Source organism: Paraburkholderia sp. BL6665CI2N2, assembly GCF_004366535.1.
GTDB lineage: Bacteria > Pseudomonadota > Gammaproteobacteria > Burkholderiales > Burkholderiaceae > Paraburkholderia.
Genome location: NZ_SORC01000002.1, coordinates 403,332 through 634,017 on the forward strand (window position 1 = coordinate 403,332; position 230,686 = coordinate 634,017).

A 230,686-nucleotide genomic window follows, 5' to 3' on the forward strand; every position below is an offset into this window, starting at 1 on the left:
GTGGGCGGCTACGAATCGACATGCCGGGCGCGCTCGGACGGCGTCTCGTGATGCCCACGTTAATCGAATTTCATTCGAGCTACCCGGCACTGGAGCTTGCGCTTGGTTTCCATGACCGACGCATTGATCTCATTCAGGAAGGGGTCGACTGCGCGATACGGATGGGCGCTCTTGATGACTCCGGTCTCGTCGCCCGGCGTATCGGCGTTGTTCCGTGCGTCACCGCTGTCGCTCCCGGGTACCTCGCATTGCATGGTGCCCCGCAGACAGTCGAAGCTTTGAAAGAGCATACTGCCGTGAAATGCTTTATCGGCCAGTCTGAACGCGCCGTAGATTTTGATTTTCTCCTTGAAGCACAAGCGGTCCAGGTGAAGATGCAGGGAATGGTCGCAGTCAATGATGCAGAAGCTTATCTGAGCTGTGGAGTCAACGGTCTTGGAATCATTCAGGTACCACTCTTCATGGCCAGCCCGCATCTGAAGACCGGTGAGCTTGTTGAAGTGTTGCCGGGTTTCAAACCTTTGCCGCAACCAATTTCGGCTGTCTATCCGCACAAACTCCATTTATCCTCGAATGTCAGCGTATTTGTCGATTGGATAACAGAACTTTTCGCGCGTCGTAACTTAGGCGAAGACGGACGGGAAGTGCAGACGTCCACTATGAAGATTTGGCGTGGGCGATCAGAATTTACCGGCCAACGTATGTTGACCCAAGCACGGCCGGAGCGCCTATATGCGTAAGCTGAAAAACGATTTTATGTATTCGAAGCGAAATCGCGTTCTTACGGAGATTATCCATAGAGTCGCGACTGACAATGTGGTGCATGAGCAGCTCTCAGTGCTAGACGAGTTTGCATCAACGACTCCAGACTGGCGGCCGTTTATCAGGTGCGATGTGCCAGATGAACCGATACAATAGTTGTCCGCACATCTGGTCTGGGCTGGTCTTTTTTTTGCGAAAGCAGTCAGCTAATTGCATTGAAATGAGCGGTCAAAATCTGACTTAGACCGGCAATGCAGTGTCGTCGCTAGCCATTCCGGACAACGTCAACCTTGGGCCAGACTATGAATAAGCGTAAAGCGTTATTAGCCGACGCGCAAGGCATCAGTATCGTGGCCGCTCGTACGTTTGCGCTGGCCTGCCCGGCGGGACCGCCGGATATAGAATTGCAAAAGTACATCGATGAAAACCTCACGCCTTCTTCCCTCAGGAACGCTCTGTCAGATAGGAATTTCGATATTCACGTATTGGACGAAATGGGGACCGTTATCGGATTTAGCGTTGTCACTCCCGCTCCCGAAGCATTGAACTTGCCTTTGGCAGATGGTGTCCCGGAATTAATGCGGTGCTACGTGTTGCCGACCCATCATGGAACGGGGGCTGCCCAACGTTTACTCTCAGCCAGCCTTGCTGAGCTGCATACTCGCGTCCGGCTCACGGTGAACGATCAAAATACTTGGGCAATACGTTTTTACTCGCGGAGCGGATTTTCGCCTGTCGGTGAAACATTATTCAAGTGTGGTGATGACATCCATCGAGACCTAGTGATGATCCGAATGCCAATCTGATCGCTCAGATAATCGGTCGATGTCGGTCGTTCGCCAGTATCCGTGCGCATGCGTGCCTTTTCATAATTGCTGCCTCGGCAATCGTGACGGCGTGGGTTGCGCGATAGCGTTCGGCCGTATCAGTGGTTGGGAATTCGCTGACCTGATCGAGATGTGTTGATTTACACTGAATTCTTACCCTCCCTGGCATCTGGATCAGCGTTGAGGAGTTCCTCCAGCGCCACTTCGCCAAGGTTCAGCTCTACTCCGTTGGCCATGCGCACCTTCAAGGCGAATGTAAGCCGCTGAGCCTCAGCAGCCGGCTATGGCAAGCTGACAACCGGAACGAACGCGAGCGCCACGACCGCAGGCGCAGTGGAGGGGGGGCACGACGATAACGTCACCATCGGATTGCGTGCCCGGCGCAGACATCGCCGGATGGGTGCGCTGGTAGTGTGCGATCGGCTGGCCGGGTTGAAGGCATTTTCAGACCAGTGCATCCCTTGCTCCTTCGTCGTACTCGCGCCGGCTGTCACGCTTCTGGCCGACCACTAGCCCGCTATGCAGATCCCGGTTCTCTGTCATGTCTCTCATTCTACGTGTCCACGTCGACATGTAGCTTCCGAGAGTAACGAGCCCGACGCTAGGGCGTCGGTAAATTATCGCTTACGATGAATCGAATCAGCATGAAATGGATTTTGTCGATCTATTGGCGATCTCGCGAAATGAGTGCTTCATGTCGTCGATGGAGGCTAAACGCAAAACGTACTGGGCAGGAGTAACGTCGGCGACGTGTCGCGAAAAGATGACCGCCGGTCCGATAGCATGCATAGGAAACCGTGCTGTCCGGACTTGTTCCGTGGCGCAAATTGAGACCAAAACGCGGCTTTACAACATTCGTGATCGCGACGTGTTTAGCATCACACAGTTGGTTTGAAGCGGAGCGTTTAGTTTGATGGTGTCTCATTGCGCCTAGAGAAAGACACCATCGTTACCCATTTCAACCACCGAGGCAGCACGTCATAGCATACCTATGTATGGCGGACTAAATCGGTCAATCGACATCGCGATGCTTAAAATTGTGACGACCACAATCGAGATGAAAAATAATTGTCGGGCCCAGAGGATGTCGTCTTGCGCTTTCAATCCACGCAACCCAATCCAGAGCCAACTGATACCGCTTGCCAGTACCGCGAGAAGGTAGATGGCCCCGGCATACCCTAGAGGAACAAGTAGAGCTGCGACACACGTGAAGGCGAATATGTAGCCGATGATGTGCCGTTTTGCGGCGGGTGTTCCCTTGACTAACGGATAGACAGGAATCGCGGCGGCGCGATAGTCTGCCGAACGGAAGATTGCGATCGCGTACGAGTGAGGCATCTGCCAGATGCAAAACATTATCCATAAGATGAGCGCCGCTGTGTCAAACCTACCGCTTGCCGCACAGTAGCCAACTACCGGCGGCATCGCACCCGAAAAGCTGCCAACCATTGTCCCGTGAATCGAGTGACGTTTGAAAAAGAGGGTGTAAAAGCCTGTATATACGATGTAACCAACGAGTAGAAGCATTACCGCCACAGGGCATTTGGTACCTTGATAGAGAAGGACGAATCCCGATAGGGCAAGAGGCCCTGCGAACAATAGCGCGGCTCGAGTGGAGATTTCTCCGTTGACCATGGGCCGGGTTCGCGTCCTGGTCATTAATGCATCAATGTCTCGGTCGACAATATTGTTGACTGCACATCCAGAACCGATGACAAGAGCTACGCTCAACAAGACGATTACAAGTTGAGACCAATGAATGGTGATCCGCGACGCCAGGAAATAGCCGCTGCTGAGCGAGATCATGTTTCCGAGAACAATTCCGGGCTTGGTCAGTTTTAGGTACGAGCGATACATTGAATCGTAGTAGTGAGGCGAATTTGATGATTTATCGAAGCGCGATGCTGCAAAACGTATTCCCTTCAGAAGGGCTTGGCAACGGCCAGTGTCGCAATGACGACTGCGCAAGTTACCAAGATCGGTAGCGACGCATGCAACGGGCTGATTGATGCACCATGACAGATACGCCGCAGTTTCCCGGACTGCATACCGTGCACGGCAGAGAGAGCGACAACGAAAATCAGTTTGACGGTCAGCCACGGTGCGTTGAACCAATGGCCTGCGCCTCCAATTCCGATTCCCAGGGCCCAGACCAGGAGCATTGCGGGCGTAGTGATGAGGTGATCCAATCGCCGGATGGCTGCAGCAAGCGTTCGAATTTCTGGAGAGTCGGTCGTGACCATATGGAGGAAGACTCCAACGGAAACGACTCCGCCGAAAAAAATTAGTGCTGACGTAACGTGCAATGCTTTTAGCCACGGATAGTAAGTTGCAACGTTCATGATTTTTTGTCGTTTCTGATCGAAGCGATCTTCCGGGACAGAAGGGCGCGATTGAAAAATGCGCCGAACGGCATGAAGGCGCAGATCATGACGCGAACTATCTCGCGTATGCACCAACCACCGCCGGTTACAGTCTGAATCGTGAACCATATATAGGCGCAAAAGGCCAAACCGTGGACTGGTCCCATAAACTGAACACCCGTTGACCACCCGTAGACATGTTTAAGAGGGACAGCGATAACGAGCAGGAACAGAAGAGTCGTGCCCTCGACGAAAGAGACGAACTTAAGACGACGAAGTTGCGCCAGTTCGATGTCCCGGTGAGTGTGTCACGAGTCATGTCAATGCGTCTCGATTCATGACGTTGCCTAATAAGGCCCTGATACACCAAGCGGCTGTCTTTTTTCGGACAGGAGATTTCCTTTTCTAGGCGCAACCTTTATACCTTTGCAGCAACAGACTTGGAAGTGGCAGAATTGACGGAATGTGATAGATTTCTGCCAACTGAAAAAAATGTCGTAGTCAGGCAGGAGAACAGTGATGAAAACGGTGGCGATTCTCGCGTTACATGGGGTTGTTCCTTTCGATCTGGGCATCGCATGCGATATCTTCTCGCGAGTGCGGACCGTCGATGGTGACGAAGCTTATCGTGTCCTTGTCTGCGGAGAATCGTCCCGTATTCGAGCTGGGCACTTCGATATCCACACGCCTTGGCGGTTGGAGCAAATGCTCGACGCAAATATTCTGATCATTCCTGGTGTCGAAAATATCAACATAGTCGTCTCATCGGCCGTGAAGAAGGCGCTGCGACTTGCAAGCGACCGAGGGGCGCTGGTCGCTTCCATATGCACCGGTGCATTCATCCTTGCGTCGACGGGGTTGCTTGACGGCAGGCGGGCGACAACGCACTGGGCCGTGGTCGATGAGTTCGCAAATCGTTTTCCTGCAGTTACCGTCGATCCTGATGTACTGTTTGTCGATGAGGGTAACGTGGTTACGTCAGCAGGTTCTTCTGCAGGGTTGGACATGTGCTTTCATCTGATTGGCCGGTGTCACGGACAGGCAGTGGCCTCACATGCTGCGCGGCTCGCGGTGGCGCCCCTTTTTCGCGACGGCGGGCAGGCGCAGTTTATTCAACAGACTGCTCTACCCACATCCAGCAGCCTCGTTCCATTGCTGGAATGGATGTTAGGGAATTTGGACCAGCCGATCGATGTCACCTTGTTGGCGAGTCGTGCGTCAATGACACCGCGGACGTTCGCAAGACGATTTCGAGACCAAACTGGAACGACGCCCATCCAGTGGCTACTCAGATCACGAGTACGTCGCGCTCAAGAATTGCTCGAGACAACGTCAGCTTCGGTTGATCAAGTCTCCGTTGCTGTGGGTTTCGATTCACCAGTTACTTTCAGGGCCCGTTTTCGGAGCGTTGTTGGTCTGACGCCCAGCTCATACAGACGACGTTTCAGTAGTGCGTCGCTATCGACGCAGGCCGACTAGCTGTGCATCGATAGCGAGTACGGTCTTTGTAGGCAGCCGCAAGTGGGCCTTCGGCTCTCTGGCTCGACGCCCCGTGTGGCGTTGAGCGCGACTGCACATTGCTCAAGCATGGAAGTGCGTCGCATAGCGTAGAAGCGCGCCATCGGTTACTCGCGTTGGTATGGCAAAAAACGAGGGAATTTTGACGTAGTAAAGCGTGTTGAACCGCCATAAGATTCCCCGCAATGTACAGGACGCTTCGAGCCGCATACCGAACGAGTGTTTGCCATCAATTGAAGGTCCGCTCCCTCGCGCGTTAGCTGGGTGGGTGCGATGAATGATGCTCTGAGCTCTGTGCGATGCCCTTTTTGTGTCAATCTGGCGTCAGGGTAGGCAGCCCCCCGCGCGGAGCTAACTCACCTGGTATTTCGGAGCCTTCCGGCGTCAAGGGTGTCGCGGTAGGTCAATTGTATTTTGTGGAATTTATGCAAGAACCTACGCGAGATAGCTCTTATTCGACGGATTTGCAAGCGAGGGTGCGCCGCCAGGCGTTGAGGTTGGCGGGCATTGTTGTCACCATTCTTATCTTGTCTTTATTGGTGCCACTCTTTGTCAAGATTGCAGTTCGATACTTTTTATAAGACGTCGCGTACCACAAGATGAACGGTGTTCGATACTCGCTTTTATGACGACCAACAATGGATGTGGCAAGACAATATTCGCTCGAGTTTTGTCTTGTATTGAAGGACGGGGGCATCAGGTTTCGTATCTTGTGTGCGGTCGTAGTGATGCTCGGGAGCTGTGCGCTGGCTGGATGTCAGCGCGAGGAGTCGTGGCGTCTCACTAGGGTAGACAATCAGATGCCCTCACTCGACTTCACGCTGACTCGCGCTAAAGATGGCCGCACCGTTACCAGTAAGGACTATATTGGGCAGATTGTCGTTCTGGAGTTCGGCTACACATTCTGCCCCGACGTTTGTCCTACGACGTTATCGAATCTAACATCTGCGCTAACGCGGCTCGGCAACAAAGCGAAGGCTGTCCGAGTACTTTTTGTAACCGTTGATCCTGATCGAGATACTCTTGATTCGCTTAACCTATACGGTGCGGCGTTCTCTTCTCAGGTTGACGGATTACGCGGAACAGAGAGACAACTTGAATCTCTTGCGCATAGATATCGAGTAGCATATTCGGTATCGCGATCGAAGGATCCGAGAGAGTACAAGGTCATGCACAGCCCGATCATTTTCGTATTTGACAAAACTGGAAGAATTAAGTTGTTGTCGACAAATCCCGATAACGCGAATGATTTGGCGCATGATCTTGAACAACTTGTTGATGAACAAAAAGGCTGAGACATCTGTCGTTACCAAGGTCCTGCTTTTTGATGGCGACTTGTGAGCAAGTACGCCGCTGAAGCCATTTGAGCAACGTGTTGATGACTGTCCATTTTTTTACTAGATCTAAATTAGCGGAGCATTCAGATGGAAGAATTGAAGGGCAAGCGCGCTCTGATAACAGGTGCCGCACGCGGTATTGGCGCGGGGATTGCGATGACGCTCGCTGAACGGGGCGCCGACGTGGTCATTACCTACGAGCGGGCGGTGGATCGAGCCTTGGAGGTGGTCGATGCTATCCGGAAGAAAGGGCGGCGAGCGCACGCCATCCAGGCGGATAGCGCCGATGCCGATGCCATCAAGCGGTCCGTTGACGAGGCGTCGGCTCAGTTGGGCGGACTGGACATTCTCGTGAATAACGCGGGCGTACTCTTTTCGAATCCGCTCGAAAAGATGGATATTGATGTGATCGATAAGATCATCGCGGTCAACATTCGCTCTGTGGTGCTCGCATCTAAGGCAGCCCTCTCTCATCTGGGCGAAGGCGGTCGAATCATCTCCATTGGATCTTGCCTTGCCGAGCGCGTAGCGATTCCCGAGGTAATCGTATATTCCATGTCGAAGTCTGCATTGCTTTCGTTCACGCGAGGTATGGCGCGAGAACTCGGTCCGCGAAAAATTACAGTGAACTTGGTGCATCCGGGACCGACCGATACCGATATGAATCCTGCCGATGGACCGACCGCCGACTTCTTGCGGTCACAGATAGCACTCGGCCGGTTTGGTCAAGTCGAGGACGTAGCGGCGGCGGTCGCTTTTTTGGCGGGTCCGGGCGGTCGACACATCACCGGCACCGGGTTAGTAGTTGATGGCGGAATCAACGCATAAGGTAAGAGGGCCGGCACTTAACGACGACGACCGATAGAGACTGTCTGTCAGGCAAGCTGCTGGGCCCTCTTTACCTAGACCGTTGCGCAAAATGTAGCCACCTTAAATTGTCGCGCAGAGGTACACGCCGTGCGCTTTTTAATATATCGCCTTTCGAAATGGCTAACCAATCGTAAGCGGCCGGCACACCCGTCTTGACGAGTTGAACTAGCGGATAGGGTCCGCTGGTTGCCAACGATGGGGCAGTAATGTTGCGATATCGCTGGCCCTGTCGGCTGGCAGTCGCGTCAGGACGTCTTTCAGGTAGGCGTGTGGTTCGTGCCCATTCAGTTGCGCTGAACGTAGCAGACTCATGATGGCCGCGGCTCGTTTGCCCGCTCGAAGCGAACTGGCAAACAACCAGTTCGCTCTTCCGATGGCCCACGGACGTATCTGGTTTTCGACCCAATTATGCCGACTCCCCGATTATGCCGCGTCGTGCACGTGTGCGACGGTGGCTATGGGCTTTCATGAACGCTGTGTCGGCATAAAAGTATGATTTCTCAGGCTGGCTATCACGCTGGCCAGGAGAAATCATATGAATGCGAAACGCACAGTCAGCGAATCCGGCGGGCTGCCGGCCCATCACATCGATGCATTTCTTGATCGTCTACGGACGGCACACTATTCCGAGGTATCGATTTGCAAGAAACGAAGAGTCCTGTGTGCGTTCTCTGGGTGGATGAAGAACAGGAACGTCGACCTGATTGATCTCGATGAGTCTGTCACGGCTCGTTTTATGAAGCGCATGATCGACCCATCACGAGACCGCGTCCAGCGTGCACGCCCCACATTACGGCAGTTTCTCGCATATCTACGCGCCGAAGCCATTGTGTGCCCGCCGACGTTGGACCACCAATCCGCGATTGCGCACATTTATGGCCGGTACCTGGGCTATCTGAGGCAGGATCGGGGACTCGCGAAGAACTCTCTGCTCGTCTACGGCCCGTTCATTCGCGACTTTCTCGACAACCACTCGAAGAACGGCAGCGCCTGCGCGGCGATCTGACTGCTGTGATTCGCATGCAGATCGAAAAACTTGCGTCTCGCGTGCGCCGCACAGCGGATTTCGGTGATGCCCTGCTGGAATCCAGCCTTGTACCCGCTGTAGTCGTCGCATACCAGTTTGCCCTGCCAGCCGGCGAGGAATGCACGGGCATGTTCACCTGCACGGCTGTCGGCGAAGTCGTAGACCACGGCGCGCAACTCACTGTAGTGCGTCGGCGCATTCGCCCACAGGTACGCGCGATGTGTTTTGCCTTTGCCGGGGCTGAGCATCTGTACCAGCGTCTCATCCGCATGCAGCACACCCTGCTGCAGGATTTCCTGATGCAGTGCGTCGACCAGCGGCTGTAGTTGCACGCCGCACGTACCGACCCACGCACTCAATGTCGATCGCGGTATCGCCAGACCCGCCCGAGCATAGATCTGCTCCTGCCGATACAGGGGAAGGTGGTCAGCGTATTTGGCAACCAGCACCGACGCCAGCAGCCTCGTGGTCGGGATGCCCTTGTCGATGACGTGTGCAGGCATCGCGGCCTGAATCAGTGTTTCGCAGTTTCTGCATACCCACTTGCCACGGACATGCCGCTCCACGGTGAACACGCCCGGCGTGTAGTCCAGCTTCTCGCTGATGTCCTCGCCGATGCGCACTCGCTCGCAACCACATTGGCATACGGTGCTCTGCGGCTCGTGGTGAATCTCTGTGCGTGGCAATTTTGCGGGCAGCGCGGCACGCTTCGGTTGTTGAGGTAGCGGCCCGGCTGTGGCCTGTGGCTGAAGTTGCTCGAGCTCAACTTCAATGGCGGTGTGAATTTCCGGCATATAGGCGCCATTTCGTTTTCGGCGTAATGGCGCCACCGGATTTCCGGCGTAATGGAGCCACGGCGTTTTCGGCGTAAAGGCGCCAGTAGTTTTCCGGCGTAATGGCGCCACCCAGATGACGAGCAGCGAGGGTTCGAACTTCATTGATCGGCTAGACTCCCGGCCTTTTGCCGGGAGAGGCCGTGGCCAATCGGAGGTTCGAGATGTACCAATACCGACAGATCCTGGTGCGCATGCGCCGAGGCGACTCTGACCGGGATATCGCACGATCGAAGACCATGGGGCGCAAGAAGATCGCGCAGGTGCGGGAGATTGCCGCCAGGAACGGATGGTTGGCGCGTGAAGCGGTTTTGCCCGACGAACACGTAATGGCCGCTTTCCTGGATCGCAAAGAGGCTCCGCTACCATCGAGCTGCGTCTCAACATTGGAACCGTGGCGGGAGCAGATCACCAGGTGGCGGGCAACCGGAGTTCAATGCACGACGATCCACGCCACGCTGGTTCGCAACCACGGGTACGGCGGCAGCTATTCGTCGGTCTATCGTTTCCTTCTGCATATAGACGCATCGCGCACGCCCGACGTGCCGCTGCGCCTGGAATTCAAGCCGGCCGAAGCGGCACAGGTTGATTTCGGCGCCGGTCCGATGATGACCGACGCGCTCACCGGCGAGATCCACAAGACGTGGTTCTTCGTCACGACCCTCGCCTGGTCGCGCCACCAATATGTTGAGTTTGTCCGAGACCAGACGGTAGCGACCTGGCTGGGATGTCACCGGCGCGCCTTCGAGGCATTTGGTGGTGTGCCGGCTCGGGTCATCATCGACAATTGTAAATGTGCGATCACGCGCGCGTGCTATTACGAGCCCGAGGTGCAACGCGCGTACGGCGAGTGCGCAGAAGGATACGGTTTCAAGATTGATGCTTGTCCGCCAAGGGATCCGCAAAAAAAAGGAATCGTGGAATCGGGCGTCAAATTTGTGAAGCGAGGCTTCTTGCCCTTACGCGAGTTTCGTGGCGTGGCTGACGCCAATCGCCAAGTACACGCGTGGGTAATGAACGAAGCCGGCAACCGCATTCACGGTACGACCCGCGAGATGCCCCTCAAGCGCTTCGCGGAAGTCGAACGAAGCCTGCTGATCAGCTTGCCGGACGTGCCGCCGGAGCTCGTCGTGTGGGCGAAGGCCAAGGTGCACCGCGACGCTCATGTCCAGTTCGAGCAGAGTTTTTATTCGGTCCCGTATAGGCTGGTCGGCGAGGAACTGTGGCTCAAGGCGACCGACACCATGGTGACGCTGTATCGCGGGCAGGAATCGGTCGCAGCTCACGCCCGCCTTACTCGCGCAGGCGGCCGTCGCACGGTAGACGATCATCTGCCATCCGCTGCCCAGGCGTGGCAACTGCAGGACACCCAGTGGTGCCTGGCAGCTGCGGAGCAGATCGGGCCTGCCTGCTATGCCCTGGTTCAGGCGCTCTTCGGCGATAAAGTCTTAATCAAGATGCGCTCGGTGCAAGGCGTTTTGCGGCTTAAACAGAAGTATGGAGCAGTCCGCCTTGAAGCTGCCTGCTCGCGCGCCAACCACTACGGAACGCCGCACTACACGGCCGTTAAAACCATTCTGCAAAAGGGATTGGATCAGCTGACGCTGTTAAATGCCTTTGATGCGCTGGCGAGCACCTACACCGAAGGGGGCCGTTTCTGCCGCAACACACAAACCATTCCCCAGTAAGGCCGGCCATGCATCCCATTCCTGAACTGACTCCACTGCTTAAACAGCTGCGCTTGTCCGGCATCCTCGATTCGCTGGAAGCGCGAAACCGCGAGGCCATCGATCGCAAGCTCGCCTTCACCGAATTCCTTTCGCTGCTCATTCACGACGAAGTAGCCAGGCGCGATAACAAGAAGCTCAGCCTGCGCATGCGACGCGCCAACTTCCGCAGCCAGAAGACGCTTGAAGGATTCGACTTCGACCGGCTACCAGGGCTGAATCGATCCGCTATCCATGATCTCGCCACGTGCCGATTTATTGACGAGAAGGTGGCGGTCCTGATTGCCGGGCCTTGCGGAACGGGGAAAAGCCATCTTGCGCAAGCCCTCGGACACGCTGCAGCTCGGCAAGGACACGATGTGCTGTTCTCAACACAAAGCCAATTATTAGCAAGCCTGCGCAGCGCGGCAGCCGTGGGCACTTACGACCGTCGTTTCCAGTATCTCGCCAAGCTTCCACTTCTGATCATTGACGACTTTGGTCTTAAGCCGCTGCGTTCGCCAGACGATGAAGACTTCCACGACCTGATCGCCGAGCGTTATGAGCGCGCAGCAACAATTTTAACTTCGAATCTGGACTTTCCAGAATGGGGGGAAGCATTCCCAGGTAACAAGATGATCGGCGCGGCAACCCTCGACCGCCTGCGTCACGGCGCTCACAAAATCGTCCTCGACGGTGAGAGCTATCGCGGACTAAAACCGGGCGTCGAAACACTCAGAACCGAGCTTGCAAAAGGAGGCAAAATCAAGCAACCTTGATCCCCGTTCGAGCCCTCGAATTGCGCGTTTCCAGTGGCGTCATTACGGCGAAAATGCCCGGCGCCATTACGCCGAAAGGTGACAGGCGGCGAGATCCGGGTCAATCGCCTCATCCGCGTGCACATTTATTGCCGCCACATCATCCAGCATTCCAGCATTCTACGCTGCGTTGCTTTGCCTCGGCATCGGTTGGAATTTCATGTTTGTCGGTGGTACCGCTCTATTGGCTTCCTCCCACACTCCAGCCGGACGCGCGAAGGTGCAGGGCGTCGCGGAACTCATCCGGAACATTTTTACTGCAGCGGCATCGCTCGTTGCAGGTCCAGTGTTAGAGCGCTTCGGATGGGTAGATCTTAATTTGGTAAACTTACCGTTACTGATTGTCGCCGCGGCTTTAACGTTTCTCTGGATGAGAACCCAGTACATATCAGGACGAGTATCGAACGATTCCGAAGCTCAGTCTCGTTGAACATTCACGAAGCACTCCCTGCGAGGCTAAGCGCGTTAGGACGCCTGCGTTAGCGTAGTATCTCCGCTCCATCAAAGACTGACTCCCGGTGGCTGGATCAGATGGCCACCCAGTACGTTTCTATGAAACGCAGGCCGTACGCGCACATCGCGGCCGCAGCGGGGAGGCGAAGTCGACAAGACGGCGTTTTGCCGCGAGCACGGCATCCCGGCGCGCATGTCCAATTCGGTCGCGATCGAACTGCAATACCGTCCTTGACGGCGTGCGCGAGTTACTTGCGGCCCACCCTAAAAGCCCGCGCAGTGGTATCCGTCAGTTTGCGAAGCAGTTGGTTGTTCGCGGTATCGGACTCGAAACTCTGGCAGAAGACCGGTTGCGGATGTGGTGCGGCGCAGCAGCGCGAAGCGAAGCAGAAGCTGCACCGCACCACATGCCAGAACCTTGCGGCTGTCGAAACTGACGGCCCGACTGGAAGGTCGAGTGCCGACTAGTGGGCAAGCGGCCAGTACTTGCTTCAGCAGCGTAAGCACTTCAGACAGCAGCATCAGCTGCGCAGAATACGTGGAGGGGGATTTCGGACCGGATGACACAGAGAAATCTGGAGATGGGTAAATTGGCTCTCCATATTGCGCGAGATCAGGAGGCAATCATGTCCGATGGTGAGTCGGCTCACCCGGGACACCTGTTTTCTCCTTCGTTTGACAATTGTCGCTGCGAACGGTGGCGAACGATTTATGGCTTCTAAGGCTTGAGAGAGAAGGGCAACTGCGGTGCTCTGGGCACGCGCAGTTGCCCGTTATATCTGCATCTATTGGGCCAGATAGCCGCCGTCGATTACCAATTCAGAGCCGGTCACGAAGCTTGCCTCATCACTGGCGAGAAACAACACGCCGTACGCGACCTCAATCGGTTTGCCCCAACGCTTCATCGGCGTACTCTGTGCAACCTTGTCTCTGTCTCCATCCGGAATACCCGCACTCATTTGCGTGTCGATCAAACCGGGATGAACCGAGTTCACACGAATGCCGTCGCCGACATAACTCATCGCCGCGTTCTTAGTCATAGTGACGACGGCGCCTTTGGTTGCATGATAAGCGTGAGAGCCCGGCGCACCGACCTTTCCCCATGTCGATGAGAAGTTGATAATCGACCCCGCCTTCTGCTTTTGCATCGTCGGGATCACGGCCCGCATACCGAGCCATACGCCGGTCTGATTGACCGCGATCGACTTTTCCCAACCAGCGCGCGACAAATTTAAGACATCGTCCGTGACGAGGATCCCGGCATTGTTGACCAAGACATCGATGCGCCCGTGCTTGGCCAGTGTCTTCTCGACAACTTCGCGCCAATTGTCTTCATTGCTCACATCAAGAATGACGTCCTCGGCACGGTCCGGCGCATCGCCATCAGGCTTCTGGACATCCCCAGAGATCACATAGGCTCCATGTTCACTGAAGAGTTTTACCATTTCGCGCCCCATTCCGCGCGCTCCACCGCTTAACAGTATTACTTTATCGGTCAGACGCATACTCTTTCCTTTCACTGTTATAGATGCCCTATCGACATAGGTCGACAGAACTGGATCGTTTCGTGTTTCCCGGATACCTCGCGAATGATCGGAGATGTACCGGGTTTCAGTCTTGATACTGATGTCGGCGGGCTCGCCGACATTCACCTGCGAGACTCCGTTATTGCGCGAGATAACCGCCATCGATGACCAACTCCGAGCCAGTCACGAAGCTTGCTTCATCGCTCGCAAGAAAAAGCACGCCATAGCCAACCTCGATCGATTTGCCCGAACGCTTCATTGGTGTGCCTTCAACAACGTCTTCCGCTCCGCTTCCCGGGATCGAGGAACTCATTTTGGTAGCGATCAGGCCGGGATGAACGGAATTGACCCGGATACCTTCACCAACGTAGCTAATCGCGGCATTCTTGGTCATTGTCGTCACCGCTCCTTTCGTCGCGTGATAAGCGTGGAAGCCGGGAGATGCGACTTTGCCCCAAGTCGAGGAAAAGTTGATAATGGATCCGTTTCTCTGCCGCTGCATAGTCGGGATAACGGCGCGCATTCCCAACCATACTCCCGTTTGATTAACCGCAATGGATTTTTCCCACTCCGCATGCGTGAGATCGAGAATGCCCGCGACCACCAACAAGCCAGCATTGTTGACGAGTACGTCGATACGACCATGCTCTGAAACAATGCCGTCTACTACGCGGTCCCAGCTTTCTTCCTTCGTGACATCTAGAGCGACGTCGTGTGCGTTCCATGGGGCCTCGCTTTCCGGTTCAATTATGTCGCCTGCAATCACGATCGCGCCGTGATCGCTGAATAGTTGAACCATCTCTCGGCCCATACCGCGTGCGCCACCACTGACAAGAACCACTTTTTCCTTCAGACGCATTGCTCCTCCCATTTTGACAGAAAATTCGAAGGTTCATGTTGTCTGAATCATTTGAAAGCGGGGGCGACATTCAACTGCTTGGCAAGGTGTGTAGACTTGGAAAAGAGAACACAGAGTGCCGACAGGAAACAGGGAACGGCGCCAAGGTAAAGTGCTGCCGATTGCCAGGTCCCGCTGTTGGCCAGGATCCAAGTCGTGCCGGCTGCGGCGATGATACCGCCGACCGGACCAATACCGACGACGAAGGACGTACCGCGCCCACGAACCGCTGCATTCGGGAAGCTTTCACCAACAAAAAATAACAGACAAGCGTATGGTCCGATGGAGAAAAACTGGCCGAGGCTATACAGCGCTGTTACCGTCCAGAAATCGCTCGGCACGAAGAGCATGGCGCCAAAGGAAACGCTACAAATCATCCAGCCGCCAGCAATGACATTGCGCCGGCCGAACTTATCCCCAAGATAGCCGTGCACGAGATAGCCAACAAAGCCGGCGAAATTAGAAAAGACGAGGACAAGAAGGGAATTACCGAAATTAATGTGGTGAACATTCATGAGAACTGTTGTTCCCAATATGCCGAACGTCTGCGCAGAAAACCAATTCAGCGTGTGTGTCATCCCTAAAACGATACTTGGGCGTAGGGAGTCGCCCTTGAAGATCTCAAAGAACGATCCAGAGTGTTGGACAGCTTTTGGGTCGCGCTTGCGTTGCTCGCGCAGTGCCTCGAAGGACGGGCTTTCGCGCAGGAAGCGTACAAGAAACGCGATGATGAGGGAGGGGACAGCCGCGACGATGAAGCACCCCTTCCAGCCAATTCTTGGCAAGAGGATTGACGTGAGCCAAGCTGCCAACATTGCTCCAACTGGCCATCCACCTTGTACTATGCTGAAGATGCGCCCACGCCAACGAACTATGAAATCGCTATGCGCACTGTTGTAGAGCTCGCTGAGGTAGGCGCCATTGACACCTTGCTCACTGTAACCGAGCCCGCTAACGGCACGGATTAGAACGAGCGGTAGAAGTCCTACTCCACCTGCCATCGCTGTCAAGGCCGAGCAGATACCCGCTCCGCCAACGGTCAGCATAAGCCCCGCCTTGCGGCCGAAGCGGTCCAAGAACGGGCCCACGCCAAGGGCCACGAACACCGTCCCGATGGCTATCCACGTTGCAATTTCGGCTTGCGTCGTCGGGCTCCACTTTATCTGGCGGCCGATTTCCGGCAGCAACATACCGAAGAGCACGAAATCGTACACGCCAAAGGTCCACGCGCCGAAGCATATGATCGAGGCAAACCAGACTTGGCGGCTACTGACCTTTGCCGGGCCTGGAATTAACATTGTATCTTTTTGAGCAGACATAGTTCCTCCAATGGGGTACGGGCGTCCAGCCCGCTCCGAATTCAAGTTGACGCCACCTACCGATGGCATCGGCCAAACCTCCTCCTGCCGCCCGTCAATAGACTCCTCATTTCATATCTAGTCAACTAAAATATCGATATTTCGCACTTGTTACGATTTTGTACTATGATATTTAAGCGGGAATTCAAGCGTGAGAGACGTTGCGCCGAGCTAAAATACCGCTAGAAATCGAAAATCTCGATTCGATCGGAGTATCTATGGAAAGCTTTATGAAAGCGAGCGAGCATGGCGACATCGCAATGGCAAACACCCTCACGGAGCAAGCTGCGTCGTTCCTCGAGCGTGACGTCTTGTCTGGTGCTCTTCCGCCGGGCACGAAACTTGTCATCGGCGATTTGGTTAAGCGCTACGGAATTGGTGCTACCCCTGTTCGGGAGGGTCTCTCTAGGCTGGTGACGCAAGGCTTCGTACAAGCGATCAGCCAACGAGGTTTTCGCGTCGCCGCTATTAGCGAAGCCGACTTGCGTGACGTTACGAATGTTCGGCAACTCATTGAAGTTGAAGCACTTCGACTTTCGATCGCGCAGGGCGACGACGAGTGGGAATCCAATATTGTGGCCGCTCTTCACAAGATCCAACTCTTCACCAGAAAAGGAGAAGAAGTATTTCGTGAGGGAGCCACGGACTTCGACGACGTGCATCGTGGTTTTCACACGGCACTGCTGGCGGCCTGTGGGTCGCCAAGGCTCCTTGAGCTCCACAGAAATCTGTACGACCAAGCCTATCGCTATCGGCGCCTCATGATGGTTCGCCACGAGGCGCGTGAGAATTTCTACGACGAGCACAAGGCGCTGGCTGAAGTGGTCCTGCGCCGGGATTCTGCCTTTGCTTGCAAGCTCGTTGCCGATCATCTGCAGCGAACGTTGACATATGTATATCCGGATCGAAAATATCGATAAAAGTATTGACTGAATATTTTCATGTTGGTACTGTTGGGCAGTTGCTCTTCGTCAAGCTGTTTTTTTCGATAGATCGGGGACGCACTCGTGCCCGGGCGAAGGCCTGACAACGCGGAGGTTCATGATGTGCCTCCGATCCAAGGGAGGATTTACTGTGACGGATGTCGTTATCGTCGGTGCCGGTGTTGCCGGTCTCTACATGCTGCACCGAGTCAAGCAGGCTGGTCTATCCGTGCGGCTCATCGAGTCGGGCGGTGGGATCGGCGGAACGTGGTACTGGAATCGTTATCCCGGCGCACGAGTGGACATCGAGAGTATTGAGTACAGCTATTCATTCTCGAAAGAACTTCAAGAGGAGTGGGACTGGAGTGAGCGCTTTGCGTCTCAGCCCGAGCTTCTGAAATATCTCAATCACGTCGCTGATCGTTTCGATCTCTGGGAAAATATTAGTCTTTCGACCCGTGTCGACTCCGCTATTTTCGACGAGGATTCAAATAAATGGTTGATCAAGACCAATCGCGGCGAAGAAATCAGGGCGCAATTTTGTATTATGGCGACTGGTTGCCTTTCTGCGCCCAAAAAGCCTGACATTCCTGGCGTGGACAGTTTCAGGGGTGAGCAATATTTCACATCAAAATGGCCTGATGAACCAGTCAACTTCGAAGGAAAGCGTGTAGGCGTCATTGGTACCGGTTCTTCAGCGATCCAATCCATACCGCTAATCGCGCGCGAAGCCCGCCATCTGACAGTATTTCAGCGAACTGCGAATTATGCTGTTCCCCTGATGAATCGCCCTCTCGATAAAGACTATCTGCGGCGGATTAAGGATCAATACGACGATTTGCGGACCATGGAGTCAAAAGCATTCGCCGGTTTTGTATGTGTTGATGGCGAACCAAAGAAGCCTTTGGAAATCTCCGCGCTGTCCGTATCACCCGAAGAGCGGGAGAAGGAATACGAATACCGTTACAAGTCAGGTGGTCTCTGCTTATATTCTTCCTATAGCGATCTATTGACTAACAAGGAAGCCAATCAGACACTTGCAGATTTCCTCAAGCGCAAGATCCATGAAAAAGTAAAGGACCCTGTTGTCGCTGAAATGCTGACGCCAAAAGGTTATCCGGTCTTGGCCAAGCGACTGTGCGCGGATACCAATTACTATGAGACCTACAATCGGGAGAATGTTCGGCTTATTGATGTCAACATAACACCCATTGAGAAGGTTACGGCGACCGGAATCATTGTGGAAGGTATCGAGTACCCGCTCGACGCGCTCGTTTACGCAATTGGATTTGACGCTTTGACTGGCGCGTTGACGAATATCGACATTCGTGGTCGGAACGGATTGGTGTTGAAGGAAGAATGGGAGGACGGCCCGAAAACGTATCTCGGGTTAATGACATTCCAGTTCCCAAATCTTTTCAATCTCGCTGGGCCGGGCAGCACGGCCGGTCTTACTCAAGCGATCCAATGCGATGAACATCAGATCGGTCTCGTCATGGATTGCATTGAGCATGTGCGCCAAGCCGGGAAAGCGACGATCGAGCCAACGGATGAGGCGCAGGCGGGCTGGACCGATTACATTAATTATGCTGCAGCTAAAACGCTCTTCCCGCTCGCCAACTCGTGGTATGTCGGTGCGAATATTCCTGGAAAGGCGCGAACGATTCTCGTTGATCTCAGTGGGTTCCCAGCCTACATCGACAAATGCGCAGGGATTGTTGCGCGCGACTTTGAAGGCTTCCAAGTCCAATAAGCTCGCGAGCTTCTTCGCGTCGATGCAAATGGCTGCTTTCGGTTGGTATGCACGCCGCTTTTTGGAGCGGTGTCCCCTGCACTCGGGTTGGAGTTTACAAAAATGCTTTCACAAAAAGCTGGCGCTTTCCTGCTCGACGAAACGCATGAACCAAACAGGAAGAGTTGGGTCGAAAAAGCTAACGACTCGAACGCCGATTTCCCCATTCAGAATTTGCCGCTGGGCATTTTCTTTTCCGACAGAACAGAGCCGCGGATTGGCATTGCCATCGGTGATCAGATTCTCGATGTAAACGCGGCCCTGTCACTCGAGCTTCTGAAGCTTGATCCCCAAATTGTGAAGGCGCTGAGCGTAGAAAACCTCAATGCGCTTTTTTCTCTCGGGAGACCTGCCTGCCGCCAACTAAGGCGAGCAGTCGCTAACCTTCTTGACGCGACCACTGTCGAGGGTTTGGAAGCGGTGAAATTGGCCCACCAATTTCTCCACCCGATGACGGCATGCACGATGAAATTGCCGACAAATATCGGAAACTATTCAGATTTTTATGCCGGCATCTATCATGCTCGAGCCGCAGGTGCGCTCTTCAATCCTGAGGAGCCTCTGCCGCCCAACTATAAATGGATGCCGATTGGCTATCACGGGCGCGCGTCATCGGTGCGACTGAGCGGTGATCCTGTCAGGCGGCCGAAGGGGCAGCGACTAGGTGGGCGAAAGGATCCAAGCGTGGGGCGCTGCGAACAGCTCGATTTCGAACTTGAGCTAGGGGTTTATCTTGGAGCTGGAAATTCCCTTGGCGACCCGATTGATATCAGTGACGCGGCCGACCATGTTGCCGGCATCTGCCTCCTCAATGATTGGTCCGCGCGTGATATCCAGCGCTGGGAAATGCGGCCATTGGGGCCGTTTCTCGGAAAAAGCTTCAGCACAACTGTATCGCCGTGGGTGGTTACCATCGACGCACTGGAACCCTATAGGGTGCCTGCATTCGTTCGTTCCGGTGATGATCCCGCACCGTTGCCGTATCTTTCCGACAATCGCGACATATCAGCTGGGGGCTTCAACATAGAGCTTGAAGTATTCCTGCGCACCGCAGAGATGTCGCATACCGGTCTGCCTGCCGAACGTCTTATCACGTCAAATGCTAAATATCTATACTGGACCGTCGCCCAGATGATCACCCACCATTCGTTGGGGGGATGCAACCTACAGCCCGGTGACCTAATTGGAACTGGGACTATTTCGGGGCCAACGCGACGGGAATTGAGTAGCCTCCTGGAGCTGACCTTCGACGGGCGGGAGCCCGTAACTTTTCCCAATGGTGAATCGCGATCCTATCTTGAGGATGGCGATGAAATAACATTTTCTGCAAGATGCCATCGGGAGGGTTACCGCCCGATCGGCTTTGGCCAAGCTGTCGGAACAATCGTACCTTAAGCGCTTACATTGGAGGAGAAGCACATGAAGCTCATTGATATTAGCATCCCAATCGAAAACGACGTTATTTCCGATCCGCCGCACCAGCGTGTCGCCATCGACTATGTGTCGCATACGCAATCGGCATCGGATCTGCTCTCCTTCTTTCCTGGCCTGCGGCAAGATCAGCTGCCAGACGGGCAGGGATGGGCAACCGAAAAGGTCACGATTTCCACTCACAATGGGACACATGTCGATGCCCCTTATCACTATCACACGACAATGGACGGCGGCGTTCGTGCCATCACGATTGATGAGGTTCCCCTCGAGTGGTGCTATCAGCCGGCGGTGAAACTTGATTTCCGCTCGTTTGAGGATGGTTATGTTGTCTCGGCCAATGACATCGCTGGCGAGCTCGATCGAATCGGACATGAATTGAAGCCTCTCGATATCGTCGTGGTAAACACCCGTGCAGGAAGCCGATACGGCGAGGACGACTATGTCACGACCGGCTGTGGCATGGGACGTGAGGCAACGCTTTACCTGCTTGAAAAGGGGGTTAGAGTAGTGGGCACCGACGGATGGAGCTGGGATGCTCCTTTCGTGCATACCGCTAAACGATTCGCCGAAAGCCGAGATCCAGCAATCATATGGGAAGGACACAAAGCGGGGCGCGACAGGGGTTATTGTCAGATCGAAAAGCTTCACAATCTTGAAGCTTTGCCGTCGACTGGCTTTATGGTTTCCTGCTTCCCCGTCAAAATTCGTGCCGCGTCGGCCGGCTGGACCCGCGCTGTCGCAATTCTTCCGGATTCCTGAAGGCATGGTGGGCTGGTAATACGATGAGCACCGCGACATTGCGATTCGCTTCGTTACGCCAGCCCAGCCTCACCGCGGTCTCGCCCAAGACATCTCGGATCATAGTGCAACCCTTCACGAAGAGCGCGCCCGACAAATTAACCGGTCACGCTGGAAGAGGCGTTCTGTGACGGGCTTCTATCCTGCGACGATTTTGCATGGCTGGATGGCGGTGTGACGCGTTTGCCCGACGAGAGCACGATACTGCTGCTTCGTCGCCTGCTCAATACCCACGCTCTGGTTGTGTAGATGCTTGCGCTGGCCAACGACTTTCTGAGCGAAAACGGAACAGTGGTTAACGCGACCCTGATTTCGGCGTCACATTAACGAAGGATGCCTCGAGTACGCAAGATAAAAAGATTCTAGAGACACGGAAGGGCCATAGCTCGCACTTCGGGATGAAAGCGCACATCGGTGTGAGCGCGGAGTCAGGGCTGGTTCACGCAGTTATCGGCACCGCGATGAACATGGCGGACATCAACGAGGCCCAGTTGTTCATGCACGGTGAAGAAACGGATGTGAACATTGACGCCGGCTCTCAGGGCATTCACAAGCGATACGAGGAGGGTTCAGCACGCTTGTATGTCGCCATGAAGCCATCTAGGCGAAATCAGTTGTATCTGAACAACCGTCTGGATGCAATATTCGATCAGATCGAACGTCCCAATGTCGGCATCCGGGCCAAAGTCAGAGCATCCATTTCACGTTCTGCAGCAGCAATTTGGTTAAACAAAGACCCGATACCGGCGCATGACGAAAAACCACTGCTCAAATCACAACGCCGTTCACACTGGATAACCTGTTGAGGAAGCGCAAGCAGTTATGGAAACCGTGAAACAGAAAAGCCTGAGTGCCGTATGCGCTGGTAAACGCGAGCCACGACGGCCGATCAGACCAAACGATCAAGGTTGCGGCACGTTCGCATACACGAATGCAAACGTGCTGCGAGCCGTCGGCCCGCAGGAAGCGGAGTGTGCAGATATTCTCTAGCGGAATATGCCGCTTTGTTAGCCGTGGCTGCGCGGGGGGGCTGTCATGTGACGGTAAGCGCCACAAAGTAAGGATGGGCGTCGCACTCGAGAAGTGAATGTGAATGGTCGGGGACAATTGCCAATGGATACAGAAGCGTTTGACCTAATAACCGTGGTGGGTGAGCAACCGTTTCGGCTGTCGGCGTTACAGAAAAGCTTATTGTGGGAGGCGTTATCCCTGTTGATTATCACGCGTGCCCGAGCGCTGGAGCTTGCAGTGGAAGTCTGCCGTCGGCAAGGCAACGCGGCTCCCGATGTTCTCGATTTTCACCTTCCCGCAATCATAGAGCTGCAACGGCAGTTCGGGAGCCGGCATGATTGATATTAAGCGATCGTTGACGACACCCCACAGAGTAAGGCCGAGAGCTCGTGAGATGTCCTACAGGACTCTGTCAACGGAGATCGATGAACATCTTCCTAAGCAAGAGCGCGTTGTAGTCGTCGACGGTCTGTGCCAGCGGGAGACGCCGTAGCAGCCAGGCGAGATAGCGATACGGATCGATGCCGCTTTTCAACATGCGAGTAGAGATCGGCCCTCGCGTTTGCACCATCGATGGTGTCAGTGAACAGCCAACCGCGGCGTTCCGGGCACTACGGGCGAAGTTTGGCAGGGATTGTTCGATATGGGGCAGTTACTGTGCTGAACGTCATGGATCAGCTTCGGCAACTGCCCGTGCAGAAAGGTCAACGCCTTGCCGAGTATACGGTTGGTTGCGGCTGCAAGCGAGTGCTCAAGCATGAGCTTTTCGATGACATCGAGTATGCACGCGCTGTATCGCCCGGTCTCAGTGCGTTGACTCAGTTTGGGCGATGAGTGCGGTTACCGCAGGCTCGTTCGTTAGCCGCCCGGTTCGAAGCAATATCTGTGGACAATAATGCGCTCAATACCAAACTCGCGGGCAAGCTGGCCGCAAAGTTCAGCGAACGCCGCGAATGTGGTCAACGCCATGCCCGCGTCGTATCCATAGTGCGCAAGCAATCGTGCAATGAAGTCGCCGATTATCCAGTAAGGGTTTGGCACCGGATGCCTGAACTGATCGATTGCAACGTCGTGCACGGCTTCGAGGTCGTGCCACAGATCATGGCGATTAACTCAAACGAGCAAACGAAATCGCCGCCGCTTTGCTGTGCACGTCGGAACGCTGCATGAACTTGGCTTCGATCATCGTGACGGTGGTGGGGAAGACGGGGATGGACAATACGCCGAGGGGACCACATGATTTTCACGCTGCGGTCAGCTTCGATGATCATTCATACTCGCTGCCCTTGACATCAAGGTTCGACTCGATGCGTGAGCCAAGTCGAACGGCCAGTCGATGGGACTCGGTGTCTTCTGGCGGCAGGTCACCCCAGTCATCGGTAACGTGCCGTCTGAGATTGAGGGAAATATGTCCGATAATTAAATGCAAAAGAATTTAATTATCTAATGAATGGAATGGCGTGCTATCAAAAGGGTGTTGAAAACTGTTCGTCAGACAAGCTATTACCGTACACTATGAGTGACATCGAGAGTAGATGTGACGTTGAACGCACTGGCTCGCGGCGAGGGACGTAATCCGGGAAAGAACAGATAGCGCGTTCAAGGAGGTATTGTTGCGTCGATCGAAGCGCGCCCTGAGAGGGGCGTCAGAAATCCATCTTCATCGATAGTCAGAGAGGCGTGGTGAAAGTATGTCGGCTTGGTCCCCGTGGCAGCAGAGCCTGAAATTCTGTTGCGGGTTCTGATAGTCACGCTTGGTACCCGGGTCTCGAGGTCGCGCGAGACGGGACTCACCTTGCCGCATGCGGCAGCGCATCCGTTTCTTCTTGGGTTTGCCGACGGCGATAATTCGCCATGGGCCTCGGTCGCCGATTTCACCGAGGTCTTGCGATATCGCTTACTAGCAGGCCGGTGAAATACCTCATGTAGCGGTCATCCGGGACGCGGGCGTAAACGTTGAACTGATGTCATCAATGAGAGCGAGATGGAACAGATGCGTGGGCCAGATGGTTTTACCGAGTCAATGTTCACGGTGTTGAAGCTGGACGACTTTGTGCCGAAGGACCATCCGTTGCGTCCGATTCGCACTTGGCTCAATGACGCGCTTAAACGCATGGACGATGTGTTCGCGCGGATGTACGAGGCTGACGCGAAAGGAGACCGGCCGAGCATCGCGCCGGAGAAGCTGGTGCGAGCTTTGTTGGTGCAGGTGCTGTACTCAATTCGGCGAGCGCATGTTGGTGGAACAGATTTCCTACAACATGCTGTTCCGCTGGTTCGTCGGCCTGCCGATGGACGGGACTGTGTGGGACCACTCGACGTTCAGCAAGAACCGGGACCGGTTACTCGAACACGACGTACTGGTGCTGCTGTTTAACGAGACAGTCGAGACCGCGCGCGAGCGCGGGTATCTTTCTGGTGAACACTTTAGCGTCGATGGCACGTTGATTCAGGCATGGGCCGGACACAAGAGCTTTGTGCCAAAGTCAACGGCAGACGCAGACGACACGCCTCCTGACGAACCGCCTGCACCGAATGACAACTGGCACGGACAGAAGCGCAGTAACGAGACACACCAATCCACGACCGACGAGCAGGCGCGCCTGTTTCGAAAGAGTAAAGGAACCGGAGCGATACTTTTGTTATATGGGTCACGTGTTGACCGACAACCGTCACGGTTTGGTGGTCAATGCGCAGGTGACGCTGGCAACGGGCACCGCCGAGCGCGACGCTGCCGGGCAGATGCTCCCTGATGTCGCCGGTGTTGCGAGTCGCGCCATAACGGTGGGCGCGGACAAGAACTACGACACCGCTGCCTTCGTTGCTGGTTGCCGCGCGAATCGTGTCACGCCGCATGTGGCACAAAACGATGGACGTCCAGGAGGTTCAGCCATTGACGAGCGAACTACGCGCTGGCCGGGTTACGCGGTCAGCCAGCAAAAACGTAAGCGCATTGAGCAGGTGTTCGGATGGGGCAAGACAGTCGGACGAATTCGACAGGCGATGTATTGTGGACTTGAACGCGTAGACCAGCTCTTCGTGCTGACGCAGGTCGGCTACAACCTGACGCGCATGCGCACACTTGCGGGTTGAGGGGCAGGAAGCAATGGGTAGCACCGATATCGTGAACCCGCGAGCAACGTCGAATGCCCGCAAACGTCTTCCGCGTTTCAAAAGTGCGAACCCAGCATCCGTCGTAATACACCTGAGCGCATCAACGACCGATATTTCACCGGCCTGCTAGGCAATACCGCAATCTAAGTTAGCGCTGTTGCTTTACGCGTTACAGTTGTGCCGAAGACGAGTCACGTCGCATTCGGGAGCCTGTCCGCAATAACCGGTGTGTCATACAAAATTTTTAATTTTGAACTGCTCAGTGCCGTGTGAGCAGAGCGTTGACCGAAGCCGGTGAATGCGTATTTGCCAAAATGTAGGCTGCAAATACCGACTAAACGCGCTGCTATATGAAAGATAACCTCTTCGCAGAAGTCATCAAGAAAAAAAGGCGCACGACAGGGAAGCGTGCGCCGCGACAAAGAAGGGAAGGGTAGGAGGATTTCGCCTTCATGCTGTCAAATGCAGACGTCAACTCCCAAGCATTGAAAAACTAAGTCATTCAGACTACATAGCACCGAGAATTCAACTTTATCAAATAAGCCCAAGCTGATATAGCGCGGCACTCGAAAACACATGTCACATAAGACGAACAATTAGCGGAATTCCTTAGTTGCCCGCCAACTCATGGAGCTTCGAACCATTCGTATTGCCCTTCCGTTGGTATGGATCAAGCGTCGCCTTTCCAGTTTTTCGCTATGAGCTTGCGCGAAATTGTTCGGCCGCCTATTCCTGAAGGACAGAAAAATCAGTTGCTTTCGGTGAACCGAGCTCACGGCGCAGTTACGTCTTGGGGGGCGGAAAGTCGCCGAAGTTCTGCCGTGGATACGGGAGTGGTACATTGTGTCGATTCTTTGCATCTGTTCGTGTAGTCGCGTTGTCAGCTTTCTGAAACAGAGTTTCTTGAGTTAAAGCGGCACCTCCGTACAGTTCGACGACAATGATGGTCGACAAGCCGCTTGTGGAAATTCCGGGCGCCGCATTGATGACATCCGCCGCTCATGTACCCATAACGGCATCACACACCATCGCGAGGCCGCGCATTTCTAATGTGCATCCATGCGAAAGGCAACGTCGAAACGGAAGACAGCGTACGCAAAACTGCGCCGCTCGTTCGACTTTTTCGCGACACGTTTCGTCAAGCGTACGCAAACCGCTTTTATTGAAGACACGCAGTGCAGCGTGTTTGTCTGACGCGCACCCTATCGTCATTGTGTCAGTAACTAATCGCTCTTTGTCATTTCTGCCAGTCTCCGCGGATGCGGAAAAGATTTATGATGAACATCTTCATCAAATGCGAAAACATCGTGACCGAGATTATGGCGAGCGAAGTCGAAGACCGTCCGTTGCAAATTGGGATGCTGCTGTTCCCAGGCTTCACCCTCCAGGATCTTGCTGGCCCCCAGACCGCGTTCGGCCTGCATAGTGAAACGCATCTTATCTGGAAGACGTTGGAGCCCGTTCCAACGGATATGGGTGTCACGATGAACCCGACGATTACGCTGGATGAAGTTCCAGATAATCTGGATGTGCTGTTCGTGCCCGGTGGCGGGGGCACGCCTGAAATCATGAAGGACCAGGAAATCTTGGACTTCCTTGCCCGCGCCGGGGCAACCGCCAAATACGTGACCGCCGTATGCACGGGGTCCGTGATCCTCGCGATGGCCGGAGTGCTCGAAGGCTACCGTGCAGCCACTTACTGGCCGTTCTACGAGCCGCTGATCGCCCTAGGTATCGAGCCGAGCTACGATCGTGTCTGCGTCGATCGGAATCGCATTACGGGTGGTGGAGTCACTGCCGGCATCGACTTTGCTCTCCAGGTTATCGCGGAACTTAAGGGGCAGGACGCAGCTGAGTTCACCCAGCTTTTGTTAGAGTACGACCCGCAGCCCACAATGAACTCAGGTCATCCACGTAGCGCTCGACAGGAAATCATTGATCAGATCGCCGGCTTGTGGGGGCGAACGGAGGAAGCGGTAAGGGTGGCGAACGCGCATATGGCGCGCCGTGCCAAGCTCATGTGATCATCGGCGAGGCGATCTTTCATCGTCAGCGCTGAGGCGTAATGGCGTGCTTGGCCTCAACATGGGCCGGTACAGTATGTTCATCCGTTAGTTTGAACGTGCATAAATCTTCGCATGCAGATTGTCTACGCAGGGCAAACGGTCGCTCCTGCTAAGGGGAGCGGCGCAAGCGCCATCACCCAAGGTGACTGTCGCACTTCCGCGCGGTGAACCGCCCGGGATGGCGGGCCAGCGCTCGAACACCACGCCTCTATACGTTGGATGAACCCTGCGCCAGGCAGGCACACGTGATTCCGGTAGGTGGAGGGCGTGACGGGCGCCTTGCACCGGCACACGGATAGCCGTCCCCGGCGAAGCAGGCGTTCATTCAACTTCTGCCCGTGGCGGGCGGTCACGCTCGCTGCGGCAGCACGCACACCTCAGCCCCGTCGCGATGCGTATTTCACCGCTCCGATGGTCGACGTCCCGGCCGGAATGCTCAGGATCAGTTCAACGCCTGCCCGGTCGCACTTCGCTTCGAGCAGTTGCCGGTATTTAGCTTAGCGCAGCCCCGAGAGCGTCCGTGCTCCCTGCGGCTAAACCGCGCCAAAGCGTTCTTCTTCGCCGTAAAGTCCTGGTCTTCAGTAACCGTCCGACCGCGACCGTTCTTGACGGCGTGTTGATATCGAGCAGTTAAACGCAGCGCGTTGAGTTCAGGCGATGTTGTGGTGAAGGTGATCGGCAACGACCCATGGCAACAGTTCGTCGACGCGATTGACGGGATGCTCGGCGATGCGAGCGATGACGTGGCGCAGGTAGGCCTCGGGATCAAGGCCATTCAGTTTGGCAGTACCGACCAGGGTGTAGATTGCGGCCCCGCGTTCGCCGCCGCTGTCGGAACCGAAGTGCAGGAAGTTTTTTCGGCCGAGAGCGACGGCACGTAAAGCGCGTTCGGCTGCGTTGTTGTCGATTTCCACGGCGCCGTCATCGACGTACAGCGTGAGCGCCGCCCACTGATTCAGAGCGTAGTTGATGGCTTTGGCGGTATCGCCTTTCTGCGACACCGTACCCAATGTCGAGCGCAGCCAGATCCCGAACGCATCGAGTAGCGGACGCGCCTGCTCCTGCCTGACACGTCTTCGTTCGTCTGGTGGCTTGCCGCGAATCGCGGCCTCAATTGCGTACAGTTCGCCGATCCGGCGCAACGCTTCAGTGTTGACCTCGTTCCTGCGTGCGACGAACAGATCGTGGAATTTACGGCGCGCGTGCGCCATGCATGCAGCCTCGCGCACATCATCATCCTCGTAGATCGCGTTGTACCCCGCGAACGCATCGGCCTGCAATGTTCCCCTGAAGTCCTTCAGATGGGCTTGTGGATATTCACCAGCCCGCGTGGGACTGTATGCGAACCAGACCGCCGGCGCCTCCTTCGAACCAGCTGGCCGGTCATCCCGAACATACGTCCAGAGCCGGGCGGTACGGGTCTTGCCGTTCCCCGGGTCGAGCACAGGTACCGGCGTGTCATCCGCGTGGATCTTCGAGGCGGCCATCACGTACCGGCGAACGACCTCTACAAGTGGCCGGAGCAACGCACTGCACTGGCCGACCCAGTCCGCGAGTGTCGAACGGCTGAGTTCCACGCCGTCGCGCGCATAGATCACTGACTGTCGGTATAGGGGAAGGTGGTCACAGAATTTGGCGACCAGTACATGCGCGAGCAGCCCGGGACCGGGCATGCCGCGGTCGATTGGCCGATTGGGCGCAGCCGCCTGCACGATGCAGTCGCAACAGGTACAGGCCTTCTTGAGTCGGCGGTGACGAATCACTCGCCAGTGCCCCGGTACATAGTCAAGTTGCTCGGAAACGTCCTCGCCGAGGTCGCCAAGCGCGCCGCCGCATTGCGGACAGCTCGCGTCGTCGGGCTGATGAACAACGTCTTCGCGCGGCAGATGTTCCGGAAGTGGCTTGCGTCCCGTCGGCTTGCCCGCTTCTGAGCGGGACCTTGTCGGTGTGTCGACCATCGCCGCGCCGTCGTCGGCCTGCAGATCTTCGAGACGCAATTCCAGTTGCTCGATCTGGCGATCAATCTTCTCCGACTTGCGCCCGAATTGCATGCGCTGGAGCTTCGCGATCCACAGCTTCAGGTGCTCGATCTCGAGCGCCCGGTCCGAGAGTGTATTCCGGAGCGTCGTTACAGTGTCGCGCAGATCCGTGAGCTCGTCTTCGTGCTCACGTAACGCCGCCTCACGCGCGAGCAGGAGAGCCTTCAAGGCCTCGATGTCGTCCGGAAGGGTAGCGTCGCTGGATGCCATGCCGGCAGTTTACGCGCGTGCATTGCGCTATGCCCGCGTTGTCACATACGTTTACAAAGCGCTGGAGGGGCGCGCTGCATCGACGGGCTGTCGCCAGTCGAATCCTTCGAGCAGAAGGCCGAGTTGAGCGCTGGTCAGCGAAACAACACCGCCGTCAGCACGAGGCCACGCAAAGCGCCCACGCTCCAGGCGTTTGGCGAACAGGCATAGGCCGCCGTCGCGCCAGTACAGGCATTTGATGAGGTCGCCACGTTTGCCCCTGAACACGAAGATGTGACCAGAGAATGGATCCTTCGCCAGCACGGTCTGCACCTTCGCGGCCAGGCCGTCGAAGCCGCAGCGCATATCCGTAAATCCGGCGGCAACCCAGATGCGCGTGTTTGCCAGCGGACCAATCATCGGCTCAGGCACTGGATCACTACGCGCAGCGTGTCGGGATCGACACTCCCTTCAACGTGTACCTCGCCTCGTGGCAACTGGATCCGGATCGTGCCGGGCGCCTGTGTCGAAGGCGTAGATGCAGCCGGTTCGGCCGCGCCGCTATCGCTGGCCTCATTCACGGTGACCGGCAGCAAGGCGCATTCGCGACAGTTCACGCCAAGGCGTCCCTCCAGATACTGCTTGCGCCAGTCAAACAGCTGATTCGCGTTCACTTCGTGACTGCGTGCAATCTCCGCCACCGAACGTCTACTGGATAACGTCTCTTCGACGATCTGGCGTTTCTCGTCCACGGTACGCCGGCGATATTTCCGGGCGCCTTTGACTTCGGTGAATTCAGTCACTGTGTCCATGATTCCTTTGTGGACACAGTCACATTTGTGCCCCCCGGAAAGCATGGCGTCCCCTTCATCCGGCGTCTATACGGTCAGGGGCGGACGGTTACGGTCTTCAACAACGACCGGGTTGCATACGTCGCTCCCCCGCGCGACTGCTCCGGTCAGTGCATCCGACAGCACAGCAACTACGCTGCCCTGAACAGGCATCTTCACCCAGCAGGTTACCGAACGCGTCAGTTTCTGTCACCACCAGGTGATCGACGTCAAAATTGACGCCGAAGGCGATGTCGAGTGTCGTCTACGATTTGGACTGATGGTCTTACGATACGAGCGCGCGCTAGTGACGCTCATCCCGGTGCAGCCGCCAACTCAATGCAGTGCGCGCGTAGCAGTATATCTACTGTTACGCCTAGCATCGTTGCCGTCTCTCAGATCGATAGACGTCGCATCCGATATCTTCGTTAGATACTGTCTGCAGCGTACTGTCTTTAAAGATCATGATCAGATTTTTGCGACTTCGACATTGACTGATAGAAATCCTCTCACCCAGAGGAATCGTTCCCTTCTAGTGCCTTTAGTGCAGCATTGATTTCGCGTTCCAGCGCTTGGGCTTCGTCATGATGACTGGAGTGGTGTTCGGATTCCGCCATCAATCGAAGAACATTGAGCGCCTTGCGGCCGTAGAGTTCGCTTGCCCCGTGTTTGACCGAAAGGCTAATAAAATCCAAAGCCAGCTGCGTGTTTCCGCTATGTAACGCGATGCCCGCCGCTGAGATTGCCACTTCGACCGGCTCGGATGAAGAACGGACAATCGGAATGGGGCTCTCACCGCTTGATGTAGGCCTATATTTTAGATCCGGATAAAACCCGCTATATAGAGCGGGCATATTAGGCTGCAGTTCCTTGGGTTCGTTCTTCGGTCGCTGGGCTCGTCCTATTACCCCACGACCGTGAACAAGGTCTTCGACGCGAGAAGACTCATTCGTGGTTTTCGCAGCGCAAACGCTACGTGTAGCGTAGTGCCGGAAGAATTGTTCAGTCTTACGTCGACCCGACCCGGCTTCGCGTTTCAATGCGTCAAGCCCGCAGCGGACAAAGATGCGTATGATCGCGGCCTTCGGCTGGTTCAATTCAAAGGCGAGTTGACATAGGCTTTCGTCCATGTCTGGTGGAAAATGTACAGAACGAAGAACGAACGGTCGATCAGCCATCCTTATCTCATTCTCAAAGTAGTACACAACATATATGTGCGTATAAGCGGTTCGGACTGAAGATATCTAGTTTCATGTTCCGGAGCATTGTGCCTAGAGCGTGTTAGGGACTTTGGAGTACTGGTACTGCGTGAACAAGCATGAGCATGGTGAAGACCACGAAATGAAGCCCGGCAAGTGTTTCGGGTAGCCTTTCGTAATCACGCGCGAGGCGGCGGAATCGGTTAAGCCAGCCAAAACTGCGCTCGACCACCCACCGCCGGGGCAGCAGGATAAAGCCCTTTTTTGCTTCCTGCAGTTTGATCACCTGCAGTTCAATGCCTTCATCACGTGCGGCCTCTGCTGCGTCTTCTCCCGTGTATCCCTGATCCGCAAAAGCCACTTTGACTGTTTGCCCCGTTACCGCTGAACCTGACGCGCAAGCTTTGCTACCTGTGCACGCTCCTGTTCATTGGCCGGCGTCACGTGCACTGCCAGCAACTGTCCCAAGGTGTCTACCGCAATATGGACCTTGCTGCCGCGCTTGCGCTTATAACCGTCATAGCCAGCGCGAGGACCACTCTCGCAGGTGGACTGCAATGTCCGGCCATCCAGAATAACGGCGCTGGGCTGTCCCTGTCGTCCCTGCGCCACGCGTATTATCGAGCGCAGGTCGCAGACCATGTGTTCAAAGCAGCCAGCCTGTAACCAGCGTTGCGTCTGCTGGTACACCAACTCCCACGGCGGAAAATCATTGGGTAGCATCCGCCACGGCGCGCCGGCTCGTGCCATCCAGCGTAACGCATCAAACATGTCGCGCAGTTCATATTTGCGCTGCGGCGCGCTGACATCCATCAGCGTTAGATACGGTGCCGCGAAGCTCCACTCTTCGTCGGATACGTCACTCGGATACCCTTTGCGGTCTGCTCTTTCCATGCCACCAGGATACCAGGTCCAACCCAAAGTTCCTAACACGCTCTAGGAGTTGCGCAGTTCTTGATTCCCACGAGCTCAACAAGGATATTCATAGACGTCACATACTTTCATCGACGAGTAGGAAACGACGATTCCGTTGGCTGGTTGATGAGAGGCTTCTGAGTCGGGAATACTGTCGAAGGCATCAGTTGCCGAAATGCGAGTCCGGTTGAGGAACTTGGAATTGATTGGAGTTCTACTATTGTCGTTCCAGTCGAACTTTTATGTGGCAACTTTCATCTCGTAACGGCAAAAAACTAGCAGGTTCCGTTCGCCGTGGCCATGTCGAAGTTGTCACCAGCATACATCGATTCGTGACACTGGAGAGAAACCAGTGTTGCTCTGTACTCGGCGGCATGAAGTTGATCGCACTGTTGAGTCATGCGGACGTCTCGCCCCAATCAGCTTCGTTCCGTGACTTCAACGCACCACGACTTCCGGTAGGCGGCAAGTTGGGCAATAGCAACGGTTGATACACGTTCCGGCATCACGCAGAGCTGCCACTGGAAGGCAATTTCCAGCCACATCGTAAATATTGCCGCAATGCGAACAGATAACTTGTCCGTCTTCAATCGCGCATCGTGGCTCGATCGGATGTTTTGACATGACTACCTCCCCGTACAGGCTGCAGTGTTGTTCCGGGCTTGCCCATTAGAACGCGTACAAGGTCAAAAGGGTTCAATTTGCAAAAAAAGCCTGCGACTCGCACAGGCTGTAAACTCCTTGGACAACTTTAGACGACATCTTTCAGCTATCTGAAGTGCACAAGCCAGTTCTCAATGAACTCATGGAGGCCCGGCTCAGGTATGTGCTATCAGATTGCACGGATACTAATCCGATGGATAATTTGACGCAAGCGTAAGCGAACCGATTTTTCGTACCGAGGGTGGATCGGCGAGGGTCACAACTGACCAATAGCAATCGTATTTGCTGCCTCGGGTGCTTCAAGGTCGCCGCATCTCGTTACGTCCAGTCGGTCACGGCACCGTCGGGGTCAGGTAGTGTCAATCCTGACGACGGCAGAGGCAACGCCGTTTTGTATCGCACCTGCTTGAGTGCAAGGCTGGAGCGAATGTTGGAGATTCCTGGAATCTTCGTCAAATGATCGACTATGAACCGCTCCAGCGTTTGCATATCTGGCATCACAACCCGCAACAGATAGTCCGCATGCCCTGTCATCAGATAGCACTCCATCACCTCGGGGCGCTCAGCAATCGCCTGTTCGAAACGCGACAGGGCGTTTTCTACCTGCTTTTCGAGCCTCACCTGAATAAACACATTGATTCGTAGCCCGAGCAATTCCGGATTCAGCAACGTCACGTGCTGCTTGAACAGACCGAGCTTTTCCAGCGTGCGCACGCGATTGAAGCAGGGTGTTGAAGAGAGATTGACCGAGCGCGCAAGGTCTGCGTTCGTTATGCGCGCATCCTGCTGCAGCTGGCTGAGAATGCCGATGTCGATTCGGTCTAGCCGTTTGGGCTGGTCGGTCATAGATGAAATCTTCCGTAGCAACGATGAAATTTGGAAAAAATAGCCTATCCCATCTCGTGAATAGACGCAATTCAGACGCTTATTTTGTACCCAAATCGGTAACATCGGTGAATGTGACCTTGAATCGAAAGCACTTTTTCCGGAGCAGTACCATGACGGATTTATCCAGCGGTAGCAAGCAGTTGCAGTCGGTGAATAATCAAAGCATTGCGCGTACGGAACATCAAGACGTAGATCCGCTGGAAACTGCAGAATGGCTGGAAGCGCTTAGTGGTGTCCTCGCACATGTCGGTCGAGATCGCGCGCAGTTCTTATTCGATAAGCTCGCCGGGCATGCACTGTCGTTAGGCATCGAATCGACGCGCACCAACGTGACTCCTTACCAGAACACTATACCGTTTGAGCAGCAGCCGCGTTATCCCGGCAATCTCGACCTTGAAGAACGGCTCGCCGCCGCGCTGCGCTGGAACGCGCTCGCCATGGTCGTGCGCGCCAACAAGGCGTACGGCGAACTCGGCGGTCATATTGCGAGCTATGCGTCGGCGGCCGATCTGTTCGAAGTCGGCTTCAATCATTTCTTCCGCGCGGCCGCGCCGGGCGGCGAGGTAGGCACGGGCGACCTCGTGTACTTCCAGCCGCATTCGTCGCCTGGCGTGTACGCGCGGGCTTACCTCGAAGGCTTTCTCTCCGAGGAGAATCTGCAGCACTATCGCCGCGAAATCGGTGGCCCGGGATTGTGCTCGTATCCGCATCCGTGGCTGATGCCGGATTTCTGGCAGTTCCCGACCGGCTCGATGGGCATTGGCCCGATCAACGCGATTTACCAGGCCCGCTTCATGCGCTACCTCGCCAATCGTGGCCTCGTGCAAACGGAAGGCCGCAAGGTGTGGGGCTTTTTCGGCGACGGCGAAATGGATGAGCCGGAATCGACCGGCGCGCTCTCGATCGCCGCGCGCGAAGGGCTCGACAACCTCGTGTTCGTGATCAACTGCAATCTGCAGCGGCTCGACGGGCCGGTGCGGAGCAACGGCCGCATCATCGATGAACTTGAAGCGCACTTTATCGGCGCCGGTTGGAATGTGATCAAGGTGGTGTGGGGTTCGGACTGGGACGCGCTGTTCTCGCGCGACCGCACGGGCGCCTTGCTGCGCGCGTTCGCGCATACCGTCGACGGCCAGTTCCAGACCTTCTCGGCCAACGACGGCGCGTACAACCGCGAACGCTTCTTCGGCCAGAACCCGGAACTGGCCGCGCTCGCCGCTCAATTGAGCGATGACGACATCGACCGTCTGCGCCGCGGCGGCCATGACGTGCGCAAGCTGCACGCGGCGTACGCGAAAGCGCTGGCGCATCGTGGCCAGCCCACAGTGATTCTCGCGAAAACGATGAAAGGCTTCGGCATGGGCACGTCGGGCCAGGGCCGCATGACCACGCATCAGCAAAAGAAACTCGACTTCGACGACCTCAAGGCGTTTCGCGACCGCTTCCGCCTGCCGCTCACGGACGAGGACGTCGAGCAGGTGAAGTTCTACAAACCTGCGGACAGCAGCCCGGAAATGCAATACCTGCATGCTCGCCGGGCGGCTCTCGGAGGATATCTGCCCAGAAGGCGGACAGTCGCCTCGAAGGGGCTGGTGGTTCCGGCAATGTCCTCCTGGGGGCAATTCGCTCTCGAGGCGGGTGGGCGAGAAATGTCCACGACGATGGCGCTTGTACGGATGCTGACCGCGCTGCTCAAGGACAGCGAAGTTGGTCCACGTGTGGTGCCGATCGTCGCCGACGAAGCGCGCACCTTCGGCATGGCGAACATGTTCCGCCAGGTCGGCATCTATTCGCCACTTGGACAGTTGTACGAGCCGGAAGACCTCGGCTCGATGCTGTACTACCGCGAAGACACCAAAGGTCAGATCCTCGAAGAAGGCATCTCGGAAGCGGGCGCTGTCTCGTCTTGGGTTGCCGCGGCAACTTCGTACAGCGTGAACGATCTGCCAATGCTGCCGTTCTATATTTACTACTCGATGTTTGGTTTCCAGCGCATCGGCGATCTGATCTGGGCTGCAGCGGATCAGCGTGCGCGCGGCTTCCTGATCGGGGCGACTTCCGGCAAGACAACGCTCGGCGGCGAAGGTTTGCAGCATCAGGACGGCACGAGCCATCTGGCGGCATCGACAATTCCGAATTGCCGCGCTTACGATCCGGCGTTTGCGTATGAAGTGGCCGCGATCGTTGATGAAGGCATGCGCGAGATGGTCGAACAGCAGCGCGACGTGTTCTATTACGTGACGGTAATGAACGAGAACTACGCACAGCCGTCGGTGCCGGACGGCGATCTGCTGACGGTACGCGAAGGCATTCTCAAGGGCATTTACCCACTTGTTACACAGGAGCAGGGGCGCTCGGAATCCAAAGTCCAGTTGCTGGGGTCTGGCGCGATACTGGGAGAGGTGATTGCCGCGCAGCAGATGCTTCGGGACGACTGGCAGATCGAAGCAGCCGTGTGGAGCGTAACAAGTTTCACTGAACTGCAGCGAGACGGCATGAGCTCAGAGCGCAGTGCGCGTCTTGGCGAAGTGACGAATGCACCTTATGTCAGTACAGCGCTAAACGCTTCAGTGGGCCCGATTATCGCCACTACCGACTACGTGCGTGCAGTGCCCGAACTCATCCGTGCTTACGTTCCGCGCCGATATGTGACGCTCGGCACCGATGGTTTTGGGCGCAGTGACACCCGTCAGGCCTTGCGAGAGTTCTTCGAGGTCGACCGTAAGTCGATTGTGATCGCCGCATTGAAAGCGCTTCTTGATGAAGGCGTCCTCAGTTCTGACGTGGTGGATAAGGCACGGAAACATTATGGAAAGCACGAGGCAACGTACTCTGCGCCATGGTTAGAGTAACCCACTGTCTCGCTGAATTTTAGCGATGCTGATGAACGTTGCATCGAAGGATAGAAACAGCTATTAAAAGCATCTGGTCGCTTCTTTGGGTGAGACGATCGGGGCTATGAATACGGACAGGCGGGTTTGGTTCGTGAGTTCCTGCGCTGCGTTATATCAGACCCGGGGGCTGCTTCAACTTGCTGTTGAAAAGCGAACCAAAGGAAAACCGGTAATGAATCTCTACGTGCTCCGGCGTGTCGCTGTGGCTGTATCCGCGTCCACGTTGTAGCTCGGGAGGACCGCAGTTAAATTCGATCCAAAAGTCGTCTCCACTGCGGTGGGGCGTGGGCAGTCGATGTAAATGAAGGCAAAAGTTTGGATACGCGTGGAGGCAGGAGCGCAGCATCGTTTCCCTCAAATTGCGACGTCTTGAGGGGTTCGATGCACGCGTTATCGAGACGATGTTCGATCAAGAACCCTGAAATTCGTTTTCCGCTTCGCTGCCAGAAAGACCAGTCGACTGCTGCAAGTGTTGAGAGAAAGGGTGGCAGTAACGGAAGTCGAAGTGCCAGTAATAGGCGAATACAGGAACCCGACGGTGACCGACGTATGCGCCAATGCTGGTGACTCTGTAACAGAAGAGCAGACGTTGCTTGCTTTCGAATACGGCAAGCAACCTTGGATGAACCGCGCCCGACATCCCGTAACGACAGGCAAGTCAGGATCAATGTTGGCGACACAATTTCGGAGAATTCGTTGATAGCAGTCCAAGAAGACGCGGAAGGCGGTACCGCTGCAGCAACTCCGACCGACGAACCTGCGCAAGTTGCGGTGGCGACAGCAGCTGGTGCCTTGCTGGAAGTGAACGTTCCAGATATCGGCGACTACAAGGAAATTCCCGTCATCGAGATCTCGGTGAAGGTTGGCGATCGTGTCGAGAAAGAACAGTCGCTCGTGACGCTGGAATCCGACAAGGCGACGATGGACGTGCCAAGCTCGTTCGCCGGCGTCGTCAAGGAAGTGAGGGTCAAGGTGGGCGATAACGTGTCGGAAGGGTCGGTGATCGTCGTGCTGGAAAGTGAGGGCGGTGCTGCAACACCGGCCGTAGCTCTTGCTCCCCCTGCGGCAAAGCCCGCTATCGAAAGACCGTCGGACGCACCGGCAACGCCGGCTCCGACTCAGCCGGTAGCGCTCGCCCAGGCACCGTCGATTCCGGCGGGCGAAGGTGGCGCGAGTCAGGCGAGCCACGCATCGCCGTCGGTGAGAAAGTTTGCTCGCGAAGTTGGCGTTGACGTGAAGCAGGTACGGGGCACTGGTTCAAAGGACCGCGTCACGCAAGCCGACGTCGCCGCCTTCGTGAAGGACGTCATGACGGGCCAGCGCCTCGCGCCAGCGGGAGCGGCCGCGCCCGCTGCCGGTGGTGGTGGGTTGAATCTGCTGCCATGGCCGAAGGTCGACTTCAGCAAGTTCGGTCCGGTCGATCCGAAGCCGCTTTCCCGTATCAAGAAGATTTCGGGCGCGAACCTGCATCGCAACTGGGTCACGATTCCGCATGTTACGGTCAACGATGAGACGGACATCAGCGATCTTGAAGCCTTGCGCGTGAAGTTAAACAAGGAAAACGAGCAGGCCGGCGTGAAAGTGACAATGCTGGCATTCGTCATCAAGGCGGTAGTGGCCTCCCTGAAGCGGTTCCCGACGTTCAACGCCAGCCTTGATGGCGACAACCTCGTGTTCAAGCAATATTTCCACATAGGATTTGCTGCGGATACGCCGAACGGTCTGGTCGTTCCGGTGATTCGCGATGCGGACAGGAAGGGCTTGATCGATATCGCGAGGGAAATGACCGAGCTGTCGAAGCTGGCGCGTGAGGGAAAGCTGAAGCCGGATCAGATGCAAGGAGGCTGCTTCTCGATCTCGTCTTTGGGCGGCATTGGTGGCACGCACTTCACGCCGATCATCAATGCACCGGAAGTTGCAATTCTAGGCTTGTCGCGTAGTTCGATGAAACCGGTTTGGGATGGCAAGCAGTTTGTCCCGAAGCAAATTCTGCCGCTTTCGTTGTCGTTCGACCATCGCGTCATTGATGGAGCGGAAGCTGCGCGCTTTAATGCGCATCTGGCGGCGATTCTTGCCGATTTCCGGCGTGTGATTCTTTGATAGTGACGTGACGTTGTGCGCAATGACGCGGACGCCGGATCGCCCGGAGTGATCCGCGTCCGTGCGTCACCGTTTGCGCGCGCTTCGTCGCCGATCAACAAGAAAAGGGGACACTATGAGTCTCGTCGAAGTAAAAGTGCCGGATATCGGTGACTTCAAGGACATCGATATTATCGAGGTCAATATCAAGGCAGGCGATGTCATCGAGGACGAACAGGCGCTAATAACGCTCGAGTCCGACAAGGCCTCCATCGAAGTGCCCAACGATACCGCCGGCACCGTCAAGGAAGTTCGGGTCAAGGTCGGCGACAAGGTCTCGCAAGGTACCGTGATCGCGCTCGTCGAAATGTCCGCCGAAGCGTCGCCCGCGAAGGAAGCGCCGCAGGCCGCGGAGCCCGCTGCCGCGCTGGCGCCTGCACCTGCTGCCGCGCCAAAGGCCGCAACACCCGCACCGCAATCCGGTAGTTTTTCCGGCCGTGCGGATATCGAATGCGACATGCTCGTGCTCGGTTCGGGCCCCGGCGGTTATTCGGCAACGTTCCGCTCGGCCGACCTCGGCATGAAGACGGTGCTGGTGGAGCGTTACGCGACGCTCGGCGGCGTGTGTCTGAACGTGGGCTGCATTCCGTCGAAGGCGCTGCTGCACACGGCGCTCGTGATGGACGAAGCCGAAGCGCTCGGCGCGCACGGCATCACGTTCGGCAAGCCGCAGATCGATCTCGACAAGCTGCGCGACTTCAAGTCGGGCGTCGTCAAGAAGCTCACCGGCGGTCTCGCCGGCATGGCGAAGATGCGCAAGGTCGAAGTGGTGACGGGTAACGGCTCGTTCGTCGACCCGAACCACATGGAAGTGCAAACCGAAGGCGGCAAGAAGGTCGTCAGGTTCAAGCAGGCGATCATCGCCGCGGGCTCGGAAGCGGTGAAGCTGCCGTTCATTCCGGAAGATCCGCGTGTGGTCGATTCGACCGGCGCGCTCGAACTGCGTCAGATTCCGCAACGCATGCTCGTGATCGGCGGCGGCATCATCGGGCTGGAAATGGCGACGGTGTACGCCACGCTCGGCGCGAAGATCGACGTGGTCGAAATGCTCGACGGCCTGATGGCCGGCGCGGACCGCGATCTGGTCAAGGTCTGGGAGAAGTACAACAGCAAGCGTTTCGCCAACGTCATGCTGAAGACCAAAACCACTGCGGCCGAAGCGAAAGACGACGGCATCTACGTTTCGTTCGAAGGCGAAAAAGCACCGGCTGAAGCGCAACGCTACGACCTCGTGCTGGTCGCCGTTGGCCGTACGCCGAACGGCAAGAAGATCGGCGCGGACAAGGCCGGCGTTGCCGTGACGGACCGCGGCTTTATCGACGTCGACAAGCAGATGCGCACGAATGTGCCGCACATTTTCGCGATCGGCGATATCGTCGGTCAGCCGATGCTCGCCCACAAGGCGGTGCACGAAGGTCATGTGGCGGCGGAAGCCGCGCACGGCGAGAAGGCGTACTTCGACGCGATCCAGATTCCGTCGGTGGCTTACACCGATCCGGAAGTGGCGTGGGCCGGCAAGACGGAAGACCAGTTGAAGGCCGCCGGCATCAACTACGGCAAAGCGGTGTTCCCGTGGGCCGCTTCGGGCCGCGCGATCGCCAACGGCCGCGACGAAGGCTTCACGAAGCTGCTGTTCGACGAGGAAACGCATCGTGTGATCGGCGGTGGTATCGTCGGTCTGAATGCGGGCGGCCTGATCAGCGAAGTGTGTCTCGCGGTCGAAATGGGCGCGTATGCAACGGATATCGGCAAGACGATCCATCCGCACCCGACGCTCGGCGAATCGATTGGTATGGCTGCCGAGTTGTACGAAGGCGTCTGTACCGATCTGCCGCCGACACGGAAGGCGGCTTACTAGCAAGATAAGAAATATTTGGGCGTTGCAATGAACCACAATTTAGAAGAGTTGGAGACCATCGAGAGCGCTACCGTCGGCGATGTCGATCTTCTCGGCGCGGAGATGATCGTTGCCGCGCTACGCGAAGAGGCAGTCCAGTACGTTTGGGGATATCCCGGTGGCGCTGCGCTCCCCATTTATGATGCCTTGATCAAGCAGGATCACGTCAGGCATATTCTGGTGCGACACGAGCAGGGAGCTCTGCACGCGGCCGATGGATTCGCAAGAGCCACTGGCCTGGTGGGCGTGGCACTTGTAACTTCCGGGCCAGGTGTAACCAATGCCGTTACAGGGATCGCTACAGCACACTTTGACTCTATCCCGTTGGTTATCATCGCAGCCAATGTTCCGACCAGTGTCATCGGTGAGGACGCTTTTCAGGAATGTGACGCGGTCGGCATTACGCGGCCAATCACGAAGCACAATTTTATGGTGCGCCAGGTCTCGGAACTCCCTAATGTCCTCAAGAAAGCCTTTTATCTGGCGAAATCGGGGCGCCCCGGCCCTGTCCTGGTGGATGTTCCGAAAGACATTCTTCTGGACCATGCACCTTTCGTATATCCGCAATCGGTGCAGATCCGATCTTACCCGTCTCCAAAGCGCGGTCACGAGGGGCAGATCCAGAAGGCCGCTGATGCGCTTGCACGAGCAAAGCGTCCCTACATCTATGTCGGGGGTGGCGTAGTACTTTCGGACGCTGCTGACTCGTTAAAAGAACTCGTCGACCTTCTCGGATTTCCCACTACAACGACGCTAATGGGTCTTGGGGCCTTTCCTGGAACAGACCAGCGTTATCTGGGCATGCCAGGAATGCATGGGACATTCGAAGCTAACATGGCAATGCATAACTGCGATGTTCTGCTTGCGTTAGGCGCTCGCTTCGATGATCGCGTTATTGGCAATCCAAATGACTTTTCGAGTAAGAATCGCACGATTATTCACATCGATATTGATTCGGCTTCGATTTCAAAGCGCGTGAAGGTTGACATTCCTATAGTCGGAGACCTTCGTAATGTCATTTCTCAACTGACATCTAAGCTAAAACGCACTGCGACTCGGCAAGATCTCTCAGATTGGTGGAATGAGATCAATGCCTAGCGGGAACGCGAGTGCCTAGCTTACGACAATGTGGGTGAGAAATTGCGTCCGCAGTTTGTTCTGGAACGGCTCCGTCAGCTAGTCAATGACGATACCATCATTTGCTCGGACGTCGGCCAGCATCAGATGTGGGTCGCGCAATATTATAAGTTTGAAAAGCCACGTCGATGGATTAATTCTGGCGGTCTTGGGACAATGGGTGTAGGACTTCCGTACGGGATTGGCGCCAAATTGGGAAAACCCGAATCGGACGTCATTGTCGTCACTGGCGATGGCTCGATCCAGATGTGTATCCAAGAGTTATCGACCTGCATGCAATATGGGATCAACGTAAAAGTGCTATGTCTGAACAATCAAAGTCTCGGAATGGTAAGGCAGCAGCAGCACGTAGATCATCGAGGCCGTTACGCTCATTCATACATGGAGTCTCTTCCAGATTTTGTAAAACTGGCAGAGGCATATGGACACGTAGGGCTTCGAGTGGAAACAAAGGAGGCTCTCGACGGGGCGTTGCGCACGTTGTTGGAAACGCGGGATAGAACCGTATTCCTAGAGGCGGTGATTGATTCTGGTGAGCGTGTCTGGCCAATGATACGTTCGGGTATGGGATTGACCCAGATGTTATTGAACGAAAGGGATATCGATGGTTGACGGCTTCCAAAGCATTGTTGGGTGCCACTTTGAACTTCCTCGGCGTGGTTGGTGTGAGGCTTAGGCGTTGAAACGGATAGGAGTTTGTTCCGCATATCGCAATGGATGAGCCTCCGCCCGTCTTTATTGCGCACAGCCAAAACGTGACGGCTTTGCTTACGCTATTGTCGTTGCTGTCTTGCTCTTTGACATCCATGGATTCAGTGAATTGGCCAGCCGCCGCGGAGAGGTCAATATCGGAAAATCGGGTCTTGGCTCCTGAGATGCAAGGTTCACAAAGCTTATGGAGCTATCACCTAATCACTTCGAGCCTTTAGATTGCTTACCTGCCGTTGCGCGTAACGGGCTTTTCCGTATACGACGTCATGTGCAAAATATCAGTCATTAAGTACGTCGCCCGAGCGGTTAGCGCCCGACTTTTCTCCGATTTGCAGCGAAGTACCATGTAGCAAAGCGTTGACACCAGAAAACGACGACCATAACTCGCTCTCGCGCTACGTTTGCAGTTTGAACGCTGCTAGGGGCACATGGTCATAAACTGGGCGGTTGAAGCGATTTCCCATGGCCGTACCGTGCGCAGTCTGTTAATGCAAAATCTGACCTTTGAGAGCGTCACAGCGGAAGCTGCATCGACGTTACCCGTCAATAAACTATCCTAAATGACAAAAGCGCGTGGTATTCGAAGGATCGTCGAGAACCGGCGGTTCAATCGCGTTGCTCAATCAGTGTCGGTCAGCAACAAGCCAGCTGCCGAGCGGCTTGGCGGATGATGTGGCCGGTACATCTAACGAGCGTTTTTCCGATGAGGACGAGCAACCCTCCCTGCAAAACCATCGCAGAACATCAATGCTTCGTTATTCTGGAAGCATATTGCGCTTTCCACCGATCGAGACGCAAGGCTGGGCTCGCCGGGATCATCGCTTTAGAACAACGACAGATCACGCCATCCGTGAACACAGGAAATACGTGAGACTGGACGGAGCAGCCGTTACGGATGGCCCGTTCGACACCATCGCTGCGAGTGCCATTGTGGTCGCAAAATTCACCACCGACCTTCCAATGAATGCGTTGGTCAGGCTGTTGCCTCTGTCCGCGACGGTGTTCGAAGGCTCCGTGGCCGGTCCTAGGTTGAGATTAGGAACACGGCCACGTGACAACCTGACAATCCTTCAAGGTTCGAAGAAGTCACCGGTGGAATCACCAATAACGATGGCGCTTCGGCCCCGTTTCATGGTTTACCTTTGTCGCGCTGCTTTAACAGAGAACTAGGCGTCAGCACCCTCGTCTTCATCTACAAATGGGAAGTTCAACTCGACTACCAGGCCAGAGGGATCTTCCAGGAACATCTGATGCACTTTAAGTGTGGGGACAGTACGTTCGCGGTACGAAACGCCCAACCGAGTTAAATTCTCACGCACCTCCGCCAGATTCACGGCGAAGAAGGCGACGTGATCGACGGCACCACTCCCATGAAGGGACTCAATGTCCCTATCGCCCATGGCCTCAATAAGCCCAGATGGGTCGAGTGGGTCGACTCCGATGAGATGGACTGAACCTTGATCGCCCTCCACGCCGTCCTTCTCGTCTAGATAGAGCCAATGGCCTGGAAATTTGAATGGTGGCCGCCATCCGTTTCTCAATCCGATCACCTCTGTATAGAACTTCAGGGAGGCAGGGAGATCGGTCGTACGTATCGAATAGTGAGCCAACTTTGAGATATTCATGTCAAGTCGAGTGTGTGAATGAAAGGAAATGGGGCGCTATCTGCCCTCGTCATTAAAGCGGTTGCTAGACCAACAACTAGAACCCACGCCGCAGTGCGACATCGACAACCGCAACCGGTTCTCTACCACTTGTGCAAAGGAATCAAAACGGTTGGCTATGACGCGCCAGAGGGGTCGCAGCTGCTGCTCGAATTCATTACAAATATTCGTTTCCTAGCATCTCGTATAACTTGCATACGAATCCCAATTGCCGGCGCTTTCAAGACTGACTATCAAAAAATGATAGTGCCCATCTGAGCATTTCGCAAGCGTAGGCTGATTAAAAGTGCAATTTATATTCGATGACAGTTAGTGTGGTATCCGAACTGAAATGTATGGTATTTGCATCTTGTTTCATCTGTTCAGTTGCGGCTGAAAAACTTAGGTACTGGTGATCCGATCAATAGAACTTCAAGATTTTCTGGTTGACGACTTCGTGGTCCATCAAAGGCGGAGAGATCACCGAAGCGGACACTTATGGAAAGACAGGCATCTTTGAACTTGTGCTGATTTGATCAACGCATGGAAGAAAAACGGCGTCAATGTCTCTGTTCACACATCGGTCATGCGACAGGAGCTGGCTGCATCCGAAATCGCTCAAAGAGGACGATAGCGACACCGCTTACGATCACGAGTACGATACCGGAGATGGCCGTGAGGTTCGGCAATGTTTTAAACACCATGACGCCCGCGATCAAAGCCCAGACTGTAAAAAAGTAATAGTACGGTGCGACGATCGCTGTTGGTCCCAGACGATAAGCTGTGAAGAGTAGGTAGTGACCCGCGAACAAGAATAGGCCAGATCCCGCAAGGAGCAGAACATGCCTTGTGTTGGGTACTATCGTTTCCTCGAGGGTGAGATGTATTGCGATGGCGCCGATGAGGACTAGTACTGAAGCACCAAATGCCACGAGAATGCCAGGAACTGTTGCCGGGACCCGACGGCCTGCAAGGTCGCGTATTGCTCCAAAAATCGCATTTCCTAATGCGAGCAGTGCAAAGAACGAAAGGCCTTCTTTTGTGGGCTGTGCGACCATGATCGCACCAGCGAAACCGACGACGATCAGCGTCATCGACATACCGCTGAGACGTTCTCTGAAGAAAAGTGCCGCGCCGATCAGCACTATCAACGGAGTTATTTGTGTGAGCGCCGCAACATTCGCAATCGGCATATTGGCGAGAGCTACGATGTAGCAGAGAACGGAAGCCAACTCGATTAGGTTTCGTATCGACACCCATCGGTCGAAGATCTTTGGCACGATATGCCATTGCCCAAGGAAACTCAGTAGAAACATACCGCAGATCGTGGCAGAGACGCCGCGTAGCAGCAGCACTTCATACGGCGGAAGGCCGGCAGTTGCCAATTTCATAAAGGTGTCACTGACGATATAAGATCCGGTCGAACACACCATGAAAAGAGCGCCGCGATATGGGGGCGTTGAAGAAGACATGACTAAAAGAAACCTTTGAGTTGGACGTTCTTTCTAAATGATTAATTTCACTGAGAGATTGGTGCGAAATACGGAGAGGCTGGTTGATCACCCGTTCAGAGACCACTAGCGTGACAGTTATTCAGGACGAGACGTTCAATAGTTGACGTCGCGACCAGCAGCGAAAAGCTGACCTACGTGCATCTTGCTGAAAGGCCAACTGATCCGAATTTTCGGTAAAGACGAAAACTGTTCCTTAACAATGCAATGAAACGTCTTACCATTTTCCATATTGTCCGTGTCCCGAGACAATTCGGGAGTAAGTGTGCAATCGACATCATTCGTCGGAACCGGGGTTGCAAGTACTTGCTGCGTGTGCAACGCAGCCCATGACGGAACGCTGCCTTTCCCGTCTTGGTCCCAATTGCCAACGACTTCGAGACCTGTCATGTCGGACGAAAGTTAATTGGATCAGTACATCGCAAGCGGCCTACCGCCTGCTTCGATTGCCTCGCCTGCGGCAAGGCACAAATCCTCTCGGAAGCGGGCCGCCACAAGTTGAATTCCTACTGGGATTCGTCCAATTAGCCCAGTCGAAACTGAGAGCGCCGGTACGCCAATCAGAGGGATAGCTACTTGCGGCAACTGGGCGTGCCACACGCGCTCGAACGACGCGTCGTCCTTGAGGTCGAGATTGTCTGGAAACGGCAATTCACCTGACACTGGCATCAGCAGCACCGGATATTTGTCGAGGAAGGCAAACCATTCGCGTGCCAACATATCTCGTCTAGCCAATGCCTCGGAGAGATCGAATGGATGTACTCGGTCGCGGATGCCTCGCAAGCAGGCGAGTGCGCCCGGATCGCCTTCACGTTCGGCCATGTCGAGTTGAGCCTCGTAGCCATCACCAAGCCATAGCTTGGTCAGGATTTCGGCTGCCTCTTGCATGGGCGGCGTGTCTTCGATTTCCTCGACTACCCAGCCGGCACGTTGCAATCGCTTGCCAGCGTCCACCACTGCTGCGGTTACTTCGGGCACCGGATTGAGGTCATCGGGATTTAAGCACATCGCGACTCGTTTCGGTCGAAGTGGCCCATTAAGTGAAACTGGTGCGTACCAAGGATCGTGAGCGTTGGGTGCGGACATTGCCGCCAGCGCAATTCGCAGATCGTTTATGGTGCGCGCCAAGGGACCAGAAACGGCGCCGATCTGGCCACCGATCGAACGTCCTCCAAAGCTCGGATTGAAGTGGGGGACACGGCCTAGACTGGGCCGCAACCCATGTACTCCGCAGGCATATGCAGGATAGCGGATTGAACCTGCAATATCGCTACCGTGGGCAATGTGCCCGATTCCGGCTGCGACAGCCGCACCCGCACCGCTAGACGAACCGCCCGGCGTGATACTAGGGTGGCGAGGGTTCTTGGTGTCGCCGTGAAGTAAGTTCGAAGAAAACCACCGATAAGATACGGTAGGGCAGTTGGTCCGGCCGAGTAAGATTGCGCCGGCCTTGCGTAGATTGGCGACTGCCGGGTTGTCGATTGCCGCTGTGTGGTCGCGCAGCAACTTCATGCCATCCGTGGTGGCGAAGCCGGCCTGATCCGCGCCGATCTTGATCGTAACGGGAACTCCCGCCAACAGTCCCAGTTCATCGCCGCGTGCGATCGCTGCATCAATTGTTGCTGCCTGCGATAGCACGTCATCGGGTCTGTAATCAACCACCGCATTGATTTTGGGATTGACTGCATCAAGTCGGGCAAGTGCCGCCTGTGCCGCCTCTTTCGCGGAGATTTTTTTTGATCTGATGAGGTCGGCCAGTTCAGTGGCCGACAGGCGCCAGAGTTCCTCCATGAAATACTCTCCTCTTCCCGATTCTAAAGCGGAATAAATTGGCATCGTGATGCTCATAACTGTCTTGCGCCCACGACCTGATCCACCTAAAAGCTCTCGAAATCGCGAGCGATTTTCGAGTTGTGCGGTGGTAAAACCCGGCGCAACGCGACACTTGCCGTGCCAGGCTGTTGCTCCGGCCAGACTATCAGGCCGGGATCTCCATTCAGACGCATCGAGGACAGCACACGTCGGGCCTCTTTCACTCTTGCTGGTGTCACACCGAAGGCGACATGCAGATCCGCTGTCAATGACACCGTTGGCGAACCAAGCTGGCGCGTCCAGCAGCGCGTCGCACGGGCCGGTTCTGGCTGTGTCTCGCTGCCGGGTCGTATCCTGAGTTCGATAGCAGACCCGTACCAGACGGCGTCGCCGTCGACCCTCATCCTTGATGGCCGGCTGTGCAGGATCAGCGTGCCTTGCGGACCTGGCTCGATTTCCCCCCATGAGGGCGGTGTGCGGATCTCAAGCGGTCCGTAGTGGGCAGCCATCCAGTCCAGTCTGAGCGCACGTCGCGCCGCACGCAGGCGAAGACGCGCCTTGCTCGCGGCATAACCGAAGGCAAATGCCACGGCCACGGCCGGCAGAAGCAGGACCTGCGCGATAAATTTCAGGGGCGCACGAATAGCTTGCCTCCACGCTTGGAGAGGACATCGACATAGACGGCGAGCATGAGGACGATACCGCTGACGATGTTCTGGTATGCGGTCGGTACGTTGAGCAGCGAGAGACCGTTCGAGAGGCTCTGCATGAGCAGCGCGCCGAGCAGGATGCCCGACACGGTGCCCGTACCGCCATACAGACTCGCCCCCCCAATGACGACCGCCGCAATGGCGTTGAGTTCGAGAAACAGGCCTGACTCGGGCGGTGCAGAACCCAGTCGTCCCACAAACATCAGCGTTCCAAGACCGGTCAGCACCCCGATAAGGATGAACGACGTCATCAGGTGTTTGGTGATCGGAATGCCGGCGGACCTGGCCGCGGCACGATTACCGCCAACGGCATACACGTGGCGCCCCCATACGGTGTTGGTCAGCAGCCACGAGAGGATGGCCGCGGCGACCAGCGTGATGGCGACCGGCATGGGCAGGCCGAGATAGGACAGCGTTGACCATGAGAGGAGGGCGACACTGGCGAAGCCCAGGGCGGCGCGAACCAGTGCCTGACGCCGGCGGTGTCTGTTTTTGAGGTTGCGCAGCGGCAGCAGCGAGATGACCGCGGCAATGCCGAGAAACGCCCAGAGCACGGGACCACTCAGAAACGCATCACCGAAGAAGCGGATATCGTCCGAGATGCCCGAGATCGTGCGCCCGCCTGACAGGGCAAGCGCGATGCCGCGAAACAGCATCAGGCCGCCGAGCGTTGCCACGAACGACGGCAGACCGAAGCGGGCCACCCAGGTGCCATTCCATACGCCGACCAGCACGCCCATGCCGACAGCTGCGGCTACCGTCACCCATGGGCTGACCAGATGGCTTGCCTCGAGCAGGGCGACGACGGTCACGCAAAGGCTCATGAACGAGCCCACGGAGAGGTCGATTTCCCCCTGCGCGACCACCACGAGCATGCCCAGGGCGACCATCGCCGTGATGGCCGTCTGTCGCATGAGATTGGTCACGTTGCGGTCGCTGACGAATACGCCATCGGTGAGGAATGAGAAGGCGATCCAGACAAGGGCCACGGCCACCAGCAACCCGGCGGCGGACCGGGCCACGGAAATGATCGAGCTCGCCCGGTTCGGGGCCGCGGCCTTCGCTTCCGGAGAGGGCGCCGCAATCGCGGGGGTGTTCGTTTCAGCTGTGTTCGATTTCATTGCTGTTCCAGTTTGTCCATTTATTGCAGTCCACCCGCGAGCGCAAGCAGCTCGTGCGGGTTGGTGTCTTTCGTGTCGAGCAGCGCTACCTGTTTGCCGTCGCGCAGCACCAGGATCCGGTCCGAGAGCTCCAGCGCCTCCGATTCCTCCATCGTCGCGTAGAGCACGGCGGTGCCGGTCGCGGCGACCTTGCGGATGAGCCTGTAGACGTCCTGCTTTGCGCCAAGATCGATCCCGCGCGTCGGTTCATCGAGCAGCACCAGACGCGGCTGGTTGATCAGGGCGCGCGCGAGCAGGACTTTCTGCTGGTTACCCCCGCTCAGATTCGATATCGGCTGGGCAGGACCCTGTGTGCGGATGGCCAGGTCCCGGATGTATTCCCTGCACAGCGCCTCGGCGCTCTCCTCGTCGACCACAGGACCTTTCCAGCGCGGCGCGCCGCGATGCCATCCGAGCATCATGTTCTGCAGTACGGAAAGATGGGCGACGACCCCGTCGCGCTGTCGCTCGGCCGAGACATAGGCTACGCCTGCCAGGATGGAATCGCGCGGGTTCTGGGGGCGCAACCCGGCACCTGCGAGCTCAAGCGCACCGTCGGTCAGTTCCGGCAGGAGGCCATAGAGCGACTGCAGCAACTCGGTTTTCCCCGCGCCTAACGGGCCATACACCGCCACGATCTCGTTGCGCGCCAGCGCAAGGTCGATCGGGGCGAGGTCGCGCGGATTCTCCAGCGACTTCGAGACACTCCAGTCGCGGATCCTGACCAGCGTGCCCTGCTTCTTTAAACGTGAATCCTGAGCAATCGACGCGACCGTGTCGCCGCGGCCATTCCCCAGCATGCCGCGTACGATCGAGGCATGATCGAGTTGTGCCCGTGGCGCAGAGACAGCGATACGACCATCGCGCAGGATCACGACGCGGTCGCAGACCTTCAGGATTTCGTCGGTCCGGTGGGAGATAAAGATGATGCCGGCACCCTGGGCGGCAAGTTCGCGCATGCGTCGTAGCAGCACCTCGATCTCGCCGGCGCCCAGCGCCGAGGTCGATTCGTCGAAGACGAACACGCGAGAGCCGCTCGCGATCGCGCGGGCAATCTCCACCTGCTCCATCAACGCCACGCCACCTTGCCCGGCGAGTGGCTTGCGCGTATCGATGTCCAGCCCGAGTTTGCGCATCGCGGCGTCGGCCTGGGCATACAGGCCTTTCCAGTCGATGACACCGAACCGGGAAGGCTCGATCGTGAGCATCACGTTCTCACCGATCGTCAGCTGGGGGACAACGGAGCCCTCCTGGTGAACGAGAGCCACACCTGCACGGTGGGCGTCACGCGAATTACTGAACTCCGCGGGACTGCCATTGCAGGTGACGGTTCCCCGGTAAGACCCGTACGGAATCTCACCGACAATGACTTTCGCCAGCGTGCTCTTGCCGGCGCCATTGGCGCCCATCAACCCGACGACCTCGCCGGGCGATACGTTAAAGCTGACATTGTCCAGGGCGCGCGTTGCTCCAAACTCGACGGTGATGCCGTCGAGCTGAAGCAGGTCGTGGGCTGTGTGCGCGCTCATGGCTGACGGCGCGACAGACGCTTCCATATTCATCATCTGCTCAGCTCTGCTTCAGACCGATATCTGCCGGCTTCAGCCAGTCGGTGTGCTTGAGGAAGTCCGGCAACGTTGCCTTGTTCACGCCGAGTGACCCGATTCGCATTCCGGGGATCTTCTTGCCGGCCACCGTGATGCTGTCGTTGCTCTGCGGTACCTGCCCGTGGGTGAGCGCGAAGGCCGCATCAGCGGCGACCCGGCCCATCTGGATGAGGTCGGTCCACGCACTCATGTTGACGCGCCCGGCCACGATCTCCTTGGCCACCTCGGGCCAGCAGTCCTCTCCGCAAAGCCATACCTTTCCGGCCAGCTTCTGCTCGGCCAGTGCCCGCAGCGCGCCGAGCGCCATGCCATCCTCGTTGGAGATCACGGCCTGGATGTTGTTGTTGTGGCTCGTCAGCGCATCCTCAACCTGCTTGAGCGCGCCCTCCGGGCTCCACGCATCGTGCCATTGATGCGACACGATCTTGATCTCGCCAGAGTCGATATATGGCTTGAGCACCCTGAGTGCGCCTTCCGTCTTCTGGCGTGCCACATCGATGCCCTCCGGTCCGCTGACGATGACCCAATTGCCTTTCTTCGCTTCCTTCAGGGCCTGTTTGGCCTGCAGTTCGCCGACGAAATAGTTGTCACGTCCTGCCCAGTAGTCCACAGCAGTGGAGGGGATAACATAGTTATACGAAATGATGGGGATCTTTGCTTCACGCTTCACACGCTCGACGATCTGCTTGCCGGCGTCGACGTTCACCGGAATGATCACGAGCGCCTTGATGCCCTGGGAGAGCATGGCGTCGACCTGGGAGTCCTGGGTCGCGACGTCCTCATTGGCGCCCTGGATGATGTAGCGCAGCCCGAGCTCGTCGGCGCGCTTCTCGAAGTAGTGGCGGTCATGAGGCCAGCGGAAGGCATCGAAGCTGGGAAAGCTGAACCCGATCAGCGCGCCGTTGCCCGCGGCACGTGCATAGCCGCCCGCGCCAAGGGTCGCGGCCGCGGCGCCGTAGGCGGCAGCCGTCTTCATGAAGCCGCGACGGGAGACACGGCCGTCCACAAGCTGCTGGGTAAGAGAAAGCAAATCGCGCATGGGTCCCCTCCGGGGGAGAAATAGTGAGCTGTTGAAGGCGGCCGGCCACAAAATGGTGGTAGCCCCCGATGAACATTCCCGATCAGACTGCCAGTGCTGCTACGGTATATAGAACAACCTATCTAAAAAAAACTGTCAAGCAGGAGTACTGGTCGCTCGCTGCGTTTATCGTGATGCGCTGCACCCAAACCGCGCGGTCAATCGAGGAGGTTGCGATAGCTTTGTAAGAGAGTGGCTCGCGCGCAAACGAGCAAACCTCCTTGTTCAAGCTGCCTTATTGGCCGAATAACAGTCCTGTGGTGCGATTTTGCGCGCCCGGACCGCTCTCATTCGCTTGTGAAATTATGGGTTTGGCATAGGTATATAGAACAACGCATCCATAACAATATGTCAATGAGGGCTGCCCCGGAGAGCCATCATCTGGCTTTCTGATAGCGTTTTTCACGCTACAATGACTTGGTCAAGGTCCGCCGGAACTTGCAAAACATTTTCGTATATGAAACAGATGTTGCGTAAAATGGCGGTATGCGGGGGGAAGGTGGGCGACGAAGATATTCACTTTGTCAGTCGGTTTCCGACCTACACCTACGGCGCTTCGGTCGCTGCGAACAGCGCTTGGACAGTCGAAGGGAAGCCTTGATCAGGGGCCGGCTGTTCGGCCAAGCTGCCCGCGACTACATATGCCTTTCATGACCGCACGCTCAAATATCCGGCGATTTATTGTGGCGATGTCGATAGCGCAGCACTCGGGCGGCTGTAATCGAGTTGTTGCGAATCAAGCCGCTGGCCGACCGCAGTAGATATCGTCGCAACTGCACCTAGCGTCACGATCCCAAGCCTAAGCCATGATTCGCTGGAGATCGACAGAATGGTGCTCTCTGTGCTGAGTAGCGCGCAGTCGGTGTCATCAGCTGCAAGGGCACTCAGCCCGACCGGGTGCGCGACGTGCTCAATTGGCTTAACGAATTCGATGGAACTCACGAGGGCGAGGGTGATCCTCGGTCGGCGCGAAGCATTGCCGGGATACGGGTCGGAGCGCAGGAGGCTACAGTTTCAGGGGGCAGTTTTTGGCGACTTTAAAACTATTGATGCTTCGGTTTCGGATAACACTTGAGATGCGGTGATGGACCGATGAGCCTTTAAACCCGTCTGTCCAGCCAAGACGAGGCATCTGTTCCGTCTTCCGAGGCCAGTTCGTCGTCGGTGCTATGCAAAGAAAGGCAGGAGGTAGTTAGCGCCTTACGGCCGAGATTGCCGCAGTTCAAGCTCAAACGCGGGGCGGCCATCGACGCTGAATCGGATTACAGAGCAGATCCGCGCGTGGTCACGTGCCGGCGAGGGCCGCTGCCGGATAGCGGGTCATGGACGGTGCTCACGGTTGAAGCAATTCGTCTCGCGGTGAGTACCCGAATCTACGCTTATATGCCGTGCTGAAATGGCTAGCATTTGAGAAGCCAGATGCATAGGCCACGCTCGCGACGGACTGTCTTTTGGGACTCTCCTTGAGTAGAGCCCTTGCTCGCATGAGCCTTGCTTCGAGAAGGTAGTCGCTTGGACTGGTACCTTCAAGTCGAAACAACTTCTGCATGTAACGTGAGGAGATGCTGTTGGCACGCGCAATGTCTTCGATCGACAAAGTGTCATCCAGCAAATGCTGATGTATGTGCTGCTTCAGGCGACGCAACAAGGCGAGTTGAGTGACGTTTGCCTGTCCGCGTAGATCGGTTTGACCGTCCAGCATCAGCGTTACCAGATCTAGCATCTGCGTCATCGTGTAGCGGAATTGGTGGTCCTGCAACCGCTCGACGCCCTGACTCACGCCCATGACATACGCATGGAGCACCGAGGCGATAGCGTTCTCAACTGGCAGCAGAAGCCCGCAAGCACTCGAAACATCGGGAAGGCGCCCTTCGAGCAATGCCCGATTGCAAGCAATCAATGCAATGGATACCCCTTCACCATAAGTCATGTCGTGAGGCTTTGACATGTCGACCAGCAAAATGCGTCCAGGCGTTAACAGCGCTCGATTTCCGCAATGCTGCACCAGACACTCCCCGCCGACGCCGACCATAATTTCGAACCGGTGAATGGCGTCAGACGCTGCATGTCCAGCGGTCCTTGTACTCGATGCCGCATTTCCCTCAAACTCGACGAACTGAAAGTTTGCGTCTTGTCGCGCGCGAAGTCGGCCTAGATAGCCGAGCCCATTCTTCCGTTCAAACCGGAGACTCCCGTGCAGTTGAACCACTGCATCTTCCCATGCATCGAGTTGCAATCTCGGATCCAACTCGCTCGTGGAGACCGAAAGCATCCGGGGCACATCAGCATTGGAGGCATTTGTTAGGGAATTCATCGTTCCACCCAATGGCCGTTTGATCGTCGGCCGGTTCCAGAACATACATCCAATGCGCATTCAAGACAAGCGGCTGAAGTTCGCTTGCAGAAAGCAGGTAGTTCGCTTTTGCGAAAACACCTGAGCAAGCCGACGAATATGATGCGGTTAGATATATATCAAAAAGAGGGAGACATTTAGCCATGGTCACTTCTGTTGAAGAAGCACTGCCGTTGGAAGTTGCTATCACAGTAGACGAACTGTTGCTATGGGATGACGCGCCCATGCCTGAGGGCTACACACGTGAAAAGGTTGTGACGTCGGTGATTGAAACGCTCGCCAAACATCAGATTAATGGAGTTTACGGGTTCGCTCACACGTCGCCGCTGGATAATGACTCAGGATTGAAGGAAATTCTGCGGCACTGGGTTGATAGTGGACATCATCTTGGGAACCACACTCATTGCCACGCCTGCCTGAATTGGGTGTCGGCAAAAAACTACTGCGAGGACATCGAGCGCTCAGAGGACGTCATCGGCGAGCTGATTGAGCGAGCTCCGGGTCGCTACTTTCGCTACGCAATGGACATGAGCGGCGATAGCACGGCAAAGCGCGGTGAGGTCGAAGACTTCCTGGCAAAGAAGGGCTATACCAACGCGCCAATTTCCGCGTGGTTTAACGATTTCGCCTGGATCGTTCCACATACCCGATCTCACTTGAATGGTGACAAGGAATCACTGACCATGCTCAGGCAAAGCTACGTCGAGGCGGCCGTCGCTCAGTTGCGCGAAGCTGCTAAGGCGGCACGCTTGGTGTTTGGTCGTGATATTCCTCACATCTGGCTCATTCATGGGACACCCATCGCCATGGATACTCTTGACGATATTCTCACGGCGTTTAAGCGGCTGGGCGTTCGATTTGTCAGTCTCGATCACGCGATGAAAGACGTAGCCCATCGAGCGATGCCTCAGGTAAGCCCGAAATTCGTAAATCAACTTCAACGATTTTGTCTTGGGCAAGGAATATCGATCGACAAGATGACCCCCTCGATGCTTCACGCCGTCCTTCAAGCATCGCCTCGGGAAGGCATGGATAGCATCGCACTGTATGAGAATTTGCTTCGCGGGCTCTGTGAGCGCGCGGGCGGAAAATATGAGTGGGCGTGGGCTTAATAACCAACGCATAGGACGCGTGTTTCTCGCCAGTATTCGCACGTCGCGGTAACCAGTTGTGCTGTCGTTGCTTGAGGGTTCCTTGCACAGTCTCTTTGGGGAATCAATTGACCCGATGGTTGGGGTAAGCGAACTGCCCATGCTGCCCATACATAGAATTTGATCACTCCTCGAGCCGAGGCGGTTGGCGGTTGACCCGCCGCCGGTCCGGTGGATGCACTTACGATGAAAAGCCAATGAACAACAGACACTGGACTACGTCCTACGGATCCGTTCCTGCGGAAATTGACCCCGATCGTTACAAATCGGTGAATGAGTTGCTGGAAGGAGCGATGGGTCAGTTTGCCGACAAGCCGGCGTTTCAGGCCAACGGACAGACGCTGACTTACGCTGATGTGGATCTCCAGTCGACCGATTTTGCGGCCTACCTTCAAAATGTGGTTGGCGTCAGGAAGGGCGACCGTGTGGCTGTAATGTTGCCCAACGTCCTGTCGTTCCCGGTTACGTTCGTTGGCATCACGAAGGTCGGTGCTATCCAGGTTAACGTCAACCCTCAGTACACCGCGCGTGAGCTCGAGCATCAGCTCAACGATGCCGGCGCGCGTGTGATTGTCGTTTGCAATGGCTCTACGTCGACGCTTGCCGAAGTCATCGGAAAAACCAGCGTCACTACTGTCATTACTGTGGGGCTTGGTGATTGTGGAAAGGTCGCGATTCCCGGGCCCGCTGTCGATGCATCGTTGCGCGGCTCGATCACGCTGCCCGATGCGCTGGAAGCTGGTGGCAACCTGCAAATGACTCCGGTCTCTATCTCTGGCGACGATGTGCTCTTCCTACAGTACACCGGAGGCACGACGGGGCTATCCAAGGGCGCGGTCTTGTCGCATCGCAACCTGATTGCCAACATCGAGCAATTCAAGGCGTTTTCGCCAAACGTCCTGCGTGTCGGAGAGGAAGTGATAGTTACTGCGATACCGCTCTATCACGTATTAGCTTTGATGGTGAACTTCCTCAGCTATTTCTCGATTGGAGCCGAGAATTGGCTGGTAACTAATCCACGTGACATCGGAGCACTGATCGACGTGCTGGAAGCTGCGCGACCAACTGTCTTCATCGGCGTCAACACCCTCTACGCTGGCTTGGCGGCACATCCGCGGACGACTGATGTTGATTGGTCGCGCTTGCGCTTATCCGCTGGCGGCGGCGCGGCCGTGCTCGCCACCACTTCGGCACGCTGGAAGCAGGTGGCAAGCAGTTTTATCCGCCAGGGTTACGGCCTATCCGAGTCGCCGATTGTCTCGTTTAACCCTGACTATATCGTCGAGTTCAACTGCACCGCTGGGCTACCGTTGCCATCAACTGACATAAAATTGCTGGACGACGACGACAATGAAGTGAATATCGGCGAAGCGGGTGAAATTTGCGTCAAGGGACCGCAAGTCATGGAGGGTTACTGGGAAAATCCCGAGGCAAACGCGAAGTCTTTCACACACGACGGCTACTTTCGTACTGGAGACGTCGGGGTATTCGACAGCAAAGGATTCCTGAAAATCGTCGACAGAAAAAAAGATATGGTCGTCGTCTCCGGTTTTAAGGTCTACCCAAACGAAGTCGAGGCCGTTGCTACCTCCTTTCCGGGCGTGGCCGAATGTGCCTGCGTCGGCATTCCCGACGAGAAAACAGGCGAGGCGGTCAAGCTGTTCGTGGTCAAGGCGCCGACTGTCGAGATAGACGAGGCTGCGTTGATTGCCCACTGTCGCGCTGGCATGGCGGGATATAAGGTTCCAAAAGTCATCGGCTTTGTTGACGCCCTGCCGAAATCCAGCGTCGGCAAGATTATGCGGCGCGAAATGCGAGACGTCTCCTGATTAGCAGAAGCCTCTTTGGGGCCGATGCGCGACAGCCGCTAGCATGCGGCACCTCAGTCTATCTCGCCGTGTCATGCATTCACATTATCAACTAATTGAGTCACAAGGAATTGGTATGTCCAATTGTCAACTCTTCGACGTTAGCGGCAAAGTCGCTATCGTCACAGGTGGCACCCGCGGTATCGGCTACATGATTGCTGAAGGCCTGGCCAAAGCAGGCGTGAAGACTTATATCGTCTCGCGCAAGGCTGATGCATGCGCTGATGCGGAGCGCGAACTCAAAAAGCACGGAGAAGCTATCGCCATCGCTGCCGACTTGTCTGCGCAAGATGCTGCCGGTGGATTTGCTGCTGAAATGCTGAAACGCGAACCCAAGATTCACATCTTGGTGAACAACGCCGGCGCTACTTGGGGAGCACCGTTCGACGATTTTCCGGAAAGCGGCTGGGACAAGATCATGGATCTGAACGTGCGCTCGGTTTTCTTCCTCACCCAGCAACTGGCGCCGGCGTTGCGGGCTGCAGGAACTGAAGTAGATCCCGCCCGGGTCATCAACATTGGTTCCGTCGATGGCCTGACAAGCCCTGAGATGGAGAACTTCTCCTACTCCGCTAGCAAGGCCGCTCTCCATCATTTGACTCGTCACCTCGCAAAGCATTTGGGACCGGCGAACATTAATGTTAACGTCATCGCGCCGGGACCTTTTGAAACGAAGATGACTGCGCAGGTGCTCAAGGAGTTTGGTGACGCGATTGTTAAAGCGATTCCGCGAGGACGTACGGGGCAAGCGTCGGACGCAGCCGGAACAGCGATTTTCCTGGCGTCTGCAGCGTCTGCGTATATCACCGGCGCTGTCATTCCCCTTGATGGCGGCTTCTCTACCACGCGATGAATAAAGGAGTTGGTTCATGACAGCACTACGAGTTAGTCCGGATGAGCTCCGGGCAATGGTTGGGAAAGAACTTGAGCCTTCGGAATGGGAACTGATCGACCAAGCGCGTATTGATGCGTTTGCCGAAGTGACCGGCGATCGACAATTCATCCACATCGACCAGGAGAAGGCGAAGGATAGTCCGTTCGGAGGCACTGTGGCGCACGGGCTCCTGATCCTGTCGTTACTGCCTGGATTGATCGAGAAATCAGTGCCAATCCCGTCGGACGTTGGCGTCACGGTCAACTACGGCTACAACAAGATTCGATTCCCATCGCCAGTGCGAAACGGCAAGCGCGTCCGAGCGAAGTTCGTGATCTCGGAGTTCAGCGTGCCGTCGGCTGGTCGCTACCAGTTGATCTTCACTGTCACGGTCGAGATTGAAGGCGAATCAAAGCCGGCGTTGGTCGCTGAATGGATTGGTATATGCCTGGTAGACAATGCCACGGAAGAGGAGAACCGAGCATGAGCAAGCAGTTCGAGGGTCGGGTAGCTATCGTCACCGGTGCAGGCAATGGCCTTGGTCGAGCGCACGCCCTTGGTTTGGCAGCTCGTGGTGCCAAGGTCCTCGTGAACGATCTCGGAGGCGGGCGTGACGGGAGTGATACGAGTGCATTTGCGGCCGATGCGGTCGTCCGAGAAATTCGAGCTGCTGGTGGTGAGGCGATGGCGAATGGAGCCGATGTCGCAAGGTTCGAAGAGGTTCAGACCATGATAGCCGCGGCAAAGAGTGCTTGGGGCCGTGTGGACATTCTGGTCAACAATGCGGGCATTCTACGAGATGCGACTTTTTCCAAGTTGTCGCTGGACGATTTTTGGGCCGTGATGGACGTACATGTGCGAGGGACAGTCAATTGCACAAAGGCGGTCTGGGATCTGATGCGTGAGCAGAAGCACGGCCGCATTGTCCTAACATCATCGGCATCCGGTATCTATGGAAACTTTGGACAGTCTAACTACGGAACAGCCAAGGCCGCTATGGTCGGTCTGATGAACGTGCTGCACATGGAAGGTGAGAAGTACGATATCCGTGTAAATGTGCTGGCTCCAACCGCAGCAACGCGCATGACGGCCGGATTGATCCCCGAACACGCAATGAAATTGATGACGCCGGAGTCTGTTACGCCCGGTGTTCTCTTCCTTGTCAGCGACGATGCGCCATCGAAGGTAATCCTCGGTGCTGGTTGTGGTGTCTTTACGCGCAACCTTGTCTACGAGACTGAAGGGGTCTATTTGCCAGAGAGCGAACGCACTCCGGAGGTTATCGCAGCTCGTTTTGCTGAGATATCGAACCCAGAGAGACTGACCGTGTTGGAAAGTGCAACGCACCAGACGTTGCGTTTCGTCGACAAAGCAACCGCGGCCACCTCAACTGCCTTCGATCAATGAACAGGAGCCAATTCTATGCGTGAAGCCGTTATCGTCTCCACCGCCCGCACCCCGATTGGCCGAGCATTTCGTGGCGTATTCAACGACACCAAATCGCCGACGCTGATGGCGCACGCCGTCCGCCACGCGATAGAGCGTTCAGGCATTGAACCCGATGCGTTCGAGGACGTCGTAGTCGGTACCGTGCTGTCGGCGGGAACTGCCGGTGGCAATCTCGCGCGTCATGCAGTGTTTGCGGCGGGGCTACCGGTCACTGTGCCTGGGCAGACGTTGGATCGTCAATGTGCGTCCGGTCTGATGGCCGTGGCGTCCGCAGCCAAACAAATCGTCGTAGACGGTGTGGAAGCGTGTATCGCGGGCGGCCAGGAAAACATCTCTGCGGTACAGAACGAATACGCTGCGTGGGGCGCGAAGACTATCGATCCGCGAGTCGTAGAAATGGTCGAGCACGCGTGCATGCCGATGTTGCAGACTGCCGAGTTTGTGGCCAAGAAGTACGGAATTTCTCGAGAGGACCAGGACCGGTACTCTCTTGAATCTCAGCGACGTACTGCCGCCGCGCAGCAGGGTGGCCGGCTCTCCGCGGAGATCGTGCCGATGCATGCCCGGATGAAGGTGCAGGATAGAGATTCGGGCGAAATTAGCTTTCGTGATGTGCTTCAGGACAAAGACGAAGGTAACAGGCCGGACACGACATTCGAAGGCCTCGCGACGCTGAAGCCCGTGGTGGAAGGCGGCTGCGTTACTGGCGGCAATGCTAGTCAGCTGTCTGATGGAGCATCTGCATGTGTGCTTGCAGACGCTCGGTTCGCAGAGCGCCGGGGCCTCAGTCCATTGGGAGTCTATCGTGGCACAGCGGTCGTGGGCTGTCCGCCTGAAGAAATGGGGATTGGGCCAATCTATGTAATCCCAAAACTCCTCAAGCAGCATGGCCTGAAGATCGACGACATCGGCCTTTGGGAGCTGAACGAGGCGTTCGCTTGTCAAGTGCTCTACTGCCGGGACAAGCTTGGGATCGACCCTGAGATTTATAACGTGAATGGCGGCGGCATCTCTATCGGACATCCGTACGGTATGACTGGCTCCCGCCTTACAGGCCATGCGTTGCTGGAGGGAAAGCGACGGGGCGTTAAGTATGTCGTCGTGTCAATGTGCGTCGGTGGTGGAATGGGCGCGGCGAGTCTCTTCGAGGTCGCCTGACGGAGTTGCAGGGAGAGGTGATTCTGCCAAGAAGACCTTCTCCCGTTAGTACCAAATGAGACTTGGAAGGATAAAAGACGGTTCGAATATTAATTTAGTAAAACTAAATGAATGAATGGATGGAGACATGAATATAAAGATGAATAGCATTAAACGGCAACATACCTTTTTTGCGCTGTCCGGTATTGCTCTTGCAATTTCGACCTCGAATGCCTTCGCAACCGATGGTATTTATTTCACCGGTAACGGAGCAATTTCGTCCGGCATGGGCGGAGCGGCGATTGCGCTTCCGCAAGATGTGGCTTCGGCTGTCGACAACCCGGCGGGGCTCGCAGAATTGGGGTCACGCGTTGATTTTTACGGGGCAGTACTGCCGCTTACCGCCGATTCCACATTTGGTTCTACCAGTAATCACCTCTTTTCCAGCAGAGTCATTGTGTCTCCGGGATTCGGGCTGAACTATCAGGTTGCGCCACAGTGGACATTCGGGGTGGCTATCACCGGTGCGGGTGCAGCATCGAACTATGGACGCCCAGTGCTTCCCGTTTCGGGGGCAGGTGATGGCAAGGCTAGCCTGATCGTTGTTAATACAAGTCCGACGATCACCTATAAGCCCCTGCCCAGCCTATCTATCGGCGCGTCGCTTGTGTTCGGCGTTGAGCAATTTCGTCTGAACGGACTGGTCGCGCCGGGGCGAGATGGCGCGCTCGAACCGGTACCGAGCCACGGCAATGAATATGCGGCTGGTATCGGTGCGGGGATGGGCGTGCTCTGGACGCCGACCAGTATGGTGTCGATTGGGGTATCGTATTTCACGAAGACATGGTTTACGGCGCTTCCCGGATATAAAGACGATGTACTCTCGCCGAGTGGTGGGCGTACAGACAGCCCGTCTAGGTACGGTGTGGGTGTCGCAATGCGGCCGTTGCCTGGGTTGACCATTGCGTTGGATTATCTGCGCATTGAATGGTCCGGCGCAGCCGGCTACAACACATCGACAACGTGGGGGTACCGCAATCAGAACGTTGGGCGGGTCGGGATCTCGTACGATGTCAATGGGAAATGGACCCTCCGTGCCGGCTACAGTTTCGCCAATAACAACGTCGATTCCAACCATACGGTGGCGAACATGTACGGGCCGGGCATCAGCCCTCGCGCAGTCACAGTTGGCGCTACCTACGCGATAGACAAAAACAACCTCATTACAGCTGCCTTCGAGTATGACATTCCGACGACGATCGTCGGAACGGGGCCGAGCCTGGGAACGAACATTCGCGCGACATATCAGGTCTATACGGCCGGGTATACACACAGGTTCTAGCGCTCCGGGCCGCTAGCTCGTGCGGTGCGCCAATCAAAATGCGAACCGTGCTGCCTCACGGGGAAGACGTACTCCGACCCAATATCGCGGCATACTGAAAGTCATGCCGATGTGCAGCCGTTGTCGGACCGCGAGAATGCGTCGGAGTCGTAGAGCATCTCTCCGATGGGCAAATAGAGGTGGTATAGCTCGGCGCTGGGGCGCTCGCCGAAACTGGTCATGCATGCGATTGACGCTATACGACGGTAGCTACTCCAGTGTTTCATTCAACCACGTATCCAATCGTGTTATGCAAGGCCTGCACTGAGCGACCGCAAGATCCAGTGTTGTGCACTGCGTCAAAGGAGGTTCGCCGTATATTGTGCGCGGTTTACGAGGATGAGCCTGTGCGGGTTCGATTGTGCCGTCCGAGCTTGCGGACAGTTGCTGCGCAGCGGAATGCCCATATCATCTGAGCTCTCCGGGCTGCTGTTCAGGCTATGGTTCCCACATGCGTATGTAGAACAATGTATCCATAAAAATGCCACGTACGGCCTTAAGAGGAGCAAGCTTAGTGTGACGAACGCAGGCGAGAGCCTGCGGTGCTGTACTGCAGATGGGAGCAGTCCTCCCGAAGTCGACTTTCAGGAGCAGGCTTCAAACCGCCCGGTGCTGCTGCGTCAAAAAGGCGTGGTAGTGAGCGACCGGATTTACTAGCTTTCTGCCGGCGGTGAGCAGTGATGCCTTAAAGCGGATGAGACAGGTTGTGCGAAGTTGGCGTATGCAACGACGAACACCGGCGACGCTGGATGAACTTGCGCAGCAATGCAACACGACGATACAAGGGTGGTGGAACTACTATGGGGCGTTCTATCGGACGGCGATGCACAGCCTCTTCGGCTACATCGACCTACGGCTTATGCGGTGGGCTCGGCGAAAGTACAAGGGGTTGCGGCAGCGCAAGCGACGTAGTGCGGAATGGCTACGTAAGATGAAGCGCGTCCACCCCCGGTTGTTTGTCCACTGGCGTGTCGTCGGGTTAGCGGTTGGATGACGGGAGCCGAACGAGTCGAGAGACTCACGTTCGGTTCTGCGAGAGACTCGGGGCGCAACTCCCCGGGTCTACTCACCTGTGAGCGTGCGTGCAGCACGGTTTTGTGCGGAGCACTCGTAAGCTCGGGCTTACATAGACGAATCGAGTTGGTCAGTTTCGAAAAGTGATGCAGTCGAGTGGGATCCTAGCGATGCGCGCTGGCGGAATTGTCAGTGAGCCGGAGTGCCACGCCCTTTGATGATAGGGAGGTGCTTTGTCGTCGCAGCCCCTCTCGCATGGATAGCAGGTAGCGGCGCAGGCCCATTTGAGAAGGAACAGGCTTGTTACGACCGGCCTCTCATCCGGTCGGTCTCCGCGAAGTCGTCCATGGCAGCGCTTCTATAGCGACGGGTTTGTGAGCGGCAGGCGGAGGCGGGCGCGACCGTGCTCAGTCGCATTGACCTCCCAGTTGATCGCGGTGTGGCGCGATGCCACCGCGATATCCCGATAATACCTCGCGATGCAGTTGGTCGCGTAGGCGCCGCGGGCGCCAATCAGGTCCCATACGATCTCGGCCGCCTGCCGGGCGAGCTGCCCTGCGAACGCCGAATTGGAACGGTAGTTTGACCGCTCCATGGGCGAATACGTGCTGTCAGCCGCGGCGAACTCCATGATCTCCCGGCAGTCTGCGCGAATGAGCATTTCGGCCGCCTGCAGTGATGCCGATACTTCGCCGACGCGCATCTGGTGGGTCGGGTAGTTCGCGGTGTCTTCGCTGGTCCTGAGGGCCTTGCGGCCGCGCGACTGCAGCAGGAATTGCTCGAACATCCCTTCCGTCATGCCGATCAGGCACGCGGCGGGCAGGATGCCGCTGATCATGAGCAGTGGCGGGCGGAAGAGTGCGCTGCGATTGAGGGATTTACCCGGGAAGTCGCCACCCTTCATGTGCCGGATTGACAAGGTGAGATACTCGGGGACGAATATCCTGTCGACTGTGACGTCGTGGCTGCCCGAGCCGTGCAGTCCGATTGGATTCCAGGTGTCGAGGATCGTCAGCGACGCGGTGGGAACCAGGAAGTAGCGCTCCTCGTCCGGGGCGGAATCCTGCTCCACCATGCCGGCAAGGATGCACCAGTCGGACGCCTGCACGCCGCTTACAAACGGCCATTGGCCCGAGAGTTCGTAGCCGCCGTCGACCTGCCGGGCCGTGCCGAGACGGGGCACCAGAATCCCGCTGACGAGGTGGGTAGGATCGCTCCAGACTTCTCTTTGGGCCTCCACCGGCCAGTGGGCGATCATGTAGTTGTGGAACAGGTACTGGGCCAGACACCAAGCCGTGGAAGGGCAGCCGCTCGCAATTGGGACCAAGACATCCACGAGGTGCTCTAGCGAGCCCTCTGCGCCGCCGAACGATTCGGGCTGCAGCAGCCGCGCCACGCCCGTACGCCGCAGATCGAGGCTGGTGGCTTCCGGCAGGCGGCGATGACGCTCTGCCTCCTCCTCCCGTTCTCTCAGGGTTGGAATGAGGTTGCGCGAAGCGGTAATCAGGGTCCGGCTTTCCACGCGTGCACCCCTGAAATCATCGGGATAGATGACGGTCAACTATAAGCTCCCTGAAGGTGGCGAACCATGCCGAGCAAGGACGATGTCCGCATCACCCGATCAATTTACGGCATTCGTTAAGGCTCTTGCAGACGGTATATCGCCCAGGGTCACGCCGAGATCCTGGCTCAGAAGATCGAGCAGCAGGCGACGACAGCGGTCGGGTGGCATGTCCTGCGGGTCGGCCACCATGGGCAGACACAGCCCGAAGGCCGTGCCAATAAATTTGAAGGCGATGTCCGCCGGTTTGCGGCTGGGGTGGAAACTGCCCTCTTCAACGCCAGCCTCGATCAATCTTGTGATGATCTCCGCGTAAAGCCGGTGAACCTTCTGCACCTCTGCCTGCAGCACTCCGTCAAACGGCATGCGCCCGAACAGGCTTAGCCAGAACCGCCATTCCGGAATGCCGGCGGGCGAGGGCTGGCTCACGAAATCCACGAGGGCGACCAGACGGGTCGGGGCGTCGCCGCGCCGGTTCTCGAATTTGCCGAGTGCCTTGACAAACTGCAGCGTGGCATCGTTGATCGCGTCAAGCGTGAGCGCGCGCTTGTTACTGAAGTAATGGGTGATCACGCCAGACGAAATGCCCGCGACGTCGCTGACCTCGCGGATCGTGAGGTCGCGCCAGCCATTGGTCGACAGGATGTGGATCACCGCATCCATCACCTGCCGACGGCGGATTGCTTCCATTCCCAGTTTCGGCATTTTTTCGCCCCTTTCGCGCAGCATCGAACAGCCATTCTAACTTACCAGCATTGATGTGGCGGGGCAATTAGGGCTTTCGGGCAGGGTAGACCCCCAAAGCGAAGTGCTTGCATTTGTTTTTTATACAACGTATGTTCTATAAAAACGGACCCAACGGAGATTACCTTGAACACGCAAACCGCATTCAGCCCCGACGAAACGCCCGTGATCGAGCGCGCCGGGACCGCGGACGAACTCATCGAGCGCGCCCGCGCGCTCGCCCCCGCCCTGAAGGAGCGGGCTGAGGAAACCCAGGCGCTGCGTCAGCCGCCGGAAGCCACCCGGCTGGACGTCAAGCGCACCGGTATCCACCGGCTGTTCCAGCCGGCACGTTTCGGTGGCGCCGACGCGCCGTTCCGGGCTGCGGTCGATGTCATGCGCCCGCTGGGGCAGGCCTGCGGCTCCTCCGCCTGGGCCATCGTGCAGAACATCTCTCACAATTCCATGATGTGTCGCTGGCCTGTCCAGGCGCAGGAGGATGTCTGGAGAGACAATCCGGCCGCGTTGCTCTCCGGGATTCTTATCCCGAACCTGGGTCGTGCGCGCCGTGTGGAGGGCGGCTATGTGCTCTCGGGCCGCTGGCCTTTTGTGAGCGGCGTGAGCTTGGCCGAGTGGGCGATTTTCACCGCTTTTACGCCTGGACCGGACGGCGAGGAAGAAGACCGGCACTTCCTCGTCCCCAAAAGTGATTACCGGATTCTCGATACGTGGTACTCGATCGGACTGAAGGGCTCGGCAAGCCACGACGTTGTGCTCGACGAAGTGTTCATCCCGGAGCATCGGACCACGACGGTGGACACGATGCGTGAACGCGAAGCGCTCTATCCCGGCGAACCGATCAACATGCGCGCGCCGCTTTACTGCATGTTTGGTGTTTACATCGGCGGCACGGCTCTTGGCATCGCCGAGGGTGCCGTAAATACGTATCTCGAGCAGGCACGCAGCAGGATCTCGCGCGCCTCGGGCAAGGCGGTGAGCGACTTCCCAACCCAGCAGGTGAAGATCGCCGAGGCGCTTTCCTGCATCGAGGCAGCCCGCCTGCTCATCTACGGCGCATGCGATCAGATGACGGAGATCCTCGAGTCTGGCCGTCTTCCGAGTGACGAGGAGCGTGCGCGTTGCCGCGCCGAAGCAACGTTCGCCGGGCAGCTTGCGACCCGTGCCGTGAACGTAGTCTGGGATGCCGCTGGCGGTGGGGCGATCTATGAGCGTAATCCGCTCTCGCGTTACTTCTGCGACATGAGCGCGGCCAATCGGCACATCACGCAGAACTGGGACGTTAGCGCAATTTCCTACGGGCGCACCGCGCTCGGTCTGTCACTGGACAACCCGACGCTCTGAGCGCGCAGGAACCTGAGAGCTCCACATGTGGTGCCGCGTAGACGGTACCCATCCATAAACTATTCAAAAGGAGGCATCCTGCCATGGCATCTGATGCATCGTCGCCTGCGACCAGCGATGCTACCGTCCTGCGCCACCAGTTCCTGTCGGCAATGAGCCGGGTGCCGCTCAGCGTCGCGGTCGTTGTGGCGGGCGCGCCCGACGAGCGTATTGCGCTGACGGTCGGGACGTTCATCTCCGTGTCTGCGGATCCGCCGATGGTGCTGGTTGCCGTGAAGGCAAGCAGTCCTCTTTACAGGGCGGTCTCGGAGCATCGGCGCTTTGTGATTAACGTGCTGTCGGCCGAACAGGTCGAGCATTCCGAACGTTTCTCGGGACGCCCGCGCACGGGCCGGCCTTACGATCTGGCCGAAGCCCGCTGGATCCGCGCACCGGGTGAGACGCAACGTTACCTCGAAGGTGCGGTGGCAGCGTTCGACTGCGAGCTCGTCGAAGCCCGGTCCATCGCCTCGCACGTGTTGCTGATCGGACGCGTGGACGAGATCGTATCGGGCGCAGAGCATCCTCTTGTCTACTGCTCGCGCTCCTACGGCACGCTGTCGCCCCTTGGCGGCGCAGCGTGATCCTGGAACATGCATCCCAGAACAGAAAATGGCGGCAATCGCCGCTCGAATGGAGATCAAGGCATGAAAGCTGTTGGATACCAGAAGTCGTTGCCCATTGACGCGGCGGAATCGCTCGTCGATTTCGAGATCAGCAAACCCGAGCCGACGGGCGGCGACATCAGGGTCGCCGTCAAGGCGATCTCGGTCAATCCCGTGGACACGAAGGTTCGCAAGCGCACCGAACCGCCGCAAGGCGAATACAAGATTCTCGGATTTGACGCCGCCGGCGTCGTTGACGCGGTGGGTCCCGATGTCACCCTGTTCCGGCCGGGCGATGAGGTCTTCTACGCTGGCTCAAACCAGCGTCAGGGAACGAATTCCGAGTTCCACCTCGTCGACGAGCGGATCGTCGGCAAAAAGCCCAGGACACTGTCCTTTGCACAGGCCGCGGCGCTGCCCTTGACCTCGATCACTGCCTGGGAGCTGCTGTTCGACCGGTTGGGGGCGCTACCAGGCAAGCAGCACGACCCCCGCACACTCCTCGTGATTGGTGGGGCAGGAGGCGTCGGTTCAATCCTGATCCAGCTCGCGCGCCGGCTCACCGGGCTGACCGTGGTGGCGACGGCCACGCGGCCGGAGTCGCAGCAATGGTGTCTCGATCTGGGCGCCCATGCCGTGATCGATCACGCGAAGCCGCTCAAGGAGCAGATCGCAGCGCTCAAGCTGGATCCGGTTGGCCTTGTCGCGAGCCTCACGGCGACCGACCAGCACTACAAGGACGTGGCGGACATCATCGCGCCTCAGGGCCGTTTCGCCCTGATTGACGATCCGGCGGAATTCAACGTTGCCGTGTTCAAGGCCAAGGCCGTTTCGATTCACTGGGAGCTGATGTTCACGCGCTCCACGTTCCAGACGCCGGACATGATTGCGCAGAACCATCTGCTTAACGATGTCTCCGATCTCATCGACAAGGGTGTCCTGCGCACCACGCTTGACCAGAGCTTCGGCACCATCAACGCCGCAAACCTCAAGCGTGCGCATGCCCTGCTGGAAAGCGGCAAATCACGCGGCAAAATCGTGCTGGAAGGCTGGTAAGCATTCGGGCGCGGTGCGTGAAGCCCCCGCTCGTTGGCAGTTTCATTGCTTCCCGCGCCTCAACTGAAGGTCTTTCAGATATCGGACGCTGGCCTGCCAAACGCCTACTTCCCTCCGCATCACACAGGCGCATAGCGCACTAGCAAACCTGAAGGATTTTTTCATGACTATCACTATTGCTATGGAATCCATACCAAAGCTGCCGGCGCATCTGATCGAGGGATTTCGTAATGCACCAACTGCTGTGATCTCCGACAACCTCGCCCGGCTCCCCGGATCGGTGGGGTTGCGTCCCTATCATCGTGGCGCGAAGCTTGTTGGCACAGCTTTTACCGTTCGCACGCGCCCTGGCGACAATCTTGCGATTCACCGGGCTCTTGAACTGGTCGGGCCGGGTGATGTCATCGTAGTAGATGGCGGGGGTGATGAGACCCGTGCACTGGTCGGCGAAATCATGAAGACGATTGCCGAGTGGCGAAAAGCAGAGGGTTACGTGATCGACGGTGCGATCCGCGATGTCGCGGCATTTGCCGCATCCGACTTTCCCTGCTACGCGCGTGCAGTCAGCCATCGCGGCCCGTACAAGAATGGCCCCGGCGAGCTCAACGTGCCGGTATCGGTTGGAGGCTGTGTAATTTCCCCCGGCGACTTCGTGGTCGGTGACGAAGACGGCATAGTGTCATTTCCAGCCGCGGTAGCCGCAAACCTTCTAGACGCTGTACAGACTCAAATTGCGCGTGAAGAAGAGATGATAAGGACGATCCGCGAAGGACGCTATGACGGCATTTATGCCAGATCCTGACAAGCCGGCGAAATCGACCCGAATTCGCGGCGTATATCAACTAACAGAGTCTATGGAGTCTTCGATGACAGTGCCAGTGGTTGCAATCTTTCTCGCCAAGCCCGGCGAAGAGGCAAAGTTGGAAACTCTCTTTAGGGGTGTAATCGCCACCACTCTCAAGGAAGAAGGTTGCATCAGCTATCAGCTCAACTGCGACCTAGATCAGCCACGACGCTTTGTCTGGACTGAAGAGTGGGAAAGTCGCGAGCATCTCGACAAACACGCTGCCGCCCCGCATATTGCTGCGATCCTGGCCAAAGTACCTCATCTCGTCGAAAGCGCCGAGGTGATTCCGCTGCGCAAGTTGGACGGCGGTGTGGCATGAAGTAACTGTTCACGGCGAGTTTCATGCGGCCGACGCGAAGGTTTTAGCCACGTGGACACTGCGGAATGTAGAAAAGAAAATATGCATAAGGCCAATCTGTATCTACTCAGACTTCGTCAATCGAGCTAGGGTGGAATTCCTGAGGATCGACGATATCCTCGTGTCGTAGGCAATTGTTCGCATACAAAAGAATCTACGCCCCATTGACCATGGACATGTTGTCGCGATAGCTCTTTACGGGTTGTCCGAAGGGACAGTACTCGTTGGGTATTACCTGAGAAGTGGAAAAGGGAATGGCGGCCGAACCTCAAGTAGAGCCGAGTTTGAAGGAGAAGCAAATGGAAAAGGCTGAAAGATCCTTGCGATCCATGGTGGAGAAGTGGCTTTTGATGGCTCCTTCGGTGTCGGTCCGGGTGATACGAGGAAATCGCGTAGGCTCAAATGCGAGGCGCTATGTCTGCGTCGAAGCATTGCAATCGGCTGACATGTTTGCAATCTATTTATTTCGTCAAGGCGACGGTACTTGGGAGGTGTTTCCGCCTGATGCCGAACGTCAGGCGATGAGTGTTTTTTGATGTGCGATGCGCTTGGGATATGTGCGCATGCGACTGAAAGCTGGTCGCGTCTATAACCGAGAGGGGGTTCGCTGTGTTTAACGAATCAAACCAACTACCGTACGAGTACGAACGCGATCTGGACGCGTGGACATGTGCTTGGTATGACGCAGCCGTTGCAAGGAACTTTGTGCGATCGCCCTACCACCCCGACGCCGCGACCGTGAGGCGTCTTCAAGCCTATTTCCATGTGGGGCTGTTGCCTGCGGAAGCCGCTGAAGCCTGCTTCGGGATAAAACATTAAAAAGGCGTTGCGTTACCGTATTTTGTTCGAGCAAGTTTTACTATTGGGTGCTCAAGTGCGTCAGCTAACGTGAGCCTCACCGGTAGCGTCTCTCTTTGTGAGGACGGGTGCAGATAATGCAGCCTAACTACGAGGCGTTTTTAAACTTACTGAAGTCTATCTCGCTTCGACGGCAACGCTATCTAGTCTCTCACAGAGGCTCTCTCCTTAGGAACGAACTCCCGGTCGCGTGATCGACCCTCGGGACTTTGCGTCCGCGAGTTTGTTTCGAGAGCGGTTGCCTTTTCAGAACTTTGACTATTTTCGTAAAAATCAATCATGGGGACGAACGATGTTGGGGTGCCGATTGAGCGGCACGTGGGCGAAGATCGCGTGGCGCTCACGCCCGAGGTGGTCAAACGCCTCATCGAACGTGGTCTGACGGTAAGGGTGGCATCACAGGCGGGGGTGAAAGCCACGTTTTCAGACGATGACTACCAGAAAGCCGGTGCTTCAATTGTCACCCAGGAGCAGGCATTGGGCTGCAACGTGGTTCTGACGGTGCGAACTCCGGGTGACGAAGATCTGCAGTATTTGAAGCCGGGCGCAGTGCTTGTTGGCATGCTCGATCCCTTCGATCAGGGCAACGCCAACCGGCTCGCATCGGCAGGCGTTACGGCCTTTGCACTGGAGGCTGCGCCGCGCAACACGCGCGCACAGAGCTTGGACGTGCTGAGCTCGCAGGCGAACATCGCAGGCTACAAGGCTGTGCTGATCGCAGCACATCACTATCCGCGCTTCATGCCCATGCTGATGACCGCAGCGGGAACTGTGAAGGCTGCGCGCGTACTCGTGCTAGGCGCCGGCGTAGCGGGCTTACAGGCCGTTGCAACGGCGAAACGCCTTGGCGCCATCGTGGAGGCATCGGACGTGCGGCCTGCGGTTAAGGAGCAGATTGAGTCTCTGGGGGCCAAATTCCTTGATGTCCCATTTGCTACGGATGAAGAGCGCGAAGCGGCGGCTGGTTCGGGCGGGTACGCGCGGGCGATGCCGCAGTCCTGGCTTGCTCGTCAGGCGGCGCTCGTCCATGAGCGCGCGAAGCAGGCGGATATCGTCATCACAACGGCCCTTATACCTGGTCGTCTGGCCCCTACGTTAATTTCCGTAGAGACCGTGGCAGCGATGAAAGGCGGATCGGTCATTGTTGATCTGGCGGCGTCCCGCGGCGCGCAGTACGAGGGCCATCCGGGCGGAAACTGTCCCCTTACCGAAACCGATAAGGTCGTTGTCAGATACGGCGTGACGATCGTGGGTTTTTCGAATCTGGCGGCGATGGTTCCCACCGACGCGTCCGCGCTGTATGCCCGAAATCTCCTCGAATTTCTCAAGCTGATTGATACGCAGGAGGGCGCGGTGAATATCGATCTGGATGACGACATCGTGGCCGCAACACTCCTCACGCGTGCCGGGCAGGTTCTGCGGAAGTTCTAGTCATTGAAAAAGAGAAAAAGGTAGGGAAATGGAAGTCATGAGTCACACCGTTATCAACCTGATCATCTTCGTGCTGGCGATCTACGTCGGCTACCACGTGGTCTGGAACGTCACGCCCGCGCTGCACACGCCGCTGATGGCGGTGACCAATGCGATCTCGGCGATTGTGATCGTCGGCGCGATGCTCGCCGCGGGTCTCACTCTGGGCACGCCCGGCAAGTTCTTCGGCACGCTGGCGGTCGCGCTCGCGGCAGTGAACGTGTTCGGCGGCTTTCTCGTCACCCGGCGAATGCTGGAGATGTTCCGCAAGAAAGAGCCGAAGAAGCTGATCGCAGACAAATCGGCCAAGGAGAACGCGTAATGAGTCTGAACGTCGTCACGCTGCTTTATCTGGTCGCGTCGGTCTGTTTCATTCAGGCGCTCAAGGGGCTGTCCAATCCGAAGACGGCGCGCATCGGCAATACCTTCGGCATGGCGGGGATGGCGATCGCGATCCTCACGACCATCGCGCTGATTGTCAGGCAGGCTAATGGGCTCGGTTCGAATCTCGGATTGGGGCTGGGTCTGCTGCTGGTTGCGCTGGTGGTCGGCGGTGCGGTCGGCGCGTTCGTCGCGGCTCGCGTCGAGATGACCAAGATGCCGGAACTGGTCGCGGCCATGCACTCGCTGATCGGTCTCGCCGCTGTGTGTATTGCGTATGCGGTGGTGTCTGAGCCGGCCGCGTTCGGTCTCGTCGATCCGGAGAACACCGCGCCGGGCTTCCTGCCTTACGGCAACCGCGTCGAGCTGTTCATCGGCACGTTCGTCGGTGCGATCACGTTCTCCGGTTCGGTGATCGCGTTCGGCAAACTGTCGGGCAAGTACAAGTTCCGGCTGTTCCAGGGCGCGCCGGTCGTGTACGCAGGACAGCATCTGATCAACCTGCTGCTTGCGCTCGCGATGCTCGGCTTCGGCGTGATCTTCTTCCTCACGCAATCGTGGCTGCCGTTCATCATCATGACGCTGATCGCGTTCGTGCTCGGCGTGCTGATCATCATTCCGATCGGCGGGGCGGATATGCCGGTGGTGGTGTCGATGCTGAACTCGTACTCGGGCTGGGCGGCGGCGGGCATCGGCTTCTCGCTGAACAATCCGATGCTGATCATCGCGGGCTCGCTGGTGGGGTCGTCGGGTGCGATTCTGTCGTACATCATGTGCCGCGCGATGAACCGTTCGTTCTTCAACGTGATTCTCGGAGGCTTCGGCAATGAGCCGGGCGCGGCTGCGGCGGGCGGGTCGGCGGAGCAGCGTCCGGTGAAGTCCGGTTCGGCCGACGATGCGTCGTTCATGCTCGGCAATGCTGAAACCGTGGTGATCGTGCCGGGTTATGGTCTGGCCGTCGCGCGCGCACAGCATGCGTTGAAGGAGTTGACCGACAAGCTGGTCGAGAAGGGCATCGAGGTGAAGTACGCGATTCACCCTGTTGCCGGACGGATGCCGGGTCACATGAACGTGCTGCTCGCCGAAGCCGAAGTGCCGTACGACATGGTCTACGAAATGGACGACATCAACGGCGAGTTTGGTCAGGTCGACGTAGTGCTGGTGCTCGGCGCGAACGACGTGGTGAACCCGGCGGCGAAGACCGATCCGAAGTCGGCGATCGCGGGTATGCCGATTATCGAGGCGTACAAGGCGCGCACGGTGATCGTCAACAAGCGCTCGATGGCGGCGGGTTACGCCGGGCTCGACAACGACCTGTTCTACATGGACAAGACGATGATGGTGTTCGGCGATGCGAAGAAGGTGATTGAGGAAATGGTGCGATCGACATGAACCTATCAACAGCTGACGTCGGTTATTTGCGACCCTGCTGCCAGTAGCGGCCGAACCTGTCCTGCTAATAGTTTTCGCATGAATATTCCGTCAGCTTTTTTGGCTAATCAGTCAGCCCTGAACAATTCACCTTGTCTGGTACTCAATTCAGGCTGTTGGCGGAGAGGTCACGGTACGGTTGAGCAAAGCGGTGAGGACGATGGCGTAAAAAATCCTCAGCTTCCTGAGGATCATCCGCAGGTTGTGGCCGGGGCACCGCACAGCACCCCGTACATCGCGTCACCGAGCGCGCCTTTGAGCCAGTATCGATCGAGTTTGCCGTCCGCTTTCATGTGACCGATGGCTGGCTCGATTGCACTTCGCCGCCTGATCATCGCGCGTAGTCCGCGTGTAATGCCACGCCGTAAACCCCGGGCGGTAGATCTTCACGCCGTCGATGGTGACACCCTTGTAGCCTCGATCCACGACGGCGACTTCCGGCGTCACGTCGCTCAGATATTGCCGCCTGCTCCGGCGCTTCTTCCAACGTGTGACCGTCGTGCGGATTGCCCGGCATGGAGCGCATGCCAACTACCAGTCCTTCCTTGTGCGTCGTCCCCATCGACACTTTCACGCCGAACTCGTACGGTGTGCCCGCCTTGCCTTTGGCCAGACACTCGACTTCCGGTGCATGCAGTGCGTAGAGCTTGTTTTTGCCCTTTGGCTTCTGCGCCAGAATGCGCTTCGTGCGGTTAATCAGATCTAGCAGCGCAGCACGACCGGGGTCTGCGACCTGGGCGACCTGTCGCTCCACATCGCGTATCACCCGCCCAACGCGCGAACGCAGCGTGCGCAATGCCTTTCTCATACGCTTGTACTGCTTCGCGTGAGCGTGGCGGCCAATCTGAGCCCCCAGACGCGGCGCCTCGCGATTGTAGTTCTGCAGCAGCTTCCGGCCATGCCGCGCGGCCGTCTTCACCAGATGTTCGCGACATCGATCGAGCAACCGCGAATCGGTTGGATGGGCAATTGCCTTGTCCATGACCGTCGTGTCTACAATCACGCGCTTCACGCTCGAGGCCTTGATCACGCCGGCACGTTTGGCTGCTTCGATCGTCTCGGCCAGCAGCTCTTCAACACCGGCTTCGCCCCGCCGTTTGCGCCAGCGTGTCAGGCTCGACGGGTCGATCGGCGCCTCGGTCTGCAAATAGGTTTCGCCAGTGAACACCTGCCAATACGGGTTCTCCACCCATTGCCAGACGACCTCTTCGTCCGACAGGTCGAACGCGTGCTGCAAATACAGCAGCCCCGCAATCAGGCGTGGCGAGCTCGCGGGTCGACCTTGGCTGGACACAAAGCTCTCGCTCATCAGCATGCCCAGCCGATCCCAGTTGATCAGGTCACTCAAGCGCGTCGATTCCAGCCATACGGTGGCGAACATGTACGGGCCAGGCATCAGCCCTCAGCCCTCGTGCAGTGACGGTCGGCGCTACCTATGCGATAGACAAAAACAACCTCATCACAGCTGCCTTCGAGTATGACATTCCGACAACAATTGTCGGAACGGGGCCGAGCCTGGGAACGAACATTCGCGCGACAAATCAGGTCTATACGGCTGGGTATTCACACAGGTTCTAGCGCTCCGGGCCGTTAGTTACTATCATACTTTTCGTAAACATGTGTACGGACGATCCAAGTGGAGTAGTGAGGTTAAATCGCACATGGCTCTCTTCGAAGAGCGTTGGGGTCAATCTCACTTCTTCAAACTCAGGCGTGGATTCGTGGCGAGTCCATTCAAGTGTGCGATGATGACCAGACACGCGGCTTAAAGGTCGAATTGCGGATCGCAGACTCGCTGATAAGCGTCTTAGTTGCGCCATATCATTCCTGCGTGCTGGCGCGGGGAGCTATCCCGCGCCAGTCTCAATCGAAATCTTCAGCTTGCCACAAGCCTATCTCGCGCTGAGCCCTTTGGCCGGATTGATCAGATACTTCTCTCCAGTACTTCGCTTCGAGTATTTGCTGATCATCTCAGGCGTCAATGCATCCGCTAACGAAATCTCCGCTTTGTACTGGCTCGCAAACGTCGTGCGCAGTCCACTCTTGGCACGCTCTCGTAGGTTCTGTACCGTTTGTGGTCCGATTTTCGCCAGAAACTCAGTCAGCAGCCACCCGCCTGCACCCCACGCCATACCCACACGCGGAAGCACGATCGGCCGAGGATCCAACACGCCGTACATGTAGATTTGCTTGTGCTCGGTCGAGCCGTAACGCTTGTACTCACTGGTAGCGCGGCTGAGCGCTTTTTCCATAGACGCCAGAATCGCTCCTGGAACGGGGCCTCCGGATAACGCATCGAAACACAACGTCGCGCGCGTCGCAGCAATCGCGTCGGTCAGGTCGGTCTCGAACGTAGGCGAAGTGCTGTCCAGCACATATTGGGCGCCTAAGTTCTGGAGTACGTGAACCTGCGTATCGCTACGCACGACATTCACGAGTTCTATGCCTTCTTTATTGCACAGTTTGACGAGCATCTGCCCGAGACTGGATGCAGCAGCTGTATGCACAATTGCGCGGTGCCCTTCGCGCCGCATGGTCTCGACTATGCTTAGCGCCGTCAAAGGATTGACGAAGGCAGCTGCGCCCTCGGCCGGCTTGATGCCTTCCTCGAGAGCCATGCAAGCATCCCGATCGATCCGCCGATATTGCGTGTACATGCCGCCACCGACCATTGAAACGGTTTGACCAAGCAGATCCGATGCATTGGCGCCTGCACGGACCACCACGCCCGCACCTTCGTTTCCGACCGGCAGCGACTTGTCAATGCGCGATGTTAGCTGGCCTAACGCAGCGACGGAAACCGGCGCTGTCAGAGTCGGTCGATCGGCAGTCCCACCGCCCCTTGCTTTGTCAAGGTCTGCAGACCCGAAGAGCAGACCAATGTCCGACGGATTGAGCGGTGTAGCTTCTACACGAACGATCACTTCATTGTCAGCAGGGCCACTGATCTCCACCTCCTCCAATGACAACTCGAGCAAACCTTGATTCGTGACGCATGATCGCAGTTCGAGGCTCAGTAGTGACTCGCCGTCACGAATCGACGCGTGATTTGCGATAATGGAAAGACCTTCTCTCATATGACAGTTCCCGGGACCTAATGGCAGAGATGCATTGGCGGCTCTGGTGTATTTGGAAGTTTACGGCGAACGTTACGGATATTCTCTTGACGGCTGCTTTGGCAAACCGCAACGCATGCTCGGCATGCGTTATCCCCGTATTCCTTGCCTGCAAGACAAGTTCGCTTATGCGAATTCACCGCAAACTTGCTCTTCTACCCGATGAAGCGCGGGCGCATCCTGACCGGCCATCCGGCGAATGGTCTGTGGTGGATGACCGGTTACTCTGATGAAGGCGCGGCGCATTCGCTCGGGGTCCGAGAAACCGACGGTACGTGCGATTATTTCAATCGGCTCGCCGCCGCTTTCCACGCGTTGTCTGGCGACCTCAACTCGAAGCCGCTCGACGGCTTTAGCGGGTGTTTCTCCCGTCTCAGTTAGGAAAGTGCGTCCGAACTGACGAGGACTCAGACAAGCAATGGCAGCGAGTTGCTCTGTTGACAAAGGTTCGGTTAAGTGTTCGCGAATGTAGGTGAGCACGTCGCGGATTCGATCTGACGCGGGCTCCATGTCCGCCAACGCGGAGAATTGAGATTGACCGCCGGGGCGACGATGATATACCACCAGCATTTGCGCGGTCGCGTGAGACACCGAACTCCCAAGATCCTCTTCAATCATGGCAAGCGCTAGGTCGATACCAGCCGTGACCCCAGCCGAGGTCCAAATCGGGCCGTCTTTTGTAAAAATGCGGTCGCCTTCGACTTTCACCTTCGGATACTGATGACGCAGGTGCGATGCATGTTTCCAGTGAGTAGTTGCGCGCCTTCCGTCCAACAGCCCAGCGGAGGCAAGTATGAAGGCGCCAGTACAAACGCTGGCGATACGACGGCTGCCGTTCACACTAGCTATGGCAAGCTGATCGGCGACAGGGCCTAGCGCATCAGGGTGTGCAGACACCGCGCCTCCCACGACGATAAGCGTGTCCAACGGTTTCCGCTGAACTTTCTGCGTGACCACGCCCAAACCAGCCGAGGAAACTACTTCTCCTCCGGTGAGTGAGACGACTGTGCAACGATAGCCGCCGTGTGCACTGACGTTTCCTGCAATCTCGAATGCTGAAAGCGGGCCACTCAAATCCTGAATCTGAAAACCTGGAAAGACGACGAATGCAACGTCCCTTGTTGTCGCGATTCCCTCGAATATCTCATCAGACATAGCGTTTCAGTTCTCAAATCCGTTCCATCGGAGCGTTGGGGCCAACACACCGACCCGACATTGAACGATACCGCCTTCCGAGCGTGGCGGAAAGGACGAACATACCTCAAAAACCGTCATATAGTGGGCGCCACACACTCCTCGGACCGTTCAAGGTTACTGGGCATTCGCCGTTCAGGGCGGGGCCGCACGCCGAGATGAATCAGAGCGGATTCGAGTGCGTCCCGCCCCGAGTGGCCAAAATTGAGGAACCGACGTCCCACATGCGGCGAGGGGCGTCTGCTGGGATCACCGAGCAGTTCTCTCAACTGGAATCGTGGTTCCGAGAATTGCCTTTTCGCGCCGCGTGGCCGCAACTTTGGGTCGGCAGGGAAAGCACAGGTTAAGACAGCGACTCTGACGCTATTACAGCAGGCCGCTTGCCTATTGTGCCGGCAGCGCTCGGACGCTCTGAGAGATGCATCATACGGCGCAATGCGAGTAGTGCACCGATCGCCTCCAGAACCGCCGCAGGAATCCACATGATGAGCCCACCCAAACTCTGGTCGAACTCGGCGCTTATGTCCGTGAACGCTCGCCCGCAGATGGTGAAGATTGGATACAGGTCTCGTGATGAGAATGCGATCATAGAACCGAGGAGTATCTGTGGTGTCATAGTAATGATGGGCGACATCACGCGCATGCCGGCGCTCAGACGGGCAGGCGGACTTTGCCGGTGGTCCACTACCATCCACCAATACATTAGACCGGTCACTGCGACGGACCAGTTCATTGCAAAGTAGAGCCGCCAATCAAGCATTGCAACGAATTGGACCGATGGAACCAGCCAAAAGACAATCGACGCTAGAAACGCGATTGTGACGACGCTTGGGTGTAGAAGTACCGATCGGGAAACAACGATTGATTGGCGCCGCAGCACCCGCCTCAGTTTCATTCGAGCGTTTAGCGGTAACCCGGCGCGGATAACGCTTCCTGGATACGCTGCCATGACCAGAAGCGGGGCGAGATGGTGAAGGGCAAGATGTTGAAGGCGATGGACGGCGAACTGATGCTCGGCGTAATAGTCGACTCGCGTGTGAAGAGAGACGTAAAAAATGGCCATCCCGCTCCAGAACGCGACTTGGCGTCCAATCGACGGTTGAAGCCGCCAAGCGCCTCGAACAAAGAAGGCTGCAGTCACCAGAAATACTGCAACGAAAAGAAGTGAGGAAGTGAGGGTTCCCAAGGCTTTAAGAACTTCAGCAGAGTCATCAATCGGCTCCATCGGTAAGAGGCCGGCGGCGTAAGGGGAGCAATACAGCTTGTGCATCACGCTCCGGCGTATCGGTACGATCGCATATAGTTGACTAAGAGCGCAATTGCATGTCCGCGATCGAGGGATATATGTCCTGACTGATAGGTTCAATGGTCTGACGGCTTCATTGAAGCTTCGCCTGACCTCAAGCGGAGACAAGCATACATGCCCATGACCTCTTTCCTTCAGGGTCGAAGACGTATTAAGAAGTCGTTTGTTCTTTAAGGCGGATGTTCTGGGTGGAGAGTGGCCGGTGTTCATCTCACAAATCCTTGAATTTTCTAAGTGAAATTGCCCTCTGCACAGCTTTTCGGAAGACATCCTGTACAACTGGGGTGATGACGAGGACCAGAGCAGTCATCCCGACATGAACTTCCAGAACCCAGCGTACGATGGCAAACGCGGTATCGCGAACGACCAGGCGTATCGCGAGTACATCGAAGCGGAGGACAAGAAAATCGCGGTCGGACTTGCCAACGAAATGCGCGACGCGATCAAGGCGTCGCGCGGACGCGTGTACAAGACCGAGCCGTCGATGAGCCTCTATCCGACGGCGGGCACCTCCGACGACTACGCATACAGCCGCCACATCATCGATGCAAAGAAGGCGAAAGTGTTCTCTTATACGATCGAGTGGGGGAGCAAGCACCATTCGACGCCGTTTCATCCCGTGTATACGGAGATGAAGCAAATCATTGATGAGGTCACCTCCGGGCTGCTGGCGTTTTGTATTGCGGCGAAGTGAGAGTAGTGTCACTCCAATCGCTGATGGCGATAGAGTTTGAGTTTTCTGCGGGCGACCCTGTGGTTGGATCGTATTCGAAACAAATAATCGTGTTCAATACGGTACATCGACGAGGACGCCCATATATTCATGACTGGGCGCCTGTTCACCCAAGGGCGGCGAGCGCCCCGTTGTTGCATTGGCAGCGAAGAGGGAGGGCGCCGCCTGACAGAACCACAGGTGGTGGACTCAGCTCCGGTGCCGAAGGTCCGCGATCGCTCGGGCTCGGGCGTGAAGTTCAATTCGAACATTGGGCCGCCCTACATTCGTAAGTCACCCCGCGTGTCGGCGGCGTTGCCCTGGCTGTATCTACGCGGCGTCTCGACCGGCAACATGAGCGAGGCGCTGAGCGTGCTGCTGGGTGAAGAGGCCGAAGGCCTTTCGCTCAACGTGGTCAGCCGTCTGAAGGCCCAGTGGGCCGAAGAGCACGCTCTTTGGAATCAGCGTGATCTGTCCAACTCGCGCTCGGGTATATTGGTGGGCCGATGGGATCCACGCGGGGCTGCGCAGTGACGATTCGGATGGCCAGTGCCCGTTGGTAATCATCGGCGTGAAGCCGGACGGAACGAAAGAACGTGTGGCGATCGGCGACGGCTTCCGCGAGTCCAAGGACGCCTGGTGCGAGCTCTTGCGGGATCTGAAAGCGCGAGGCCTGCAAAGCGGTCCGCTGCTCGCGGCCGGCGATGGGGCTGGGTCTGTGGGCGGCATTGGCTGAAGTGTTTCCAAAGACCCGGCATCAGCGCTACTGGTTCCATAAGACTGGAAACATTCTCAGCGCCTTGCCTAAATCCCAGCATGGTCGGGCCAAAGCTGGCCTGCAGGAGATTTGGCAAGCCGCCACGCGCGAAGAAGCGCCCGCGGCCTTTAATCGCTTTACTGGCACTTATTCGGCCAGGTATCCAAAGGCGACGGAAAAACTCACGAAAGACAGCGACGAACTGCTTGCCTTCTATGGCTTTCCTGCGGAACACTGGCAGCATTTGCGAACGACTAACCCGATTGAGTCGACCTTTGCCACCGTTCGACATCGAACAACCCGCACTCGCAATTGCGTCTCGCGTCCGACCTTCCTTGGTCTTGCATTCAAGCTCGTCGAGTCAGCGGAACAATCATGGCGGCGCATTCGTGCGCCAGAAAAAATCGCCTCGCTGCTCGGAGGAATTTCCTTCGAAGACGGACTACCGGTGACCGACAGCACACCGGCTCAGCAACCGCTTGCCGCCTGATCAGATCGCGCCTCGCAAACACCACAATTGACTTTAACTCTGCGCGTGATGCGGTTGTCGTTGGCCTGCATCAGAGATTCGTCAAAGTCAGAAGGCGGTTGCTCTCCCGTAAAGGCTCACTTTGCGGTCCAACTTGAATGAACGGATGCAACTAACCGTCTTCGCCGTCGCGTGCCCGCCACACCGCAAACCCGGTTTTCCATAAGGCCCGAAGCGCTACACGGCAGGTCGCCCGTGCGATCACGCGGGAAGCGCTCGAAGCGCAATTCTGGTTCCCCGGCGGTGCTGACCACGTCCGCATGATTAAGAAACTGTTGCGAAATTAAGTTTTAGGCCTGTTAACTTTTCTGACTTGGTGTTAACTTTCTGTCTTGTTTTGCCTGACAGGAAGCAATGCCTAAAGAACTCATAGACGACGAACTGTGGTCACTCATCGAACCACTTCTGCCTGCGCGAGCACCTCGCAATCGGCAATATGCGGGGCGCAAGCCAACACCCGACCGTGCTGTACTGACGGGCATCGTGTTCGTACTGCGCTCAGGCATCGCGTGGAATCTCCTGCCGCAGGAGATGGGATGCGGCTCAGGCACAGCCTGCTGGCGACGGCTTGTCGCATGGCAGGAAGCAGGTGTCTGGCAACGCATCCACGAAACGCTGCTGGCCGAACTACGCCGTCGCGGCGAAATCGATTTGTCGCGAGCGCTCGTGGACAGTTCATCGATTCGCGCCATGCTGGCGGGAAAAAAACCGGCCCGAATCCCACGGACCGGCGCAAGCTCGGCAGCAAACACCACCTCATCGTCGACGCGCAAGGCATCCCGCTCGCGGTCATCCTGAGCGCAGCGAATCGACATGACATCACCCAACTCGATGCACTCGTCGAGGCAATTCCATATATCAGAGGCAAGCGCGGGCGCCCCCTGCATAAACCACAAATCGTTCAGGGTGACCGGGGCTACAGTTCCGAACCCCATCGGCAACGTTTGAGAGCGCGCGGCATCACGCCGTTGCTCGCAAAAATTGGCTCGGTCCATGGAAGTGGTCTCGGCAAAACGCGCTGGCCCGTCGAGCGTTCGATTGCATGGCTTCACTCGTTTCGACGCCTGAAGATTCGCTACGAACGTTATGCCCACATCCATGAAGCCTTCCTGTCTCTGGCTTGTGCCTTAATTTGCTGGACACGTCTCAAGCCACTGTTTAGCTAATTTCGCAACAACTTCTAAGCCTTTTACTGACTGGTGGCGCCGCATTGTCGCGGTCGCCGAAAGAAAAGTGCGCTTGCGTCCGGGCCAAGTGGTCAGACTCACGGCCAACGATTTCCTGATCAAACCTTGAGTTGCCGCCGGCCGGGGGAGGGGATAGTGGCGCCGGGGTCGACCTCTCGCCGTCATCGTCCGGGGCGCGTCGAGCGTCCCCAGTCGATCCGGTGTTTCTCGTCGGTCTGGCGATGCTGGAGATGGTCATGGAGGTGCAGATACTGCCTGGTTGTCGTCAGTGAGGCATGCCCGAGGTTATCGCGCACGAGTCGCAGATCGAGTTGCTGATCCGCCATATGTGACCCGGTACTATGACGTAGCCAGTGTGCCGATGCCTGCTCGAGGTTGTCAGCGCGCTGCGCATGGTCGTCGCCACGCGAACGCAACGAGCCTGCGGTGCCGCTGAAGACGTCCTTCACGAGCCGGTGAAACGCGGCGCGTGTGTGTGGTTTGAATGACTGGCCGACCGGCAGCATGAGCGGGGTCTCTCGCCCGGCGGCACCTCGAGGGCGAAGTGGCACTCGCCGCGTTGCAGGTGCTGCCCCTCACACGTGGCTCGCACCGTGCTGGCGATCGCTCGCTCAGCAGACCGGAACCCTCACATTCCGCAGTGTTGATGCCGACTGTCACGCCGCGCCACTGTGGCTGGGGCGGCCGTCTGGGTACTCACAGCGAAACGGTCGTGGCCCTTTGAGTCCTGGTGGCGCATTCCGGCACCGCTCGCGTGGATGACCGAGGCGCGCGATAGGGCGGGTAGACTGGATGCCGCGTGGCAGCTACTCGCGGCACTGGCGAGTAAATCGCGATCTCGGACTTACCCGGGGGCGCTCCATTGCAGTGCTTCCTGGTCGCACGGACCGGGCTGAGCATTTGCAATATTTGCTGCCGCGGGGAGTCACGCGGGGTCGTAGGGTTAATCTGAACAGAGATCCCCACGGCGTACAGTTTGGGAATGAGTATAAGCCTGAATCTGTACGACGTTGGCAAATGCTCCTGCAACATCCTCAATGCTTGACGCAAATCGACTTGCGAAAGTCAGTCTTGAATCGGGCGATAGACAGAGTGCTTTTCGCGTAAGGTCGAGATTTGCTGCGCGTTGAATCCCATCAGAGAGAACATTCCGTGGTGGCGCGCGATAAAGGCACATCGATTGGAATTCCGTCGGTCACCGAGCAGTGCAGCCAGCTCTTTCCAGTTGCCGACGATGCCTTGGCGCATTTGGTCCAGTTCGCTCGACCACGACGACTTCCTCGCAAAGCCTCGGGCTGCGAACGCGCTCTGCTAGAGGGTATTTCGGCGGCACATTGCGAGAAATGCCGCCTGCGAATCAAACGGCAGGACTGCCCAGCGAATCGCGCCCGGTCGCTGCCCACTTCGTCGCGACTTTGTGGGTGTGATCGACACGTCGCGCCGGGTGCGCTGCGGGCCGAGGTTGAGGGGAAAAGCCATTGCGAGTATGGCCGCAAGGCGAACGCCGCGCTCTCGCTGTCTCGCACTGAAGTCATCCGGGCGGCTGTTGAACATGTCGCGAGTTATCCAGCTATAATTCGTCCGTTCACCCAACGCTCCTTGTAACCTCGAATCTGTGTCTTCCAGACGAAACAAAACCCGCAGTGCCCGCGGCCATAGACCGTTGACCAAGGCGCTTTTGTTGCCAATGGATCGAGCTTCGGCGAGCGAGCAGTCGCTTGCCATTCATCTTGCTCTCGTTGCGTGTCGGAGCGGTCACGGAAATGGACACCTGATCAATGAATTGATGCGCGCGGTGTATCTGAGCTGGTTCCTGCAGTGTGCTGGATTTGGAAGTTGCCCCGTGGAGCAGTTCAGGATCGCCGAGTACGCCGTTGAAGCGACTTTGGCACGTGCTCACGAGTGTGGCGAGTGGCATTTGCCGGGCGAGGCGATTGAAGACTTCGAAGCGCTTGTTGCCCTTTATGATTCGCAACTGGCCAGTGTACCGCTGCACGAAGTACTTGCGGCAGAGCGGAAGCTGAGAGCGTTCCTCGCGGGGAACGGCAGTTCGCCAATCTCCATGAACGCCTGATCTGACATAGACGCCTGGGGGCCGTTGGACATTTTTCAAGGCGGCCTGTGGCTCAATGCGACCGCCGGGCTGCGCTCCCTGACTCCGACTTCAATGGTTAAGCTCCCCGGAATCGCTTTCTGGGAGGAAACTGCGCTTCCCAGTTCACCCTATGTTGGTTCACGATTTCACGATGATGCCTGTCCTTGTCCTCATACAGGGTCCCTCTCAATTATGGGAGACTTTCCTGCGGCCCTGACCCGGTTTTGCCGGTAAGCCGGAATATGGTTGCATCAGCCTCCAGCGCCCATTGCGTTTCGACGACTCAGGTGACATTGCACCGCCTGCCAATTGGTTGGCGCCTTACATTCCACGCCAAACCGCACGCCGATTGCGCAGGCTGTGAGCCGCACATTACCGGGCCAGACGAAAATGTCGAGCTGCCGCAGCCCGTCGTTTTTTGAACCCACTGCGACCGCATTTTCCATTTGCGCCGCGGCCGACGAATTGCTGTCGAAAATGCCGAAATCCTCCAAATGGCGACGCACCCGGCAAATGAGAGGGTCGTGCCTCGCAGTCAACTATCTTTCTTCTATTTTGAGCAGCGGGTTCGGGCAGAAAAAAGCCCGTGCGTTGCCAGGTTGAGTCCATATCAGGGGGACACGGAAGAGGTGGGATTCAGTTTAAAGCCATGCCCGGAAGCATTAGAGTCCGTCCGCGACGTAATTGATTGCGGCGAGCTTTATACGGTGTAGGTGTCGTTGTTTGTCGCGCCGATCAATGCAAACTGCCCGAAGCCGTCGTCGTCGGTTGACGAGACGCCTGACTCACGACTGCGGTCAAACGCGGCGGAGAAGGTATCTTCAGCGCTACGCAACTGTGCGAAGGCGGTGACATCGCCGCACGCACTGGCCAGCAGCCCGCTCAGGATCATCGCCTGGCATAGTTTCGACTGCGTTTAGATTGCCTTGCCGCGCTGCATGGCATCGAGCGCGACATGAACTGGTAAGCAAAGACGGTTCACATCGGTACGCCGCATCGGTAACAGAATGTCTCGTTCTGGCGTGCGCGTGCGGACTCGGCGGCCTTGTAATCGGGATTATCCTGACCACAGGAAAGGTGAGGGTTTGCGGGAATGGGAGGGCCTGTGCATAAAGGTGCAGGCGCGAATGTTTCAAGCGCACGTAGCGTTGGCCAAGTTGTACGCACTGGTCCGAATTAACCGAAAGAACGGCGCATCGGTCTATATGTTTGGCAGTATTGCGCAAGCGGGATCTGGGGATCTGCCGAGGAGAGCGGAATTTAACTTCGAGAGTTCAAAATGATGTCGATTGCTATCATCCGCAACGCCAACCTCTGCGCAATAGACCCTCCGCCGGGACACAAATCGGTACGTTCCCAGAAGAACCTGCCGTCAGCGGATATGCCCGGCGTCAAGTGGGGGCGGGGATTGCCTCAAAGAAGAGCTCCCCGAAAGACCAAAGGCGAGCCTATGCGATTGGAATATGCGACCGACGCAAGCGGCGCGCACGTGGTCAAAATGTCGACTGAGCAGGACATGAAGGCATGGTCGTCCTGGCGATTCTGTGCAATTAGCGATGTCGAATCGGCCGAGTATAGGTCTGAACGACTTGAGGCCGTTAATGCGCGTGGAAGCAGTTAGACAAGCTGTTTGCATGCCGCCGCCCCGGCCGCAAAGTGATTCTCTGCGTTCGTACATGTGTGCGCGTGGTCCGCTATCCGACGAGTGACGCGAAGTCCTATTCTGTTGATTAATATAGATTAATCAATAGATGCGCACGCCGGTCAACTCATATTCGGATAAGCTTTGCCGCATTCTCAGTGTGCTTTTCGCGCGGTGTCGCCCGGAGCTGGCGCCTGCAGCCCTAATGTCGCGCTTGTTAAACCTGTCGGCGTCCCTGCATCGAATGGCAATCCCGTGAGACAATCCGCGGCCCAGACGGGCAGGTCACGGAGATCTTTATCGTTACTGGGCGAACACCGTATTGATCCTTCTATCACCCTGAGCACCTCCCCTTTGTCGCGTGCCGAATGTGCCCGCATTGCCTCCAATGACTGTGAATGATGAAGTTTGTATGTGGTCCCGTGGCGAAAGTATTCATATCTTCAGAAAATCTGCGACCACCACTGGTTCATCCAACGAGTGAGCATCGCCGCTTACCGCGCCTGCTTTACGGTATGACAAGTGTCATCGCCTGTTGCCTGGGCGGGCAGTCATGGGCGTCGGGAGCAGAGGCCGCCACCGCTCCACCGCCCCCCGAGGCCTACGTTGACCACCAGAATGAGCTAGCCATGGACCAACTTCCGCCGCTCGTCGTGACGGCAGAAAAGAAGCCTGAATTGGAGCAGAAGACGCCGGTGGCCATGAGCGTATATGGCGGAGTCAGGCTCGAGGGTCTCGGTGTGAGCGACCTCAAATCCCTGAGTACAATTGCGCCGGACGTGAACTTCGCACAGGTGCAGACGGTGGTGCCGGTCATCACGATCCGTGGCATTTCGAGCCGCGACGTGACCGAGGTCGGCGATCCCGCGGTGGTGGTAGTGACCGACGGCAGTTCAGTCAACCGTCCGTACGCGCTAAGCGGAACACTCTACGACCTCGAAGGCATCGAGGTGTTGCGCGGACCGCAGAACACGCTTTATGGGCGCAACGCCAACGGCGGGCTGATTAACATCGTCACGGCTAAGCCTGCGAAGGACGCGGAAGGTAGCGCGTCGGTTGACCTCGGCAATTACAACGCCCGCAATCTCGCGGCAATGTTGAATGTTCCTGTGAACGATGCCGTGCAGTTTCGAATCGCAGCGGTTTCGCGTCGACACGACGGGTATCTGAACAACGCGCCGCAGTCCGATGGCGACGACGAAAACACGCGTTCTGGCCGCATCTCCGTTGCCGTGGAACCGTCCCGGGATTTCCACGTGCTGTTCACCGTGCAGCAGACCACGATGAGGGGCGTGGGTCCGGTGTCGCTCGACATCCCGTACGTCTATAACGCCGATGGGAGCGTGTCGCACGAGAAACCACAGTTTCCTGATGATCCGCGCACGTTCACATACGCTACGCCGCAGTCGTTAAATATCTCGGACACGCTCGCACGGTGGAGCTTCACCTACGACCTTCCCGCAGTTGAGCTAAGTTACACAGGAGGGTACGACAGCCTGGCGTACCACCACGATGGTGATAGCAGCGCGAGCCCTGGTACACCGGTGTCTTATCAGCAGAACGAATATCCGAAAACGCAGAATCACGAATTGCGGGTGGCATCCCGCGGCGACACGCGCTGGTCGTGGCAGGCAGGCGCGTCGTACTTCGAGGAGTCGTCGTCCCTCTACAGCGCGAACGTGGCACCATTCGCGGGCGGCATGTATCTGCCAACACTTGCATTCGCCTACGACCTGCATACAGCGTCAACAGCCGCGTTCGGACAGACATCGTTTGAGCTCACGGATAAGGTCAAGCTGACGGCCGGCCTTCGAATGACCCGGGACGAAAAGAGTCGCGTTGGCGAGTACTTTTTCTCGGATTCAAGCGCGCAGCCGCTGACCTACACCCATGTGCCGCAGGACAACTCCGGTTCGTGGTCGAAGCCGACGGTGCATCTTGCGGCACAATGGTCGCCGAGTGCTGTGGTGATGACCTATATGCGATTCGACACCGGCTACAAGGCGGGCGGGTTTTCATCGGCGGGACCGTACGCACCCGAAACGGTCAAGGGCGTTGAGCTGGGCGCAAAGACGCGCTGGCTCAGCGGGCGGCTGCAAATCAATGCCAGCGCGTTCGATTACGACTACACCGGCCAACAGATCTCGCAGTTGGTGCCGTTTGCGAACGGGCGAGTCGGCACGAAGATCGTCAATGCCGGACGCACGCAAATTTATGGCGCGGATACCGACGTGCTGGCGTTGATTGAGCCGATCGGCAAGATCAATCTTTCCGTGGCCTGGCTGCACGCGCGCTTCACGGATTTTCTTGTGGAAGGTGATGGAGGGCAGAATGTGCAGCTCGCTGGCAATGCACCACCGCAAAGTCCAACATGGTCAGTCGGTCTCGGTATCGAGCACGCTTGGCCAGTGCCGTCCGGCCGCCTGATCGGACGGGTGGATGCAAAATTTCAGAGCAGCCAGCATTTCACGGTATTCAACTACGGCGACGACTACGAGAAACCCCAATTGACCGCAGACCTTTCGGCGACCTATATCCCGAATGGCGGGGACTTCGAAGTGCTTGCCTACGTGCGCAATGTCACAAACACACTTACGTATATGGCGGCTGAAGAATACTCATTCGACGACTCCTATCGATATGCGTTTGCTGCGCCGCGAACCTTCGGTGTGAAGGTGACCTACTATTGGTGAGCGGACATTGCCGACGACTGCTGTCAAGCTCCTACGGTATTCGATTTATTGCAAACGTGGTTTTGTCACATTGAATAGGTGAAGCTACAAAGACGCCGTGTCAGTTTGCTGATCCTGAATCAAAATGCCTATCCTTTCTGGCAACGCGTCGCGAACACTTGAGGCGACAGTGTCATGTGCGGTTATCCGCCGATGGGATGGACCGAGTCGTGCGTGCTGGGACAGGCGGCCCGTAGGCGCGTGCCTGCAAATTCCGATAGTCGGTGGGTGTTGTCGCCAGATACTTCCTGAACAGTTTGGCCAGCCGGCCGCCGCCGCTGATACCGCAGCGTCGCGCGATCTTATCGATCGGCAGACTCGAGTCGAGGAGCATCCGGCAGCTCATATTCAGACGCGCTCGAAGGAGATAGTCGGAGGGTGTCATGCCGATTTCACTCTTGAAGCGGCGCAGGAAGTTGCGCTCGCTCATCGCCGCGACCTGCGCCGCATCATCAATTGAAACGGGAAGATCGACGTTCGCCTCCAGCCAGCGTGCAGATGCCATGATCTTCTCACTGATCTGTGTTGCCACGCTGGGCGTGCTAGGCGAAGTGAACGGCGAGTGATGCTGGGGCACGATCGACGCCGCAACCTCCCGCGCCAGATCGGACCCGAGATTCTCTTCCACGATGCGCAGCGCCGTTGATACGGCGCCCGGCGCTTCTGTCAACGACTGCGCCGGATGCGGGCTGCATGGCTCGTGACCGCCGTACTGTATCTGACAGTAGCGGCTGGGAAGGCCGGCCGCCTCCAGAATCAGCCGGCCTTCCGCAATGGGAAGCACGATCTCGCTGAATGGATGCCTGCGACGTAGCCAGTTGCTTAGGCGTTCGTCGCGTGATGCCTGCTGTACTTCAGCCCCGCCCGCAATGAACAACAGGTGCGTGTCGTTCGTACCGCGGTGCGACTGGACATCGTCGGTCCAGACAAATACTGATGATGAACTGGCGATGCGCCCACCCGCGGCCGAAAGCAGCGAGACGTCGTAGCGCGCCCGACCCGGCCGCTGTGCGGCAACAAGCGAGTTTGCCTTCTGGAAGATCTCGATTACTGCTGCGACCTCTGGCAGTGCAAATCCATTGAACAGCGCGATGTCGACGCGAGTCATCGCTCTTACTTGCCTCGGCGCGGTAGTTTGCCGCGAGTATCGCGGCAGTGTGCGTGCCAGCTCCATTTATCTTCCCCAGAATGTTTTGGTCCGCAAAGCCTGTTTCGAGGCTCTATCGTTTTGTTATGGATATGCGCTACGCAAATGACGGTGACGTCACTATCACGCGGTCGAATACGCTAACCCCTGGAAGGGCGATTTCGAGCTCGATGGACGTTGCTAGCGATCTATGAGTAATCGTTCGGCTGTAGGCGTAGTTGGCAGGATTAACAGGCGACGTTCCGACTTTTAAGTGTGCCGCCGTTGCAAACGGCGTTTGAATTTATGCAACTACGCTTCATGAAGGAATGGAACAGAGACGTTCCTGGAAACTTTTCCAGTCAATAGCAAGCAGGGGAATAGTTCTGTCGCCTCGAGCGCGATACGAGAAAAATCGCATCCAGCCGTCAAGGAAAATACCCTGCCCCGGTCGAAGTAAGCACGGCGGCCTCGCAACGTGGGGCTGGCTTATGCCTGCAATCTGTTCGACGACGTCATCAAGCAATTCGTTATTCCGGACGGTATGCGAGTTTGCACTGTTTGTCTGGGTTGCGAGATAGCACTCAACGGCATCTTCTACGAGGCATGTGGACAATTCCACATACGACGCACCAATGTCATCGAGCACTGTCGCAGCAGTCGGGTCCCGCACTGCGTCTCCCGTAGTGCGTTTGAGTGCTGCCATTCTTGCGTGTCGCGGAAGTTTTCCGAACGATGTTTCGCTGCGCCGCAAGGAGTCTTGAAAGGTTGGATAAGACGCTAGCCACCGACCAGCGACCCGACTGCCAATACGCGGTGCCGCGACAAATATGTCGGTCGGCGCAGTGCTTTCCATCTGTGCAAGCTCTCTCAGGTTAGTGTTATAGAAAGTATAACGATATAGCTGTGAGCTTGCAAGATATGCGTGCTTGCGGGTGGGTTTTTGTTACGGCAATAGTCGAGTTATTGGATGCATGCGTAATGGAACGACTACGGGCTGCACCCCTGCCGTGAGTAGCGTCTATACGATGGCGGTGCGTGCGGAGTATTCACTATTGCAACCGACGGAAGCATACGGCACCATCGATTCAACAAGGCGGGCGGCGCCGGCAATTGAATTACTGGGTCGGAGCAATCAGACGGGTTTCGCAACGGGCCTGCGCGATATTTTTTGATAGCTGTCTGCACCAACGAGCGTCCGTAGTTAGACTTGGCGTGGTATCAGGGGCTTTCCCGTGAGCAATTTAGCGAGGACTTCTAGAGGAGACAGGACGCTAAGCGCTCTTTGCGGCCTTCACGAGACACTCCGACAGCTTGTCGAAATGGCGCAGAGCGGCTTGCGTAAGTTCGATCTGTTTGCGCCGTGCGTCCTCGGTGTCAGACAGCATGATCCAGCCCTTGTCGCGCATGGATGTAATACGGGCATGCAAAGTGGCCGGCGAGCCGAGTTCGCTCACCCCCATCAGGTCCCTGACGGATAGCCGGTCCTTGGTTTGGGCAGCGCGGGCAACGAATTCCAGAATCCGCTCTTCCAGCGGGTCGAGCACGGGCAGCGAAGGCAGGCCGCGAAGCGCTTCGGCAAGTTGCAGAAACCGGAGGTAGAGGTCGGCAGGGCGCGTCATGGATTACGCTCAAATACAGGGTCGGTCGCACGCTGACCGGTGGATGGGCTATGATGCTGCTCAGTCGATCCGGGCGATCTCTATTCTACCTCGATGTCTAGCTTACGTTTGCATTTCTGGTCGGTGGTCGGCACTGCGGTCGTCTTCATGCTGACGCTATGGATCAATCAGGAAATCTTCACGCACACTGAGTTCGTGCGAGGTGTGAACTGGATTTACTTGCCATCTGGCGTCCGGCTTCTGAGCACATTGCTGTTAGGCGGCGACGGCGCAATCGGCCTGCTCATCGCGAGCTGGCTGGTTGACTTCTTTTACTTCTTTCCGCAAGACCCCGTTCGCTCATTTGCGGGAGGGATCATTGCGACGGTGGCGCCGTATGCGGTCTACCGGCTTGCGCTGGAGCGCTACAAACTACGTGCGTCGCTAACGAATCTCACGCCCAAGCGGCTTCTTGTTCTTGCCTTCGCATATTCAGTAGTGAATCCGCTTCTGCATCACATCTGGTTTGCTCTGCAAGGCGACACCGAGAACATTGCCGAACGTCTTTTTGCCATGTTCGTAGGCGATTTCGCGGGCGCGCTAATCATGCTCTACACGATGAAAGGCATGCTAGCGGTATTTCCAACGACACGACAAGCCGACTCGATAGCCGACCACGGAGACGAGGTGCCCCCGAGCGAGCGGCGCAAACAGATCTGACCGATTCGCGCAAGGGCATGCAGAACCAAAGCTGTCCGTTACCACTCTTGACGGGTCGGGTTGTAGCCACGAATCGCCTGGCTTTCCCATTCGTTTGCGGGTTGTGCATTTACAGTATTTTTTAGCCTGCGTCTTTATCATCACGTACGCGCCGCGCGTGTCGGTTATCGGCGATGGGGTAGCCCGTCGATGCCTCCTGCCGGTACGACCCGTTGGAACCGGCCCCTTACTATTTGCGACGGTTTTGCCGGGCAAGTCACTATAGAAATCATAACAAATTGAACAGACGATTGCAAATCTGCCTTGAAGGGCTGTGACGCAAATAGTGACGTCTGCATGTCAGCCTGATTGACGGTCTGTTATGGCAAGGGCCGATAAGTTGCTGCCATCGAATCTATTCGTCCGGGATGATCGGCAGTCCTGGCGCGGGTCGACAAGCTGAACTGCAATGCTCCGCCAGATATCGGTTGTAGCGAGCTGTCCACACAGGGCTCGCATCATGGCAGGATACAACCACGAATGCGCGCCCGAACCTGAATCGTTGCTTAAGCTTGACGGACAAAGGCAAAGTGTTTTCGTCGAAACGTATGTCCGATTGCCCAGCGCCGGAACTGACGTCAGGCAACTCGTGCGCGACGGCGTCAGTTGCGGGCGCTTATCGACGCACGAGCAGGATGATGAGCTCGCGATTGAAGGGCGTCGCCACTAAACAGCCGGTCAACATTTCGCAGCGTACTGTGCGGGCTACGCTCGTCAAAATCGAGCGTAGCCCGCGGCCCCGTTCGATTTACTCCCGAGTGGGAACGAGCTTGCAAGCCTCATCGCGCACCATCTTTTCTACGTCCCGGTTCCACCGGTTCCACCCGTTCCGCCTGTTCCACCGGTCGGGGCAGATGAGCCACCGGTGCCTGAAATGGGTGCCGCAGCGCCCGCAGCAAGCGCCGCGCTGGCAAGCGCTGCGGTGGGTTGGCCGTTACTCGTAATTGCACCGGCGGTCAGCAGGGCGTCGAGATCCGCGTCTGCCCCTGGTTGGCCCGGGGTGAACGATACAGTCAAGAACGAATTTGTTGATAACGTTACGCCATACATGCTCTTGATCAGTCGCGCCACCGCGTTTTCTGCATTTGCTATCACCGTGCTATTCGTCAGCGCGCTCTGGTAGGTCGAATTGGTCGTGATGCCGGCAATCAGACCGTTGAGCGTCGTGCCGAGCTGTCCAGCCAGATAGCTCAAGAGTAGCTGGGTAAGCGACGTAATGTTGTATGTCCCCGCACCGGCGGCAAATGAATTGAGGACGATTGAACCACTTGTGACCGTAAGCAGGCACGGGCCGTCGAAGTGAAACGTACTCGAATATGCTCCGTTCGAATCTGAAGTCGCGTTGCTGGAGCCATTCTTGCAGCTCATCTGGATGGCCCCGTTGGCCACCGGAGCGCCGACTGCTACCGTTCCTTTGATAGTCGAACGTGGCGAATCGCCACCTCCTCCGCATGCGACGAGCGTGCTGCTCGCGAGCACAATCGATCCATACTGCAGCGCCCGCCACGCGCGGGTATCAACTAGTTTCATGGTACTTCTCCGAGAGAAAGTCACTCATAATTTCGCAGGCGGATAGGCCTGCACTGTCGCTACCTCTTGCTAACTGCTTTCACGGTCAAGCCACAACGCCATTTTTGTAGCTGTCGAGGAACCGGTTGGCTTGCCATGTCAATCCAGCTTCGGCGGCCCATTGTCCGGTCGCGCATAGCGGATATACGCGTCACGCATGCGATACATCTGCGTCGAAAAATATGCCGCGCTAAAACGTCCCTGGTTCAGCAGATACTGGCCGGTGCTATACGGGAAGTTGAGGTTCTCTGCTACACCGGGCGACAGGTAGTTGGTCGATCCAACGCGTGTACGGAAATCCAGCGCAAACGCCTGGGTCCCGTCTACTTGAGTAATACCCGGTTTCATACCTTGACGCGGCGTGAGAGGGAAGCTGATGCTTGCACCCATGAAGCTTCCCCGGCCGCTGTGTTCGCCATGAACACTCACAGACACATCGTCGAACCAGCGAGTCAGCGTGATAAGGGGACCCTTGTCACCCCCCACATAGCGCGCCACCCCAGCTTCAACCCATAGATTCCACGAAGGTTGAACCCATCGGTAGGTGATCATTGCGTTTTCCTGATGCGACAGCGTATTTTCACCGGGCTCCTGATGCAGATATGCGAGACGTACTCGTACGACATCCGGCCGGCCAGGGACGAACGCAGTTGTTTCGTTCTCCATGCCAATGTAGTGGTAATTGAACTTACCTACGGCGGCCACATTCAGGACTCCCGGCATGACCCAGAAACTTTGAGCCAACGCTGCAGTGGTCAGGCCGCCGCGCAGGCGGTATTGGCTGAACACCCGGTGATTGTCCATATTCGCCGTGTTGTACAGCGGGGCGATGTAGCTTGCGTACAGTTCAGCGCCACGCCACAGCGGAACGAATCCTTGAATATTCGCCCCGAAAGAAATATCGAAGTTTCCGTACTCGGTGCCATACAGATAACTCGTCACGGGCGAGATCTGAATGCGCGTGAGTCCATGACGCCGATCATCGCCATGCCATGCAATCGAGTCCGGGTCATAGGTCGGCCGCGTTCGCATCGTCATCGATGCACTTGCCGCGGAAGGTGCCCCGCCGGCGAGGAACTGTGCATAGGCTTTACGATCGACGGCGATGTCCGCGAGCGGTTCGTTGGCCTTCTTGACTACTGCGCGTATTCGCTCGATGCCACGCGGTGCATTGATACTCGCCACTCCTAGCACGATGCCAAGCGCGTCAGCCTCGTTCTGGTTGTACCGGTGGTTCTCGTATTCCACGATGAGATCCCGGCCGCTGATTCCCACGCGCACGCGTTCGAGACCTGCGGCAAACAATTCCGTGGCAATCGAATCGAGCGCGGACGTGTCCAGCGACTCGGAAAGGGCCGGCGCGTGCTCAGTAGACACCGCAGAGGTTGTATTGGCTACGACGACCGACGCATAGGATCGCAGCGGCGGCACAAATGGAACCGCCTCTCCGGCAACGCGATCCGGCTGCTCCACAGCTCGCGGCTCGAGAAGCGGCTGCATGCTACGCGGCACGATAGCTTCGCTTGCGTCCGCATCGGTTGGTCCCTGCTGCATCTGAGCGTTGGTGCCATCGCACAGACCGTCTGTGCAGCGCCGTGAATTGAACCGCTCGCCGAACGGGATCTGGATGCCCACCGAGATCGATGTCCGCGGCGATACGCCGTCTGTTGACCTCACCGCACGCATTATCGTAGCGATTACGTTGGCATCGGCTAGCCAGGTGATGCGGGGCGACTGATAACGTACGCCTATGTAGGGCGTCTTCGAGTCATGTTCAGCCAGCAGCGATAGTCCCGTCTGCCAGAGCGACAACTGGGCACCTCCGAATAGGCCATCAAGCCGATCGCCTTGTCCATAGCCGATTGTCAGGTTGAGCGGCCCAATGGGCTGTGATACCGCGCCGTACTTCGACCGAAAAAAATGTGTTTGACCACCGATGTCGGTCATGCCGAACGCGATGGCCGGCTGATATTTGAAAAACTGCGGGACTGCCAATTTGACATCGGCCATCAAATGACGAAGAACAAAATGTTCCTCTCCGGCGTATCGCGTCGGCACATCCCCGGGATAGTTCGCCAAACCGCCGGCCACCTCAACGAACGGCAAGAGCCCGACGGCACCCCAGTAGATCTGAGAGCCTGTCGCTTGCGTACCGTAGCGGGGGTCGATGTAGTTGTTGTACTGCCCCTCGCCGACGCCCTCCGGCAACGGCAACGCATAGGGAATCACCAGACCGCCCGCCTGGCCGAGGGAGTTCAGGGCCGGGTCGACAGCGTGCGCCGACGCAGAAAATGCCAGTACAGCGCCGAGCGCCAGCGCTTGCGGCGCGAATTGAGGTCGATATATGCGCAATCTGCAGAGTCCCTTTTATGTTGAAGCCATTGACGGACGTAGCAACAAAGCTGGGATCACGTGACAGAACCGATCCACCCATTGCGTTTTCCACGCGATTAACTTCTTTCGGCGACTGAGAGAATTTCGTCAGTAGGCACGAAGGTGCGCAACATGGCCACGCATGCCTGTCACACTGCAAACAGACCAATGTCGGACCGCGCAAAACTTTCGGTGCCCGCGCGAAGTACCAACGGCATCCGCATAAACGGTGTCGGGTCGACCCTGCTGAAAAAGTAGAACGTCGTCGTGAGCGTCAAGCGTATCTAACGAGCGCGAGCCCCGGCAACGCAGAGTCGATCGACACGTCGCTTCTTGTGAATTTGCAACTGACCTGCTCGGCACGTGCGAGCAGCCAATCGATTTGTAGGCCGCCTCGACGCTGCGGACTTGTCAAATGCACGAGCGCAACCTGGCGCTTTTCTGTAGCAAAAATCTCAACAGTCGCCCACCACTCGTCTCCGCCTCCTGATCTATGGCTCCCCTCAGATCTCTAACGTTGAAATGTCTGTGCCCTCACTGAAGAGATCTAGCCACCGGGGTCGATCCTATAGAACAATTTGAATTTCCGACACCGCGTGTCGGAATGAGACCCAATGTTGGCGAATGCAGCCATATACGAGAGCGACACGTCCGCGAATCGTCCGTGCTGACAATCGGTGTAGTGCCAATTGGTAGCTCGTTCATGGTTCTAGTGCGCGTTCTACTAAGCCATCCTGCGCCATCGTCAGGTGAGGATACGACCTTTCTGCGGCGTGGCCGGTGACCGCCGCCGGCGACACTATCAGACACTCTGCAGCGACAAGAGACGCCCGATACCCTCTCGGCTAATGCATTGCCAAACGGTTCAACGTTGCAGCGACAAGGTGCTTCGTCCCCGGGGAGGATCAGATGGCCGAGGAAAGAACGTGCCCACTCACCGGCCGAGGGGGCTTTATTCCGAGGATGACTGGGCCGCGCTTCGCGAGTCAACCTGATCATCGTTTGGATGACGGGTAAATGCAAAGGTCAAGCTGGCGCCTGATGCGAGAGGACGGCAGAACTACTTGTTCTGGCCAAAGCGAACACGCCGACTTTAGAGGTGTAACATCCTGAACCGTGCGTGACGTGCGCCTCTCGAACCCAGCAGCAGTGAGCACCGTGATGCGCAATTGTGAGTGCACCGTTCGAGACTAAACCGAAAATTTTGCACAATGCGCCTTCATGTCGAATTCAAGTTGAGCGCACCGCAGACACTCAGGACGAACCACCCTGAGGGGTCGTTTTGCGCATCCGGTAGTCGCTCGGTGTCGTCGCCAGATACTTTCTGAACAGCTTGGCCAATTGGGCGCCGCTGCCGATACCGCAGCGCCGGGCTATCTTGTCGACAGGCAAACGCGATTCGAGCAGCATCCGGCAACTCAAGTTCAAACGTGCCCGAAGCAGATAGTCGGAAGGCGTCGTACCGATCTCGCTCTTGAAGCGCCGCAGGAAGTTGCGTTCGCTCATTACTGCGACCTGAGCTGCGTCGTCAATAGAGATGGGGCGTTCAACATTAGCCTCCAGCCAGCGCGCGGAGGCCATGATTTTTTCACTGACTTGCGACTTCGCGTTGCGGGCGATTGACGAGTTAAAGGAAGTCCTGTGCCCCGGCGCGACGGATTCGGCAACCAGCCGCGCCAGTTCTGGTCCTAAGTCCTCTTCAACGACACGTAGTGCTGTCGCCACGGCGGCCGGCGCTTCACTCAGCTGGCTTGTCTGATAAAGACCGTGCGCTTCGGTGCCGCCATACAGAAGAGGGCAATACCGGCTGGGAAGTCCGGCCACCTCCAGAAGCAGCCGTCCCTCCGCGATCGGATGAACGATCTCGCTGAACGGGTGCCTCCGGCGCAACCAGTTGCCAAGGCGTTCGTCGCGGCACGCGAACTGCACGCCCGCACCGCCCGCAATGAAGAGCAGATGCGTGCCATTTGTGCCGCGGTGCGAGTCAACGCTATCTGTCCAGACGAACACCGACGACGAACTCGCAATGCGACCACCTGACGCCGACAGCAATGAAACGTCGTAGCGTGTGCGGGCCGATCGCTGCGCTGCAACGAGTGCGTTTGCCTTCTGGAAGATCTCGATAATCGCTGCAACCTTTGGCAGAGCAAAACCATTGAACAACGCTATGTCGACGCTAGTGATGTCGTTTACCTGCGTCATCACCGTACTTTGCCGCGAGCAGCGGGGCAGAGTATGCACTGATTCCATTTTTCCCTCGGAATGTTTGACCTGCAAAGGCCTTTCTCTCGAAACTTTCTTTATTTTGATAACACATGTTACACAAATGATTCTGACGTCATTATTACATGGTGATCGAGCTAAGCATTGGAATTTTAAGAAACTGAGCGAGCAGGAGGCGCATGAACATGGTGCGTATTCATGTCGGGTAAGTCGCGGTATGGTGCGGAAAGATACAGAATATTAGCGGGGCATAATTTTTGGCAAATGAGACGGAGTGTATAGGGCCTCTTTTGAATTAGCTTATATGTTGAATGATATAAAGAAAGTCATCGGAACGTTGATGCCGGTACTTTGCCGCTAGCGCTTTCCGCCTTTTTACGAGAGGTGGAACGGAGGCTTGATCGTTTCACGTGGAGGGTGGCTGACCTTAGACCTAGATACGCTGGCCGTTCGCTGTTAGCGCGATCATGCAGAAACAAGACATTCAGACAATTGATGACAGCGCCTGCGAAACCGCGGATTCCATCGTCGGTGCGCGCGAGCGGAATATGGCCGAAGATCCGTCGTTATCCGGCTCGGTTCTTGTGTAAGTCGGAAAATTCGATAGATTGCGCTCGCATTCAAACTGGGTGTTCAGCGAGAGGCTGGAGGGGTACCATAAGAGGCTCCGGTCGCAGTTGTGCGACTTGTGCCAAAAACTGTAAGAGCTGCCCAAGTTCGACCGTGGTTGCCCGTGGGAATTCAGGTGACCCAGCTTGAAGAATATCTCGTTTCCGCTCGCGAAGAGCAATGGGAAACTCCTCGAGCTAATGCAGATAAGCAAGATTAAAAGACCGCCACAGAACAACGTGCTGCGTTAGTTTCGGGCGGAATTCGGTACTGTCGCTGAGAATCCGTATCGGCCGCGTTCCTGAGATGACCCAATCATCGGCTATGAGCGAATAGCAAGAAATGAAGTTCAATGAGCGATCTGGCGATCAGAAAGAATTTGACTTCTGGTCTGTCGAGCGCATAACAAAGACCGCCGATTCGGGCGGGTTTTCTACGCTCTTCGCTGCCCGATTAAACGGCCTTGGGCCGGTTTTTTCTTGTGCAGTAGAAACGGCGGTAGCCCCCGTGCACAATGAAACGTGCTACGAGGATGACTTACTGGAAGCGTCTGCAGACGGCAGGTGAGTACTGGTCGATCAGGGACTGGAAAGGCGCGTTATGTCCATAAGCTATCCCCGATACCAGCAGAAGTGACACGGCTGCGACAATAGTTCCTCGTAGTTGAACATGCGAGTTGGCCAGCGAACGTACGAAGAACAAAGCGACAGCCGAGCCAATAGCCCAACCTGCGATGACCTCTGACACCGTGTGGGCTTCCTCGAACACGCGAGCTGCGCCTATGATGGCACCCCCTGCGAGGCCTAGGGTTACGCCGATGGACGAACGCCCCGCACGGCGCAGAAACAACGCGATGCAAGTCGTCCACACGGCCGACGAGAGCATCGTGTGTCCGCTGACCACGCGAAAACCGATTTCACTGATTTCTATGCCGCATCCGGCGTAGAGGATCTTTGTTGCTCCGACGATCGCCATGCCCACTGCCAGAGAAGTCAGCCAGTAGGCAGCCATCCGCCGATCAGACACGGCAATCCATATTGCGCAGCCCATTGCCAGCGGGAGAGTTACTGCGGCGTCGCCAAAGTTGCTGAGTGAATTCCACATTGTGCTCAAATACCGGTGGATGCGAGATGATTGGTTAGGAAGTGCCTGTTATATTCGGGATAGGCGCCCTAGTCAGGCACTAAAGTTGTCGAATAGCAACGCGGTAGGATTGTCCGGCGTGGGCAACTAGTGGGTCTGAAGCTGGGCCGCGCAGATGAGATAAATCTCGGTTACGGCTGGAGACCGGAAGTTGAGATGCACACCGTCGACAAACATGCTTGCTACGGTCTTCGCATCAAATGTCATTTCCAAAATCCGTGCGACATGTTCCGCCAGTTGCTGCGCGCCCCTCGTGAACGTCAGCTGCGGCCAGATAATGTCGCCGCTGTTGGATCGCGTCCAGCAACGCGCAGCTTCGAGCAGGTGTTCAACCCTGAGCCATCTACCGGTGGCGTGATGCCGTTGCAATTGTGGCACGACGAGATAGGTCAACAGTTCCGCGAATCCAAGTAGGCCAAAATCAAGTGGCTGAGTCATCGGGCATCGGCTTCGCAGACGGATTTCGACACGCAATGTGTAGTGGGCGAGCCGTTGCCTGACGGAAGCGCAAAAGAGTGATCGTTCCTGTCGCACATTCGGTCGCACATCGAGTCAACACCACGCGAGATCGAAGATCCCAAGGCAGAACATCTGGCCTCCAATCTGATTGCCTCCGTCAAAATGTTGGCGTATTCCGTCGAGCGCGACTCAGCGGCGCTGCATTTGCGTTTTTGTGACCACGCGCAAACCGTCGACTGGTTGCGTTCCATCCGGCAGTCTGCATTACGAAGACTCTTCGGGTCGCGTTGGAAATCTCGATCGAAGCGCTTGAGTCGGGAGTGTTCGACGTCTTCCCCGTTCCCGACGGACCTTCCTTCACCCCGATACTTTCATATTGACGCCTTGCGCGGCGATCAGCCCCCCGGCGGGCCGCTCCATTGCCGAATTCGGTCAATTTAGTGGCTTTGCCCGCCACTTTCATCGGGGGAAGTGCGGGCACGGCACGACCTTGATAGACAGACGGAAACGACCACGAAGACCTAAGGGCACTCGGCCACCCCTTGCTTCGAACGTGCGCGACCTCCATCTCGATGGGTCTCCTTTTTTTGATTGTCCAAGTGACGGAATATTTTCCAATCTTAAGCGATCGTATGGGACAGACTGAAAATAATAGTCAATGACCCCGTCTTGTCGTACTCAAAGAGCCGTGACTTCACCTTTAGGACGCCATCGAACCCCGGTTCGTCGACCGCCATGATAACGTTGTCTCCGACCAGGGGGAGCAGATGTATCATCCGCAATCCGGTGGTACGGTATGTACCAAAGCCACCAGTGTACTCGTACACATACGTCACATTCTCGTCCATAAGTGTCTCATTCGCTTGTATGAAAAGTCATTCTACTGAGTACTCTCGCGCAGCTACGGTCGCGACAGGACGAAACTCGGGGAAAATGATAGGTCTCTTCTGGGCGTAGTCAGGCGGCAACGACCGTAGTGGGCAGCGATATCGATCTGCGTGCCGAACTTCACACGTCAGCGCGAAAGCCGATAGGTACGGCGGGGTTGTTCACAGATTTGACCGCTGCCACTAATAAATAAATTTCCATGTCGACCTTCTGGTGCGCGCGACTCCTATATCGGAAGCGCGAGTGGAGATTTTTGATGCACGCGTACGCAATGTTAGCTTATACATCGTGGACCATATGGCAGCGAATCGAATCTGGCGGCTCAAGAAAAAATGCCTGCCGTCCGAGGGGGCGGCAGGCGAAATCGAGGGGCGGGGTTGCCTCAGAGAGGAGTCCCCTCGAAAGACCGAAACGGAGTTTAATCGGTCGAAGTAGACAGCGGACATGCGTGGCGGATTGAGTCAAAACGTTGGCTGAACGTGACATGAAAAGGTGTCGTCCGGGCAGGATGACCCGCCCCGGATTTGGTAGAGGTTCCAACTCTTGAGAGAATGGAGCTATGAACAAGTTGAACAAGTTTTCTGCTGAAGTCCGCAACGTGCTACGCGCATGGTGCAAGAGCATCGGGGCGAGTATCCCTCACAGTGGGTAGCGATCGAATCCGTCGCCCCCAAGATCTGCTGTACGAGGGCTTTGATAATCATATAGCCGGTCTCGCGCCGTTCGCGTAGGACGGCTGGCGTAGAGTCAGGGCTGCGACACCGACGTGACGCACAGGAGGTTGGCATGAAAAAAAATTTAGCGGAATCGACCTGCGCTCGAACAACAGTGTGGTCGTGGTCAGCGATGCGGTGGACCGCGTTATCTATCAACGGCGGCTGCCCAACGACGCGTTGCAGATCCGCGCCGCATTGGCGCCGCATCGCGAAGAACTTGAAGGCGTGGTCATCGAAGCCACGTACAACTGACACTGGTTGGTCGATGCACTGCTTGCTGATGGGTATTATGTCCATCTGGCCAACCCGGCAGCGATCAGGCAGTACGAGGGGCTGAAATACTGCGGTGATTTCACCGATGGAGCTCCTGCAGCAGGTCAAGCTGAATCCCGAATACGCGCTGCTGAACACGGTGCCCGGTATTGGTCCGGTGCTGGCGACCACTATCATGCTCGAAACCGGCACTATCTCTCGCTTTGCCACCGTTGGGCACTTCAGTTCCTACTGTCGCTGTGTGGACAGCAGGCGCGAAAGCAATCACAGGAAGAAAGGCGAAGGTAACACGAAGAATGGGAACCGCTACCTCGCATGGGCGTTTGTCGAAGCGGCCAACTTTGCGATCCGGACCTGTCCGCAGGCCCGGCGCTTTTACGAACGCAAGAAGTGCATGCGCAACGGCATCGTTGCGATCAAGGCACTGGCGCACAAGCTGGCTCGCGCCTGCTACCACATGCTTCGGGGGCGCAAAACATTTGAGACAGTTCGCTGCTTTGGCTAGCGGGTGATGCAGGGGGAACGAACCCGGTAACTTGACTGGTGCACAGCCATGGCTTTGACTGGGTCTTTCCTTTGCTTCACCGCACCGACTGTCTGCAGCGATCGGGTCGCCCCGGGCGAGGAGCCACGTTTGACTGGCATTGCACACGCAACAGCCACGGCTTTGCCCGACCCTTCGGACTTCGTCCGGCACCAACGTTTCTTTGGGGCGGCCATGGCCGCCAGGGCCCACGTGACTCACCTCACGGTATGCTTGATCCAGATGGGTGTCTGGTGCGATCCGTTTCGCAACCAGAACTGAGAAAACCGGATGCGACATAGATCATGCGGACAGGAGAAATCCCGCAAGCTTCCTGGCGATTGCCATCTCGATGAAACGCATATCGATATGGCAATCGCCAGGGCGGGGAGATTTTGTACCTTGACTCCGGCCGGCTAATGGGTGTCAAGTTGGCCGAAGATGGCGTGCGCCATCTGGGAAAGATAAGGTATCCTTATTGGATAATTCAGGCGCTGCTCACGCCGGCCCAGCACTGCCAGGCAAGCAGGCGTGCCTGAAGTTCTGCGCGATGGCGGGCAGCCTTCATCTGGTGCCGGGGCAAGGCAAAGTGCTGCCGGATCGGATCGAAGCGGGAGAGAAATGTCTGCGTACGCCGGGGATCGCGAAATCGTTGCATCTGGCGCTCGCGCCGGCGCGTGAGCTGGTGGCTGTTTTCTGCGCGGGTATTGAACCGGGCCGACGCTTTCACGAAAAAATGTTTCACGCCAGCCAGTTCGGGCACCTCCGCCTTTGCCGCCGGATAGTTAAGCAGTTGATCGGTGACGATCTTTCGGGGCACCGGGTGTGAGCGCGATACCTTCCAGAAGAAGCGTTTGGCCGCAGCCTTGTCGCGCCGCTGTTGCAACAGCAAGTCCAGTTCGGTGCCGTGTTCGTCCACCGCGCGCCAAAGCACGTACGGCTCGCCGCGCAGCTTCACGAACACTTCATCGGGGTGCCAGGTCGAACCCGCCTTGCCACGCACGGCCTTCGCGCAACGCGCAAACTGCGCACCGATTCGTACGTGACACTCACGCCGCGCTCGAGTAGTAGTTCCTCGATGTCACGCAGGCTCAGGTTGAAGCGATGGTACCACCGTACTGCGCAGCTGATGACCAATGCCGGGAAACGGAAACCGTAGTAAGGTGATTTGCTCTTCTTCATCCCGCCATTTTACCCGGCACGCTCATCAATTTGACAAAGCCCTTGTGAGGGCAACGTCGTGCGTAAGGCATTGAGCATGAGTTATGGGCGCTGCATCGGTTGCGCGACGTGAGGACGTTAGGCTCCGGTCACGCGACTTTGGGATATACGGAAATTATGTTGGCGCAATCCGCCACATTCATCTCATCACGGGAAATTTCGTGAAGAATAGGCGCCGTTCGATATTACTCATCGCGGCGCGTGCAGGGGTACCTGTCATCGCCACGCCGCCTATCCTCACTTCCTGATACCCGAATCGATGAAAGTCACCATTATCGGAACCGGATACGTTGGCCTCGTCACGGGCGCGTGTCTGGCAGAACTGGGCAATGATGTTCTGTGCCTCGACGTCGACGAAGCGAAAATCACGATGCTCAACAACGGCAAGGTGCCGATCTACGAGCCCAGCTTGGCCGACGTGATCGACCGCAATCGTGAAGCGGGGCGGCTCGCGTTTTCGACCGACCCCGCTCAGGCGGCTGCGCACGGCGACATCCAGTTTATTGCGGTTGGCACGCCGTCCGGCGAAGACGGTTCTGCCGATCTGCAATATGTGATCGCTGCAGCGCGGAGTATCGGCAGGTACATGAATGCGTTTAAAGTGATCGTCGACAAATCGACGGTCCCTGTAGGCACGGCTGATAAAGTTCGCGACGCGATTGCAGAAGAACTCGTCTTGCGCAATGCCGATGTACCGTTCGCGGTTGTGTCGAATCCCGAGTTTCTCAAGGAAGGTGCCGCCATCGACGACTTCATGCGACCCGATCGAATCGTGATCGGCTGCGACGACGACGTATCCGGCTTGCGTGCCCGAAGCCTACTTGAGCAGCTCTACGCGCCGTTCAACCGCAACCACCAGCGCACACTGTTCATGGACGTGCGTTCGGCCGAGTTCACCAAGTATGCAGCAAACGCCATGCTGGCAACGCGTATCTCGTTCATGAACGAGATGGCCAACCTCGCGGACTGCGTCGGTGCCGACATCGAGAGCGTGCGTCGCGGTATCGGATCCGATCCGCGCATCGGCTATAGCTTCCTATACGCGGGCTGCGGATACGGCGGGTCATGTTTTCCAAAGGACGTGCAGGCGCTGATGCGAACTGCCGGGGAATACGACATGGAGTTGAACATTCTCGCCTCCGCCGAATTCGTCAATGAACGCCAAAAGACCGTGCTTTTCAATAAGATCCGGCGACACTTCGGCGGTGCGCTGATGGGCAAGCGCTTCGCCTTATGGGGACTCTCGTTCAAGCCGAACACCGACGACATGCGCGAAGCAACTAGCCGCCGTCTGATCGCCGATCTGCTGCGCAATGGCGCCACGTTGAACGTCTACGATCCCGTCGCAATCGAGGAGGCCCGGCACTGCCTTAGCGCGGACCTCGATGCCGACAGTTTCGCGCGGATCGAGTTTTCGCACGACCGCGACGCGGCGCTCATCGGCGCGGATGCCCTTGTGGTACTTACGGAGTGGAAGGAATTCCGCAGCCCCAATTTCGAGCAGATGAAGGTCGCGCTCAACGACACGTTGATTTTCGACGGACGTAACCTGTACGACCCGCATGTGATGAAAGAAACCGGCTGGATCTATTACACGATCGGCCGCGACGCGGCTCGCGCCGCCGCCTGAGCGCGAGCAGGGGGACGCGGAATGCGCACCTGCCTGCACCATGTACCCGGCACATGCAACTTGGGTGGCGATGCGATGCTAAAAATGATTGTCAATCGAGCTTTGGTATATGTTCGGCCCGGAAAGCAAATCGCCAGTGAAGTGGGCGGCATTGATCTGATGCTCTATCTTGCGGAACAGAGCTGGAATGCGCTGCGAGGCTCGGTGCTTTCGCTGCGCTGCAAGCGTGCGGGCATATGCTTTGTCGGACGCTACGTCCGCGTCCGGTTTGCAAAGCGAATCGAGATCGGGCGCTTTGCCACCATCGGCGACGGTACGATTCTCAGCGGGTTGGGTGCGGGCGGCTTACGTGTCGGTGGGCGCGTCACGATCGGCGCCTATTCGCGGCTCATCGTCGGCACGGATCTCGCGCGGCCCGGCAGCTACATTTATATCGGCGATGGTTGCGGCATCGGCGAGTACTCGAGTGTGGGGGGCTCGGGTGGTGTGTCAATCGGCAGAAACACGATCATTGGCCAATACTTCAGTGCGCATCCGGAAAATCACAATTTCGCGGACCTGTCGCGGCCGATTCGCGAGCAGGGGACGACGCGCATGCCGATCGACATTGAAGAAAACTGCTGGCTAGGCGCGCGCGTCACCGTGCTCGGCGGGGTAACGATCGGCAAGGGCAGTGTGATTGCGGCCGGGTCGGTTGTCACGCGCGACGTGCCGCCTTATTCTATCGTCGCGGGCGTTCCGGGGCGTGTTGTGGGCACGAGGCGCGGAGGCGACGATGCTGGCGCTTGATATTTTTGTCGTGCTGTACCAGCGCGATCCTGAAGCGGCCGAAACGCTCATCACATTGAGCCAGATTGATTTCGCCTCGCTCGGCATCGATGTAGAGGTCCACATATGGGACAACGCGCGGGCTGTACCTGTGCCGCCGAATGCGCACTTTCTTCCGTTCCGTTGGCGGTATTTCGCGTCGCCGGAGAACGAGCCGTTATCGAAGGTGTACAACATGCTGGTACGCGAGTCGAGACGCCCGCATGTGGTTATTTTCGACCAGGACTCGAGCGTCGATGCAGCGTTCTTGGAAAAACTCGCCGACTGTCTCGAAAAAGTCGAAATCGAAGCCGACGTCTTTGTGCCAGTGATTCGGCACGACGGGCATTTGATCAGCCCGGGTCGGTTGCGGTGGATCAAGGGCGAGGCGCTGTGTAGCGTCACGACGAACGCCATGTTGCCAACAGACTTCACCGCGATGATGAGTGGGCTATGCATCAGTCGCGCCTTCCTTACGCGACTCGCGCCGCATCCGTTCGACGAACGGCTGCGCCTTTACGGCGTCGACACACGTTTCTGCCGCGATCTGGCCAAGCACGGTGCGAGAGCTTACTTGCATGAAGCGGTGCTTGGCCACGATTCGGCGCTGCGCAGCACGACCGATCCGCTTGCGGCACTGCAGCGACAGATATGGCTATGGCAGTCGTGGCTACGCGTATTCGATCGCAATCCGTTCGAGATGCTGGCGATCCGATGCTATGTGATGTGGAAGGCTTTGCGCATATCAGTGGGTCCGCGTGCGCCGGGAAATTTCTTTGACGTGATCGCGGAGGTTTTTCGGTGAGTACATCGCTAGCTATCGTGATGATCCATCAGGGCTCCGAGCTGTACGGATCCGACCGCAGCTTCGTGTCTGCCTTGTGCGCGTTGCGCGAGCGGCATCCTGACGCTGTAATCGATGTGGTGTTACCCGAGGCTGGCCCCATCGTCGATCACGTCGTCGGATATGCGAGCCGAATTATCTACAACTCCAATGGCGTATTGCGCAAGAAGGAATTGAAGGCGCGGCCGTGGCAAACATGCAGACGCATGATCGAAGCCTGGTTGGGATATCGGAGCATGTTCCCTTCGTATCAGATTTGCTACGTGAACACCGTCGTGTGCGTGGCTGCCATCGCGGCTTTGCGCGGACAGCGTGCGGGGGCCTATGTGCACGTGCGGGAGATCCCGTCCTCGCTTGCTTGCCGCGTTTTCAGGGCCTTGCTGAGGTTCTCGCGCGCAGGCCTGATCTATAACTCGCATGCGACGGCTGCGGCATTCGCGCTGCCGGGCGATGTGATCCACAACGGGGTCGACGTCGCCGGTCCCATCGCTGTTGCTGACGCTCCACAGAACCGCACAAAGCGGCTCGCAATCATCGGCCGCATCAATCCGTGGAAGGGACAACAGTTCGTGCTTGATGCGCTGTCCATGCTCGGGCGCGCATTGCCCGTGCACGTGCGGATTGTCGGCGATGTCTTTCCGGGCTATGAGGGATTGCTCGTCTCGCTTCGCGAGACCGCAAAAACGTGCACGCAATCTGTTGAGATCGAAGGTTTCACGAGCGATCCGGGCGCGCATTTCGCGTGGGCCGACTTCCTGGTGGTGCCGTCGGTTCAGCCCGAACCCTTTGGGCGCGTGGCGATCGAGAGCTTTGCGTACGGGCGGCCGGTCATTGCCGCGGCCACGGGTGGTTTGCAGGAGATCGTGACCGATGGCGTCAACGGGTTTCTGTTCGCGCCGGGGGATATGCGGGATTTTTTGAGGGTGGTGTCGAGAGCGTTGGCGATGACGCATGACGCGTATGCCGACATGGCGAATGCCGCGCGCGAGAAGTACCTGAGCGCCTTCACGGTCAAAACCTATATGCGCTCGGTTGCCGACACCGTACAACCGTTGCTCGACGATTCTAGGCGGGCGCATGAGGTTTCTGCCTTACAGCGTGAAACACGCTAATGTTGATGGTCGAAAACCCAATGAAAATTACATTTATTCTTCCGAAGCTGACACGACATCCGACCGGTGGCGGAAAGATCGTGTATCAGTATGCGAATGCCATGGCAAGCGCCGGTCATACGGTCGAAGTGCTGCATCCGGAGACGCTTTTTCTGTGGAGCCTGCGGAAGAACCTCTTGCTCAAGCTGCTCTCGCTTGCAGCCGACTGTGCCAGACTGCTGAGAGGGTGGCTCGGGCAGAGCACACCGATCGTACCGTGGATGAATATCGATCCGGCGGTGAAGATCAGTGTCGTGCCCGCGCTGTTCTCCCGGTACATCCCGAACGCGGACGTCGTCGTGGCTTCGCTCTGGCGTACGGCCGAATACGTAGAGCGCTATCCCGCGTGCAAGGGTGAGAAGTTCTATTTCATCCAGCATCACGAGACGTGGTCCGGCCCGGAGCGCCGGGTGAATCAGACGCTCAAGTCGAGGACGAACAAGATCGTGATTTCCGGGTGGCTCAGAGACCTCGTCAACGATCTATCGGGCGGCGACGCGTATCAGGTTCCCAATCCCGTCGACCACAACGAATTCTTTGTGACGGCGCCCATCGCGGGCCGGCGCCCCGTGGTCAGCATGCTGTACTCGCCTCATGCGTGGAAAGGGGCAGCCGATGGCGTGTTGGCGCTCGGTCATGCGAAGACCCAGTTTCCCGACATGGAGGCGATTCTCTTCGGAACGTCGCCCCGGCCGGACTTTCTGCCCGAGTGGATCAAGTACGTTCAGAACCCAGGAAAGCGTGTGCTGCGCGAAGAGATTTACAACGCTTCGTCAATCTATCTGTGCCCTAGCTGGACTGAGGGCTGGGGTCTTCCAGCGCTGGAGGCGATGGCGTGCGGATGCGCGATCGTTACGTCGGACAACGGCGGCACGAGGGATTTCGTCGTGGCTGGCGAGAATGGGCTCGTAGTCGCACCCAAGGCGCCTCGCGCGCTGAGTCAGGCCCTTATGTCGCTGCTCGCGGACTCCGGGCGACGCATGAGTTTCGCAGCGTCCTCCGTGGAGCTTGCGAAGCAATTCACCTTGCACGCATCGGTACAGAAGCTTCTCCGCGCGTTCGAGAACAGGTATTCGGCGGAAGTGCAATGCTGAGCCGTTTGACACACGCTACAGGGAGTTCCCGCAAACGCAAGATCTGGTCCACCTATGTGCCATACACGCTTGGCATTGCCAGTAACGCGGGCCTTAACATCGCATTGATTTCCCTTTTGACGCATCGGCTGGCGCCGTCCGGATACGGCACATACTCTGTTTCCATTACCGTGATCGTTCTCGCGAGCTCGGTTGTAGGGCAGTGGCTGCAGCAGGCGACGGGGCGATATCTGGCTGGCTCGTCGGCGGTCGCTTCGGCCTATACCAAGGCGGCGGTATTGCTCGGTGCGGGCGGCATCATGCTGGCGCTTCTCGCGTTGTTTGCCTTGATCGCGCTCTTCGTTATGCTAGACAGCAAGCACGGCGCCGGTCTCTGGCTCGTTTGCCTATTCGGCATTGCAGCACAGACCCTCTTCACGCTAGTAGGAACCGTATTGCAATCGGAGCAGCGAGCGTGGTCTTATTCGGTGCAGCAAGCATGTTCCGGTAGCCTGAAGATCGGTTTTTCGGTGCTTGTCTGCCGTGCATCGCAACAGAACGTCGGCGGATTACTAGTCGCCTGCGGTGCGGCGCAGTTCATCGGTGTTGCCTTTGGCGCGTGGCAAGCCCGGCTTTTCGACCCGGCCGTGCTACGCCAGCTTGGATCGCCACGCGTGCTGCTTGTTTTGCGCAAACTGCGAGTGTATGGCGGAGCGATGACGCTCTGGTTCATCTTCATGAATCTTGCCATGTATAGCGACCGGTTGATGGTGCGCGCGCTGAGCGGGTCTGCGACGGCCGGTCTCTACGGCGCGGCGTCGACGCTCGTGGTGGGCTCGGTGAGCCTGGTAATGGCGCCGATCCTCGCAGCAACGTGGCCGCAACTCATGGCGGCGTGGAACCTGAAAAACGAGCATGCGGCATCGCGGCAGCTGGGCGATCTTCTCACCTATCTGATGTGCGCGGGCGTCGCGCTGGTTGCTATCGTCAACGCTGTAGCCGAGCCGGCTACGCGTCTGTTCCTAGGTGAAAAGTTCAGTGCAGCCTCCTCGCTGCTTGCTTTGTTGGCCGCATCGGCATTCAGCTTTTCGCTCGGCCCGTTTTTCCACAAACCTCTGGAGTTCAAGGAGAAGAAGGCGACGATGTGCACGTTCGCCGCGATCGTGCTGCTGGTGAACGCGCTGCTTAGCGTAATTCTCATTCCGCGTCTGGGCGGGGTCGGAGCCGGATCGGCGGCGCTGGTCTCGGGTGCGCTTTACTGCGTGCTATGCGCCGTACAGGGCCGAAAGATTGTGAAGTGGCACATCCGGACGGACCGGCTGGCGACGGTCTCGGTTCTCGCCATCGCTGCTTCGTTTTTTGCAAGGCGCGTTTCTTCGTCGTGGCATTTCGACCGTGACCTGTGGGAATTCATGTTCACGAGTGCGTCTTTTGTGGCGTTGTTCGGGGTGGCGTTGGCCGGAGCCTTTGTCGTGACTTCGGCTCGCCGGCGGTTGAAGATAATGGGTGGTTAAATGAATACGGAGAATCAGTTGCAGCAAGAGCTTAGCGCGACGGGAGAAAAGGTCTATCTGCTCGACAAGATATTGTTTTGTATTTGGCTACTTGTACCCGCATATCAGTACTCCGATCTCCACGTAGAGAATTCGCGCGTCGGATTCTGGGGGATAGCCTCAATCCTGATATTCCGGATGGCGATACGGGACCTGCAGCGCAGGAAGTTCATCATCCCGTCCCGAGGGCTGATTGGTCCATTTATGCTTGTGTTCGGCTGGAAATTCATCGAGTTGATGAGGGCGCCCGGCCAGATCAATACCGCCTTGCTATTCTTCGTGGATTTCCTGATCACTTACGCCTGTTGCCTTGCCGTCGCGCCGCGCATCTTCTCTGTGCGATCGTGGCTAATCGAGTTTCGTCGAGTCAATGTGTTTGCGCTGGTGCTCGCCATCGTTTCGCACCCGTTGATTCCCGATCGCACGGACATGGCTGGCTGGGACAAGGGGGCGAGCTGGGCGTTCGCTCACCCGAACATCGCAGCTATGTATCCTCTCGCGATATATTTGCTGACCATCGTTATATTTGGCACTGGGGCGAAACGGGGTTTTAGATGGTTTGATTTGTTCTGCGTCGTGTTTAGCCTCGGCACGCTTGCCATGACCGGGTCTCGTACTACGCTGGGCGTGGCGGTCGTCACGACTCTACTCGCGCTGTTCAATGTTTTCTCGCTTACCTATCTTAAAGACAGCGTAAACGGAGAATCCCGGACGATCAAGGCGGCACTCAAGCTTTCCGCGATGTTCGCCGTCTGCGGAATCGCCTACTTTGTCTATTCCGATATTGGCCGTGCGGCGATCGATGCGTTATTTAGCGGCCGGCTGTCCTTCGCCGCAGACATTCTGTTCTCGGCGAAGGATCTCGTGCTGGGGGTTGGTCTGATGCCGCCAGGCGCAAATTTGCTTGCCGACAGCTCCACGCGGGGCGCAGGGATCGATGGTCTCTACATTAATCTGGTCTACGGCGAGGGATACGTCGGTTTAGTGCTCTTCGTGATCGCCATGTTCGGCTTGCGCCGCATGGCCAACGTCAATCAGTGGTGCCGCGGATTTTTCGGGGTTGTGCTAATCAGCTGTCTTCTCTTTGGCGTGACGGAGACGCATTTCTGGCTGCTGGCCAGCCCGCTTACTGCGTTGATCATGGTACTGGCATCTACACTCGGCACGCAGGCTGGAAGTTATATGACTGTGTTTATCGGAAAGCCCCTGCCGCAACTCATAAGCCGATGAGCGGGTTTGCATCCGGAACGTGAGATTGGGAATCGGCGCTTTAGAATAAGGCGCAGGTCATGCCTAGGCATTGTCTGCAACATGCCATGTGACATACGCGATCCGCTAGACACGAAATAAAAATTGATTGCCTTATTTGCGTTGTGTACCAACTTGGGTTGCAGGATCCGCAAATATGCGAGGCGATGATGAGAGGAAGACCGAAGGCGCCCCTGGTCGTGAGCGAAGCGAAACGCGAAAAGCTCACGGCACTGATGCGGCGTAAGACAGCACAAGCGCTGGCCTAGCGCGCACGCATTGTGCTGGCCTGCGCCGAGGGCATCGACAACAAGACGGTCGCGACAAGACGATGTGTCGCCTCGCATACAGTTTCGAAGTGGCGTTCGCGAATCGTCAATCACCGCGTGGACGGGTTGCTCGATGCACCGCGCCCGGGAGTACCGAGGACGATCGAGGACGCGCAGGTGGAGGTGGTCGTCGCACGCACGCTCCAATCCGTACCCACGGGAGCGACTCATTGGAGCACGCGTACAATTGCCCGCGAGATCAGGATGTCGCAGACAGCCGCGTCGCGTACCTGGTGTGCCTTCGGATTGCAGCCGTATCGGCAGGAGACCTTCAGGCTCTCGATCGATCCATTTTTTGTGGACAAGGTGAGCGATATCGTCGGGCTGTGCCTGGATCCGCCGCTCAAGGCCATGGTGTTGTGCGTGGACGAGAAAAGTCAGATCCAGCCGCTGGACCGCACCCAGCCGATATAGCCGCTGGCCCGTGGCATCCGGACGGCGTTTACCGGTGGTTCGCGTTTACTAACCATACTGCTCACCTCAGCACTTCATCCACCCGATGCTGATAGAACGCACCTCGTCCTCACGGGCTTGATGCCGCACATTCGTGCAGGTTACATTGTCCCGGCGGCTTCATCCCAACTCGTTACCGAGATCGCATACGTCGGTAGGGTACGGCTGACGGAACAGCCGGTTTCCTCGCTGGCCGAGGCCAGCTGCAACAATCTCTTATGCGACTTCCGCATCGCACCCATACAGGATGTCTAGACAGGCTGCGGTCAACCGCCGTGATCGGACGCGTTCGCGTCCGGCGGCGTTAGCGTTCCACCCTGATCTCGTAGCTTGCCGCGAAGGGCAGCCCGTCGCGATTGATGTCAAAGGTCAGGCGTTGACTGTCGGTCCGGGAAGCAACGGCCCGAAGGCGCCGTCCTAGGATATCGAGCGCAAATACGGAGCCGCGTGCGCCCGACACGTGCAGGGAGACAGTAGCGGGAATGCGCTCCATCTGTGCTGGTCCAGCGGTTTTGTAAAGGCTCGCCGAGGGAAGCTCGCCTTCCTTGGGTCGAATCGTTTGCCAGTTGCCTCGGAGATCTGCGGCTTCGAGTCGCTGCGGCCCAGTCGCGTCAGTGCCAACGGTGAACCCGGGTATTGATAGCAGCAGACGGCGCGACGCAGTCAGAGGCTTGTCGTCCAGACTCGTGAGGAACGCAGTCGCGAATCCACGACTGCCCGGTGCGAGAGTCAACTCAAGCAGCGACGAGTCTACTCGATGACCGACAGGAATATAGCCCGAGATCCCCGCGGCGTATGCGGATCCGAATGTGAACCGGCGCGCTGTCTGGTCATAGGAGAAATAGGACGATGTTTCCAGGGGAGCAGGCGAATGCACTCCGAATTCCGGCCCGTTTTCGAGCGCGATCTGACGGGTCATCGGGATTTGCGGCGAGATGCCGAAATGCTCCGACAGGTAGGACGCGAGATTGCCCAGTATGCCGTTAGCATCGGCCATGGCACGATCATCGGGTGAGAGTGCAATAAGCGACTGGCTCAATGCGGTGTCGGGATACAGGCCACGAAAGTAAGCCGCGCATTGAGCGAATTGAGCGAGCTTCGTGAAATCGCCACGCAAGCTGAAATCGGACGGACCGAAGGCGTTCCATTCCCGATCGTGCGCGTAGTCATAAAGGATCAGTCCGTCCCAATCCTGAGCGACAGCAAACTGCGTGACGATTGGCAACAGGTCGGACGCTTGCTGGTTAGGCCATGCCTGATTGAACTCGCTGATCACAAATGGGCGACCCGCAACACGCGCAAAGGCAGTGTTGAGCAAGGTCTGCTCGGGAGAATCCCCTAGCCAGTTGTTTGAAATGCGCCAGTCGGCCCAGTTCCATTGACGATGCGGAAATAGATAGTGGTCGACGTAAAAGTGTGCATCCGTGAAGGTCGCGTCGCTATTCACATCGAAGTTCGCAAAGCCCCCATGATTCCAGCGCCCGGAGTGAATGATTTGTGTGCCTGAGATGGGCACATCGTTACCAAGCTCATCCTTCACTACGCCGACCATCCGCTCGATGTAACGCTGATCCAGACCAATGAAGAAACCGGCTGCGAGGCGAGCATCGTCCGTGGATAGTCCCGGCCGATCAAGCGGCAAAGGTGCTGCAGTAAGGTGTCGGTCCTTGCGATAGGTATTCCATTTTTTTCGCAATTCGTCCCGGAACCGGCCGGTAACCAGCGAGGGCAGTGTGCCTTCCTGCCAGCTGTCGACGAGGGTGGATTCGTTGTTAATCTCGACCATGGCGAGATTTTGGCTGTCGCGAAGCCGAAGCGCAGAAAGCAGATTCCTTACGTACGTTACTTGCCACGACATCATATCCGCATCAAATATAGGTAGTGGCTTGCTCTGCAAAGGAATGTGATCGGTGGGTTGTCTCGCCGGGAATGTGTGGTTCGCGTGCAGATTCAAATCGACGTAAATGCCGTGCTGTCCTAGCTGAGTAATGAATCGCGACAAGTCTGAGACGGCTTGCGGATCGAGTTGTGGATTGGCGGCGCCGCGTAGCATGCCGACGGGGCCGTCCGCGGAATTTTCCGCGGGTTGGTCTATCGCATGCAGCCTGACGATGTTGACGCCGAGCGCCGCAAGACGCCGTGCCAGTGCTTCGCCGTCAGTCTTCGAAGGAAAGTTCGCGGACAGTGCTAGCGATACGCCGAAGAATCGGACGCGCTTGCGATTTCCGGGGATGCCCGGCGTGCCGGCTGTGAAGAAATGGCTGTCGCGTATGACAATACGGTCTGAGGTCCCGAGCGCTGCGTCAGACTGTTTGGTGACGAGCACGAAACTTGGCGACATGACCCGGAGGTCGACCGGCTCGTACCGCACGACGTCGGAACCTTGGAACTTGCAGCAGCAGAAAAGCAATGCAACGCCGGTAGCGGCGACAGTCTTTCGGGCATACGGAAGAACACGTCGGGTCATGATGAGCGGTGCGCAGATAGGTCGGCTGAGTGTTGTATAAGCATACGGGACGCTCGTATAGTGAAGCAGGTAAGCGCATGGCGGCGAGCCTTTTTGCGCGGAGTACACCATGACGCTCACTCCACCTTGGTGTCAAGCTGCTCCATACTGTCCATAGCCGCCACGCTGGAACTCGCGTTGGTCGCTCGCGCAAGTGCATCGAGCGCAGGCTTCCGGTCCGGAGCACGATGAGCCGGGCGCGAAGCGAACGCCGCGCTTCCTTTGCGGCCTCCAATATGTCGGTGCAATAACGCCTCGTACTGCGCGAGAACGCTATCCCAACGGAATGAGCTTTCGAAGCGCTGCGTGCTCGACTCGCCCATGGCTCGCGCGGTAGCGGGATCGCCCAGCAGCGCCGAAATATGCATATCGCAATCTGCCTCCGTTGCGAAGAACCGTGCCTCCGGCCCTGCCACCCATCGATTGAACACGTTGTCATGCGCAATTACCGCGCTGCCGGCGCCAAGCGCTTCAACGAGCGACGGGTTCGTGCCGCCCACGCGATGACCGTGCAGATAGAAATGTGCATATCGCCGTAGTGCACGGACAGCCGATTGATCGTAGATCGCGCCGGGGAAAACGACTTCGTCGCTGGCCGCCTCAAGTACTTCGCGGTGATACTTATGAGCCTCGCCATCGTATTTGCCCAACACCACGAGCCTTGCGCCGCGCGGCCGGCGCGAGAAGGCAGTTACGATCTCCAGCACCGAATTCTCCGGCTCTGGACGAGCGATCACTAGACCGTAGAACGTGTCATCAATTCCGAGCGCCTCAAGGGGCGCAAGGCTCGCCGCCCCCACCGGATCGGCGCCGTACGGAATCGTCGTGATTTTCCGGCGATTGACACGTGTTGCGAGGTGCGCAGCGATGGCAGGGTGATCGGCGATCAGATGATTGCCTGTCCAGCAGCCGATGCGTTCATTGAGCCAGAGCCACGCGCGCTCGTGGAACTTCCACTTCTCACGGCGCCACTCCAGGCCGTCCATGTTGATCAGATTCGTAATGCCGCGCCAGCGTAAATACGTACAGAAGACGGCGGTGTTGTAGCCGAGCGTGAGGACGAGAGCAGGTTTGCGCTCAGCCGCGTCCCGGACTGTCTTCCAGTCGAACTCCATCGTCCCCAGAGCACCTTCGCGCGTAACCGGGACGGTGATCCGATGCACGCCGCGCCATGTGTCCTCGACCTGCTCCGCCTGGCCGACGTCGTCCTGGCAATACACCGTGACCTTCCAGTCCCGTTGCGTAAGATAGAGCGCAAGCCTCTCGGCAAACGTCTCGAAACCACCATGGCGCGCCGGTATACCCCGCGTGCCCAAAATGAAAAGTTCGTTGACTGGCATATCGCCTGATCCTGTCGTTGATTTGCGCGCCGATGGTGCGCTGAACAAATGTTGCTCAGGCATTAGGGTAGGGCAACGCGCATGGCGAATTCGGTCACTGTCATCATCGATTCCGCCAAAGTGATGCGCGCATCCTTATGGCCGACGGGCTTGGCAGGGACGAAGCAAGGGCATCTTGATGTGTTCTCAGATGATGTCTGAATGCGCCAACGATTTGACCGAATCGGCTACGCCATCGGTCCTAACATAGCCATCCTCTAAGCGTCCTATTCGTGCGGTGCGTCACTGCCGAGAGTGACACACTGACCGTGTCGGAATAGAACCAGGCGATCGTGCCATTTCCAACAATCAGCGAGGGCTCGAGATGATCGTTGTGACCGGTGGTGCCAGTTTCATCGGAGCAAACTTCGTCGCAGACTGGTTGGCCTGCAATGGCGAACCCGTCCTCTGCGTCGATACGCTAACCGAACCACTTCGCAAGACGGGCTATGGGCATTATCTGTCTTCGCTTCTTCTCGGTGTCGCGCCATGACGATCAACGTAAAACACACTGCCATTCACGATGTGAAGCTGATCGAGCCGAAGGCGTTCGGCGACGCGCGCGGCGCTTTCTTCGAGAGCTTCAATCAGAACGAGTTTGAAGATAAAGTCGCGCGTGGCTTTCATTTTGTGCAGGACTACCACTCGATATGGACGCGTCGCGTGCTACGCGGCCTGCATTATCAGATCCAGCGTCCGCAGGGGAAGCTGGTGCGAGTGGTGGCCGGCGAAGTATTCGACGTCGCCGTCGATCTGCGCCGCTGGTCGCCGACTTTCGGCCGCTGGGTCGGTGCGCGCCTCTCTGCTGCGAACCGGCATCAGCTATGGATTCCCCCAGGCTTTGCGCATGGTTTCGTGGTGTTGTCCGACGTCGCGGAGTTTCTCTGCAAGACAACCGACTTCTGGTTCCCCGAGCACGAACGCACACTGCTGTGGAACGACCCGGATATCGGTATTGAATGGGACATCGACGGCATGCCTCTGGTAGCGGCCAATGATGCCGAGGGTGTGAATTTCAATTCGGCTGAAGTCTATTGATGCACGCCGATGTCAGGCACGGGTGTGTCAGGCGTCGGGGATCGTGACACGTGCTCCGGTTGTGGTGCAACGGCTCAAGCAGTCAAGGATCGACAATTGCTTAAAAACTCTTTCATTTACGGACCGTTCAAGTCTCGCTTGACGCAACAGTCGAAAGCCGCACTCGGTTTATCATTGGCATTGCTGACGCTCAGCGGATGCGCGCTGGCGCCCGGTTCCTATATGGGTGTACCACCCTCTCAGGATACGAGCGCACAGACGGGGGGCGAGCCGCAGACGACGGAACTCGTCCAGGGCGGCATCACGTTCCGCCTGCACCCGGTGAATGGCGGCTTGATCGCGCAACTGTCGTCGCGCCCGGCTGCTGCAGGACCGATCTCGCCGCGTCTGCCGCCGAGTATGCCTTCGACCTACCTCGTGCGGAGCGGCGATACTCTGCGGGTGATCGTATGGGATCGGCCGGAACTGAATAACCCCGGGTTCTCCGCCTTAAATACCTCGATCGTTTCGGTAGGCGGCAGCGAAAGCACCAGCGTGCCTTCGGCGACAGCGGGCGGCAACCTGGACCCGGTGGGCCGCGTTGTGCAGCCCGACGGGACGATCTACTTCCCGTATGTCGGCAAGGTGAAAGTCGCCGGTCAGACCACGGACGCGATTCGTACCGATCTCACTAGCCGTCTCAACAAGGTCGTGAAGAACCCGCAGCTCGACGTCACGATTTCGTCGTACCGTAGCCAGAAGGTATACGTGTCGGGTGCGGTCAAGGCGCCGGGCTCGCTCGCGGTAACGGATACGCCGGAAACGGTGGCGGACGCGATTTCGGGCGCGGGTGGATATAGCGATGGCGCGGACCTCGGGGCGGCAACGCTAAATCGGGGCGGTCAGGTGTTCCCACTCGATCTGTACGCGTTTTTCTATAACGGCGATCTCTCGCAAAACGTACTTCTCAAGGACGGCGACGTCGTCAACGTACCGGAGCGTCGGTTCAAGAAAGTGTTCGTACTCGGCGAGGTCACGAAGCCCGTATCGCAGGTGATGCCGGTGGGCCCTTTCAGCCTGTCTGAAGCGATCGCCGATGCCGGCGGTCTCAGTCAACTGTCCGCTAACGCCTCGCAAGTCTACGTATTCCGCCAGGGACTCAACCGCACAGTCGAGGTGTTTCATCTCGATGCGGCCTCGCCGGGCATGCTGGTGCTAGCGGATCAGTTTCAGTTGCAACCACGGGACGTGGTCTTCGTCGACGCGGCGCATGTGACCCGTTTCTATCGCGTGATCTCGCAGATGCTGCCGTTCGCGAGTTCTCTGTACTTCGGATCTCAGGTATTCAAGTAGTGCGCGCGACGACCATGAACGACATAGGGAGCCAACTTTGAATCTGCTGCTGATCTGCCATGCGAACGTGTGCCGAAGTCGCTTCGCCGAATGTGTGTTCCGCCATGCCCTGTCCGATGCATCGGGAGCGTCCGTCCAGTCAGCCGGACTGGAGGCGTTGAGCGGGGTGGCGATCCACCCGATCGCGCACAAACTGCTTGCCGCGAAGGGCTACGCGATTCCTGCCGAATCCTCTTCCGCGCGCTTGACGACCCCTATGCTGCATTGGGCCGACCTCGTACTCGTCATGGAGACGGCCCAACGCCGGGAAGTGCTCAGACGCTATCCGTTTGCCACCGGCAAGGTGTGGACGCTGGGTCATTGGCTTGGAAGTGAAGTCGACGACCCGGTTGGCGGTAGCGAGGCGTTGTTCGAGGCGTCGTTGGCGCTCATCGAGCGCTGTGCGAGTAGCTGGCTGCCCGCGTTCTCTATGCAACCTGCCAACTGAAGACGACACCTACCATGAAGTCAGAATCGACTTTGCATAACATGCCGATGCCTAACATGGTGCCCAACCGCGCCGAAGAGGATGTCAGCCTTCTAACGCTCTGGCATAACGTTCAGAGCCATTCGCGTTTGTTCGCAGGCGTGACCGCAAGCATTGCAGCGCTTGCGCTTCTCTATGTGCTGGTCGCCTCGCCCGTGTACAAGGCTGACGCGCTCATTCAGGTCGACGAGCAGCAGGGCTCCGCACTCGGCGCGTTGTCGGACGTCGCCAGTGCGCTTAGCCTTAACAAGCCAATCGACGGCGAGCTCGACATCGTCGCCTCGCGCGCTGTGCTCGAGCAGGCTATCAATGTCACGCAGGCGCGAACCGCAGTGTCCGTGAGCCGCATCCCGGTACTGGGCCGCCTCTATGCGCGCTTTGCGACACCTCCCGATGGTCTCGCCGATGCGCCACTCGGTCTCACGCGATTTGCCTGGGGCGGTGAGAAGCTGGAGCTGGCTGCCTTCGACGTGCCCGAGACGCTCTATGGCGAGAAATTCCGTTTGCATGCGCAGGGCGGCGACCGTTGGACGCTCGACGATCGCGACGGCGTGACTGTGGCGTCGGGAAGCGTTGGGCAGCGCGTGGACTTCACGGTGCAAACCGACTATGGTCCCGGCAAAGGCTCGATCAAGGTGCGTGCGCTGAGGGGACGTTCTGGCACGTCGTTCAAGCTTGTCGAAGCGTCACTTCAGAACACGATCGAGGCGATAAAAAAACGCATCAAGGTCGAAGAGACGACGAAGGATTCGTCGATGATCGCGCTGTCCTTCAAGGATACCGACCCGAACCTGGCTGCCCGATTTGCTAACGAGGTAGCACGCGCTTACGTGGCGCTGAACATCCGTCACCGCGCCGAACAGTCGCGTCTGAGTCTCCAGTTCCTCAATCGCAAGCTACCCGCGTTCCGTCAGGAGCTGGAACAATCAGAAGATCGTTTGAACTCGTATCGCATTCGCACGAAAACGATCGATGTGGAGCAGCAAACGGAGGCGCTCCTCACACGTGCCGTGGATCTGACGAAGCAGAAGACGCTCGTCGATCTGAACCTGCAGGCGACCCGCGAGCAATTCCGTGCCGGCCATCCTGCTGTTCAGACGTTGCAGGCACAGGACGCGGCACTGGACCAGGGGCTGCGTGAGATCGACAAGGAAGTGCAGGCGTTGCCTTCGACGCAACAGGACTACCTCCGTCTTGCGCGCGACGTGGCGGTGGACACTCAGCTCTATACAGCGCTGGTGGCCAACGCGCAGCAGCTCGAGATTGCCGAGGCCGGAACGACGGGTAACGTATCCGTCATCGATTTCGCGGTGCCCCCTGAATTGATGGACTGGCCGAAGGTCCCGATTGTGCTCGCAGGCGGCGTATTCGGAGGATTGTTGATTGCCTTCGTTGCGGCGCAAGCGCTGGCGGCGATGAAAGATTCACTGCGCGATCCGCTGGATGTGGAACGTGTGGCGCAAGTGCCGATCTTCGCGGTCGTACCGTCCAGCCCCGGTGAGCTGGAGATCGCAAAGGAAAGCCACAAGAATGGTAAGCGTGAAATGATGTTGCTCGCCGGCAGGGATACATCCGATCCTAGCGTGGAAGCGTTACGCTCGTTGAGAACCACGCTCAAATTCGCCCTGCATGGCAAGGAAGGCGGCTCGATCCTGTTCACTGGTCCGACCCAGGGTGTCGGCAAAACGTTCGTCGCCGCGAACTTCGCCTATCTGCTCGCAATGAAGGATCTGCGTGTGCTCATGATCGACACGGACATGCGTCGTTCTGGGCTCAAGCGGTATTTCTCGCTGGAGCCGGCGCATATCGGTTTATCCAACGTCCTCGCAGGCGACGCGACGCTCGACAACGCTATTGTCAAGACTGGTTTGGACGGGCTCGACATCCTGCCCGCCGGCGACGTGTTGCCACCCAACCCGGGTGAGCTGCTCGAGCGGCCGGCGTTCGCTGCACTGCTCAAAGATTCCGAGGCCCTTTACGACTATGTCATTGTCGATTCGCCGCCGGTGCTGCCGGTTAGTGACGCCGTGACGGTCTCACAGGTTTGCAGCGCCGTCTTCGTAGTATCGCGTGCCGACTTGACTAGCCGGCATCAACTGATCGAAACGGTGAACCGGTTGCATCAAGCGGGCATCAAGGTCACGGGGCAGGTGTTCAACGGCTTCCAGGCGACCCGCTATGGCTACGGCTATGGCTACGGCTACCGTTATCGTCGTCAAGGTTGAATGAAGCAGCGCTGCGGCAGCGTGTGGCACTGACCGCGGCGCTTTCGTCGAGCGCGCTTTGCCTTGAAGGGGGCAGCGATCGCGGCGCGGACAGCATGCGGAGCAGGCCCAGCGAGTCGGGAGACCGGGCGCGGAAACACGGGTTCGACGTATTCGATATAGATCGGATAGCTAATTTAAATACGATTTCCCGGAACAGCCAAGATGTGGCTTGATTCGGCCACTCTGTTGGTTCCGCAGTCCGCCTTTCGTAACATGGGTCTGTTTGAAAAACGGCGTCGTTGTCGAGCATCGCGGTGCTGGCTCCGCGCGAGATCGGCACAGCGGCTATCACCGGCGCACTTTACACAGCAATGACAAAGTGAAAACAATAGGCATCGCACTATTCGACGGCTTTGCTCTCCCTGAGATCGCTTGCCTGATGGAAGCTTTCCAGTGCGCGAACGAAATCACGGAGTCGGGTCAGAGCAGCTCGGCACACTTCGACGTTTGTTTGCTCTCGACGATCGGCGGCCGCATCGTCAGCTCGTCATCTGTATTCGTCTGGACGGAAAGCATCGAATCGCGGCAACATCCACACCGCTTCCATGCGCTCTTTGTCGCCGGTGGTGCAGATATAAATCAGGCGTTGCGGGACGAGGAACTGCTTGCGTGGCTTCGTCGCACGTGCCCCGTCACGCAGCATGTATTTCCGGTGGGTGAAGGCCGCTTGCTGCTCGACGCTTCGGGCTACCGGCGCTATCTCGTGAGCGAAACAGCGGGCGACAAGACGTCGTACCGCGCCGCGGAAAACAGAGACGCGCTGGATGCGGCGTACGGCAGCGTGCCGGGTTCGCTGCGCTCGGCACTGCTGCTGATCCAGCAAGAGTTGGGGCCGCATGCGACGAGCCAGATCACTGATGTAGTATCGCCTCCCGTGTTCACCCAGTTCACCGATATCGTCCGTCGCAATACGACGGATAACGTCAGCGAAAAGATCCAGGCTTCAGCTCGTTGGCTAGAGGAGAACGGGTACCGCCAGGTGGGTATCGACGAAGCCGCGCAGGTCGCTGCGATGAGTGAGCGCAATTTTTTGCGGCGCTTCAAGGCTGAACTCGGCGTGACACCCTCCGACTATCTGCTCTATGTTCGGCTCGACATGTCGTGCCGGCTGCTGGTGGAATCGATGTTGCCGGTCGACAAGATCGCACGACGCTGCGGCATCGGTAGCGGTGGCCGGCTTGCGAAGCTGTTTCGCAAGCACTTGGGCAAAACACCGACGGAGTATCGCGCAGTCCATCGGCAAATATTTCGTTCCTATTAGGTCAATGTTATTGGGGGCTTTATCATGTTCGCCGCTATGCTCAACCTGACCTATTTTTTGCTTGCTGTTATCGGCGCGTCGCTGGTCGCCAGGGCCGTAGTCAGTAAGGTGTCCAGCCTTGGCCGAACGCCGCGCAATAGCTCGCCAGTGGCGGTAGCGGTCGGCCCCGCGTCAACTGCGCTGCTCGAGCATGTACTAGCATCAGCGGCCGGACCGTTTTCGCCCGAACTCGTGTTCGACGAGCACGCGCCGGAAGCAGGCACTGTCGCGGGCCTGCCGCTCGTGAATTCGCTCGAAACACTGGGCGCGCTGGTGCGCCGACGCGGAATCAGAGAATTGTGGCTTCTCGGCTATCCCATGCGCCCCGCATCAATCGAGCTATACGTTCGCGAGTTCCGCCACGACTTCGTCAATATCCGGCTGATGCCGGACTTGCGCGAATTTGCGCTCGCGAAGCCGACTTTTGTCGACGTGCATGGCTTACCGGCAATCAACCTGGTGGCTTCGCCTTTGACGCCGGGCGGTGAGTGGCCCAAGCGTCTCTTCGATTGTCTGTTCGCCGCACTCGTGCTGCTGTCGATCTCGCCGCTGCTGATGATAATCGCGATTGCCGTGCGGCTTTCTTCGCCCGGACCGGTTCTGTTCCGACAGATGCGCAAAGGCGTCGACGGCCGTGAGTTTGCGATCTACAAGTTCCGCACGATGCGCCAGCATGTCGAGGAGGTCGGCCGACTGACCCAGGCCCAGCGCGGCGACGCACGCATTACTCGCGTTGGTGCATTCCTGCGCAAGACAAGCCTCGACGAGCTGCCGCAGTTCGTCAATGTGCTCAAAGGACAGATGTCAGTGGTGGGGCCCCGGCCGCATGCGGTCGAACATGACGAGCTGTACAAGGACCTCGTTGAGGACTACATGTACCGATATCGCATTAAGCCCGGCATCACGGGCTGGGCGCAGATCAACGGATTGCGCGGCGAAACCGATCGCGTCGAGAAGATGGCGGCACGCGTCATGTTCGACCTCTACTACATTCAGAACTGGAGTTTCTGGCTGGACCTCAAGATCATCGGAATGACGTTTCTCAAAGGTTTCGTCAGCAAGACCGCATATTGAGCCTGCCATGACACGACCGCTCCGCCATTTCTTCGTCAGGCATCATATGACATCTTTAGCAAAGCATCTGGGACGCGGCCTGCTTATGTCGGCCTTGTTTGCAATGCAAGCCACTCCGGTCGTCCAGGCACAGATGATAGGCGACACCGGGTTGCGATCGGCGTTGACTTCGTCACTCTTGCAAACGGCGCACCAGAAGAAGCAGCGTCGGCGCCAGTCGACCGATCCGTACATGTCGCTCATTGAACAGAGTAATCCGGACCGGCGTTTACGTGAACTCACGTCAAAAGCCGATCCGTTCTCGCAAGCATTGCAGGCCACACCCTCGCAGATTGCTTTGTCGGGCACGGTCGGGATGAATGGGGGCATGGTGGGCGCGTTGTCGAATGGTATCGCTCGTGGCGTCGTCGTCGGCGCGTTGGGCGGAATGATGCCTTCGCAGGGTATAGCGCTGTCGGGGGGGCTGCCGGCAATCGGGAATGCGCTCGGGCCCGCGGTGGTGTCCGGAATGAGCGGTGCGGCATCGCTTTCGCCCGCAGCGATATCGGGAGCATTGAGCGCCGGTTGCTCGGCGGCGCTCCTGAGTTCCGGTTCGTGCCATTGATGCGGCTATTGCCCCTGTGTTTTCCCGCCTTCAGGGTACGAGCGGTACTTGCTGCGCTTAGAGAATGTTTCAAAAGAGTCGTCCGAGCGCTGAAGCGTTCGCCAGCAGATCAGGCAGCACGCGAGTTTAAGGAGCCCTTCATGGATGTCGGCACGACGCTCATATCGAGTGCGAAGGCGGCGAAATCCATGCAGCCACGCATTGGTTCGCTCGACGACCCAGCGGACTTTACCGAGACCGCTGCCATGGGGTTGGCCACGCCGGGCGATCGATGTGGGGATGCCGGCGGCGTGCAAGGGCCGACGATACTTGTCGTGGTCGTAAGCGCGATCCGCATAGATTCGGGCCGGCTTGCGAAGTGGTCGACCGCGCAAGCCACGAACCGGCGGGATCGCATCGACCAGTGGAAGCAGTTGCGTGATGTCGTTGCGATTCGCGCCAGTCAGGATGACCGCGAGCGGCGTACCGTTGGCGTCGGTGGCAACGTGATGTTTGGAACCGGGTCGCGCACGATCGGTGGGGTTCGGTCCAGTTTTTCGCCCGCCTCAATTGCTCGAACAGAAGTGGAATCGATGACGACGCGAGAAAAGTCGATCCGGTCGGCGGCACGCAACTTTGCGAGCAGGATCTCGTGGAGCCGATCCCAGACGCCGGCCTGTTGCCAGTCGCGCAAGCGCCGCCAGCAACTGATACCCGATCCGCAGCCCATTTCGGCGGGCAGATCGCTCCAGCGAATGCCGCTTTTGAGCACGAACAGTATCCCGGTCAGCGCGGCCCGATTGGCCACGGGCTTGCGCCCCGGATACCGGAAGCGTCTCGGCCTTGCTGGCGGTAGAAGTGGTTCGATCAGTGCCCACAATTCGTCGTCGATGATTTGCCTGGCCATCTCCTCGCTCCGCTCGTCACAACGCTCGAGGTTAACAGCTTTGCGTTTGAGTTAACAGTAGTCGTAGCTCTTTTTGAAACATCGTCTTAGGACACGCTGTCCGGAAGCGCCCCCACTTCCTTGCCCAGCCTATAGTCGGTGGGTGTTGTTGAAAGGTACTTCCTGAACAGCTTGGACAACTGACCGCCGCTTCCAATACCGCAGCGGCGCGCGATCTTGTCGACCGGCAATCGCGATTCAACGAGCATCCGGCAACTGATGTTCAGACGCGCGCGAAGCAGATAGTCGGAGGGCGTCATGCCGATCTCGCTCTTGAACCGCCGCAGAAAGTTGCGCTCGCTCATTGCCGCGATCTGTGCCGCATCGTCGATGGATATGGGACGATCAATGTTCGCCTCCAGCCAGCGCGCCGACGCCATGATCTTCTCGCTGACTTGCAACTCGGCGCCTGGGGTGACGGACGAGCTGAAATGCGTCTTGTGCAGTGGTGCGATCGACTCGCCGACCTGCTCTGCCACCTCGGGACCGAGATCTTCCTCGACGACGCGCAGCGCCGTGCACACGGCCCCCGGCGCTTCGTGCAGCGGCCGCGCCGGATACAGCCCTCGCGTTTCGTTGCCGTCAGGAAGAAGCGGGCAGTAACGGCTGGGAAGGCCCGCTGCTTGCAGAAGCGACCGGCCTTCCGCGAGCGGATGAACGATCTCGCTGAACGGATGCCTGCGGCGCAGCCAAATGCTCAGGCGCTCATCGCGAGATGCCTCCTGTACGCCCACGCCGCCTGCGATGAACAACAAGTGAGTGTCGTTCGTGCCTCGGTGCGACGCGACGTTTTCGGTCCAGACGAACACCGACGACGAGCTACCGATGCGGCCGCCTGCAGCTGACAGCAGCGACACTTCATAACGTGCGCCGCCAGATCGCTGCGCAGCGATGAGCGAGTTCGCCTTCTGAAAGATTTCGATGATTGCTGCCACCTCAGGCAGTGCGAATCCGTCGAACACCGCGATGTCGACGCGAGTTATCGCGTTCGCTTGCGTCGGCAGGGCACTTCGCGACGGGCTCCGCGGCAGACTATGTATCAGTTCCATTGATTTTCCCCGGAATGTTGTGGTCTGCATGTCTCTCAAGACTCTAAAGTTTATTGTTTGCTGAAGCATACTAACCAAATCATTCTGGCGTCTCTATTGCATGGCTGAATTGGCCAATACAATGGCCGTTAAGGACACTTAGTGGTAGGCATGGCACTGGCGCCGAGCATATTCGTGGTCGATTTATTCGCGGTTATAGACGAAGAACATCGAATGGCATAGTGTGATTTTTTGAAAGACTGAGACGCATGGTATAGGCCATTTGTCGAGCTAATTCGTAGTCGGCTCCCCTTAATGCCTATGGCAGCGGCGACCCGCAATGATTATGAAACGTCGGTCTCTCTTGCAGAAGGGCGTGAAACTAGGCACGACGCAGGAACACGCGCGAATTAACCGTTGCATAACCCTCATTCAATATGGCGTGGGTATATTTTCTGGGAGTGAGCGCAACCAGCGCACGAGGTTCTTTCGCAGCCGCCTGGGCGCGACGATTGATTGTGTCACCTGCAGCCAGCACCCGCATGCCATGGACGTCGGTTGAAACGTGCGTTGACATTGAACTTCGAGAGAGGCGCACTCGTGAAGGCCGGAGCGCGAGGAAGAGGGAGCCATGCAGCTCCCGGAGTTTGATAGTTTCATCAAAGAGCGGCAAGACGGCGTCATGCACAACATTATGCGTTTATCGCAAAATTTCTCGGCAGGCTATGAGTAAGCGACTCGCCACGCTTGCGATTTCCCGCTTCGGTTCAGGGCGAGATCATATCCGAACTGAATGTCGGTATGGCGCTGCATGCCGCGCCACATCACTGTATAGCCTAGGGGAGGGTCGCTGGCGCGAGCGAGATGGCCTCCTAGTCGCGCCCCACCTTGATCAGATTTCGCAAGAAGGGCGGTGCCTGCGCGGTAGGCGGTGAGTCGGAAACTACACACTCGAGCAAATGGATTTCGCGTGGTGTGAACGCCGCGTCCAGAGGGGCCTCTGGTGCGCACCGACTGATCATGCTGAGCCATTACGCGCCAGCTCAGGATGCAAAACACTGAGATCAGGTTCGCAAGTCGGTCGGCAGCGGTACTCAGCTTCGAGTCTTCGGCCTTGCACGAGCTAGCGTCAAGCGTGATGTATGGGCTGCTTGATGATTGGCGATTTCAAGCGGCGAGTTTCTGCTGAATCGGTCGATTGTCTTGCACCGGTTCGCCGTCGCTGATGGCAATGTCTTCCAGCAACACCTTGATCTTTCCAGCCCGTTGACGCGGCGCCGTGTTTTCTCGGGATGATCACCAGCAGGCACTGGCCGTCCGAGTCCTCACTGCGCAGGCCGGTACGAATGCAGTCAACCCACCAATACACATAGCGCGGCTTCGACAGATCACGCCGGCTCCGTCTGGCATGCTCGTCGGCCCTTGCGCCTTCAGGCGGCTCACCAGGTTCGCCGACAGACCATTGGCGTCGTCGCCCAGCAGCACGCTTAGTGCTTCGCTCATGCCGCCCGTCGAAATACCCTTCAGATACAGCCACGGCAGCGCGGCGCTCACGCGCGGTGGCTTCCTCAAGTACGATGGCACAATCGGTGATTTAAACTTCACGCCCGATCCCGATCGATCACGAACCTTCGGCACCTTGACCGGAATCGGCCCAGCCGCCGTCGACACTCCGCTCTCGGGCAAATAGCCGTTGCGCAGTACGGCACGCCGGGTGTGCATTGTCTTGATCTTCTCGAACCACTCCAGCAGCGCGGACAGCCCCGCCTCGGTTACCTGCTGGACCACCTAGCGTGCTCTGTGCCAAACCAGTTCGTCCGGACCCAAACCGACTTCCGATAGACCGACGACTTCGTTTCCTTAAACTTGCTCATGGTGGATGGTTTGTTGTTCGCTGCTTTCCGACTTCGACAATCAGATTCTCAGCTGAAACCTCAACCGCCTTCAATCTCCCGCCTCAATCCTTCGTACACCACTTCCGACTTTGGCTCAGGTCGCTTATCCAATACCGCAATTCTCTGGTCAATTCCTGCCACTTTTTACCACGACCGTCGATGTTCGACAATCATTCATGGATACTGGTCGAGCAGACATAGCGTAGTCGCCGAACGAACGCTGGCCAACAGCGATGGATGCGCGGCCAGCCTGTAAGCAGCCTCAATCTGCAAGTAGTATCTACAATGGGAATCGCTCCGTGCGTACCTAATCCAGAGGCTACGATCAGATCAAAGATAACGTTTCCGGCCTCGTTGAGGCGTTTTAAATGGTTAATTTTATGCAAAAACATTTCAGAAAGTCGAGCCAGCCTAACCGCTCGCGTTCGAAGGATATTTCATGATTCTGGTAACGGGCGGCGCCGGTTTTATCGGCGCCAATTTCGTGTTCGACTGGCTCAATGCGTCGGACGAAGCGGTACTGAACGTGGACAAGCTGACGTACGCCGGCAATCTGGGTACGCTCAAGTCGCAACAAAACGATCCGAAGCACATTTTCGTGCGCGCGGATATCTGCGATCGCGCTGCGCTCGACGCGCTCTTCGCCGAGCACAAGCCGCGTGCCGTACTGCATTTCGCCGCCGAGAGCCACGTGGACCGTTCGATTCATGGCCCGGCTGATTTCGTGCAAACGAACGTGGTGGGCACCTTCACGCTGCTGGAAGCGGCCCGTCAGTACTGGACTGCGCTCGGCGAGGCCGACAAGGCCGCGTTCCGCTTCCTGCACGTGTCTACCGACGAAGTATTCGGCTCGCTGTCCGCGACCGATCCGCAATTCTCCGAGACCACGCCGTACGCGCCGAACAGTCCTTACTCGGCCACCAAGGCGGGTTCCGATCATCTGGTGCGCGCCTACCATCATACGTACGGTCTGCCCGTGCTCACCACGAACTGCTCGAACAACTACGGTCCGTACCAGTTCCCGGAGAAGCTGATTCCGCTGATGATCGCCAACGCGCTCGGCGGCAAGCCGCTGCCGGTGTATGGCGACGGTCAGAACGTGCGCGACTGGCTGTATGTCGGCGACCATTGCAGCGCGATCCGCGAAGTACTCGCACGCGGCACGCCGGGTGAGACGTACAACATCGGTGGCTGGAACGAGAAGAAGAACCTCGACGTGGTCCACACGCTGTGCGACCTGCTCGACCAGTTGCGTCCGGAGACGGGCGCGTCGTACCGCGATCAGATCACGTATGTGAAGGATCGTCCGGGCCACGACCGCCGTTATGCGATCGACGCCCGCAAGCTCGAACGCGAACTCGGCTGGAAGCCGGCGGAAACGTTCGAAACGGGTCTCGCGAAAACGGTCCAGTGGTATCTGGACAATCAGGAATGGTCGGACGAGGTCGCCTCCGGCGACTATCGCAAGTGGGTTGAGACCAACTACGCGCAGCGCGCGTAAGGGCACGGCAATGGCGCGCAAAGGCATTATTCTCGCGGGCGGTTCGGGCACCCGCCTGTATCCGATCACGCACGTGGTTTCCAAGCAGTTGCTGCCGGTCTACGACAAGCCGATGATCTACTACCCGCTGTCCACGCTGATGGTTGCGGGTATTCGCGACGTGCTGATCATCTCCACGCCGCAGGACACGCCGCGCTTCGAAGCGATGTTGGGTGACGGCAGCCAGTGGGGCATGAATATCCAGTACGCGGTTCAGCCTTCGCCGGATGGGCTCGCGCAGGCGTTCATTATCGGCCGGGATTTTGTGGGCAATGATCCGTCGGCGCTGATTCTCGGTGACAACATTTTCTACGGCCACGATCTCGCGAAGCAGCTGGAGCGCGCCAACGAGAAAGCCGATGGCGCCACGGTCTTCGCGTACCACGTGCACGATCCCGAACGTTATGGCGTGGTCGAATTCGACAAGCAGTTCCGCGCGCTGTCGATCGAAGAGAAGCCGGTCAAGCCGCGTTCCAACTACGCGGTCACGGGTCTGTACTTCTACGACAGGCAGGTCTGCGACATTGCGGCGGACATCAAGCCGTCGTCGCGTGGCGAGCTCGAAATCACGGACGTCAACTCGCGATATCTCGCCAACGCCGCGCTCAATGTCGAGATCATGGGCCGTGGTTTCGCGTGGCTCGACACTGGTACACATGATTCGCTGATCGAAGCCGCGACCTTCATCGCTACGCTGCAGAAGCGCCAGGGTTTGGTGGTCGCGTGTCCGGAGGAAATCGCTTACCGGCAGCAGTGGATCGACGGCGAGCAGCTGCAGGCGCTCGCCAGACCGCTCGCGAAGAACGCCTACGGCAAGTATCTACAAAACCTTCTTACGGACCAAGTGGCATGGCCATCCAAGTAACCGCAACCGCGCTGCCTGAAGTCAAGATCATCGAGCCCAAAGTGTTTGGCGACGCGAGAGGCTTTTTCTTCGAGAGCTTCAATGCGAAGGAATTCGCCGAGCAGGTCGAGCCGGGCGTCGAGTTCGTGCAGGACAACCATTCGCGCTCCGCGAAGGGCGTGCTGCGCGGGTTGCACTACCAGGTCCAGAATGCGCAGGGCAAGCTCGTGCGCGTCGTCGAAGGTGGAGTGTTCGACGTCGCGGTCGACATCCGCAAGAGTTCGCCGAATTTCGGCAAGTGGGCGGGCGTGGTTCTGTCGGTCGACAACCATCGGCAATTGTGGGTCCCGCCTGGTTTTGCGCACGGTTTCGTGGTGCTGTCCGAGTCGGCGCAGTTCCTCTACAAGACCACCGACTACTGGTATCCCGAGCACGAGCGCAGCATCGTCTGGAACGATCCGGCGATCGGCATCGAATGGCCGATCGACGAAGAGCCGCTGCTGGCGGCGAAAGACGCGGCAGCCAAGCTTCTGGCCGATGCTGACGTCTTCGCGTAAGGGGTTGGCATGAGCGCACATGATGCCAGGCGGACAATCCTCCTCACCGGCGTAAACGGCCAGGTCGGTTTCGAGCTCGCGCGTACGTTGCAAGGGCTCGGCACCGTGGTTGCGGTGGACCGCCGCGATGGACCTGTCGAATCTTGATCAGATCCGCAGCGTGGTTCGCGAAGTGCGGCCCGCGCTAATTGTGAATCCGGCTGCCTATACGACGGTGGACAAGGCTGAGCAGGAAGTCGAACTCGCGATGCGCACCAATGGCGAAGCGCTGATCCATTATTCGACCGACTACGTGTTCAACGGCAAGAAAGACGGCGTCTACGTCGAAGACGACCCGACCGATCCGCAGAACGTTTACGGGTGTTAACGGCTGTGAGAAGCCGACACTAAACGGCGGCATCGATCAGAAGTGCGGAATGGTCATGCCCTGCTGAGCGGTTTGGGAATGTTTTGCGCGAAGAGGGGGAGGTGCTTCCGGGTGCGTCGGAAGGAGTCAGTAGGGCGAGTGCACACGCACCCGACGCGGCTCGTTTCAGGAAGTAGTGACGCTGAAGTCGGGATGCGTTGGAAGAAGGCTTACCGCCGAAGAAACAGGCCCGACACCGGCTCAAACCGCCAAGTTCCCGATGTCGAGCCCCACATGCGCATGGGGCACGGGTGCCGGGCCAGTATGGCCCAGTATGCAAGCGATGAGTACCAGGCCTTACTGAAGCAGCATCACGTGGTTTGCAGCATGAGTCGCAAGGGAAATCGTTGGGACAATTCGGTGATGGAAAGATTCTTCCTGAACCTCAAAATGGAGCGTGTATGGCAGTGTCAGTACGCCAACCGCGATGAGGCTCGGCGCGATATCAACCAATACATAGTCGCTTTCTACAATCCGGTGCGGTTGCACTCCACGCTGGGCTATCTGTCGCCCGCCGCTTACGAGGCGAAACCGACAGCAAAAGAACCTATCTGCCTGTCCGAAATTAGTTGACCACTACAGCGATGACGATAAATCGGCAGGTGCTGGCGGCAATATGAGTGGTAGACAACGGCACGGAATTGGCTGAGTGGGACATCGAAATACGCCGGCAGTGAGGCACGCGAAGCGGCGCATGGCGCAAGGAAAAATCATTGCGGGTATTCTCAGTGGAAATACCCTGCGCGCCCTATTGTCGGGTTCGGTCGACAGCTTGATCTGTTTCGCCGTTCGCGTCTCGTCCCATCGCTTGCCATCTATCATGGTCTCCTGCGGTTAGCGGGTGACGATTGGGTTACAGTCACCCGCAGAGTTTCGAGCTCGGAAACGCATAGGATAACTTTTTACCAATACTGATCGCTTATGCCTTTGTCATCGAAACCCGATACCAGAGCACAGGCCGAACTCCTGACCCTTCTCGTGGTTTCGCAACTACTGATGCGTCACGTGGCACACGTATGGCTGACTGTCGAGCAGGTAGTTGAATCTACACATCTCTGACTTTGGTTCCGCGGCGATCGCAGTGAATGGCTGGAGCGCGTAGAACTGGCCGGCCGCGCCCGAAGATTGGCGGAAAGTGTGACGTGAATCGAAGGGGATATCTTCAAATCTGGAACCTGGCGACGGGCTCTCTTGGCTTGTGGACGCCAAGACTACCGCTGCCCGGCGGCAGCTAGAATTTACAATGTCTGCATAGAATTTGTTATCGATCGGAATGCCGCTAGAAACCGGCCACGCCCTGAACAGCTATTGGTATCCGCGTCCTTCCCTTAAACCCAATGCCTGCGGTGCAGGCAGCGATAAAAATGAAAGGGCATCACATCGTGCGCGCCACGCGAGGTGGCGCAGGACTTTCTATGTTTGTGCATGCAAAAGCAGGTGCACTCGGGCCGCTATCACTGCGTCCGGTGCGGCCTACCGCGAATAGTCGGACGTTATGGTCGTTGAAAGCCTGCAAAAATGCCGATCACCGGCGGGGCAATGGCGGCGGAGCGACCGGTGACATCGGCGGCGCAGAAACAACGATTCAGTTCTCATGGGCAGGGATTGGATACCCACGGCCTTTGCGTTTCGGCCGCGAAGATCCACACATGGGACAACGCAGGTTTGAGACATGAAGGCTAACTACTCGTAGCCGAGCCTGTGACTCAGAATGGGCGCGAAAAAGAGCGCCATCGCCGAGCCCGCAGCCTTGCCCTCGAGCTCCGCGGCCGCAGCTGCGGCCTGCATTCCATACGAGTACGTGAAGAGATCAAATAGCTGAGGCAGGCAGTAGAGCACGGCGATCACAATGCAATAGCCTTGTATGATCGCCAAACGCCAGCCCTTCTCGAAGGCGACAGCGGCGGCGACGATGCGTAGAATGCTGAACAACACCATCGCGCCGACAGCCGCCTGTTCGCGGACCAGATACTCTGGAATAAATTCGCCCATAACTCCCTGTACTTCGATAGGTTAATCAGCCTGAAATTGAAAGCCGCCGATTCGAACGTTGCCATCGGACGGCGGACCGCGTGGGACAATCCTTCTTTGGAATTGACGAACGAGGCGACTGGTTTTGATGTTACAGAAATCGTATCCGTGCAATGACGACTTGGCTGAATGAACCACGATAACGGCCGATATAATCAATATCTACCGTCCGTAGACGGCATGCGCCCTTTGTGCAAGCTTTTCGGATGTGTTGACCGTGTCCGCTTTTGGTTACCAACGCGAATGTGAAGAGGCTCCATTTAAGAAGTTGTTGCGAAATTAGCTAAACAGTGGCTTGAGACGTGTCCAGCAAATTAAGGCACAAGCCAGAGACAGGAAGGCTTCATGGATGTGGGCATAACGTTCGTAGCGAATCTTCAGGCGTCGAAACGAGTGAAGCCATGCAATCGAACGCTCGACGGGCCAGCGCGTTTTGCCGAGACCACTTCCATGGACCGAGCCAATTTTTGCGAGCAACGGCGTGATGCCGCGCGCTCTCAAACGTTGCCGATGGGGTTCGGAACTGTAGCCCCGGTCACCCTGAACGATTTGTGGTTTATGCAGGGGGCGCCCGCGCTTGCCTCTGATATATGGAATTGCCTCGACGAGTGCATCGAGTTGGGTGATGTCATGTCGATTCGCTGCGCTCAGGATGACCGCGAGCGGGATGCCTTGCGCGTCGACGATGAGGTGGTGTTTGCTGCCGAGCTTGCGCCGGTCCGTGGGATTCGGGCCGGTTTTTTTCCCGCCAGCATGGCGCGAATCGATGAACTGTCCACGAGCGCTCGCGACAAATCGATTTCGCCGCGACGGCGTAGTTCGGCCAGCAGCGTTTCGTGGATGCGTTGCCAGACACCTGCTTCCTGCCATGCGACAAGCCGTCGCCAGCAGGCTGTGCCTGAGCCGCATCCCATCTCCTGCGGCAGGAGATTCCACGCGATGCCTGAGCGCAGTACGAACACGATGCCCGTCAGTACAGCACGGTCGGGTGTTGGCTTGCGCCCCGCATATTGCCGATTGCGAGGTGCTCGCGCAGGCAGAAGTGGTTCGATGAGTGACCACAGTTCGTCGTCTATGAGTTCTTTAGGCATTGCTTCCTGTCAGGCAAAACAAGACAGAAAGTTAACACCAAGTCAGAAAAGTTAACAGGCCTAAAACTTAATTTCGCAACAGTTTCTAAGTCTCGGCAGACTGTCGCCGGCAGTAGTTGAGCAGGGAATCTGTGGCGCCCATTTATGTTAGGGGCCTGCAGCAGTGCTTACCGGCTTGGTTGAAAAATAACGTCAAGCAACACCGGCACGCACTAGCTGCTTGGCGAAGTACTTCGACAACGGCGTACCGTGTACATAACGGGCGGTGTGTTCTCAGTCGACCAGATCTGCGGAGAGACGAGCAGCGCGCTGATATCGGCACGCTGCTCGATGATATCGTCACCTCGGGTGAGCGCCATGTCATAAGCAAGTTCGTCGTTCGACAAATCGGTCTGCAGGCTCAAGGTCGGCGATAGCTGTAGGATGCCTGCTCAGTAAGCAAACCTGTTTGGAATTTCAGTGCACCGGGCAGCGCGATGTCAAAGTAAGGTGCGGCAGTGCTGCTCATTGGATCGGGCTCGTGCCGGTGATCGGATGCGTATGCTTGAGGCTGCTACAGCGCCGCGTTGTTGCGCATCCGATAGTCCGTCGGAGTCGTCGCCAGATATTTTCTGAACAGCTTCGACAACTGCGCGCCGCTGCCGATGCCGCAGCGGCGCGCAATCTTGTCGACTGGCAGACGCGACTCCACGAGCATCCGGCAACTCATATTCAGACGTGCGCGAAGCAGATAGTCGGAAGGCGTCATACCGATCTCGCTCTTGAAGCGGCGCAGGAAGTTGCGTTCGCTCATCGCCGCAACTTGTGCTGCGTCGTCGATTAAAATGGGGCGATCGACGTTCGCTTCCAGCCAGCGCGCCGATGCCAGGATTTTCTGGCTGATCTGCGGCGTCACGCCAAGCGTCATCGAGGAGCTAACCGGCGCCTTGGGCTGACGGGCGACCGACTCGGTAACCTGATGTGCCAGATCGGGGCCGAGATCCTCTTCGACGATCCGTAGCGCGGTTGATACGGCGTCCGGTGCTTGTGTCAGCCGCACCGGATGCCGCCCGTGTGCTTCGTTGCCGTCATAAAGTAGCGGGCAGTAGCGCCCGGGCAGCCCGGCTGCCTGGAGCAGCAGTTGACCTTCCGCGATCGGATGTACGATCTCGCTGAACGGATGCCTGCGGCGCAACCAATTGCTCAACCGCTCGTCGCGGGATGCCTGCTCTACCCCGACGCCGCCGGCGATGTACAACAGGTGCGTGTCGTTCGTGCCTCGGTGCGATTGGACATCGTCGGTCCAGACGAATACCGATGACGAACTTGCGATGCGGCCGCCCGCGGCGGACAACAGCGAGACGTCGTAACGTGCGCGGCCCGATCGCGGCGCGGCGAGAGAGTTAGCCTTCTGGAAAATCTCGATGATTGCCGCGACTGTAGGCAATGCGAATCCGTTAAACAGCGCGATGTCGACGCGAGTCAGAGAGCTCGTTCGCGCCGGCGCGGCACTTGGCCGCGAGCTGTGCGGCAGAGTACGTACCAAGTCCATTTTGCTTTTTTCCCCGGAAATGTGTGGTCTGCAAAGTCTTCTCCCAAGACTCTGTATTTTTCTTATTGCCGCATGCTATACGGTTGATTCTCGCCGCAATATTTCATGGCCGAATTGGCCAACACATTGGCTGTTGACGACACGGAGCGGTCAGATATCGCACAGCCTGCAGGCCGTCTGATTCGGCCTTTGTGAACAGGTAAATTTCCAATGCGCTGGCGCACGTCTCGACAAAACCGAGATGGAATGTATAGCGCATATATTTTTTCTTAGAGGTGAGTGTATGGACCGGAGACATGGGTAACAGGTGTGCGGAGACATGGGTAACACATGATCCGCTCATTCCTGCTGGTTCAGGTTGATGGTTCCGAAACGGTGATGCGCAAAAAACAGGTCGTAGCAGCTCTCTTCATCGACGCGCTCGCGGATGGCCACGGGCAGGTTCTGCAATGCGTTCGATACCTTGAATCGCCGGTTCCTGAAGCGTAGTTCACCGTTCCACTTCACGCACTGCACGTGGTCGTTTGCGCCGTACTCGATCGGCGGCAGGATTTCGGGGTAGGCGCGTGGACTCGGTCGATAGCGCGTGCCCGGGGTCGCCATGTCCAGCGCCTGATGCGGGCGTTGATGGTTGTAGACCGGGCGCCACTCATCGAACGCCTGCTGGGCGCTGGGCAGGTCCCTGAAATGGCGCCCGGCGATCACCTCGGCCTTCAGCGTGCGGTGAAACCGCTCCTCCTTGCCGTTGGTCTGCGGATGCGCCACGCGGCTGTGCGACAGTCGCACGCCCAGCCGGATGAGCCAGATGGCCAGTTCGGTCAACTGGCCCGGCTGGCTGGGGCTGCCCCACGGCGAACCGTTGTCCGCGTTGATGCGCAGCGGCAGCCCGTAGCGGCGGAACGTGCGCTCCAGATGATGCTGGACGATCCGGGTGTCGGTGCAGATGCAGGCATCGAGTGTCACGTTGTAGCGCGAATGATCGTCCAGCATGGTCAGTGGTGAACAGTGCCGTCCGTCCTGCAGGTCGAACCAGCCCTTGAAATCCATCTGCCAGAGATCGTTGGGCTGCGCATGCTCGAAGCGCTGCCAGGCCGTGGCGGCATCGGAAGCGGCCGGGTCGATCAACCCGTGGCGATGCAGGATATCGGTCACAGTGCTGGGAGCGGGCACGTCCGTGTGACCCAGATCGCACAGACGTCGGCTGATCTTGCGTCCACCCCAGGCCGGATGCGCCCGCCGCAGTTCGACCACGCGCTGCTCGACCGACGCTGTCGTGCGTGCCGGACTCTGCCGGGGCCGTCGCGAATGATCCGTCAGCGCGGTGGCTCCGCCCTGCGCGTGGCGATCGAGCCACTTGTAGCCGGTCTTCGGGCTGATGCCAAAGCGCCGGCACAGTTCACGACGGTTGGCGCCTTCCTGCGAGGCCAGCTGAACGAATTCCAGACGCAGATTCATGGTGTCTCTCGGGTTCCAGGGCATAACCGGCTCCAGGCGATTCGCTCGCCCAGAGTGTTACCCATGTCTCCGCACACCTGTTACCCATGTCTCCGGTCCATACAAGGTGAGTTAAAAAAGGCTGCTCAGCGCGGCTGAAGATGTTTCAGCAGATTAGCGCGCAGGCTAGCTTGAGGAATGCGTCATGAATGTCAACGCGACGTTTGAAGCGAATGAGAAGACGACAGAAACCATGAAGCCGCGAGTGAGTTCATTCGACGACCCAACGGCATTTGCCGAAGCCGCTTCCGTGTTCGGTGCGGCGCCTTGCGATTATCGGCCTGATGCCGCAATCGCGAAGTCGGCGCGATGCGCAACGGAACCCTAGCGTCAGTTGGCGTAGATGAGTTAGAAGCTGTTGCGAAATTAGTTAAAAAGCGGCTTGAGACGCGTCCAGCAAATCAAGGCACAAGCCAAAGACATAAAGGCCTCGTGAACATGAGCGTAGCGTTCGTAACGAACTTTGAGTCTTCGAAACGAGTGAAGCCGGGCAATCGAACGTTCCACTGGCCAACGTGTTTTGCCCAGCCCACTACCGTGCGGCGCGCCGATTTTTGCGAGCATCGGCGTGATGCCTCTCTCACGCAAGCGCTGCCTATGGGGTTCGGAAATGTAGCCTCGGTCGCCTTGTGCGATTTGCGGCTTGTGCAGCGGACGTTCCCGCTTGCCCCGGATGTGTGGAATGGCATCGACCAATGCATCGAGCTGGGTAATGTCGTGACGGCTTGCTGCACTCAATTGACCACGAGTGGGATGCCTTGCGCGTCGACGATGAGGTGGTGTTTGCTGCCGAGCTTGCGCCGGTCCGTGTGATTCGGACCGGTCTTTTTCCCCGCCAGGACGGCGCGGATGGATGAACTGTCGACGAGCGCACGCGAGAGGTCGATTTCGCCCACGACGACGCAACTCGGCCAATAGTGTTTCGTGGATGCGTTGCCAGACGCCGGCGTGCTGCCACTCGACCAACCGTCGCCAGCAAGCGGTGCTTGAACCACATCCCACTTCTTGCGGGAGCAGATTCCATGCAAGGCCCGAGCGCAACACGAACACAATGCCTATCAGCACCACGCGGGCGGGTGTGGGTTTGCGGCCCGCATACTGCCGATTGCGTGTCACAGTTTGGCCGGCGAATGCAGCGCTTCGATCAGTGCACGCAGTTCGTCATCAATGATCGGTGCTGGCATTCTCTGGTCCGTTGTTCAGGCGACCAAGGTTAGCCGATTTACGGAAAAGCAAACAACCCTCAGGGCTATTTTTGAAGGGGGCCTCCTCGTATTACAGCCGTGTGCGACACGTGTCGCACACGGCTGTAATACGAAGCCATTTGGAGCACGCGACAAGTCAACGACTTGGTCTTCTCCGACAAAAGCTTCCCGATAACCGCCGTAAAGCGACCCGGCACACTGGAAGAGTTAGAATGATGTCCGGTCGTTCAGGATATACGCTTGCAGAAGCGCGCACACGTGTATCTTTGCCTGCCCACAGCTTAGTCTGGTGCCTTGTCTGTATTGCAAGGACTCTGCAGCTATATGCGTCCCAGGATACGGTCGCCTGCGCATTGATTCAATGTGACAACTTGCGAGCCGACTTGACTCTCCCGTTGGTGCGGAACCTGGCGATTACGGGTAGGAGGGCGGAGCGTCGTTATGGGCTCACGCTTTCAACCTGTCGATCGCCTTCCGGACTAACCGACGATAGGGAGCCACGCGAACCAACGCATTGTGCCCTTTTGGGCGCGTGCCTTCTGCGATCGTTCATTAGGTGTCCGTGCGCGATTTGCCCGGGTTTGCGAGTAAGAAGTTTCCTGCCTTTTTGCGCACGCGGCGCGCTTGTATGATGTAAAGCGCCTCGTTCAGCTTGTTGTTCGCCCACAGGGGTTGTCTCAGGCAGGGTTGAGGTAGAAAAAATCTTAGCAAACGAATGTGCTTGAGGCTAAAAAAGCTTTGCGCACGAACGTTAACAAGTTCATGTACAAACAAGACATTCAGACAATTGTTTCCACCGCTCGCGAAACGGCCGATTCTATCGTCGGAGCGCGCGAGTGGAAAACGGCCGAAGATGCCAGCGCGATGCACGCTGTGATCTTTTGGGACATGCTTGCCAAGCGATTGCCTGACACGAGCATTGCAGATATTCTGTCAATGCTCGACTAGCGGGCGCCGTACGTTCAGATGCAGTCGGAGCCTGATTGGCCGGGCAAAAACGATGCATCATGATGCGACGCTCAGGTGCTTTGACAGTTCGCGGCACAACCGGCCGCTCGTTCTGCCCGACTTCCGCTAATTTGCGTCTGGGGCTTCACCACGACTAATGGTCGAAAAGACCGACCAGCGAGAAGATCTTGACGACTGATCCTTGCTTCGATTGACGCTCACCTTGTTGCTGAATGAAGACTTGCATTGCGCACGTCATCTCTTCAGCTGAAAGTTTGCGATAGGCGCAGATGTTGTATGTGACGCCGTTTCGCTGGTTTTTGATGAAATTGTCTACCTTTGGTAGCGGCATGATTTCCTCGCAAACGTCAAGTGATTGTCCGGCGGCAGCGGAATTTTCGTTCACGGCGCTGGACCGCATCATCATCGTGGATGAACCGGAGCATGCGCGGGGCTGTCATTTAGCTTCGGGAGCGACGGTATCTGCTGCGTTTCCCGATCCTCGCACGAGTAGTCCCTGCCGTGATCCATACCGCCCGATATTGGAGGTGTCCACGAGAAAGAATCTGCCGCCCGAGGGATCAGTAGGCTGAAAGGTTGAGGGTGGGCTTGGCTTAAGATAGGCGCGCCTCCAACGACCGAAGCTAAGCTTAGTCGTTCGGAGCTGGCTGCGGACGCATGCGGCGGCAGCGGTCATGCTCTTGACGGAAGGGGACACGAAAAAGGGCGTAGCCAGACTAGACCGGTCTAAACATACCAGGTCTCTGAAGCTGATTGGAGTCGCCCCTGTAATATCGCACACCGCCTCAGACCAAGGTCGATGAATCGGTCCTGCGCCGGAACTCGCTTGGCGAGCGGTATCGCAGCGCGCTATGCGGTTGCTTTTCGTTATAATGCTCGAAAGCGACGGCCAGATTGCGAGCGGCCATTGCTGCATCAGGCTTCGGCATCAGGTCAATGTAATTGCGCTTCGTTGTCTTCACGAAGCTTTCGGCCGTCCCCACTTCTCTGTGGGCTGCACACAGGCGTCGTGAGCGGCCTCAGGCCGAGGTCGGATGCGAACGCGCGCGTCTTCTCTGCGATGTGGCCCGAGACTTCGTTGCTGAGCCATTCAATTTCCGCAGAAGCCTTCAAAACGTCGCTGAAGCGCTGTTCCACAGCTGCGAGCATGACCTCACACACCGCGGCCGCTATGGCCAACGGCCGTCGCTGCCCAACTCATGGTCTCGCGCTCACAGCAGTCAAGCGCGAAGGTCACGCGCAGCGGTTGACCGTCGTCGCAGCGAAAGTTGAAGCCGTGAGAACACGATCGCTGGTTGCTCTTCGGCACAGCCACTTTGCCGTCGTGTCGGCGCTCGATGCGCGGCCACGCATCATCACAGATACTTTCCGATCCCAATCGAATTGAAGGCCCACTTGGCGCGTTCCATGGAGACGTGACTACGGCGCGCCCGGTGTCTGGGGAATGCCTCTCGCCAGGCGCACCCGTGCCGACTCTGCATTGGCGAGCCCGACACGGAGTAGCTTGGGGTCGCCTTCTCTACGGCAAAACTCAAGATATGCTGCAATCGTTTCCTCGCTATCCAAGTAATCGGACGTGACAAACGGGGTAATGATAGTTTTTGGTATGGCGGATCGTGACGAGGTGCGGGCAGCGTCGCGCGTGCGTTGCTAGACGCCGCTTTTCTACGGCGTAGAGCCACAGTTTTCGCCACAATTCTGTGTCACGTTCGCGGTTCAGTCCAACTCGTCGCCAGCAAACGGCGGGAGCCTCTCAAAATTGAGCGAGCGTTTGCGACGGCGTGCCCATATCGCGTTCGCGTCAGCGGCGGTGGCAGCGGCGCTCGGTAGGCCGCTGGGTGATACCAGCAATCGAAGGCTTGCGTCGGGAACACAAACCCCGCGAGGGACATCGAGATAGTCGAATGCGGATGCTGGACGGGGTAGGGGCGCGTCAGCCTTCGGCGCGATCGAAAAAGCAAATTACGACCATGACCAGCGCCACAATCCAGTACCACGGCGGCAAGCGACGACGTGAAACCAGAACTCGACTATGGATTTCGCCGTTTCCAAGTCTAAACGATGCAGTGTCACAGCTTCCGTGTGTCTGGAAAGGGGAGTGTCTTGCCACATCGTGGGCGTCGGGTCCTACCGGCCGTATATTGCGTTCGCGCGCTCGATGTTGATCAAACATATTTTGGTCTTGGTGAGATCGCGCCGGAAGCGTTGATAGCGGCCTGCGGGTGCCTATTGCTGGCTGGGGCGCGCCCGGCTTCTAGCGGAATTCCGATCAATTACATAGTCTATGCAAACACTGTAAATCCGGGCTGCCGCGGGAGAGCGATAGTCTTGGCGTCCACAACCCAAGAAAGCCCGTCTCAAGGTTCCAGCTTTGAAGGTTATGTCTTCGACTCGCGTCACGCTTTCCGCCAATTCTTGGGCGCGACTGGCTAGTTCTATGCGCTCTAGCCAGTCAACACGGTCGCCGTGGGACCGAAGCCAGAGATGCGTAGATTCCACCACCTGCTCGACTGTCAGCCATCTGCGTCCGACGTGACGCATAAGTAACTGCGACACTACGAGAAAAGCCAAGAGTTCGGCCTGGGCGCCGGTATCGGGATACAGTGACGAAGGCATGAGCAATCAGGAGTGGTACACGGTTATCTCACGCGGCTCCGAGCTGGAAACTGTAGCCAAAAGGTCGACCGCGAAGCGTGAAGACCATAATAGATCGCAAATGATTGAACGCGACCCGAACGGCGGAACAGACCAAGCTGTTGACCGAATGCAACAATAGATGGCAGCAGGTATTTCCATCAAGAATATCCCGCATTAATCTTTTTCCCTGCGATTTTCGCTTTTCCGTGTGTCGCGGGGCCGGCTTTTTTGATGTTTCACTTAGCCAATTCGTTGGCCTTATCCGCCACTTTCCTCGCAACAAATATTTATCGATTTATGATCGTTGCCGGTCATCTTGGGGGCGCTCCACTTACGCCCCTGAGTTTTAACCTGCCCATCGAGCACGGGCAGATCTTTAATCTATTCGGTTGGGTCGTGCTGCCGCTTGACGTAGGAAATCGTGAACGAAATCGTTGACCTCATATATGAGTACGAGGCGATCCAGGATAAGGAATCGTTGTATGCGCGGGTGTTGATGTCCTTTATTGCCGACCGCGAAGTGCGGACACGGCACACCCTCGATAGACAGATCGAAGCGACCACGAGAGATGGGGAGCAGCTCGTGCGGCTTAAAACATCACGCGCAAACCGCTCCGATCGAGCACCTCACCAAGCTTTACGATAGTGAATTGTCCCAAGTTCCCTGAAGCGTAGCTGATGCTCGCCGACAGGGTCGTCATGCGTCGCACGAACCACGCGGAATGGCACCCGGGCGAATTCCGGCTGACGATGAATGAGGCGCTATCTAAATCCTCCGGATCGGACACTGCTCGATCAGGGTGCGGCACCCCGTTATTCAGCTCTCCTGCGGGCTGCCACGAGACGTGCTCGGTCATATTGCAGCCACGTATACGCTATGATCGCGCCACTTCGCACAATGTGCGGAAGACCGAGCGGGTGTAGCTCAATGGCAGAGCAGAAGCCTTCCAAGCTTACGACGAGGGTTCGATTCCCTTCACCCGCTCCAGTGGAAGTGTGGCCGAGCGGTTTAAGGCAACGGTCTTGAAAACCGGCGAAGGAGCGATCGTGCCGTGATTTCGAATCTCACCGCTTCCGCCAAGGGCCTCTAGCTCATGCTTGGTTACCGGCTCCTTACTTTCCAGCATATTTTGGTGTCTAACTTCATCGCCCATGCCTGTACATATCGAGCGAGCGTCGCACTTTCCTGCGTCACACAATTGGAGGTGTAGTGAGTGACCCCGTGACTGTGAAGTTGCTCGATTTGCTGACGCTGGTCGCCATCCAGACTCACAGCCGATCCGCAGGGCTGATCCCCTGATGTCTTGGTCCATTGGTCTTAATAGGCTTTTTCTTTTATCTATTCCGACAAGAGCTTGTCTCAGGCAGCGATGTCAGGCCTTCCAGGCACTCCATCACGCTAGAATGCGCTCGCTTTCGGACCGTTTGGGAGATTTCTCGGGTTAGCGCCTCCTCCCAAAGGTCTTTTCAGCCCGCCAACTCGCGTCGGCGGGCTTTTTCTTGTGCGGTTCCGTCAAGTGGTGGAACTATTCGGCCGAGCGCAGCAAAACTGGGATTCGGCTGGTTACACTCTCTGACGTCCACTCGAGGGACCGCATCTCTCAGGGCGAACTCCGTCCCTCGAATTTTCGGCCCGCCGACCTCGTACGGCGGGCCTCTTTTTTTGACGGAGAAGTCTTTCTTCTTTGTTTCAAGCCCTTCTCCGGTCAGCCACGCTAACACCACCGCCTCGGGAGTTGCTTTTTGTGAAAAAACCCTTATTTCTATTTCCTGCCTCGAATGCAACGGCGAGGACGGATTGCCGCACGAGAGTCAGCCACCCAGTACGACACTGGCCTGGAAGTTCACCGACGATGGGCGGTACGTTTCCGAGTGCCCGCGCGGCCAACACGCGTTAGTAGATCTTCGACAGCAGAAGTATGAGGCGCTATTCCAGATCGGCGCGTATGCCACCGAGGACGGATATTATCGGGAGCTGGCTTCGTCCTCTACTGCGAGTCTTGAGCGCTTCTATGAGTTTTTTGTGCGCGCTGCCACCGATGACGACGGCGTCGGGCCGACCCGATCAGCACGCGGTCGACCTGCTTCTTCGTTATTGAACAACACCTAAGACTAGCGATACGTGCGGAAGACATCCTTCGCACCATTGCAGTCCGGTGGACGAACAGGTCAAGGGCGGCCTCGCTCCTTGTCCGCGGAATCGAACGAGCGCGTTTCCTGTGAAACGACGAGCCTGATCAACTGATTACCGTCGTTCGCCGGCGCGTACCCGTCACACCGCAGACCCGGTTTTCAATCAGGCCCGCAGCGGGCTACACGGCAGGGCGCCTGCGCGGCACACGTTCGCCGCCTGTTCTGCTACATTTCGGGAAAATGGACAGCAGGTTAAAAGATCGCAGCTGGATTTGGGAGCTAATCATGGACGTTATTGAGTTGATGCCAGCCGTGACGGCGGACCGACGCGAAATCTCATTTCGCCTGGCAGGTCAGCGCAGCGAGGTTGCCTGTGCGATCACGCGGGAAGCGCTCGAAGCGCAATTCTGGTTACCCGCCGGTGCTGACCAGGTTCGCATGCTCAAGGCTTTTGCTGACGGACGACGTCGCATTGTCGCGGTCGCCGAAAGAAAAGTCCGTCTGCATCCGGGCGAAGTGGTCAGACTCACGGCCGACGATTTCCTGATCAAACGTTGAGTTAGCGCCGGCCGGGGGAGGGGAATAGTGGCGCCGGAGTCGGCCTCTGGCCGTCATCGTCCGGGTCGCGTCGAGCGTTACCAGTCGATCCGGTGTTTCTCGTCGGTTTCGCGATGCCGGCGATCATCGTCCATGTGCAGATACTGACTGGTGGTCGTCAGTGAGGCATGCCCGAGATTATCGCGCACGAGTCGCAGATCGACTTGCTGATCCGCCAGATGTGACACTGCCCTATGGCGTAGCCAGTGCGCCGATCCCTGCTCGAGGCGGTCTGCGCGCTGCGCATGGTCTTCGCCGCGTGCACGCAATGCTTCGGCCGCACCGCTGAAGACGTCCTTCACAATCCGGTGCAACGCGGCGCGCGTGAGCGGTTTGCGTGACTGGCCGACCGGCAGCACGAGCGGCGTGTCCTCGCCCGGCGGGGGGAATGCGGGCAACCCGCGGGTTGCCCGGTACGCGCCAAGCTCCGTCATCATTTCCGTGGTGGCGGGCACAAGCCGTTCCTTGCCACCTTTGCCCATCACTTCGAGCCACCAGCGATCCTTGCCGTTCTCGTCAGGACGACGAAAGAAGCGACCAATCGTATTCGTGCCCACCTCCGTGATCCGCAGGCCACCCAGATAAAGCAGCGTAAAAAGCCAGCGCACGCGTGCGTGATGTTCGCGCTCGCGACGGGTCTCACTGGGCATGCCCTGGATGAACGTTTTGACTTCGAGCCACAGTTCGGGCGACAGATACCGGACGATGCGCGGCCTGGCTCGGCGTGCGCGCTGGCGCGACAGCGACAGGGGATTGCCGGCCAGATAGCCCGCCTGCACCAGCCACGCAAACATGACGTTGAGGATCACCATCGCCTGCCGCTGGCTCGATTCCGACAGGGGGCCATGGAACGGCCGCCAGCGCGGGTCGCTGCGTGGGTGCTTGCGTCCACCATCCGCGGTCCATCGCGCAGCAGGTTGCGGATCGGCGAGGAAGTGCTGGTAGACAAGGAGGTCCTCGTGCGTGAGCGAGGAGAGCGGTTTCGCCATCTGCAGGGTGGACCACAGCAGCAGCCGCTCGGCTTCCTTGCGGTAGTTGTCGAGCGTCGTCTTCGTATCGACGAAGCGGGCGAGCCACGCGCGGACCGCGTCGAGATCCGTATCAGCGGCGACCTGCATCTGGCCGTTCGCGCGGTTCGTGCCGTGCCGCCCATCGAGCTCGGCGGATAGTTCCAATGCATCGATCGGATGCAGGGCGGTCAGGGCAGTTTTCATGGTCGAGGACGCGGCGGATCTGGCGCAGGGGGCACGCGACAATTGTCGCGCAAATCGCGAAATTATCAACATTATAGTACTAATGTCAAAATTACGGCAGCAGTGCGTTCGATATTGAGCGGTTTACGTAGTAATATATAAGAAAATCGGCTCGCGAAAACCCTCATGAGTGACGTCCTCTCCCCCGACGCGGCGCTGGCCACCGAGATCGAGCACCTCAAGGCCCGGTTCCCGAAGACCCGCGAGCTGTACCGCGAGGTCTGCGCGCTGCTGTTCTTCCGCTTCGGCATCACGCCGACCGCGAACCGCCTCTACCAGCTGGTGAAGCGGGGCAGCATGAGCACGCCGACCCAGGTCCTCGGTGAGTTTTGGACCGAATTGCGCGAAAAAAGCCGCGTGCGCATCCACCATCCCGACCTGCCCGCCGATCTCGGGGCGGCCGCTGGCGAACTGGTCGCCACGCTCTGGCAGCGCGCGAGCGCGTCAGCGGAGGCCGCGCTTGGTGCGTTGCGCGAAGAACTCGAGGCTCAACGCGTCGAGGCGCAACAGTCGGTCGCCGCCGCCCGCGACGAACTGGGTCGTACCGAGACCGCACTCGAGCAGCGCACCGCGGCGCTGCTGGCCGCACAGGTCGAGGTTCGGGAGCTGGAAAAGGCACACGCTGGAGGCCACGCGCAGCGACAGTCACTCGAAGCGGAGCTCGCGCGACTCAGGGACGCGCTGGCTGGGCGCGATCGCGAACTCGTGGAAGTGAGGGAAGGCTTTTCGCGGGATCTGGAAAAGCAGCGCGAAGCGGCGGAACGGGCCGAGGATCGGCTCAGGGCGTCCGAAAAACGCGCCCTGCTGGAGATCGACCGCGAGCGGGGTAACGCGGCGAAGCTGCAGAAGGAACTGGACGAAGCCGCGCGTCGCGCGGACCGTAAGGATGCGGATCATCGTCGGGCAGTTGACACGTTGCAATCGCAACTGGGCGACGCGCGTCATCAGACGGGCGTACTACAGGGGCGGCTCGATGCGGTTCAGGCGGAGAACACGCGCCTGCAGACGGAACTCATCGCGGCTCGGGACGCGCATCGAGCTCCTGTTCCTTCCACGGTCCGGAGCGCCACGCGTGCGACCCGCCCGTCCCGCGCTGCGGTCGCGGCCAAACCGGGAACACGTCGCAAAAAAGCGGTATAAACAGCAGATCACTGCATTCTGGAAAGTCGCTGCATGGCTGATATCTATCTGCTCACCGGGCTGACGCTCCCCGCCGGCATCACGCATGAGTCGCTGCCCGGGGCAGTGAAGGCGTTCTTCGCCGACTGCTGGCAGCGCATGAGCCGCATCCAGATGATTGCACGCGCGAAATCGAGGGGTCTGCGCCTGTCGGTTCGCGCGACAGGGCGGTGCGCGCATGGCGAAACCGGGCTGTTCGAGCTCCGTTTCAGTGATGGGACAGCGGGCTGCCTGATGTTGGCCCACCTCCAACGGGTGCGGAATAGTCGTGGCCGCAGTCGTCGACGTGGCCGTGCTGCCGTTTCCCGGCCGCCGGCGCGGGACCCCCGTCAGACCAGTCTGTTCTGAAGGCAACGGCGCTGTTGCGGTGCCACGCAGCGCCCGCTATGCTCGCTGCCATCAACGAACCGGGGGCCCGGAAGTGCGGCGTGTGGCGGTCAGAAAATCTTCAGTTCATGGGCGGGGCGTCTTCGCGCTGCAGGCTATCACCGCTGGCGCGCGTATCCTTGAATATCGCGGTGAAGTCACCTCCTGGCGGCGGGCCGCTGCCAGGTACAAGCGTTCTGGAACGCCCGGTCACACGTTTCTCTTCGGCCTGGCTGACGGACGCGTCATTGACGGCAGCGTGGGTGGCAACAGTGCCCGCTGGCTGAACCATTCCTGCCGGCCGAACTGTGAGGCGATCGAGGATGAGCGGGGGCGCGTTTTCATCGAGACAATCAGGAGTGTGAAACCGGGCGACGAGCTGTTTATCGCCTATGGACTCACGATCGATGAGGCGAAGTCCCCAGAAATTGTCGCTGACTACGTGTGTCGCTGTGGGGCGAAGAAGTGCACGGGCTCGATGCTAGCCTGACTGGGGGATGACGACCATCGCCAGCCGTGGGAGAACACAGCGCGACCCATGTGAAACGGGCAATCCTGGAAGCCTGACCGGGTCGTTGTTGTGAGGCTGAAAACGCCTTTCCTGGCCGACGCAACGATTATCTCCGCGCTGCGGAGGGAATTTGACGTGCGACCCGGAAAACCGCCCCAGTTTGCCCTTCAGTCCCGGCTCCGGTAACGTATCTTTCTCTCACATTGGGCAACGCGATCGCAGTGCCCGTTGCAAAGGAAACGAAAACCATGAACAAGCAGGAACTCGTTGATACCGTCGCCGCCGCGACCGGAAACAGCAAGGTGGCCGTCGCAGGCACAGTCGATGCGCTCCTCGCGGCAGTGACGGGGGCGGTTGCCAAAGGCGAAGGCGTGCAACTGGTCGGGTTCGGTACATTTACGACAGGCGCGCGCGCCGCACGGATTGGTCGTAACCCCGCCACCGGCGCGGAGATGCAGATTCCTGCGGCAACGACCGTGAAGTTCACCGCAGGCAAGGCGTTCAAAAGCGCCGTGAACGCAGCGTGAGTGACGTGACGATGCATTTTCTCCTGCCAGCGGGCAGTGTACGGCCCGCATGAGTGCGCTCACGCCCGCACCACTGCTGAACGAAGTCCGGCTCCTGATCGATTCGGCACGTGAGCGCACGGCCGCAGCAGTGAACGCCGAGCTCACCCTGCTGTACTGGCGGGTTGGGCGCTGTATCCATGCAGAGGTGCTAGGCGGCGTCCGTGCAGAATACGGGCAGCAGGTAATTGCATCGCTCGCACATGCCCTGACCGCCGAATATGGCCGCGGCTGGAGTGAACAGCAACTGCGGCATTGTCTGCGCGCCGCGGAGATTTTTACGGACGAGGCAATTCTCTCCGCAGCGCGGAGAGAATTAAGCTGGACGCACATCAAGACGCTGATCTATATCGACGACCCATTGAAGCGCGAGTTCTACCTTGAGCTCTGCCGGCTCGAGCGCTGGTCATCCCGGCAACTGCAGGAGCGGATGAATTCGATGCTGTTCGAACGCAGCGCGATTTCACGCAAGCCGGCAGAAGCCATCCAGCATGACCTTGCGCAGTTGCGGCAGGATCAGCGTGTGCAGCCAGACGTTTTGCTGAAAGATCCGTATGTGCTCGATTTCCTCGGCCTGAACGATCACTACCTCGAGAAGGATCTCGAAGACGCCATCCTCCGGGAAATGGAGCAATTCCTGCTTGAGCTCGGCGCCGGCTTTACTTTTGTGGCTCGCCAGAAGCGGCTGCAGATCGATAACGACGACTTCTACATCGACCTGCTGTTTTACAACCGCAAGCTAAAGCGGCTGGTGGCCGTCGAACTGAAACTCGGCGCTTTCAAGGCCGAACACAAAAGCCAGATGGAGCTTTATCTTCGCTGGCTCGCAAAGCATGAGCAGGAGCCGGACGAACTGCCGCCGCTCGGCATTATCCTGTGCGCCGGAAAGAAACAGGAGCAGATTGAACTGCTCGAACTGGACAGGAGCGGGATCCACGTCGCGGAATATCTGACCATGCTGCCGTCGCGAGAGACGTTGCAGGCCAAACTTCATCAGTCAATTGAGACGGCGCGGCTGAGGCTGCAGAACAAGCCGTAGAAGTGAGAGCGGGACAGGCTGTGTTTCAGCACGGGTGGCGAAATGGCGGCGCTCCGTCGACCGCTGGCGTGTGGCTTGGCGTGCGATCCGACGAGCGGTCGCGGCTTCGGCGCTGGCCGCTACAACTTTTGTTCGAAAACGCTCTTACTTTTCCTTCATCGGACGTGAAGCGGCTGGTCGCGGACTGCTGGCCCGGGATGAGCCGCGCGCAGCTCGTCGCGCGTGCCCGCCGGCAGGCGCTGCAGCCGTCGCTCAGGGCGCACGGTGCAACAGCGCCGGGGGATACTGGGCTGTTCAGCCTGACGTTTCTGGCCGGGGGCGGGCCGGTGCGGCTGATCGCGCACCTGCGGCGCGTGAAGCCGCGGCGCCAGTCTGCGCGGCCGCTGAAGGCGTCGAAGCCGCCGGCACGCGATCCGCGGCAGGGCGCTCTTTTCTGACGGGCGATGAGGAGCTGAGGATGGGCCGACCCCGGATTGAGTGGAACGATGCACAGCTGCTCGCCATCATGAATGGCATCGCGGCGATCGACCGGGATTTTCCGCGCGACAATGCGCGCTTTCTGGATGGACTGATCGCGGAAGTGCGGGCGATTACCGGCCGCGTGTTTGGCGCGACCGATAGCCGGCTGCTGCGCGATGTCGCGCCGCAGGTCGGCGTCCAGCGCCATCCGAGTGCCCCGACGCTCCAGCAGGCAATCCTGCGTGCGCAGGCGCTCGCGCCGGTCTCGCAGCAGGCCAGTGCAGACAGCCGGCCGGTCGATCTCGAACTGATGCGACAGGCGCTGGCCCCCGTGGTGCGCGAGGCGCTCGGGCCGCTCTACGCGTCACAGAGGGAGCGGGCCGTCGACCAGGGGACGGTCGCGGCGCGCGATGCCGGCGAGGTGGGCGAGAGCCGCCAGCAGGCCCTGTTGGGCGCGCGCTGGAGGATGCGCACGCCCGGATCCGCCGTCTTGAGCAGGCGAACGCCCAGCTGCACCGCGAGCTTGGCGAAGCGCATGCAGCGCGGGATCTGGCCGGTGAACACGTGAACCGGCTGCTTGGTGAGCTGTACGCGTCGATCGAACGCGCCGGCCTGGGCACAACGACCCTTGCGCAAGACGGCCGCGCAGCTGGCCGGCACCGAACGCTTCCTCAAGATGCAGAACGATGCCGTGCGGCTGCAGGCGAGCGGCGAGGCCGACGCGCTGCGCGCGCAGAACAGCCAGTTGCGTGAACGCATCGACCACCTGTTGCTTGAAGTCGATCAGTACCGGCGCACCCTGTCGAGCCGACCGCCCGGGGGCGCTGAACGCGCGGTACGCCGGGATGGTTCGCCGCCCATCGGGCTGAATGTGGGTTCCTGCCGGCAGCCCGCCGTTCGTGCCATTGCCGGTTCGCGATGACTCCAGTTATCAGATGTGGCGATTTTCCTCTTGCCGTGCCCGGGCGCGTGGTATTCGAAGCTGGAAGCACCCACGGAAAGAGCAGGGCGGGAACGTCAGCTCGCGGGCAGCCGCGAATCGGGGAGGGACAATCGCGGTCGCTGGGCACGCGGCGAAACGTTATCGCGCGAAGCGGTTGCCGGCACCATCGTGGGGACCACGCTTGCTTTCTCATATATGCCCTATCGCCTCGAGCTAGTCGCCTTCGCGCTATCCGCTGACAGCATCCCCGAATCGCTACCGGCATCCGCGTCCAGGTTCATCGCCGCGCGCTGGCCCTGAATGAGTCGCGCCCAGCTACTCGACCGCGCCCGCCAACTGACCTTGCGCGCGACGCTGGGCGTGGGCCCCGGCTTGGGGTCCGATGGCAGGGTGCGCTTCTATGAGGTTGGCGTTGGACGTCGCAATACCGCGCCAGCGTAAATCCGCAAATTGAACACGGCAGGCAGAGCCTGGAAGATCCGAGACGAACCCGGATGGCAATCCGGTCCCATGGATCCGGGCGGCAAGCGAATATTCGCTTGCCGTTAAAATAGCAGGGAGAATGTCGCCACTTCATGGCAGCTGAAGGCCACGGGCAAATGCAACCGCGATTACAACGAGCCACAGAGGCATGAGAGATTGATGAGCCGACGAATTTCCGGGAATGCAGCGCGATGACGGCACCGATTGCGCTAGGCATCAGGCCTCCCGGGACTGGGCGCGTCGATGATTAACGGCGAAGTCGTTCAAATTATCGAAGTTCTGGCGCGCTCGGTTCAGGGAAGAACGTTACCTTTTCGTTGCCGTGGGGCAGACGGGCGTCTCTATTATGTGAAAGGTCGTGACGCCGGACGCCAGAGTCTCATAGCCGAGTGGCTAGCGTCCAGCATGGCGTTGGCGTTCGGTCTTCCCGTTGCTGAGTTCCGGATCGTTGAGATACCGGAAGAACTGGCGTGGCTCGGACTTCCAGACTTTCATGATCTTGGAGTTGGCTACGCATTTGGGTCGGTGATCGCCGAGAATGTAATCGACTTGCCCTTTGGCCTCGTCGACGGTGTGCCGGATTGGCTTCGTCGGGACGTCGCGGTTTTTGACTGGTGGGTCAAAAATGACGATCGCACGCTAACGAGCCTTGGCGGGAACGTGAATCTCCTGTGGCAGGTTGTCCAGCGGGAGTTGATTGTCATCGACTACAATCTAGCTTTCGATGACGCGTTTGACGCCAAGCAGTTTTTGGCGGGGCACGTTTTTGCAGCAGACTGGAACAGCGTATATCAGGATTTCATTGCGCGGCCGGCTTACGAGACGAGGATGCGCATGGCGCTGCGCCGGTTTGAGGAGGCATGCGACAAGATGCCCGACGACTGGCTGGAGGCGGCACCCGGAGTTCCGGCACGATTGACGCCGGACATGGTCAAACAGGTGCTGGAACGTGTCGATTCAGCAGATTTCTGGAACAAAACATGAAACACGCGTGCAGATATGCCCTCGTGCGGTTCATGCCATACCCTGAAACAGGAGAGTTCGCCAACGTCGGGGTCGTGGTCATGAGCCCGACGGCGCGATTCTTTGGTTACAAGCTCCTTGATAGGGTCGGACGCATTACCGCGTTCTTCGACGAACTCGACGCCACAGTCTACAAGCGTGCGCGGGAGACCTTCCGTGACGAGCTTGGTCGGATTGGCCAGATGATTGAACGCGCTTTCATCGGCGCAGTGAATGGTTCGAGCGGTGATTTCGTCAACTTTGCGTTTGACGAGTTGTCGCGTCCTCGCGAAGCGATTATCTACGCCGATTTGCCTCGCGGCGCAATCGTTGCCGATCCTCGCGCAGCACTTGAGGAGTTTTTTGACCACTACGTCGGTCGGTCATTTGTCACGCCGGTCTACCAGGAGAGAATGGTCGAGCAACGTGTGAGGGGGATTCTGAAGGCAGTCGATTTGCAGAAGGCCTATCAGACACGAGTGCTGGGACTGGATATCCAGGCGCGTGTTCCGTTCGTCAAGGTCGATGAGAAAGATCGCGCTGTGCGTCTGATCAAGCCGCTGGATCTCGATCGCAATGATCCGACCCGCCTCTACGATCACGGCTGGGAATGGCTGGGGAAGATCAAGAAGTTGCGTCGTGACAAGCAGTTGAACGGCGAAGCGCTTTTTGTTTTGCGTCCTCCAGAAAGCCGTTTCGACGCAAGCGCGGCTGTGTATGCCGACGTCAAATCCGAGCTTGAGCGTGCGGACATTCAAGTTGCCGAAGAATCGGAAGTCGAACGCATTACCCGCTTTGCCGCTGAGGCAGAGGTTTCGTAAGTTTCAGCCCCGCGCCTTGCGGGGCTTTTTCTTGGTCCCCGGAATTAGAGAATTCTTTGCGTGACCGAAACTATTCAGGGAACAGTCATCGCCAGAGTTTCACTCTGAACCAGAGCCAGGAGCATGGTCATCCGCAGAGTTTCACATCCGACAAGTCGAGTATCGTTATCCGGCCAACGTTGGGACGCTTGAGTCACCGCGCTCTGAAGGGAGGCGCATTTCGACGGCCGAGCAGCTCGACCAGTTCCCGCATGTCCGTCAGGTCATAGCCGCACTCATGCACGGGCCTGCGAACGCGGATAGCGGTCATGGTGTCCTGCAGCGGCTTGCGCGAGCGCACATGCATGACGACGTTGCCAAGCGCGACAACCGGGAGGTCCTGATTCCGCGCGACAAACTCGACCGAGCCGCGGTGGATGTCATCCATTGCACGCTGGTGCAGCACAAGTCCCACCCAGGCGCGGCCGGTGAACGTGTCATCGAGCCACTCGACCTGCGCCGCCAGCACGTCTTCTTTCGCCGGAAAGTCCGGTACAAGAATGGCCAGGCAGTCGGGCAGGCCGCGCAGGTGCCGGTTTTCCCTGTCGGGTCGCGACAGGTCCTGTGGCGTCAGGCGGTATTCGCCCTTCGGGGCGCGTGTACGGGCCAGCGTAATCAGCTCGGACAGGGTGCCATATCCTTCGCGGTTTCTCGCGAGGAGAATCAGCCCGAACGCCGGGGAACCGTCGGCGTTCACCAGACGGAAGTAGGACCCGACGATAAACGGCAGCCTGGCTTCCTTCGCAGCAACGTGTGCGCACGACGCCTGCCAGTGAGCACTCGTCCGTGATGGCCAGCGCTGAATAGCCCAGCTGCTCTGCGCGCTCGCCAGTTCTTCCGCATGGGAGGCGCCATGCAGAAAAGTGAAGTTGGAAAAGCAGAACAGCTCGGCATACGCCGGCAGGGTGGAAAAGGTGGAGTCCATGGTGTGTCATCCGAACAGGCCATGCAGGAACCACCGCTGGTCTTCTTCCGCGTCGCGACTGCTGACTCGCTCGCGGTATATCCAGACGCAGCTCTGGTCTTCGCCCTGGGCGACGAAGTAGTCCCGGGTCACCAGTTCGCCATCAAACCAGCCGGCCTCGATGCGTTCGCCAGGCGACACCATGCGCAGTGGCGAGCCGTAAAACGGCCGGTGTTTGCGCATGAGCAGACGCACCGGTTTTTCCAGAAGCCATGTCGGTCGCGGAAGTCCTTCAGGCAGCACGGTGCCTTTCGATGCGTCGGCGAAGGCACCCACCGATTGGCAATCTCCGGCCGGTAATCCGCGGTTGGGGCCGGCCGGAGCACGTTTTCTTCACCGAGCCGTGCAACTAGCAATTCGACCAGACGGGCGTGATCCTCAGCTGAGCCGCCAGGTTCCGGAAACAGCGTGTCCGATGCGGGCGCCGCAGGTCTGCCGCGCTCGTGCTCCAGCAGGAGGGTTACGCCTGTCAGCGCCAGCTGTTTTGCGCACAGCCAGCCGCATAGCTGCACGATGAGCCGATGCGCACCGAAGAGCGCCGCTTCTGCATGTTCGATGCGGTCGGGCATTTCAATGCGGGCGGAGAACGTCGGCGGCAGTTCCAGCCAGTCAAAGAGTTCAGGTGCCGCGCCGAAAGCCCGGTCCAGCGAATCAAGAAGGTGCTCGCCGCAACGGCGTTGCAGTCCGGCGCGCGGGAGCCGTCGCACGTCGGCAATCGTTTCGCAGCCAAGTCCCGTGAACCAGTCCGCGAACGGTCGTATCTCCGGCACTGACAGCAGTGACTATACGGATAGTTGCCGCTCGAGCGAGTCGATCTTGAGGACGCGCCGGTTGCGGTACTTCGCGAGCAACCACGCGCCTTGCCCGGTCGGTGCCGCGCTGATGCGTGCGGTCAGCCCGATCGCTTCGAGAATCGCTTTGGCGTGGCGGCACACCGCAAGCAGACCGCCGAACAGACGCAGGCTCGCGCCGATGTCGACAACCACGACAGCCTCGTCGAGCAGGGCGACATCTGGCGAAAATTGCGTGAGCGCAACAGCGACCTCGCGTTGTGCCGCATATTCCCGGCCGGGGTCGCGCTCGTGCATCGCCACTTCCGGCGCGAGCGTCAGCACTCCGCCGCGTTTCATGCCGATCCGTACGCCCGCTGACCTCGCCACCCCGTCGGCAATGAGCACCCTGTCGCGATCCAGGACCACGCAGCCGTGCGCAGGTTCAGGCAGCCACCGTGGCCGGAAGACCTCGAGTTGCAACCGGGGCAAGTGGACGGCGAGAAATACGCGCATGGTGCGAAAACAGAACAGGGGTGGGTTGAAGGGGGATCGACAGAGGGTCTGCGCGTGCTGGACCTCGTCGCTTTGCAATATCGACGGTCAGGCCGTCGCGCTCTGGCCTTAGCGCCAGTCGTAAAACGGCGGGGGACGCATCCTGCGCGGCCGCCAATGGGCGAACCATGAAAAAAAGCGTCTCCGAAGACTCGGCGGCCAGATGTAGCCGCCGCAGTGGAGACGTCTGGACGTACTGCGTCCAGACGAGGAGTGCGCCGCAGCTTCCGGCACGCAGAATCTGCTCGGCTGACCACAATGCATCGGCCGTCTTCGCGGCGCGGATCTGCAGCAGCTGTTCTGGGGAAAGACCGATGTACTCGAGACCGGGGCCGTTCGGAACGTGCGGCGGCTGAACCATCGCAACTGGCCGTTTGCCAAGTGTGCTGAGCGCAGGTCGAAGCAATCGCATCTCTCCCACGCCGGCCTGCTGGACCAGCAGGTCAATGAGGGCACCGATCGGCCATCCGCCGCCGGGCAGTTCGGCTGAAAGGGCCGGGTAGCCGGTCTCGACCGTCCTGCCCCGGCCGCGCGCAAGCTGCGACGCCCGCCATAGCGACGGGTGTATTGCTTCCGGGATGGGTGATGGGGCGGTCATTGGATTGCGCAAATACCTGTATATATGTACAGTATCCTACACGGAAATCCGTAGCGGCGAACAGGCACTTTTTCGGAGGAGCCAGATGGACATATGCGTTCGCACGCCTGTCTGCCATCCCATGCCGGAAATTGCGGTGTTTGTTGCCGGGATGAAAGCAGCGTTCGGCGAGCCGGAAATCGACGAAGCCATCCGCCGCAGCAGGGCGGGAGAGACGACGTTTTACGCGTGCGAAAATGGCCGCGCTGTTGGCACCCCTACGCCAACGCAAGCCCACGTCTGGCGTGTCGACGGGGCGATGCGGAACCGTCACTAATGTGCTGACTGCGACGGGTCATGTGTCGGCACCGCGAAATCGTGCCAGGCGTGAACAGCACGAGGTCATACGGAGAGGATATGTTTCGAGTTTTGAGTGTGGGCGCAATGCTGCTTGCTCTTGCTTCCACTGCAGTCGCAGGCGAACACTACGTTGAAATCTGGAATCCTCCTGAAGCGAGGCTGCAGCCGTCCGGGAAGGGCAAGCCGAGACCAAGCAAGATTGCGGTGCTCTCACATCACGTATCGAAAGCTACACCGCGCCGGGTCGCAGACCCGGTAACGAAGTCCTTGCCGAACAAACGCGTGGGGAATGGGCCTGGCAAAACTGCGACGCCGCGCGCGACAGACCTTCCCCGAATAATGACGCCCGAAGGAAATGTGCTCCGCGTGCACGACGGGGGAGCGCTGGTCGAGGTAGTCCATTAGAAAAAGTCCGTCTGGGAAGGCCCCCTCTCTGATCGAGAAGAATAAGTCCTTCACGTAGTCGGTCACGAACGGCAGAAGAGGGGGGCTCCGCCCGTCATTATCTGTCTTAATACGGCCTATGAAGCGTCATTCGCCGGCGCCGTCGCTCGGACGTTCGGACGTCGCATGCATCCAGTAAGCGCTCATTCAATTCGCGAGGACGGATGTTGCTTCATCGGCCATTGCCGACATTCAAGCGAACTGGAGCCTACGTCAGCAATACGGCGGACTGCCGACGTTGTCGGCTTGAAGCAGAGGAGCGGCACCTTTCTACATCAGCGAACTCACACTTTCGACCCTTCTCGGTCATCTGTTTCCACGGCTTTCTAAAGGCCGCTTACAGAAGGACAACGGTCATTTGCAGTGGGCCGGCGTTATTCCATTGCCAATGGACGATCCACCTCGTCCTGTCCCCTCCTGGATTGTGTACTTCGCCATCGCCGACCAGTCGCGGTCCCCCAACCCAGCCGCGACCGTATCGGCCATCCGGCCGTGGACCGCAGCGAGCATCGGCAACGTTCGCCCCGCTTCGCGGGCGGCTTCCGATGCCAGTCGCAAGTCCTTCAGACCGAGCGACGCCTTGAAGCCGGGCTCGTAGTTTTCGCCCGAGATGTTCGCCGAATAAACCTCATACGAATGACTGCCGAACAGCGTGTTCAGGATTACGTTGAAAAAGCGCTCGCGTTGCAAGCCATTCGCTTCGGTCAGTACGACGGCTTCCGCCATCGCCTCGATCGCCATCGTGATCATCATGTTGCACGCGATTTTGGCGGCATTTGCAGTCGGCGCCTCATAGCCCATATCCCAGATGCGTCCGCCAATCACTTCGAGCAACGGACGTACCGTTGCCACGGCTTGAGGGACGCCGGCCGCGAGCACATTGAGTTCGCCCTTCGCCGCCACGTCGGGGCGTCCGAGCACGGGCGCGGAGACATAACCGATACCCGCCTCCTCGTGCACGGCAACCAGTTCACGCGCGAACGCAACCGAAATCGTCGACGTAACGACATGCACGAGTCCGCGCCGCGCCTGTGCGAGCACGCCGGACGCGACGAGCGTCGAGCGGATCGCGTCGTCATCGGACAGCATCGTGAGCACGGCATCGCCCTGGGCCGCCTCGACCGGCGATGCGACCATCGTGACGCCTTCCGATCCGCCTGAACGATTCCACGCTTTCACCTCATGTCCTGCGCGCGCCAGGTTGCGGGCCATCGCGCGTCCCATCGCGCCGAGTCCGATGATGCCGATTTCCATGTCTTTTCTCCTGCATTTCAGATGAATCGTGTTAGCCAATGCTCGTGTCTTGCATCGCCTCGACTGCCCGATGAGCCATTCCAGGAAAGAAGTGGGCGCTGCGTCTGAGCTCTCTTCGCAGGTGCCTCTTTATAGCGCCATCGCGCGCAGGCGGCGCGGTGCAATATCCGTGAAGCGTGTCACGTCGGCCATCACGGCGGGCGCTTCAGGCGACGTAAAAGCCGCATCGACCGATGGTTCGTCGCGAAACCTGCATTCGCAAATCGCAAGCGTTCCGGCCTGCTGCTCGGCGGGGACAAAGGCGGCGACCCCGACAAGGCCGTGGCGTGACCAGTGATGCATCACAAGGGGCAAATGACGGTCGACGTAATACGCGCGATCGAAGTGTGCACCGGTCTCGCCTTCGTAGGTGACATAGATCGTGACGTTGGTATCTCTCGACATGCTGTTCTCCAGTGACTAAGGCGTGAAAAGTTGGCATCGATCGGATGCATCGCACCGGTGATGTCGCGCGCGGGTGCCGATGCCAGATTCAGACGGGTCTCGCGGCTTCACCGTTTATCGCGGCGGACCGATCGGCATCGTGACAAAGACCGCGAGAACGCTGCTAGCCGGGGTCGTCGGCCGGGGCGCACGTCTTGTCGCCGTGCGCCGCGCGATGGATCGCATTGACAATGCTTTCATAGCCGGTGCACCGGCACAGATTGCCGCTGATCGCGTGACGTATCTCTTCGTGGCTCGGCGACGAGTTATGCCTCAGGAGGTCCGCCGCCGCGATCAGCATGCCGCTCGTGCAGAATCCGCATTGAAACCCGTTCTCCACAATGAACGCCTCCTGCAGCGCCTCGATTCCGCTGAGGCCTTCGATCGTCCGCACGTCGTTTCCGGAGATCGACGCCGCAAGCACAAGACAGGACTTCCTTACCTCGCCATCGATCAACACAGTGCACGCGCCGCAATCGCCGGTCAGGCATCCGATGCGCGTGCCTTTCGCATCGAGCGCATTGCGGATAACCTCGACGAGCAGCAGTCGTGAGTCCACTCGTTCAGAACGCGGCTCGCCATTGAGCGTCAGCCGCACCTCGATCGTTCCTTTCATGTCTTCGTTCCCGTGAGCAGGATGCGCAAATGCCGTTTTACGACGTCCGGCACGATGGCGCGACGATAATCCGCGTCCGCAAGTTCATCGCTCCAGCCTTCGCCGACAAGATCCCGCGCACCCATCGCCGCCTGCTCGATGAATGCATCGGGCGCGAGCAACACCCGTTCGTCGGTCGCGAAGCGGCGATACGCCGGCCGTCGGCCGGCCGCGCCGACGGCGAGTCGCACACTGATCTGCTCGCCCCGATGCAGGGAACACGCGACAGTCACGATGGGCCACGAACTCGCACTCACCTTGTACTTCTGATACTCATACGCTACGAGCGTCGTATCGCGCGGCACACGAAGGCCAACGAGAAACTCGTCTGCGCGGCGCGCGGTGCAGAAGGCGTCGATAAAAAAGTCTTTCGCATCGACATGACGCACGCCCCGCGACGAGCGCAATTCGAACTCTGCCTCGAGCGCCGCGAGACATCCCGGTGCGTCGGACGAAGGATTCGCGAAGCTTGCTGCCCCACCGAGCGTGCCCTGATTGACGATCGATGCACCACCCGTGACCTGCGCGGCCATCGCCGCAAGCAACGGCGCATGGCGCGCCACGAGGCGTGAAGCGAGCAATTGCGCATAGGTCGTCATCGCGCCGATGTGCAGATGCGTATCGTCCAGCGCGATTTCATCCAGACGGAGCGCGCCGAGACTGATGACATGTCCGGGACACACGAGATTCGCCGACATCGACGGCACCAGCATCGTGCCGCCGCCGAGCACCGACGCATCCTCGCGAAAGGCGGCTAGCAAGGCAGCCGCTTCGTCAAGGTCCCTCGGTTGGTGAAAATCGAAGTAATGGCCGATCACGCGCGTCCCTCCCTGAGGGACGCCATCACGCGCGCCGGTGTCGCCGGCACGTGTGTGAGGCGCGCATCGTCACCCAGCGCATTCGCCACGGCATTGCTCACCGCTGAGAGCGCACCGCCGAGCCCCGATTCGCCCGCCCCCTTCATGCCGAGCGGATGAAACGGATTTAGCGTCACGCGATGTCCGACGCGAATGGGCGGAAGATCATTAGCGCGAGGCAGTAAATAACTCTTGAAGCGATCGGTAATCATGCGCTGATGTTCATCGAACTTGATCAGTTCCCACAGCGCGGCACCGATGCCCATCACGACCGCGCCTCTTAGTTGCGCTTCGACGAGCGCCGGATTGACCATCGCGCCGCAGTCGTGCACCACGGCATAGTCGAGCAGCCTGCTATTGCCGGTCGCCATGTCGAGTTCGAGCGCCGCGGCATGTACGGAATATGAGAATGTCGGGTACGTGGCGATGCGGCCTTGCGCATCCGGCTCCACGCGCACGTTCTTTGGCGCGAAGCTACGCGTCACTTCGAGCGGCAGCGTCACGCCGGCTGCTACGGTGAATGGACGCAGATGCGCCCCGAGCGCGAGTTCGGCCACCGCGATCCGCGCGCCGTTCGACTCACGCCATGCGTGGCCGTCGTGCAGCGAAATGTCGTCGGGCGCACCGCCGAGCATGTTGGCGGCGCACTGAGAGAGCCGCGCGCGCAACTCCCGCGCGGCGAGATACGCGGCGGTCCCGCCGTACATCAGCGCACGGCTGCTCGCGTTGCCGGTGCCGAGCGGCGTCACGTCTGTGTCCCCTTCGATCACGCTGACCTGGTCCGCGCGCAGGCCGAGCTCACCGGCAACCATCTGCGCAATGCCGGTATCGCTGCCGCTGCCCGGAGACGTCACGCCCGTCAGCACCTGCACGTCGCCCGACGGCATCATGCGAACGGTGGACGTCTCGTATCCATTTGGGAAGTTACCGGGCCGCGCGCCGCCTTCCGGCGTCAGTTCGAACGCAATGCCAATACCGATGCGACGCTCGCTGGTACGCGCCGCGCTTGCGCGCTCCTGCCATTGCTCGTAATCGAACATCGTCAGCAACTGCTTAAGGCCGCCCGGATAGTCGCCGCTATCCACGTTCAGCCCGGACGGCAGCAAACGCGGCAAGGCTTCTCGCGCGACCAGATTGCGCCGTCGCAATTCGACCGGATCCATACTGGTTTGTCGTGCCAGCAGATCGATAGCATGTTCCAGCACGAGGTTGCCGATCTCTTTGCCGTAACCGCGTATGGCTTGCCACGGCGGTTGATTCGTGATCGCCAGGGAGCACTCGACGTCGCAGTGCTCAATCGTGTAGACGGTCGGAAAGACGGCCGGCGTGACCAGCGCCATCGCCCAGCTATGACCCGCGCCGATGATGCCGACATCCACCATGATGCGGTCACGCCAGCCGATGAGCCTGCCTTGATCATCCGCCGCGATCTCGAAGCTGTGATGCTGCGAACGCGCGCCGGCGAGCATTGTTTCGCGCCGTTCCTCGACCCAGGCGACCGGGCGTTTCGTCATCCGGCTGAACAGCGCGACCAGCACTTCTTCGGGATGCCCCGCCATTTTGAGTCCGAAGGTCCCGCCAATGCGCGGCGCGATCACGCGGACCTGTGACTCCTTTACGCGCAAGGCCGCTGCAATCAGCCAGCGGCTCGTATGAGGGTTCTGGAACGTGCCCGTCAGCGTGTAGCGCTCGCCGCGCGCGTCCCATTCTGCGACGTAGCACAGCGTTTCCATCGGTGCACTGGTCGACGGGCCGACTGTCAGTTCCCCTCGTGCGATGTGCGCTGCGCGCCCAAATGCAGCATCGGCGTCCCCCGCACGAATGCGGTCGCGCACAAACAGGTTTGTATCCCAGCCGGGTTGAACCACCGGCGCACCCTCGCGCAGCGCGTCGCATGCGTTCGCAGTTGCCGGTCGCACCGCGTATTCCACGCGAATCTTCGCGAGCGCGGCTTGCGCGTCGTGCACCGACGTCGCCACGAGCGCCGCGACCGGTTGGCCGAAATACGTTGCCTGACCGAGTGCAAGGCAACGGCTCTGCAAGGGACCGCGCGCGCCTTGTGCGGGCAGATCCATGGCAGGCGGCATCGCATCGCTCATGCGCGCTGCGTCCTCTCCAGTGAGACCCGCGACCACACCCGGCATGGCGAGCGCGTCCGACAGGTCGATCGAGACGATCGATGCACACGCGTGAACGCTGCGCAGGATGGCAAGATGGAGCGCGCCCTCGGGAACGAGATCGGCACTGTAATCGACGCGCCCTGAAACGAAGCGCTCTGCGTCCAGACGCGCCACGCTTTCCCCAAGCAGGCTGCCAGGCGACGCATCCTTGAAAGTCGGTTCCATGTTTGTTGCGCGACGGCCCGATTGCCCGGACCTCGCCGTTCGTTCGTTGCTCATCGGCTCGCCTGGCCACCCACCCGCACGCACAGCATCGCGCATGCGCCGAGCGCCAGCAATGTCGTCATCAGAAAAAGCCCGCTGGTGAGCGTGCCGCTCAGCGTCTTGAGCCAGCCCATCGCAAACGGACTGGCGAATCCGCCGAGCAGACCGAGGCTGTTCACGAATGCGATCGCCGGAGCGGCGGCCGGCGACCCAGCGAAATAGTCGGACGCGAGCGACCACAGCAGCGGAATCGTGACGAACACCGTGGTCGATGCGATCGTCAGCAGCACGATGGTCGCAGTCAGATCATGCGCCAGAAGCGGCAGCAGTGAAAGTGCCGTCGCGCCGGCCAGGGCCGCCAGTGCGCCGTGCCAGCGGCGTTCCAGGAGTCTGTCCGAGTTGCGGCAGATCAGCACCATGCCCATCGCGGCGATGCCGTACGGAATGGCAGAGAGCCAGCCAATGCGCCCCAGGCTCGTCGCACCGGCGCTCTTCAGTACCGTCGGCCCCCAGAAGCTCAACGCATAGGTGCCGCAAATAAACGTGAAGTAGGCGAAGCTGATCACGTACACCTTCGGGTCGGTAATGACCTGCCGAAGCTGCCCGGCATGTTCCGCGCCGGCCTCGTCGCCAGCGTTGCGCAACGCGTGGCGCAAGGTGTCGCGCTCCGGTTCCGTCAGCCATTTTGCCCGCTCGATGTCGTCCGAAAGCGTGAACCACGTCACGATACCGAGCAGCACCGCCGGTGCCGCTTCCACGATATAGAGCCACTGCCAGCCCGCAAGACCTGCGACGCCCGCGAGCCGCGACATCGCCCAGCCCGATACCGGGCCGCCGATCATCCCCGCGATCGGGAAGCCGGTCATGAAGAGACCGAGAATCTGCCCGCGCCGGTTGCGCGGGAACCATTGACTGAGGAAGTAGACAACGCCGGGAAAAAAGCCCGCCTCGAACACGCCGAGCATAAAGCGGAGTACATAAAATGCGGTTGGACTCGATACGGTTGCCATTGCGCAGCCGGTGAGACCCCATAACACCATGATGCGTGTGATGGTCTTGCGGGCGCCGATGCGTTGCAGAAGCAGGTTGCTCGGCACCTCGAACAGAAAGTAGCCGATGAAGAATATTCCCGCGCCGAGCCCGTACACCGCATCGCTGAAGCCGAGTGCGTCCTGCATCTGTAACTTGGCGAATCCGACGTTGATGCGGTCAAGATACGCGATTACATAGCACACGATCAGAAGCGGAACGAGCCGTATCGCAACCTTGAGATAGAGCGCGCGCTGCGAATCTTCCGGGGCCGTTACCTGAGCGGGAGCGTGTGCATCGAGAGTGATTTTGCGCAACATGATGATCCTCTCAATGGAGTTGAACGGAACGGCACGTGAATGACGGGAAGCGTTTCATGAGGCTGTCTCCTTGAGCCTGTCGCGGCGCAGATGGTCCGGCGGCGTCTGCTCTTTCTGGGGGCGCGCCCGAAGGCGGCGGATCGCTCGCATCGAAAAACTGATCGATCGAACAGTCAGCACAGTATCCGAGGAGCCAGGTTCCGGTCAACGGAAAACGCGGCTAATCCGCCGGGGACTTTCCCTTGTTGACTGATCGATCAGTCAGTACTAGTATCGGCAGCTGAATGCATCGCCTGGCGAAGAGATGCACCTCGCGACAGGCGTCGGAGTGATTTTTAACCTTCATCAGAGGAAAGAGCCGTGAGCACCTTCAACGAGTACTCAGACAAATTCGAGACCATCCGCATGACACGTACCGAGGGCGTACTGGAGATGCACTTCCACACGCACGGCGAACCGCTGGTATGGAATCTCACAGCCCATCGCGAGTTCGAGCAGGCATTTCTCGATGTAGGACGCGATCGGGAAAACGAGGTCGTGATCATGACCGGCACGGGCGATGCCTTCAGCGGCCCCTCCATTGCGCCCGGCATGCATCAGAACCGCAATTCGATGACGCCCACGATCTACGATCCGATCTACTGGGAAGCAAAGCATCTGCTCATCAACCTGCTCAATATCGAAGCACCGGTGATCAGCGCCATCAACGGCCCGGCCGTGCGTCATGCAGAGATTCCGCTGCTCGGCGACATCGTGCTCGCATCCGACACCGCTGCGATCCAGGACACCGCACACTTCCAGGGAGGCATGGTGCCGGGCGACGGCATGCATCTGATCATGCCGCTGCTGATGGGCCGCGCGCGCGGCCATTACTTTCTGCTGACAGGTCAGAGCATTTCCGCAAGCGCGGCACTTGAAATGGGATTGGTGAACGAAGTGCTGCCCTCGGCCGAGCTTTTGCCGCGCGCCCGTGAACTCGCCAAACTGATGCTCAGGCAGCCCCGTCTCGTGCGACGCTATACGCGCACCTGCCTGAATCAGGAACTGAAGGCACGACTGCACGACGTGCTCGGATACGGACTCGCGCTGGAAGGCATCGCCCGTATGAAAGAAGCGGCTGCCTGAACGGGACCCGGCTTCTCACCTGTATCAACTTCACAAATTAAGGAGGCAGCATGACTGTCAGCAGTATTACCAGACCGATCGATATGGTAGGTTCGGTCATCGATGTGGTCGATTCCACGCCCGACGTGCTCGGCGAGTCGATCATCTGGGATGAGAAAACGCAACTTCTCTGGTGGGTGGACGGGATCGGTCAATCGATCCATCGCCTCGACATTTCAAGCGGCGCCAAGAAGAGCTGGCCGATGCAGGAAGAGATTGGCAGCATCGGCCTGCGCGCCAAAGGCGGTCTGCTCGTAGGCATGCGCTCGGGCTTCTACTTCTTCTCGCCCGAAACCGGTGAGCTGACCGAAGTGGCGCGCCCCGACGCCGAGCGCCCAAATAACCGTTTCAATGACGGCAAGTGCGACAGGCACGGCCGCTACTGGTCCGGCACCGTGGAAGCGTCCGCCTACACCCCGCGCGGACGCCTTTTCCGACTGGATCCGGATCTGAATCCGAAACTCGTCATGGAAGGCATCACCTGCATCAACGGGCTCAGCTTCAGCCCGGATAACCGCCTGATGTACATGACCGATTCGTTCAGTTGCCAGATCGACGTGTTCGACTATGATTCCGTCGACGGCGCCATCTACAACCGTCGCAAGTTCGCTGAAGTTCCGCTCGGACGTGGCATCTGCGACGGCTCGACCGTCGATGGCGACGGGTGCTTCTGGAGCGCGAACATGGACGGCTGGTGCGTCACGCGTTACGACCCGCGGGGACGAATCGACATGGTCATCAATCTCCCGGTGCGGCGCGTGAGCAGCCTGTGCTTCGGCGGTCCGGATCTCGACACCCTCTTCATCACCACGGCGCGCCGGCGCATGAGTGAGAAGGAACTCGCGCAGCAGCCGCTCGCCGGCAATGTGCTCGCGGTACGTCCCGGCGTAAAGGGACTGCCCGAGCCGGAATTTCTTGGGTAACGGCATGCGCTGCCCGGTATATCGCGTCGCGTGAGGATCGCGATATACTGACTGATCGATCGAATAGTACGGTGGGGGAATCGTCAAGATGAAGACAGAACGCGAAAAGAAGGCGTCAGCTCGCACCGCCAACGGTGCTCAGGAACCGGACCACGCGCCCGGCACGCGCCTCTCCGCGATCCTGAATGCGGCCGAACGGGTGTTTGGCGAGCACGGCTACGCCGGCGCGAGCATGCGAAACATCGCGGAGGAAGCGGGCGTCGCGCAGGCGCTCGTGCATTATCACTACGCGACCAAGGACAAGCTCTACGAAGCTGTATTCGAGCGACGGTCGTCGGCGATTAATCAGCACCGTGGCAAGCTGCTCGACGCTCTCTTCGCGAGCGAACGCACCGCGACCGTCGAAGACGTGCTGACGATCGCTTTCACCCCGCTATCGGAAATTTTTCATGGCGAAGATGCGGTGAATCTGGCGCTTTACGTGCAACTCGTGGCGTCCGTCAGTCTCGGCAGCGACGAGCGTTCACGGCGCATTCGCGAGACCTACTATGATCCGATCGCGGAGCGATTCATCGACGCCCTGCATACCGTCGTGCCTGGCATTGCACGCGAGCAGGCGGTGTGGGCGTATCTGTTTTCCGTGGGAGCCCGGCAGCAAGCCCATGCACTCAATGGCCGGGCGATGCGACTGGGCGCACGGGACCGCGCGAGGAAGTCGACGGCACACTATTCCGACCTCGTCCGCTTCGCGGCGGCAGGCATACGTGAGTTGGTGCGCAACGAAACAGGCACGAACGTAAGTTCGAAGGAGCCCGAAGGCCGCGTCGCCAGGCCCTCGAGTGGTCGAACGAAGAAATCGCAAGCCAGCACCATCGCGAACACACCGACTCGTAGCGTGCGCGGTCGCGAGTGACGCGACCTGGCGATTCAGCGGCCGGAGGGTTGACTCGCCTAAGAGGCGCGCTCGCGGCGCCACCTGTGGAGGAATATGAATGACTGACCTAAGCACATCCGGCTTGCCGACGCAGCAATTGATTGAATTCGACAACGTCGCTGTCTCGGTGACTGACATCAATCGATCCGCAGACTGGTACGGGCGCCTCTTCGGGTTTCGTCGAGGATACTCGACCTACATCGAACCACTCGAGGCCGATTTCCAGATTCTCGAAAGAGACGACATGCGGATCGAACTTCTTTCGCGTGCAACGACCGTTCGCAATCCCGACGCGAATATTGTGCCGGGGCCGCACATCGACCGGACCGGGGCGAAGGCGATTGTTTTTCGTACATCGAGCCTCGAAGCCGTCACATCGCACCTCGAGAATGAAGGCGTAGTCTTCGAATGGAAACTCAAGCCTCTCTCTGCGGACGGCTTGCGGTCGACGATGGTTCGAGACCCCGACGGTACGATCATCAATATCCTGCAGTACCCTTAGTATTCACCTACGAGCCCATTGGCCCAACCCGACGAGCCGCGCCTGAAGCGTCGGCGCTGCGTCGTCGGATGCGCAAAACACTCGACGGCCAGCCGTGTGGCCGTAGTCCACCGCTGATCGGCCATTTGAGCGGCAGTCTCATGTGATGGTCGGACGACCGCTGCCGGCCGGCAGTACTCGCACGGCGTCTCGCCAGATAGCGGCCGCACGCGCGTTCTCGAACGGATGCCGCGTGCGGCCGAGAACGACGCCTTAGATCTCAGTCTGCTCAGAGATCTCCAGTGCATCGTCGACTTCGATTCCAAGGTACCGCACGGTACTTTCCAACTTGGAATGACCGAGCAGGAGTTGAACAGCCCGGAGATTTTCGTACGTTTGTATATCAGCGTGACCTTGGTTCGGCGCATCGTATGGGTGCCGTAAATCGTCGGATCGAGTCCAATGTCAGCGACCCACCGATGCACGATCCGAGCATATTGACGAGTCGAGACGTGTGGCGAGTTGAGGAGACGGCTGGGGAAAAGATACTGCTCCGACTTCAGCTGAGCTTTGTCAATCCACGCAGACACAGCGGACCGGGTTGGTTCGGTCAACTCGAATTGCACCGGCCGCTGCGTTTTCCGCTGCACGATCATCGCTCGCGGCAATACTTGACTACCGTGCATGACGTCGCGAACACGAAGATTGACCAGATCGCAGCCTCGAAGTTTGCTGTCGATGGCGATATTGAACAGTGCCAGGTCGCGAACCGAATGCGCATTCTGGAGATGAATCCGTATCGCCCAGATGTCCTTCAGTTTGAGCGGCGGCTTTTGCCCGATTAGCTTGCCTTTGTTCCAGGGAACCCGCGTTTGCTTGGTTTCCATGTCAGACTCCAATTGGTTGATCGGAGTCTGATTTTGTGCCCCGCGCGAGGGTCCCTTTCCGTCTCTGCAGATCGGATGCGTGCACCCGGCCATAAGCCGCCGGTCGAGGTCGCCATCCAATTCAAACAACTAGGGTCTCGTCCGGGCCCGCTGAATGGCGGGTTTCGGGCGAGCAGATCGCGGATGGCATTGCCTCTACGCGGCCAATAGTTGCCGTTCGCGCCTAACACGCTCCAGATTTTGGACGTTTGGGCGCGATACCCCAGGCTATTGAAGGCCGCCGCTGGCGATCAAGACGTCACCGGTCATCCAGGCAGACTCATCGGAAGCCAGAAACACTGCGATCTTTGCGATGTCCTCTGGCTGGCCGATTCGCCCGAGCGGCGTCTGGGCAATTCATCCACCCCCGGATCCGCCGCGCCGAATGTTGGATGATCCCTCGGTCTCCGTGGGGCCCGGGTTGACGCAATTGACCCGAATTCCTCGGCCTCCAAGTTCTTTGGACAGTACCCCCGTGATCGTCTCGACGGCGCTCTTGCTCGCCGTATACACCGCGGAGGTCGGCGGTTTCATCGTAGTGATGCTAGCGCCGACGTTGATGATGCTACCGCCATCGCGCATCTGTTCGGCGGCGGCCTTCGTCACGCTCGCTACGCCAGCCATGCAAATTGATTGAATGCGCCGAGGAGAAGTCCTAGGACGTTGATGTCCATCAGTTTGTGGAAATGCTCTTCCGTGATGTCTTGCAAGCCGGCGAATTCATACTTTCCGGCGTTGTTGACCAAGATGTCGAGTGCGCCATACGTCCGCATCGCCTCTTCGACAATCGCACCCGCGTCCTCTGCCTTGGAAACGTCGCCTTTGATCGCCACGGCTCGGCCGCCTCCCTGCTTGATGGCCGAGACCACGGCTGCAGCATCCGTCTGGCTCGCGGCGTAGTTTACGACGATCGCGGCGCCCTCCGCGGCGAGGTGCTTGGCGATCGCCGCGCCAATGCCCTTCGAGGCACCGGTGACGATCGCAACCTTGCCATCCAATTTTCCAGCCATGGTGCTTCCTTTTGGGTTGACTATTTCTTACCGATCGATAAGGAATCGTCCAGGCTTGTCGTTCCGATGTCAAGAGGTTATCTTATCGATCGGTAAACAATTAACTATCGCGATGGCGCAGCGCCCCACTGGAAACCCACCCGGCCGCCCGAAATCGTTTTGCGAGGACAACGCGCTGGACGCCGCTATGGGAGTGTTCGCTTCAAAAGGCTACGAATCGGCTTCCTTGACCGACCTGACCGACGCGATGGGCATCAATCGAGTCAGCCTTTACGCGACTTTTGGCAACAAGGAAGCGCTGTTCATGAAGGCTTTGACCCGTTATACGGACGCGGGCGATCGACGGCTCGCATCGCTTTTGGCGGGCTGCAGTGCTCGAGAGGCAGTCGAGAACTTGCTGCGCGACAGCGTTCGACGCTTCACTGATCCGAAAGCAGGGGGCGTTTGCTTCGTGACGCATGGGCCGTTGCCTGAGGACACCGTTTCCGACGACACACGCCGATATGTCGCCCGCAAGCGCGAGGCGATCGAAATGGTGCTCAAGCATTTGCTTGTACGTGCGGTCGAGGATGGAGAGCTTGCACGTGAAGTCTCGCCCACGACGCTCGCTCGATTCTTATCCGTTCTGATTCAGGGCTTGGCCTTGCAGGCTCAGCACGGCGGCACACGTCGCGAATTGCTGCATGTCGTGGATGTTGCGATGGCCGCCTGGCCGACCGCACACCCAAAGGCGTGAGCAGCAAGTGCAATAGAGGTACGAGATCGCAAATTGACCACGCTGCATGTGGAACTCAGACTGCACCACTTACGGACCGCTAGCGATGAACAGTCTTCGCGATCTAACACGTGCTGACGCCGCCAATGAGGCGAATTGTTCCGATGCGGAAGTTTGGCGCTGGTTCAGCAGCGCCTACGAAGAGGGGCGCGTCAGGTGGTGCTTATCCGCTGGTCTTTGGTATGTCAGCGTGGATAACCGACATCTCGCGACCGAGCCCGACTTCGATGCGGCCATCCGAGCAGCCCGTGAAAACGCGCTCAATCGAGCCGCAAAATGCGGAAGACGCCCGCGCCCGACCAACAAAGAAGGTGTCGTTACTATTGGCATGGGGCGGGCGAGGGAGAAGGCGGCAGCCGCCTAGCTGGCATTTCGCGTGACGACTTTGGTCTATCTGGACACCTGCTGCGGTCCGCGGATCCCGACCCGCAGCCTCACCTGTTTTTCAGACTCTCGGACAATAGCATCCTGCACTTATCGCCACGCGCCAATCCAGCTCCGTAATCGGCGCCGGCGAGTAAGCCCTTCCGCAGCCTGCAACGCCCGGTTTCCGTCTATAAATACATCGAAAATGTTCATTGATACGCGGAAAAACTGCGATTGATGGGGAAACGTTGCGTAAATCAGTATCGACGCATAGATACAATCGTCTTCTGAAGCGAGGCCTGCGTGTTTCGCGCCGTAGCGACCGACCGAGAACGGGAGGAAACGCTACTCCCAGCACTAGACGCCGATTAACCGATCGGTCCGATGCACGCTGGGAATATCCCTCGGACGCAGCACGAGAATGCAGGGTATTCATGATTGATCTCAAAGACATAGAAAAGGCTCGTTACCGCCTTAAAGGACACATTGAGACGACGGTTTTGGCTTCCTCGTTTCAACTCTCAGAGGTGACCGGCGTTTCAGTCGGATTAAAGCTCGAGCACCATCAGAAGACGGGCAGCTTTAAGTTTCGTGGCGCCACCAACGCAATCATGGCGCTGTCGGCGGACGAACGAAGTCGCGGGGTTGTCGCCGCGTCGACAGGGAATCACGGCCGTGCGCTTGCTTTTGCAGCTCGAAGGGCCGGTGCCCGCGCAGTTATCTGCATGTCCCGCCTGGTCCCCCAAAATAAGATCCTCGAAATTCGCCGTCTTGGCGCGGATGTCCGCATCGTCGGTAACTCGCAGGACGATGCGCAGGAAGAGGTTGACCGATTAGTGGGCGAAAACGGGCTCGTAATGGTTCCGCCTTTCGACCACCCGGATATTGTCGCCGGTCAGGGGACGATCGGCATTGAGATTGTGGAGGCGATGCCCGATGTCGCCGCCGTTCTTGTCCCATTGTCGGGCGGAGGGCTGGCTGCAGGAGTGGCCGCAGCGGTGAAGGGGCTACGGCCTGCAACGCGGATGATAGGTGTCACCATGGATCGGGGCGCGGCAATGAAAGTCAGTCTGGATTGTGCGCGTCCTGTAAAGGTCGAAGAATTCAGCAGCCTCGCCGATTCGCTCGGAGGCGGCATTGGACTTGAGAACACAATTACTTTCCCAATGTGTCACGCCCTCCTCGACGACGTAGTGCTGGTGACCGAGCAGGAGATTGCTGCGGGCATTCGTCACGCTTACGAGCACGAGCGGGAGATTGTGGAAGGCGCCGGCGCTGTTGGGATCGCTGCGGTCCTCGCACGTAAAGTGACCTCGAAGGGCCCGCTTGCAATCGTCCTCTCAGGACGGAACATCGACATGGGCCTACATAAGAACGTACTGAATGGTTGGAACAGTGTGCAGGGAGAAGCAAACTCATGACCGCCATGAAGGTATTGACCGAGCACGATCTAAGGCAGGTCATCGTCCTGGATCTCCGAGTAGTCCAATGTATTGAAGATGCCTTTCTTGCACTTGCGACCAGGGCGGTCGTTATGCCGCCCATCCTTCGGTTGGATATTGTCGAACACCGTGGAGAAGTCGACGTCAAGACCGCCTATGTGCCCGACCTCGACGGTTTCGCCATCAAAATTAGTCCCGGCTTTTTTGACAATCCGGCAATCGGACTACGCAGCACTAACGGAATGATGGTGCTCCTTTCAAGCAGAACGGGCCTGGTCGAGGCATTGCTTCTCGACAATGGTTACCTCACCGATATCCGTACAGCCGCAGCAGGCGCGGTCGCTGCGAAGCATCTCGCTCGCGAGGGCGCGTCGGTAGCGGCGGTTTTAGGATCAGGCATGCAGTCGAAGCTGCAACTGAAGGCTTTGATGCTCGTGAGGCCGATCACGGAAGCGAGAATCTGGGCGCGTGATTTCAGCCGGGCACAGGTTGTTGCTGGCGAACTGTCGAGTGAATTGGGGATTGCCGTAAAAGCATGTCGACACGCTCAAGCGGCAGTACAAGGTGCCGATGTGATCATTACGACCACTCCTGCAAGCCGACCAATCTTCTTTGCAGAGTGGCTCGAATCCGGGCAACACATCACGGCAATGGGATCGGACGCGGAACACAAGAACGAACTAGAACCGGGGGCAATTGCGCGGGCTGACGTCTACGTTGCGGACAGCTTGGCGCAGACGCGTCGTCTCGGCGAACTGCACCATGCGATCGAAGCGGGCCAGGTCTCAATGTTCGCTGAGTTTGCAGAGATTGGCGAGATCATTGCCGGCACGAAACCGGGGCGCGAAAACGATTTGCAAATAACCATTGCCGACCTCACGGGAACCGGTGTGCAGGACACAGCAATCGCGACACTCGCGCTGTCTGCCGCTCGGGCCGCCCAGATCGGTGTCATATTCGAAAGTTGACGGAGACGCCAATTTTCGAAGACGTCGGCGGTGAACACTAAGGTGTGCTGCGCTAGACGCGAAAACGTGCATTGGCAATGTCATCCGGCGGTGCAAATCGATCGCCGTTTTTTTCCCTTGCGAACAGGAGTTTCAATGACGATCCAGCGTATCAACTCGCCCGTACAATCCGATCTGCCAATCAGCAACGCGGTGCTTGCAGGCCAAACCGTATACACGTCGCAAATACCCCGTGATCCTGCTACCAGCAAGATTCTCGTCGATGCCGATACCCTCACGCAAGTACGCCAGACGTTCGGCAATCTGGAGAGCGCATTGCGCGCCGCTGGCGGAAGCCTCGCCGACGTCGCACAGCTCACGATTTATCTGACGGATCCAGACGACTTCGCCGAGATGAACCAGGTCTATGGGGAGATGTTCGAAGCGCCCTTTCCCAATCGCGCGACCGTGATCGTTAAAGCCCTGATGGTACCGGGCATGCGCATCGAAATTCAAGCGCATGCTTATCTCGGCGGTATCCGATAATCCTCGATCTCGCTAAAGGCGTTTTTCGGCACTCTCGTCTGTGTCGGCGCGGACAGCAACATCCCCCGACGCGATTCTGTTCGAAATTTACTATCCCTTCGAAGAAAGTGGGCCGGCCGTGCAATTCCTCACGACCGCTCCCATGAACGAGCCCACTCGACACAAAGTCGCCTCTAGCAATGCTGAACGGATTTTACGACTACGATAATCGGCCCAATCGACTTTTTCGCACTCCCGTGGGGGGAAATTGAGCGCTCCCTAAATCACCGGGCGCGAACTAAGATGGCTCGGTTAGTGAAACCGGGCGAGGACTAGCGTCTTAAGCGCCCAATCGAAGCGAGTTTTACGGAAGAGGCCAATGCGCTCGCGCCCGGCGATTGGCGTAGTGTGCTCGCCGGGCTTGAGTTGTTAGAACCGTCGACACATTGAGTTGCTCGCGTGCGTCGCCCAATCCGCGCCAGTCGCTTGGGCTATAACTGAGGTCGGTCGGAGCCGGCAGACGGTCTGTCGTAGCATCCGACGCGTCGATCAGCACATTTTAAACTGGCGATGGTTGCGAGCGACCTCACCCGCACGACCTGAATGCCGGGGGGTGCCGCCGCAAGGAGCGGAGCGGCGAGCCGCCACGGAACTAAGACTGCGAGCCACAACGGGCGCGTGCCCCGCGCAGAATGCGCGGCGAACCGGTAATTCAGCGGAAACTCGCGCGTCCAAGCCTCCTCAACATGGCTTCGGTCCTCATGACGGGGCGCTTCTTAAAAGCCTTCTAGGTAAAGCGGCGGGGCGAGTAAGGAACTGGATCGGTAAAAGGCTGGACGCCGGTGACCAGCTCGGCCAGCAAACGCCCGCTTGGCGGAGCAGCGGTCATTCCGTAAGTGCCATGTCCGAAGCATAGCCAAAGTCCCGGCCGTTCTCCGGCGGCACCGATGACCGGCAGACTGTCCGGAGTAGACGGACGTTGCCCAGTCCATATCTTGTGAGGTGCTTCGGTCAGTGCAGGAAATAGCTGCTGAGCGTGACGGACGAGCTGCAAGGCGCGCTGCTCATTCGGCATTCCGTCCACGCCAGAGAACTCCACACTGCCCGCCACCCTAAGGCCATCGATCATTGGTGTGAGACCTACGCCCCGGCCGCGATGGATGAAAGGAATGCCGATCTCCACGTTGCTAGCCTGAATCATCACATGGTAGCCGCGTTGACTCTCCAAAGGGATGCTGATTCCCAATGGACGTAGCAACTGCATCGACCACACGCCAGCCGCCACGACGATGTCACGGGCGCGATGATTCCCGCTTGATGTCAATACCAGCCACTGGTCGGATTCTGGTATCAGTTTCAGCACCGATTCCCGATGAAATACTCCCCCGGCTTCAAGAATCTTTTCCGCCAGCGCGTCGTTGAGAGCGCCTGGACTGTTCGTATGCCCATTCCCTCGCTTGAGAACGCCGAATTTGACGGATGATGAAATGCCCGGATATAAAGTCTGGATTTTTTCCGGAAACAAGGGCTCGACGTCGAGTCCATACTCGATTGTCATGCGCTGTTCGATCTCAGCTGCGGAACCGGTCGAAGGCGTATCGCTGAGATAAACCTGCCCGTTCTCCCGAATGTATCGGCCATACAGTTGGTCACCCACCAAACGTCGCCATTCGGTCAGAGCCGGGGCGTTCAACTTGCGCATCATATGCGCCAATTCCGTCATGCGGCTGCCTCTGCCTTCACGCAACCAGCGCAAAAACCACGGTATGGCATGGGGTGCGTATTGCGGGCTGATCGCAAGCGGGCCGAGCGGATCAAGTAGCCACCCCGGTACTTTGCGAAGCATTCCAGGCTGCGCGCCGGGCATGAAACTGTCTGGCGTGATGAATCCGCCGTTCCCATAGGAAGCGCCGCCTGTCGAAGGCATAGGATCGATAACGGCGACCTGGCGTCCCGCCAATTGCAGGCTACGCGCTGCCGATAACCCGGCAACACCGCCTCCGATTACGACAACAGTGTCAATCATTGGAATGGGATTTCTTCAGAAATTTGCGGGTCAGCTGATCAGCCGGTCTAGGAATGCGCGAGCCCGATCCGTTTTCGGATTCGAGAAGATCTCCTCCGGCGTCCCGTCTTCGATGATACGACCGGCATCCATGATCACGACCCTGTCGGCCACTTCTCGAGCGAAGCCCATCTCGTGAGTCACGACGACCATCGTCATACCCGACTTAGCCAGGTCTTTCATCACCTTCAGAACTTCACCAACCAGTTCGGGATCGAGCGCAGACGTGGGTTCGTCAAAGAGCATGATCTTCGGATGCATGGTCAAGGCCCGCGCGATGGCGACGCGTTGCTGCTGACCGCCGGATAGCTGTGAGGGATAGTGTGCGTGTTTGTCGGAAAGCCCCACCTTCTGAAGCATCATCAACGCATCGCGATTCACTTCATCTTTTTTCCGCCGATGGACGACTTGCGGAGCCAGGCACAGATTTTCCAATGCCGTCATATGTGGGAAGAGATCGAAATGCTGGAAAACCATGCCGATATCGCGCCGTCTCCTGCATACCTCTGCTGGCTTCAATTCGTAAAGCGTGTGGCCTTCCTGCCGATAGCCAACCAGCTCGCCATCGACGAAAAGGCGTCCGGAATTGATGTTCTCGAGATGGTTCATGCAGCGTAGCAACGTCGATTTCCCCGACCCGGAAGGACCTATGATGCACACGACTTCGCCCTGGTGAACCGTCAGGTCGATACCTTTTAAGACTTCGAATGGGCCATAGCTCTTGCAAATGTCACGAGCCTCGACCATCACCTTGCTACGTTGCTGAGCGTTGAGCATTGTCATGATTAACCTTTCTTTGCGATCTTCACTGACTTGTTCAAGCGCCTTTCGATGTTGCTTTGAACCAGAGTCAGAATGGTTGTGATCACGCCGTACCAGATGACGGCGACCATCAGCAAAGGAATCTGTTCAAATGTTCTCCCGTAGATGATCTGGACCGTCGTGAGCAGTTCGGTGAACCCGATGATGCTAACCAGCGACGTGGCCTTCACCATCGAAATAACTTCGTTGCTTAACGGCGGAACCACGACCCGCATCGCCTGTGGGAAAACAATGTGACGCATGGCGCGCATCGGGGTCATGCCGAGTGCCAGCGCTGCGCGGCTCTGGCCGGCGGACACCGAGAGAATGCCCGATCGGACGATCTCCGCGACATAGGCGGCTTGCGCAAGCCCGAGTCCTATGACGGCTGCAACCAGTTGAGTTACGACCTTGTTGGTTGCAATGATTTTCAACGACGGGCCGAAGGGAATCCCGATGGAGATCATCGGCACGAGCGCTGAGAGGAAGTAGATGAAAAGAATCATCACCATTGGCGGAATGCCGCGAAAAATCCACGTAAAGCCAGCGCTCGACCAGGAGAGCAGTGGATTTTCGGACAGGCGAAGAATAGCGAGCACAATGCCCAGACTGATTCCGACCAGTTCCGCGAGCACGGTGAGCAGCAGCGTATTTCCGACGCCGACCAGTATTGGCGTGCTGACCAGATACTCCATCACCGTCGGCCATTGCCACCGTGGGTTGGTAATCAGAAGGTCGGCAATCGTCAGCAAGACGAACAGCATCAGGGCCGCGCTTAGCCATCTGCCCGGGCGGCGCAGCGGTACGACAACGAAATTTTCGATTTCGTCTGTGCGATGAGGTTTGTTCAACTGCTGTGAGTTGCGCATGCTAGCTAAAGTAGAAATAGGGTTTGCCATGATTCGCTTCACTTCAAAGCCATGCGTCGTTGATCGAGATCTTATCGACTGCCGTGGCCTCCTGGCCCCATTTTTTGAGGATCTGCATGTATTTGCCGTTGCTATAAAGCTGGTCGAGCGCGGCTTTGACCGCATCTCGCAACTGGGCATCCTGTTTGTTGATTGCGTATCCCAAAAGCGCGATCGACCGCATCTCGCCCACCTGGCTCAGCTGATTCGGAGATTGCGCCACCGCATATCCAACAACCGAACTGTCGCCAGACCACACATCAGCTCGTCCGGATCGGAGTGCCATCACGGTGCCGGAAGGATCTGAGAAAGTCTGAACGTCGAGACTGCTACCGGAAGCTTGGCATTTGGCCTGCTGAGCCGTTAATTCCCGCTCCTGGTAGGTCCCGCGGATGACGGCGACTTTCTTGCCGCATAAGCTGGCAAGATTCGTGATGCCAACACCGTTTCCTTTTAACACCGCCATACCGATTCCCGCTTTCACGTAGTCGACAAAATCAACCTGCGTTTGCCGGGCTTTCAGGTCTCCGATCGCGCCAACCGCGAGGTCTGCGCGTCCCGACGAAATCGCTGGAATCAGGCTATCGAATGTGCCCCGAGTCATCTCAAGCTTCACTCCAAGCGCATCAGCTACCGCGCGTGTCAGGTCGACCTCCATACCTTCCAGCGTGCGAGCGTCTTTCGCAACGTAAATCATCGGTGCACTGGAGTCGTTTGCAGCGACCCGTAGCACCCCTGATTCCCTGACCGACGGCGGCAAAAGCTTCGTCAGACTGGTGTCAGCGTGAGCGGGAAGAGCAAGGACGGTGAAGACAGCAAACATCAGTGGCGATGCTACCTTTATTAAGATCCGTTTCATTTTTACGAAGCTCCAGTTGGCTATCAAAAGCGGGCCGTTGGTCAGCCCAGGTACGCGGTGGAGGCAAACTCGGTGGGGACCACCGCGGGCGAGTCAGCTGTGTTCCGGACGACGCTGACATCATCGGCGAGTCCGGATTCACCCCAGGTTGATTTTTTGCGTCCCTAGGTGTTCATATTCCAGAACGAATAGATCGTTTAATTTAAGGAATTCGCTCATTTCAGCACGTAAATTTCAGCAGTTCTCTTACATGACCGCACATTAACATCAAGTGTTTTTTGGCGAAACTGCGTTTTTTGTTATGCTGCTATTTGGTTTGTTATAGGTGGCAAATATGAAGCGCAACAGATTGCAACTGAAGCATGTAGAGGCCTTTCGCGCGGTCATTTCCGGGGGTAGCGCGTCTGAGGGCGCGCGGATTCTTGGACTTTCCCAACCGGCGGTCAGCAAGATCATTGCGCAAGCCGAGGAGCTATCCGGCATCACGTTTTTCGAGAGACGTCAGGGACGCCTGATCCCCACGCAGCTGGCATTCCGGCTTTTCCACGAGACCAACGCGTTGTTCTCGACCATCGATAACATCGACCAGATTGTTGCGCGGGTTATTAACAAGGAAGTTCAGCCCATTGCACTGGGCTCAGTACCGTTGATTGCCGTGACGTTGCTTCCCAAGGTGTTGCCTGCATGGCAGAAAAAGACAGGGCGAGCGCTACTCGTCCATACATACGACACGCCGAATCTGTTGAACGTGCTATCGGCACAACGGCTTGAATTTGGTATCACTGTCGCGATTCAGCAAAGTCACGGTTTGGACAGCATGAGGCTTATCCGCAGCCCGCTCTACTGCGCCATTCCCGTCAATCACCCGCTTTCAGGCAGGTCAGTTGTCCGGGCGCACGACCTTAATGGAGTGAATTACGTCAGCCTGTCGCGGGGAGAAAGCGTGCAAGCGTCAATAGATCGAGCCTTCGTGGTGGAAAACTCCCGGCCAAACGAAGTCATGCAGTTACCCTTGATGTCCGCAGCAGTTAGGATGGTCGAAGAGGGGGTGGGGCTGACACTGGTTGATGTATTCGCGATGCACGCCGCCGATCGAAGCCGACTTGTTTTCCGGAGATTCGAGCCCGCCTTGAGCTTCGAGTATTTTGCAATATGGGCTAGAAATAGAGAGGCAGACTTCGATCGTGCCGGCTTGATATCGATGCTCGCGCAGACCGCTCAAAGTATGCAGGAGGAGGCGGATAGCCTCGTCGATTTTTCCAGCTCGCCCTGATTTTCGCCGCGTGACGCAGCAACTAATCCTGCGCCACGCGGCCACAAAACGGACCGTGCCCTTAAGATCGTGGCGCGTTACCGACTCAGCTCGTCCATCACTTCCCGAACAGCCGTTTCGGCGATTTGGACTATCTCGTCGATCTCACTCCGGGTTGTAATCAGCGGGGGCGCAAATCCGAGGATATCTCCGTGTGGCATGGCGCGCGCGATCAGACCTCGATCTCGAGCCGCCTTCGAAATTCGGGCGCCGACTTTAAGCTGTGGCTCAAAGCGGGTCTTGCTTGATGGGTCGGCAACTAATTCAATGGCTGCCATCAGGCCAACGCCCCGAACCTCTCCCACTATGGGAAGATGCCCGAAGGTGTTTCTCAGTTGCTCCTGAAAATAGGAACCGACTTCGTGAGCGTTGCCCGGGAGATTTTCCCGTTCGACGATATCCAGCACGGCGTTGGCCGCAGCCGCGCCGATTGGGTGGCCGGAGTAGGTATAGCCATGGGAAAACGCGCCGACCCTGTCGGCACCGTCTTCCAGAACTTTGTAGACCTTCTCTCCTACGATCGATCCGGAAAGCGGGAAATAGGCGGACGTAAGTCCCTTGGCCACGGTAATTAAGTCCGGCTCAATCGAATATTTGTCGGAGCCAAAAAGTGCACCGGTCCGTCCGAACCCCGTAATGACTTCGTCTGCAATCAATAAAACATCGTATTTGCGAAGCACTTCCTGAATCGCGGCCCAATAACCTTCGGGAGGCGGCGTGATGCCGCCGGTGCCGAGTACAGGCTCGGCGATAAATGCGCCCACAGTATCGGGACCTTCGCTCAGAATCATTGCTTCGAGTTCTGACGCCCTCCGTCGAGAAAACTCGAGCTCCGTCTCACCTTCCTGTGAGCCCCAGTAATAATGTGGAACTCCAGTGTGCAAGATGTTGGCGACCGGAAGATCCATATGATCATGGTAGAAGCTCATGCCCGTCATTGACCCGGACACAACGCTGCAGCCATGGTAGCCACGCTGGCGTGAAATGATTTTCTTCTTGCCGGGTTTACCCCGTAGGTTATTGTAATACCAGACCAACTTCGCATTGGTCTCATTGGCATCGGAACCCGACATGCCATAGAACACCTTGCTCATCTTTCCAGGTGCCATTTTAACGAGGCGGTCAGAAAGGATGGCCAGTTCATCGGTGGTATGCGCGGCGTATGAATGGTAGTACGCGAGACGATAGGCCTGTTTCGTGATCGCCTCGGCGACTTCTGTGCGGCCGTAACCAACGTTGACGCAGTAGAGACCGGCGAAACCATCGATGTATTCACGTCCGGTCGAATCTTTGATCCGGATGCCTTTTGCAGTGTCGACGATCGTGGGATCGCCTGCTTTTCCCGTCGCGTAGTCTTTCAGCTGAGTGAAAGGGTGGAGCACTGACGCTTTATCGAGCGTCGCTGTGTGAGTCGAATTCGTGGACATATTCCTGATTCCTGTTAAGCCGCATAATTGCCGATACAGACGTATTTCGTTTCCATATATTCCATCAGCCCGTGACGGGATCCCTCACGACCAAGACCGGATTGCTTCCATCCGCCAAACGGTATGGGGGGGCCCGTGAAACTAGCGGTGTTGATTGCGACCATGCCGTATTCGAGGCGATCCGATAGACGCATGGCTCGACCGAGATCTGATGTATAGACATACGCTGCCAAGCCCATCTCTGTGCTGTTGGCGCGGGATATGACTTCTTCTTCGGTGTCGAACGGGAGGATGGCGGCAACCGGACCAAAGGTCTCTTCGCGAGCTATCAGCATTTCGTCGCTGACATCGGCGAGAACAGTGGGGGTGACAAAATTTCCGAGCAGTTCCTCGTTGGTCCGTGTAGTCACAATCCGGGCGCCAGCGGAAGCCGCGTCGGCAATCTGCTCACGACATTTACGTGCAACGGTGTCACGCGTCATTGGCCCTATATCAACTCCCGGTTGCAGCCCATGCCCGACAGTGAGCCGGTCGGTGGCGTTTGCAAAGGCGCTGACAAAAGCATCGTAGCTGCCGCGTTGGACGTAGATTCGATTCGCAGCGAGACAGTCCTGACCCGAGGTCGCAAACTTTGCCTTCATGCATCCGCTGACCGCAGCAGAAATCTGCGAATCGTCGAATACGATGAAGGGAGCGTGACCTCCTAATTCCAGAGACACTTTCTTGACCGTATCTGCAGCCTGACCGAGCAAAAGCCGGCCGATTTGAGTGGAGCCAGTAAAGGAAAAAGCTCTGACCTCTGTGTGCTGAAGAAGACGCTGCGTCAGTGGTGCGGCTTCCCCCGTCAGAACTTGAAACACTCCACGCGGCATGCCCGCCTCCTGCGCGAGTCTCGCTAACGCTAATGCCGAAAATGGGGTCTCTGGCGCGGGTTTCACTATCATCGTGCAGCCGGCAGCCAGCGCAGCACTCGTTTTGCGGGTGATCATCGCACATGGAAAGTTCCACGGCGTTACGGCGGCGGCGACGCCAACAGGTTGCACCTCGACGGTCAACCGACTCCCCGCAAGATGGCTCGGAATGGTTTCGCCGTACGCACGTTCTCCCTCCGAGGCAAACCAGTCCAGAAAGCTCGCCGCATATTCGATCTCGGACCGGGCCTCCGCAACGGGCTTCCCCTGCTCCGCGGTCATGATGATCGACAGATCCTCGGCATTTGATCGGATGCCTTGCGCCCATGCGTGGAGTATCGACCCGCGCGACACCGGTGTCATGTTTCGCCATTTCACAAACGCCGCTTTGGCGGAGGCTACAGCGGTCGCGACAGCTTCCGGTGGGCACGCTGCCACTTCCCCCAAGAGTTCGCCGGTCGCCGGGTCGAAAACGTGCAGACAAGCCGTTGCGTCGACCCATTCGCCGGCGATAAACGCTTGTCTTCCAAAGAGAATGGGGCGCTTCAGCTTTTGAAGCGCAGTTACCGAAATACCTTTCATTGCTGCTCCAGATACTTGAACTTGTATTAACTGACAGCGTCAATTTACGCGGCCTTCGTCGACAGTTGACCGCGTTGTTCTAGCTTGTTAGTCTGAATTCAAGCACTAATTCCCCCACTCACGCGGAAAAAACGCATGCACCAGCTTGATAGGCACGACGCTGCGATCTTGGATATGATCCAGCGCAATACGCGGCTAACCTCCGAGGAGCTCGGCAGTATCGTCAACCTCTCGCCCTCGGCATGTCAGCGCCGACTTAAGCGCCTTCGATCCGAAGGCATTGTCGAAGCCGAGGTTGCGGTCTTGTCGCCGAAGGCGCTGGGCCGTGCCATCACAATGATTGTGCTGGTGTCCCTTGAGCGGGAACGGGCTGACATCGTCGATCGATTCAAGAATTCGCTTAGATCGACGCGCGAAATAATGATGGGCTTTTACGTGACGGGCGACGCAGATTTCATGCTGATCCTGACCGCAAAAAGCATGGAAGACTATGAGCAGTTCACGCGGCGCTTCTTCTACGAAAACCCGGATATCAAAGGCTTCAAGACAATGGTCGTCATGGACAGGGTCAAAGCGGGATTCGAGTTCCCGATAGATGTCGACGACCCAATTTTCAACGGGTCGCTGGCAACTTGAACGACGCCGTGGTTCCTGCAGTGAATGCATAAAGGCTCGGGGGCGTTCTGGATTGTGTACCGCCGGATGTAAGTACAGCGATCGTGGCTGGTGCGTTTCATGCGCAATTGGCCGGTTCTGTGACCTTGAGATCACGGAAAGCATCCCGATTACCGATACGGGCGTAGAGACCTTCTGCAATACGCCCCGAAAACTGTTCGTGAAGGAGTAGCACGATGCGCGCGTCACCGATCAGTCCTACCGTCGACTTCGACGCGTAGGGTGTTCAGCACGGCTTCCTGAAGTTGCCATATTCGCGCAACGATTCGGCATGGGGCGCGGTGATGATTCCCGTCACCGTCATTGCGGGCGGAGCTGGGCCGACTGTGCTGCTCACGGGCGCGAACCACGGCGACGAGTACGAAGGGCCGATTGCGCTATCGAAGCTCGCGTCGACGTAGAAGGTAGCCGATGTAAACGGCCGCGTCATCATCGTGCCGTTCATGAACTATCCCGCGTTTTGCGCGGGCACCCGCACGTCGCCGATCGATGCGGGTAATCTCAACCGCAGCTTCCCCGGCAAACCCGACGGCACGGTGACGGAGAAGATCGCCGATTATTTTCAGCGTCATTTATTGCCGCTTGCGGACTACGTGCTTGACATTCATGCGGGCGGCCGCACGTTGGACTTCCTTCCGTTCGCCGCCATCCACGTTTTAGAAGACGCGACACAGCAAGCGCGTTGTGAGGCGGCCATGCGCGCGTTCGGCGCGCCGTATTCTATGCGTATGCTGGAACTCGACAGCACCGGTCTTTACGACAGCGCGGCGGCAGAAGCGCGCAAGGTGTTCGTGTCGACAGAACTCGGCGGCGGCGGCTCCGCAACGGCAAAAGGTGTCGCCATCGCGGAGCGTGGCATCCACGGGTTCTTGGCCCATGCGGGCGTCGTCGAGAGGCAAGTGCGTATTTCGGACGAACGTGACCGGCCGTTTCGGGATGGTGACCGGCGATTTCGGCAACGTGACCGGTCATTTCGGGAACGTGACCAAGCGGACCGAAAGGCAGGATTGGCGTTGCGCATGACATCAACTACGCGGGCTATGCTCGCCGGCTTTTGCCGGAGAGAACATGCCCGTGCACCGGATGAACATGCGCATGGTCAACGACGTTTTACGACTTAAATTCGACGGCGGCTTCTCGCCCGATCGGATCGCCGCGTCTCTGGGCATATCCGAGGGCGTGGTCACGAAGTACATAGGACTGGCCGGTGCCGCCGGGCTGGACTGGGCAAGCGCCTGCCATATGGATGAAGGCGACCTCGAGCGGCGGCTTCTCGGCAAGCCCACGGGCCCAGCAGGCTACGCCCAGCCCGACTACGGACGCATCCACCAGGAGCTGCGTCGCAAGGGTATGACGCTGACGTTGCTGTGGGAGGAGTACCAGGCCGAGTTCGCGGACCGGCAGACCTACCGCTATACGCAGTTCTGCGAGCACTACAAGGCGTTCACGAAACGCCTAAAGCGCTCGATGCGTCAGATTCACCGCGCCGGCGAGAAGCTGTTTGTCGACTTCGCCGGCCCCAGGTTGCCGCTAACGACTGGACGCCGCGCGCACATCTTCGTGGCGGCCATGGGCGCATCGAGTTACACGTTCGCATGCGCGACGCCAGCCGAAACGATGGAGGACTGGCTGGGCGGCATCACTCGCGCGCTGACCTTCTATGGCGGCGTGCCGTAGTTGATCGTGCCGGATAACCCGCGCGCGATGATTGCCGATCCCGATCGCTATGAACCTCGCGCCGGCGACACCGTGCTGGACTTTGCGCGTCACTACGGCACGTCATTCCTTCCTGCACGCGTATATCGTCCGCAGGACAAGCCGAAGGTAGAGGTTTGCGGTCCAGGTCGTCGAACGCTGGATCATGGCGCGCCTGCGTCATCACCGGTTTGAGTCGGTCCACTCGGTCAATGAGGCGATCCGCCCGCTGCTAAAGAACCTGAATGAGAGGCCGTTCCAGAACCTGCCGGGATGTCGCGCCAGCGCATTCGCCCAGCTGGACGCGCCGGCATTGCAGCCGCTGCCGGCACAGCCCTATGAGCTCGCGCGCTTCAGGACAGTGACGGTTCACATCGACTATCACGTCGAGATCAACAAACACCGCTACAGCGTGCCGCACGCGCTGGTCGGTCTCAAGCTCGATGCGCGCATCACGGCGGGCGCTGTCGAACTGCTGCATCGCGGTCGCCGAGTCGCCAGCCACGCACGCAACGAGCGCGCAGGCGGCTACACCACCGTCGTGGAGCACATGCCGGCGGCGCACTGCGCTCATCTGGAATGGACGCCGCAGCGGCTGATTCATGGGGGACAGCAGATCGGCGCGGCAGCCGCCTAAGCGCCCAAGGACAAGCTTTTGACTCAGACGATTGGCGACAGGAGATCAAATGAGCGGGAATGATTACTTGACGTCACTTGAATACCAGTGGCGTGGAGATGAGACGACCCAGCCGTCGGTCAGATAGCCAAACGCAGGCGGAGTCCTCCGCCTGCGCAATGATCTTGCTCACGGCCGGCTGCGACATACCGAGCGCTCAAGCAGCTTCGGAGGCACTTCCCCCAGTCATTACGGCACGGAAACGAGCTTCAACTGCAGGCACGTCGCTTCACAGTTTCGGCCTATAACAAAACGAATGTCACTATAACAAAAAACCCAGTTCCGCCAAAAAATTCTTGATGCTAAGGTGGATCCATTCGCTATCTTATCGTTGTTTTATAAGTGATTTCCCGAATCTCCGACGCAAATCCCTTCTATGCAGCAAGGCATAACAAAGGAGCAGTCATGTTCGAATGTGTGGACACCGGATATGAAAGACCCGGACATCCGATCTCAGGCGTCGTGCGCAAGGGTGACCAGATATTCACCGTGCAAATCCCTACGGACGTAGAGACGGGCAAGTTGGTGAACGGTGGTATCGAAGAGCAGGTGCGCCACGTTTTCCAGAAGCTTGCGCACGCCATGCAGGCGGCCGGTGGTTCGCTTGCCGACGTCATGCTGGTGCAGGTATATCTGGCGGACCCCGCTGATTGGGCACCCATGCATGCGATTTGGACGGGCACATTTAAAGAGCCATTTCCCGCGCGTGCCACAGTAGTCGTCAAGCAATTGATGCTTGAAGGCATGCGCATCGAAATCGTCGTTAACGCTCATCTGGGCTAATCGGGAAACGTTGATTCGCCCGACCCGAAAGGAGAGGATTTTATGAAGTCGTTCTGCAACGCAGTCGCAATTGCGGTCACGTTCGTTTTGAGCACTGCCTTCGCGGTTCAGGCGCACGCCGACACCAAGTTGACGAAATTGCTTCCGCAATCGATTCGCGATTCCGGAACACTACGGGTCATTGCATCTCCCGGAAGTCCGCCCATGCAATACTTCGGTAAGGATGGAAGTACGCTTGAGGGCATGGAGATCGACCTGACCTATGCTGTAGCCGACGTGTTAGGAGTCAAGTTAAGTATCACCAACGGTACTTTTGACAGTTTGATTCCGTCGATCGCAGCAGGACGCGCAGACGTTGCAGTCGGCTCGATTGGCGATCTGAAGTCACGACAAACACAGGTTGATTTCATCGACTACGTGAAGGCAGGGATAGGGATGGCTTCGCTCAAGGGAAACGGTGCCGGCATCAAGAATCTTGCAAGCCTGTGTGGGAAGAAAATCGCCACGGTTCGGGGTACTTTCCAAGAGCGGGAACTCGCCGCCCAGCAAGCGAAGTGTCAAGCGGCTGGCAGTCAACTGGAAATTCAGACTTTTACTGATGATTCTGGCGCCGTGCTTGCGCTTAGGTCGGGCCGGGCGGATGTGTGGTCGGGTGACACCGCGGCCGTCGGTTACGCCGTGAGGCAGTTTCCTAACACACTTGAAGCAGTTGGGGAGATGCGGACCATTGCTCTGCTCGGGTACGTGGTAAGCAAATCGAACGCACAACTGCGCGATGCCGTCAAAGCCGCACTGGATGAATTGCAGGCCAATGGAAAGTACCAGCAGATTCTCGACAAATGGGGCCAAGGGGCAACGAGGATCGAAAAAATTAGCATCAATGATGCGTGGCTCTAAACCGGACCAGATGATGGCAGATCAATCGTCCCCCCCGCGGCAGAGCCGCATGCAGCGTTGTCGCGTGACGATCATCGCCCATCATCCGGAAAAGAAGATTACGTTGTCGGGCCACTGCGGCATCGCGGGAGGTGGCTTGGCGCAGCGGCGATGGTTTTTGTCCTGCTTTCGGTCGCGGATTCGCTAATCACCAATCCGCGTTGGCAATGGGGAACAGTACTGGAGTATCTTTTTAGCGCCCCTGTTCTAGCTGGCGTGAAGACTACGTTGCTGCTTACGATTTTTGCAGAAGCCCTAGGTATCAGCTTCGGTATCTTGCTTGCCATCATGCGGCTACGCTTGGGCGTCGCCGGCGAACGACCGACTGAACCGCCCCGGGAATCGTGGAGGCTGGTTGGTTTAAGTTAATGCCGGCGCAGCGATGGTATTGCTGAATTGCCGGTAGTAGTTTGCCTCAGCTTCAGCGGGCGGGATATAGCCGAGAGGTTTCATCAGCCGATGATGGTTGAACCAGGCTACCCATTCCAGCGTCGCCAATTCGACCGACTCACGCGTTTTCCACGGCGCACGACGATGAATCATTTCTGCCTTGTACAGGCCGTTGATCGTTTCAGCCAGCGCGTTATCGTAGCTGTCGCCCCGGCTGCCAACCGATGGCTCGATGCCTGCTTCGCTCAGCCGTTCGCTGTAGCGAATGCTGACGTATTGCGAACCTCTATCGGAGTGATGGATCAGTGTTCCGTCATTGTCCGGCCGTCGAGCGTACAGCGCCTGCTCAAGTGCATCCAGAACGAAGTCCGTGGTCATCGACGAACTGACGCGCCAGCCGACAATGCGCCGAGCGAACACGTCGATCACAAATGCGACATAGAGCCAGCCCTGCCACGTCGAGACGTACGTGAAATCCGACACCCAGAGCTGGTTCGGCCGGTCAGCCTTGAACTGACGGTTGACCCGGTCGAGCGGGCGTGGAGCCGATACGTCGGGAATAGTCGTGCGAACTCGCTTTCCACGCATCACACCGCGCAAACCCAGTTGCTTCATCAGCCGCTCGACGGTGCAACGTGCCACCGCAATACCCTCCCGGTTCAACTGCTTCCAGACCTTGTCCGCGCCGTAGACCTGCATGTTTGCCTGCCAGACCCGCTTGATTTCCGGACTCAGAAACTCATCGCGTTTCGCTCGGGCGCAGCGGCGCGACGGATCGCGAAGCTGTGCGGCATGACGCCGATAGCCCGACGGGGCAATCCGCAAGACCTTGCAGATCGACTCGACCCCGAAGGTGTCGCGATGCTGATCGATAAAGGCCTTCAGGACTTCAGGCGGCGGTCGAGTTCCGCCTGGGCGAAAAATGCGCTCGCCAGCTTCAGGATCTCATTGGCACGGCGCAGTTCCTTAACCTCACGCTCCAGTGCCTTGAGGCGCCCACGTTCCGGCGTGGGGACACCCTCGCGCTCACCGCTATCAACTTCTTCTCGCTTAACCCATCCCAGCAGCGTCTGGCTCGTACAGCCGATCTTGGGGGCGATGGATTCGATTGCTGCCCACTGTGAGGGATACTCGCCCCGATGCTCTTGCACCATGCGCACAGCACGTTCCCGGACTTCAGCAGAAAATTTGTTCGACTTGTTCATAGCTCCATTCTCTCAAGAGTTGGAGCCTCCACCAAATCCGGGGCGGTTCAGACCGTTAAAACTTCATCAAGAGACCTTTGATTTTAGTGTGCCGGACGACCGAGATGGGTGTGCGCCGTGAAAAGGTGGCGCTTTCCAGCGGGTGCAAGCCCCGCCCGGCAAATGCTCCAGCCGGAAGCAACCGGAGCAGCTATGGAGGCAACGAAGTGGCTGAAGCCTTCGGTGATGCGTGTCACAAATTGGTGACAGCGCGAGTGTGCAGGCCGTAACGCGAGTGAACGCCGAGCAAACCTCGAAAAGGTCGATGCGCAGGCCGACCCGACAACCCTATCGGGGAAGGCTGATACGGCTGGGTGAATGAGCAGGCTGGACGCCCAGTCGCTGTGCCGGGGTAGTGGCGACAGCATGTACACAAGGAAAGCGTACGCAACACGGGAAGTCCCTCGGCGTGGTCAGGGATGACCAACCGGACGCCCGCGAGGGACAGGCCGGGCGCCTTGGGATGACGGAGAGGCCCGTAGTACTGCTGAAGCCGGGTAATGCCGGTGGAGGGAAGGGGCCTCAGTTCAAGACAAACGCAACACGTAGTGAGGGACCTGCAGATTGGGCAACCTATCAACTCCGATCAGTGTTCAGAAGCTGCAGACGGCGTTACACGCGAAAGCGAAGGCAGAAGCCGGGTACCGCTTTTACGCTCTGTACGACAAGATCCACCGTGAGGATGTGCTGGCGCATGCGTACGCCCAGTGTCGCTCGAACAGGGGCGCGCCGGGTGTCGATAGGCAGGACTTCGCGGAGATTGAAGCGTACGGGGTGCAGAAGTGGCTCGGCGAACTGGCGCTTGCGCTCAGGCAGGAGAGTTACCGGCCGGACCCTATCAGAAGAGTGTTTATCCCGAAGGCCAATGGCAAGCTGAGGCCACTGGGCATCTCGACCTTGCGTGATCGGGTGTGCATGACAGCAGCGATGCTGGTGCTCGAACCGATCTTCGAAGCGGACCTTCCATCAGAGCAGTACGCTTACCGCCCGGGGCGAAACGCCCAGCAAGCGGTGATCGAGGTGGAGGAACGGCTGCATCGAGGGCAAACGGACGTTGTTGATGCCGACCTTGCGGACTACTTCGGAAGTATTCCACACGCCGAACTGATGCTGTCGCTTGCGCGACGCATCGTCGATCGGCGCGTGCTGCATCTGATCAGGATGTGGCTGGAATGCCCCGTTGAAGAAACCGACGATCGAGGCCGGAAGAAACGTACGACGGAGGCCAAAGACAGCAGACGTGGCATTCCGCAAGGCTCACCCATCTCACCGCTGCTGGCGAATATTTATATGCGCCGGTTTGTGCTGGCATGGAAGAAGCTCGGACTTCAGCGCAGTCTTGGCAGTCGAATCGTGACCTACGCGGACGATCTGGTGATCCTGTGCAAGAAAGGGAAGGCTGAGGAAGCCTTGTCACGAATGCGCGAGATCATGGACAAACTGAAGCTGACGGTCAACGAGGAGAAGACGCGAATCTGCAAGGTGCCGGAAGGCGAATTCGACTTCCTGGGTTATACGTTTGGGCGGCTGTACTCAGCGACGACTGGCCAGGCCCGTATGGGCATGCGTCCGTCGAAGAAGAGTATCCGGCGCATGGTCGAAAAGATTCATGCGATGACCGCCCTCAAGACGGTGTGGCAAGAGACCACGGAGCTGGTGGGCAGGTTGAACCGCACGCTGCGCGGCTGGGCGAACTACTTCAAGGTAGGCTCGGACAGACGCGCGTATCGGGCGCTCGACAGCTACACCGCTACGCGGTTGCGTCGGTGGTTACGCAACAAGTACAAGGTTCGACGTCGCAGGGGCGGGACTTATCCATCCCAGCACCTCTACGGGCACTTCGGTCTCGTGCGTCTGACTGGTCCATGGTTGTGAACCTGCCGTGTGTGAAGGCGTGATGTCCTGTCCGAGAGCCGGATGCGGGAGATCTGCATGTCCGGTTCGATGAGCGGGGTGTGGAAACGGGGTTAGGGCGAGGTTATTCGGGCACCGCCAGACGAAAGAGGCGGCAACAGACAAACCGAACCTACTGCTACCGCGCCACATCTCGACTCTACCGTCAAGACTCGTTCGCCGTTCCCGGAAGCCGACGTTCGACTGCATCTCATTGCGGATGACAGCAAAGTGGTGCTCTGCAGCCGCACGGCGACGGAACGGCGAGCGTCGGCAATGGCCGATCAATTGTCCGTGAGCGGCGTCACCGAGCGTCTGCTCGACTCTGATGCCCGCCTGCGCCTCAGCAGGAACCGGCAGGGTGGACCGCACCACCGAGGCAGCGTATTTGATCGAAGTATTCGTTATCGCGCGGGCACTGGCTGCCGGTTGCGTCCTCGCAGACGCAGCCAGATCTCCGAAACCCTGCGCACCTATCGATTGGCCTCTTCAGTGCGCGTCGATGAACGTTATGACGTCGGCCAGAACCGGCGAGACCGTATTCTGCGCCGCCGAGAACGACTCGACGATCGTATCGTGACGTAACCCTGATATTTTTTCAGTTCGACGACGTCGCGATGCGCGCGCAGCGCGCCTGCGAAGCGATCACTGTTATGGGGATCGACATCGGTATCCGCCGTGCCGGTGGCGAGCAGCATCGACGGCTCGTTTCCGGTGACGAATGCGATCGGCAGCGCGCGCTGGCGTAATGCTGCCGGAAAGATCTCGTCCGTGTGAGGGTCGCTCGTCGGCATCGCGGCGTACGGACCCGCGAGTCCGATCATCCCGGACAGCGCGCGGATCGGTCGCGAGCATCGCGGCGATATGCGCGCCGGAGGAATGTCCCATCCCGAAAATGCGTCCGGAATCGCCCCCAAACTCGCGCACGTGATCGTGCGTCCAGCGCACGGCGGCAGCAGGATCGTCGAGAAAGCCAGGGAAGACGGTCTCCGGATAGCTGCGGTAGTCCGCTGCGATCGTAACGATGCCTCGCGCGGCAAGCGCTTGCGCCACTCCGCGTGAATCCGAGCGGTCGCCACTCTGCTAGGCTCCGCCGTAGAAATAGACGACCACGGGGTGGTGGATGCGGCTGCCGGGCTCGGGCATATATACGTCGAGCCGCTGGCGGGGTGCATTGCCATAGGCGATCCCGCCCGGCTCGTCGTGTTTGCGCGCCCGACAGGCGATCACGCCGGCCGCGCATGCGGTCAGTGACAATGAAATGAAGCTTCGTCGCGCCATTACATGCATGTTGCAATCTGCGGTCGTTATCGTAAATCAAGGATGCGGCGCGCTCGTCGCGGCGACAGTCCTGCGGTTGCGGTTCAACGCGGCATAGGCCTTCGCGCGTGCCCGTGAGTGACGTATCGTCGAGCGGATGGAGCACGGGCGCGCGATCTGACCTCAGCAACCCGCGCCTGAGCGACGCCAATCGGCAAACGACGCGCCCTGTTCATTAATATCGCGTCAGGCACGTGAGACACGCGTTTCGACAGGTGAGGGCAAGCCGTGGGCCGACCCGATCAGGACGCAGTCGATCTGCTTACCCGTTATTGAACAACACCTGCAACTTGCAATACGTGCGGAAGACATCGTTCGCAACAGTGAAGTCCGGTGGACGAACAGGTCAAGGGCGGCCTCTCTTTGTCCGCGGAATCGCACGCGCGTCTGTGGAGAAATCCACGGGCCTGACAACCGATTGCCTCCAGAAGGCGGTTGCTCTCCCCGTAAAGGCTCACTTTGCGGTCCCACTTGAATGCACGGATGCAACTAGTCAGTATGACTCCGCGAGGTAGAGGCTGGCCCGCCGGGAGGACTCAAACGCGGGTTAGTATTTCTGCCAGAGCCGCACGGTGTGGGCAGGGCCACACCCGGCGATATCCATCACGGAGGCCGGCGGGTAGCAGCAACGCATTGCTGCGTCGCCGCCCCCTAAGAACGCAGCGTGCGACTTTCACCGCACTGCGCTCAAGCACAGCGTTAAGTGTCGTCCAGACACCGACCATGTTGACTACACATGGACTTCGCATACGTCTCATCGTTGATTCACCGTATTGCAAGGCGAGAGGCGCCGAACCGCAGTGATACCGGTCTCTTCCAGGCTTCCTCTCGTCGAATCTCAGACGATGGCATACGACAGCTGCACCATGCGGAAGTGGGCACCCTTTCAGGTCAGGGCAAATCTTGAACCCTTATGCGGCCCATTACAGGCCGCCGTTCGCTTTTTCCGCAATCCCATGCCCGCTCCCCCAACAGCTTTCCTTGCGGATTGCCTGCCTTCATACCGGTTCACTGGAATGAAGGCGAGAAATCGGGTTTACCACGTTCCCATCCTTGCCGACCCACGTCGGTGGGCCTATCCGGTTAGCACCTGCCTGTTCCCCGATGGCGCTTCGACGACGTACTTCCACACGCTAAGGAAGTAACCGGCCATTCACCTTTTGGTTCAAGCCTATCAGCAGCTTTGGCTTGTCCGTTTTTTCGAGGATTCGAGCGGCAATTCACTTACGTTGTGCGTTCGGAACTTGCCTAGCCTTCACACCGCGTTGCTGCTTGCAGTGTCGGCCCCCTCGTCACCGAGATGAGCCGTCATTCGAAAAGTACATTGTCCCAAGAGCTTCACACCCGACAGTTACCCATCGCGCATGTCCTGGTAGGCAACTGCTGGTCGTACAGCAGGTCACAGCTCTGCCGCAAATAGCAATGGCGGCGGAGTGCGACAAGACAGGGAGGAGCTTTGCCATCCAATACCTCAACCGGTTTACGTCCGGCAGACGGCGACACGTGTCGCAAAGCGTGGAAAACGATAGCACACTGTACGTAGGGCTCGACGTTCACAAGGATTCGATCACGGTTGCCTATGCGCTGGGCACAGGCGAGGTCGAACTGCTCGGCAAGATTGGCACGACGAAGACGGATATTGATCGCCTCTGTAAGCGCCTGCAATCGAAGGCGCGGTACATCCGTATCGTCTACGAGGCGGGCCCGTGCGGCTATGGACTTTACCGTCAGCTCCTGGCGAAGGGAATCGACTGCATGGTGTGCGCGCCGTCGCTGATTCCGAAGAAGCCGGGCGATCGGATCAAGACTGACCGGCGTGATGCGATCAAGCTGGTGCGGTCGCTGCGCGCTGGCGACCTGTCAGCGGTGTACGTGCCAAGCGTGGAAGACGAAGCATTCCGCGATCTGGCTCGTGCGTGGGTCAGCGCCAAGGACGATCTGAAGCGTGCCCGGCAACGGCTGAAGGCCTTTCTGCTCCTGCATGGCGTGCGCTATGCCGGCAGCGCCAACTGGGGAGCTGCGCACCGGCGCTGGCTGAGCGCCTATGCTTTCGACAGCGTCTGGCAGCAACTGGCGTTCGAGGAGTATCGGCGCACGATCGAGGATCGCCTGGCGCAATGCGACCGACTGGAGGCCGCGTTGCGCGAGGCCGTCGTCAACTGGCGATTCTATCCTGCCGTGCTGGGCCTGCAGACGATGCGCGGCGTGCAGTTCACCACGGCAGTGGGCATGCTCGCCGAGCTCGGGGATCTGTCACGCTTTGCCCACCCGCGGCAGCTGATGGCCTGGCTGGGGGTGACGCCGTCCGAACACTCGTCGGGCGACAAGCGCCGTCAGGGCAGCATCACCAAGAACGGCAACAGCTATGCAAGAAAGCTGCTGGTGGAAGCGGCCTGGAGCTACCAGCACCCGGCCCGCGTGAGTCCCGAAATCCAGCGCCGCCACGAAGGCATCCCCAAGCCCATCGTTGACCGCGCCTGGGACGCGCAGATGCGCCTGTGCCGGCGCTACCGGAAGCTCGTCGCGCGCGGCAAGCAGAAGAATATTGCGGTGGTCGCGGTCGCTCGCGAACTCGCCGGTTTCATCTGGGACATCAGCCAGCTCGCCATGTCGCTCTCCGTACGGCCTGAGGTGCACATGGCGTGACCTAACCCTTAAGCAACACGTAAATCAACCTCACCACCCGAGCAGGAGTTTCCTGAAGGCGGCGTAGCCCGGCACCCGAGCAACCCGCGAGACGGTTAGGCAACGGATTTGATTCGACTTGCGGCACTAGATAGCGGCAGGCTCGCTGGGCGGACTTCTGTAATGCGGTAACCAACCCGCGGATATCAGCATGATCCACCGTCGAGATTTACTGCTACGTCGCCCTCAGGAAATTCAGATGGCAGATCAAAACCCAAAACCGATCCCCTCTTGACAAGCGGAGTCATATCACCGTCTGTCGCCGTCGCGTGTCCGCCACACCGCAAACCCGGTCTTCCATGAGGCCGGCAGCGGGCTACACGGCAGGTCATCGGTCTTGCGATGCTGGAGATCGGCGGCACCTCGAGGGCGAAATGGCACTCGCCGCCTTGCAGGTGCTGCCCGCTCACACGTGGCTCGCACCGTGCTGGCGATCGCTCGCCCAGCAGGCCGGAACTCTCCCATTCCGCGGTGCTGATGCCGATTGTCACGCCGCGCCACTCTGGCGGGGGCGGCCGTCTGGGTGCTCGCCAGCGAAACAGTCGAGGCCATTGCGTCCTGGTGGCGCATTCCGCGGCTCGCGTGGATGACCGAGGCGCGCTACAGGGCGGGTGGACTGCATGCCGCGTGGCAACTGCTCACGGAACAGGCGAATAAATCGCGATCTCGGACGTACCCGGGTGCGCTCCATTGCAGTGGTTTCTGGTCGCACGAACCGGGCTGAGGCATTCGCAATATTTGCCGCCGCGGGGAGTCACGCGGGGTCATACGGTTCATCTCAAAAAAGATCCGCACGGCGTTCAGTTTGGGAATGAGTATAAGCCTGAACGCCGTTGGCAAACGCTCCTGCAACATGCTCAATTTGACGCAAATCGACTCGCGAAATTCAGTCTTGAATCGGGCGATATAGACAGAGTGCTTTTCGCGTAAGGTCGAGATTTGCTGCGCGTTGAGCCCCATCAGAGAGAGTGAATTCCGTGGTGGCGCGCGATAAAGGCACATCGATCGGAATTCAGCCGGTCACGAACCAGTGCAGCCAGCTCTTTCCGGTTGCCGACGATGCGTTGGCGCATTTGGTCCAATTCGCTCGACCGTGACGACATCCTCGCAAAGCCCCAGGCTGCGAAGGCGCTCTGCTAGACGGTATTTCGGCGGCTCATTGCGAGAAATGCCGCATGCGAATCAAACGGCAGGACTGCCCAGCGAATCGCGCCCGGTCGCTGCCCACTTCGTCGCGACTTTGTGGGTGTGATCGACACGTCGCGCCGGGGTGCGCTGCGGGCCGAGGTCGAGCGGAAAAGCCACTGCGAGTATGGCCGACACCGCGCGCATCAATTCATTGATCAGGTGTCCATTTTCCGTGACCGCTCCGACACGCAACGAGAGCAAGATGAATGGCAAGCGACTGCTCGCTCGCCGAAGCGCGATCCATTGGCAACAGAAGCGCCTTGGTCAACGGTTTATGGCCGCGGGCACTGCGGGCTTTGTTTCGTCTGAAGACATAGATTCGAGGTTACAAGGTATCTGAGGGTTGTGTCGCGATAAGATTGGCAAGGCAAGAAAGTGCCGCAATGACAAGGAGTCCTTACGCTACCAACGAATAGAACTGATCGGCGGCGGTTCGGGGGACGCTGCTGTCGTTCATCTGGCCTTTCCTGATCATATGCATCATCTCAATGCCTGACAGGATGATGCGGGCACACCGGAAATCCTTGAAGCCCATCATGGGCCTGGTTCGTCGTTTGATCGCCCGATGATCCTGCTCGACGATGTTGTTCAGATATTTTGACCTGCCGGACCTTGATGGGCGTTTCCCGCTCGGCGTTGATGGCCTGGAGGGCGGCCAGATTCGCCCCGCTTTTATCCATGGTCACAGTCTCGGGCATCCCGTTCCGATCGATGGCTTTCTCGAAGTAACGGCGCGCGGCAGCTTTGTCGCGATGCGCCCGCAACAGGAAATCCACCGTATTGCCGGCTTTGTCCACCGCGCGATACAAGTACTTCCACTGGCCGCCCACCTTAACGTAGGTCTCATCCATCCTCCAGCTCTTGCCGACCGGACGTTTGTGCTTGCGAAAGGCCTTCTCGAACAACAGTACGAGTTTGATCACCCAGCGATGCACGCTCGAATGGTCGACCTCGAAACCCCGTTCGGCCATCATTTCCTCGAGATTTCGAAAGCTCAGCGAGTAGGCCACATACCGCCGCACACACAGCAGGATCACGTCCAGCGGATAGTGCAGGCGTTTGAGTACATTCGCTACGCCGGCAGGCAGGGCTTTTCTCGCAGTCGCATTCTTCATATCACGCTTCACTTCAGGAAAATGTCCGTCTGAATTTTACTCCCGCATCCTTAGCGCGACACAACCACTCTGCGGCAGAACAGCCTTGCCTGTGATCGCGGTAAATTTCTCGTTGGGTGGCAACACTTTCCGACTTGTCCGGCGCCTCGAACAAATCCACACACAGGAGACGCTGGTTGCAGCGCGTCGAGAAGCTCGCTCTGTTGCTTTCCAGTACCCACGACGATTGAGTTTACTTCTTCGCGGGTTGTTCTGGCTCGGGGTGAACGGCGATTGGGTCGCTCGCAGGAAAGGTCTCTCCGAGCGCTTCATCCAGTTGTTCGTCCAGCGTCATCGGCGCTTCCTGCGCCTCGACTTTCGACTTCCGGATGTCGACGCGACTTTCCTTTGTCATGTTGCGCTCCATATGGGAATCAGCGGAATTTCGCTATTGCAGCGGCGTTGCGTGCATGCAATCACCGTCATTGGAGGCGGAGATCACCACCTTCATCACGCAGATCGAAAATCGCGGCATCGACGACATCCAGATCGACGTCACTGATCTGCCGGGTGGCGCGAGAGATCGGCGCGCGCGTGAAGCAGGAGTTGCTCCACCCCGGGCACCGCGCATAACGAGCTGCTCGCGAAGATCGGTTCTGAGTTGGACAAGCCGGGAAGGCTCGCGTTTCTGCCGTCGCACGATCTGGCATGCAGATACTCTCCGGGGTTCTCGATTTGGCCGCGTTTTGTGTGCTCGCCTTGGAACCCGAACGCTAACGGCGGGCATTACCTAAAGAGAACATGTCGTTCGTTTCACACACATTTCGTACTTCCGGCGTGCTTCCGTCTTACAAGCGACCGGGATCTTAGACCCGGCACAGACGGCTAGGTCGAGTGTCATGCCTTCGGCGCATAGCGATCTTATCTGTGGGCAATTCACATAGACGAGCCCTGCCAGGACGACCGCTGCGAACACCGCAATAGTGGTGCTTCCTGCCTTCATGCCGTCCTCCACCGGACGCGCCGTACGGGATTTGAGCCGGTGACCAACGGATTCGAAGTCCGTTGCTCTACCTCCGGAACTCACGACCCGAAAGAGACCTTGCCCGCCGCTTGCCCCGCGTGCACATGTGTTCTCAACGACCTCGTTGCTCCAGGAAGCACATCCAGTGACGAAGCGTCCGCTACAGCACGGTCGGCCGACGCTCAGTTCGCGCAACTGCTCGATTTCGATTTTCCGGCCCTTAGATTTGGTCGTATCAGTCTTCGCAAGTTTAAGCGTGAGCACTCTCCAATTCGAACTGCGCGTCGATGTGATGGACGTCCACGCGGAATGATCCGCATAACTTGTCGGGGTGTCGATCCGGCCCAAATGTGAACTTCAACAGAATTCAAGATCACAACCCTGATGCAGCACAGGGAAGCTCATGCTGTCGCGCCACTGCTGTTCAGGCTCTCTAGCGCCTTCCTCAGGCGTTCCTCCTGATCGTTCGTCAGAGACGTCTTCAATACCTTTCCCCCGAAGGGTTTCAGTTCCGGCAGAACCTTGTCGAAATTCACGCGACGCACGAGGATGAAGAGCGCCGACGAACCCGGCTCAATGTTCTGGCCTGTCGAACGCATGAAATCGTCATCGATTCCATAGTCCGAGAGCGCGCCCGACAACGCGCCCGTGCCAGCACCGACGGCCATGCCTGTTGCCAGCCCGACGAGCGGATTGAGCAACATCAGTCCAACCAGCGCACCAAACAGACCACCCCAGGCCGCGCCACTGAGCGCGCCGATCTTGACAAGATCGACGGCTTGCTTGAGGTGTACCTTGCCCTTCGCGCTACGGACCACGATGCAGGCATCCTCAAGGTCGATCAGGTGTTCCTTTTGCATCTGCTGGAGTTTGGTCAACACCTGGTCGGCCGTCTCTTCGCCTTTGAAGCTTACAACGACCAGATCGCTCATCGATTTGCTCCTTTGCTCTGGAAAATAAAACGAGACCGTTTCGCCGCAAGACGGTTGAATCCATGCTGAGCTCAGCTCAGCGCGCAAGCCATCGACCGCGCCGCGAAGCAGCGGTGGTGCCAGCCAGCCTTGCATGTCCCGCCCGGCGCGTACCTTCGGACGTCGACGTGGCCACTGACCCGATGACGATGACATCAAGACTAGATTCTTGCCGGTTGCACTTCTTCCTCATTCCTGCAAGACGTGTCGGATCTCTGCGCTTCTGCTGCGCGGCTTTCAGGTGTCAACGTACGGCAGCATTGTGCAAAAACTGCGCAGGCGTAGGGAAGAAAATCGGCCCGGCGCGCCCTACCGTTGCCCTACCGTAGACGGATGCGTGTGGCGCTGGGCGTGGCCCGCGTGCCAGCGTTAGTCCATCAACAAACCGACGAGGAGCGGCGATGAGAACCGACGAAGACATCAAGCGAGACGTGGAGTACGAACTGAAGTGGGATCCGGACATCGATCCATCAGATATCGGGGTTGCGGTCAAGGACGGTGCGGTCACATTGTCCGGGTTCGCGCGCAGCTTCCGGCAAAGGCGCAAGGCCGAAGAGGACGCGACGCGTGTGCGCGGCGTGAGGGGGGTCGCCAATGACGTGGAAGTGCGAGTGCCGCTGATCGACAAACGACCCGACCCGGAGATCGCGCGCGAGATCATTGCCCAACTGAAGGCCGAGCTGCCTTATGCGGCGGACACCATCAAGGCGGTCGTCAAGGACGGAGAGGTGACGCTGAAGGGCGAAGTCGAATGGGACTACCAGCGCCGCCGCGCGGCCGACACGGCGCTGCGGGTGAGCGGCGTAACCGGCCTGACGAACGAGATCGAGATCAAGCCGAAGGTCAAGCCCGAGGATCTCAAGCGCAAGATCGAGGACGCGTTCAAGCGCAACGCGGAAGTCGACGCGCAGCACATTACGGTGGAGACCGAAGGCAATAAGGTCGTCCTGCGTGGTACGGTCCGCTCGTGGGCCGAGCGCGAGGAGGCCGAGCGGGTCGCATGGCTTGCCCCCGGTGTGATGCGGGTCGACAACCGGATCACCATCGATTACTGACAGGCCACAGGAGACCGCGCGGCTCGCTTGCGTACCGAATGGCCGAGGGGCGGGAAAGGACACGCACCAGGACCGGAAACGCCCTCGGCGCTCCTGACAGCCGCATTCTGCCAGAATGACCTGGGTCGATGACACCGCTCGTCGGCTCGTTGCAACTTGAATTGAACCGGCTCGCGAGTTTGTCATGAAAATCCTGGTGGTACTGACTTCACACGACCAGCTCGGCGATACCGGCCGGAAAACCGGATTCTGGCTCGAAGAGTTTGCCGCGCCTTATTACGTGTTCAAGGACGCAGGCGTCGAGATGACGCTCGCTTCGCCCAAGGGCGGGCAGCCGCCCCTCGACCCCAGGAGTGACGATCCGGATTCGCAAACCGAAGCGACCCGGCGTCTCAAGAAGGACAACGAAGTGCAAGCGGCTTTGGCAAATACAGCGAAGCTTTCAACTGTCTCGGCTGCGGACTATGACACCGTGTTCTATCCCGGCGGGCACGGACCGCTATGGGATCTGGCAGAAGATCCGCAGTCGATCGCATTGATCGAAGCCATGTATGCGGCGGGAAAGCCAGTCGCTGCGGTTTGCCACGCTCCCGGTGCACTCCGTCATGCAAAGCTGCCCGATGGCTTTCCACTCGTGCGAACAAGCCCGTCACTGGGTTTGCCAATTCGGAAGAAGCGGCCGTCGGTCTTACGGACGTAGTGCCTTTCCTCGTCGAGGAGATGTTGAAGAAGAATGGAGGCAGGTATTCGAAGGGGCCAGATTGGCAATCACATGTGGTTGTCGCGGCAAACCTGATTACTGGCCAGAATCCCGCGTCGTCGGAAGCAGCAGCAAAAGCGCTGCTCTCGAGGCTGGGCATCGCCTCAGACGACGCTTGAGTTGAAGGAGCGAGTCATGGCAAAGACGACCGGGGCCAGCAGGTCAGAAAGCCGAAACCAATCCAGCGACGTGATATACGTGCCTGAGCTTGCAACTTTATTTTGTACAGCGCGAAAACGCCGGGCCACGGCCCGATCAACGCTGACACGTCCACTGCCAAGGCGGAAAACAGATAAGCTACTTCGAGAAACTCTTGTCGCTCTGGTTTAAGCGCGAGCGCTGGAGTCCCGCGGTTATTGTTTTGTCCGCAACGTCGCTAAATGAATCAGCTACCGACGTTCCGGTGGGCAATTCTGAATGCGCGCGGCGTCACACCGGTATATCGATGAAACACATCGGTGAAATGCTGCTGAGTCTGAAACCCCGCGCGCGCACCAACGTCGACGAGGGGAATGGTCTCCTCGCACAACATCGTCCTGGCAAATTTCACCCGTTCGAGTGTCACGTACAGATGGGGCGGGTTACCTGTCGCCGTTTTGAAACCGCGTGCGAAGTTTGATGCGCTCATGTGCGCCAGAACTGCGAGTTGCCCGACCAGAATGGTTTCGGCTATGTGCTCATGAACGAAGGCTTGAATGCGAGTCAGCATTTGACGCGTAAGAGGCATGTCCGGCTCGACCGCGCCCGCACAGTGCCCGTAGCGCAGAGCGATGTGCACCGAGATGACATCGGCAAAGGCGTCGGCGCAGGCAGCGTCGATGAGATCGGCGTTATGCAAGACACCCAATGTATCCGCGGCCTCGCGCAGGAACGGATCCCAGGACTTGGACCATTTCGGGACCGCGCCAAACGCTTCTTTCGAGACTTGCCCTAGAACGCCCGGTTTGAGTGCGATAACCCATCCCTTGGGATCGTTGTCAGCGATGGTGGCCAATTGCACCCCGGCAGGAATAACCGCGACAAATGGTGCACTTATCAGGATCGAGTGACTCATTCCGCCGTCGTCGCAACCCTCAGCCTGCACAACAGTGCTACCCGTCGGTATAACGAGCCGAAATCCCTGCGCCGAGTTCAGCCCGCCGTTGCTGAAAGCGACATCCATCGGTTGGCAGCGTAACCCGTGATCCGGGGTCGATCTTGTTACTTGCTTCATCATAAGCAGTAGTCTCCTTGCTGCCTCGTCGCATAGCTAAGCTTACGTCGAATTCAAGGCCGCTTAAGGCGGATTCGTCATATGGGCAGAAGCAAACCGACTTCGTTGATGGGTTGCTGCTGAGCTATGTTGCTGGGCAACTCGGGACGACGCTCGACACGCTGTTAGCCGGGATTCGAAGCAATCCATCGCTCGCGAAGGCTTTTTGCAAGCCGACGCTTACGTCGGGTATTGCGCAGCGTTCGAAAGCGGTCGGGTTCGCGAAGCGGCATGTCATGCGCACCGCACGCGGGCCCGCGATCTGGGAACATCGATCGGATTTGGCTTGGGTAAGGCGATCGCGCTCGAATCGAGCCTACCGTTCATCGCGATACCGACCGCGTATGCAGGCTCAGAGATGACACCGATCTATGGCCTGACCGAAGGCGGTCTGAAAGGTAGGGGACGCGGCGTGCGTGTCTTGCCGAAGACAGTGATCTACGACGCCGAGCTGTCACGTTAATTGCCGCCCGGCTTGTCTTTCGTGAGCGGCCTCAATGCCATTGCGCATGCGGCGGAGGGGATGTATGCCCATGACGGCAAACCAGTCATGTCGATGATGGCTGAGGGAGGAATACGTGCGTTGGCGACCGGACTGCGCGGCATCAGGAACGGGCTCCAAAGCCTGTTAGCGCGCAGCGATTGTTTCTGCGGCGCATGACTATGCGGCTGTGTGCTGGGGCACGTGGGAATGGCGCAGCATCACAAGCTTTGTCATACTCCTGGCGGAAGCATCAGGCTGCGGCCTGCGTAAGCGCACGCGATCATATTGCCTTACGCACTGGCATGCAACAGCACGGCGTCGCGTGAGGCCCTGACACGAATCTGTCACGCGCCAGGCGACGAGAGCGCTGCGCATGGTGTCTTCGATGCCTCGACGAGGGCTCGGCGTCCCATCTGGCTTGCGCGAGACTGGCATGCAGGAATTTGACCTCGCCTCGACGCTGGACTGTAGTGAGAAGCCAGGTGCTCGCCGAGCGCGACGGTACCAGGAAACCTTAGCGGGGGTGCCGATGATTTCACACGTGCAATTGCTTGAGGCGATCTTGCGCATGGTCGCAGCAGTGCTGCTGGGTTGTATCGTCGGGCTCGATCGAAACCTGCATGGCAAGCCAACCGGCGTCAAGACACTAGGCCTCGTTGCGCTCGGCTCCTGTCTTGTCACGATGGCCGGCATGTCGTTCGAACTACACGGTTTTACTGACGGCGGCACCGACGCCGGCCGTGCGATTCAAGGCGTCATTACAGGCATCGGTTTTCTCGGCGCCGGGGTGATCCTGCAAAACCGCGCCACCGGAAGGATCAGCGGCTTGACGACGGCGGCTTCGATCTGGGTCACCGCCGCGCTCGGCATTGTATGCGGCATCGGCGCATGGCAGATTGCCGGTATTGCCACCGTCCTGCTCCTGCTGCTGCTCTCGGTGGGCGGCAGCATCGAACGTGCGTTGCACCGGCGCTGGTTAGGAAAGTCGCCTGAAGAACAAGCGGCAATCATGCGGCACGACGAATAGTCACGCGGCGGCGCACTCATCGGCGGACCGCCCATTGGAACGAGCGTGCCGCGCGCCAAATGAATCGATCACGCACGATGCGAGACATATATCAGTGATGCTCGCTGTTGTAGTCGGACCTTGCCTTGGGTGTCGCGCGTACCTTTGCGTATTGAAACTCGGGCAGCGCCTTGATCGCATCTTTCGTCGCACCGGCAAGCAGCAGTTTGCCATTGTTGAAATCGAGCTGCTCGATCGGAATAGCCACGTCGTGATGCGACACCCCCAGAAACTGGTTTGCGGCGACGATTGCAAACGATACCGACCGGTCGGGTGCCACGATAATGTCATGAATGACGCCGACTCGCTCACCCTTCTCGTTGAAGACCGGCTTGTCCATGACCGACTTTCTCACGCTCCAGCCGGCCACGATCGCGGCCGACTCTTCCACGCTGACGCCAAGCGGCTGGGTGCCGGCCACCTGGGCGTTCGCATCTAGTGGGAGCGCGAGCGACGACGCGAGCAGCCATACAAGCAGATTCGTTTTCATGAGAGTCCCTTCGTGATGGTGTTGACGGCGCGACACCGGGCCGTCAATGATCACGCTAATGCCAGACCGTGCGCAGCGTAAGGTCATGTTAGAACGCCTCACGGCAAGCCGCTGTAAAAAAGCGGAGACGGATCAGCTTATTTTGGTGCCTCCGGGATGCCAATCTGGATGCCATTCAGCACGCCTCATGAATGAACGCAGAATTGCGAAACACATGGCAGAAACGCGAAAGAATCGCCGATGCGTGGAGCGTAGACTAAAGTCCATCTGACGGTACAGCCTGGAGTCCCACATGGATGAACTGCTTGGACGCGCCTGGTGGATGCTCATTCTGCGTGGCACGGTCGCGCTGCTGTTCGGCACTCTGGCGCTATTCTGGCCCGGTCTCACTCTGCTGCTGCTCATCACCCTCTTTAGCGCCTACGCAATCGCCGGCGGCATTGTCGCGATTGTGGCGGCCATCCGCTACCGCGCCACGCACAGCGGCTGGTGGGTGCCCTTGCTACTCGGTATCTGCAGTATCGGCGCCGGTGTGATTGCCGCGCTGGTGCCGGGCATCACCACGCTCGTGCTGGTCGCCGTCATCGGTGCAAACGCAATTATCACGGGCGTATTCGACCTGATCGCAGCGACGCGGCTGCATAGGCGCCTGCGCAATGCGTGGATGCTGGTGCTAACCGGAGTGCTATCCGTGCTGTTCGGCATCCTCGTGCTGCTCTTTCCCGGCGCCGGCGCACTAGCGCTCGTCTGGCTGATCGGCGTGTATGCATTGTTCACGGGCGCGCTGCTGTTCGTACTCGGCATCACTGCGCGCGCCTGGCATCATGACAGCCTGACCGGCGAGCCACACGCGCCATTGCATCCGTAAACGCACCGCGCGCGGGGATGCATAGTCACCCGGCCACGACAGCAGCCGCGCCCCTCGCATCCGGAGGTCGAATGGACTACCCGTCGTCTCCAGTGGTCCAGCCTCTGGGCTGGCTCTGGCGTACCTGACGCAAGGAGAATCACATGCTTCTCGATCTCGACAAATGGAATCCGTTCCGGTTTTTGCGCTCGCACTCCGCGCAGGAAAACGCATCCGGCCCCGCCGGTGCGTCGCGCACCAGTCAGCAAAGCGCACGGCAAAATACGCAGCAGACTGGCGGCACGCAAACGGGCGACGGGGCACCGATGGCAACCGCTGCTGCGCCGGCAGCACTCGCGTCTGCCAGCTGGCCGCTGCCCGATCCTATTCATCTGTTCGCCGAATTGATTCGTGATCCGTTCGGCGGCCGTGGACCGCTCGGAAGCTGGTTCGGCGACTTCAGCGCCAGCGAGTTTCAACCACGGATCGACGTCACCGACGAAGGCGACGCGCTGCGTATTGTCGCCGAATTGCCGGGCATGACCCGCGACGACGTCGAGCTGGAAGTGATTGAAGACATGCTGATCATCAGCGGCCAAAAGCGCTTCGAATCGACGAGCGAAGAACAGGGATGCTATCGGGTCGAGCGGTCGTTTGGAGACTTTCAGCGTGCGGTTCCGCTGCCCTCGGGCATCGATCTCGATCGGGCAGAGGCCAGATTTGAAAATGGCGTGCTGACGCTGCGTGTCCCCAAAGCGGCCGCGGAACCAGCCGCGAAGCGGCGCATTGAGATCAAATAACGCACTCCGCACTCCGCGGTCAGGCCTATCGTTGGCAATTGGACGATGGCCGTTGGAGGAAGTCGCGGTACGCCTCGGCACGAACGACGCACCGCGCGGCGCTGGATTGAGCATGCCGATGCGTTCCTGCGCATAGCTAACGGAACTGGGTGTCGGGGAAACAACCGATCAAGCCACGTGCCGTCCACTTAATTGCTTGCTTCGGGTGCAGCGCGAGCCCAGCGCGCGAACAAGGCGGCGTCGGAACAAGCAGCGGAACAAATATTTTCCACCACCCATTACCCGCCCGGGAAGCGATGCGCTCACGGACGAACAGGAGATCATCATGGCCGAGTGCAGTGTTTGTGGGAAGCCCGCAACTTCGCAGATCACGATCACCGAAAACGGTCAACGCCGTCAGCTGATGCTGTGCGATGAGCATTACATGGAGTTCATGGCGCGCAATCAGCGCCGCCTGTCGCCGCTCGAGTCCCTCTTTCACGGCGGACTTTTCGACAGTCTGTTCGACGACATGTGGCCACAACTGGAAGGCGGGCGCGGTAGCCGGCCACGCATCAGACGCGCGCCCGGACAGCCCGGCGGCGCGGATCAGGATACAGGCCCCGGTAGCGGGCAAATCGGCGATTCAACGGGCGCGCAGCCAGCCGGCCGGACACGCCGGCATCGCCGGGCGCGTGAAGCGGTAGACCTGCAGACGTACCTGAGCCAGAGCGGTCTGGACCGCCTGCAAGCCGCGGCGCAAGCAGCGGTCGAATACGGCAAGAACGAAGTCGATACGGAACACTTGTTGCTGGCGCTCGCCGATAACAATGTGGTGCAGGAAATCCTGCGCGAATTCAAGCTTGATCCCGAAGAGATCAAGAAGTCCATCGATCAGACCGCGCCGCGCGGCACCCGCAAGGAGCCGAGCGACAACGAGCAGATCGGCGTGTCGCCACGCGCCAAAAGTACGCTGGAAAATGCGTTGAAGGCGTCGCTGGAACTGGGTCACAGCTATGTGGGACCAGAACACATACTGATTGGGCTTGTGGAGGAAGAAGACGGCTTTGCAGGTGAGTTGCTGCGCAAGCTCGGGCTGTCGTCGCCATCGCTGCGGCAAAAAGCAGTCAAGGTGGTCGGCAAGGGTGCCGAAGACGGCAAGATGGAAGACCGCTCCACCACGCCCACGCTCGACAAGTACGCTCGCGATCTCAGCGCGCTTGCGCGTCAAGGCAAGCTCGATCCGGTGATCGGCCGTGACAAGGAAATCGAAACCACCATTGAAGTGCTCGCGCGGCGGCGCAAGAACAATCCGGTGCTGATCGGCGAACCCGGTGTGGGCAAGACCGCTATCGTCGAAGGCCTCGCGCAACGCATTGCTCAGGACCAGGTGCCGGAAGTGCTGCGCGGCAAGCGCGTGGTCGAACTGAATATCAATAGCGTCGTGGCAGGCGCGAAATATCGCGGCGAGTTCGAGGAACGCGTCAAGCAGGTGCTGGATGAGATCATCGAGAATCAGGACCGTCTGGTCGTGTTTATCGACGAACTGCATACGATAGTCGGCGCCGGCCAGGGCGGCGGCGAAGGCGGCCTCGATATTGGCAATGTCTTCAAGCCCGCGCTCGCTCGCGGTGAACTGCACCTCGTGGGTGCGACCACGTTGAACGAATACCAGAAGTACATTGAGAAAGACTCGGCGTTGGAGCGGCGCTTTCAGCCCGTCATGGTGCCTGAGCCGAGCGTCGAGGAAACGATCGAAATTCTGCGCGGCCTGCGGGATCGGCTCGAAGCGCACCACAAGGTGAAAATCACCGAAGAGGCGATCGTTGCTGCGGCAAAGCTCTCGGATCGCTATATCGCCGCACGCTTTCTGCCAGACAAGGCAATCGATTTGCTCGATCAGGCCGCTGCACGCGTGCGCATTTCGTCGAATTCGCGTCCGCAGCCCTTGCACGATGTCGAGGCGAGCATCCGCCGCATCAAGCAGGAACAGGACGCGGCCAGCGCTGCTAAAGAATTCGACAAAGCCAAGGAACTGGAAGGACGACTCGTCGCAGAACAAAAACGCCTGCACGAAGCTACCGAAACGTGGAAGAAGGAGCGCGGCACCAGTTCACAGGAAGTGACGGCGGAAGACATTGCGCAGATCGTTTCGTCGCTCACGGGCGTACCGTTATCCGAACTCACGGCTGAGGACCGTGAAAAGCTGCTGCGACTGGAAGACCGCCTGAAGGAGCGCGTGGTCGGTCAGGATGAAGCCGTCTCCGCGGTCGCCAAAGCAGTGCGGCTTTCGCGCGCCGGTTTGACGGAGGCCGGCAAGCCAACAGCGAGCTTCCTCTTTCTTGGACCTACAGGCGTGGGCAAAACCGAACTCGCGAAGGCGCTTGCCGCTTCGGTATTCGGCGACGAGAGCGCGCTAGTGCGTATCGACATGAGCGAGTATTCCGAGCGCCACACGGTGGCACGGCTGGTTGGCGCGCCGCCCGGATATGTCGGCTACGAGGAAGGCGGGCAACTCACCGAGCGCGTGCGGCGCAGGCCATATTGCGTGGTGCTGCTCGACGAAATCGAAAAGGCGAACGCCGAGGTGCACAACCTCCTGCTGCAACTGTTCGACGAAGGGCGGCTCACCGACGGCAAAGGCCGTCTGGTCGATTTCACCAACACGATCATCATCGCGACCAGCAACGTCGGCTCACAGTTGATCCAGGACAATATGAAGGCAGACTCGAAGCAACTCGACTATCCTGAGCTGCGCGACCGGTTGATGCAAATCCTGCGGCATCATTTCAAGCCGGAGTTTCTCAATCGCGTCGACGAAGTGGTTGTGTTTCATGCGCTCGGCAAGGAGCAGATTCGCAGCATCGTAGATCTGCAACTTGCGCGCGTGCGACGCACGGCGTTGGCCCAGGGCATCGATCTGTCGTTCGACGATGGCTTGCGCGATCACCTTGCGCAGATTGGCTATGACCCCGAATTCGGCGCGCGGATGCTCAAGCGCAAGATCCGTCTTGAAGTGGAATCGCAACTCGCCGATGCGCTGTTGGGAGGCGACGTGCGCGACGGCGACAAGGTCACAATGGTCTACGACTCGGGTACGCACTCTGTGCGTGTGCAGAAAGGCGCCACGCGCACAGAAGCGCCCAGCGAGGCGTCGAAGCCGGCACCGGCGCATGCGTGACGCCGGCATGCTCAGGAACGCGACGCCGCTCGCACGTGCGGGCTACGTCGCCGTTACGATTCGAGTTCACCTGCGATGATCTCGTCGCGATAACACCAGATCCACGTTTCGCCGGGTTCGATTGAACGTACCAGCGGGTGGCCTGTCGCGTGAAAATGTTTGCTTGCATGCCGGTTGGGCGACGAATCGCAACAGCCGACGTGGCCGTACGAAAGACAAAGCCGCAAATGTACCCACGGCTGGCCAAGCTTCACGCAGTCCTCGCAATAGCCGATGGGCGTGTGGAGAATGCGGGCTTCCCTCAGGTGCGTGCAACCAGGGGTCATGATCGTGCTCCTCGGACAGGTGCGCGCAGACGCGCGCGGATCAAGGTTGCGCTTGAGGTTGCGTTTGCGCTCGAGCGCTATTCAGATAGCGATGCACCAGCGCCACAGCCATTGCCCCCTCGCCGACTGCGGACGCCACGCGCTTGATCGATGCGTGACGCACGTCGCCAGCTGCGAATACGCCGGGCATACAGGTTTCCAGATGCAGCGGCGCGCGTTCGAGCGGCCAGTTCAGGGTCGCCCGATATTCCTGCAGGTCGGGGCCGGTCACGAGATAGCCGCCTTCATCGCGGACAATGCCAACCTCCTGCGCCCATTCGGTCTGTGGCACGCCGCCAATGCAGACGAATAGCCAATTCGTCCTTACCGTGCTTTGCCGGCCGGTGCGCACATCGGTCAGCGTGATCTCCTGCAACACGTCACTGCCTGCGAGCGCGGTAACTTCGGCGCACGTGCGCACTTCGATGTTCGGCGCCGACGTGATGCGATCCACCAGGTATTGGGACAGCGTGTTCTTAAGCGATGCGCCACGCACAAGCATATGGACGCGGCTGGCGGACTGCGAAAAATGCATGGCGGCCTGTCCCGCCGAATTGCCGCCGCCCACCACATATACGTCTTCGCCATGGATCAGCGCGGCCTCACTGGCGCCGGCGCCGTAATAGAGACCCGCGCCGAGAAAACGCTCTTCACCTGCCAGGCCTAACGTGCGATATGCCACGCCGGTCGCGCAGATAGACGTGCGCGCCGTGATACGTGTGCCGTCTTCCAGGTACACGATGCCCTGGCCGGGCGGAAACTCCGCGTGCACGCCGGCGCGCGCGAGCAGGATCTCGGCGCCGAATTTGATGGCCTGGTCGCGCGCCCGTTCAGCGAGGTCGACGCCGCTCACGCCCTGTGGAAAGCCCAGACAGTTCTCGATCTTCGAACTGCTGCCTGCCTGTCCGCCCAGTGCCCAGCGCTCCACCAGTATGGTATGCAGGCCCTCCGATGCGCCGTACACCGCCGCGCTCAATCCCGCCGGTCCTGCGCCGTAAATCGCCAGATCGTAGGCCTCACGGGATGGACTTGCAAACCAGCCGAGCTTCTCGGTGATTTGCCGGATGGTGGGACATTCGAGCCGCGTGCCGTCGTGGAAGACGCAGACCGGCAAGCGCGAATCGCGAAGATGCTGCACGTGCGCCAGTTCCTCCGCTTCCTTATCGCTGCCCAATTCTACCCATTCGAACGGTATGTCGCAGCGATGCAGGAAGTCGCGTATCTCGTAGCCATTTGCGCTGCGCATGCGTCCATAAATAGTGACCATGAAAATGCTCTCCACCTCTGAGGACGTTAGCGACTTCTTTCGTTTCACGCGCTTCACAAGCAGGCGGCAGCGCCAGGATAACGGCGGTCGGCCGTATTCGTGCACCGTATGCGCATCGGAGGGTGGCGTCTTTCGCGACCCTGCCGGCTTTTGTTCCTTTGCGCCGATTGTTCCGTCACGTCGGATCGTGCGACTCTTCCAGCTTGTGATCGACAAAACGCATGCCCCATTCGATGCCGTCCCGCACCGCCTCTTCCGGCGCAAGCCATTCCGGCTGAACCGTCTCCGGACGGAATTCGGCCACGGTGCTATCGGCATGGCGCACACTCACCTTCGCCTGCCACGCGCCGTAGGCGTTCTGCTCCGGCTGTACCACGATCTCGTAGCCTCGATGCTCAAACACGTGCGTTTGCATGAGCTGCTCCGGTTTCGTATCAAGGCGTCAATCTGGAAGCACGAACTCGGTACGCATGTCTTCGATCACCTTCTGGACATGATGTGCCCAATCTGCGCCGGGGTCATTGAGCGGCACCATGTTCCAGTTGCGGCCGGATGCGTCGGGCGGGTGCCGCTCTGGTAGCGGTATGCGCACGCGCAAAGCTCCCGGCACGCCAGCGGCGATTGTCGCCATGCGATTCTGCAGTTCGTTGCGAATCTGCTCAGCGGTTCGAACGGTCTTCGGCATCGGTCTACCTCCCTCGGTCGCGCGTCCGGATCGTGACTGAATTGCGCATACGCTTCTCCCGCGTGAGCATGCACCAACGATGCTTTAAGTCTAGTCGCTAATCCGGCTGTGTTTGGACAATCGGTCGCTTCTGCGGACTGCATCACGGGAGGGCGCACCGCAAAGCTGCTTTTCGAAAAAATGCGCAAAAAGCCGAAAGACGCCGGTGTGCAAAGGCCCGATCCTCTCCAGGCCGACCCGCAGCGTATCTTAAAGCGGTTGTCCGCAGCTGATGGGCTGCTGGCGAGCTGGCAAAAACGAAGATGCTCGACCTGCTAGACCCGAGTGACCGGGCCACGCTTGAAGTCGTACAGGCGCTGGATCGGCGGGCGCGGTGTCGAGGTCCTGACGCTGGACGTAATGTTCCGGTTGCGCAATAACCGCAGCAGGCCAGTGCGTGTGCAGGTGGCCCTGAAGCAGGCGACGCCGGACCGCGACGGAGGCTAGTTGTCTGTTATTCAGGATACGCAAGCGGACCAACGGGAAAAGGCCGCGCGTGATGCGCGCGTGGCTGCATTGAATCGTGCGTCACGCGAGGCCTCCTGAGATCTGCATAGGTCGTATGAGCGGTCGACGATCGGTCGGCACATCCTGGTGGAGTGGTAATTACGTAATCCCTGATCGGCGCTGCCAAAATGGCGTATTGAACCGCCCCGGATTTGGTGGAGGCTCCAACTCTTGAGAAGATGGAGCCATGAACAAGTCGAACAAATTTTCTGTTGAAGTCCGGGAACGTGCAGTGCGCATGGTGCAAGAGCATCGGGGCGAGTATCCGTCACAGTGGGCGGCGATTGAATCCATCGCCCCCAAGATCGGCTGCACGAGCCAGACATTGCTGGGGTGGGTCAAACGAGAGGAAGTCGATAGCGGCGAGCGCGAGGGCGTGAGCACGTCGGAACGCGAACGTCTTAAGGCACTGGAGCGCGAAGTCAAGGAACTGCGCCGCGCCAACGAGATTCTGAAACTCGCGAGTGCGTTTTTCGCCCAGGCGGAGCTCGACCGCCGCCTGAAGTCCTGAAGGCCTTCATCGATCAGCATCGCGATACCTTCGGGGTCGAGCCGATCTGCAAGGTCTTGCGGATTGCCCCGTCGGGCTACCGGCGCCATGCTGCACAGCTTCGCGATCCGTCGCGCCGCTGCGCTCGCGCGATACGCGATGAACGCCTGCGGCCGGAGATCGAGCGTGTCTGGAAAGCCAACATGCGGGTCTACGGAGCGGATAAAGTCTGGAAGCAGATGAACCGGGAGCGTATCGCCGTGGCTCGCTGCACGGTCGAACGGCTGATGAAACAACTGGGTTTGCGCGGCGTGATGCGAGGCAAGCGTGTTCGCACGACTGTTCCTGATGCCATAGCCCCGCGCCCGCTGGATCGGGTCAATCGCCAGTTCAAGGCGGCACGGCCGAACCAGCTCTGGGTTTCTGATTTCACCTATGTCTCGACGTGGCAGGGCTGGCTCTACGTGGCCTTCGTGATCGACGTGTTCGCCCGACGGATTGTCGGTTGGCGCGTCAGTTCGTCGATGACTACAGACTTCGTCCTGGATGCACTTGAACAGGCACTCTATGCGCGGCGGCCAGGCGGCGATGGAACGTTGATACATCACTCCGACAGAGGCTCGCAATACGTTAGCATTCGCTATAGCGAGCGACTGGCCGAAGCGGGCATCGAGCCCTCGGTTGGTAGCCGTGGCGACAGTTATGACAACGCACTGGCCGAGACAATCAACGGCTTGTACAAGGCGGAACTGATTCATCGCCGCACCTGGAAAACACGGGAGTCCGTCGAGTTGGCAACGCTGGAATGGGTGGCCTGGTTCAATCATCATCGACTGATGGAACCCCTCGGCTATATCCCGCCTGCCGAAGCTGAGGCAAACTACTATCAGCGACTTGAAACACCGGTCGCCGAACCCGCATTAACTTAAACCAACCAGCCTCCACGATTCCCGGGGCGGTTCATATTCCATATTGCGTTCGTCGGAGTACAGTGCATGGACCTGCTGCTTCAAATCTAGTACCTCTTCGAGTACATGGCAGGTACCCTGTATCAAAAGCGCGAAATAGTTCGACATCTGTTATCAGTAACTGAATACGTCCGTTTTGCTTTGGGCAACTATCCGCAAAGAGCCCGCGCAAACGCGAAGGGCCGTAGCACGTGCGTTACGCGACCGTTGAATGAACAGTGCACGGCGCATGTGCAATCCATGCACGAGCGCGGTGCGTTCGCGGTGCAGCGACGGCCGCCCGGCAGCCAAATCATGGAAAGAAAGAAATGCTGGCTGCGCAAGGATCTCGATGCGTTGCGTCTACAGTGGGACATGCTCACTTTTTATGAGCGGTTCGAGCAGCTTGTCGCGCATGTGCTGAGCGTGGTGATTTCTATCATCATCCTCGTGTCGCTCTGGCAGTTGATTCGCGCGGTGATTTCATTGCTGGTTTCAGACGCGCTGAACCCGCTGGATCACGCGGTATCGAAGAATTTCTCCAGATCCAAATCTACAACCCATCGATACCCCGACTGGATGTAGCTTTGCGCCTGCGCCACTGCCTGATGCGCCGAGCGTCCCGGACGGAACCCGTAGCTGGATTCCGAGAACCTCGGGTCCTACTGTCTTTGCAACACTTGCAAGACCGCCTGCGCAACGAGTCGATCAAGCGCAGAAGGGATGCCGAGCTTGCGCACGCCATTGCCGTCAGGCTTGGGTATCTCGACCCGTCTCACAGGTTGAGGCTTTATGTGCCGTTCAGCAGCGTGTCCCGTATCGACGGCCAGTGCTCCCGCAGAAACGCCGGGAGTGCCTGCACCGTCATGCCGTCCACGCCCGGCGCTCCCTTGTTCGCCTTCACACGCTTCAACGCCTGCTTCAGGTTCTCCCTCTCGCAGACTTCTTCCATCAGTCCGTCACACGCCGACGGGCTTTCAGATTCGGGGTTCGCCACAATAGGTTCAGCCCCTCGATCAGCGCCATCGGGGCTTCACCCCTGCTTCCGCTGTCGAGGACGCGATGCGTTTTCTGCTGCGTTCCCGTGTCGCGTTCTCCGGCCTACTTGCCGCTCCTTTCCGTTTGGACCTTCAGGCGTCGCCGCCCTACTATGCCCGCTGCTGACTCCTGCGCGGTGGTCAACGTCCCTTGCGGTCCGTTCAGTCCTGATTGCAGGACACCGGGCAGGCCTCCCGAGGTAAGCTCAACCGCCTTCGCCACACGCCTGCCAGATTTACCACCCAGGCTCTTGATGGTTATGTACTTCGCAATCACATGCTTGCTCGTCCAGCCCGATAGGCCTCGTATCTGGTTTCCGTTCGTCAGGTCATGGCTTTGCTACGCGCTTCTTTCAGACCCCGCCGCACGACGACGCCTTGCGTTTCACTAGTCCTTCACCACCATCAGGCTGGACAGGGGACTTGCCCCCCACGCTGTTGCACATGACAAAAGCCACGGGGCGAGCCGCATGGCAGTTCACTAGGGGCGAAACCTGGCCCGCCTGGACAATCTTCCAGCGCGCTATTCGACGTTCCAGTAGAACGCCGCCTGCGTGCTCCCTTTGCTGGCAATGCTGACGGTCTTCGTCTGATCGCGGTCCTTGTAGGTCGCGTGCACCGTATAGCGGCCGGGACGCAGCTTGACCAGCATGAACGGGCCGAGCGAATCGGCTTGCAGCACCACGTTGTTATGTGCGTCGACGATCCGGACGTGGACATCAGCGAGAAAGTCCGATCCCGGTCCGACAAACTGCATCGACAGCGGCCAGTGGCTTCGCGCGCGCTTCAGCGCCGTCGATTCGTCCTGGCCGACGCCGCCCGACACGTAGGACACGTCGCCCTGTTGCTGGATCTGCGGCAAGCCTCCGCCGTTTGCGTTGCCGGCACTGCTGTAGGTGATGGTGCCGCCGACCGCTCCAGTGGCTTGCGCCGCAAACGCGTTGCCGGCAGGGCCGAACGCGAACGCAGCCGCGAGGGCCGCGGCGACAGCCATATGCTTGCTGTTTTGTGCTTTCATAGTTTAACGTGGCATTCATGTCGCTCTCCGTACTTGCGGCGAGCGCTCAAAAATGACTGCGTCCCATCTCGCGTTTCACTGGGCCGTTGCCGCAAACAGTCCGGCAAGCTATCTGCCGATCGCCAGCGCGTATCGCAGTATCAACGTCATGCTGCGACCACCAGAGACGCGTCGATCAGGTGCTCCGCGAGGAACCAGACCTGCAATTCGTTAGTGCGCAATACGTCGCTGACCAGCACGTCATTGGTGCCAAAAGTCGCCCAACTCGTTGGCCTTTCTGGCTGCACTGCGAGTGGCCACAATGACGATCTCATGCGCCTCCAACAGGCGCGAATGCTGTACCGGCACCTCTTCGCGTCCGCGTGGCGGACGCGGGACCATGGTCATTTCCGCCACATCGGCAGCCATGGCGATGCTGACCCCACCGAGCAGTTGGATCCGCTCTGCTAGCGTGTCGACGAGTTCGACCTGCTTATCATAATGCGCGTCATACAGCAGATGCAACGACTGGAACGTAGGCCCAATGACCTGCCAATGATGCTTCTTGTACATGTCGCGCAGCGTCATAGTGTCGGCCAGGATCTGATTCAACAGTTCTATGCTCGTTTCGCACGCGGTTTGGGGCAACGCGATTGGCAGCTTTACGACATGACCGTACGGCTGCAATTCATGTGCGCGCTGGTGCAGCTTCGGCTCGGGCACATGTATCACGTCGCTGGATTGGTTTCGGCTTTCTGACCTGCTGGCCCCGGTCGTCTTTGCCATGACTCGCTCCTTCAACTCAAGCGTCGTCTGAGGCGATGCCCAGCCTCGAGAGCAGCGCTTTTGCTGCTGCTTCCGACGACGCGGGATTCTGGCCAGTAATCAGGTTTGCCGCGACAACCACATGTGATTGCCAATCTGGCCCCTTCGAATACCTGCCTCCATTCTTCTTCAACATCTCCTCGACGAGGAAAGGCACTACGTCCGTAAGACCGACGGCCGCTTCTTCCGAATTGGCAAACCCAGTGACGGGCTTGTTCGCACGAGTGGAAAGCCATCGGGCAGCTTTGCATGACGGAGTGCACCGGGAGCGTGGCAAACCGCAGCGACTGGCTTTCCCGCCGCATACATGGCTTCGATCAATGCGATCGACTGCGGATCTTCTGCCAGATCCCATAGCGGTCCGTGCCCGCCGGGATAGAACACGGTGTCATAGTCCGCAGCCGAGACAGTTGAAAGCTTCGCTGTATTTGCCAAAGCCGCTTGCACTTCGTTGTCCTTCTTGAGACGCCGGGTCGCTTCGGTTTGCGAATCCGGATCGTCACTCCTGGGGTCGAGGGGCGGCTGCCCGCCCTTGGGCGAAGCGAGCGTCATCTCGACGCCTGCGTCCTTGAACACGTAATAAGGCGCGGCAAACTCTTCGAGCCAGAATCCGGTTTTCCGGCCGGTATCGCCGAGCTGGTCGTGTGAAGTCAGTACCACCAGGATTTTCATGACAAACTCGCGAGCCGGTTCAATTCAAGTTGCAACGAGCCGACGAGCGGTGTCATCGACCCAGGTCATTCTGGCAGAATGCGGCTGTCAGGAGCGCCGAGGGCGTTTCCGGTCCTGGTGCGTGTCCTTTCCCGCCCCTCGGCCATTCGGTACGCAAGCGAGCCGCGCGGTCTCCTGTGGCCTGTCAGTAATCGATGGTGATCCGGTTGTCGACCCGCATCACACCGGGGGCAAGCCATGCGACCCGCTCGGCCTCCTCGCGCTCGGCCCACGAGCGGACCGTACCACGCAGGACGACCTTATTGCCTTCGGTCTCCACCGTAATGTGCTGCGCGTCGACTTCCGCGTTGCGCTTGAACGCGTCCTCGATCTTGCGCTTGAGATCCTCGGGCTTGACCTTCGGCTTGATCTCGATCTCGTTCGTCAGGCCGGTTACGCCGCTCACCCGCAGCGCCGTGTCGGCCGCGCGGCGGCGCTGGTAGTCCCATTCGACTTCGCCCTTCAGCGTCACCTCTCCGTCCTTGACGACCGCCTTGATGGTGTCCGCCGCATAAGGCAGCTCGGCCTTCAGTTGGGCAATGATCTCGCGCGCGATCTCCGGGTCGGGTCGTTTGTCGATCAGCGGCACTCGCACTTCCACGTCATTGGCGACCCCCCTCACGCCGCGCACACGCGTCGCGTCCTCTTCGGCCTTGCGCCTTTGCCGGAAGCTGCGCGCGAACCCGGACAATGTGACCGCACCGTCCTTGACCGCAACCCCGATATCTGATGGATCGATGTCCGGATCCCACTTCAGTTCGTACTCCACGTCTCGCTTGATGTCTTCGTCGGTTCTCATCGCCGCTCCTCGTCGGTTTGTTGATGGACTAACGCTGGCACGCGGGCCACGCCCAGCGCCACACGCATCCGTCTACGGTAGGGCAACGGTAGGGCGCGCCGGGCCGATTTTCTTCCCTACGCCTGCGCAGTTTTTGCACAATGCTGCCGTACGTTGACACCTGAAAGCCGCGCAGCAGAAGCGCAGAGATCCGACACGTCTTGCAGGAATGAGGAAGAAGTGCAACCGGCAAGAATCTAGTCTTGATGTCATCGTCATCGGGTCAGTGGCCACGTCGACGTCCGAAGGTACGCGCCGGGCGGGACATGCAAGGCTGGCTGGCACCACCGCTGCTTCGCGGCGCGGTCGATGGCTTGCGCGCTGAGCTGAGCTCAGCATGGATTCAACCGTCTTGCGGCGAAACGGTCTCGTTTTATTTTCCAGAGCAAAGGAGCAAATCGATGAGCGATCTGGTCGTTGTAAGCTTCAAAGGCGAAGAGACGGCCGACCAGGTGTTGACCAAACTCCAGCAGATGCAAAAGGAACACCTGATCGACCTTGAGGATGCCTGCATCGTGGTCCGTAGCGCGAAGGGCAAGGTACACCTCAAGCAAGCCGTCGATCTTGTCAAGATCGGCGCGCTCAGTGGCGCGGCCTGGGGTGGTCTGTTTGGTGCGCTGGTTGGACTGATGTTGCTCAATCCGCTCGTCGGGCTGGCAACAGGCATGGCCGTCGGTGCTGGCACGGGCGCGTTGTCGGGCGCGCTCTCGGACTATGGAATCGATGACGATTTCATGCGTTCGACAGGCCAGAACATTGAGCCGGGTTCGTCGGCGCTCTTCATCCTCGTGCGTCGCGTGAATTTCGACAAGGTTCTGCCGGAACTGAAACCCTTCGGGGGAAAGGTATTGAAGACGTCTCTGACGAACGATCAGGAGGAACGCCTGAGGAAGGCGCTAGAGAGCCTGAACAGCAGTGGCGCGACAGCATGAGCTTCCCTGTGCTGCATCAGGGTTGTGATCTTGAATTCTGTTGAAGTTCACATTTGGGCCGGATCGACACCCCGACAAGTTATGCGGATCATTCCGCGTGGACGTCCATCACATCGACGCGCAGTTCGAATTGGAGAGTGCTCACGCTTAAACTTGCGAAGACTGATACGACCAAATCTAAGGGCCGGAAAATCGAAATCGAGCAGTTGCGCGAACTGAGCGTCGGCCGACCGTGCTGTAGCGGACGCTTCGTCACTGGATGTGCTTCCTGGAGCAACGAGGTCGTTGAGAACACATGTGCACGCGGGGCAAGCGGCGGGCAAGGTCTCTTTCGGGTCGTGAGTTCCGGAGGTAGAGCAACGGACTTCGAATCCGTTGGTCACCGGCTCAAATCCCGTACGGCGCGTCCGGTGGAGGACGGCATGAAGGCAGGAAGCACCACTATTGCGGTGTTCGCAGCGGTCGTCCTGGCAGGGCTCGTCTATGTGAATTGCCCACAGATTAGATCGCTGTGCGCCGAAGGCAAGACACTCGACCTAGCCCTCTGCGCTGCGTCTAGCATCGAGGTCGCTTATAAGCCGGAAGGGTCCAACTCAGGACCGACCTTCGCCAGCAGGTTGTTCGACGCGGTGCCAGTCGAGCGCGCGGGACCCGTGGTGCCGAGCCTCTCCTGCTTCACGCAGGCGCCGGTCTCTCGCGCCACCCGGCAGATCAGGGACGTCGATCTGGATGTCGTCGATGCCGCGTTTCGATCTGCGTGATGAAGGTGACGATCTCCGCCTCCAATGACCGTGATTGCATGCACGCAACGCCGCTGCAATAGCGAAATGCTGCTGGTTCTCTTATGGAGATCAACATGACAAAGGAAAGTCGCGTCGACATCCCGAAGTCGAAAGCCGGGGCGCAGGAAGCGCCGATGACCCCGGACGAGCAACTGGACGAAGCGCTCGAAGAGACCTTTCCTGCGAGCGATCCAATTGCCGTTCACCCCGAACCCGAGCAACGCGCGAAGAAGTAAACTCAATCGTCGTGGGTACTGGAAAGCAACAAAGCGAGCTTCTCGACGCGCTGCAAACAGCGTTTCCGGTGCGTAGATTTGTTCGACGCGCCCGGACAAGTCGGAAAGTCTTGTGATCCAACGTGCACATTTACCGCGATCAGGGGCGATGCAGTTCGACCGCAGAGTAACTGCGGCGAACGCCAAGCGTCCCGGGGGATGGCTTCAGCCCGATTTCCTTGCGTCGACAATTCCGTTCCAGGTTCGCAAAGTCGCCATGTTCATTCGCCAAGAAAGGATGGAATTGAAAGCAGCATTGCGCAATAACTGTGCAGGCGAAGGGAAGAAATGCACGTCGGCACGCTTTACGATGGGCCAATTCGTGCGGCGCAGGCGCAGCCCGCGTGCGCGTTAATCCATCAACAAACCGATGAGGAGCAGTGATGAGAACCGACGAAAACATCAAGCAAGACGTGGAGTACGAACTGAAGTGGGATCCGGACATCGATCCATCAGATATCGGGGTGGCGGTCAAGGACGGCGTGGTCACGTTGTCTGGTTTCGCGCGCAGCTGGAGGCAAAAGCGCAAGGCCGAGGAAGATGCGACGCGTGTCCACGGCGTGAAGGGGATTGCAAATGACGTGGAGGTCCGGTTGCCTCTGATCAACAAGCGGCCCGATCCGGAGATCGTGCGCGAGATCGTTGCCCAACTGAAGGCCGAGCTCCCTTATTCGGCGGACAACATCAAGGCGGTCGTCAGGGACGGATACGTGACGCTGAAGGGCGAAGTCGAATGGGACTACCAGCGCCGCCGTGCGGCCGACACGGCGCTGCGGGTAAGGGGCGTAACCGGCGTGACTAACGAGATCGAGATCAAGCCGAAGGTCAAGCCCGAGGATCTCAAGCGCAAGATCGAGGACGCGTTCAAGCGCAACGCGGAAGTCGACGCGCAGCACATCACGGTTGAGGCCGAAGGCAATAAGGTCGTCCTGCGCGGCACGGTCCGCTCGTGGGCCGAGCGCGAGGAGGCCGAGCGGGTTGCATGGCTTGCCCCCGGTGTGACGCACGTCGACAACCGGATCAACATCGGACGCTGACGGGCTAGAGACTATCCGTCACTCGCACAGGAGCGCGGGGAGACCCCACGCTCCGTCATCGATGGGCGTTGGCGATGACTGTCGCTGACCGGCGCCCTCGCTGGCGTCACGCGACGATTTCCGATGCCCGCCGAACCGGCGACCGATCACGCAGAGAGGCGCATCATGGCTGTCACTACCTGGGTTGTCGTTGCCGACGGCAGCCGTGCTCGAATCTTCGAGACACCGGGACTTAAGCTGGACTTGCGGGAAATTGAAGACCTCGTCAATGTCGTCCCTGGTGGACCGGCGCTGAGCGAGAAGGATCGCGAAAAATTCGCGAAGACTGTCGCCGACTGCGTCGAACAGGGACGGCTTCATCACCGGTATCAGCGATTGCGATTTGCCGTGGAGCCGAAGTTTCTCGGGATGCTGCGTGAGCGTCTGAGCGAGGAGACGCGTCAGATGATTTTCGAAGAGATTAACGAAGACCTCTCGGCCCTTGATGCGCGCGAAATTCAAGCGCACCTGCGAAGGCATTGACGGCGACCTGACGAAGACCGCATTAAATGGGCGCGATAAAATGTGAAGTGCAACAGCTTCCTCGTGTAAGGTGCGCATATGCAAAAAAGAAGAACGTATCAAAAGCTTCAGCCTGAAGAGCGCATGACTATTGCAAGCATGAAGCAGCAGGGTTCGGGTGTTCGGCCCATGGCCCGAACACTCGGGCGCCCGGCATCAACTTTGAGCTGCGAGCTGACCAGAAACACATGTTCTGCCGTGGGATATGGGTCTGCGCCGGCACGGAGGTGTCAGAAATTTCGTGTGCTGAGGCCGGTTAAAAATCTCAGCTGATGGCGGCGGTGAATCGCTCACCGAACAGAATGGCGAACTGATTGACAGCTTGCCGCCAGGTGATAGGCGGCATCTTCCAATCCTTTTCAATGTTGCGCAAGGCCAGATACAGCAGTTTGCTGGCGGCTTCGTCGCTCGGGAAGTGGCCACGATTCTTGACGATCTTGCGCAACTGCATGTGCATGCTCTCGATGGCGTTGGTCGTATAAACGATTCGACGCACCTCGTGAGGATAGGCAAAGAAGGGAATCACCTGCTCCCATTGGCGTTGCCACATGGCCGGGACGGTAGGGAATTTGCGGCCCCATTCGCTTTGCGCAAAGGCCTCGAGCGCCGCGGCCGCCGCTTCAGCCGAGGCGGCCTGATAGATCGGCCTGAGCGCGGTAGCCAGCGGCTTACGGTCCTTCCAGCTCGCCAGATTCAGCGAATTACGGATCAGATGCACGATGCAGGTCTGGATCTGCGCGGCCGGAAACACCGCCTCGATGGCCTCCGGGAACCCACGCAGGCCGTCGACCACCGCAATCAGGATGTCGTGCAAACCGCGATTCTTCAACTCGTTGAAAACCTTCAGCCAGAACTTGGCGCCTTCGGTTTGTTCGATCCACAAGCCCAGCACTTCCTTGCGGCCGTCAGCCCGAATGCCCAGCGCCAGGTACACCGCCTTGTTCCTGACCGTGCCCTCGTCGCGGATCTTCAGTCGAAGTGCGTCGAAATACACAATCGGATACATCGCCTCGAGCGGGCGTTGTTGCCACTGCTCGACCTCAGCCAGCACCTCGTCGGTGACCGTGGAAATCAGATCGGGCAACACTTCCAGGCCGTACAGCTCCAGCAGGTGAGCCTGGATCTCGCGTACGCTCATGCCGCGCGCGTACATGCTGATGACGTGGTCGTCGAATCCCGCCAGTCGGCGCTGGTACTTGCCGACCAGTTGCGGCTCGAACGTCGCCTGCCGGTCTCGCGGGATATCCAGCGTCAGTTCGCCGTTGGGTGTGAGCACTGTCTTGCGGCTCGTACCGTTGCGGTGGTTGCCGGCGCTGCCTTGCTCCGCCTCGCTCTCCAGGTGATGCGTCAGCTCCGCGGCCAACATGCGCTCAGCCAGTTGCTTCTTCAGTTGCCCGGCCAGGCCCGATTCCCCGAGAACCGACTCGGCGTTCCTGTTCTGCACCTGCGCCAGCAGTTGATCGATCAGCTCATCGGGGAACAGCTTCGGCGCCTTCGGGTTCTTGCTCTTCTTGGTCACTGTTGTTTCGGTCATTGGACGTTATTTCCGTTATCGTCTCATGACCTCGACACACTAAAAATCTGACAGGCTCGCCGGCACAGTCGCTCAGCACGGACCGACGCGAGGCTGCGCGCCCATGTTTCCAAGCTGCACTCTCAAAGCCTGTCGTGGCGCGTCGTACTCACCCTGCTGGAATGGAAGTGGTCGCCCCAGCAGATCTCAGGTACCCTCAAGCGCATGTGGCCCAATGGTCCCACCCAGCACGTCTCGCACGAGACCATCTACACCGCGATCTATGCGCAGCCACGCGGTGAGCTGCGTCGCCAGCTAATCGCCTGTCTGCGCCACTGCCACAGCACGCGTATGTCACGCGAGCGGGGCGCTGACCGGCGCGGCCAGATCCCCGACATGGTGAGCATCCATGTGCGCCCGCCTGAGGTCGACGACCGGGTGATACCAGGCCATTGGGAAGGCGACTTCATCAAGGGCGCCGGCAATCAGACTTCCGTCGGGTTGAGCGCACCAGTCACCTGGTGCTGCTGGCGAACATGGAAGACGCCACCGCCGCCTCGGCACTGGCGGGCTTCACTGCCAAACTGAATTCGATCGCCTCCCCAGTGCGCCAGGGCTTCACCTAGACCAGGGCAAGGAAATGACCCGGCATCAGGAGCTCAGCGCCGCCACCGGCGTGCGCGTGTACTTCTGCGATCCGCACAGTCCATGGCAACGCGGTACCTGCGAGAACACCAACGGGCTGCTGCGGCAGTGTCTGCCGAAGGGTACTGACCTCTCGATCTACAGTCAGGACGAGCTCAATGCCATCGTCAACAGCCTCAACAGCCGACCTCGCGCCACCCATGCATTTCATTCGCCTTTCGAGCGCTTCGAACGTATGCTCGCAACCGCTTCGATAACCTCAGCTTCCATTCATTAGGAACTGTTGCGCTTCACTCTTAAAACCGGCCGCCACTCCGCCGACCTATTCGCGACGTTGCAGCGCGGCGATGCGCTTGTCGATCGGAGGGTGTGTCGCGAACAACCCAAGCCAACCGGGTTTGTCGGTGATGCCGAATGCCTTGAAAGTTTGCGGAAGTTCGCCGGGTTCAAGCCCACCCAAGCGGGCGAGTGCGCTGATCATCGGCCGCGGTGAAGCCAGCAGTTGAGCAGATCCCGCATCGGCGCGAAACTCGCGCAGGCGCGAGAAGTAGGCGACGATCACTGAAGCGAGGATACCGAAGACGATCTGGCAGGCGATGACAGTAACGTAAAAACCAGGGCCCACCCCGCGTTCAGTGCGGAAGAAAGTCTTGTCCACGAAGTAGCCGACCACACGCGCGAAGAAAATCACAAAGGTGTTCACTACACCTTGAATGAGGGTCAACGTCACCATATCGCCGTTGCTCACATGCGTAATTTCATGTCCGAGGACCGCTTCTATTTCCTCGTTATTCATCGATTGCAGCAAGCCGGTCGAGACGGCCACCAAGGCTGAATCCCTGAATGCGCCGGTGGCAAACGCGTTCGGCTGACCTTCAAAAATTGCAACTTCCGGAATACCGATGCGGGCTTTCTGTGCGAGTTGCCGTACGGTGCCCACCAACCATTGCTCGGTCGCATCGTGTGGAAAGTCGATGACACGCGCCCCGGTTGTCAATTTCGCCATCGGCTTTGAAATAAGCAGCGAGATAATCGAACCGGCGAAGCCTACCACTGCGGAGAACACGAGTAGGGAATTGACTTTTAGCCCGCTCTCAGTCAGGAAGCGGCTGACACCGAAGACATTCAGTACTATCGAAAACACCAATATCACCGCGAGGTTGGTGGCGAGAAACAGTATGACGCGTTTCATTCGCGAAGCTCCTTTAGAAGCTTGCTACGGGTTGGCCTGGAGCAGAGCGTGCGTCCATGGTTCTCGCGCTTCTTCCTTCTTCCCGCCCAGACATGTTGGATTCCTGCGGTTGTGCGCGAACTGCCTCCGCAACGGCGGCACGATGCATCGAGACCCCCGTGCCGCATGTGAGGTAAAGATGGGGGCCCTGGCGTAGCGGCGGGGTATCAATCAATGGGCCAACCATCAATGCCATCCAATTCAATCGAACTGTCTCGGGAACAGCACAGTGCGCGGAATCTTCGTCCGGAAAGTGGAGGGCAGCCGGACGATGAGTCGGGCTCCAAGATCAACGCGCCATGTTCGTAACCGAGGCCAAGGCCACCCCGGTCTGACCGGCCATCCAGTCTCCGCGCGCAACGCCGCTGGCTCAGCCGCACGAACGATGCCGTTCAGGCGGCATCGCCTACGGCCGTGCATCGCGTCAGACGTGCGCCGGTTTCTTGGCCGACTTGTCCGGAGCTCCGTCTCCGGTGACTGCTTCTGTGCGAGCACGGCGTTTGCAACCTGTCGCAGGTCATAACGACTTTGTCGCCTTCGCGCACGTCGCCGCGCAAAACGGCACCCGCGAACTGCGACTCCCCTTCCTGAGGGATTTTTCGCTTGAGCATGCGTGCGTCCAACTCCGGGTCATAGCCGATGTCCGCGAGATGGATTGCCGGCGGCGACGATTATCGTGTTCGTAGAATCAACCAGACGTCCCTTGCCGTCCGTGAGTCGGCCTTCGTCGAGGAGTTACAGAAGCAGGTTATGCACCTCCGAATTCGCTTTCTTGCGCTCATCGAGCAGCGCCACGCTATACGGCCGGCGGCGCACGCGCCACGTGAACTGGGCAAAGGGTGAAAATCGGATTATCTGCGGCTGATTTCAACCCTTGGCGTATTCGAATTCCGGGAGCTTGCTCAGCGCATCCTTGCTCGCGCCCTCCAGTATCATCTTCGGCGTGATCTGCTTGAACCGCTGCACCGGGATAGCGACGCGGTGCGCGGCGATCCCGAGAAATCCGCCAACATCGATAATGGCCACGGAAATTGACCCGTCGGGCGCGATAATCAGGTCGTCGACCCGTCCTATCTTTTCGTTTTTGTCGTTGTACACGTCGGTGTGGACTAGCTTCGATGCACGCCACCCCTTCGCTACGAGTTGCGTTTGGGTGACGCTCACGCCGAGAGGCACCGTGCCTGCGACCGGGGCGGCGGGCTGCTGCCCCGTCGCGGAGCCGGCCGGGAACACGGTGGCCATCACGGCGAGCAAAAGTGAGAGGGTTCTCGCAGCCTTTTCGAGTTTTTCATTCATGATGTACTCCCAATGCGTACGAATGAATAATGGGGCACCCTGCCGGCCCGCGGCTTTTATGGGTGCAGCGTCCCTCTCCGCTTGCCCGAGAAGTTGCTACGCCGCCGGCCGCGCGGACTGTTGCGGAGTGCTATCAGCAGCACTGCGGTGATCAGGGTCTGCATAGGCCGAGCGGCAGTGAAATCCACCGGTCTTTCTGGCTGGAGCGATGCCGGAACGCTGTGACGACCGCCGCGGCGCACCCTAACAGCGCGGACGCCGCGAACATGGCGATGAGCAGAACAAGCGTAATTCCAGGCGCCAACAGCGCGAGCAGGCCCAATAGTAGTCCCGCGATGCCTCGCACCAGGAGCAGCATCCGCCATGCATGTGCTAACAGTTCGTCCATCGGTGGTGCTCCGATCTGAACCAAAGTGAACTTCATCTTGGGCGTCAGCTTTGGCGCCGAGCTGATTCGGCCTATGACGTCAATCCTAAGCTCGCCAAGGGCGTGCTTCTTTCTCTTTTCTGCCTGGATGTATCGAAAATCTGCAGTGTGACCCGCGCGGAAGGGCAGGAGCGGGTCGAGCTTGTGTGAAAACACGCTGTTCACCTAGAGGGTGTTAGGCACTTTTTGTCGGACCTGGTATCCTGGTGGGATGAAAAAACGCAGGCCTTACCCAACGGATGTATCGGATGAAGAGTGGTACTTCGCCGCTCCGTACCTGACCTTGATGAACAAGGACGCACCGCAGCGCCGCTACGAACTGCGTGAGATGTTCAACGCGCTTCGCTGGATCGTACGCGCGGGTGCACCGTGGCGTTTGTTGCCCAATGACTTTCCACCGTGGGAACTGGTCTACCAGCAGACGCAACGCTGGATTCAGGCCGGCTGTTTCGAGGCCATGGTGAATGACCTGCGTTCGATCATCCGGATCGCCCAGGAGCGTCGTGGTCAACCCAGCGCGGTCATTCTCGATGGGCGGACCCTGCAGTCGACCTGCGAGAGTGGACCTCGCGCCGGTTACGACGGCTACAAACGCAAACGTGGCAGCAAGGTCCACATGGCGGTTGATACGTTGGGGCAATTGCTTGCTGTGCATGTTACGCCGGCCAACGAACAGGAACGTGCGCAGGTCGGAGAACTGGCGCGTCAGGTTCAGCAGGCCACGGGCCAGACGGTCAAGGTGGCGTTCGCCGATCAGGGATATACCGGCGAAGAGCCTGCGCAGGCAGCACTCGACGAAGGAATCGAGCTTCAGGTAATCAAGCTGTCGGAGGCGAAAAAGGGCTTCGTGCTGTTGCCGCGCCGCTGGGTGGTCGAGCGCAGCTTCGGCTGGCTCAACCGCTTCCGCCGGCTGGCCAGAGACTACGAGCGATTGCCCGAAACCTTGGCTGGTTTGCACTTCGTCGTATTCTCCGTGCTTATGCTTGTCCACTTTGCAGCCCTTAACAAAAGTGCCTAACACCCTCTAAACTGAATTGACTCATTCAGCTTGGGTGACCGGATGAAGCGATTCTTTGAAGGCGAAGATCGCAAGCAGGTGACACTGCTTCCGGAGCGCCTGGATGACTTCGTCGCCGAAGACAATCCGGTCAGAATTATCGAGGCGTTTGTTGAAGAGCGTGACCTTGCGTCACCACGCTTCGATGGCGCGATGCCGTCGACTACTGGTCGCCCTTCCCATCATCCGGGCGTGCTGCTGAATATCTATATTTACGGCTACCTGAATCGGGTCCAGTCGAGCCGCCGCCTGGAACGTGAATGCCAGCGCAACGTTGAATTGATGCGGCTCACCGGACGTTTGGCACCGGATTTCAAGACCATCGCGGACTTCCGTCGTGACGACGGCACTGGCATTCGCAACGTGTGCCTCCGTTCCTCAAGTGGACATGCTGAAACTGCACTCTGGCGCAGTGATGCCGATCGGATCTGGAGGGCCTCTGCCTGCCACCCAGAGCCTACGTCCCCGAAGGGAGGGCGGTGTCCATTCCATCTCGGCCATCTGCAGTCGTTCGTGTGGACGCCAAGGAGGACGTTCAGACGTCGGCTTCGACCCCGACAGCGGACTTCGGCAGGCGTCGCGTCACCGGCAGGATGTTCACCCTCTCTCGGGAGTAGTCTGTTAGCGATGGCCAATCTCTGGCAGAGCGACCGGGTGCAGTCGCCTCATTACGGGACCAATGCGCAGTCGGCAAAACCCTGCTCTACCTTTTCTCATGTCAAGGTGTGTACTACCGTGGCAGGCTACCATTGTCTATGGCGCTTGGTATCGGGCGTGTACTAAGGGTGAGCTTTCGAACCCCGGCGCGAAGCGGATCGGCCCGGCGCGCAAGCCCTTCAGTCACTCGATGCTTGATACCCCGGGGGCCGCGATCTCCGATGCCACATCACCGACGGCGATCATTGCCGTGGCACTGTTGTCAAGTGCCGTCATAACGAC

General features: G+C 58.3%; 178 protein-coding genes, 2 tRNA genes, 36 pseudogenes and 2 other annotated features (1 of these 218 running past the window's edge). Of the genes and pseudogenes, 120 read left to right on the forward strand and 96 right to left on the reverse strand.

The window, feature by feature from the left end; genetic code table 11:
* Both B0G81_RS39545 and B0G81_RS39550 read left to right on the forward strand, forming a co-directional pair.
* On the forward strand, positions 1-740 hold the 3' portion of the coding sequence (locus tag B0G81_RS39545; protein ID WP_134143672.1) for a LysR family transcriptional regulator. Its footprint begins 271 nt before the window's first position; only the last 740 of its 1,011 coding nucleotides appear in the window; the start codon falls outside the window, past its left edge; the stop codon is at positions 738-740.
* 324 nt (positions 741-1,064) lie between these two features.
* Complete coding sequence (locus B0G81_RS39550) at positions 1,065-1,568, forward strand: GNAT family N-acetyltransferase (RefSeq protein WP_134143674.1); 504 nt, start codon at positions 1,065-1,067, stop codon at positions 1,566-1,568.
* A gap of 999 nt (positions 1,569-2,567) precedes the next feature.
* Here the strand turns inward: B0G81_RS39550 and cyoE are convergent.
* From cyoE to B0G81_RS39565, 3 genes are all read right to left on the reverse strand, one after another.
* Positions 2,568-3,446 (reverse strand): heme o synthase, encoded by an 879-nt coding sequence (cyoE, locus tag B0G81_RS39555; RefSeq protein ID WP_134143677.1) that lies wholly within the window; start codon positions 3,444-3,446, stop codon positions 2,568-2,570.
* Between the two features lie 65 nt (positions 3,447-3,511).
* Positions 3,512-3,931 carry a CopD family protein gene (locus B0G81_RS39560; RefSeq protein WP_134143680.1) on the reverse strand — a complete coding sequence of 140 codons (420 nt, stop codon included), beginning with the start codon at positions 3,929-3,931 and terminating at the stop codon, positions 3,512-3,514.
* Complete coding sequence (locus tag B0G81_RS39565; RefSeq protein ID WP_134143876.1) at positions 3,928-4,245, reverse strand: DUF3817 domain-containing protein; 318 nt, start codon at positions 4,243-4,245, stop codon at positions 3,928-3,930. The genes B0G81_RS39560 and B0G81_RS39565 overlap by 4 nt, the downstream gene beginning before the upstream one ends.
* Positions 4,246-4,471: 226 nt before the next feature.
* On the opposite strand from B0G81_RS39565, the gene B0G81_RS39570 reads away from it, so the two are divergent.
* From B0G81_RS39570 to B0G81_RS39580, 3 genes are all read left to right on the forward strand, one after another.
* Positions 4,472-5,431, forward strand: coding sequence for a helix-turn-helix domain-containing protein (locus B0G81_RS39570; RefSeq protein WP_134143682.1), 960 nt, complete (start codon positions 4,472-4,474; stop codon positions 5,429-5,431).
* 839 nt (positions 5,432-6,270) lie between these two features.
* The gene (locus tag B0G81_RS39575; protein WP_166679184.1) at positions 6,271-6,765 is read left to right on the forward strand and encodes an SCO family protein; all 495 of its coding nucleotides are present in this window, start codon (positions 6,271-6,273) and stop codon (positions 6,763-6,765) included.
* A 129-nt stretch (positions 6,766-6,894) separates the two neighbouring features.
* Entirely contained in the window at positions 6,895-7,635 is a 741-nt protein-coding gene (locus tag B0G81_RS39580) for a 3-oxoacyl-ACP reductase family protein (protein ID WP_134143690.1), read from the forward strand.
* 207 nt (positions 7,636-7,842) lie between these two features.
* Here B0G81_RS39580 and B0G81_RS39585 read toward each other — a convergent pair.
* Positions 7,843-8,088, reverse strand: a pseudogene (locus tag B0G81_RS39585) (transposase domain-containing protein); the annotation flags it as partial.
* Positions 8,089-8,212: 124 nt separating this feature from the next.
* Here B0G81_RS39585 and B0G81_RS39590 point away from each other — a divergent pair.
* Positions 8,213-8,683, forward strand: a complete 471-nt coding sequence (locus B0G81_RS39590; protein WP_243856851.1) for a hypothetical protein — start codon at positions 8,213-8,215, stop codon at positions 8,681-8,683.
* Here B0G81_RS39590 and B0G81_RS39595 read toward each other — a convergent pair.
* A pseudogene (locus B0G81_RS39595) lies at positions 8,662-9,480 on the reverse strand (IS66 family transposase); the annotation flags it as partial. The gene B0G81_RS39590 and the pseudogene B0G81_RS39595 sit on opposite strands and share 22 nt — an antisense overlap.
* Positions 9,481-9,701: 221 nt before the next feature.
* On the opposite strand from B0G81_RS39595, the gene istA (B0G81_RS39600) reads away from it, so the two are divergent.
* The 3 genes from istA (B0G81_RS39600) (at position 9,702) to B0G81_RS45675 (ending at position 12,491) form a co-directional block, all read left to right on the forward strand.
* Positions 9,702-11,225: an IS21 family transposase gene (istA, locus tag B0G81_RS39600; RefSeq protein WP_134143692.1), complete on the forward strand. Its 1,524-nt coding sequence runs from the start codon at positions 9,702-9,704 to the stop codon at positions 11,223-11,225.
* A gap of 8 nt (positions 11,226-11,233) precedes the next feature.
* Complete coding sequence (gene istB / locus B0G81_RS39605; protein WP_091794129.1) at positions 11,234-12,022, forward strand: IS21-like element helper ATPase IstB; 789 nt, start codon at positions 11,234-11,236, stop codon at positions 12,020-12,022.
* A 103-nt stretch (positions 12,023-12,125) separates the two neighbouring features.
* A complete protein-coding gene (locus B0G81_RS45675; RefSeq protein ID WP_347877486.1) occupies positions 12,126-12,491 on the forward strand; it encodes an MFS transporter in 366 nt (121 codons plus the stop codon).
* An 808-nt stretch (positions 12,492-13,299) separates the two neighbouring features.
* Here the strand turns inward: B0G81_RS45675 and B0G81_RS39615 are convergent.
* The 3 genes from B0G81_RS39615 to B0G81_RS39625 are packed head-to-tail and all read right to left on the reverse strand — an operon-like array spanning position 13,300 to position 16,257.
* Positions 13,300-14,202 (reverse strand): SDR family oxidoreductase, encoded by a 903-nt coding sequence (locus B0G81_RS39615; protein WP_243856852.1) that lies wholly within the window; start codon positions 14,200-14,202, stop codon positions 13,300-13,302.
* The gene (locus B0G81_RS39620) at positions 14,180-14,899 is read right to left on the reverse strand and encodes an SDR family oxidoreductase (RefSeq protein WP_134143694.1); all 720 of its coding nucleotides are present in this window, start codon (positions 14,897-14,899) and stop codon (positions 14,180-14,182) included. The genes B0G81_RS39615 and B0G81_RS39620 overlap by 23 nt, the downstream gene beginning before the upstream one ends.
* A gap of 47 nt (positions 14,900-14,946) precedes the next feature.
* Positions 14,947-16,257 (reverse strand): MFS transporter, encoded by a 1,311-nt coding sequence (locus B0G81_RS39625; RefSeq protein WP_134143695.1) that lies wholly within the window; start codon positions 16,255-16,257, stop codon positions 14,947-14,949.
* A 257-nt stretch (positions 16,258-16,514) separates the two neighbouring features.
* Here B0G81_RS39625 and B0G81_RS39630 point away from each other — a divergent pair, with 257 nt between their 5' ends.
* The 6 genes and pseudogenes from B0G81_RS39630 to B0G81_RS39655 all read left to right on the forward strand — a co-directional run bounded on the left by B0G81_RS39630 (position 16,515) and on the right by B0G81_RS39655 (position 22,596).
* Positions 16,515-17,216 carry an FCD domain-containing protein gene (locus tag B0G81_RS39630; protein ID WP_208328633.1) on the forward strand — a complete coding sequence of 234 codons (702 nt, stop codon included), beginning with the start codon at positions 16,515-16,517 and terminating at the stop codon, positions 17,214-17,216.
* A 154-nt stretch (positions 17,217-17,370) separates the two neighbouring features.
* The gene (locus B0G81_RS39635; RefSeq protein ID WP_243856853.1) at positions 17,371-18,972 is read left to right on the forward strand and encodes an NAD(P)/FAD-dependent oxidoreductase; all 1,602 of its coding nucleotides are present in this window, start codon (positions 17,371-17,373) and stop codon (positions 18,970-18,972) included.
* Positions 18,973-19,074: 102 nt separating this feature from the next.
* Positions 19,075-20,406: a fumarylacetoacetase gene (gene fahA / locus B0G81_RS39640; protein ID WP_134143697.1), complete on the forward strand. Its 1,332-nt coding sequence runs from the start codon at positions 19,075-19,077 to the stop codon at positions 20,404-20,406.
* Between the two features lie 24 nt (positions 20,407-20,430).
* Positions 20,431-21,204: a cyclase family protein gene (locus tag B0G81_RS39645; protein WP_134143698.1), complete on the forward strand. Its 774-nt coding sequence runs from the start codon at positions 20,431-20,433 to the stop codon at positions 21,202-21,204.
* 189 nt (positions 21,205-21,393) lie between these two features.
* A pseudogene (locus B0G81_RS45080) lies at positions 21,394-22,078 on the forward strand (transposase); the annotation flags it as partial.
* Positions 22,079-22,356: 278 nt separating this feature from the next.
* Positions 22,357-22,596 carry a hypothetical protein gene (locus tag B0G81_RS39655; RefSeq protein ID WP_134143700.1) on the forward strand — a complete coding sequence of 80 codons (240 nt, stop codon included), beginning with the start codon at positions 22,357-22,359 and terminating at the stop codon, positions 22,594-22,596.
* 70 nt (positions 22,597-22,666) lie between these two features.
* On the opposite strand, the gene B0G81_RS39660 is transcribed toward B0G81_RS39655, so the two are convergent.
* Positions 22,667-22,825 carry a transposase domain-containing protein gene (locus B0G81_RS39660; protein ID WP_134143701.1) on the reverse strand — a complete coding sequence of 53 codons (159 nt, stop codon included), beginning with the start codon at positions 22,823-22,825 and terminating at the stop codon, positions 22,667-22,669.
* 314 nt (positions 22,826-23,139) lie between these two features.
* Between B0G81_RS39660 and B0G81_RS39665 the strand changes: the two genes are divergently transcribed.
* From B0G81_RS39665 to B0G81_RS39675, 3 genes and pseudogenes are all read left to right on the forward strand, one after another.
* Complete coding sequence (locus tag B0G81_RS39665) at positions 23,140-23,424, forward strand: hypothetical protein (RefSeq protein ID WP_134143702.1); 285 nt, start codon at positions 23,140-23,142, stop codon at positions 23,422-23,424.
* An 823-nt stretch (positions 23,425-24,247) separates the two neighbouring features.
* Positions 24,248-25,347, forward strand: a pseudogene (locus B0G81_RS39670) (IS5 family transposase).
* A gap of 1,295 nt (positions 25,348-26,642) precedes the next feature.
* Complete coding sequence (locus tag B0G81_RS39675; RefSeq protein WP_243856854.1) at positions 26,643-27,392, forward strand: DJ-1/PfpI family protein; 750 nt, start codon at positions 26,643-26,645, stop codon at positions 27,390-27,392.
* A gap of 692 nt (positions 27,393-28,084) precedes the next feature.
* Here B0G81_RS39675 and B0G81_RS39685 read toward each other — a convergent pair.
* The 7 genes and pseudogenes from B0G81_RS39685 to B0G81_RS39715 all read right to left on the reverse strand — a co-directional run bounded on the left by B0G81_RS39685 (position 28,085) and on the right by B0G81_RS39715 (position 34,115).
* Positions 28,085-29,683 carry an IS66 family transposase gene (locus tag B0G81_RS39685; protein WP_134132592.1) on the reverse strand — a complete coding sequence of 533 codons (1,599 nt, stop codon included), beginning with the start codon at positions 29,681-29,683 and terminating at the stop codon, positions 28,085-28,087.
* Between the two features lie 51 nt (positions 29,684-29,734).
* Complete coding sequence (tnpB, locus tag B0G81_RS39690; RefSeq protein ID WP_347877438.1) at positions 29,735-30,094, reverse strand: IS66 family insertion sequence element accessory protein TnpB; 360 nt, start codon at positions 30,092-30,094, stop codon at positions 29,735-29,737.
* Between the two features lie 188 nt (positions 30,095-30,282).
* A pseudogene (locus B0G81_RS45680) lies at positions 30,283-30,474 on the reverse strand (transposase); the annotation flags it as partial.
* A 527-nt stretch (positions 30,475-31,001) separates the two neighbouring features.
* Positions 31,002-31,670 (reverse strand): hypothetical protein, encoded by a 669-nt coding sequence (locus B0G81_RS39705; protein WP_134143703.1) that lies wholly within the window; start codon positions 31,668-31,670, stop codon positions 31,002-31,004.
* A 103-nt stretch (positions 31,671-31,773) separates the two neighbouring features.
* A pseudogene (locus B0G81_RS39710) lies at positions 31,774-32,585 on the reverse strand (IS5 family transposase).
* 440 nt (positions 32,586-33,025) lie between these two features.
* A complete protein-coding gene (locus tag B0G81_RS44020; protein WP_166679185.1) occupies positions 33,026-33,196 on the reverse strand; it encodes a hypothetical protein in 171 nt (56 codons plus the stop codon).
* A gap of 391 nt (positions 33,197-33,587) precedes the next feature.
* Positions 33,588-34,115: an Lrp/AsnC family transcriptional regulator gene (locus tag B0G81_RS39715; RefSeq protein ID WP_134143704.1), complete on the reverse strand. Its 528-nt coding sequence runs from the start codon at positions 34,113-34,115 to the stop codon at positions 33,588-33,590.
* A 152-nt stretch (positions 34,116-34,267) separates the two neighbouring features.
* Between B0G81_RS39715 and mdeB the strand changes: the two genes are divergently transcribed.
* From mdeB to ilvB, 4 genes and pseudogenes are all read left to right on the forward strand, one after another.
* Positions 34,268-37,009, forward strand: a complete 2,742-nt coding sequence (gene mdeB / locus B0G81_RS39720) for an alpha-ketoglutarate dehydrogenase (protein WP_134143705.1) — start codon at positions 34,268-34,270, stop codon at positions 37,007-37,009.
* A gap of 526 nt (positions 37,010-37,535) precedes the next feature.
* Positions 37,536-39,151 (forward strand): annotated as a pseudogene (gene aceF, locus B0G81_RS39725) (dihydrolipoyllysine-residue acetyltransferase).
* A 115-nt stretch (positions 39,152-39,266) separates the two neighbouring features.
* On the forward strand, positions 39,267-41,048 hold the full coding sequence (gene lpdA, locus B0G81_RS39730; protein ID WP_134143706.1) for a dihydrolipoyl dehydrogenase: 1,782 nt from the start codon (positions 39,267-39,269) through the stop codon (positions 41,046-41,048).
* Between the two features lie 27 nt (positions 41,049-41,075).
* Positions 41,076-42,836, forward strand: a pseudogene (ilvB, locus tag B0G81_RS44025) (biosynthetic-type acetolactate synthase large subunit).
* Positions 42,837-44,101: 1,265 nt separating this feature from the next.
* On the opposite strand, the gene B0G81_RS39745 reads toward ilvB, so the two are convergent.
* From B0G81_RS39745 to B0G81_RS39775, 7 genes are all read right to left on the reverse strand, one after another.
* The gene (locus tag B0G81_RS39745; RefSeq protein WP_134143707.1) at positions 44,102-44,560 is read right to left on the reverse strand and encodes a VOC family protein; all 459 of its coding nucleotides are present in this window, start codon (positions 44,558-44,560) and stop codon (positions 44,102-44,104) included.
* 602 nt (positions 44,561-45,162) lie between these two features.
* The gene (locus B0G81_RS39750) at positions 45,163-46,050 is read right to left on the reverse strand and encodes a DMT family transporter (protein WP_166679186.1); all 888 of its coding nucleotides are present in this window, start codon (positions 46,048-46,050) and stop codon (positions 45,163-45,165) included.
* Between the two features lie 450 nt (positions 46,051-46,500).
* On the reverse strand, positions 46,501-47,880 hold the full coding sequence (locus B0G81_RS39755; RefSeq protein WP_134143708.1) for an amidase family protein: 1,380 nt from the start codon (positions 47,878-47,880) through the stop codon (positions 46,501-46,503).
* A gap of 649 nt (positions 47,881-48,529) precedes the next feature.
* A complete protein-coding gene (locus B0G81_RS39760) occupies positions 48,530-49,732 on the reverse strand; it encodes an ATPase (protein WP_134143709.1) in 1,203 nt (400 codons plus the stop codon).
* 20 nt (positions 49,733-49,752) lie between these two features.
* Entirely contained in the window at positions 49,753-51,336 is a 1,584-nt protein-coding gene (locus B0G81_RS39765; protein WP_134143710.1) for a sugar ABC transporter ATP-binding protein, read from the reverse strand.
* A gap of 4 nt (positions 51,337-51,340) precedes the next feature.
* Complete coding sequence (locus B0G81_RS39770; protein WP_134143711.1) at positions 51,341-52,417, reverse strand: substrate-binding domain-containing protein; 1,077 nt, start codon at positions 52,415-52,417, stop codon at positions 51,341-51,343.
* 1,372 nt (positions 52,418-53,789) lie between these two features.
* The gene (locus B0G81_RS39775) at positions 53,790-54,770 is read right to left on the reverse strand and encodes a helix-turn-helix domain-containing protein (protein ID WP_166679187.1); all 981 of its coding nucleotides are present in this window, start codon (positions 54,768-54,770) and stop codon (positions 53,790-53,792) included.
* Positions 54,771-54,952: 182 nt separating this feature from the next.
* On the opposite strand from B0G81_RS39775, the gene B0G81_RS39780 reads away from it, so the two are divergent.
* The 8 genes from B0G81_RS39780 (at position 54,953) to B0G81_RS39815 (ending at position 63,663) form a co-directional block, all read left to right on the forward strand.
* Positions 54,953-55,921 (forward strand): polysaccharide deacetylase family protein, encoded by a 969-nt coding sequence (locus B0G81_RS39780; RefSeq protein WP_134143713.1) that lies wholly within the window; start codon positions 54,953-54,955, stop codon positions 55,919-55,921.
* Between the two features lie 236 nt (positions 55,922-56,157).
* Complete coding sequence (locus B0G81_RS39785) at positions 56,158-57,789, forward strand: AMP-binding protein (protein ID WP_134143714.1); 1,632 nt, start codon at positions 56,158-56,160, stop codon at positions 57,787-57,789.
* A 115-nt stretch (positions 57,790-57,904) separates the two neighbouring features.
* Positions 57,905-58,681, forward strand: coding sequence for an SDR family oxidoreductase (locus tag B0G81_RS39790; RefSeq protein WP_134143715.1), 777 nt, complete (start codon positions 57,905-57,907; stop codon positions 58,679-58,681).
* 16 nt (positions 58,682-58,697) lie between these two features.
* A complete protein-coding gene (locus tag B0G81_RS39795) occupies positions 58,698-59,189 on the forward strand; it encodes a MaoC family dehydratase (RefSeq protein WP_134143716.1) in 492 nt (163 codons plus the stop codon).
* Positions 59,186-60,109: an SDR family NAD(P)-dependent oxidoreductase gene (locus tag B0G81_RS39800; RefSeq protein WP_134143717.1), complete on the forward strand. Its 924-nt coding sequence runs from the start codon at positions 59,186-59,188 to the stop codon at positions 60,107-60,109. The genes B0G81_RS39795 and B0G81_RS39800 overlap by 4 nt, the downstream gene beginning before the upstream one ends.
* Before the next feature lie 15 nt (positions 60,110-60,124).
* Positions 60,125-61,309: an acetyl-CoA C-acyltransferase gene (locus tag B0G81_RS39805; protein WP_134143718.1), complete on the forward strand. Its 1,185-nt coding sequence runs from the start codon at positions 60,125-60,127 to the stop codon at positions 61,307-61,309.
* Between the two features lie 127 nt (positions 61,310-61,436).
* Complete coding sequence (locus tag B0G81_RS39810; RefSeq protein WP_243856855.1) at positions 61,437-62,630, forward strand: outer membrane protein transport protein; 1,194 nt, start codon at positions 61,437-61,439, stop codon at positions 62,628-62,630.
* 760 nt (positions 62,631-63,390) lie between these two features.
* Entirely contained in the window at positions 63,391-63,663 is a 273-nt protein-coding gene (locus B0G81_RS39815) for a group II intron maturase-specific domain-containing protein (RefSeq protein WP_243856856.1), read from the forward strand.
* Between the two features lie 378 nt (positions 63,664-64,041).
* Here B0G81_RS39815 and B0G81_RS39820 read toward each other — a convergent pair whose 3' ends face one another.
* Positions 64,042-65,244: an acyl-CoA dehydrogenase family protein gene (locus B0G81_RS39820; protein ID WP_134143720.1), complete on the reverse strand. Its 1,203-nt coding sequence runs from the start codon at positions 65,242-65,244 to the stop codon at positions 64,042-64,044.
* A gap of 60 nt (positions 65,245-65,304) precedes the next feature.
* Entirely contained in the window at positions 65,305-65,973 is a 669-nt protein-coding gene (locus tag B0G81_RS39825) for a TetR family transcriptional regulator C-terminal domain-containing protein (protein ID WP_134143721.1), read from the reverse strand.
* Between the two features lie 141 nt (positions 65,974-66,114).
* Between B0G81_RS39825 and B0G81_RS39830 the strand changes: the two genes are divergently transcribed.
* From B0G81_RS39830 to B0G81_RS39875, 9 genes are all read left to right on the forward strand, one after another.
* The gene (locus B0G81_RS39830; RefSeq protein WP_243856857.1) at positions 66,115-67,329 is read left to right on the forward strand and encodes an acyl-CoA dehydrogenase family protein; all 1,215 of its coding nucleotides are present in this window, start codon (positions 66,115-66,117) and stop codon (positions 67,327-67,329) included.
* Between the two features lie 83 nt (positions 67,330-67,412).
* On the forward strand, positions 67,413-67,952 hold the full coding sequence (locus B0G81_RS39835; protein WP_134143722.1) for a flavin reductase family protein: 540 nt from the start codon (positions 67,413-67,415) through the stop codon (positions 67,950-67,952).
* Positions 67,953-68,015: 63 nt separating this feature from the next.
* Positions 68,016-69,029, forward strand: coding sequence for a zinc-binding alcohol dehydrogenase family protein (locus B0G81_RS39840; protein WP_134143723.1), 1,014 nt, complete (start codon positions 68,016-68,018; stop codon positions 69,027-69,029).
* A 163-nt stretch (positions 69,030-69,192) separates the two neighbouring features.
* Positions 69,193-69,831: an RraA family protein gene (locus tag B0G81_RS39845; RefSeq protein ID WP_134143724.1), complete on the forward strand. Its 639-nt coding sequence runs from the start codon at positions 69,193-69,195 to the stop codon at positions 69,829-69,831.
* Positions 69,832-69,895: 64 nt separating this feature from the next.
* A complete protein-coding gene (locus B0G81_RS39850; RefSeq protein WP_134143725.1) occupies positions 69,896-70,195 on the forward strand; it encodes a putative quinol monooxygenase in 300 nt (99 codons plus the stop codon).
* 338 nt (positions 70,196-70,533) lie between these two features.
* Entirely contained in the window at positions 70,534-70,770 is a 237-nt protein-coding gene (locus tag B0G81_RS39855; protein ID WP_134143726.1) for a hypothetical protein, read from the forward strand.
* Positions 70,771-71,371: 601 nt separating this feature from the next.
* A complete protein-coding gene (locus B0G81_RS39865; protein ID WP_134143728.1) occupies positions 71,372-72,523 on the forward strand; it encodes a Re/Si-specific NAD(P)(+) transhydrogenase subunit alpha in 1,152 nt (383 codons plus the stop codon).
* 28 nt (positions 72,524-72,551) lie between these two features.
* Positions 72,552-72,884: an NAD(P) transhydrogenase subunit alpha gene (locus tag B0G81_RS39870; protein WP_134143729.1), complete on the forward strand. Its 333-nt coding sequence runs from the start codon at positions 72,552-72,554 to the stop codon at positions 72,882-72,884.
* Positions 72,884-74,335 carry an NAD(P)(+) transhydrogenase (Re/Si-specific) subunit beta gene (locus tag B0G81_RS39875; protein ID WP_134143730.1) on the forward strand — a complete coding sequence of 484 codons (1,452 nt, stop codon included), beginning with the start codon at positions 72,884-72,886 and terminating at the stop codon, positions 74,333-74,335. The genes B0G81_RS39870 and B0G81_RS39875 overlap by 1 nt, the downstream gene beginning before the upstream one ends.
* A 147-nt stretch (positions 74,336-74,482) precedes the next feature.
* Here the strand turns inward: B0G81_RS39875 and B0G81_RS39880 are convergent.
* From B0G81_RS39880 to B0G81_RS39900, 4 genes and pseudogenes are all read right to left on the reverse strand, one after another.
* A pseudogene (locus B0G81_RS39880) lies at positions 74,483-75,725 on the reverse strand (IS5 family transposase); the annotation flags it as partial.
* 541 nt (positions 75,726-76,266) lie between these two features.
* Positions 76,267-77,451 (reverse strand): NADH oxidase, encoded by a 1,185-nt coding sequence (locus tag B0G81_RS39890; RefSeq protein ID WP_243856858.1) that lies wholly within the window; start codon positions 77,449-77,451, stop codon positions 76,267-76,269.
* A gap of 165 nt (positions 77,452-77,616) precedes the next feature.
* On the reverse strand, positions 77,617-78,645 hold the full coding sequence (locus B0G81_RS39895) for a GlxA family transcriptional regulator (RefSeq protein WP_134143731.1): 1,029 nt from the start codon (positions 78,643-78,645) through the stop codon (positions 77,617-77,619).
* 382 nt (positions 78,646-79,027) lie between these two features.
* Positions 79,028-79,954 (reverse strand): cytochrome c oxidase assembly protein, encoded by a 927-nt coding sequence (locus B0G81_RS39900; RefSeq protein WP_243856859.1) that lies wholly within the window; start codon positions 79,952-79,954, stop codon positions 79,028-79,030.
* Positions 79,955-80,237: 283 nt separating this feature from the next.
* On the opposite strand from B0G81_RS39900, the gene B0G81_RS39905 reads away from it, so the two are divergent.
* The 3 genes and pseudogenes from B0G81_RS39905 to B0G81_RS39915 all read left to right on the forward strand — a co-directional run bounded on the left by B0G81_RS39905 (position 80,238) and on the right by B0G81_RS39915 (position 83,154).
* A complete protein-coding gene (locus tag B0G81_RS39905; RefSeq protein WP_279590555.1) occupies positions 80,238-80,684 on the forward strand; it encodes a M14 family zinc carboxypeptidase in 447 nt (148 codons plus the stop codon).
* Between the two features lie 237 nt (positions 80,685-80,921).
* Positions 80,922-81,949: pseudogene (locus tag B0G81_RS39910) on the forward strand (IS256 family transposase); the annotation flags it as partial.
* A gap of 393 nt (positions 81,950-82,342) precedes the next feature.
* Positions 82,343-83,154 (forward strand): IS5 family transposase gene (locus tag B0G81_RS39915; RefSeq protein ID WP_134143646.1). Its coding sequence is split into 2 segments (ribosomal slippage): positions 82,343-82,682 and positions 82,682-83,154, totalling 813 coding nucleotides; the frame shifts between segments, so codons are not numbered across the junction.
* Positions 83,155-83,336: 182 nt separating this feature from the next.
* Here the strand turns inward: B0G81_RS39915 and B0G81_RS39920 are convergent.
* Both B0G81_RS39920 and B0G81_RS39925 read right to left on the reverse strand, forming a co-directional pair.
* A pseudogene (locus tag B0G81_RS39920) lies at positions 83,337-83,693 on the reverse strand (tyrosine-type recombinase/integrase); the annotation flags it as partial.
* A 547-nt stretch (positions 83,694-84,240) separates the two neighbouring features.
* Positions 84,241-84,423, reverse strand: a complete 183-nt coding sequence (locus B0G81_RS39925) for a hypothetical protein (RefSeq protein WP_134143733.1) — start codon at positions 84,421-84,423, stop codon at positions 84,241-84,243.
* Positions 84,424-84,838: 415 nt separating this feature from the next.
* On the opposite strand from B0G81_RS39925, the gene B0G81_RS39930 reads away from it, so the two are divergent.
* Positions 84,839-85,249 (forward strand): hypothetical protein, encoded by a 411-nt coding sequence (locus B0G81_RS39930; protein ID WP_243856860.1) that lies wholly within the window; start codon positions 84,839-84,841, stop codon positions 85,247-85,249.
* A 721-nt stretch (positions 85,250-85,970) separates the two neighbouring features.
* Here the strand turns inward: B0G81_RS39930 and B0G81_RS39935 are convergent.
* Complete coding sequence (locus B0G81_RS39935) at positions 85,971-86,162, reverse strand: hypothetical protein (RefSeq protein ID WP_134143734.1); 192 nt, start codon at positions 86,160-86,162, stop codon at positions 85,971-85,973.
* A gap of 1,148 nt (positions 86,163-87,310) precedes the next feature.
* On the opposite strand from B0G81_RS39935, the gene B0G81_RS39940 reads away from it, so the two are divergent.
* Positions 87,311-89,605 carry a TonB-dependent receptor gene (locus B0G81_RS39940; RefSeq protein ID WP_134143735.1) on the forward strand — a complete coding sequence of 765 codons (2,295 nt, stop codon included), beginning with the start codon at positions 87,311-87,313 and terminating at the stop codon, positions 89,603-89,605.
* A gap of 172 nt (positions 89,606-89,777) precedes the next feature.
* Here the strand turns inward: B0G81_RS39940 and B0G81_RS39945 are convergent, their stop codons facing one another.
* Both B0G81_RS39945 and B0G81_RS39950 read right to left on the reverse strand, forming a co-directional pair.
* On the reverse strand, positions 89,778-90,818 hold the full coding sequence (locus tag B0G81_RS39945) for a helix-turn-helix domain-containing protein (protein WP_134143736.1): 1,041 nt from the start codon (positions 90,816-90,818) through the stop codon (positions 89,778-89,780).
* Between the two features lie 1,226 nt (positions 90,819-92,044).
* Entirely contained in the window at positions 92,045-92,392 is a 348-nt protein-coding gene (locus tag B0G81_RS39950) for a winged helix-turn-helix domain-containing protein (RefSeq protein WP_134143737.1), read from the reverse strand.
* Between the two features lie 93 nt (positions 92,393-92,485).
* On the opposite strand from B0G81_RS39950, the gene B0G81_RS39955 reads away from it, so the two are divergent.
* Positions 92,486-93,091, forward strand: coding sequence for a hypothetical protein (locus B0G81_RS39955; protein WP_243856861.1), 606 nt, complete (start codon positions 92,486-92,488; stop codon positions 93,089-93,091).
* An 837-nt stretch (positions 93,092-93,928) separates the two neighbouring features.
* Here the strand turns inward: B0G81_RS39955 and B0G81_RS39960 are convergent.
* The 3 genes from B0G81_RS39960 to B0G81_RS39970 all read right to left on the reverse strand — a co-directional run bounded on the left by B0G81_RS39960 (position 93,929) and on the right by B0G81_RS39970 (position 99,322).
* A complete protein-coding gene (locus B0G81_RS39960) occupies positions 93,929-94,660 on the reverse strand; it encodes a carboxypeptidase regulatory-like domain-containing protein (RefSeq protein WP_134143738.1) in 732 nt (243 codons plus the stop codon).
* A 138-nt stretch (positions 94,661-94,798) separates the two neighbouring features.
* Positions 94,799-97,051, reverse strand: a complete 2,253-nt coding sequence (locus B0G81_RS39965) for a YjbH domain-containing protein (protein WP_134143739.1) — start codon at positions 97,049-97,051, stop codon at positions 94,799-94,801.
* Positions 97,052-98,326: 1,275 nt separating this feature from the next.
* On the reverse strand, positions 98,327-99,322 hold the full coding sequence (locus B0G81_RS39970) for a helix-turn-helix domain-containing protein (protein WP_134143740.1): 996 nt from the start codon (positions 99,320-99,322) through the stop codon (positions 98,327-98,329).
* A 440-nt stretch (positions 99,323-99,762) separates the two neighbouring features.
* On the opposite strand from B0G81_RS39970, the gene B0G81_RS45500 reads away from it, so the two are divergent.
* Positions 99,763-99,885, forward strand: a complete 123-nt coding sequence (locus tag B0G81_RS45500) for a hypothetical protein (RefSeq protein ID WP_279590546.1) — start codon at positions 99,763-99,765, stop codon at positions 99,883-99,885.
* 556 nt (positions 99,886-100,441) lie between these two features.
* On the opposite strand, the gene B0G81_RS39975 is transcribed toward B0G81_RS45500, so the two are convergent.
* Together B0G81_RS39975 and B0G81_RS39980 are read right to left on the reverse strand one after the other, a co-directional pair.
* Positions 100,442-101,008, reverse strand: coding sequence for a phosphatase PAP2 family protein (locus tag B0G81_RS39975; RefSeq protein ID WP_134143741.1), 567 nt, complete (start codon positions 101,006-101,008; stop codon positions 100,442-100,444).
* 126 nt (positions 101,009-101,134) lie between these two features.
* On the reverse strand, positions 101,135-101,485 hold the full coding sequence (locus tag B0G81_RS39980) for a hypothetical protein (RefSeq protein WP_134143742.1): 351 nt from the start codon (positions 101,483-101,485) through the stop codon (positions 101,135-101,137).
* A 1,468-nt stretch (positions 101,486-102,953) separates the two neighbouring features.
* Here B0G81_RS39980 and B0G81_RS39990 point away from each other — a divergent pair.
* A pseudogene (locus tag B0G81_RS39990) lies at positions 102,954-103,078 on the forward strand (IS3 family transposase); the annotation flags it as partial.
* A gap of 122 nt (positions 103,079-103,200) precedes the next feature.
* Positions 103,201-103,888, forward strand: a pseudogene (locus tag B0G81_RS39995) (transposase).
* Positions 103,889-104,393: 505 nt separating this feature from the next.
* On the opposite strand, the pseudogene B0G81_RS40000 reads toward B0G81_RS39995, so the two are convergent.
* Positions 104,394-105,088 (reverse strand): annotated as a pseudogene (locus B0G81_RS40000) (IS6 family transposase).
* Between the two features lie 298 nt (positions 105,089-105,386).
* On the opposite strand from B0G81_RS40000, the gene B0G81_RS40005 reads away from it, so the two are divergent.
* From B0G81_RS40005 to B0G81_RS40040, 8 genes and pseudogenes are all read left to right on the forward strand, one after another.
* A complete protein-coding gene (locus B0G81_RS40005) occupies positions 105,387-106,757 on the forward strand; it encodes a UDP-glucose/GDP-mannose dehydrogenase family protein (protein ID WP_134143744.1) in 1,371 nt (456 codons plus the stop codon).
* A gap of 21 nt (positions 106,758-106,778) precedes the next feature.
* A complete protein-coding gene (locus B0G81_RS45090; protein WP_134143745.1) occupies positions 106,779-107,546 on the forward strand; it encodes an acyltransferase in 768 nt (255 codons plus the stop codon).
* Positions 107,533-108,369, forward strand: coding sequence for a glycosyltransferase (locus B0G81_RS40015; RefSeq protein WP_134143746.1), 837 nt, complete (start codon positions 107,533-107,535; stop codon positions 108,367-108,369). The genes B0G81_RS45090 and B0G81_RS40015 overlap by 14 nt, the downstream gene beginning before the upstream one ends.
* Positions 108,366-109,520 (forward strand): glycosyltransferase family 4 protein, encoded by a 1,155-nt coding sequence (locus B0G81_RS40020; protein WP_134143747.1) that lies wholly within the window; start codon positions 108,366-108,368, stop codon positions 109,518-109,520. Before B0G81_RS40015 ends, B0G81_RS40020 begins: the two co-directional genes overlap by 4 nt.
* A 20-nt stretch (positions 109,521-109,540) precedes the next feature.
* Positions 109,541-110,653 carry a glycosyltransferase family 4 protein gene (locus B0G81_RS40025; RefSeq protein ID WP_166679188.1) on the forward strand — a complete coding sequence of 371 codons (1,113 nt, stop codon included), beginning with the start codon at positions 109,541-109,543 and terminating at the stop codon, positions 110,651-110,653.
* Positions 110,647-112,146, forward strand: coding sequence for a lipopolysaccharide biosynthesis protein (locus tag B0G81_RS40030; RefSeq protein WP_134143749.1), 1,500 nt, complete (start codon positions 110,647-110,649; stop codon positions 112,144-112,146). The genes B0G81_RS40025 and B0G81_RS40030 overlap by 7 nt, the downstream gene beginning before the upstream one ends.
* Complete coding sequence (locus B0G81_RS40035; RefSeq protein WP_134143750.1) at positions 112,147-113,415, forward strand: hypothetical protein; 1,269 nt, start codon at positions 112,147-112,149, stop codon at positions 113,413-113,415. It abuts the gene before it with no gap.
* A 188-nt stretch (positions 113,416-113,603) separates the two neighbouring features.
* A pseudogene (locus B0G81_RS40040) lies at positions 113,604-114,173 on the forward strand (helix-turn-helix domain-containing protein); the annotation flags it as partial.
* 346 nt (positions 114,174-114,519) lie between these two features.
* On the opposite strand, the gene B0G81_RS40045 reads toward B0G81_RS40040, so the two are convergent.
* Positions 114,520-116,682: a hypothetical protein gene (locus tag B0G81_RS40045; protein ID WP_134143751.1), complete on the reverse strand. Its 2,163-nt coding sequence runs from the start codon at positions 116,680-116,682 to the stop codon at positions 114,520-114,522.
* A gap of 116 nt (positions 116,683-116,798) precedes the next feature.
* On the reverse strand, positions 116,799-118,061 hold the full coding sequence (locus B0G81_RS40050; RefSeq protein WP_134143752.1) for a DUF1972 domain-containing protein: 1,263 nt from the start codon (positions 118,059-118,061) through the stop codon (positions 116,799-116,801).
* Between the two features lie 528 nt (positions 118,062-118,589).
* Between B0G81_RS40050 and rfbC (B0G81_RS40055) the strand changes: the two genes are divergently transcribed.
* The 7 genes from rfbC (B0G81_RS40055) to B0G81_RS40085 all read left to right on the forward strand — a co-directional run bounded on the left by rfbC (B0G81_RS40055) (position 118,590) and on the right by B0G81_RS40085 (position 126,241).
* Positions 118,590-119,138 (forward strand): dTDP-4-dehydrorhamnose 3,5-epimerase, encoded by a 549-nt coding sequence (gene rfbC, locus B0G81_RS40055; RefSeq protein WP_134143753.1) that lies wholly within the window; start codon positions 118,590-118,592, stop codon positions 119,136-119,138.
* A gap of 96 nt (positions 119,139-119,234) precedes the next feature.
* Positions 119,235-120,470, forward strand: coding sequence for a polysaccharide biosynthesis/export family protein (locus tag B0G81_RS40060; RefSeq protein ID WP_166679189.1), 1,236 nt, complete (start codon positions 119,235-119,237; stop codon positions 120,468-120,470).
* Positions 120,471-120,507: 37 nt separating this feature from the next.
* On the forward strand, positions 120,508-120,957 hold the full coding sequence (locus tag B0G81_RS40065) for a low molecular weight phosphotyrosine protein phosphatase (protein ID WP_134143755.1): 450 nt from the start codon (positions 120,508-120,510) through the stop codon (positions 120,955-120,957).
* Between the two features lie 14 nt (positions 120,958-120,971).
* Complete coding sequence (locus tag B0G81_RS40070; protein ID WP_134143756.1) at positions 120,972-123,221, forward strand: polysaccharide biosynthesis tyrosine autokinase; 2,250 nt, start codon at positions 120,972-120,974, stop codon at positions 123,219-123,221.
* A 361-nt stretch (positions 123,222-123,582) separates the two neighbouring features.
* Entirely contained in the window at positions 123,583-124,524 is a 942-nt protein-coding gene (locus B0G81_RS40075; RefSeq protein ID WP_243856862.1) for a helix-turn-helix domain-containing protein, read from the forward strand.
* Between the two features lie 24 nt (positions 124,525-124,548).
* Entirely contained in the window at positions 124,549-125,637 is a 1,089-nt protein-coding gene (locus B0G81_RS40080; protein ID WP_134143757.1) for an undecaprenyl-phosphate glucose phosphotransferase, read from the forward strand.
* 232 nt (positions 125,638-125,869) lie between these two features.
* On the forward strand, positions 125,870-126,241 hold the full coding sequence (locus B0G81_RS40085; protein ID WP_134143758.1) for a hypothetical protein: 372 nt from the start codon (positions 125,870-125,872) through the stop codon (positions 126,239-126,241).
* A 74-nt stretch (positions 126,242-126,315) separates the two neighbouring features.
* Here the strand turns inward: B0G81_RS40085 and B0G81_RS40090 are convergent.
* The 3 genes and pseudogenes from B0G81_RS40090 to B0G81_RS40105 form a co-directional block, all read right to left on the reverse strand.
* Positions 126,316-127,127: pseudogene (locus tag B0G81_RS40090) on the reverse strand (IS5 family transposase); the annotation flags it as partial.
* Positions 127,128-127,213: 86 nt separating this feature from the next.
* A complete protein-coding gene (locus B0G81_RS40095; protein WP_134143887.1) occupies positions 127,214-128,215 on the reverse strand; it encodes a helix-turn-helix domain-containing protein in 1,002 nt (333 codons plus the stop codon).
* A 1,270-nt stretch (positions 128,216-129,485) separates the two neighbouring features.
* Positions 129,486-130,068, reverse strand: a pseudogene (locus B0G81_RS40105) (transposase); the annotation flags it as partial.
* Between the two features lie 460 nt (positions 130,069-130,528).
* Between B0G81_RS40105 and rfbB the strand changes: the two are divergent.
* The 5 genes and pseudogenes from rfbB to B0G81_RS44240 all read left to right on the forward strand — a co-directional run.
* Positions 130,529-131,590 carry a dTDP-glucose 4,6-dehydratase gene (gene rfbB, locus B0G81_RS40110; RefSeq protein WP_134143759.1) on the forward strand — a complete coding sequence of 354 codons (1,062 nt, stop codon included), beginning with the start codon at positions 130,529-130,531 and terminating at the stop codon, positions 131,588-131,590.
* 10 nt (positions 131,591-131,600) lie between these two features.
* Positions 131,601-132,494, forward strand: coding sequence for a glucose-1-phosphate thymidylyltransferase RfbA (rfbA, locus tag B0G81_RS40115; protein ID WP_134143760.1), 894 nt, complete (start codon positions 131,601-131,603; stop codon positions 132,492-132,494).
* Positions 132,479-133,030 carry a dTDP-4-dehydrorhamnose 3,5-epimerase gene (rfbC, locus tag B0G81_RS40120; RefSeq protein WP_134143761.1) on the forward strand — a complete coding sequence of 184 codons (552 nt, stop codon included), beginning with the start codon at positions 132,479-132,481 and terminating at the stop codon, positions 133,028-133,030. Before rfbA ends, rfbC (B0G81_RS40120) begins: the two co-directional genes overlap by 16 nt.
* A gap of 9 nt (positions 133,031-133,039) precedes the next feature.
* A pseudogene (locus tag B0G81_RS40125) lies at positions 133,040-133,391 on the forward strand (sugar nucleotide-binding protein); the annotation flags it as partial.
* Positions 133,392-133,703: 312 nt separating this feature from the next.
* Positions 133,704-134,009 (forward strand): annotated as a pseudogene (locus B0G81_RS44240) (integrase core domain-containing protein); the annotation flags it as partial.
* A 1,110-nt stretch (positions 134,010-135,119) separates the two neighbouring features.
* On the opposite strand, the gene B0G81_RS40135 reads toward B0G81_RS44240, so the two are convergent.
* The 6 genes and pseudogenes from B0G81_RS40135 to B0G81_RS40160 all read right to left on the reverse strand — a co-directional run bounded on the left by B0G81_RS40135 (position 135,120) and on the right by B0G81_RS40160 (position 140,699).
* On the reverse strand, positions 135,120-135,428 hold the full coding sequence (locus B0G81_RS40135) for a hypothetical protein (RefSeq protein ID WP_134143762.1): 309 nt from the start codon (positions 135,426-135,428) through the stop codon (positions 135,120-135,122).
* A gap of 318 nt (positions 135,429-135,746) precedes the next feature.
* Positions 135,747-136,558, reverse strand: a protein-coding gene (locus B0G81_RS40140) for an IS5 family transposase (protein WP_134143646.1) whose coding sequence is annotated in 2 segments (ribosomal slippage) — positions 135,747-136,219 and positions 136,219-136,558 — 813 coding nt in all. Because the reading frame shifts where the segments join, the coding sequence is not laid out codon by codon here.
* A gap of 553 nt (positions 136,559-137,111) precedes the next feature.
* A complete protein-coding gene (locus B0G81_RS40145; RefSeq protein WP_134143763.1) occupies positions 137,112-138,089 on the reverse strand; it encodes a helix-turn-helix domain-containing protein in 978 nt (325 codons plus the stop codon).
* A 339-nt stretch (positions 138,090-138,428) separates the two neighbouring features.
* The gene (locus B0G81_RS40150; protein WP_134138426.1) at positions 138,429-139,568 is read right to left on the reverse strand and encodes an IS481 family transposase; all 1,140 of its coding nucleotides are present in this window, start codon (positions 139,566-139,568) and stop codon (positions 138,429-138,431) included.
* Between the two features lie 121 nt (positions 139,569-139,689).
* Positions 139,690-139,887, reverse strand: a pseudogene (locus B0G81_RS40155) (IS5/IS1182 family transposase); the annotation flags it as partial.
* A 62-nt stretch (positions 139,888-139,949) separates the two neighbouring features.
* A complete protein-coding gene (locus tag B0G81_RS40160; protein WP_347877482.1) occupies positions 139,950-140,699 on the reverse strand; it encodes an IS5 family transposase in 750 nt (249 codons plus the stop codon).
* Between the two features lie 806 nt (positions 140,700-141,505).
* Between B0G81_RS40160 and B0G81_RS40165 the strand changes: the two genes are divergently transcribed.
* The gene (locus tag B0G81_RS40165; RefSeq protein ID WP_243856863.1) at positions 141,506-141,736 is read left to right on the forward strand and encodes a hypothetical protein; all 231 of its coding nucleotides are present in this window, start codon (positions 141,506-141,508) and stop codon (positions 141,734-141,736) included.
* Between the two features lie 154 nt (positions 141,737-141,890).
* On the opposite strand, the gene B0G81_RS40170 is transcribed toward B0G81_RS40165, so the two are convergent.
* Together B0G81_RS40170 and B0G81_RS40175 are read right to left on the reverse strand one after the other, a co-directional pair.
* A complete protein-coding gene (locus tag B0G81_RS40170) occupies positions 141,891-142,142 on the reverse strand; it encodes a hypothetical protein (RefSeq protein WP_243856864.1) in 252 nt (83 codons plus the stop codon).
* A 400-nt stretch (positions 142,143-142,542) separates the two neighbouring features.
* Positions 142,543-143,102: pseudogene (locus tag B0G81_RS40175) on the reverse strand (integrase core domain-containing protein); the annotation flags it as partial.
* Between the two features lie 2,206 nt (positions 143,103-145,308).
* Here B0G81_RS40175 and B0G81_RS40180 point away from each other — a divergent pair.
* The 4 genes from B0G81_RS40180 to B0G81_RS40195 all read left to right on the forward strand — a co-directional run bounded on the left by B0G81_RS40180 (position 145,309) and on the right by B0G81_RS40195 (position 147,085).
* A tRNA-Gly gene (locus B0G81_RS40180) sits at positions 145,309-145,382 on the forward strand.
* 2 nt (positions 145,383-145,384) lie between these two features.
* Positions 145,385-145,474, forward strand: a tRNA-Ser gene (locus tag B0G81_RS40185).
* 583 nt (positions 145,475-146,057) lie between these two features.
* Positions 146,058-146,504 carry a hypothetical protein gene (locus tag B0G81_RS40190; RefSeq protein ID WP_134143764.1) on the forward strand — a complete coding sequence of 149 codons (447 nt, stop codon included), beginning with the start codon at positions 146,058-146,060 and terminating at the stop codon, positions 146,502-146,504.
* Between the two features lie 263 nt (positions 146,505-146,767).
* Positions 146,768-147,085 (forward strand): DUF1488 family protein, encoded by a 318-nt coding sequence (locus B0G81_RS40195; protein WP_347877483.1) that lies wholly within the window; start codon positions 146,768-146,770, stop codon positions 147,083-147,085.
* 77 nt (positions 147,086-147,162) lie between these two features.
* Here B0G81_RS40195 and B0G81_RS40200 read toward each other — a convergent pair whose 3' ends face one another.
* The gene (locus B0G81_RS40200) at positions 147,163-148,338 is read right to left on the reverse strand and encodes a tyrosine-type recombinase/integrase (protein ID WP_134143765.1); all 1,176 of its coding nucleotides are present in this window, start codon (positions 148,336-148,338) and stop codon (positions 147,163-147,165) included.
* Between the two features lie 165 nt (positions 148,339-148,503).
* Here B0G81_RS40200 and B0G81_RS40205 point away from each other — a divergent pair, with 165 nt between their 5' ends.
* The 10 genes from B0G81_RS40205 to B0G81_RS40245 all read left to right on the forward strand — a co-directional run bounded on the left by B0G81_RS40205 (position 148,504) and on the right by B0G81_RS40245 (position 155,746).
* Positions 148,504-149,517 carry a DNA-binding protein gene (locus tag B0G81_RS40205; protein ID WP_134143766.1) on the forward strand — a complete coding sequence of 338 codons (1,014 nt, stop codon included), beginning with the start codon at positions 148,504-148,506 and terminating at the stop codon, positions 149,515-149,517.
* Positions 149,518-149,550: 33 nt separating this feature from the next.
* Positions 149,551-149,904 carry a hypothetical protein gene (locus B0G81_RS40210; RefSeq protein ID WP_134143767.1) on the forward strand — a complete coding sequence of 118 codons (354 nt, stop codon included), beginning with the start codon at positions 149,551-149,553 and terminating at the stop codon, positions 149,902-149,904.
* Positions 149,905-149,977: 73 nt separating this feature from the next.
* The gene (locus tag B0G81_RS40215) at positions 149,978-150,412 is read left to right on the forward strand and encodes an SET domain-containing protein-lysine N-methyltransferase (protein WP_134143890.1); all 435 of its coding nucleotides are present in this window, start codon (positions 149,978-149,980) and stop codon (positions 150,410-150,412) included.
* Between the two features lie 269 nt (positions 150,413-150,681).
* Positions 150,682-150,960: an HU family DNA-binding protein gene (locus B0G81_RS40220; protein WP_134143768.1), complete on the forward strand. Its 279-nt coding sequence runs from the start codon at positions 150,682-150,684 to the stop codon at positions 150,958-150,960.
* Between the two features lie 49 nt (positions 150,961-151,009).
* The gene (locus B0G81_RS40225; protein WP_134143769.1) at positions 151,010-152,038 is read left to right on the forward strand and encodes a PDDEXK nuclease domain-containing protein; all 1,029 of its coding nucleotides are present in this window, start codon (positions 151,010-151,012) and stop codon (positions 152,036-152,038) included.
* Positions 152,039-152,235: 197 nt separating this feature from the next.
* Entirely contained in the window at positions 152,236-152,475 is a 240-nt protein-coding gene (locus B0G81_RS40230) for a hypothetical protein (RefSeq protein WP_134143770.1), read from the forward strand.
* A gap of 20 nt (positions 152,476-152,495) precedes the next feature.
* Positions 152,496-153,065, forward strand: coding sequence for a hypothetical protein (locus B0G81_RS40235; protein WP_208328635.1), 570 nt, complete (start codon positions 152,496-152,498; stop codon positions 153,063-153,065).
* A 60-nt stretch (positions 153,066-153,125) separates the two neighbouring features.
* On the forward strand, positions 153,126-153,419 hold the full coding sequence (locus B0G81_RS44245) for a hypothetical protein (RefSeq protein ID WP_208328636.1): 294 nt from the start codon (positions 153,126-153,128) through the stop codon (positions 153,417-153,419).
* 747 nt (positions 153,420-154,166) lie between these two features.
* Positions 154,167-154,907, forward strand: a complete 741-nt coding sequence (locus B0G81_RS40240) for a HipA family kinase (RefSeq protein ID WP_134143771.1) — start codon at positions 154,167-154,169, stop codon at positions 154,905-154,907.
* Complete coding sequence (locus B0G81_RS40245; RefSeq protein ID WP_134143772.1) at positions 154,904-155,746, forward strand: DUF3037 domain-containing protein; 843 nt, start codon at positions 154,904-154,906, stop codon at positions 155,744-155,746. Before B0G81_RS40240 ends, B0G81_RS40245 begins: the two co-directional genes overlap by 4 nt.
* Positions 155,747-156,005: 259 nt before the next feature.
* Here B0G81_RS40245 and B0G81_RS40250 read toward each other — a convergent pair.
* From B0G81_RS40250 to imuA, 3 genes and pseudogenes are all read right to left on the reverse strand, one after another.
* Positions 156,006-156,710, reverse strand: a pseudogene (locus B0G81_RS40250) (PHP domain-containing protein); the annotation flags it as partial.
* A 6-nt stretch (positions 156,711-156,716) separates the two neighbouring features.
* A pseudogene (locus B0G81_RS40255) lies at positions 156,717-158,035 on the reverse strand (DNA polymerase Y family protein).
* Positions 157,965-158,672 (reverse strand): translesion DNA synthesis-associated protein ImuA, encoded by a 708-nt coding sequence (gene imuA / locus B0G81_RS40260; protein WP_134143773.1) that lies wholly within the window; start codon positions 158,670-158,672, stop codon positions 157,965-157,967. The pseudogene B0G81_RS40255 and the gene imuA overlap by 71 nt, the downstream one beginning before the upstream one ends.
* An 85-nt stretch (positions 158,673-158,757) precedes the next feature.
* Between imuA and B0G81_RS45095 the strand changes: the two genes are divergently transcribed.
* Complete coding sequence (locus tag B0G81_RS45095) at positions 158,758-158,988, forward strand: hypothetical protein (RefSeq protein WP_134143774.1); 231 nt, start codon at positions 158,758-158,760, stop codon at positions 158,986-158,988.
* Positions 158,989-159,809: 821 nt separating this feature from the next.
* Here B0G81_RS45095 and B0G81_RS40270 read toward each other — a convergent pair.
* The 6 genes from B0G81_RS40270 to B0G81_RS40295 all read right to left on the reverse strand — a co-directional run bounded on the left by B0G81_RS40270 (position 159,810) and on the right by B0G81_RS40295 (position 166,437).
* A complete protein-coding gene (locus B0G81_RS40270; protein ID WP_134143775.1) occupies positions 159,810-160,709 on the reverse strand; it encodes an NAD(P)-dependent oxidoreductase in 900 nt (299 codons plus the stop codon).
* A gap of 129 nt (positions 160,710-160,838) precedes the next feature.
* Complete coding sequence (locus B0G81_RS40275) at positions 160,839-161,153, reverse strand: EthD family reductase (RefSeq protein WP_134143776.1); 315 nt, start codon at positions 161,151-161,153, stop codon at positions 160,839-160,841.
* Between the two features lie 163 nt (positions 161,154-161,316).
* Positions 161,317-161,808 carry a (2Fe-2S)-binding protein gene (locus B0G81_RS40280; protein WP_134143777.1) on the reverse strand — a complete coding sequence of 164 codons (492 nt, stop codon included), beginning with the start codon at positions 161,806-161,808 and terminating at the stop codon, positions 161,317-161,319.
* Positions 161,805-162,665, reverse strand: coding sequence for an FAD binding domain-containing protein (locus tag B0G81_RS40285; protein WP_134143778.1), 861 nt, complete (start codon positions 162,663-162,665; stop codon positions 161,805-161,807). Before B0G81_RS40285 ends, B0G81_RS40280 begins: the two co-directional genes overlap by 4 nt.
* Positions 162,662-165,049, reverse strand: a complete 2,388-nt coding sequence (locus B0G81_RS40290; RefSeq protein WP_134143779.1) for a xanthine dehydrogenase family protein molybdopterin-binding subunit — start codon at positions 165,047-165,049, stop codon at positions 162,662-162,664. Before B0G81_RS40290 ends, B0G81_RS40285 begins: the two co-directional genes overlap by 4 nt.
* A 50-nt stretch (positions 165,050-165,099) precedes the next feature.
* Positions 165,100-166,437, reverse strand: a complete 1,338-nt coding sequence (locus tag B0G81_RS40295) for an MFS transporter (RefSeq protein WP_134143780.1) — start codon at positions 166,435-166,437, stop codon at positions 165,100-165,102.
* A 360-nt stretch (positions 166,438-166,797) separates the two neighbouring features.
* Here B0G81_RS40295 and B0G81_RS40300 point away from each other — a divergent pair, with 360 nt between their 5' ends.
* The 4 genes from B0G81_RS40300 to B0G81_RS40315 all read left to right on the forward strand — a co-directional run bounded on the left by B0G81_RS40300 (position 166,798) and on the right by B0G81_RS40315 (position 169,960).
* Complete coding sequence (locus tag B0G81_RS40300; RefSeq protein ID WP_134143781.1) at positions 166,798-167,562, forward strand: enoyl-CoA hydratase/isomerase family protein; 765 nt, start codon at positions 166,798-166,800, stop codon at positions 167,560-167,562.
* Between the two features lie 50 nt (positions 167,563-167,612).
* On the forward strand, positions 167,613-168,524 hold the full coding sequence (locus B0G81_RS40305; protein ID WP_134143782.1) for an SMP-30/gluconolactonase/LRE family protein: 912 nt from the start codon (positions 167,613-167,615) through the stop codon (positions 168,522-168,524).
* Between the two features lie 88 nt (positions 168,525-168,612).
* The gene (locus B0G81_RS40310; RefSeq protein ID WP_134143783.1) at positions 168,613-169,437 is read left to right on the forward strand and encodes a TetR family transcriptional regulator; all 825 of its coding nucleotides are present in this window, start codon (positions 168,613-168,615) and stop codon (positions 169,435-169,437) included.
* Between the two features lie 103 nt (positions 169,438-169,540).
* The gene (locus B0G81_RS40315; protein ID WP_243856865.1) at positions 169,541-169,960 is read left to right on the forward strand and encodes a VOC family protein; all 420 of its coding nucleotides are present in this window, start codon (positions 169,541-169,543) and stop codon (positions 169,958-169,960) included.
* Positions 169,961-170,212: 252 nt separating this feature from the next.
* Here the strand turns inward: B0G81_RS40315 and B0G81_RS40320 are convergent.
* Both B0G81_RS40320 and B0G81_RS40325 read right to left on the reverse strand, forming a co-directional pair.
* A pseudogene (locus B0G81_RS40320) lies at positions 170,213-170,826 on the reverse strand (tyrosine-type recombinase/integrase).
* Between the two features lie 267 nt (positions 170,827-171,093).
* A pseudogene (locus tag B0G81_RS40325) lies at positions 171,094-171,875 on the reverse strand (glucose 1-dehydrogenase).
* A 187-nt stretch (positions 171,876-172,062) separates the two neighbouring features.
* On the opposite strand from B0G81_RS40325, the gene B0G81_RS40330 reads away from it, so the two are divergent.
* From B0G81_RS40330 to B0G81_RS40350, 5 genes are all read left to right on the forward strand, one after another.
* Entirely contained in the window at positions 172,063-172,611 is a 549-nt protein-coding gene (locus B0G81_RS40330) for a TetR/AcrR family transcriptional regulator (protein WP_243856903.1), read from the forward strand.
* An 85-nt stretch (positions 172,612-172,696) separates the two neighbouring features.
* A complete protein-coding gene (locus B0G81_RS40335; RefSeq protein WP_208328637.1) occupies positions 172,697-173,014 on the forward strand; it encodes a hypothetical protein in 318 nt (105 codons plus the stop codon).
* Between the two features lie 436 nt (positions 173,015-173,450).
* Positions 173,451-174,437: a hydroxyectoine utilization dehydratase EutB gene (gene eutB / locus B0G81_RS40340; RefSeq protein ID WP_134143786.1), complete on the forward strand. Its 987-nt coding sequence runs from the start codon at positions 173,451-173,453 to the stop codon at positions 174,435-174,437.
* A complete protein-coding gene (gene eutC / locus B0G81_RS40345; RefSeq protein ID WP_134143787.1) occupies positions 174,434-175,426 on the forward strand; it encodes an ectoine utilization protein EutC in 993 nt (330 codons plus the stop codon). The genes eutB and eutC overlap by 4 nt, the downstream gene beginning before the upstream one ends.
* Before the next feature lie 135 nt (positions 175,427-175,561).
* A complete protein-coding gene (locus B0G81_RS40350; RefSeq protein ID WP_134143788.1) occupies positions 175,562-175,951 on the forward strand; it encodes a RidA family protein in 390 nt (129 codons plus the stop codon).
* 766 nt (positions 175,952-176,717) lie between these two features.
* Here the strand turns inward: B0G81_RS40350 and B0G81_RS40355 are convergent.
* From B0G81_RS40355 to B0G81_RS40370, 4 genes are read right to left on the reverse strand one after another with little or no spacing between them, the layout of a single operon-like run.
* Entirely contained in the window at positions 176,718-177,956 is a 1,239-nt protein-coding gene (locus B0G81_RS40355) for an FAD-binding oxidoreductase (RefSeq protein WP_134143789.1), read from the reverse strand.
* Positions 177,957-177,986: 30 nt separating this feature from the next.
* On the reverse strand, positions 177,987-178,742 hold the full coding sequence (locus B0G81_RS40360; RefSeq protein WP_134143891.1) for an amino acid ABC transporter ATP-binding protein: 756 nt from the start codon (positions 178,740-178,742) through the stop codon (positions 177,987-177,989).
* A gap of 38 nt (positions 178,743-178,780) precedes the next feature.
* Positions 178,781-179,695 carry an amino acid ABC transporter permease gene (locus B0G81_RS40365; RefSeq protein WP_134143790.1) on the reverse strand — a complete coding sequence of 305 codons (915 nt, stop codon included), beginning with the start codon at positions 179,693-179,695 and terminating at the stop codon, positions 178,781-178,783.
* 13 nt (positions 179,696-179,708) lie between these two features.
* Entirely contained in the window at positions 179,709-180,563 is an 855-nt protein-coding gene (locus B0G81_RS40370) for an ABC transporter substrate-binding protein (protein ID WP_134143791.1), read from the reverse strand.
* A 334-nt stretch (positions 180,564-180,897) separates the two neighbouring features.
* Between B0G81_RS40370 and B0G81_RS40375 the strand changes: the two genes are divergently transcribed.
* A complete protein-coding gene (locus B0G81_RS40375; protein WP_134143792.1) occupies positions 180,898-181,836 on the forward strand; it encodes a LysR substrate-binding domain-containing protein in 939 nt (312 codons plus the stop codon).
* Between the two features lie 77 nt (positions 181,837-181,913).
* On the opposite strand, the gene B0G81_RS40380 is transcribed toward B0G81_RS40375, so the two are convergent.
* The gene (locus B0G81_RS40380; protein ID WP_134143793.1) at positions 181,914-183,302 is read right to left on the reverse strand and encodes an aspartate aminotransferase family protein; all 1,389 of its coding nucleotides are present in this window, start codon (positions 183,300-183,302) and stop codon (positions 181,914-181,916) included.
* A 14-nt stretch (positions 183,303-183,316) separates the two neighbouring features.
* Positions 183,317-184,795, reverse strand: coding sequence for an NAD-dependent succinate-semialdehyde dehydrogenase (locus B0G81_RS40385; protein WP_134143794.1), 1,479 nt, complete (start codon positions 184,793-184,795; stop codon positions 183,317-183,319).
* A gap of 135 nt (positions 184,796-184,930) precedes the next feature.
* On the opposite strand from B0G81_RS40385, the gene B0G81_RS40390 reads away from it, so the two are divergent.
* The 5 genes and pseudogenes from B0G81_RS40390 (at position 184,931) to B0G81_RS40410 (ending at position 189,521) form a co-directional block, all read left to right on the forward strand.
* Positions 184,931-185,431 carry an Lrp/AsnC family transcriptional regulator gene (locus tag B0G81_RS40390; RefSeq protein WP_134143795.1) on the forward strand — a complete coding sequence of 167 codons (501 nt, stop codon included), beginning with the start codon at positions 184,931-184,933 and terminating at the stop codon, positions 185,429-185,431.
* A 215-nt stretch (positions 185,432-185,646) separates the two neighbouring features.
* Positions 185,647-186,360: pseudogene (gene doeB / locus B0G81_RS40395) on the forward strand (N(2)-acetyl-L-2,4-diaminobutanoate deacetylase DoeB); the annotation flags it as partial.
* A 178-nt stretch (positions 186,361-186,538) separates the two neighbouring features.
* Positions 186,539-187,799: pseudogene (istA, locus tag B0G81_RS45100) on the forward strand (IS21 family transposase); the annotation flags it as partial.
* Positions 187,800-188,246: 447 nt separating this feature from the next.
* Positions 188,247-188,624 carry a Rid family hydrolase gene (locus B0G81_RS40405; RefSeq protein WP_134143796.1) on the forward strand — a complete coding sequence of 126 codons (378 nt, stop codon included), beginning with the start codon at positions 188,247-188,249 and terminating at the stop codon, positions 188,622-188,624.
* A 42-nt stretch (positions 188,625-188,666) separates the two neighbouring features.
* Complete coding sequence (locus B0G81_RS40410) at positions 188,667-189,521, forward strand: ABC transporter substrate-binding protein (RefSeq protein ID WP_134143797.1); 855 nt, start codon at positions 188,667-188,669, stop codon at positions 189,519-189,521.
* Between the two features lie 399 nt (positions 189,522-189,920).
* Here the strand turns inward: B0G81_RS40410 and B0G81_RS40415 are convergent.
* A protein-coding gene (locus tag B0G81_RS40415; protein ID WP_134143798.1) for an IS3 family transposase occupies positions 189,921-191,155 on the reverse strand; the annotation gives its coding sequence in 2 pieces (ribosomal slippage) (positions 189,921-190,867 and positions 190,867-191,155; 1,236 coding nt in all).
* Positions 190,761-190,877 (reverse strand) — a sequence feature (AL1L pseudoknot). (Overlaps the previous gene by 117 nt.)
* Positions 191,156-191,758: 603 nt before the next feature.
* Between B0G81_RS40415 and ltrA the strand changes: the two genes are divergently transcribed.
* Positions 191,759-193,069, forward strand: a complete 1,311-nt coding sequence (gene ltrA, locus B0G81_RS40425) for a group II intron reverse transcriptase/maturase (protein ID WP_134143799.1) — start codon at positions 191,759-191,761, stop codon at positions 193,067-193,069.
* A gap of 527 nt (positions 193,070-193,596) precedes the next feature.
* Here ltrA and B0G81_RS45110 read toward each other — a convergent pair.
* The 3 genes and pseudogenes from B0G81_RS45110 to B0G81_RS45120 form a co-directional block, all read right to left on the reverse strand.
* Positions 193,597-193,911, reverse strand: a complete 315-nt coding sequence (locus B0G81_RS45110; RefSeq protein ID WP_243856910.1) for a hypothetical protein — start codon at positions 193,909-193,911, stop codon at positions 193,597-193,599.
* Between the two features lie 19 nt (positions 193,912-193,930).
* Positions 193,931-194,143: pseudogene (locus tag B0G81_RS45115) on the reverse strand (alpha/beta hydrolase); the annotation flags it as partial.
* Positions 194,144-194,170: 27 nt separating this feature from the next.
* Positions 194,171-194,368 carry a hypothetical protein gene (locus B0G81_RS45120; RefSeq protein ID WP_243856867.1) on the reverse strand — a complete coding sequence of 66 codons (198 nt, stop codon included), beginning with the start codon at positions 194,366-194,368 and terminating at the stop codon, positions 194,171-194,173.
* Between the two features lie 1,554 nt (positions 194,369-195,922).
* Here B0G81_RS45120 and B0G81_RS40440 point away from each other — a divergent pair.
* Positions 195,923-197,053 (forward strand): IS110 family transposase, encoded by a 1,131-nt coding sequence (locus B0G81_RS40440; protein ID WP_134143892.1) that lies wholly within the window; start codon positions 195,923-195,925, stop codon positions 197,051-197,053.
* Between the two features lie 1,221 nt (positions 197,054-198,274).
* On the opposite strand, the gene B0G81_RS44035 is transcribed toward B0G81_RS40440, so the two are convergent.
* The 4 genes from B0G81_RS44035 to B0G81_RS40455 all read right to left on the reverse strand — a co-directional run bounded on the left by B0G81_RS44035 (position 198,275) and on the right by B0G81_RS40455 (position 201,330).
* Complete coding sequence (locus B0G81_RS44035) at positions 198,275-198,493, reverse strand: hypothetical protein (RefSeq protein WP_166679167.1); 219 nt, start codon at positions 198,491-198,493, stop codon at positions 198,275-198,277.
* A gap of 184 nt (positions 198,494-198,677) precedes the next feature.
* Positions 198,678-199,395 (reverse strand): IS6 family transposase gene (locus B0G81_RS40445; protein WP_134143800.1). Its coding sequence is split into 2 segments (ribosomal slippage): positions 198,678-198,878 and positions 198,880-199,395, totalling 717 coding nucleotides; the frame shifts between segments, so codons are not numbered across the junction.
* A gap of 232 nt (positions 199,396-199,627) precedes the next feature.
* Positions 199,628-199,789 carry a hypothetical protein gene (locus tag B0G81_RS44040; RefSeq protein WP_166679191.1) on the reverse strand — a complete coding sequence of 54 codons (162 nt, stop codon included), beginning with the start codon at positions 199,787-199,789 and terminating at the stop codon, positions 199,628-199,630.
* A 1,010-nt stretch (positions 199,790-200,799) separates the two neighbouring features.
* The gene (locus B0G81_RS40455; RefSeq protein ID WP_121325657.1) at positions 200,800-201,330 is read right to left on the reverse strand and encodes a DUF1269 domain-containing protein; all 531 of its coding nucleotides are present in this window, start codon (positions 201,328-201,330) and stop codon (positions 200,800-200,802) included.
* Positions 201,331-201,770: 440 nt separating this feature from the next.
* On the opposite strand from B0G81_RS40455, the gene B0G81_RS40460 reads away from it, so the two are divergent.
* Together B0G81_RS40460 and B0G81_RS40465 are read left to right on the forward strand one after the other, a co-directional pair.
* Positions 201,771-202,424 carry a BON domain-containing protein gene (locus tag B0G81_RS40460; RefSeq protein ID WP_134143802.1) on the forward strand — a complete coding sequence of 218 codons (654 nt, stop codon included), beginning with the start codon at positions 201,771-201,773 and terminating at the stop codon, positions 202,422-202,424.
* Positions 202,425-202,608: 184 nt separating this feature from the next.
* Positions 202,609-203,303: pseudogene (locus tag B0G81_RS40465) on the forward strand (type 1 glutamine amidotransferase domain-containing protein).
* Between the two features lie 266 nt (positions 203,304-203,569).
* Here B0G81_RS40465 and B0G81_RS40470 read toward each other — a convergent pair.
* A complete protein-coding gene (locus B0G81_RS40470; RefSeq protein ID WP_243856868.1) occupies positions 203,570-204,400 on the reverse strand; it encodes an AraC family transcriptional regulator in 831 nt (276 codons plus the stop codon).
* Positions 204,401-204,719: 319 nt separating this feature from the next.
* Here B0G81_RS40470 and B0G81_RS45130 point away from each other — a divergent pair.
* A pseudogene (locus B0G81_RS45130) lies at positions 204,720-205,371 on the forward strand (iron-containing alcohol dehydrogenase); the annotation flags it as partial.
* A 78-nt stretch (positions 205,372-205,449) separates the two neighbouring features.
* Positions 205,450-205,947 (forward strand): MgtC/SapB family protein, encoded by a 498-nt coding sequence (locus B0G81_RS40480; RefSeq protein WP_134143894.1) that lies wholly within the window; start codon positions 205,450-205,452, stop codon positions 205,945-205,947.
* A 91-nt stretch (positions 205,948-206,038) separates the two neighbouring features.
* Here B0G81_RS40480 and B0G81_RS40485 read toward each other — a convergent pair whose 3' ends face one another.
* Entirely contained in the window at positions 206,039-206,476 is a 438-nt protein-coding gene (locus B0G81_RS40485) for a PRC-barrel domain-containing protein (protein WP_134143803.1), read from the reverse strand.
* A 292-nt stretch (positions 206,477-206,768) separates the two neighbouring features.
* Between B0G81_RS40485 and B0G81_RS40490 the strand changes: the two genes are divergently transcribed.
* The 3 genes from B0G81_RS40490 (at position 206,769) to B0G81_RS40500 (ending at position 211,283) form a co-directional block, all read left to right on the forward strand.
* Positions 206,769-207,344 carry an HdeD family acid-resistance protein gene (locus B0G81_RS40490; RefSeq protein ID WP_134143804.1) on the forward strand — a complete coding sequence of 192 codons (576 nt, stop codon included), beginning with the start codon at positions 206,769-206,771 and terminating at the stop codon, positions 207,342-207,344.
* Positions 207,345-207,487: 143 nt separating this feature from the next.
* Positions 207,488-208,123, forward strand: coding sequence for an Hsp20/alpha crystallin family protein (locus B0G81_RS40495; protein ID WP_116121651.1), 636 nt, complete (start codon positions 207,488-207,490; stop codon positions 208,121-208,123).
* 325 nt (positions 208,124-208,448) lie between these two features.
* Positions 208,449-211,283, forward strand: coding sequence for an ATP-dependent Clp protease ATP-binding subunit (locus tag B0G81_RS40500; RefSeq protein ID WP_116121650.1), 2,835 nt, complete (start codon positions 208,449-208,451; stop codon positions 211,281-211,283).
* 53 nt (positions 211,284-211,336) lie between these two features.
* Here the strand turns inward: B0G81_RS40500 and B0G81_RS40505 are convergent, their stop codons facing one another.
* The 4 genes from B0G81_RS40505 to B0G81_RS40520 all read right to left on the reverse strand — a co-directional run bounded on the left by B0G81_RS40505 (position 211,337) and on the right by B0G81_RS40520 (position 213,600).
* Positions 211,337-211,609 (reverse strand): UBP-type zinc finger domain-containing protein, encoded by a 273-nt coding sequence (locus tag B0G81_RS40505; protein WP_134143805.1) that lies wholly within the window; start codon positions 211,607-211,609, stop codon positions 211,337-211,339.
* Positions 211,610-211,649: 40 nt separating this feature from the next.
* Positions 211,650-212,915 (reverse strand): NAD(P)/FAD-dependent oxidoreductase, encoded by a 1,266-nt coding sequence (locus B0G81_RS40510; RefSeq protein ID WP_134143806.1) that lies wholly within the window; start codon positions 212,913-212,915, stop codon positions 211,650-211,652.
* 175 nt (positions 212,916-213,090) lie between these two features.
* A complete protein-coding gene (locus B0G81_RS40515) occupies positions 213,091-213,330 on the reverse strand; it encodes a DUF6566 family protein (RefSeq protein WP_134143807.1) in 240 nt (79 codons plus the stop codon).
* 27 nt (positions 213,331-213,357) lie between these two features.
* Entirely contained in the window at positions 213,358-213,600 is a 243-nt protein-coding gene (locus B0G81_RS40520; RefSeq protein ID WP_134143808.1) for a hypothetical protein, read from the reverse strand.
* Between the two features lie 733 nt (positions 213,601-214,333).
* Between B0G81_RS40520 and B0G81_RS40525 the strand changes: the two genes are divergently transcribed.
* Positions 214,334-215,565, forward strand: a protein-coding gene (locus B0G81_RS40525; protein WP_134143809.1) for an IS3 family transposase whose coding sequence is annotated in 2 segments (ribosomal slippage) — positions 214,334-214,622 and positions 214,622-215,565 — 1,233 coding nt in all. Because the reading frame shifts where the segments join, the coding sequence is not laid out codon by codon here.
* Positions 214,612-214,728 (forward strand) — a sequence feature (AL1L pseudoknot). Its footprint overlaps the gene before it by 117 nt.
* Before the next feature lie 333 nt (positions 215,566-215,898).
* Positions 215,899-216,111 (forward strand): annotated as a pseudogene (locus B0G81_RS40530) (diguanylate cyclase); the annotation flags it as partial.
* Here the strand turns inward: B0G81_RS40530 and B0G81_RS40535 are convergent.
* The 5 genes and pseudogenes from B0G81_RS40535 to B0G81_RS40555 all read right to left on the reverse strand — a co-directional run.
* Positions 216,111-216,517 (reverse strand): annotated as a pseudogene (locus tag B0G81_RS40535) (reverse transcriptase domain-containing protein); the annotation flags it as partial. The pseudogenes B0G81_RS40530 and B0G81_RS40535 sit on opposite strands and share 1 nt — an antisense overlap.
* A gap of 626 nt (positions 216,518-217,143) precedes the next feature.
* Positions 217,144-217,638, reverse strand: coding sequence for a carboxypeptidase regulatory-like domain-containing protein (locus B0G81_RS40540; RefSeq protein ID WP_134143810.1), 495 nt, complete (start codon positions 217,636-217,638; stop codon positions 217,144-217,146).
* A gap of 240 nt (positions 217,639-217,878) precedes the next feature.
* Entirely contained in the window at positions 217,879-218,403 is a 525-nt protein-coding gene (locus B0G81_RS40545; protein WP_208328639.1) for a DNA starvation/stationary phase protection protein, read from the reverse strand.
* Positions 218,404-218,419: 16 nt separating this feature from the next.
* Positions 218,420-219,114: pseudogene (locus B0G81_RS40550) on the reverse strand (type 1 glutamine amidotransferase domain-containing protein).
* Positions 219,115-219,298: 184 nt separating this feature from the next.
* Positions 219,299-219,952: a BON domain-containing protein gene (locus B0G81_RS40555; protein WP_134143802.1), complete on the reverse strand. Its 654-nt coding sequence runs from the start codon at positions 219,950-219,952 to the stop codon at positions 219,299-219,301.
* Between the two features lie 440 nt (positions 219,953-220,392).
* Here B0G81_RS40555 and B0G81_RS40560 point away from each other — a divergent pair, with 440 nt between their 5' ends.
* The 6 genes from B0G81_RS40560 (at position 220,393) to B0G81_RS40580 (ending at position 223,851) form a co-directional block, all read left to right on the forward strand.
* On the forward strand, positions 220,393-220,923 hold the full coding sequence (locus B0G81_RS40560) for a DUF1269 domain-containing protein (RefSeq protein ID WP_121325657.1): 531 nt from the start codon (positions 220,393-220,395) through the stop codon (positions 220,921-220,923).
* A 422-nt stretch (positions 220,924-221,345) separates the two neighbouring features.
* Entirely contained in the window at positions 221,346-221,684 is a 339-nt protein-coding gene (locus tag B0G81_RS40565; RefSeq protein WP_134143811.1) for a hypothetical protein, read from the forward strand.
* A gap of 95 nt (positions 221,685-221,779) precedes the next feature.
* Positions 221,780-221,941, forward strand: a complete 162-nt coding sequence (locus B0G81_RS44050; RefSeq protein ID WP_166679193.1) for a hypothetical protein — start codon at positions 221,780-221,782, stop codon at positions 221,939-221,941.
* A 422-nt stretch (positions 221,942-222,363) separates the two neighbouring features.
* Positions 222,364-223,017, forward strand: coding sequence for a BON domain-containing protein (locus B0G81_RS40570; RefSeq protein ID WP_134143812.1), 654 nt, complete (start codon positions 222,364-222,366; stop codon positions 223,015-223,017).
* A 165-nt stretch (positions 223,018-223,182) separates the two neighbouring features.
* Entirely contained in the window at positions 223,183-223,539 is a 357-nt protein-coding gene (locus B0G81_RS40575) for a host attachment protein (protein ID WP_134143895.1), read from the forward strand.
* Positions 223,540-223,617: 78 nt separating this feature from the next.
* Positions 223,618-223,851: a helix-turn-helix domain-containing protein gene (locus B0G81_RS40580; RefSeq protein WP_134143813.1), complete on the forward strand. Its 234-nt coding sequence runs from the start codon at positions 223,618-223,620 to the stop codon at positions 223,849-223,851.
* Here the strand turns inward: B0G81_RS40580 and B0G81_RS40585 are convergent.
* Complete coding sequence (locus B0G81_RS40585; RefSeq protein ID WP_134143814.1) at positions 223,844-225,112, reverse strand: IS256 family transposase; 1,269 nt, start codon at positions 225,110-225,112, stop codon at positions 223,844-223,846. The two genes, B0G81_RS40580 and B0G81_RS40585, sit on opposite strands and share 8 nt — an antisense overlap.
* 129 nt (positions 225,113-225,241) lie before the next feature.
* Here B0G81_RS40585 and B0G81_RS45135 point away from each other — a divergent pair, with 129 nt between their 5' ends.
* Together B0G81_RS45135 and B0G81_RS45140 are read left to right on the forward strand one after the other, a co-directional pair.
* Complete coding sequence (locus tag B0G81_RS45135) at positions 225,242-225,679, forward strand: IS30 family transposase (protein ID WP_243856906.1); 438 nt, start codon at positions 225,242-225,244, stop codon at positions 225,677-225,679.
* 7 nt (positions 225,680-225,686) lie between these two features.
* Positions 225,687-226,013 (forward strand): annotated as a pseudogene (locus tag B0G81_RS45140) (IS30 family transposase); the annotation flags it as partial.
* 45 nt (positions 226,014-226,058) lie between these two features.
* Here B0G81_RS45140 and htpX read toward each other — a convergent pair.
* From htpX to B0G81_RS40615, 5 genes and pseudogenes are all read right to left on the reverse strand, one after another.
* Positions 226,059-226,928, reverse strand: coding sequence for a protease HtpX (gene htpX / locus B0G81_RS40595; protein ID WP_134143815.1), 870 nt, complete (start codon positions 226,926-226,928; stop codon positions 226,059-226,061).
* 431 nt (positions 226,929-227,359) lie between these two features.
* A complete protein-coding gene (locus B0G81_RS40600; protein WP_134143816.1) occupies positions 227,360-227,578 on the reverse strand; it encodes a hypothetical protein in 219 nt (72 codons plus the stop codon).
* 52 nt (positions 227,579-227,630) lie between these two features.
* Positions 227,631-227,798, reverse strand: a pseudogene (locus B0G81_RS40605) (AAA family ATPase); the annotation flags it as partial.
* A gap of 36 nt (positions 227,799-227,834) precedes the next feature.
* Complete coding sequence (locus B0G81_RS40610) at positions 227,835-228,263, reverse strand: PRC-barrel domain-containing protein (RefSeq protein ID WP_134143817.1); 429 nt, start codon at positions 228,261-228,263, stop codon at positions 227,835-227,837.
* A 151-nt stretch (positions 228,264-228,414) separates the two neighbouring features.
* On the reverse strand, positions 228,415-228,846 hold the full coding sequence (locus B0G81_RS40615; RefSeq protein WP_134143818.1) for a DUF308 domain-containing protein: 432 nt from the start codon (positions 228,844-228,846) through the stop codon (positions 228,415-228,417).
* A 55-nt stretch (positions 228,847-228,901) separates the two neighbouring features.
* Here B0G81_RS40615 and B0G81_RS40620 point away from each other — a divergent pair, with 55 nt between their 5' ends.
* Together B0G81_RS40620 and B0G81_RS40625 are read left to right on the forward strand one after the other, a co-directional pair.
* Positions 228,902-229,708, forward strand: a complete 807-nt coding sequence (locus B0G81_RS40620; RefSeq protein ID WP_116146006.1) for an IS5 family transposase — start codon at positions 228,902-228,904, stop codon at positions 229,706-229,708.
* Between the two features lie 42 nt (positions 229,709-229,750).
* Positions 229,751-230,116 (forward strand): annotated as a pseudogene (locus B0G81_RS40625) (transposase); the annotation flags it as partial.
* Positions 230,117-230,686 lie beyond the last annotated feature (570 nt).

What these genes read in the sequence shown, in the direction of transcription:
- B0G81_RS39550 (WP_134143674.1), top strand. Translation starts at nt 1,065, where the DNA reads ATGAATAAGCGTAAAGCGTTATTAGCCGACGCGCAAGGCATCAGTATC.
- cyoE (WP_134143677.1), bottom strand. Translation starts at nt 3,446, where the DNA reads ATGTATCGCTCGTACCTAAAACTGACCAAGCCCGGAATTGTTCTCGGA.
- B0G81_RS39560 (WP_134143680.1), bottom strand. Translation starts at nt 3,931, where the DNA reads ATGAACGTTGCAACTTACTATCCGTGGCTAAAAGCATTGCACGTTACG.
- B0G81_RS39570 (WP_134143682.1), top strand. Translation starts at nt 4,472, where the DNA reads ATGAAAACGGTGGCGATTCTCGCGTTACATGGGGTTGTTCCTTTCGAT.
- B0G81_RS39575 (WP_166679184.1), top strand. Translation starts at nt 6,271, where the DNA reads ATGCCCTCACTCGACTTCACGCTGACTCGCGCTAAAGATGGCCGCACC.
- B0G81_RS39580 (WP_134143690.1), top strand. Translation starts at nt 6,895, where the DNA reads ATGGAAGAATTGAAGGGCAAGCGCGCTCTGATAACAGGTGCCGCACGC.
- B0G81_RS39590 (WP_243856851.1), top strand. Translation starts at nt 8,213, where the DNA reads ATGAATGCGAAACGCACAGTCAGCGAATCCGGCGGGCTGCCGGCCCAT.
- istA (WP_134143692.1), top strand. Translation starts at nt 9,702, where the DNA reads ATGTACCAATACCGACAGATCCTGGTGCGCATGCGCCGAGGCGACTCT.
- istB (WP_091794129.1), top strand. Translation starts at nt 11,234, where the DNA reads ATGCATCCCATTCCTGAACTGACTCCACTGCTTAAACAGCTGCGCTTG.
- B0G81_RS39615 (WP_243856852.1), bottom strand. Translation starts at nt 14,202, where the DNA reads ATGGCGGTTATCTCGCGCAATAACGGAGTCTCGCAGGTGAATGTCGGC.
- B0G81_RS39620 (WP_134143694.1), bottom strand. Translation starts at nt 14,899, where the DNA reads ATGCGTCTGAAGGAAAAAGTGGTTCTTGTCAGTGGTGGCGCACGCGGT.
- B0G81_RS39625 (WP_134143695.1), bottom strand. Translation starts at nt 16,257, where the DNA reads ATGTCTGCTCAAAAAGATACAATGTTAATTCCAGGCCCGGCAAAGGTC.
- B0G81_RS39630 (WP_208328633.1), top strand. Translation starts at nt 16,515, where the DNA reads ATGGAAAGCTTTATGAAAGCGAGCGAGCATGGCGACATCGCAATGGCA.
- fahA (WP_134143697.1), top strand. Translation starts at nt 19,075, where the DNA reads ATGCTTTCACAAAAAGCTGGCGCTTTCCTGCTCGACGAAACGCATGAA.
- B0G81_RS39645 (WP_134143698.1), top strand. Translation starts at nt 20,431, where the DNA reads ATGAAGCTCATTGATATTAGCATCCCAATCGAAAACGACGTTATTTCC.
- B0G81_RS39655 (WP_134143700.1), top strand. Translation starts at nt 22,357, where the DNA reads ATGGATACAGAAGCGTTTGACCTAATAACCGTGGTGGGTGAGCAACCG.
- B0G81_RS39660 (WP_134143701.1), bottom strand. Translation starts at nt 22,825, where the DNA reads ATGGTGCAAACGCGAGGGCCGATCTCTACTCGCATGTTGAAAAGCGGC.
- B0G81_RS39675 (WP_243856854.1), top strand. Translation starts at nt 26,643, where the DNA reads ATGATGAACATCTTCATCAAATGCGAAAACATCGTGACCGAGATTATG.
- B0G81_RS39685 (WP_134132592.1), bottom strand. Translation starts at nt 29,683, where the DNA reads ATGGCATCCAGCGACGCTACCCTTCCGGACGACATCGAGGCCTTGAAG.
- B0G81_RS39705 (WP_134143703.1), bottom strand. Translation starts at nt 31,670, where the DNA reads ATGGCTGATCGACCGTTCGTTCTTCGTTCTGTACATTTTCCACCAGAC.
- B0G81_RS39715 (WP_134143704.1), bottom strand. Translation starts at nt 34,115, where the DNA reads ATGACCGACCAGCCCAAACGGCTAGACCGAATCGACATCGGCATTCTC.
- mdeB (WP_134143705.1), top strand. Translation starts at nt 34,268, where the DNA reads ATGACGGATTTATCCAGCGGTAGCAAGCAGTTGCAGTCGGTGAATAAT.
- lpdA (WP_134143706.1), top strand. Translation starts at nt 39,267, where the DNA reads ATGAGTCTCGTCGAAGTAAAAGTGCCGGATATCGGTGACTTCAAGGAC.
- B0G81_RS39745 (WP_134143707.1), bottom strand. Translation starts at nt 44,560, where the DNA reads ATGAATATCTCAAAGTTGGCTCACTATTCGATACGTACGACCGATCTC.
- B0G81_RS39750 (WP_166679186.1), bottom strand. Translation starts at nt 46,050, where the DNA reads ATGTCTTCTTCAACGCCCCCATATCGCGGCGCTCTTTTCATGGTGTGT.
- B0G81_RS39755 (WP_134143708.1), bottom strand. Translation starts at nt 47,880, where the DNA reads ATGGAGGAACTCTGGCGCCTGTCGGCCACTGAACTGGCCGACCTCATC.
- B0G81_RS39760 (WP_134143709.1), bottom strand. Translation starts at nt 49,732, where the DNA reads ATGAAATCGAACACAGCTGAAACGAACACCCCCGCGATTGCGGCGCCC.
- B0G81_RS39765 (WP_134143710.1), bottom strand. Translation starts at nt 51,336, where the DNA reads ATGATGAATATGGAAGCGTCTGTCGCGCCGTCAGCCATGAGCGCGCAC.
- B0G81_RS39770 (WP_134143711.1), bottom strand. Translation starts at nt 52,417, where the DNA reads ATGCGCGATTTGCTTTCTCTTACCCAGCAGCTTGTGGACGGCCGTGTC.
- B0G81_RS39775 (WP_166679187.1), bottom strand. Translation starts at nt 54,770, where the DNA reads ATGAATTCCCTAACAAATGCCTCCAATGCTGATGTGCCCCGGATGCTT.
- B0G81_RS39780 (WP_134143713.1), top strand. Translation starts at nt 54,953, where the DNA reads ATGGTCACTTCTGTTGAAGAAGCACTGCCGTTGGAAGTTGCTATCACA.
- B0G81_RS39785 (WP_134143714.1), top strand. Translation starts at nt 56,158, where the DNA reads ATGAACAACAGACACTGGACTACGTCCTACGGATCCGTTCCTGCGGAA.
- B0G81_RS39790 (WP_134143715.1), top strand. Translation starts at nt 57,905, where the DNA reads ATGTCCAATTGTCAACTCTTCGACGTTAGCGGCAAAGTCGCTATCGTC.
- B0G81_RS39795 (WP_134143716.1), top strand. Translation starts at nt 58,698, where the DNA reads ATGACAGCACTACGAGTTAGTCCGGATGAGCTCCGGGCAATGGTTGGG.
- B0G81_RS39800 (WP_134143717.1), top strand. Translation starts at nt 59,186, where the DNA reads ATGAGCAAGCAGTTCGAGGGTCGGGTAGCTATCGTCACCGGTGCAGGC.
- B0G81_RS39805 (WP_134143718.1), top strand. Translation starts at nt 60,125, where the DNA reads ATGCGTGAAGCCGTTATCGTCTCCACCGCCCGCACCCCGATTGGCCGA.
- B0G81_RS39810 (WP_243856855.1), top strand. Translation starts at nt 61,437, where the DNA reads ATGAATATAAAGATGAATAGCATTAAACGGCAACATACCTTTTTTGCG.
- B0G81_RS39815 (WP_243856856.1), top strand. Translation starts at nt 63,391, where the DNA reads ATGCAACGACGAACACCGGCGACGCTGGATGAACTTGCGCAGCAATGC.
- B0G81_RS39825 (WP_134143721.1), bottom strand. Translation starts at nt 65,973, where the DNA reads ATGCTGCGCGAAAGGGGCGAAAAAATGCCGAAACTGGGAATGGAAGCA.
- B0G81_RS39835 (WP_134143722.1), top strand. Translation starts at nt 67,413, where the DNA reads ATGGCATCTGATGCATCGTCGCCTGCGACCAGCGATGCTACCGTCCTG.
- B0G81_RS39840 (WP_134143723.1), top strand. Translation starts at nt 68,016, where the DNA reads ATGAAAGCTGTTGGATACCAGAAGTCGTTGCCCATTGACGCGGCGGAA.
- B0G81_RS39845 (WP_134143724.1), top strand. Translation starts at nt 69,193, where the DNA reads ATGACTATCACTATTGCTATGGAATCCATACCAAAGCTGCCGGCGCAT.
- B0G81_RS39850 (WP_134143725.1), top strand. Translation starts at nt 69,896, where the DNA reads ATGACAGTGCCAGTGGTTGCAATCTTTCTCGCCAAGCCCGGCGAAGAG.
- B0G81_RS39855 (WP_134143726.1), top strand. Translation starts at nt 70,534, where the DNA reads ATGGAAAAGGCTGAAAGATCCTTGCGATCCATGGTGGAGAAGTGGCTT.
- B0G81_RS39865 (WP_134143728.1), top strand. Translation starts at nt 71,372, where the DNA reads ATGGGGACGAACGATGTTGGGGTGCCGATTGAGCGGCACGTGGGCGAA.
- B0G81_RS39870 (WP_134143729.1), top strand. Translation starts at nt 72,552, where the DNA reads ATGGAAGTCATGAGTCACACCGTTATCAACCTGATCATCTTCGTGCTG.
- B0G81_RS39875 (WP_134143730.1), top strand. Translation starts at nt 72,884, where the DNA reads ATGAGTCTGAACGTCGTCACGCTGCTTTATCTGGTCGCGTCGGTCTGT.
- B0G81_RS39890 (WP_243856858.1), bottom strand. Translation starts at nt 77,451, where the DNA reads ATGAGAGAAGGTCTTTCCATTATCGCAAATCACGCGTCGATTCGTGAC.
- B0G81_RS39895 (WP_134143731.1), bottom strand. Translation starts at nt 78,645, where the DNA reads ATGTCTGATGAGATATTCGAGGGAATCGCGACAACAAGGGACGTTGCA.
- B0G81_RS39900 (WP_243856859.1), bottom strand. Translation starts at nt 79,954, where the DNA reads ATGCACAAGCTGTATTGCTCCCCTTACGCCGCCGGCCTCTTACCGATG.
- B0G81_RS39925 (WP_134143733.1), bottom strand. Translation starts at nt 84,423, where the DNA reads ATGCGCCAAGGCATCGTCGGCAACTGGAAAGAGCTGGCTGCACTGCTC.
- B0G81_RS39935 (WP_134143734.1), bottom strand. Translation starts at nt 86,162, where the DNA reads ATGATCCTGAGCGGGCTGCTGGCCAGTGCGTGCGGCGATGTCACCGCC.
- B0G81_RS39940 (WP_134143735.1), top strand. Translation starts at nt 87,311, where the DNA reads ATGATGAAGTTTGTATGTGGTCCCGTGGCGAAAGTATTCATATCTTCA.
- B0G81_RS39945 (WP_134143736.1), bottom strand. Translation starts at nt 90,818, where the DNA reads ATGGAGCTGGCACGCACACTGCCGCGATACTCGCGGCAAACTACCGCG.
- B0G81_RS39950 (WP_134143737.1), bottom strand. Translation starts at nt 92,392, where the DNA reads ATGACGCGCCCTGCCGACCTCTACCTCCGGTTTCTGCAACTTGCCGAA.
- B0G81_RS39955 (WP_243856861.1), top strand. Translation starts at nt 92,486, where the DNA reads ATGTCTAGCTTACGTTTGCATTTCTGGTCGGTGGTCGGCACTGCGGTC.
- B0G81_RS39960 (WP_134143738.1), bottom strand. Translation starts at nt 94,660, where the DNA reads ATGAAACTAGTTGATACCCGCGCGTGGCGGGCGCTGCAGTATGGATCG.
- B0G81_RS39970 (WP_134143740.1), bottom strand. Translation starts at nt 99,322, where the DNA reads ATGGAATCAGTGCATACTCTGCCCCGCTGCTCGCGGCAAAGTACGGTG.
- B0G81_RS45500 (WP_279590546.1), top strand. Translation starts at nt 99,763, where the DNA reads ATGCAGAAACAAGACATTCAGACAATTGATGACAGCGCCTGCGAAACC.
- B0G81_RS39975 (WP_134143741.1), bottom strand. Translation starts at nt 101,008, where the DNA reads ATGTGGAATTCACTCAGCAACTTTGGCGACGCCGCAGTAACTCTCCCG.
- B0G81_RS39980 (WP_134143742.1), bottom strand. Translation starts at nt 101,485, where the DNA reads ATGACTCAGCCACTTGATTTTGGCCTACTTGGATTCGCGGAACTGTTG.
- B0G81_RS40005 (WP_134143744.1), top strand. Translation starts at nt 105,387, where the DNA reads ATGAAAGTCACCATTATCGGAACCGGATACGTTGGCCTCGTCACGGGC.
- B0G81_RS45090 (WP_134143745.1), top strand. Translation starts at nt 106,779, where the DNA reads ATGCGCACCTGCCTGCACCATGTACCCGGCACATGCAACTTGGGTGGC.
- B0G81_RS40015 (WP_134143746.1), top strand. Translation starts at nt 107,533, where the DNA reads ATGCTGGCGCTTGATATTTTTGTCGTGCTGTACCAGCGCGATCCTGAA.
- B0G81_RS40025 (WP_166679188.1), top strand. Translation starts at nt 109,541, where the DNA reads ATGAAAATTACATTTATTCTTCCGAAGCTGACACGACATCCGACCGGT.
- B0G81_RS40030 (WP_134143749.1), top strand. Translation starts at nt 110,647, where the DNA reads ATGCTGAGCCGTTTGACACACGCTACAGGGAGTTCCCGCAAACGCAAG.
- B0G81_RS40035 (WP_134143750.1), top strand. Translation starts at nt 112,147, where the DNA reads ATGAATACGGAGAATCAGTTGCAGCAAGAGCTTAGCGCGACGGGAGAA.
- B0G81_RS40045 (WP_134143751.1), bottom strand. Translation starts at nt 116,682, where the DNA reads ATGACCCGACGTGTTCTTCCGTATGCCCGAAAGACTGTCGCCGCTACC.
- B0G81_RS40050 (WP_134143752.1), bottom strand. Translation starts at nt 118,061, where the DNA reads ATGCCAGTCAACGAACTTTTCATTTTGGGCACGCGGGGTATACCGGCG.
- rfbC (WP_134143753.1), top strand. Translation starts at nt 118,590, where the DNA reads ATGACGATCAACGTAAAACACACTGCCATTCACGATGTGAAGCTGATC.
- B0G81_RS40070 (WP_134143756.1), top strand. Translation starts at nt 120,972, where the DNA reads ATGAAGTCAGAATCGACTTTGCATAACATGCCGATGCCTAACATGGTG.
- B0G81_RS40080 (WP_134143757.1), top strand. Translation starts at nt 124,549, where the DNA reads ATGTTCGCCGCTATGCTCAACCTGACCTATTTTTTGCTTGCTGTTATC.
- B0G81_RS40085 (WP_134143758.1), top strand. Translation starts at nt 125,870, where the DNA reads ATGTCGCTCATTGAACAGAGTAATCCGGACCGGCGTTTACGTGAACTC.
- B0G81_RS40095 (WP_134143887.1), bottom strand. Translation starts at nt 128,215, where the DNA reads ATGGAACTGATACATAGTCTGCCGCGGAGCCCGTCGCGAAGTGCCCTG.
- rfbB (WP_134143759.1), top strand. Translation starts at nt 130,529, where the DNA reads ATGATTCTGGTAACGGGCGGCGCCGGTTTTATCGGCGCCAATTTCGTG.
- rfbA (WP_134143760.1), top strand. Translation starts at nt 131,601, where the DNA reads ATGGCGCGCAAAGGCATTATTCTCGCGGGCGGTTCGGGCACCCGCCTG.
- rfbC (WP_134143761.1), top strand. Translation starts at nt 132,479, where the DNA reads ATGGCCATCCAAGTAACCGCAACCGCGCTGCCTGAAGTCAAGATCATC.
- B0G81_RS40135 (WP_134143762.1), bottom strand. Translation starts at nt 135,428, where the DNA reads ATGGGCGAATTTATTCCAGAGTATCTGGTCCGCGAACAGGCGGCTGTC.
- B0G81_RS40145 (WP_134143763.1), bottom strand. Translation starts at nt 138,089, where the DNA reads ATGGACTTGGTACGTACTCTGCCGCACAGCTCGCGGCCAAGTGCCGCG.
- B0G81_RS40150 (WP_134138426.1), bottom strand. Translation starts at nt 139,568, where the DNA reads ATGCCCTGGAACCCGAGAGACACCATGAATCTGCGTCTGGAATTCGTT.
- B0G81_RS40195 (WP_347877483.1), top strand. Translation starts at nt 146,768, where the DNA reads ATGGACAGCAGGTTAAAAGATCGCAGCTGGATTTGGGAGCTAATCATG.
- B0G81_RS40200 (WP_134143765.1), bottom strand. Translation starts at nt 148,338, where the DNA reads ATGAAAACTGCCCTGACCGCCCTGCATCCGATCGATGCATTGGAACTA.
- B0G81_RS40205 (WP_134143766.1), top strand. Translation starts at nt 148,504, where the DNA reads ATGAGTGACGTCCTCTCCCCCGACGCGGCGCTGGCCACCGAGATCGAG.
- B0G81_RS40210 (WP_134143767.1), top strand. Translation starts at nt 149,551, where the DNA reads ATGGCTGATATCTATCTGCTCACCGGGCTGACGCTCCCCGCCGGCATC.
- B0G81_RS40220 (WP_134143768.1), top strand. Translation starts at nt 150,682, where the DNA reads ATGAACAAGCAGGAACTCGTTGATACCGTCGCCGCCGCGACCGGAAAC.
- B0G81_RS40225 (WP_134143769.1), top strand. Translation starts at nt 151,010, where the DNA reads ATGAGTGCGCTCACGCCCGCACCACTGCTGAACGAAGTCCGGCTCCTG.
- B0G81_RS40230 (WP_134143770.1), top strand. Translation starts at nt 152,236, where the DNA reads ATGAGCCGCGCGCAGCTCGTCGCGCGTGCCCGCCGGCAGGCGCTGCAG.
- B0G81_RS40235 (WP_208328635.1), top strand. Translation starts at nt 152,496, where the DNA reads ATGGGCCGACCCCGGATTGAGTGGAACGATGCACAGCTGCTCGCCATC.
- B0G81_RS40240 (WP_134143771.1), top strand. Translation starts at nt 154,167, where the DNA reads ATGATTAACGGCGAAGTCGTTCAAATTATCGAAGTTCTGGCGCGCTCG.
- B0G81_RS40245 (WP_134143772.1), top strand. Translation starts at nt 154,904, where the DNA reads ATGAAACACGCGTGCAGATATGCCCTCGTGCGGTTCATGCCATACCCT.
- imuA (WP_134143773.1), bottom strand. Translation starts at nt 158,672, where the DNA reads ATGACCGCCCCATCACCCATCCCGGAAGCAATACACCCGTCGCTATGG.
- B0G81_RS45095 (WP_134143774.1), top strand. Translation starts at nt 158,758, where the DNA reads ATGGACATATGCGTTCGCACGCCTGTCTGCCATCCCATGCCGGAAATT.
- B0G81_RS40270 (WP_134143775.1), bottom strand. Translation starts at nt 160,709, where the DNA reads ATGGAAATCGGCATCATCGGACTCGGCGCGATGGGACGCGCGATGGCC.
- B0G81_RS40275 (WP_134143776.1), bottom strand. Translation starts at nt 161,153, where the DNA reads ATGTCGAGAGATACCAACGTCACGATCTATGTCACCTACGAAGGCGAG.
- B0G81_RS40280 (WP_134143777.1), bottom strand. Translation starts at nt 161,808, where the DNA reads ATGAAAGGAACGATCGAGGTGCGGCTGACGCTCAATGGCGAGCCGCGT.
- B0G81_RS40290 (WP_134143779.1), bottom strand. Translation starts at nt 165,049, where the DNA reads ATGGAACCGACTTTCAAGGATGCGTCGCCTGGCAGCCTGCTTGGGGAA.
- B0G81_RS40295 (WP_134143780.1), bottom strand. Translation starts at nt 166,437, where the DNA reads ATGTTGCGCAAAATCACTCTCGATGCACACGCTCCCGCTCAGGTAACG.
- B0G81_RS40305 (WP_134143782.1), top strand. Translation starts at nt 167,613, where the DNA reads ATGACTGTCAGCAGTATTACCAGACCGATCGATATGGTAGGTTCGGTC.
- B0G81_RS40310 (WP_134143783.1), top strand. Translation starts at nt 168,613, where the DNA reads ATGAAGACAGAACGCGAAAAGAAGGCGTCAGCTCGCACCGCCAACGGT.
- B0G81_RS40330 (WP_243856903.1), top strand. Translation starts at nt 172,063, where the DNA reads ATGGGAGTGTTCGCTTCAAAAGGCTACGAATCGGCTTCCTTGACCGAC.
- B0G81_RS40335 (WP_208328637.1), top strand. Translation starts at nt 172,697, where the DNA reads ATGAACAGTCTTCGCGATCTAACACGTGCTGACGCCGCCAATGAGGCG.
- eutB (WP_134143786.1), top strand. Translation starts at nt 173,451, where the DNA reads ATGATTGATCTCAAAGACATAGAAAAGGCTCGTTACCGCCTTAAAGGA.
- eutC (WP_134143787.1), top strand. Translation starts at nt 174,434, where the DNA reads ATGACCGCCATGAAGGTATTGACCGAGCACGATCTAAGGCAGGTCATC.
- B0G81_RS40350 (WP_134143788.1), top strand. Translation starts at nt 175,562, where the DNA reads ATGACGATCCAGCGTATCAACTCGCCCGTACAATCCGATCTGCCAATC.
- B0G81_RS40355 (WP_134143789.1), bottom strand. Translation starts at nt 177,956, where the DNA reads ATGATTGACACTGTTGTCGTAATCGGAGGCGGTGTTGCCGGGTTATCG.
- B0G81_RS40360 (WP_134143891.1), bottom strand. Translation starts at nt 178,742, where the DNA reads ATGGTCGAGGCTCGTGACATTTGCAAGAGCTATGGCCCATTCGAAGTC.
- B0G81_RS40365 (WP_134143790.1), bottom strand. Translation starts at nt 179,695, where the DNA reads ATGGCAAACCCTATTTCTACTTTAGCTAGCATGCGCAACTCACAGCAG.
- B0G81_RS40370 (WP_134143791.1), bottom strand. Translation starts at nt 180,563, where the DNA reads ATGAAACGGATCTTAATAAAGGTAGCATCGCCACTGATGTTTGCTGTC.
- B0G81_RS40375 (WP_134143792.1), top strand. Translation starts at nt 180,898, where the DNA reads ATGAAGCGCAACAGATTGCAACTGAAGCATGTAGAGGCCTTTCGCGCG.
- B0G81_RS40380 (WP_134143793.1), bottom strand. Translation starts at nt 183,302, where the DNA reads ATGTCCACGAATTCGACTCACACAGCGACGCTCGATAAAGCGTCAGTG.
- B0G81_RS40385 (WP_134143794.1), bottom strand. Translation starts at nt 184,795, where the DNA reads ATGAAAGGTATTTCGGTAACTGCGCTTCAAAAGCTGAAGCGCCCCATT.
- B0G81_RS40390 (WP_134143795.1), top strand. Translation starts at nt 184,931, where the DNA reads ATGCACCAGCTTGATAGGCACGACGCTGCGATCTTGGATATGATCCAG.
- B0G81_RS40405 (WP_134143796.1), top strand. Translation starts at nt 188,247, where the DNA reads ATGTTCGAATGTGTGGACACCGGATATGAAAGACCCGGACATCCGATC.
- B0G81_RS40410 (WP_134143797.1), top strand. Translation starts at nt 188,667, where the DNA reads ATGAAGTCGTTCTGCAACGCAGTCGCAATTGCGGTCACGTTCGTTTTG.
- B0G81_RS45110 (WP_243856910.1), bottom strand. Translation starts at nt 193,911, where the DNA reads ATGATCGGACTCGCGGGTCCGTACGCCGCGATGCCGACGAGCGACCCT.
- B0G81_RS45120 (WP_243856867.1), bottom strand. Translation starts at nt 194,368, where the DNA reads ATGGCGCGACGAAGCTTCATTTCATTGTCACTGACCGCATGCGCGGCC.
- B0G81_RS44040 (WP_166679191.1), bottom strand. Translation starts at nt 199,789, where the DNA reads ATGACAAAGGAAAGTCGCGTCGACATCCGGAAGTCGAAAGTCGAGGCG.
- B0G81_RS40455 (WP_121325657.1), bottom strand. Translation starts at nt 201,330, where the DNA reads ATGAGCGATCTGGTCGTTGTAAGCTTCAAAGGCGAAGAGACGGCCGAC.
- B0G81_RS40460 (WP_134143802.1), top strand. Translation starts at nt 201,771, where the DNA reads ATGAGAACCGACGAAGACATCAAGCGAGACGTGGAGTACGAACTGAAG.
- B0G81_RS40470 (WP_243856868.1), bottom strand. Translation starts at nt 204,400, where the DNA reads ATGATGAAGCAAGTAACAAGATCGACCCCGGATCACGGGTTACGCTGC.
- B0G81_RS40480 (WP_134143894.1), top strand. Translation starts at nt 205,450, where the DNA reads ATGATTTCACACGTGCAATTGCTTGAGGCGATCTTGCGCATGGTCGCA.
- B0G81_RS40485 (WP_134143803.1), bottom strand. Translation starts at nt 206,476, where the DNA reads ATGAAAACGAATCTGCTTGTATGGCTGCTCGCGTCGTCGCTCGCGCTC.
- B0G81_RS40490 (WP_134143804.1), top strand. Translation starts at nt 206,769, where the DNA reads ATGGATGAACTGCTTGGACGCGCCTGGTGGATGCTCATTCTGCGTGGC.
- B0G81_RS40495 (WP_116121651.1), top strand. Translation starts at nt 207,488, where the DNA reads ATGCTTCTCGATCTCGACAAATGGAATCCGTTCCGGTTTTTGCGCTCG.
- B0G81_RS40500 (WP_116121650.1), top strand. Translation starts at nt 208,449, where the DNA reads ATGGCCGAGTGCAGTGTTTGTGGGAAGCCCGCAACTTCGCAGATCACG.
- B0G81_RS40505 (WP_134143805.1), bottom strand. Translation starts at nt 211,609, where the DNA reads ATGACCCCTGGTTGCACGCACCTGAGGGAAGCCCGCATTCTCCACACG.
- B0G81_RS40510 (WP_134143806.1), bottom strand. Translation starts at nt 212,915, where the DNA reads ATGGTCACTATTTATGGACGCATGCGCAGCGCAAATGGCTACGAGATA.
- B0G81_RS40515 (WP_134143807.1), bottom strand. Translation starts at nt 213,330, where the DNA reads ATGCAAACGCACGTGTTTGAGCATCGAGGCTACGAGATCGTGGTACAG.
- B0G81_RS40520 (WP_134143808.1), bottom strand. Translation starts at nt 213,600, where the DNA reads ATGCCGAAGACCGTTCGAACCGCTGAGCAGATTCGCAACGAACTGCAG.
- B0G81_RS40540 (WP_134143810.1), bottom strand. Translation starts at nt 217,638, where the DNA reads ATGAAAGCACAAAACAGCAAGCATATGGCTGTCGCCGCGGCCCTCGCG.
- B0G81_RS40545 (WP_208328639.1), bottom strand. Translation starts at nt 218,403, where the DNA reads ATGGCAAAGACGACCGGGGCCAGCAGGTCAGAAAGCCGAAACCAATCC.
- B0G81_RS40555 (WP_134143802.1), bottom strand. Translation starts at nt 219,952, where the DNA reads ATGAGAACCGACGAAGACATCAAGCGAGACGTGGAGTACGAACTGAAG.
- B0G81_RS40560 (WP_121325657.1), top strand. Translation starts at nt 220,393, where the DNA reads ATGAGCGATCTGGTCGTTGTAAGCTTCAAAGGCGAAGAGACGGCCGAC.
- B0G81_RS40565 (WP_134143811.1), top strand. Translation starts at nt 221,346, where the DNA reads ATGAAGGCAGGAAGCACCACTATTGCGGTGTTCGCAGCGGTCGTCCTG.
- B0G81_RS44050 (WP_166679193.1), top strand. Translation starts at nt 221,780, where the DNA reads ATGACAAAGGAAAGTCGCGTCGACATCCCGAAGTCGAAAGCCGGGGCG.
- B0G81_RS40570 (WP_134143812.1), top strand. Translation starts at nt 222,364, where the DNA reads ATGAGAACCGACGAAAACATCAAGCAAGACGTGGAGTACGAACTGAAG.
- B0G81_RS40575 (WP_134143895.1), top strand. Translation starts at nt 223,183, where the DNA reads ATGGCTGTCACTACCTGGGTTGTCGTTGCCGACGGCAGCCGTGCTCGA.
- B0G81_RS40580 (WP_134143813.1), top strand. Translation starts at nt 223,618, where the DNA reads ATGCAAAAAAGAAGAACGTATCAAAAGCTTCAGCCTGAAGAGCGCATG.
- B0G81_RS40585 (WP_134143814.1), bottom strand. Translation starts at nt 225,112, where the DNA reads ATGACCGAAACAACAGTGACCAAGAAGAGCAAGAACCCGAAGGCGCCG.
- htpX (WP_134143815.1), bottom strand. Translation starts at nt 226,928, where the DNA reads ATGAAACGCGTCATACTGTTTCTCGCCACCAACCTCGCGGTGATATTG.
- B0G81_RS40600 (WP_134143816.1), bottom strand. Translation starts at nt 227,578, where the DNA reads ATGCTCAAGCGAAAAATCCCTCAGGAAGGGGAGTCGCAGTTCGCGGGT.
- B0G81_RS40610 (WP_134143817.1), bottom strand. Translation starts at nt 228,263, where the DNA reads ATGAATGAAAAACTCGAAAAGGCTGCGAGAACCCTCTCACTTTTGCTC.
- B0G81_RS40620 (WP_116146006.1), top strand. Translation starts at nt 228,902, where the DNA reads ATGAAAAAACGCAGGCCTTACCCAACGGATGTATCGGATGAAGAGTGG.